The sequence below is a fragment of the Streptomyces sp. NBC_01267 genome (genome assembly GCF_036241575.1).
Taxonomy (GTDB): domain Bacteria; phylum Actinomycetota; class Actinomycetes; order Streptomycetales; family Streptomycetaceae; genus Streptomyces.
This window is the reverse complement of the sequence record NZ_CP108455.1, coordinates 3878344-4107738: the sequence shown is the minus strand read 5'-3', so window position 1 is coordinate 4107738 and position 229395 is coordinate 3878344. Positions and strand designations below refer to the sequence as shown.

Sequence of the window (229395 nt, the reverse complement as noted above, 5' to 3'; positions counted from 1 at the left end):
CGCCGGGTGCGTCCGGAGCCACGGGCGCACCGGGAGGCGCGGCACCGGGCTCCAGGACCCAGGGCGGTACGGGCACCGGCGCCGGGGGCAGTCCCGCCCCGGGCGACCCCGGCAACTCCGGTTCCGGTCAGTCCCCTTCGGACCCTCCGGCCACCCCGGGACAACCGGGTAACAGCCCGTCGGCCCCGCCGTCGGGCCCCGCCGTACTGAAGATCGGCGATCCCGAGCGGACCGCCACGGACCAGCGCTGGTGCGAAGAAGTGACCGTGCGCTTCAGCAACACCGGTGGTTCACCGATCGCTTCGGGCACGGTCACCTTCTCCACGCACGTCATCGGCGGGGCGGGTGTGGACTGGGCGACCCTGGAGTCGTCCCAGCCACTACCGGGGCCGATCGCCGCCGGTACGGCCCTGTCGAAGACGTACACCGTCTGCGTGGACGACTGGCGGGTACCGCTGGGGATGCACATAGAAACCCGCAGCGTCTCCGCCGACTGGAAGTGACCAGCCGGAACACCGGAGGCTGCGGGAACGGGGCAGTAGAGGACAGGTCCTAGCCGAGCGCGAGCACCGCGACGCCCACGAGAACCACGATCACGGCGACGACCGCGACGATCACGCCGATTCTCGGGCCCGACTGCTGCTGCGGGGGAGCCGCCGGCTGCGCGCTCTGCGGTGCGCCCTCGTCGACGAAGGCGCGGAACATCTGGGTGCTGCCCGCCGGGTCGTAGTTGCCCTCGGGGCCTTGGGGCGCTTGGGGGTTGTGTGCCATGAGGCAGGACCCTAGCGAACCTGCGGGTTCCGCCCAACCCCCGTACCTGCGGGCAGATCGCCCGAAGCGGCCTCCGCCACCTCATTGACCTCACACATGCAAACCTTTTTGGTTTCCTTTGCCTTTCTCAGACGGATTTAATTTGCTTGAGGCAACCAACGGAACTTATGGTTGCCTCAAGCAACAACATAGGGAGGTGTCATGGCCACACAGAGTCAGTACGAAGAACTGGCCAGACAGCTCAGCGCCATCGGCGCGGTCAAGCGGGGCCTCTCCCGCATCCTCCCTCCCGAGTGTCCGACCGGGTCGGCCGCTGTGTTGTCCCTGCTGGGCCAGCACGGCGAGATGCGTATGAGCAGGCTCGCCGAATTGCTCGCCGTGGACATGTCGGTGACCAGCCGGCATGTGGCACACGTCGCGGAGCACGGCTGGATCGAGCGGTCCCCGGACCCTGCTGACAAGCGCTCCCGCATCCTGCGGCTCACCCCCGCAGGCACAGACATGCTCGGCCTGCTCGCCGAGCGACACATCGAATCCCTCGCTCGCACCCTCAGCGACTGGTCCGACGACGAAGTCGGGCAGCTCAATGTGCTCCTGGACCGCCTGCGCGCCAGTTTCGGCGACTGCCGGGCCTGGGCCGGACAGCACGAGCACACCCGTACATCCGCGTAAGTAGAGAAAAAAGGAACTTCATGGCTACGACCACACCAGCCGGTGTGCGGGGCGGCCACGCCAAGCACGGGGGAAATACCACCCCCGGAGACAGTGCGCCGATGACGCACCGGCAGATCATGGAAGCCCTGTCCGGGCTGATGCTCGGCATGTTCGTCGCGATCCTGTCGTCGACGATCGTCACCAACGCCCTGCCCAAGATCGTTTCCGATCTGCACGGCAGTCAGTCCTCGTACACCTGGGTCGTCACCTCGTCGCTGCTGGCGATGACGGCCACCACCCCCCTGTGGGGCAAGCTCTCCGACCTGTTCAGCAAGAAGCTGCTCGTCCAGATAGCCCTGATCATCTATGTGCTGGGCTCGGCCGCGGCCGGTCTCTCGCAGAACTCGTCGACGCTGATCACTTTCCGTGTCGTCCAGGGCATCGGCGTCGGCGGTCTCTCGGCCCTCGCGCAGATCGTGATGGCCGCGATGATCTCCCCGCGTGAGCGGGGCCGGTACAGCGGCTACATCGGCGCCACCTTCGCAGTCGCGACGGTCGCCGGACCGCTCCTCGGCGGTGTCATCACCGACACCAGCTGGCTCGGCTGGCGCTGGTGCTTCTACGTCGGCGTGCCCTTCGCGATCATCGCGCTGATCGTTCTGCAGAAGACCCTGAAACTCCCCGTCGTCAAGCGCGAGGTCAAGGTCGACTGGGGCGGCGCGTTCTTCATCGCGGCGGCCGTCTCGCTGCTGATGATCTGGATCACCTTCGCCGGTGACAAGTACGACTGGATGTCCTGGCAGACGGGCGCCATGCTCGGCGGCTCGATCGTTCTGGGCCTGCTCTTCGTGCTCGTCGAGTCCAAGGCGAGCGAGCCGATCATCCCGCTGCGGCTCTTCCGCAACCCGACGATCACCCTCGCCTCGGTCGCCTCGCTGTTCGTCGGCGTCGCGATGTTCTCCGGCACCGTCTTCTTCAGCCAGTACTTCCAGCTGGCGCGCGGCAAGTCGCCGACGATGTCCGGCGTGATGACGATCCCGATGATCGGTGGCCTGTTCATCTCGTCGACCGTCTCGGGCCAGCTCATCACCAAGACCGGCAAGTGGAAGGCCTGGCTGGTCAGCGGCGGCATCCTGGTGACGGCCGGACTCGGCCTGCTCTCCACCATCCGGTACGACACCGCGTACTGGCACGTGGCGGTCTTCATGGCGCTGATGGGTCTCGGCATCGGCATGATGATGCAGAACCTGGTGCTCTGCACGCAGAACCAGGTCTCCCAGCAGGACCTCGGCTCGGCGTCCTCCACCGTCTCGTTCTTCCGCTCCCTCGGTGGCGCGATCGGCGTCTCGGCGCTGGGCGCGGTGCTCGGCAACCGCGTCACCCACTTCGTCTCCGACGGTCTCCACGACCTCGGCCCGAAGGGCGCGGCCCTGGCCGGCAAGGGCATGAGCAGCGGATCGGTGCCCGACATCAGCAAACTGCCGCAGCCGCTGCGCTCCATCATGGAGAGTTCGTACGGGCACGCCGTCGCGGATGTCTTCCTGTACGCGGCGGTCTGTGCCCTGGTCGCCTTCCTGGTGACGCTGTTCATCAAGGAGGTCCCGCTGCGGACCCGCGCCGTGGGCGCCCCCGAGGGGGAGGCCGCTGCGGCCGAGGTCCCGCCGGTGGCCGACGCCGTACCGGCCCCCGCGGTTTCCCGCGAAAGTGTTCCGAGTGCTGAGGAGACGATGCCGATGCAGTCCACCCCCACCCCGGGTATCGCGATCCACGGTGTGGTCCGGGGCGCCGAAGGCGCACCCGTGGGCCGTGCCGCCGTCACACTGATCTCGCTGGCCGGACGCCAGTTGGGCCGCGCGGTCGCCGAGGGCGACGGCGGTTACACGGTCGACGCGCCGGGCTCCGGTTCGTACGTCCTGATCGCCTCCGCCGACGGCTTCCAGCCGCAGGCGTCCACGGTGGTCGTCGGGGACGAGGGCCTGTCGTACGACATCCTCCTCTCCGGTACGAGCGGACTCGCCGGCATCGTGAAGTCCGCCGACGGCGGCAAGGCCGTCGAGGGCGCCATGGTCGTCGTCACCGATGTGCGCGGCGATGTGCTGGCCACCGGAAAGTCCGGTGCGCAGGGCGAGTTCACCTTCGGTGAGCTGGTGCCCGGCTCGGTGACCGTCGCGGTCAACGCGACCGGCTTCCGGCCGCTGGCCCTGCCGGTCGACGTCGGCGGCCAGGGTGTGACCCGTATCGAGGCCGCCCTGGAGTCCGGCTCGCTGGTCCAGGGTGTCGTACGCGGCGGAGCCGAGCGGCGCCCGCTGCCCGACGCCCGGGTGACCCTGGTCGACGCGGCGGGCAACGTGGTCGCCACGGCGACCACCGGGATCGACGGGGCCTACGGTTTCGCCGACCTCAACTCGGGCGAGTACACGGTCATCGCGACCGGTTACCCGCCGGTGGCGGGCTCGTTGACGGTCGCGGGGAGCGGCATCGACGGCCACGACATCGAGCTGGCCCACCCGGGCGAGTAGGACCGGTTGCCGGCGGGTCCCAGCAGGATCCGTACGGTCTACGCACAGGCTGCCCCAGCGGATGTGGGGCACGGGCCCCGGGCGTGGTGGTGGCGAGCAGGGGACGGCCCGCCACCACCACCCGGGGCCCACTTTTTGAGGGAGAGTAACGGGATGGGACTTCGCGCACAGGTACGGACCCGGGACGGCTGGGCCGTACAGCACGCCGTGGTGACGGTGACCGACATGACCGGCGCCCAGGTGCTCCGGGCGGCCGTGGACGAGAACGGCGCGGTCAGCGCCGACGCGTCGCTGGCCCCCGGCGCGCACACGGTCATCGTGACGGCCGTCGGATACGCCCCCGCCGCGTCGACGGCGTTCGTCACGGCGAGCGGCCGGGCCGATGTGGGCACGGTCGTACTGGCCAGGCAGGGCGGCGTGGAACTCCCGCCGCCGGGAACATGGACGCTCGACCCGGCGCACTCGTCGGTCGGCGCGGTCGCCCAGCACCTCGGCATCTCCAGCGTGCACGGCAGGTTCACCGAGTTCGTGGGCCGCATCGAGATCGCCGAGGACATCGAGAAGTCACGGGTCGAGGCGGTCATCGCCGCCACGTCGATCGACACGGGCAACGGCATGCGGGACGGCCATCTGAAGTCCCCGGACTTCCTGGACGTCGAGCGCTTCCCGGAGATCACCTACAGCAGCACCGGTGTGATCCCCGCGGGTCCGGACCGCTGGACGGTCAAGGGCCGGCTGTCGCTGCACGGCGTGGTCCGTGAGGTGGACCTGGACCTGAGCTACCTGGGCACCGGCCCCGACCCGTGGGGCGGCGTCCGCGCTGCCTTCCGCGCCACGGCCGAACTGCGTCGCGACGACTTCGCGATGAACTACAACCAGGTGGTCCAGGCGGGCATCTCCGCCATCGGCACCACGCTCAAGATCGAGCTGGACATCCAGGCGGTCCAGGGCGACTCGCTGCCCGCGGTCTGACACCGTCCGGCGCGCGACGCGGCCCCGGGAGCGAGCCCCTACCGGGCCCGGCCCCGGGGCCGCTGTGCCGGGGCCGCTGTGCCGGGGGCCGCTGTGCCGGGGGCCGAAGGGTGTCGGCCCGGAACGGTCGCGTCTCCCGCGCGGGGCCGGACGTATCGTGCGGGCATGGCACCCCACATCGCGACCAACACCACCGTCGACCGGGCCGAGCTGCTGGACTTCCTGCGGACCCGGCACCGGGCGATCCTGCTCACCACCCGTACGGACGGCCGTCCCCAGGGCTCGCCGTTGACCTGTGGCGTCGACGACTCCGGACGGATCGTCATGTCCACGTATCCCGAGCGCGCCAAGACCCGGAACGCCAGGCGGGACGCGCGGACGAGTGTGATCGTGCTGTCGGACGAGTGGAACGGGCCGTGGGTCCAGGTCGACGGGACGGCCGAGGTCATCGACTCCCCCGAGTCCGTGGAACCGCTGGTGGAGTACTTCCGCACCATCTCCGGCGAGCACCCGGACTGGGACGAGTACCGCGCGGCCATGGTCAGGCAGGGCAAGTCGATCATCCGGATCACGCCGGAGCGGTGGAGTCCGATCGCGACCGGCGGTTTCCCGGCGCGGCTGGCCTCCTCGTAACGGCCGGCCTCCTCGTCACGACTGGCCTCCTCGTCACGACTGGCCTCCTCGTCACGGCTGCTCCGCCGTTCGGCGAACGCTCGGCCCGGTGACGCGCTCAGCCGGCCGTCCGTTCGGTCAGCCGTCCGTTCGGTCAGCCGTCCGCTTGGCCTCGATGCCCGCGATCAGCAGGTCCACGGCGAAGTCGAAGTCCCGCTCGCGCATCTCCTCGACCGTGTCACCGCCGCGCGCCTGCCTCATGTGCTGCGCCTGCACGAAGGGCTCGCGCAGGCCCGGCTGTTCGCTGATGGTGCCGATGGCCCGCTGGTAGTACGCGTCCTGGCTCATCCCGGCCCGTTCGCAGCGGTCCCGGAAGTGGCCCTCGACGGTGCCGAATCCGTACACGAACTGGAAGACCGCCGCGAGGCCGCCGGTCCGGCCGTGCAGCGGGAGACCGGCCTCGCGCATCACGTCCTGGGCCGCCGAGGTGAACTTCACCGCGTGCGGGCCGATGTTGAGGAACTCGCCGATGAGGGGCGACACCCAGGGGTGACGCACGAGGACGCTGCGGTAGCCGGAGGCGAGGCGCCGCAGCTCCGTGCGCCAGTCGGTCCCGGTACCGGCCTTCGGGGCGTCCGGTGCCGGGGCAGGCGTCGACAGTTCGCCCATCACCGCGTCCAGGGCCAGTTCGAGGAGATCGTCCTTGGTGTCCACGTACCAGTAGACCGACATGGCCGTGACCCCCAGACCGGCAGCGAGGCGGCGCATGGAGAACTTCGACAGCCCCTCGGAATCCAGGAGCCGCACCGTCTCAGCGGTGATCTTCGCCAGGTCGAGCCCGGCCGGCTGATCCGTTCGGCGGGTACGCGTCGCCTTGCCGTCCAGCCAGACACTGGTCCGCGTGGGGCCCTTCGCACGGGCGGCCGTAGTCACCATGGCGCGTCTCCTCCGGAAATCGATGCATCCACCGGGTACCGATATCGATGTTAGGCCGCTGTTACCGGTGAGTCTGCGCCCCGGAGGCCCGCAAACCAGGCGCGCTCGTCAGGGGCGGCCCACTCCCCTTTACGGCGTAAAGCTGTTTGGGGTCGGGCCGCTGCCGGGTACCTACGCGAGATGAAACTGACTCGTCGTGTTGCTGAAGTGCTTCTGGTCACGGGTGTTTTGGCCGCGACGGTCGCGCCCCCGGCGCAGGCCCACGGCCGCGATGTGCCGCTGCGCGTCGCCTCGTACAACATCCACGCGGGCGCCGGGATGGACAACGTCTTCGACCTGGACAGGCAGGAGGCGGCGATGCGCGCACTGCACGCGGACGTCATCGGCCTGGAGGAGGTCGACGTCCGCTGGGGCGCCCGCAGCGAGTGGCGCGACCTCGCGGGTGAGCTGGCGAAGCGGCTCGGGATGCACGTGTCGTTCGCGCCGATCTACAGCATCGACGGGCGTGAGTTCGGGGTCGCTGTGCTGTCCAGGTACCGCATCCTGCACGCCGAGAACCACGAGATCACCCGGCTCTCCACCCAGGACCCGAACCCGGTCCCCGCGCCGGCCCCCGGCTTCGGAGAGGTGGAGCTGCGGGTGAAGGGCGTACCGCTGCACGTGTACGTGACCCATCTGGATTACCGCGCCGACCCCTCCGTACGGGTGACGCAGGTGGCCGAGACCCGGCGGATCATGGCGCAGCAGCACGGCCGGAAGATCCTGCTGGGCGACTTCAACGCGACGCCGGACGCACCCGAACTGGCGCCGCTCTGGCGCGAACTGCGCGATGTGGAACCGGGGGCGCCGACCTTCCCAGCGCAGAATCCGGTGCAGCGGATCGACTACGTGGCCGTGTCGCCGGGGGTGGGGGTGCGGGGAGCGCAGGTGGCCGACACGCTGGCGTCCGACCACCGGCCGATCGTGGCGGAGCTTTCACTCAAGAGGTAGGGAAGCCGGGGCGCCTGCGGCGGGGCCGGTGGGACCGGTCCCGCCGCGCGCGTTCTTCTCCCGTCTCAGCTACCGCTCTTGACCTTCGTCAGGTCGTACAGGGTCGTCGATCCCACGGTCACCTTCGTGTAGTGCGCCTCGACCCACGACGTGATCTCCGAAGCGGAGCCGCTGTCGGCACCGCCCGTCCCGCCGCCCATCCCGCCGCCGGAGACGAAGTAGTGGATCTTCCCCTCCGTGACGTACTTCTTGAACTGCGCGAGGGTCGGTGACGGGTCGCTTCCGTTGAAGCCGCCGATAGCCATCACGGGCTTCTGGGTGGCGAGTTGGTAACTGGCCGCGTTCTGCGAGCCGATGGCCGCGGCCATCCAGGTGTAGCCGTCGGCTCCGGCGCTGATCCTGGCCTTCACCTCGGCGCCGACCTGCTGGCCGTCGAGCAGACCGCCCATACCGCCACCGCCGAAGCCGCCTTCGCCCCTGCCGCCGGGCATGCCACCCCGCTGTGCCTGCCCGTTCCGTGCCTGGCCGTTCGGTGCCTGCCCGTTCTGCCCTGGGCCCTGGCCCGCGGCCTGGCTCTGGCCCGGCTGCCCGGTGGGCGGCTGACCCAGGTTCCCGGCCTGCCCGGCCTGCCCGGCCTGCCCGGCCTGACCGGTCGGCGGCTGTCCCGTGCCACCGCCGTTCCGGCCGCCGAAGCCGCCCGCGCCGCCTCCGGCACCACCAGGACCGCCACGGCCGCCGGGGCCGCCGCCCATCCCGCCCATCCGGCTCGCACCCGCGGGCCCCGCCGTGACGATCGACCCGGTGTGCGCACTGTCCAGCGTGGACACCGTGTACGCGAACGGCCCGGCCAGCGAGGCCACCAGGCCCGCGCCCGCGGCCCCCAGCGCCACCCGCCGGTCCAGCCGTCCCGACAGCACGAGACCGAGCGCCGCGGCGAGGCCCCCGACGAGCACCACCCAGCGCAGCCACGGCAGGTAGTCCGGCGTCCGCCCCAGCAGGACGTACGCCCAGACCGCCGTCACCGCGACCGTCCCGCCCAGTACCGCGGACCAGCCGAACCTGCCGCGCTCCTCCCACAGCACCGTGACGCCCGTCCCGACCAGGGCGGCGATGTACGGCGCCAGGGCCACCGTGTAGTACTGGTGGAAGATCCCCGCCATGAAGCTGAAGACCAGCGCGGTCATCACCAGCGAGCCGCCCCACACCAGGAACGCGGCAGGCGCCGTGTCCGTACCCCCCTCGTGCGGCCCGGCCGGGCGGCGGCTCCTGGCCCGCCAGGTGAGCACGGTCCCGGCCACGAGCAGGATCAGCGCGGCGGGCAGCAGCCAGGAGATCTGGCTGCCGATCTCGGAGTTGAACATCCGGCCGATGCCGGTCGCACCCCAGCCGCCGCCCTGTCCGCCGCCCCGGCCGCCACCGCCGACGCTGCCCGTCTCGTCGCCGCTGATCCGGCCGAGACCGTTGTAGCCGAAGGTCAGTTCCAGGAAGGAGTTGTTCTGGGAGCCGCCGATGTACGGGCGGGACGAGGCCGGCCACAGTTCGACGATCGCCGTCCACCAGCCGCCCGCGACCACCATCGCCCCCGCGGACAGACCGATCTGGCCGAGCCGCCTGCGTACCGTCGTGGGCGCGAACACCGCGTACACGACAGCCAGCGGCGGGAGGATCAGGAACGCCTGGAGCGTCTTCGTGAGGAAGGCGAACCCGACCGCGACGCCCGCCCACACCAGCCACTTGGTCCGTGCGTCCGCCAGCCCGCGCAGGACGAAGTAGACGGTGACCGTCATCAGCAGTGCCAGCAGCGCGTCCGGGTTGTTGAAGCGGAACATCAGTGCGGCGACCGGGGTCGTCGCGAGCACCAGGCCCGCGAGGAGCCCCGCGGTGGCGCTGAACCTGAGGCGTACGGCGGCGTAGAGCACCGCGACCGTGCCGACGCCCATCAGCACCTGCGGGACGAGGATCGCCCACGAGCTCAGCCCGAAGATCCGTACCGACAGGGCCATCGGCCAGAGGGCGCCCGGGGGCTTGTCGACGGTGATCGCGTTCGCCGAGTCGAGCGAGCCGAAGAAGAGGGCCTTCCAACTGGCCCCGCCCGCCTGGGCGGCAGCGGAGTAGAAGGAGTTGGCGTAGCCGGACGCGCCGAGGTTCCACAGGTACGTCACGAGCGTGAGCAGCAGCAGTCCGAGGAACGCGGGGCGTACCCAACCCGGGTCCTCGGTCCGGCCGCGCCACAGGGCGGCGATGTGCCGGTTGCGGGACGGCCGCCCGGCCGTCGCCGGAGTCCGGTGGGTGTCGATGGTGGTCATCGTGCAGTCCTCGGGTCGTCGGTACGCCGCTCGGGGAAGACCCAGGCGCGGAAGAGCAGGAAGCGCAGCACGGTCGCTGCGAGGTTGGCCGCGATCAGCACCGCGAGTTCGGCGCCGTGCGAGGGGTTGCCGGAGGCCGCGCCGAGCGCGGCGAGGGAACCGCTGGTGAGGGCGAGCCCGATCGCGAACACGACGAGGCCCTGCGCCTGGTGGCGTACCGCGCTGTCCCGGCCGCGTACGCCGAAGGTGAGCCTCCGGTTGGCCGCGGTGTTGATCACCGCGGAGACCAGCAGCGCGCCCGCGTTGGCCAACTGCGGGTTCACTCCCGTCCGGAACAGCGAGTACAGCAGCAGATAGAGGAGCGTGGACAGCGCCCCCACGACACAGAATCCGACGAGCTGGCGGGCCAGTCCCCCGGGCACGCCCGGCAGTTCACGGTCGCGCGGATCGTCGCCGAAGGGGCGCGCGAGCCGGTCCAGCGGGAGTGCGCCGACGCCCAGCGCACGCCCCACGCGCCAGACGCCCTTGAGGTCGTCGACGGCCGTCCGCACGATGTGCACGGTGGATTCCGGGTCGTCGACCCAGTCGACCGGCACCTCGTGGATGCGCAGCCCGGCGCGTTCGGCGACCACGAGCATCTCGGTGTCGAAGAACCATCCGGTGTCCTCGACCATGGGCAGCAGCCGTTCCGCGACCTCTCCGCGGATGGCCTTGAAGCCGCACTGGGCGTCGCTGAAGCGGGCGGAGAGGGACGAGCGCAGGATCAGGTTGTACGCGCGGGAGATGAACTCCCGCCGGGGGCCGCGCACCACCCGTGAACTGCGCGCCAGCCGGGAGCCGATGGCGAGATCCGAGTGCCCGGAGATCAGCGGTGCGACCAGCGGCAGCAGGGCGTTGAGATCGGTGGAGAGGTCGACGTCCATGTAGGCGAGTACGGGGGAGTCGGAGGCGGACCACACGGTGCGCAGCGCCCGTCCGCGCCCCTTCTGGTCGAGGCGGCAGGACCGCACCCCGTCGAGTTCCGCTTCCAGTCCGGCCGCCACCTCGGGCGTACGGTCGGTGCTCGCGTTGTCGGCGATCGTGATCCGGAAGCTGTACGGGAAGGTGCGGGCCAGATGGTCGTGGAGCCGCAGTACGCAGGGTTCGAGGTCCTTCTCCTCGTTGTAGACGGGGATCACCACATCGAGTACGGGGGCATCGGCCGTGGTCGCGGGAAGGTGCACCCTTGCGGGCAGGGTGCCCGGAGAAGAGTCGGTTCGCATGACATCGACACTCGCCAGGCCCGCTGTCACGGCTGTGTGGTCAGCCTGTGCCGTACCTGTGAGTCGCGGTCGCGCCGGGCGAATCCGGAGTCCCGGGCGGGACGGTGGGCATGCGCGGGCCGGTGGGCGTGCGCGGGACGGACGGTACTGGCGAGGCGGGAGGGAAGGGCTGGACGGGAGGCGGAAGTGGGCATGGGGGCGGGGGCGGGGGTGGGGGTGGGGTGATCGGGGCCGGCGACGCCGGGAGCCTGACCTCGAAGGCCGTGGCCCCGGGGACGCTCCGTACCGTCACACCGCCGCCGTGGGCCACCACCACCGCCTGCACGATCGCGAGGCCGAGCCCGGTGGATCCCGCGTGCCGGGACCGTGAGGCGTCCCCGCGGGCGAACCGCTCGAAGACGTGCGGCAGCAGACCGGCCGGGATCCCGGGCCCGTCGTCCCGTACCTCCGCCACCGTCCAGGCACCGTCGCGCCGCACGCTCGCGGTGACGGTGGTGCCGGGAGGCGTGTGCGTACGGGCGTTGGCCAGCAGATTGACCAGGACCTGATGGAGGCGGGCGCCGTCGGCCCGCACCACGGCCGGGTTCTCCGGCAGTTCGAGGCGCCACTTGTGGTCCGGCCCGGCGGCGCGGGCGTCACTCACCGCGTCGACGACCAGCGGGGACAGATCGGTGCTCTCGTACGTGAGCGGGCGCCCGGAATCCAGCCGGGCGAGCAGCAGCAGATCCTCCACCAGCCCGGTCATCCGACCGGCCTCGGACTCGATCCGGCCCAGTGCGTGCCGGGTGTCGGGGCCGGTCTCCTCGGTGCCGCGGCGGGTCAGTTCGGCATATCCGCGGATCGAGGCGAGCGGGGTGCGCAGCTCATGACTGGCGTCGGCGACGAACTGCCGCACCCGCGTCTCGCTCTCCTGCCGGGCCGCCAGCGCCGAACCGACATGGCCCAGCATCCGGTTGAGCGCGGCGCCGACCTGCCCGACCTCGGTCCGTGGATCGGCCTCGGCCTCGGGGATCCGCTCCAGGGGCGCCACCTCACCGCTGTGCAACGGCAGTTCGGAGACCCGTGTCGCGGTCGCCGCGACCCGTCGGAGCGGGCGCAGCGCGATCCCGACGAGCGCCGTCCCCGCGATGCCCGCGGCGAGCAGCCCGGCCGCGGTGACGCACACCTCGACGACGACCAGGGTGCTGACGGTGGACTGGACACCACTGAGCGGGAAGCCCAGCACGAAGGTGCCGCCGGGGGAGAAGGTCGCCCGGAAGTCGCCCAGTCCGGGAAGGGAGACGGTGTGCGCGTTCCCGTCCCTGGGAACGGACTTCAGGGCTCTGACCTGCGCGTCGCCGAGCGCCACGCTGTCCGTCTGCGCGCCCGGCACAGCGACGCTCTTCACTCCGTCGACGATCTCGTCGCTGCCCGCCACGGTGCGCCCGCCGACCGCGCCGATCGGCAGACCGGGCTGCTGGACGATGGACCGGTCGAGGTCCATCGGGCCGCGGTCGGGCCGTTTCGCCGCGGCGACCAGCTGTTTGTCGAGCTGCCTCACCAGATTGGAGTGCATGGCGATCGTGGTGACCGTACCGATCACGGCCACCACCACGGCGATCAGCGCCACCGCCGACACGACCAGCCGCGTCCGCAGCGACCAGCGCCGGTGCGCCGACACCGTTACTCCCCGGGCTTGATCAGGTAACCGGCGCCGCGCCGGGTGTGGATCATCGGCGACCGTCCCGCGTCGATCTTGCGCCGCAGGTAGGAGATGTAGAGCTCGACGACATTGGCCTGGCCGCCGAAGTCGTACGACCACACCCGGTCGAGGATCTGCGCCTTGGAGAGCACCCGGCGCGGGTTGCGCATCAGGAAGCGCAGCAACTCGAACTCGGTGGCCGTCAGATGGATGTTGGTCCCGCCCCTGGTCACGTCGTGGCTGTCCTCGTCGAGGGTCAGGTCCCCGACGGCGAGCATCGATTCGGTGCGCTGGGCGGCCGTACCGGACCGGCGGATCAGTCCGCGCAGCCTGGCCACGACCTCCTCCAGGCTGAACGGCTTGGTGACGTAGTCGTCGCCGCCCGCCGTCAGGCCCGCGATCCGGTCCTCCACGGCGTCCTTCGCGGTCAGGAAGAGGACCGGCACATCGGGCAGCTCACGGCGCATCCGTCCGAGCACGGCGATGCCGTCCGTATCGGGGAGCATCACATCGAGCACCACCGCGTCGGGCCGGAACTCCCGTGCGGTACGCACCGCACCGGCTCCGTCACCGGCGCTCCGGACCTGCCACCCCTCGTAGCGCAGCGCCATCGACAGGAGTTCGGTGAGCGAGGCCTCGTCGTCCACGACGAGCACCCGTACGGGGCTGCCGTCGGGCCTGAGCATTCCGGTACGCCCCTGGGGCGAGGTCGTAGTCATGGCCACCACCCTGTGAGCGGCCTCTGAGAGCCTCCTTTCCCCAACCTGTGAAATTCCTGAGAAACACCTTCGACCCGGCCCGGCTCACGGTCGGGCGTACGGACGGGCTCCCGGTCGGTGGGGGAGGACGGGCAGGCATGCGCGGGTGGAGGACGGGCGAGGCATACGGGCAGGGGGTGCAGGCAAGGCATGCGGGCAGGCGGGCATACGGTCGGAGCATGCGGATCCTCACCCTCTCCGGCAGCCTGCGCGCCCGGTCCACCAACGCCTCCCTGCTCCGCGCCGCCGCGGCCCTGGCCACCGCGGCCGGGGCGACGGTCACGAGCGGGGACATCGGCGCGCTCCCCCACTTCAATCCGGACCTCGACGGCGCGGGCGCCGAGCCCCCGGCTCCGGTGGGTGCGCTGCGCAGGGCGGTGTCCGAGGCGGACGCGGTGCTCATCGTCAGCCCCGAGTACGCGCACGGGGTGCCCGGCGTCCTGAAGAACGCCCTGGACTGGCTGGTCAGCAGCGGCGAGTTCATCGACCGCAGGGTGGGCGTGATCACCGGCTCCCCCAGCCCCACCGGCGGCGACTACGCCCATGCCCAACTGCGCGAAACCGTAAGGATGATGACCGGCACCGTGGTCGACGAGGCCTGTCTGACGGTAGGGACGATCGGCGGGAAGCTCGACCGGCAGACGGGCGAGATCACCGACACGGGTCTGACGTCACAGCTCGCGGACGCGGTGCAGGCCCTGACGGCCCGATGAGAGTGCCGGACGCGCGCGACACATGACGGGAGCCCGGCTGCGGTCCGAACTCCAGGGCGCGCCCACGGTACGAATCCAGGTTCAGTACCGCCCCGCGCGGCACCTGACGAAAGCCCGGTCCGGTCCGAACTCCAGGGCGCGCCGCGCCACGGTGCGAATCCAGGTCAGAACAGCCCCTCCTGTTCCGTGTCCGGCTCCGCCGGGACGGCTCGCACCGGCACGGTCATCCCCGTGCCGGGCTCTGCGCCCGTCACACTCCATCCCGCCATCAGCCGCGTGTCGAGGACGATTACATCCCCGCCCTCCCCGGCGAGATGCAGATCGGGCCCGGCGGCGGCCACCAGCCGCCCGGCGACCACACCCCCGGCCGCCAGCTCGCTCACCACCCCCACCAGGTCCCCGAGCCCCGCCAGCCCGAACACCGCGAAGTGGTCGGCGACTTCGCATTCCAGCCGCTCCAGCGAATCCGGCCATCCCGCCAGTGCGACGGCCTTCCCGTGCACCTCCCGCACCTCGGCCCCGCGCTCCTCCCGTCCCGGCAGCCGGGCCCGCACCGCGCGCTTCTCCGCGTACGGAATCCGGTCCGGCACGCCCAACGCCGTACGCAGCAGCTCCTCCGTCCGGCGCGCGGCCATCAGCGGCCCCCGCCCCAGCCAGCTGAAAGCCACCGCCCCCTGCTCCATCAGCCGTGCCGGACCGCGCTGTTCCGCGGTGATCCCCACCTTGACCATCCCGGGGCCGAACCAGGCCAGATACACCCGGTACACGCGCGGGTCGTCCGCGATCGTGTCGGCGGCCACCGAGTGCGCCCGGTCCAGCCGCGCGCACTCCGCACACCGCGCCTGCGCACCACGCGCCGGCACCCGGGCCCGCACCGGACAGGCGTTACCCCGTGCCCCCACACAGGTCCGCTCCCCCTCCGGCACGACCCGGAACCCGATCCCGGACCCGTACACCAACGGACTGGCCCGCTCACGGCCATGCCCTTCCCACACCAGCCGCGGCCCCTCGGCCCCCCACCGCAGCCCGCCGGAACGCCACATCCCCCCCTGCTCCCCTCGATAGCTCCGCCCGCCACGGGACCAGCGAAATCCGGATCACTCACAGGATGACACCCGCCACTGACAGTCAGGCGCTACGAAGGGAGGGGCGATCAGCGGGGCAGCGGGTCAGCACGTCAGGCGGTGCCCCGGCGCGGTACGCAGGGTCCGGGTGAACTGCACGTACAGATCCACCCGGTGCTGCATCTCCGCGGCGTTCCCGCCGTCGCATTCGGCGGTGCCGTTGAGGCTGCGGATGGTCTCCCCGAATCCCTTCCGGTGGACCATCGCGTCATGGCCGGTCATGGTGCCCGGCCCGGTCTGCGTGTTCCAGTACCAGAGGGCGGTCATCCAGGCCACCGCCGGATCGGTCTCCACGAGCCAGGGATTGTCGAGCAGATCGATCCCCAGGGCGTCGCCCGCGGCCTTGTAGTTGAAGTTCCAGCTCAGCATGATCGCGCCGCGTCCGTAGTACGCGTCCTGGCCCGCCGGGCACCCGTAGGGCTGGGTGGCGTCGCAGAAGACGGGGTACGTGGCCTTGTTCTGCGCGACCACGTAGTACAGGCCGCCGGTCTCGTGGCTGACATTGGCCAGAAAGGCAGCGGCCTCCTGCTTCCGAACCGCTCTGCTGCCGGTGCGGGCGAATCCGGGGTACGCGGCGGTGGCAGTGACCAGGCCGTCGTAGGTGAAGAAGGGGTTCCGGTCAGGGAACATCCGGTCGAACTGGGCCTCGCTGACGACGAATTCCGTTCGGTGCCGCGGCGCGGCGGAGGCCGCACCCGGTAACGCGGCGAAGGCCAACCCGCAGAACGCCAGGAACGAGACCAGAACGGCATTGAGGCGTCGTCGTGCACGCCTTACCGGTACTGAAGGCGCTGCGGGCGTTGCGTGCGGTGCGAGCGCTGAAGACACGGCGGGCGTTGAAGGTGCTGAAGATGCCGGGGACACAGGTACCTCACACTCCTCGGACGGCGGGGTTCATCCGAGCGGGAGAATACGACGCGCCTCACCGCAGCGTGTGCCGCGCCGGCCCTTCGCTCTTACGTATGGCCGATTCCCGTACACAGCAGCCGAGTTGACGACTGAGGAGGGGCAAAACGAGGTCATACGATGCCACCGCTCCCGGCACCGGAGGCGGCCGGGGCCAGTTGCACCCGCTTCGGCGCACCGCGCAGTTCGCCCCGGCACTGGACGCCGTCGAACGGCAGTGACCTCCGGCACCCGCCGGATGAAACCGGCGCGGGAAACGCCGGAGGGCCCCGGAATTCTTCCGGGGCCCAGGCCGAGGCCCTGTGAGGCTTGTCGGTCAGCAGGACGCGGGCGGGACACTCTGCTCGTACTGGAAGACGTTGCAGGGGTCGTACTTCTGCTTGATCTTGCGCAGCCGGTCGAAGTTGCCGTCCCAGTAGGCGGTTTCCCAGTCCTGCATGCCGATGTTCGGAACGTTGACGTAGGCACCGTGCACGTAGGGCCGCAGCGCCTGGCTGAACTCGGCGATCCAGGCCTGGGCCCGCGGGGTCAGCTCGTCACCACTGCCCGGTTCTCCACGGGTCCCCCAGCCGGCACCCGGCTCGGAGTAGAAGAGCGCATCGCGATGCGGGAACGCCGTGCCGCCGCGGGGGCTCTTCCTGACCGCTCCGCCGAAGGCCTGGGTGAAGAAGTTGCTGTCGTCCGTCGGCGCTTCCCGCATGAACGACGCGATCACGCTGATCGCTTTCCCCGGGAACGGCTTGTTGGTGAATTGCGAGAAGAACTTCCAGTTGGCGGGCTCATTCGCGGTGGGAATCTGGAATCCCGCGTATACGTCGCCCCAGTTGCCGACCTGCACCGAGACCTCGGGGCGACCGACCGAAAGAATCGGGGCCAGTAGTTTCTTCGCCTCCGCGGGCGTTCCTTCCGCGAGGACCGCGAACAGCAGGATCTGATTCCTGTGAATTTCGACCTGCGTGCCGAGACGGTTGTCGGCGAAGGGAGCCGTGCGCTGCCATGAGTCGAAGACTCTGTTCAGGTCTCCGAGACCGTCCCACGTCGCCTGCACATAGGTGACGCTCTTGAGCGGAGCCAGCTTGTAGGTGAGCGACGTGACGATTCCGAAGTTGCCGTTGCCCGCTCCGCGGAGCGCCCAGAGCAGGTCCGAATTGTTCTTCAGATCCGCCTTGATGACCTTGGCGCAGTCACCGTCCGAGGCGACGACGATCTCGGCCCCGATGAGGCCGTCACAGGCCATTCCGAGGTAGCGGGTGAGGAACCCGAAGCCGCCACCGAGCGTCGCACCGGCCAGACCGACGGTGCCTTCCGTGCCGGTCGTCACCGCAAAGTTCTTCTTCGCGAGCGTGGTCACCGCTTCCAACTGGGTGAGCCCGGCTCCGACCGTCGCCGTACGGCCGGCTGTGTCGATGTGGACCGACTTCAGCTCGCTGACGTCGATCACGATGCCGTTGTCCACGTTCGACCAGCCCTCAAGGCTGTGGCCGCCGCTCCGCACCCGCATCGCGACATCGTGCTGCCGCGCCCACGTGAGGGCGTTGACCACGTCCTGGGTCCGCTGGGCGTAGACGATCACCAGCGGATAGCGGACGAACAACTCGTCCCAGCCCAGGCTCGCCTCCGCGTAGTCGGGGTCGTGGGGACGGACGATGCGGCCGGTCAGCTCCGCCGGCCGGCACTTCGCACTCTCGGCCTCGTGGGTGACGGCGCTCGCGCCCGTGGCCTCCGCGGCCGCGACGCCCGGGAGAACGACCGCGCCCGCACCGGCGCCCGCAGTGGCCTTGAGCACTCCGCGACGAGAAAAGTCCTGCATGGTCCGCATCCTCTCGACCGGACTACGCCCGCATATCGACAGATACACGTCATGTCTGTCGGCTGGCGCGTTCGATCCCTGGTGGACGATCTATGGGTCCCACAGATCAACAGGGGATATCGTGACGGCGCCGCAGGACTCGCCGATCGACCGAAAGGCCGACTTGCCGGAGGATGACATATACAGGGGCATTGACTAGCCCAGCCGGACGCATCCGGCAGGGCTTGATCTTCTTGACTTCTCATTAGTTATCCTATTCCCGAGTAATCACCTCAGGGGGAAACTCGGGAACAGCCTCTATTATGAGCCGTAATTCATCGACCGACGCCTGCGGACAATCCTTTCTGAGCGTCCTGCCGTCGAGCCCTTCTTCGCGCCGGAACAGCGTCCACCGACGGCCTGGCGGTAGGCATAGTGGATGACAGTCACGGAGCAGGCGAAGCGGGGGAGGAATCGTCGGCTTCCGGTCGGCGATGTCGATGCCGGCCTCCTTCATCGCCTCGACGGCGGAGGGGTTGACCTGGCCACCGATGCACTGCGGGGTGACGGCAACGTGTCGGACGATGACGACGGTGCGGCCGGTGTCCTCGTAGCCGTCCGATCGGTCCGACGGCCGCCCCCGGAAGAGGCTGCTGTCAGCCACTGCCGTCACGACATACAGCAGAGGCTCTCAGCCCCCCTGGGGGTCTCTGTCCTGTTGTGCACTCGGCAGGATTCAAACCTGCGACCTTCCCGTAGCTCTAGCCGGATCGGCCGGTGCCGGTCATAACGGTTGCGTAGCGGCCGAGAGTGGACATCACTGGGCAGGGGCAGTTGCTGTACTTCGCTGCCCGCACGTACGACGAAGCCCCCGCCTGGTTTCCCTGGCGGGGGCTTCGACCTGCTGTGCACTCGGCAGGATTCGAACCTGCAACCTTCTGATCCGTAGTCAGATGCTCTATCCGTTAAGCTACGAGTGCTTGGCGTCCCGGGCTTTTGTGCCCCGTCGGCGTTGCGAGAACAACATTACATGACCTGCGGCGTCAGGTGAAATCCATTGGCCGCACCCCCGCTGAGCTGGTGAAACGTCCCCCCGGATACGACTGGAGCCCCGTCCTTGCGGACGGGGCTCCAGCGATCCATCTGGCGGAGGCGGAGGGATTTGAACCCTCGATGGGCCGTAAAACCCAAACCGCATTAGCAGTGCGGCGCCATAGACCGGACTAGGCGACGCCTCCAGCACACCAGCCACAGTCGCGCGAGCGCGAAGTGGTGCGTGCAGATGATGACACAGCCTTGCGGGCCGTCACCAATCGCGGCCTACGTTACTAGGCAGTCGGGTGGCAGGGCAAAGTCCTTCCTGTTGCGCAACGCCGGGCGCGTAGGAGCGTTAGGGAGGCAGGGGCGCCGCCCCGAGCCCTACCAGCCGAGGAGTTACCCGTCATGCTGCGCCGCCTCGCCCTCACCGCTGTCGCCTCGCTCGCCGCGCTGGCCGCCGTACCCGGCGCCGCGTCCGCCTTCACCGGTCCCGGTGCGGCGTCCGTCCCCAGCGTCTCGTCTCCCGTCCCCGGTCCTGTGCCCGGCCCCGGCCCCGGACCCGCAGTCGGACAGCTGCCCGGCCACCGGGTCCCCGACCGGCTCAGCGTCGCCGTCACCGGCTCGGGTGATCCCGCGGCCGACGGCACGCACCAGCTGGAGTGCGGCCCCACCGGAGGAACCCACCCCTCGCCGCAGCAGGCCTGCGACCGGCTGGCCCGGCTCGCCGTCGACGGGAAGAGGCCGTTCGCACCGGTGCCCGAGGGCCTGATGTGCACGATGCTGTACGGCGGTCCGGCCACCGCGCACATCACCGGAACCTGGCAGGGACAGCCCGTGGACGCGACCTTCCGCCGCACCAATGGGTGCGAGACATCGCGTTGGAACAACCTGGAGCCCGTGCTTCCGCACACCGTCGCCTGAACGCCCGCGTCGCAGGCCGTCCACAGAACATTGGTGAGAGCTCCCCCTCATCCGCGTCACGCCCGGAGCCGCTGCCTTTAGACTCCCAGCAGTGACACGCCATGGCCCGAGGGGCAAGATGGGCCAGGTTGTCAGCAAGTTGCAGTAGTTCAGGGAGGAAGCGTCGTCGTGAGCAGCAGGCCATCCCGAGGCGCTGCTCGCCTCGCAGCCATACTTGACGCCCTCCCTGACGGGCTGTTGCTCGTCAATTGCAACGGAACGGTCGTCAACGCCAACTCCATCGCCCTCGACGCCTTCGAAACGCCGGGCACGGCGCTCGTCGGCCGGGGACTGCTCGACCTGCTGCCGCAGTTCGACTCGCGGCTGATCCCGGGCTCGATGCGGCGGCCGGAGGGCGCGGACGAGCGGGGCAGGACCAAGCCGACCCGGATGCTCGCCCGGCGCACGGACGGGGCGGAGTTCCCGGTCGAGGTGACCAGCGCGAGCCTGGAGGACGGCCGCGAGGCGTACGACTCGTACGGTGGCGGCTTCACGGGTGACGAGCTGCTGATGCTCGTCGTGCGGGACCTGTCCGGGACCGTCGACACCGAGGCCGAACTGGCCCGCTCGCAGCGGCAGACCGAGATGATCCTGCGCGCGGCGTCCGAGGGGGTCGTGGGCACCGACACGGACGGCCGTGTCGTCCTGGTCAATCCCTCCGTCGCGCAGATCCTCGGCTTCCGGGCGAGCGACCTCGGCGGCAAGGAGCTGCACCCCCTGGTGCAGCACTCGCGCGGTGACGGTGAGCCCTTCCCGTACGAGGAGAGCGCCCTCGCCGACACCCTCAGGTCCGGGCGCAAGCACCGGGTGCGCGGTCAGGTGCTGTGGGCGAAGGACGGCAGCGCGGTACCGGTCGACCTGACGACGGCGCCGGTACGGGACGGCGAGCAGCTCGTCGGCGCGGTCCTGACGTTCGCGGACCGCCGCCCGTACGAGAAGCAGGCCAAGCAGCACGCCGACGAGCTCCGGGCCAAGGACGAGCGGAACTCCGCGGCGGCGGAGCAGCACGCGGCCGAGCTGACGGCTCTGAAGGAACAGCACGCCGCCGAGCTGACGGCCCTGGAGGAGCGGCACGCGGCCGAGTCGAAGGCACGGGACGAGCGGCACGACGCGCTGGCCGGGCGGCACGAGCAGTTGACCGCGGTCCTGGGCGACGCCCTGCGCGGGCCGCTGGAGGAACTCCGCGCCGAGCTGGGCACGCTGGCCGCCGATCCGGCCGGGCAGCTGTGGCCCGAGGCCAACCAGATCCTGCACCACCTCGCCGCGGGTTACTCCCGGATGACCACGCTCGTGGACAGCGTGCTCGGCTTCCAGCGGCTCGACGCGGGCACGGAGGAACTGGCCAAGACGAAGGTGATGCTCGACGCGGTCGTCGCGGCGGGTGTGGACGGTGCGGTCGAACTGATCGGTCCCGGCCGGGTGCAGTTCGCGGTGCACGCGCCGCCCATCGAGGCCGAGGTGGACGCGGCGCGGCTGGCAACGGCACTCGCGCATCTGATCGCCGACGTGGCCGGGGTGGACGCCACGGGCAAGGCGCGGGTGGCCCCGGGCGGCGCCTATGTGGACTCGACGATCGTGGTGGCCGCCGCGCAGCGCGGTGAGGTCGTACGGATCGAGGTGCGCGGGCCGTTCAGCGGCGGTGACGCCGTGCACGAGCCGATCGTGCGCGGGATCGTCCGGGTGCACGGGGGAGTGCTGCAGACGCACGAGGTGCCGGGGACGACGGGCAGCGCGTACGTCCTGGAAGTGCCGCTCGGTGCCGGAGCGGGGACAGTGGATCCGGCGGCGGAGGCCGCTCCGGTGCCCGCTCAGCAGAACACGACCTCGGGCGGCGGACGGCGGCGCGGACGTCGCTCCTCGACCGACGCCTTCCTGGACGGTCCGGTGGACGGGGGCACGGCTCCCGGCGCGGGTCCCGGTACACCGGAGCCGCCTACGGGGCGCCGCAGGGCGCGCCGCGAGGAAGCCGGTCCGGGGACGGACGGGAGGGGCACGGACAGTACGGGTGCGGGCGACGGTACGGGTGCCGGTGCGCCGCTGCCGCAGGCGTCCTTGCCTGCCGGGGCCCCGGCGCCGGAGAACGGCCCGCCCGACAGCGGGTCGGGCCGTCGGCGCGGGCGCACGGAGCTTCCGGCGCCCGCCGAAGGGTCCGTGGTGACCGCCGCCGAGAACGCGCAGGGGACCGCCCAGGGACCGGCGCGCGCCCAGCGCGGAGCGACGGTACCGCCGCAGGGCGTGCCGTCGGACGCCCACGCCCCGAGCGGGCGGCGCGCACGGCGCGCGGAGGGCATGCGGGAGATCGAGAACGCGCGACCCGCGCTTTCGCCCGCGCCCACCGCCGGTACTCCTGACGCACCGGGTACACCGGGTACACCGGGTGCATCGGGTGCATCGGCTCCGGGCAGCCCGGCGCCGGAAGCTCCCGCGCCGCAGCCGCTCCCGGACGCTCGGCCCGCCCCACAACCCCTGCCCCTGCCCGAGCCCGCCCAGCAGCAGGCTCCCTCCCAGGCGCAGAGCCCGTCCCAGCCGCAGACGCCGCCTCCGGGCCGACGTGCGCGGCGGGCCCTGGCGACGGCGTCCGTTGCCGCACCCGCCGAGGCCGAGCGCCCGCGCAGCGCGTTCGCGCTCCCGCCTGCCGAGGCCGACCGGGTGCCGTCGGCGCCCTCCGACGCCTCGCTGCCGGGCCGCCACGACTCCGTACGGACCGGATCCACGGACACCGGCCGGCGCCCGCAACACCACCCCGGCGCGGGCGACGAGCAGGCCAACGACGGCACGCTGTACGCGTCGCCGGAGGGCTGGCCCTCCGTCACGGAGCCTGCCGCCCTGCCCCCGGAGGACGGCGCGCCCGCGAGCCGGCCGCTGCCCGCCGAGGAGCCGCTGCCCGCCGACGCCTCCCAGGGGCGGGCCATAAGCGTGCGCACGCTCGGCCAGGGCACCCCCTTCACCGAGCAGATCGCGGCGCACCAGAACCAGCCCCACTCGCTGGGTTCCGGCCGCCGCCGCAGGCTCGCGGCACCGCCCGAGGACGAGCGCCCCGAGGTGGACGCCCGGCCGCATCCGCAGGGCGCGAACCAGCGGACCGCGAACCCGGAAGGGGCCCAGCCCCAGCAGGCACCGTCGCCTCAGCAAGCTCAACAGCGTCTCTCGCCCCACTCGTCGCAGGAGGAGGGCCGCTCGTACGCCATAGGGGCACCCGACGAGGGGTCGGAGGGCCCCGAGCCGCTGGACGGCCCCGGCGGTGCGGTGGAGGTGGCCAACCGGCCGCAGCCACAGCCGATCGACGACGAACTGCCCCCGGAACCGCTCGACAATCCGCGTCGGCTGCTCGTCTGGCCCGCGCCCGACGTCTCCACCCAGCAGGCGCTGAGCGACCGCGGCTACCGTCCGGTGATCGTGAACTCCCGCGAGGAGGTCGACGCACAGATCGCCGCGTTCCCCGCAGCGCTCTTCGTGGACCCGCTGACCGGCCCGATCACCCGTAAGGCGTTGCAGTCCCTGCGACAGGCCGCGGTCGCCGCCGAGGTGCCCGTACTGGTGACGGCCGGACTCGGGCAGGCCACCCGGGAGGCCGCGTACGGTGCCGACCCGGCCGTGCTGCTGAAGGCGCTGGCCCCGCGCGACAGCGAGCAGCACCCGTCGCGCGTCCTGTTGATCGAGGAGCACGAGGAGATCGCGCTCGCGCTCACCGAGACCCTGGAGCGGCGCGGTATGCAGGTGGTCCGCGCGGCGACGGACGCGGAAGCGGTCACCTCGGCCGCGCAGATGCGCCCGAACCTGGTGGTGATGGACCTGATGCAGGTACGCCGCCGTCGCGCCGGAATCGTCGACTGGCTCCGCGCGAACGGGCAGCTGAACCGCACGCCGCTGGTCGTCTACACCTCGGCGGGCATGGACGAGGCCGAACTGCCGCGGCTGGCCTCGGGGGAGACCGTGCTGTTCCTGGCCGAACGCTCCACCAGCAGCGAGGTGCAGGGCCGGATCGTCGACCTGCTGGCGAAGATCGGGACGAACTGAACTGAACTGAACTGAACTGAACTGAACCGGGCCGGCCGCAGGGCCGGCCCGCGCGGCGTCCGCGTGGGCCGGAGTGAGTCGGGTGGGTCGGGTGGGTCGCCCCTGCGCCCGGGACCGGGCCGGTGCCTGTCCCGGGCTGAGACTTCGGTCGGAGCCGAGCCCCGGTCACGACGGGAACCACGGTCATGACCGGAGCTTCTTCGCTCAGAGCTGCGTCGTGTCCAGCTCCCCGTCCGCGTACTGCTTCCTGAGTACCTTCTTGTCGAATTTCCCGACCGACGTCTTCGGCACGGACGGCACGATCGCCCACCGTTCCGGAAGCTGCCACTTGGCGACGGACCTGGCGAGGAACGCCTTCAGCTCCTCGTATCCGACGCTCTCGCCCTCCTTCAGCACCACCGTCGCGAGCGGCCGTTCACCCCACCTGGCGTCCGGCACGGCGACGACCGCGGCCTCCGCGACCGCCGGGTGGGCCATGATCTCGTTCTCCAGCGCCACGCTCGAAATCCATTCGCCGCCGGACTTGATGACGTCCTTCGCGCGGTCGGTCAGTGTCAGATAGCCGTCCTGGCTGATGACGCCGACATCGCCGGTCTTCAGCCAGCCGTCCTCGCTGAACTTGTCGGCGGGCCTGAAGTCCTCGCCGCCCGCACCTCCGTAGTACGCACCGGCGATCCACGGCCCGCGCACCTCCAGCTCACCGGCCGACTCGCCGTCCCAGGGAAGGATCTCGCCGGTGGGTCCCACGAGCCGGGGCTCGATGCCCGCGGGGAATCGGCCCTGGGTGTTGCGGTACGGCCACTCCTCCTCGTCGGTGAGTCCACCGGGCGGGTTGGCGACGGTTCCCAGCGGCGAGGTCTCCGTCATGCCCCAGGCGGGGCAGAGCCGGACGCCCAGCTCGTCGTAGGCGGCCATCAGCGCGGGCGGGCAGGCCGAGCCGCCGATGGTGACCCGCTTCATGGAGCTCAGATCGCGCGGCCGGTCGGTCACCTCGGCCAGCAGTCCCTGCCAGATGGTGGGCACGGCGGCGGCGTGCGTGGGTTTCTCCGCCTCGATCATCTCCGCGAGCGGGGCGGGCTGGAGGAAACGGTCCGGCATCAGCATGTTGATGCCGGACATGAAGGTCGCGTGCGGCAGGCCCCACGCGTTGACATGGAACTGCGGCACGACGACCAGGGTGGTGTCCTCGTCCGTGAGCCCCATCGACTGGGCGGCGTTGACCTGCATGGAGTGCAGGAAGATCGAACGGTGCGAGTAGACGACCCCTTTGGGATCACCGGTGGTGCCCGAGGTGTAGCAGAGGGAGGCAGCCTGGCGCTCGTCGATCTCGGGCCAGTCGTACGTCATCGGGCGGCCCGCGATCAGGTCCTCGTACTCGTGCACGGTCGCCGTCGCACCGGCCAGCAGCGAACGGTCACCGGGGCCGCTCACCACCAGGTGCTCGACGGTCGGCAGGTGAGGGAGGAGCGGCGCGAGCAGCGGCAGCAGCGAGCCGTTGACGATGATCACCCGGTCCGCCGCGTGGTTGACGATCCAGACCAGCTGCTCGGCGGGGAGGCGGATGTTGAGGGTGTGCAGTACGGCACCCATGGCGGGGACCGCGAAGTACGCCTCCACGTGTTCCGCGTTGTTCCACATGGCGGTTGCGACCCGTTCGTCGCCGTCGACCCCCAGCTCGTCGCGGAGCGCGTTGGCCAGCTGCACCGCGCGGACACCGGCCTCGGCGAAGGAACGACGCTGCGGTTCCCGGCCGTCCCCGGTCCAGGTGGTGATCTGAGACGTGCCGTGCATCAGCGTTCCGTGAACAAGAATGCGGGTCACTGTCAGTGGTACGTCCTGCATCGTGCTCAGCACGGCGTCCTCCCGGGGGCAGCTTCGCCTACGCAGCTTCGCCTACGCATGGGTAATGTGGCGCAATTCTGCTCACATACCGATTGGTATGTCACTACCCGCCGCCAGGAATTCCACCGGCTTCCCATCGAAGTCCCCGCCCGTGTCCCTGCCCGTGTCCCCGCCCGAGGTCACCCCCGGGATCCCGTCGGGAACCTGCCGGAATCACCACGACGGTCACCGCACCGGGGACAGCTCCGGGTCCTCGCGAAGCTTGCCGAGCGCGCGCGAAACCGCGCTCTTGACGGTGCCGATCGAGACACCGAGGACCTCGGCGGTCTGCGCCTCGCTGAGGTCCTCGTAGTAGCGGAGCACGAGCATGGCCCGCTGGCGGTCGGGGAGCTTCATCACCGCGTGCCACATCGCGTCGCGCAGCGCCTGCTGCTCGGCGGCGTCGGGTTCGGGCACGGTCTCCGGTTCGGGCAGGTCCTCGCAGGCGAACTCGTCGACCTTGCGCTTGCGCCACTGCGACGTACGGGTGTTCAACAGCGCCCGGCGCACATAGCCGTCCAGCGCACCGTGGTCCTCGATCCGCTCCCACGCGACGTACGTCTTGGTGAGCGCGGTCTGGAGAAGGTCCTCGGCGTCACTCGGATTGGGGGTCAGCGAACGGGCGGTGCGCAGCAGCACGGGCCCCCGGGCCCGCATATAGGTGGCGAACGACGGGTACGGCGTCGCCGCCTTCGCTGCGCTGGTACAGACTGGCGTGGTCATAGCTCCACGCTAGGAGCAGAACACCTGCGAGCAGATCGCCCAGAGGTGCCGAAGGTGAATCCCCCTCAGGTTGTAGGAGTGGTGGTACCTCCACCTCCTGAAGGTGGAGGACGCTCCTCGTGCCGTCAGGGTCCACCAGCGTCGGCTTGACCGGCGCGGGCCGCTGATCAGCCGATACGGGCCACCGGTGCGTCGACCCTGTTCCGGTCGATGCTGAGCTCACGGCCCCCGTGTGTCTCGGTGACGTCTCCCTCGTACTGGTGGATCCGCAGATGCGGGGTCCAGGAGTTGGCCGGGAGGGAGGGCTCGCCGGACACCGAGGGCTTCTTCTGCCACCGGGCGAACCACATGACGGTGGGCAGGTCCGTGGTGCCCGCCCTGCGCGCTGCCCCGATCTGCGCCACGCCGGAGTCCGCACTGCTGTAGAAGCCGGACACGTAGCCGAGACGTTTCACCTCCCGGTCCCAGGAGCGGATGAAGGAGAGCGTGACGTCCGCGCAGGTGCGGTCGCCCGTGTCGTACGCCTCCATGTCGAGGTAGAGCGGCGTGCCCTTCAGCATGCCGAGACCTCCGGCCGCCTGCACGGCCTGACGTGCCTCCTTCGTCCCCTGGCCCGAGGGGTTGCTCCCGATCTGGAACTTCCGCTTGTTCTCCGCTCCCACGCACGGTGACTGCGAGCCGACGAAGACCGGCAGCACCTTCCATCCCATGCGGTAGACCGATGACACCCAGGCCCGGTCGAGCTCGGGCTGATGGGGGCAGCCCCGGCCGCGGCCCGCGTAGTACACGCCGATGCTCCGGTACTTGGAGGAACCCCAGGCCCGCATCGTCGCGAGCGACGGAGTGACGCAGGTGTCGAACCCCCAGCCGTTGAAGCGCACGGTGCCGGTGGACATGGCCGCCTTCGCGGGCGCGGCTGCCTCCCGGGAGACGGCTGTCATTGCGTCCGCGGAAGCGCCCGTGACTGTGGCTCCCCCTGTTCTTGCCGCCGCGTCCGGTGCGGGGTCGGCGACGGCCTCCGGTGCTGTGAGCGTCAGCGTCACGAGCGCTGCTGCGACGAGTGCGCGGGTCAGGAACCTCTTCCGTTGATGCATAGGGCGCAGTGAACGGGTCTCCGGCCGCCCTGCCCAACGCCCACGCCGCTGTGTCAGCCGTCCGCGCCCAGGATCAGCCCGGACGTGGGAACTCCGGTGCCGGCCGTGACCAGGGTCGTGGCCGCGCCGGGTATCTGGTTCACCGAGGTGCCACGCACCTGTCGGACGGCCTCCGCGATGCCGTTCATACCGTGCAGATAGGCCTCCCCCAACTGGCCGCCATGGGTGTTCAGCGGCAGCGCGTCCTCCGCGACGAAGGCCGCCGCTTCACCTGGTCCGCAGAAGCCGAACTCCTCCAGTTGCATCAGGACGAACGGCGTGAAGTGGTCGTAGAGAATCCCCACATCGATGTCCGACGGCCGCAGCCCCGAGGTCTGCCAGAGCTGCCGGGCGACCACGCTCATCTCGGGCAGCCCGCTGAGATCGTCGCGGTAGAAACTGGTCATCTGCTCCTGCGCCCGGCCCGCCCCCTGCGCCGCTGCCACGATCACCGCAGGTGGACGGCGCAGATCGCGCGCCCGCTCGGCGCTGGTGACCACGATCGCCTGGCCGCCGTCCGTCTCCTGGCAGCAGTCGAGGAGACGCAGCGGCTCCACGATCCACCGCGAGGCGGCATGGTCGGCGAGGGTGATCGGCTTCTCGTAGAAGTACGCCGCGGGATTGCGCGCGGCGTACCGGCGGTCGGTCACCGCCACGTGGCCGAACACCTCGGGGGAGAGGCCGTACGTATGCAGATAACGCTGAGCGGCCATCGCCACCCAGGAGGCCGGTGTGAGCAACCCGAAGGGCAGCGCCCAGCCGAGCGCCGCCCCCTCGGCCGAGGGTTCCCTGCGCTGCACCCCCGAGCCGAAGCGCCGCCCCGAACGCTCGTTGAACGCCCGGTAGCAGACCACCACATCGGCCACCCCGGCGGCGATGGCGAGCGCCGCCTGCTGCACCGTGGCACAGGCGGCCCCGCCGCCGTAGTGGATCCGGGAGAAGAAGGACAGCTCACCGATCCCGGCCGCCTGGGCGACGGTGATCTCGGGGCTGGTGTCCATGGTGAAAGTGACCAGGCCGTCCACGTCGGCGGGCGTGAGACCGGCATCGTCGAGGGCTGCCTGTACGGCCTCGACCGCCAGTTTCAGCTCGCTGCGTCCGGAGTCCTTGGAGAACTCGGTCGCCCCGATCCCGACCACGGCAGCCCTGCCGCCGAGCGAGTCCCGCTCACGCATACTCATGTGCCCGCTCCCGTCTCCGCCTGTCCTGAACCGGCCGCGCCACCGATACCGGTACCGATGCCGATGCCGATGCCGATGTCGGCGCCCACGCCGACCGTCACGGTGCCGGTGACGTGGTGTCCCCTGGCATTGGCGCCGACCACGCGGACCTCTGCCGAGCCGCCGTCGACCGCGGTGATCTCCCCGGTCAGCACCATGGTGTCCCCCGGGTAGTTGGGAGCTCCCAGCCGGATCGCGACCCTGCGCAAGGTGCAGCCCGGCCCGAAGCGATCGGTGATGTATCTGCCGACCAGCCCGTTGGTGGTGAGGATGTTCATGAAGATGTCGGGCGAGCCCTTCTCCCTGGCGGCCTCGGCATCGTGGTGCACGTCCTGGTAGTCACGGGACGCCACGGCTCCCGCGACGATGAGCGTGCGGGTGATCGGGATCTCCAGCGGCGCCAGTTCATCGCCTACTCTCATACCGGTTCCTCCATTTCTTCCGTGCGCGGCTCCTCGGCGCCCACGATCAACCCGCCCAATTCTTCGAGTACTTCACTCCCGCAGCCCAGATAGGCATCGAGCTGCCGCCCCCAGAGGAAATGCCGGTGCACGGGATGTTCGATGTCCGAACCGAGTCCCCCGTGCAGATGCTGGCCCGCGTGGACGACCCGCTTGCCCGCCTCCGACGCCCACCACGCCGCAGTGAGTGCGTGGGTGGCGTACGGCAGGCCCTCGTCGTGCCGCCAGGCAGCCTCGTACGCCGTGACCCGTATCGCCTCGGTGTCCATGTACGCGTCGGCCGCCCGCAGCAGCACCCCCTGGTTGGTGGAGAGCGGACGCCCGAACTGCTCCCGTTCCGACGTGTACGAAACGGCCTGCGCGAGCGAACCCGCGCACACACCGGCCTGGAGCCCCGCGCATGCGATCCGAGCCGTGGCCAGCACCTGTTCGTACGCCCCGGGCCCGCCAAGCGGCTCGGCCCGTGTCCCCGTCAGGATCAGCCGCCCGGCCGACCAGGGCGCGGTGGTCTCCACCGCCTCCGTCCGTGCGTCCGCCACCCGTACGAGCCAGAGCCGACGGTCCCGGTCGGCGACCAGCACCAGGGTGGCGTCCCGCAGCCACGGCACCAGGGGCACAGTCCCGCTCAGACGGCCTTCCGCGTCCGCCCGTACGCCGCCGTACGCCGGGAAGGCACCGGTCGCTACCGCTGTCCCGTCCCGGAGCCCGGGAAGCAACCGCTCGCGCTGCTCGTCCGTGCCGTGGGCGGCCACCGCCAGCAGTCCGTACACACAGGTCGCGGTGAGCGGAACCTGGGCGGTCCGCCGCCCCTGCTCCTCCAGCAGCAGTACCAGCCCCAGCAGCCCCGTCTCCTCTGCCGCGGCTACCAGTCCTGCCGCGCCCAGCGCTTTCCACAGCTCGGCGTCCGTCCCGGTGCCCGCCGCTGTCAGGCGCTCGTGTGTGGAGAGATCCGCGAAGATCTGCGCAGCCAGTTCACCGGCCGCTTCCTGCTCCTCCGTGGGTGTGAAGTCCATGTCAGCCTCCGCTCCCCTTGAACACCGGAAGTTCCAACTCCGCGTCCACCCGCAGAAATTCGAGCGTCACCGGCATACCGACCCGCACCTTGTCGTACGGAACCCCGGTCACATTGCTCACCATCCGAACGCCCTCGGCCAGTTCGATCAGGCCTACCGCGTAGGGCGGTTCGAAGGCCGGGAACGGCGGATGGTGCATGACGACGTACGAATAGACCGTCCCGGCCCCGCTCGCCTCGGTCGTGTCCCAGTCGAGCGATCCGCACGCATTGCACCCGGGCAGCCAGGGAAAACGCAGCGTCGCACAGGACGAGCAGCGTTGGATCAGCAGTTTGTGTTCGGCGACCCCGGCCCAGAACCCGGCATTGTCCCGGTTGATCACCGGCCGGGGCCGCCTCGCCTCCGGCTTTCCGCCCGCCGCCGCTGCGGAGGGCACCGCGCCGGTCGTCCCCTCCTTCGGCCGCACCGCGGCCGGCGGCCCGACCGCGGCTCCGGACGAAGCCCTGCCCGCAGGTGCGTACTTGAGGATCCGGAAGCGGTGCGTCCCCGCCAGGACACCGTCTCCCCGGACATCCATCCGGGTGGTGACGAAGTACCCCGTCCCCAACTTGGTCGTCTTCCGCTCGGAGACCGACTCGATCACCGCGTCGAAGGTGATCCGGTCCCCCGGGCGGAGGTCCCGCAGATACTCCTGCTCGCAGTCGGTCGCGACCACCGCCGTGCATCCGGCGCCGTCCAGCAGCGCGAACAGCTCGTCGTACGCGTCCGTCCGGCCCGTGTGCCCGGAGAGCCCGCCCATCGTCCAGGCCTGGAGCATCGTGGGTGGTGCGATCGCCGGATAGGCCGGGCTGGTGTCGCCCATCGCCTCGCACCAATGCCTGATCATCGATTCGTTGACGGGGTCCTTCCCCACCCCGGACGTCGCGGCAGGGCGCCCCTCGTACGCCTTCAGCCGCCGGTGGAGCGGGTCTTCCGTCTCCCTCTCCCTGGTCCGCGCCTCGTTCCTCACCTTGTCCACCTCCCCGCTCACCTCTTCCGGCTCCTCATCCCGAGCCGCATCGTCGCGACGATCTCCCGCTGCACCTCGCTCACCCCGCCCCCGAAGGTGTTGATCTGCGCCGCCCGGTTCATACGCTCCAACTCCCCGTCCCCGAAGGCCCCCGGCGTCCCCGTCCGGATCAGCGCCGACTCCCCTGCGATTTCCTGGCACATTCGATACACCTCTACGGCGCTTTCGGTTCCCAGAAACTTGACCCCACTTGCATCGCCCGGCGCGAGCGTCCCCGCCCCCACGTCCCCGACCAGCCGCCAGTTGAGCAATCTGACGGCCGCGAGGCGCGCGTGCACCTCGGCCAGACGCCCCCGTACCCAAGGCCGGTCGGCGGGCCGTTCCCCGGTGTCCGGATCGGGTGTGCGCGCGTACTCCAGCACCGCCGCGTAGGAGTCCTCCGCCTGCATCCCGATCGCGGCCAGCGCCACCCGCTCGTGGTTGAGCTGGTTGGTGATCAGCCCCCAGCCGGCGTTCTCCGCACCGACAAGGTTGGTTGCGGGCACCCGGATCCCGTCGTAGTACGTGGCGGTCGTCGTCTGTCCGCCGACCGTTTCGATCGGCGTCCAGGAGAAGCCCGCCGCGTCCGTCGGCACCAGCACGATCGAGATGCCCTTGTGCTTGGGTGCGTCCGGATCCGTCCGGCAGGCGAGCCAGATCCAGTCGGCGTTCTGGGCGTTGGACGTGAAGACCTTCTGTCCGTCGATCACCCAGGAGTCGCCTTCGCGCACCGCCCTGGTCCGCAGGGAAGCGAGGTCCGTACCCGCTTCCGGCTCGCTGTACCCGATCGCGAAGACGAGGTCGCCGCTGAGGATGCGGGGCAGGAAGTAATCCTTCTGTTCCCGCGTCCCGTACTTCATCAGGGTCGGTCCGACGGTGTTCAGCGTGACCATCGACACCGGCGCACCCGCGCGGTACGCCTCGTCGAAGAAGACGAACTGTTCGTCGGGACCGCGTCCTTTGCCCCCGTATTCGACGGGCCAGCCCAGTCCCAGCATCCCGTCCGCGCCGATGCGGCGCAGCAGGTCACGCTGCGCTCCGGGGTGTGCGCCGGAGCCCGGAGGGGATCCGGGTTCTGCCTCGTCGTGCATCAATTCATGGAAATACGAACGGAGTTCGGCACGCAGTTGCTGCTGCCGCTCCGTCGGGGCGAGGTGCACGTCGGCGGCCTCCCTGGCATCCGGATCAGGGTTTCTGACTGTCCGTCAGATATGCCTCGACTGTCAAGGCCGGAACCCGAACCACGACCCGAACCGCCCCGCACACAGAAACAGTCCGGGCGCCGACGCCTCAGCGCCGCCGCCCGGACTGCCATTCACCCCGCGCACTACTCGTGCGTTCCCCGAATGTTCCCCATCGTCCCGACCCCCATCGGGCCGCGTGTCACCAGAGCCGGGTGAAGTTCACCGTGTAGTTGGCCTGGTGGATGGCCGTGAAGGCCGAGCCGTTCACACTCGCCGTGTTGTTCTGGTTCGACGCACCCGCGCCGGTGGCAACCTGCTGCGTGGTGGTCGAGTTGCCGTTGTTGTCGTGCCCGACGCCACTACCGACGACCCCGGCCACGCTGGCGTTGGATCCGCTGCCCGCGATGGCGCCGTTGTCCGCGGAGGCCACGCCCGTGAAGAGGGCGGCTGCCAACGGCAGCGCGGCGACAGCGGCAAGGGCGCGAGCGGTACGGATGTGTGCCATGTCAATTCCTCCAGGAACCAGAAAGGCGGTTGCTTCCGGGAAAGTTGGCCGACCGTCCCGGTGTGGTGCACGACTTGTCGCGAGATCAGAGTTGCCCACCGGGCCCCTGGGGAACCAGCGCGGAAGGCTTGATTCCCTCGCAAGCGTGACGTTAAGTCGATAAACCCCACCAAGGCACTGAATCTGCAAAACGGCAGCCCGCAACCCGTCACCCCCGGGCGCCCCAAGGGATGAATCGTTCCGTCATTTCCTCGGGAACGCCTTGCCCTCCCCCGGTCCGCTCCCCTGATTCGAACACTCATTCGGCAATAAACAACTGGCCGCCACCGACAGGCACTCCGCCCGCCATCCGACCCTCGCCCGTGCGCGCTTCACCGCCGAGCGCGGGCTCCCCGTTGTCCCGTCATCCCGTTGTCCGGTTGTCCCGTAGCCAACTTCCCGCGCTGCTGTCACCGCATCACCGGGACCCCGACCCGGTTCTCTACCGCGGCGCCTCCGACCGACCGCCGCACCACCCGATCGGCATCGACCTCGGCACCGAGGCGGAGAGCGGCTCCACGGCCGCTCTTCAACGCCTCGTACTCAAGCATCTGTTCACGATCCCGAGACCGTCGTCGCGCTCACACCCGGTGGGGGCAGCCATCTCCGGCCGACCGGACCACCCGACAGGGTCGTCCCCGACCCGGTGAGCCGACTCGCTCCCGGCATCGACATCCGTGGCGCCGGCGGGTACCTCATAGGTCCCGGTTCACTCACGACCCACAGTGTCTACCGCCTCGCGCCCGGCACGGTCCGTCTCGCGCCCGCGCCCTTTCCTCGCACCCCGCTCCGTCTGCTCACGCCTCCTGCTCGCGCTCCCGGCACTCCACCCGGCCGGCCCGCGCAGGGCCACGGCCTGGTGCACTTCGTACGCGCCGCCCACCAGGGACAGCGCAACACCCGTCTGTTCCGGCCGCCTGCCGCGCGCACGGGAACGGTTTCGGCGAAGATCTCGCCGCTCTGCTCGCCGATACTGCGGTTCGTACTGGACTCACCGAGCGCGAAGCTCGTGCCACCATCGCCTCGGCGGCCCGCCTGACGATGCCCGTTGTGCGGTCTCCGCGGCTGGATCGTGCCGACGGTTCCGGTCCCACGGACCGTACCGACCGGGCAGAACTCGCCGACCGCACCGGTCAGACCGGCTGAAGAACGGCTTCGCCGACCGCCGCGTCCGCGACCGCGCCGTCCGACGAGGCGTCCAGGTCGAGCGGGAGGTGCCGGGTGCTGGGCGTCGAACCGTGCGCCTCGGCGCGAATCCGCTGCTTGATGGTCGGCGGCAGCGCCCGGTCCTTCGGCAGCGACCACCAGGCCACCTGCGCCGGCGTGGGGGCGGCGGCGCGCGCCTCTGTACGTGCTCCTGTACGCGCCTCCGTCCGCGCCGAAGCCGGTGCCGGGGCCGGTGCCGGCTCGGCGGCCCCGGGAGCCGTCCGGACCGTGGGGGCGCCCACCGTACGACCGGTGCGGCCCGACAGGTCGGCGGGCGCCGGTGCGGCAACGGCACCAGCGGTCGCGGTGGCCGGGGAGGTGAACCCGAGCATGGCTACGAGCGCGAAGAACGCGGTGGTGAAGGCGGCCCACACCTTCTTGGCCTGACTGGTCATGACGACCCCTCATTTCTGTTTCGTACAGCGGTGATGCACTGGATTCCGCAGCGAATCCCACGCGGGATGTTCTGCGTACTTTTCACATGATGCGGATGGGGTTCGGACATAGATGGACCAACGCACACAAAGTGTTTTTCTTCAGATGAACACCACCCGGTTGGCCCCTCCCAGCTGTGCGAACCGTTCCTGATGCGTTCCGATGAGACGTCACCTGAGGGCCCGTTACATCAAGGAGCGTCATGTCGCAGGCATCGGATCCCGCCCCCCGCAAGCGCCGGTGGCTTCCGCGTCGAAGGGTCACTCGCGCTGTGCTCGCGGTGGTTCTGGTCTGTGTCGGGGCCCTGGGCTGGTCCGTCAGCGACGCCCTGACCTACCCGGGCGACGACAGCACGGCGGCTCGGCTCGCGGGCTGGGCACGCGAGCACTCCATGGGCGTTGTGGTCGACAAGCTCGAAAACATCAGGTACGACCTCGATCCGCCCAAGGTCGGCGGATCCCTCTCGTCCGACGCCCAGGCCCGCATGAACCAGACCGCAGCGGCTCCGGCGCCCCCGAGCGGTCCTCAACTGCCGCTGCACGCTCAGTTGCGCCCGCCCGTCTCCCCATCACTGAAGGGTGAGGGCGTCTACCGTGCGCTGGCCTTCGACAGGAAGGGCCGGCCGATCGTGCAGGGGACGTATGTGCGCCCCGACGCGGAGCACACCTCGTACGAGGCCGCGATCGCGTGGATCAGCGCCGCAGACGCCCGCTTCCAGCTGCACCCGGGCGTCCGCGAGCCGGGCGGCACCTTCTCCGTCCCGCCGAACATTCCCAAGGGCAGCCGCAGCGGACTCGTGGCCAGTTGGAACGGTGGCTTCAAAATCACCGACGGCGGCTCGAAAGGCGGCTTCTACCTCAACGGCCGCACCGCGGGAACGCTCCGCGACGGAGCGGCCTCCGAGGTGTTCTACCGCGACGGTTCCTTCAAGCTGGGCGTCTGGGGCCGCGATGTGCACATGACCCCGGACGTCGTCGGCGTCCGCCAGTGCCTGGAGCTGATGGTCGACGGTGGCCGGGTCGTACCGGACATCGACAGCGACTCCAAGTGGGGCGCCACCGACCAGAGCCGGATGTTCGTGGAACGCTCGGGCGTCGGCGTCACCGCCAAGGGCGACGTCATCATGGTGGTCGGCCAGGCGCTGACCGCCCGCACGCTCGCGGAACTGATGCAGCGCGCCGGTGCCGTACGCGCCATGCCCCTGGACATGAACCGTGCCTGGCCCTCGTTCATGAGCTACGACGGCACGCACGACCCGGCCGACCCGACCCCGAAGAACATCCTCGACTTCGAGAACCCGCCGGAGCGCTATTACAACGAAGCGACGCGGGATTTCGTCGCCGTGTACGCACGCTGAGCCGGGAGCGCGGCGAGAAGGGGCGCCCGGAGAATCCGATCCGCACCGGTCCTCACCCGAGGGGTTCCGGGCCAACTGTTCGCGTCGGCAAGGCTTCAGGCGGGGTTCTCGCCGAGCATCAACATGATGTGCTCGTGCTCGCCGTACCGGACCGTCCCGGTGCGCCGGAAGCCGTGTTTCTCCAGCAGCCGCACCGAGCCGGTGTTCCCTGCGAAGGGATCGGCGTACAGGGGACGGGCCTTCTCCCGCTCCAGGAACAGCGCCAGTGCCCGCGTGCCGATCCCCCGACCCCAGTACTGCCTGCCGAGCCAGTACCCGATGAAGCGCCGCCCCTCGTCCCACCACGCCACCGCGTTGCCCGCCAGATCTCCGTCGACCGTGATGGCCTGCACGAAGTTGGTGGGATCCCCAAGAACCTTCGTCGTCCAGTGGGTCATGAACGGTTCCCGTTCCCGGGGCGTGAACTTCGACCGTTTCATGGCCTCAGGATCGTGCTCCTGTGCGAAGAACTCCTCCAGATCGGCCGGTTCGACATCTCTCAAGCGCACCTGATCAACCATGTCGACGGAGTCTGCCACCTGCCACTGACACTCCCGGGCCGCGGTTCCTGACCTGCCGTGCGCAGCCGTGCCCGGCCGAGCGGGGAGCACCGGGAAACGACGCTCGCCTGCGGAGAGCGAGCAGCACGACGGCCCCTGACCGATGACCTGGTCAGGGGCCGTCTCTCTGCGGTGGGTGTGGGATTTGAACCCACGGTGACATCGCTGCCACGACGGTTTTCAAGACCGTTCCCTTAGGCCGCTCGGGCAACCCACCCCCGCGCCGTCCCGTCGGGACGGCGCGGGAACAGACTAGCGCCTCAGCTGTCGCCCTTGCGCTGGCCCAGGGTGACCGTGACGGTGTGATCCTTGCCGTCGCGCTTGTACGTGAGCTGGACCTTGTCGCCCGGCTTGTGCGTCCAGATCGTGCCGATCAGGGTCGGGCCGCTGTCGACCACCGTGTCGTCCAGCTTGGTGATCACGTCACCGGCCTTGAGACCCGCCTTGGCCGCGGGACCATTGGCAGTGACCGCGTCCGTGCCGCTCGCGCCCTGGTCGGAGATCTTGGCGCCGTCGCCCTGTTCGTCCATGGCGACCGTCGCGCCGATCACCGGGTAGACCGGCTCGCCGGTCTTGATCAACTGCTGGGCGACCGACTTCGCCTGGCTGATCGGGATGGCGAAGCCCAGGCCGATCGAACCCGCCTGCGAATCGCCGCCCATGCTGCCGCTGCTTGCCGACTGGATGGCCGAGTTGATGCCGATGACCGCGCCGCGGTCGTCGAGCAGCGGGCCGCCGGAGTTGCCCGGGTTGATCGAGGCGTCCGTCTGCAGGGCGCTCATGTACGAGGCCTTGCTGCCCGAACCGTCGCCCGAGGCGACCGGGCGGTTCTTCGCGCTGATGATGCCCGTCGTCACCGTGTTGGACAGGCCGAAGGGCGCGCCGATCGCGATGGTCTCGTCGCCGACCGCGACCTCGTCCGAGTTGCCGAGGGCGAGCGGGGTCAGGCCCGACGGCGCGTTCTTCAGCTTCACCACGGCCACGTCGTAGCCCTGGGCCCGGCCCACCACCTCGGCGTCGTACTTCTTGCCGTTGGAGAAGGTCGCCGTCAGGGTGCCCCCGTCGGCTGCTCCGGCCACCACGTGGTTGTTGGTGAGGATGTGGCCCTGGGTGTCGTAGATGAACCCGGTGCCGGTGCCGCCGTCGCCGTTGCCGCTCTTCGCCTCGATGGTGACGACGCTCGGCAGTGCCCTCGCGGCGATCCCCGCGACCGTGTTCGCCGAGCGCTTGACCTCCTGGCCCTTGCCCGGCGCGGAGACGGTGGTCGAGCCCGTCGCGTTGTCGCTGTGCTCGGCGGCGAAGTACCCGATGCCGCCACCGATGCCGCCCGCCACCAGCGCCGCGACGATCACCGCGGCGACCAGACCGCCCGCGCGCCTCGCGGGTGCCGCGGGCGGAGGCGGTACGGGTGCGCCCCAGACCGGTCCGCCGGTGCCGCCATAGCCACCGCCGCCGCCGTACGCCGGGAGGACCGGCGGGGGAGGCGGCCATCCGGCGCTCGCCGCCTGGGCCGGTACGGACTCGTCGGCGGTCACCGGTCCCGGAAGCTGCGCGGTGGCTTCGGTGGCGGAAGCGGGCGTGCCCTCAGGAGCGGCAACCGGCACGGGAGGTGCGGACGGGGCGGGTGGTGCGGTCTCGGCCGCCGTGCCCTCGGTGCCCTCGTTCTCGGTGCTCACAGCTCTTTCTCCTCGGTTCCACGTCGTCTCGGTCAGAGTCCCGCTGTGCAAGTGTTGCAAGTGTCTGCGGACAGCTTTTCCCACAGCACGTCGGGGCACTGTAAACGGGAGCTGTGCATCTGCTCCCCCATCCTTTATTTCGGATGAAAAGGATGCACCTTCACACCGTCGCGTGCTCTTGTCTGCCTCCACCTACCCCGTCACGGTGGCACCATGACGCGGTGAACCACGTACGGCAGCACAGCATCCAGGTCGTCGCCCACCGGGGAGCCTCCGAGGACGCCCCCGAGCACACCCTCGCCGCGTACACACGAGCCATCGAGGACGGGGCGGACGCCCTCGAATGCGATGTGCGGCTCACCGCCGACGGCCATCTCGTCTGTGTGCACGACCGCCGGGTCAACCGTACGTCCGACGGGCGCGGTGCGGTCTCCGCCCTGGAGCTGTCCGACCTGGCAGCCCTCGACTTCGGGTCCTGGCGGAGCTGGAAGGACTCCGAGGAATCCCCGGACTGGGACCGCGAGAGCACGTCCGTACTCACCCTGGAACGGTTGCTGGAGCTGGTCCACGACTCCGGACGGCGGGTGGAACTGGCCATCGAGACCAAGCACCCCACCCGCTGGGCGGGTCAGGTGGAGGAGAAGCTCCTCGCGGCGCTGGCCCGCTTCGGTCTGGACTCCCCGGCGCCCGGCGAGGCGTCGCCGGTACGGATCATGAGCTTCTCCGCGCGCTCGCTGCACCGGGTCGCCGCCGCCGCCCCCGCCGTCCCCACCGTCTACCTGCTGCAGTTCCTGTCCCCCCGGCTGCGCGACGGGCGACTGCCCGCCGGGGCCGGGATCGCGGGCCCGGGGATGCGGATCGTGCGCAATCACCCCGGTTACGTCGAGCGGCTGCACCGGGCAGGGCACCAGGTGCACGTGTGGACCGTGAACGAGCCCGAGGACGTCGAACTCTGCGCGGAACTGGGCGTCGACGCCATCATCACCAACCGGCCGAAACAGGTCTTGTCCCAGCTGGGCCGGTCCTAGTACTGGTCACTGCACTGGTTACAGGGAGTGCACCGGCGCGTTCGATGCGTATTCGATCGTTACGAGTGCATCACCGGGCCCCCTTTGGCCGGTTTCCGGTCCAGTCCACCGGGGCATCCACTCGTTGGCGTGGGGCAAAGGAGGTCTCGGGGGTGGCGTTGGTGGTGGCACAAGAAGTGCCCACGTCGTCGAGCATGGCCGTACCCCACGGCCCTGCGGGCGTGGGTGAGGCTAGGCACCGGATGCGTGATCAGTTGCGCAGGACCGGAGTGTCCGACTCGGTGGTCGACGATGCCGTGCTGATCCTTTCCGAACTGCTCAGCAATGCCTGCCGGCACGGCAGGCCGCTGGGACAGGCGGAGATCGGTGACGGGGATGTGCGCGCCGCCTGGTGCGTGGACAAGGCAGGCAGACTGACCGTGGAAGTGACGGATGGCGGGGGTCCGACCCGACCGATTCCGGCCACTCCGTCGGTCACTGCGAGAGGCGGTCGCGGGCTCAACATCATCAGCGCGCTGGCCCGGGAATGGGGCGTACGGGACAACGCGTCGGGGGAGGTGACGGTCTGGGTGCTCGTCACCGAGGGCCGCCGCGAGGACTTTGCCACGCACGGCGCGGGCCGCGGTCCCGACTTCGCGGACGTGTTCGACGACCTCGACTAGTGCCGCGACCAGATCCGGGCCTGCTCCGGCGACGGACCGGCGGGGTGCACCCGCCGGTTCTCCGGAGGGGGCAGGGTCCGGTGTACCGGCGAGGCCCCGGGTCGGCGGACCGCGCACCGTGTGGCCCCGCACGATCGGCCGGACATCCCATAGGCTCGCGCCAGACACAGGACCAGCGCAGTCGGGAGAGAGCCGCACCATGGCGAAGAAGCGTCCTCAGACGAAGGCCCCTCAAGGGAACCGCGGGGCCAGCCCTGAGCACATCCCCGCGGTCGGGGCACGTGAGCCCTGCCCGTGCGGCTCCGGCCGCCGCTACAAGGCCTGCCACGGCCGGGCCGCGGCGCATGCCGTGACCGAACTGGTCCAGCGGCCGTTCGAAGGTCTGCCCGGCGAGGGCGACTGGGTCGCCCTGCGCGAGCTGGTGCCCGCCGCGACCGTCGAACTGACCCTGAAGGGCGGCCTCCCCGAGGGCGTGCCGTCCGTGACGCTGGCGACCGTGCTGCCGATGGCGTGGCCCGCGCTGCGCCGGGACGACGGTTCCGTCCTGCTCGGTCTGCAGAACGACACCCCTTCCGGCGACCTCAGCCGCGACCTGGCCGACACCCTTCAGCGTGCGCTGACCGTGGCGCCCGGTACCCCGGTCGCCTCCCAGCAGGCCGCTCCCGACGGTCCCCGGCTGCAGGATCTGCTGGACCCCGACGCCCCGTTCGAGCCGGTCGTGCACTCCGGGTTCGAGTTCTGGGTGCCGGATTCGGAGAACGCCGCCGCGGAGGTCACCGCCTCGCTGGAGCGCGCGAACGAAGCGGCCATCCCGACCGTGAAGCTCACCTCGGCGGACTCGGCCTACTGGTGCGAGACGCCGGACAAGAACCATCTGCGCTGGGTCATGCCGTATCCCGAGGAGCGGCTCCTGGACGCCCTGGCCCGGCTGCACGCGGCAGGCACCTCCTCGCTCGGTGCCGGCACCCGGCTGGTCGGGTCCTTCCGGGCACACGGTCTCACCGTCCCGGTGTGGGACCTGCCGAGCGCGATGAGTGCCGAGGAGTGCGAGAAGCCCGCGGCGGAGTTCGCCGAGCGGCTGACCGCGGCGCTCGCCTCGGACGCTCCGCTGACCCCGGAGGAGCGCCGGGCGCGCGGCGGGCTCACCAACCGCCAGGTGACCCTCAGCTGAGAGTGACGACCCTGCGGGAACAGCAGGTGACTCCGGTCACAACTGCCCGTACCCGCAGGTGAGTCGCTGTCCGAATACGTGAGATCGAATTTGCGAACCGCCGATCTCTTGTTACCGTTCTATAAGCCCGGTCGTTGGTGCATCCCCCGTCGCCAACGGCCGGGCCTTTCCATGTCCGGGCCCGCCAATGGCCCGCAGGGGGCGCGGAGTTGCTTCCCGTACGCCGGTTCACGCGCTGTCGCGCGGCGGCCGTGTGCCACGGCCGCGCACGCGACGACCGTCAATAGGCGAGTCTGCTACCGCCACCCGGAGCGCCGGTGCTCGCCTCGACCAGCGCGTCCACCACCGCTCCGACATCCGGCAGCCACGGCGCGGCGGATCCCGGAATCGGCTCCGCCGTACGCGCCGGGGCCCGGCCGGTCAGGGTGCGTCCCAGGCCCCAGGACGAGAGTCGGGGAGGGAGTTGAGGGACGGGAGAAGGGGCCCGCTCCCACCACACCGGCCCCTTGCCGGTCTCCGACGGCGGCAGTACGAGATAGCCGCCCTCACCGTGGAAGCGCAGCGAACTGGGCACCCACTCCTTGGCGTGCAGCAGTGCACCGAGCCGCTCCAGGGAGTACGGAGCCACCAGCAGCGACCAGCGCGTGGGCGTCGCCACGACCGGGCCGAGCCGCATGCCCAACTGGTCGAGGGCCACCAGGGCACGTGCACCCGCGGCAGCCGGAAGGCTGAGCGCGCAGGGCGCACGCCCCCCCGTCGCAATTATCACCGGCGCATCGGGCCGGTTGGTCCACCACCAGCGCACCATGCGCGCGTCGGTGGTGGCCGCCAGCAGGCCGGGGTCGAAGGGGTGTGCGCCGGGTACGACGCACTCGGGGTCGGGGCAGGCACAGCCGCGCTCCCGGCCGCCCGGGGCGGTGTGCCCCACGCCGGGAACCACGGGCCATTGCCAGCCGGTGGCACAGGTCAGCGCCGCATCGAGCTGTGCGTGCCTCCCACTGCGCCGGAACCGGAGCCCACGTCGCCTTCCGAGGATCTCGCGCATGAGCGCTCGTTCCTTTCCGTTGAACGCCGAGGTCCACATCGCGCCACGCATGCGGCGCATCACTGTGTGCACACGAACTCTGAGCCTGTGGTGTGGATTTCCAGCAGGGCGGAGCCTGGTCCGAGTTCATTGGTCGAGCTTGCCGAAGGGTGGCGCATGGCGCGTGCGTGGCGCGTACCTGTCCCGTGCTGTCCGTGCTGTGTCGCTATGCCACTGTGCGAACCCCGCCATTCGGGGATGGGGCGCGACCCTCGGCGGTAGAGACGCCCAGGTCTGCCGCCAGGTTCCGGGGCCGTACCAACTGCCCCTGGCCATCACCGATTACGTACCCACCGCATTCGATATGACGCGCTGCCGAACGGCCTCAGTCGACATCAAATAACTGCACGGGGGGGTATTTTTCGGCCAAGTTGGCTGTCTACTGGAGAGAGCAGGGTTATCCCACAGACACCAGGAGCCCCAAGGGGACAATGCTGGACATCTCCTTACTTCTGCGTGTACATGTGGATCCATTGATAGCTACGCAGAATGACTTGGGGGTTTGCGATGCTATTGAGCGAAATGCACCAGTCAGAAAGCCGGCTGCCATGAGCGCCTCCCACCTGCCGAAAGTGGCTGGAATCAACTCCCCAGTTCCGGCTCCCGCGCAGACTGCTGCACCTCTTCCGACCCCCGCACCGGATCCCGCGCCCGGCACAACTCCCGGCGCCCTGATCCAGGACCGGCTGGCCGGCTGGGTCTTCGACCTCACCACGTTGCACGAACTCACCGAACGACTGGCAGCCACCTCCGGCCTGGACGAAGCCCTCCGGGAATTCCTGCGGGCGGGCGCCGCACTGCTCGGGGCCCGCCGCGGTCTGGTCGTCCTGGAGCCGGCCGAACCGAACGGCCCGATCGGCACGCACGGCCCCACGGTCACCGTAGGACTCGGCCTCTCCCACGCCGAGCTCGGCCACATCGAGACCCTTCCGCGCGGTGTCACCGCGTACGGGCGCATCCTGGACGCCACGGGCGCCGGCGCAGTCCCCGTCGGCGGCTTCGCCGACCCCGACCTCCGCCACGACAAGACCCTCGACCCCCGCCTGCGCGACGTGGCGGCCCGCATCGGCTGCGCGGCGAGCTACGCACTCCCACTGGCGAGCGGACCGGCGGGAGTGCCGGGACCGGTGCTGGGCGCGGCCGTCTGGTTCTACGACGAACCCGCCGAGCCCGCAGGCCGCAGACGCCGCCTCGCCGGGCTCTACGCCCAGTACGCGAGCGAACACCTGGCCCGGCTGGTCGAGCTGGACCGGGCCCGCACCCGCGTGGCCACCCTCGCCGAGGAGTTGCTGCCCAGCAGGCTGCCCCGGGTGCCCGGCGTCCAGCTGGCCGCCTGCCACCGCACCGGACCGCGCGGTGGCGGCGACTGGTACGACGCGCTGCCGCTGCCCGAGGGCGCGCTCGGGCTGGCCGTCGGATCGGTCACCGGATCGGGGGCCGGGGCCACCGCCGCGATGGGGCGGCTGCGGGCCAGTCTGCGGGCGTACGCCGTGATGGAGGGCGAGGATCCCGTCGCCGTACTCTCCGACCTCGAACTGCTGCTGCGGCTCACCGAACCCGCCCGCTCGGCCACCGTGCTCTTCGCCTACTGCGAACCCGCGCGGCGCACGATCCTGCTCGCCGGGGCCGGACACACCCCGCCGCTGATCGTCGGCGACCGGCGCACCGAGTTCGTGGAGACCTCGCTGTCCGCGCCGCTGGGGATGCTCGCCTGCTGGGAGGCGCCGAGTGCGGCGTTCTCACCGACCCCGGGAGAAACGGTGCTGCTCTGCACGGACGGACTGCTGCGCCGTACCGGAGACCCCATGGACCGGGCGTTCGCCCGGCTCCACTCGGCAGCGGCGAGCGTGCCCAGGGCGCTGCTCGGCGATCCTGCCGAGATCGCCGGTCACGTCCTGCGGACGGTGCTGCCCGACGGCCTCGACCAGCGGGAGAGCCCCGAGGACGTGGTGATCCTGGCGGCCCGCTTCGACTGAGTCCGGCCGCCTCTCCGGTGCCGGCCGGCCCTCCGGTGCCGGCCGGCCCGAACCACGGGCGCCGTGCGGGGCGTTCGGGTAAGAGGCCTTTCGACCCTGGGCCCCCTTCCGTACGCCCGTACGATGGAGGGGGCCCAGTGTCGTAACGCCCCGTGGCGTAACAAGGAGACAGAACGTGTCTGAGGAGCTCACCCCGGCGACCCCCGAGACCCCGGAGAACCCGGAGAACCCGGAAGCAGCGGAGCCCAAGCCCCGGAAGAACGGCCTGTACCCGGCCGTCACCGAAGAGCTCGCCGCGAACATGAAGTCCGGCTGGGCCGACACCGAGCTGCACGGTCTGGAGCCGATCGCCCAGGCCGACCGGACCGCCGCCCGCCGTGCCTCGCTCTCCGCGCGCTTCCCCGGCGAGCGTCTGGTGATCCCCGCGGGCAACCTGAAGACCCGCTCCAACGACACCGAGTACGCCTTCCGCGCCTCCACCGAGTACGCGTACCTGACCGGCGACCAGACCCAGGACGGCGTCCTGGTCCTGGAACCGGCGGAGGACGGGCACACCGCGACGGTCTACCTGCTGCCCCGCTCGAACCGGGAGAACGGCGAGTTCTGGCTGGACGGCCAGGGCGAGCTGTGGGTCGGCCGCAGGCACTCCCTCGCCGAGGCCGAGCAGCTCCTCGGCATCCCCGCGAAGGACGTGCGCGAGCTGCCCGCCGCGCTCACGAAGGCCACCGGGCCGGTCCGGAACGTACGCGGCCACGACGCCGGCATCGAGAGCGCGCTGACCGACAAGGCCACCGCCGAGCGCGACGAGGAGCTGCGCGTGTACCTCTCCGAGGCGCGCGCGGTGAAGGACGCCTTCGAGATCGGCGAACTGCAGAAGGCCGTCGACGCGACGGTGCGCGGCTTCGAGGACGTCGTGAAGATCCTCGACAAGGCCGAGGCCACCTCCGAGCGGTACATCGAGGGCACCTTCTTCCTGCGCGCCCGCGTCGAGGGCAACGACATCGGCTACGGCTCGATCTGCGCCGCGGGCCCGCACGCCACCACCCTGCACTGGGTGCGCAACGACGGCGACGTCCGCCGCGGTGAGCTGCTGCTGCTCGACGCCGGTGTCGAGACCCACACCCTGTACACCGCCGATGTGACCCGGACGCTTCCCGTCGACGGGCGCTTCAACGAGCTGCAGCGCAAGATCTACGACGCGGTGTACGAAGCGCAGGAGGCCGGTATCGCCGCCGTCAAGCCCGGCGCCGCCTACCGCGACTTCCACGACGCGTCGCAGCGGGTGCTCGCCGAGAAGCTCATCGAGTGGGGCCTGCTCGAAGGCCCGGTGGAGCGCGTGCTGGAACTGGGCCTCCAGCGCCGCTGGACCTTGCACGGCACCGGCCACATGCTCGGCCTCGACGTCCACGACTGCGCCGCCGCGCGCACCGAGGCGTACGTCAACGGCACCCTGGAGCCGGGTATGTGCCTGACCGTCGAGCCCGGTCTGTACTTCCAGTCCGACGACCTCACCGTGCCCGAGGAGTACCGCGGTACCGGCGTCCGCATCGAGGACGACATCCTCGTCACCGAGGACGGCAACCGGAACCTGTCCGCGGGCCTGCCGCGCCGGTCCGACGAGGTCGAGGCCTGGATGGCCGCGGTCAAGCAGGGCTGACCAGGTCCGCCGGATCCCCGGGGACGCGCTCGTTCAGGAAGCCCTGAGCAGCGCGTCCTCGCGCCATTTCAGGACCTTGTCGAAGCGCACCATGGCGCCCCGGCCCGGTCTGTTGCGGAAGTCGGCGTGGTCGGAGAGCTGCTCGATCAGACCGAGTCCGCGGCCGTTCTCGGACGGGGCCGACGGCTGCGCCCGGAGGTTCCGCCGGGCGGCGCCGCGCCCCCGCCCTGCCGGGAAGCCCGGACCCGAGTCGGTGACCTCGATACGGCACCGCTCGCCGTCCAGGAACGCGGTCACGCAGTACCCCTGGGACGGGGAAGCGGCGCCCGGTCCTTCGTACCCGCCGTGCTCCACCGCGTTCGCGCAGGCCTCGGTGAGGGCGACCGACAGGTCGAAGGAGATGTCCGGGTCGACCCCCGCGGTCTCCATGGCGCCGAGCAGAAGACGGCGGGCCAGCGGAACGCTGGCGGCTTCGCGCCGCAAGTGGAGAGACCACCAGATGCCCATGCTCCAGCCTCCTGGCTGCGGCGCTGCCGCTCGACATATCGATACCTATTGCCGCAGGACCCGAGGGGTAAGCACGCGGTTGACGTGATAACGCTCATTCGGCGGACGCGCGTACCCCGGGCGCCGGTGTATCGGAGGGTGTGTCAGCGGACGCTCCGGCGGGTGCGTCAGCGGGGCCGGCGCGTCGCCCCGGGACGGATGGTGACCTTCCGGACCTGCCGTACGAAGTGACCCGGGCCAGTGCGATGATGGCCCGGCCATGCTTACCTCTGCCGTACGCGCCGGAGCCGGTCCACGGCTCCTGAGGACCGCGGTCTTCACCGCGGTCTGCGTCGTGCTGGCCGGGGTGGGGCACACGCTGGCCTCCGGTGCGGCCGTCCCCTGGTGGCCACTGGCTCTGGGATTCCTCGGCCTGTTCGCGGTGGCGGCGCCCTTCGCCGGGCGCGAGCGGTCGCTGCCGGGCATCGCCGCCGGGCTGACCGCGGGGCAGCTCGCCCTGCACACCGTTTTCGGCCTCGGACAGCACGGCGCCATGGGTGCGATGGGCCCGATGGGTACGGCGGCGCAGTCCGCCGTCGGCCACCCCGGGGGAGACACCTCCGCGCTGGTCGCGCTCGCCGGGAGACTCGTCTGCGGCGCCGGGGCCGCGCCACTGAGCCTCGCCCAGGCGCACAGCATCGTCACCGCGGCGGGCCTCGACCCGGGCTCGGCCCAGGCCGCACCGCACCGTATGGCGGCGACGGCGGCCACGTCGACCGTCTTCATGCTGCCCACCCTCCCCATGGCGCTCGGCCATCTGCTGGCCGCGCTCGCCACCGGCTGGCTGCTGCGGCGCGGAGAGATCGCACTGTTCCGGCTGACCCGGCTGTCGCACGGGGTTGCCGAGGGGGCGCTCGTGGGCAATCTGCGCGCCGCGCTCGCTCTGGTACGCGCCCTGCGCACCGGACTTCCGGAAGCACTCGCACAGGGACCGCGCGCCGGGTACGCACCACTCCCCGCTCCACTGTGGACCGCGGGCGAGGCGCTTCAGCACACGGTGATCAGGCGCGGGCCGCCCTCCGCGTACGCACCAGCAGCCTGACGCGGCACCCCCCACGCACGTAGCGAGCGGGAGCGGTGCCGCGCTGCCCGCGCGCACCGGCGTGCGGGCCGCCACCCTTCCCTTTCGCACCGTGGAGTGTGTTCCGTATGAGCGTCAACACCCGTCGCATCGCCGTGATCGGTGGCATCGCCGCCACCTCCGTCCTGCTGGTCTCGGGCACCGCTTTCGCGCACGTCACCGTCCAGCCGCAGGGCGAGGCCGCCAAGGGCGGCTACGCCACCATCGCCTTCAAGGTCCCCAACGAGCGTGACAACGCCGCGACCACGAAGCTCGAAGTCAACTTCCCGACCGACCACCCGCTCGCCTCGGTGATGCCGGAGCCGGTGCCGGGCTGGCAGGTCAAGGTCACCACGTCCAAGCTCGCCAAGCCGGTGACCCTGCACGGCAAGCAGATCGACGAGGCCGTCTCGAAGGTCACCTGGACCGGCGGGAAGATCGAGCCCGGTCAGTTCCAGCAGTTCCCGCTCTCCGTCGGCCAGTTGCCCACCGACACCGACCAGCTCGCGTTCAAGGCGCTCCAGACCTACTCCGACAAGGAGGTCGTGCGCTGGATCGAAGAGCAGAAGCCGGGCGCCGAGGAGCCCCAGAACCCGGCACCGGTGCTCACGCTCAGCGCCGCCGACACCGCGGGCGCCACCCCGGACAGCGCCTCCGGAAAGACCTCGGACTCCGGCAACGGGACCGCCACGCGGGCCACCGCTTCGTCGTCCGACAGCAGTGACAACACCGCCAGGATCCTCGGCGTCATCGGCATCGTCATCGGCATCGCGGGCATCGCCTTCGGTGTCCTCGCCGGCCGCCGCCGTACCCACTGACGGCCCACCCCCGACCAGCAACTGGGACATTTCTCCATGCGCAGCACGTACAAGAAGTCTCTGACGGCCGCCGCCCTCGTGGCGGCGACCGCCTTCTCCCTCGCGGCCTGCAGCACCGACAGCGGCAGCGACAGCTCCGGCAAGAGCTCGGTCGCCGATGTGTCGGGCGCGACGAAGACGAAGGCCGCGACCGTACTCGACACCCCGTTCAAGAAGCCGGACTTCGTCCTCACGGACACCCACGGCAAGAAGTTCGACTTCCGTGAGCAGACCAAGGGCAAGCCGACGCTCGTCTACTTCGGGTACACGCACTGCCCCGACATCTGCCCGCTGACCATGAGCAACCTCGCCGTGGCCAAGAAGGCGCTGCCCAAGGCCGACCAGGACAAGCTCCAGGTCGTCTTCATCACCACCGATCCCGACCGGGACACCCCCGCCGAGCTCGGCAAGTGGCTGAAGGCGCAGGACCCGTCGTTCATCGGGCTCACCGGAGACTTCAAGACCATCCAGGCCGGAGCCCGCTCGATCGGCATCGGGATCTCCCCGACGACGAAGGAGAAGGACGGCACGATCGTCTCCATGCACGGTGCGCAGGTCATGGCGTTCTCGCCGAAGACCGACGCGGGTTACGTGCTGTACGGCGAGGACACCACCGTCGGCGACTACACCAAGGATCTCCCCAAGCTCATCAGGGGCGAGACCCCGTGAGCCGTCTCGCCACCGGGGCCACCGCCTGTGCCATAGCCGCCACCGCGGCGCTGGCACTGGCGGGCTGCTCGTCGTCCGGCGACGGCGCGAGCGCGGACGCCCGGCCCGAACTGAAGGTCACCGAGTCCTTCATGCCCGAGCCGGTCGGCGGCAGCGGTATGGCCGCCGGATTCGTGACCGTGACCAACAGCGGCTCCACCGCGGACCGGCTCACCTCCGTCACCAGCACCCTCTCCGACGACATCACCCTCCACACCACCAAGGACCAGCAGATGCGGGAGGTGAAGTCCCTCCCGGTCCCCGCCCACGGCGAACTGGACCTGGAGCGCGGCGGGAACCACCTCATGTTCATGCACCTCAAGAAACAGCCCGAGCGCGGCGAGAAGGTCGCCGTGGAACTGCATTTCGAGAAGGGCGGCGTGCTCAAGGCCGAACTTCCCGTCAAGGAACCCACTTACCAGCCGGAACACAAGTGAGGGACTGACACATGACGGCGTCCACCGCTCCTCCGCGCTCCGGGCTCCCGCTCGCGCGGCTGCTGCTCGTCACGGCGGCACTCCTCGGCGCACTGTTCGCCGCGGCCTCCCCCGCCTCCGCGCACGCGGCCCTGCTCGGCAGCACCCCGAACGCCGGGGCGGTGGTCGCCCAACCTCCCCCGAACGTCGCGCTCACCTTCTCCGAACAGGTCGCCATGGACAACAAGTCCGTCCGCGTCCTCGACCCGAAAGGCAACCGCGCCGACAAGGGCGTACTCCGTAACTTCTCCAAGGGCAGCACCGTCAGCTACGGCGTCGACCTGCGCCCCGGCCTCGCCAACGGCACCTACACGGTCGCCTGGCAGGCTGTCTCCGCCGACAGCCACCCGGTGTCCGGCGCCTTCACCTTCTCCATCGGCGCCCCGTCGAAGACCAGCGTCACGGCGACGGGGGACAACGTCGGCGGCGGCCTCGTCGGGTTCCTCTACGGCACCGCGCGCTACTTCGCTTACGCCGGGTTCATCCTGCTCGTCGGCGGCGGCGCCTTCGTCCTCGCCTGCTGGCAGCGCGGCGCGGGACAGCCTCCGCTGCAGAAGCTCGTCGTCCGTGGCTGGCTGACGCTGACCGCGGCCACGCTCGTCCTGCTGCTGCTCAGGGCCCCGTACACCGGATCGGGGCAGCTCGCCGACGCCTTCGACCTCAGCGCGCTCAAAGCCGTGCTCCAGACCAGACCCGGGGCGGCGCTCGTCTCCCGGCTGCTGCTCCTCGGCGCCGCCGCGCTGTTCGTCGCCGTCCTCTTCGGCGCCTACGCCAGGCGGGAGGACGGGAAGGAGAAGAAGGACCTCGCCTTCGGCCTGGGCCTCGGCGGAGCGGTCGTCGCCGCCGGGATCGCCGCCACCTGGTCGCTCACCGAGCACGCCTCGGTCGGCCTCCAGCCGGGTATCGCGATGCCCGTCGACGTCGTCCATCTGCTCGCGGTCGCCACCTGGCTCGGCGGGCTCACGGCGCTGCTCGTCGCGCTCTTCCGTACTCCGTCCATCGAACGTTCCGCCGTACAGCGCTTCTCCCGTATCGCGTTCGTCTCCGTCTGCGTCCTGGCGGCCACCGGCGTCTACCAGTCCTGGCGGCAGCTCGGCAGCTGGTCGGCGCTGTTCGGTACGGGGTACGGGCAGCTGCTCCTGGTCAAGGTCGGGCTCGTCGCGGTGGTCGTCTGCATCGCCTGGTTCTCCCGGCGCTGGACGGGGCGGTTGTCGGAGCACTCCGCCGCCACCGCGCCGGACGCAGCCGCGGTCCAGGACACGGCAGTTCCGGCCACGGCAGTTCCGGCCACGGCGGTCTCGGTCACGGCAGTTCCGGACACCGCGGTCCAGGACACCGCGGTCCAGGACACCGCTTCGGACGCCGCGGTTCCGGACACCGCCGCGGAGCGCCCCGAACCGGTGACCGTCCCCGAAGACCCCCGCCGCGCCGCCCAGCTCGCCCGCCAGCGGGCCGCCAGGACCGTGGTGCGCGAGAAGCGGATCAGGGACGCCGACCCGCACCGCACCGGCCTGCGCAAGTCGGTGCTCGCCGAGGCCGGGATCGCCGTGGTACTGCTGGCCGTCACCACGGTGCTGACGACCACCGAACCGGGCAGGACCGAGGAGGAAGCCGGGCGGGCCACGTCCGCGACCGCGGCGGTCCCCTCGGGTCCGGTCGACATCACCCTCCCCTTCGACACCGGCGGCCCCAAGGGAAAGGGGACCGTGGCCCTCGAAATCACCCCGGGCCGCACCGGCGGCAACCAGCTGCACGTCTTCGTGAACAACCCCGCCGGGAAGCCCTACGACATCCCCGAGGTCAAGATCGCGCTGACCCTCGCGGCGAAGAAGATCGGTCCACTGCCCGTCGTCCCCACCCATCTGTTCACCGGACACTGGAGTGCGGACGGCGTGCAGATCCCGATGGCCGGCAGCTGGGACGTCGCCGTGACCGTGCGGACCTCCGACATCGACCAGACCACCGTGAACAAGACAGTGAAGATCGGCTGACCCCTATGAACGACATCTCCAGGAGGCGGCTGCTGGGAACCGCGGGCGCCGTGGGCGCGGGCGGACTCGTGGTGGGGGGCGCGGGCGGCGCCGCCGCGTACGCCGCCACCTCGGCGGACCCGGCCACCGCGCTGACGACGGTCGGCTCCACCGAGGTCGCCTTCCATGCCGGTGCCGGACGCACCCGGCACCAGGCGGGCATCACCACCCCGGCACAGTCCACCGGGTATCTGATCGCCTTCGACCTGGCAGCGGGTGCGGGCCGCGCCGGGGCCGCCGCGCTGCTGCGCCGCTGGTCGGCGAGCGCACAGCGGCTGATGGCGGGCGAACCGGTCGGCGACGACACCGGAATCGCGCTCGACGCGGGCCCCTCGTCCCTGACCGTCACCTTCGGCTTCGGGCGGTCCTTCTTCGACCGCACCGGTCTCACCGCGCAGCGCCCCGGCCGGCTCGACCCGCTGCCCGACTTCTCGTCCGACCAGCTGGACGCCAGGCGCAGCAACGGTGACCTCTGGGTGCAGATCGGCGCGAACGACCCGCTCGTCGCCTTCCACGCCCTGCGCTCCCTGCAGAACGAGGCGGGATCGGCCGCCCGCGTGCGCTGGCAGATGAACGGCTTCAACCGTTCGCCCGGAGCCACCGCGTCCCCCATGACCACGCGCAACCTGATGGGCCAGATCGACGGGACGGGCAACCCGAAACCCTCCGAGAGCGACTTCGACCAGCGCATCTTCGTGCCGGACGGCGACGGCAAGGGCGCGGGCGCACAGCCCGAGTGGATGGCGGGCGGCTCGTACGCCGTCGTACGCCGCATCAGGATGCTCCTCGACGACTGGGAGAAGCTCACGGTCGCCAAGCAGGAGAAGGTCATCGGGCGGCGCAAGAAGGACGGCGCCCCGCTGACCGGTGGCACCGAGACGACCACGATGGACCTGGACAAGGCCGGGCCGGACGGCAAGTTCGTCATCCCCGACAACGCCCATGCCCGGATCTCGGCTCCCGAACAGAACGGCGGCGCCGCGCTGTTGCGGCGCACCTTCTCGTACCACGACGGGATCGGCGCGGACGGTACACCGGACGCCGGGCTGCTCTTCGTCTGCTGGCAGGCCGACCCGATGCGCGGCTTCGTGCCGGTGCAGCGGAAGCTGGACCGCGGTGACGCGCTGTCGCCGTTCATCCGGCACGAGGCGAGCGGGCTCTTCGCCGTGCCCGCGAGCCCCGGGCCCGGGGAGTACGTGGGCCAGCGTCTCGTCGAAGGCCACTGAGCGCGGGCCGTCCTCGGTGGACGCCCGGCCCCCCGGGCGTTCGGGCCATTAGGGTGACCGTATGTCAGCCACGCGCTTCACCTACCTGGGTCCCGAGGGCACGTTCACCGAGGCGGCCCTGCGTACGCTCCCCGAGGCCGCCACCCGCGAGCTCGTCCCGATGGTGTCCGTACCGGCCGCCCTCGACGCGGTACGGACCGGGGAGGCCGCCGCCGCACTCGTACCGATCGAGAACTCGGTCGAGGGCGGTGTCACCGCGACCCTCGACGAACTGGCGGGCGGCGAGCCGCTGATGATCTACCGCGAGGTGCTGCTGCCGATCGCCTTCGCGCTGCTGGTCCGGCCGGGGACGACACTGGCCGAGGTGAAGACGGTGACCGGCCATCCGGTCGCCCAGCCGCAGGTACGCAACTGGCTGCGGGCCAATCTCCCCGAAGCGCTGTGGGAGTCGGCCGCCTCCAACGCGGACGGCGCTCGGCTCGTTCAGGAGGGGCGCTTCGACGCGGCCTTCGCCGGGGAGTTCGCCGCGGCCACCTACGGGCTCGAACCGCTGATCACCGAGATCCACGACGCGCAGAACGCCGAGACGCGCTTCGTCCTGGTGGGACGTCCCGCCCGGCCCGCGTCACCGACCGGTGCGGACAAGACGTCGGTGGTCGTCTGGCAGCGCGAGGACCACCCGGGTGCACTGCTCGAAATCCTCCAGGAGTTCGCGGTGCGCGGGGTCAACCTGATGCTGCTCCAGTCGCGGCCGACGGGTGAGGGGATCGGCAACTACTGCTTCGCCATCGACGCCGAGGGCCACATCTCGGACCGGCGGGTGGGCGAGGCCCTGATGGGGCTGAAGCGGAGCTGCCCGGAGGTGCGGTTCCTGGGTTCGTACCCGCGGGCCGGTGTCGCGCCGGGGGCGGTCCGGGCGCTGCGGCCGGGGACGTCGGACCCGGAGTTCGTGGCGGCTTCGGACTGGCTGGCGCGCAGCGAGGACGGCCGGGTCTGAGACGGTCGGAGACCGGCGGTTCCGGGCGGGGGACCGGGCGGGTCTCCGCGCGGGCGGACCGTTCCCGCGGACGGGCCGCGCTGCCGCCGCTGGTCGTACCTCCGGATTTCCACACTCCGGCAGAGTTATCCACAGGCGGCCTCTCGACCTGGGGACAAGTCGACAGTGCTGGGCGACATGGTCGACAAATCACCCTAGCGACGACACTTCCGTCCACAGGGCGCCAGGTGGGGCGCTGTCAGCTCAATTCCGTTGATCAACTCTTTAGAGCGAGCAATTCCCACCCGAATGAGTGCGTGGAGTGGGTTTAAGGGGGAACCCTTCGCCCCTCATGAGGCTTTCGGAACGGTCTCGCCCGTGATCCACAGATCTCCCACACAGCCTGTGGATAACATTCCGGAGCTGTGGATTCCTGTGGACAAGGGATCCCAAGTCCCGCTCCCCACAAGGGAGGTGGGTCAACGGTCGCGAATGGAATGCCCCATTCCGGGGAATTTCCGCACCGCCATTGACCTCCTGCGAGCACCCGGTGAAAAGGGATCCCGAAACCGCCGCACGCTTTCCCCCCGCCATGCTCCACCATTCCATAGATAGCGCATCAATTCGGACAAAGTGCCGCGTGAATGGATAACGAGTCGAGCGCCGGAAGCGGGCACCGGTAGCCTGGTGGGGTGATTGACCTTCGCCTGCTCCGTGAGGACCCCGACCGTGTTCGCGCCTCCCAGCGCGCCCGTGGAGAGGACGTCGCCCTCGTCGACGCCCTGCTCTCCGCCGACGAACGGCGCAGGTCGTCCGGGCTCCGCTTCGACGAACTGCGCTCCGAGCAGAAATCGCTCGGCAAGCTGATCCCCAAGGCGTCGGGTGACGAGAAGGCCGAGCTGCTCAAGAAGACGGGCCAGCTCGCCGCAGCCGTCAAGGCGGCCGACGCCGAGCAGAACGAGGCCGACGAGGAGACCAGGCGCCTCCTGCTCCAGTTGGGCAACCTCGTGCACCCCGACGTACCGGTCGGCGGCGAGGAGGACTTCACCGTCCTGGAGACGCACGGCACGATCCGCGACTTCGCGGCCGAGGGTTTCGAGCCCAAGGACCACCTGGAGCTCGGCGAACTGCTGCACGCCATCGACACCGAACGCGGCGCGAAGGTCTCGGGCTCGCGCTTCTACTACATGACGGGCGTCGGCGCGCTGCTCGAACTGGCGCTGATCAACGCCGCGATCGCCCAGGCCACCGAGGCCGGGTTCATCCCGATGCTGACGCCCGCGCTGGTCCGCCCGCGCGCCATGGAGGGCACCGGCTTCCTCGGCCAGGCCGCCGAGAACGTCTACCACCTGGAGAAGGACGACTACTACCTGGTCGGCACCTCCGAGGTCCCGCTGGCCGGGTACCACATGGACGAGATCATCGAGGCCGACCAGCTCCCGCTGCGGTACGCGGGCTACTCGCCCTGCTACCGCCGCGAGGCCGGTACGTACGGCAAGGACACCCGGGGCATCTTCCGGGTGCACCAGTTCAACAAGGTCGAGATGTTCTCGTACGTCCACCCCGACGACGCGGCGGCCGAGCACCAGCGGCTCCTGGAGTGGGAGAAGCAGTGGCTGACCGGCCTCGAACTGCCCTTCCAGGTGATCGATGTGGCCACCGGTGACCTGGGGGCCTCGGCATCCCGGAAGTTCGACTGCGAGGCGTGGATCCCGACCCAGGGCAAGTACCGCGAGCTGACCTCGGCGTCGAACTGCGACGGATTCCAGGCGCGCCGCCTGTCGGTCCGGATGCGCGAGGGCAAGAAGGTCCAGCCGCTCTCGACGCTCAACGGCACGCTCTGCGCCGTACCGCGCACGATCGTGGCGATCCTGGAGAACCACCAGCTCGCCGACGGCTCGGTCCGGGTGCCGCCGGTGCTGCGTCCGTACCTCGGTGGCCGGGAGACCCTCGACCCCGTCAAGTAGGACCGCGGTCCAGGACCGCCCGGCGAAGACGTCTGGAGCCTCTGCCCACGTGAAATCTGCCCTGCCCTACAAGCTGGTCGCGACCGACCTCGACGGCACACTGCTGCGCGAGGACGGGTCGGTCTCGGAGCGCACCCGTGACGCACTCGCCGCGGTCACCGCGGCGGGTGCGGCGCACATCGTCGTCACCGGCCGGGCCGCGCCGTGGACCCGGCACGTCCTCGACGACCTGGGCTACCAGGGGCTCGCGGTGTGCGCACAGGGGGCGCAGATCTACCACGCGGGCGAGGGCCGGCTGCTCACGTCGGTGACCCTGGACCGTCGGCTGGCCGCGCTCGCGATCGCCAAGATCGAGGCCGGGACCGGACCGCTGGCCCTGGCCGTGAGCCGGGACGGCCTGGACGGCGAGGTGCTGGTGAGCGCGGACTTCCGCCCGCACGACGGCCCGCTGCCCGTGGTGCCGTTCGAGGACCCCGCCGAGCTGTGGTCGCAGCCGCTGAACAAGGTCTACATACAGCACCCGGAACTGAGCGACGACGCCCTCGCACAGACCGCGCGGCAGGTGGTCGGAAACCTCGTGGACGTGGTGATGGCCGGCCCTGGCGTGGTGGAGATCCTGCCGCTGGGGCTGAACAAGGCGACGGGCCTGTCACTGGCGGCGCGGCGGCTGAAGCTCACCGCCGCGGACACGATCGCGTTCGGGGACATGCCGAACGACATCCCGATGTTCGGGTGGGCCGCGCGGGGTGTGGCCATGGCCAATGCGCACGACTCGCTGAAGAGCGTGGCGCACGAGGTCACGTCCTCGAACGAGGACGACGGCATCGCCGTGGTGCTGGAGCGGCTCCTCCAGGGGCCTCGGATCTGAACGCGTCGCCGGGAAGGCGGGACCGTGCGATGGGCACGGACCCGCCCCGGGCGACTGTCCGGGTGGCACGTCGGAGGGTGATGTGAACACTCCGGTGCCCGACCCGAACCGCCCCGCTGGGAGCCGGGCGGACTCGATCTCTCGGTCCTGGCCCCGCTCCTCTCCCGGCCCTGTGGTGTGCTGAGCGCCGTACCGCCCAGCCCAACCACTGTGCCCGGACCGGGAGTTCACCGCTACTGGTTTTCCGTTCGACTGCTGTACGAAAATGGCGCGCATGCAGTTGTAGGATGACTGGGCAATGGGGTGAATCGGTAACGGTTGGATGTGAGTCGGCATGGCACTGCAAGCAGCGGGACGGCACTCCCTGGTGGACACGGTCGTCGAACAGCTGCGGACCCAGCTGGCCGACGGCGAGTGGGGGGTCGGCGACCGCATCCCCACCGAGCACGATCTCGCCGAGCAGCTCGGTGTCGGGCGCAACACCGTCCGCGAGGCGGTACGGGTGCTGGTGCACGCCGGACTGCTGGAGTCCCGCCAGGGCAACGGCACCTTCGTACGCTCGACGGCCGACCCGTCCGCCGTGCTGCGCACCCTGCGGCACGCGGGCGTGCTCGACGTCCTGGAGCTGCGGGTCGGGCTGGAGGCGGAAGCGGCGCGGCTGGCCTCGGTGCGGCGGGACGCGGACGATCTGGCCCGGCTGCGGGGCGCGCTGACCGCCCTGGGCGAGCAGGGCGACCGGGCCGCCGCCGCGGATCTGGAGTTCCATCTGGCCGTGGTCGAAGCCACCCACAACCCGATGTTCACCGAGGTCTACCGCTTCTTCGCCACCCAGGTCCACGAGGTGCTGAGCACCGCGATCGGGGACGGCGAGATGCCGCCGATCGACCTGGGAACACACCGGGCGCTGGTCGACGCCATCGAGAGCGGCGATCCGCAGGCGGCCGACCGGGTCGCGCGCGCGCTCCTCCAGGAGCCGATCGACGCGGTCAGCGCGCTGCTCGCGCGCTGACACCGCTCCCTTCTCCCGCCGCCTCCCCCGCTCTCCTCCTGTCGCTCTTCAGAAAGGGGCCTGTTTTGTCACGCCCGGATTCGGACCAGTTGCTCCCCGACGCGGAGGCCGACGTCCGGCCGTCCGCCGAGGGGATCGCCGCACGGCGCGCGCTGCTCGCCCACCCCGTGGTCCTGCTCGTCGGCATCGTGCTCGCCTCGCTCAACATGCGGGCGGCGCTGGCCAGCGTGTCGCCCCTGGTCAGCGAGATCAGCTCCACGTTCGGCCTCTCGTCGACGGCGTCGAGCCTGGTGACCTCGGTGCCTGTGCTGTTCCTCGGGGTGGGCGCGGCGATCGCCCCCTGGCTGGCCCGCCGCTTCGGTACCGAGGTGGTGCTGTTGTGCGCGCTCGTCCTGCTCGGCATCGGCATTCTGGTCCGGGTACTGCCGTCGGTGTTCGCGCTGTACGGCGGCGGAGTGCTGGCCGGTACCGCGATAGCCCTGCTCAACGTGTTGATGCCGGGGCTGATCAAGCGGGACTTCCCGGACCGGGCGGCGTCGATGACGTCCGTGTACACGGGCGCGATGATCGCCGGGGCCACGCTCTGCGCCGCCGCCTCGGTACCGCTGGAGAAGGCGTTCGGGAACAGCTGGCAGGCGTCGCTCGCCTTCTGGTCCCTGCTGGCGGCGGTCGCCGCGGTGGCCTGGCTGCCGCAGGTACTGATCGCCCGCGGCCGTACGGGTCTCGAGGTACGCGTCGCCCCGGCCGGGCCGCCCCGGAGCGTCTGGCGCTCCGCGCTGGCCTGGCAGGTCACGCTGTTCATGGGGCTCCAGTCGGTGTGGACGTACGTCCTCATCGCCTGGATGCCGACGATCTTCACGGATCACGGGATGAGCCGGTCGACGGCCGGAGCGATCTTCGCGTTCAACAATCTGATCCAGGTCGCGGGCGCGTTCGGCGTCCCCCTGCTGGCGGGCCGTATGCGCAGCCAGCGCCCGCTGGTCGCGCTGGTCACCTCGATGGTGGCCGTCGGCTACGCGGGCCTGATGATCGCCCCGGTGTCCGGCGCCTGGCTGTGGTCGGCGGTTCTCGGCATCGGCCAGGGCGGCGGGGTGGGACTGGCCCTGACCATGATCGTGCTGCGTTCGGGTGATGCACAGACGGCGGCCCGGCTGTCCGGAATGGCACAGACGGTGGGCTACCTGCTCGCGGCGGCCGGTCCGCTGACGGCGGGCGCGGTGTACCAGGCGACGGGCGACTGGACGCTGCCGATCTCGCTGGTGCTGGGGGTGTGCGCGGCGGCCCTGGTGGTGGGCCTGTTCGCGGCCCGCGACCGGAAGGTCTAGCCGGGAGCTGCGCGGAAGTTGCCGGACGGGATTCATCTCCGTACGGAGGACGTGGCGCGGTACTTCGCGGTATCCACAGACGCCGTCCACAGCATCGTCAGGCGGCACCGCGAAGAGCTGCAGACCAACGGGCTGACCACTCTGAAAGGCCCTGACCTGCACTCCTTTGAACTGGTCATTTTGACCAGTTCAAAGGACGGTGCCCCGGAAAGTTATCCACAGGGGCGTGCGCACCTGCGTCTCTACACCCGCAGGACCGTCCTCAACATCGCCATGCTGCTGCGTGACAGCGAGGTCGCCCGTCGCGTCCGCACGTACCTTCTCGACGCCGAGGAGTCCCGTCCCGCGGTGGCCGTGTTCGATCCTCGGTACGACGGGATCGACCGCCGCGTCACCGATCTGGAGTCCGCGATGGGCGAGGTCGGGCCCGTGCTGCGGGAGCTGGGGCCGGTGCTGACCCGCATGTCGCACCGGCTGGAGGCGATGGACCGGCGGCTCGACGCCACCAACCGGGTCCTCGGCGCGATGAGCGTCCGTCTCTCCGACGTCATCCAGGACGTCGCGGAGATCAAGCGGGCGCTGCCACCGGTTCCCCGTCAGCGGCGTGGCAGCCGGCGGCGCTGACCCTCTGAGCAAGGGCACCGCACGACGGCGGGGCCGGAGCTGATGCCCCGGCCCCGCCGTCGTCGTACTCCTGGTGTCTCACTCGTCGCCGGCGAGCGTCAGCCTGCGCAGTTTCTGTCCCGCGTACCAGGTGGCCAGGACGGTGACCGCCACCAGCAGCACCACCGACAGCGGCAGTCCGACGTCCGACGTGATGGCCCCCGGTGCGCCGATCTTCTCGGCCAGGGACAGCGACCACTGCTGGATGCTGAGCGTGCGCGCCCCCGAGACGAAGCTGCCGAAGAGGGTCTCCCAGACCAGGGCGTAGACCAGTCCGGCGACGACCGCGTGCCGGGTGATCGTGCCGAGGAGCAGGAAGACCGCGGCGTACGCGATGGACGCGACCAGTGCGGCGACCGTGTAGGCGATCGCGATCTGGTGGCCGTTGCCGTTGAGGATCATGCCCGCGATGAACGTCGGGATCGCGGAGAACGCCATCGTCACGGCGATCGCGACGATGAGTTTCGTGAAGATGATCGTGGGCCGCTTCACCGGCTTGGCGAGCAGATAGACGATCGAGCCGTCGTCGATCTCCGGGCCGATCGCTCCCGTACCGGCGATGACACCGATCAGCGGCACCATCGTGGCCATGGCGAAGCCGCCGAGCACATCGGTGGCGACCCCGTCGTCGGCGCCGCTGAAGCCGCGTACCGCTACGGAGATCACGATCAGCAGCGCGGGCAGGATGAACAGAATCGCGGCTCGGCGGCGGCCGAGCAGGGCCCGGTAGGTGAGCCGGGCGACTGTGGGGTTGTACATGGACGTCACAGCTCCTTTCAGGCCGCTACGAGGTACGAGAAGACCGATTCCAGGGACTCGTCCGAGGGCGAGACGGTGAGGAGCCGGATGCCGTGCTCACGGGCCACGCGCGGCAGCAGCTCCGTGAAGCGGCCGAAGTCGACCGCCTGGATGCGCAGCGCGCCCTCCGTGACGTCCACCTCGATCCCGGCGGTGGACGGGTCGGCGATCAGTGCGGCGGCCAGTACCCGGTCGTCGCTGGACCGTACGAGGTAGCGGTGCGGACGGTCCGTCATCAGCCGGCGGATCTTGCGGAAGTCGCCGGAGGCGGCATGCCGTCCCGCCACGATCACCTCGATGTGCGAGGCGAGTTGCTCGACCTCCTCCAGGATGTGCGAGGAGAACAGCACCGTGCGGCCCTCCGCGCCCATCCGCCGCAGCAGATCCATCAGCTGCATGCGCTGGCGCGGGTCCATGCCGTTGAAGGGCTCGTCGAGGAGCAGCACGCTGGGGTCGTGGACCAGGGCGGACGCCATCTTCACGCGCTGGCGCATGCCCTTGCTGTACGTCGCGATCTTGCGGTCCTGTGCCTGCTCCATCTCGACCGTGGCGAGGGCCTGTTGTGCGGCGCGCTCGTTCAGTCCGTGGAGTTCGGCGTTGGCGACGACGAACTCACGGCCCGTGAGGAAGTCGTACATCGCCTCCCGTTCGGGCACGATGCCGATCTTCCGGTAGACGGTCTCGTTCTGCCAGATCGTCTCGCCGTCGAGGGTGACCGCGCCCGTGGAGGGGGCGAGGAAGCCGCCCATCATGTTGATGAGGGTGGACTTGCCCGCGCCGTTGGGGCCGAGGAGGCCGGTGACGCCGGGGCCGACCGTCATGGTGATGTCGTTGACCGCCACCACGTTGCCGAACCAGCGCGAGGTGTGGTCGATGTTGATCGTGGTCACAGCCCGACCTTCCGGTAGCGGCGCATCAGGACGGCGTACGAGCCGGCGATGAGCGCGAGAACGACGAGCAGATAGACCACACCGACACCGGCTCCCGGGCCCACTTCCCCGGGGAAGTCGGAGGTGGCGCCGAGGAAGGCGGTCTGTACGCCGCCGATCAGGGTGATCGGGGAGAACAGGCCGAGCCAGCTGACCGCTCCGGTCGCACCCTGGGAGAAGGCGATGGCCTGGACGGTGGAGACCGCGCCGTAGGTGATGGTCAGTACGGCGATGACGGCCGCGACGCCGAAGCCACGGCGCGGGGTGAGCGCGGCGACGACCAGGGCGATGCCGGAGAAGAGCAGTGAGAGGAGCGCCACCGAGACCAGTCCCTGGCCGAACCCCTTGGTCTGGTCGGCGAAGTCGAGTTTGGCGAGGAGCCCGCCGATGTAGAGGATCACGATCGGCGTCGCGGTCAGTGCGAAGAGGGCCGAGGCCATCGCGGCGTACTTGGCGAGGACGTAGTCGACGCGTTCGATGGGCCGCGAGAAGTAGAGCGGGATGGACTTGAACCGCAGGTCGCGGGAGACGGACTGCGGGGCCTGCGCGGCGAGGTACAGGCCGATGATCGCCTGGGTGACGATCGCGTACTGCGTGTAGTCCAGCGGCAGGGCCTTCGCCTTGGTCGCCACGGCGACCGCCACGATGATCGCGGCGGGCACGCACATCACGCCGAAGAGGATCATCGGCAGCACCTTGGACTTGGCCGAACGGCCCAGCCCGTAGGACCCGCGCAGGGACTGCGAGAAGAGGGAGCGGCGGGCGTAGGCACGGCCCAGGCGCTGGCCGTCGTACTTCCGGTATCCGATGTTGTGGATCTGGGTGGTCTCGGTACTCATCGCGCCTGCACCTCCTGCTTCTGCTGTCCCTGTTGCTGCGCGGGCGGGGAGTGGTCGGTGGCTTGCGAACGGTCGGTGTGGAAGACCTCGGCGATGTGGTGGCGGCGCTGTTCCATCCGTACGAGCCCCAGGCCCAGGTCGGCGACCGTGTCGCGCACCAGGTCGTAGGTCTCCTCGCCGGACGCTTCGACCAGCAGGATGTGACCGGCGCCCGGCAGTCCCTCCTCGACGCCCTCGTGCAGGGTCACTCCCGCGGCGGCCAGCGTCTCGCGCAGCACCTGCGTACCGTCCGGGTGCGTGTCGGTGTCCGTGACCTCGACCGCCAGCGTCGCGGTGGTCTGGGTGAAGTCGCTGGTGGAGCTGGAGCGGAGCAGCGTGCCGCCGTCGATGACGACGACGTGGTCGCAGGTGCGTTCCAGTTCACCGAGGAGGTGTGACGTGACCAGGACCGAGATGCCGAAGTCCGTGTGGACCCGGCGGATCAGCGCGAGCATCTCGTCGCGGCCGACCGGGTCCAGGCCGTTGGTCGGCTCGTCGAGGAGCACCAACTGCGGGTCGTGGACCAGCGCCTGGGCCAGCTTCACCCGCTGTTTCATCCCGGTCGAGTAGCCGCCGATGGGTCGGTAGCGCTCCTCGTACAGGCCGACGTGGCGCAGCGTGTCCGCGGTGCGCTCGCGTGCCGCGGTGAGCGGCAGTCCGGACATGCGCGCCATGTGGACGACGAACTCGGTGGCCGAGACGTCGGGCGGCAGGCAGTCGTGTTCGGGCATGTATCCGACGCGCTCACGGATCTCGGCGCCGCTGGTGGCGACATCGAGTCCGAGCACGGCGGCCCGGCCTTCCGTGGCGGGGGACAGCCCCAACAGGATCTTGATCAACGTGGACTTGCCGGCTCCGTTGGCGCCCACCAGGCCGGTCACACCGGGTCCGATGTCCAAGGAGAGCCGGTCAAGTGCGGTCACCCTCGGGAACCGCTTGCTCAGGCTTTCGGTCGCGATCACAGTCACATTCCGAAGGTAGTGGCGCATGTCATGTCCGGCGTCACCCCAGACGGCTGGATCCCTGTCCGACTCCAGGCGTACAGGACCCGTAGGGGCCCGGTACGAGAGAGCTACGGTCGTCCGTTCGGACCCGCCCCGGTCCGGGCGGAAGAGCCCGGTGCGCGCGGCGCCGGACGGTCCGGTTGTCCACAGGCTGCGCGGGGCTCTTGACGTAGCCGCCGGGCATTGTCACATTCATCAGTGTCAAGTTACGAGCACGTACCGCACACAGGACGGGACGGACGGGTGGCATGGCCTCAGCGGTGAAGTCAGCGGGGAATCCGGGCAGGAAGCCGGTGGGGACATCGGTGGGCGGTCCGGTGGGGAGTGCCGCCGCGCGGCGGGCACGGTCCGCGCAACTGCAAGGGTTCCGGGAGGTCCAGACCCTTGCGTACGCCTGTGCGGAGGCGGTCGCCGCCCAGCTCAGACCGGGTGTGACCGAGCGCGAGGCAGCGCGGATGCAGCGCGAGTGGCTGTACCGGCGGGGTGTGCGGGACTGGTTCCATCTGCCCTTCGCCTGGTTCGGGGACCGGACGGCTTTCACGGGTTTCAAGGTGCCGTTGCAGTTCTTCCCGACGAACCGGCGGCTGGAGGCCGGTATGCCGTTCATCCTCGACATGGCCCCGGTCTTCCGGGGTTTCACCGCGGACATCGGCTACTCGGGCTGCCTGGGCCTCAACCCCGTGCACGACCGGCTGCTCGCCGATCTGGCGGCCCACCGCGAGCTGATCCTGCGCGAGGTGCGTGAGCGGCGCACGCTGCGCACGATCTACCAGGACGTCGACCGGCTGATGGTCCGCCAGGGATACGCGAACCGGCACCGCGCCTACCCCTTCGGCGTGATCGCGCACAAGGTCGGGCAGGTCAGGGAGCGCCGCTGGTCGCCCCATGTCTTCGGCTTCGGTACCCGGTCGCTGAAGGGGCTGGCGAGCGACGCGCTGCATGGCCACCGGGACGGCTGGTCACCGCTGTGGAGCCCGTACCGCTTCTCCGACCACCCGCCCCGGCCCGGACTGTGGGCGGTCGAACCACACCTCGGATTCCGGGGAACCGGCGCCAAGTTCGAGGAGATCCTGGTCGTCACCGACTCGGCCGACCCCGAGCAGAGCGCCTTCTGGCTGGACGACGATCTGCCGCATGTGCGGCGCTGGGCAGAGGAGAGGGCCGCGTGAGCGCAGGGATCGAAGGAGCGCGTGAGCGCTGGGTGCGCACCGGCGGGATCGAGCTGTGCGTCGCCGAACTGGGCGACCCGGACCGGCCGACGGTCCTGCTGGTGCACGGCTATCCGGACAGCAAGGAGGTGTGGACCGAGGTCGCGGCGCGGCTGGCCGCGCGCTTCCATGTGGTGCTGTACGACGTCCGGGGCCACGGCAGGTCCACGGCACCGGTTCCGCTGCGCGGCGGCTTCACGCTGGAGAAGCTGACCGACGACTTCCTGGCCGTCGCCGACGCGGTGAGCCCTGGCCGGCCGGTGCATCTCGTCGGCCACGACTGGGGATCCGTGCAGTCCTGGGAGTTCGTGACCGTCCCGCGCACCGAGGGCCGGATCGCCTCCTTCACCTCGATGTCCGGGCCTTCGCTGGACCACTTCGGGCTCTGGATCAAGAAGCGGATGTCCCGGCCCACCCCCCGCAGAGCCGCCCAACTGGTCGGCCAGGGAGCCAAGTCCTGGTACGTGTACATGCTGCACACCCCGGTGCTGCCGGAGCTGGCCTGGCGCGGACCGCTCGGCAGACGCTGGCCGAAGATCCTTGAGCGGGTGGAGAAAGTGCCCCCGGGCGACTACCCGACGGACTCGCTGCCCTCGGACGCCGCGCACGGCGCCTGGCTCTACCGCGACAACGTCCGCCCCCGGCTGCGCAGACCGCGCGCCGACGCGTACGCGCACGCGCCCGTCCAGCTGATCACGCCGACCGGGGACGCCTTCCTCTCCGAGCGGCTCTACGACGACCTGGAGCACTGGGCTCCGCAGTTGACGCGCCGTACGCTGCCCGCCAAGCACTGGGTGCCGCGCACCCGGCCGGATCAGCTGGCCGCCTGGATCGGCGAGTTCGTCACGGCGCACGAGAACCCGGCCGCCACTCCGCGCGCCGTGGCCACCGGGCCGCACGCCGAGCGCTTCGGCGGGCAGCTCGTGCTGGTGACGGGCGCGGCGAGTGGCATCGGGCGGGCCACCGCGTTCGCGTTCGCCGAGTCGGGGGCCCGGATCGTGGCCGTCGACCGGGATGCGGAAGGAGCGGCCCGTACCGCGGAGATGGCCCGGCTCATCGGCTCTCCCGAGGCCTGGGGCGAGGCCGTGGACGTCAGCGACGAACAGGCGATGGAGAAGCTCGCCGCGAAGGTGGCCGCCGAGTACGGCACGGTGGACGTCCTGGTCAACAACGCGGGCATCGGCTTCTCGGGGCCGTTCCTCGACACCACGAGCGAGGACTGGAAGCAGGTCCTCGACGTCAATCTGTGGGGGGTCATCCACGGCTGCCGGCTCTTCGGCAGGCAGATGGCCGCGCGCGGTCAGGGCGGCCACATCGTCAACACCGCTTCGGCCGCCGCCTTCCAGCCGTCGAAGGCGCTGCCCGCGTACGCCACGTCCAAGGCGGCGGTGCTGATGCTGAGCGAGTGCCTGCGCGCGGAGCTGGCCGGGCAGGACATCGGCGTCAGTGCGATCTGCCCCGGCATCGTGAACACCGGCATCACCTCCACCGCGCGCTTCGCCGGGGTCTCTCCGGACGAGGAGAGGCGCAAGCAGAAGAAGTCGTCCCGGCTGTACGGACTGCGCAACTACCCGCCGGAGAAGGTGGCGGAGGCGATCCTGTCCGCGGTGGTGCACAACCGGGCGGTGGTTCCGGTGACACCCGAGGCACGCGGCGCCCTCTTCATGTCACGGTTCGCACCGAAGTCCTTGCGGGCGGTCGCGCGATGGGAGCCACCGCTGTGAGCACCGGGAAGCACACCGAGCAGCACACCGGGACCGACGCGCCGTACGCGATCACCCCGCGCCGGGTCTCCTTCGACTGGGCCGCCACCCCGCTGCACTGGATACCGGACGAGCCCACCGCCACCCATGTGATCAATGTGCTGCATCTGCTGCTCCCGGCGGGCGAGCGGTGGTTCGTGAAGGTCTTCAAGGAGGCCCTGCCCCTGGTCGCCGATCCGGAACTGCTCAAGGACGTCAAGGGGTTCATGGGCCAGGAGGCCACCCACAGCGTGCAGCACTCCCATGTCCTGGACCACCTCGCCGCCCAGCGGCTCGACACCGCGGCATACACCCGGCACGTCGACTTCCTCTTCGAGAAACTCCTCGGCGAGCAGCCGCCGTTCGGTGTGCCGGTACCGGAGCGGGAATGGCTGCGCTTCCGGCTGTCCCTGATCGCCGCGATCGAGCAGTTCACCGCAGTCCTCGGTAATTGGGTGCTGCACGCCGACGCCCTCGACACGGCCGGGTCCGACGCGGTGATGCTCGATCTGCTGCGCTGGCACGGCGCGGAGGAGGTCGAGCACCGGGCCGTGGCCTTCGACTGCACTGCGGCGGCGAAGGGCTGCCCCGGTACGCCCGCAGGATCGAGGGCATGGCCGTGGTCACTCCGGTGCTGCTGTGGCTGTGGGCGTGGGGCGCCTCGTATCTGGTACGCCACGACCCCCGGCTGGCGGGGAGGCTGCGCTACTCGCTGCGCGGGCACAACAGAGCAGTCGCCAAAGGGCTGCTGCCCACCTGGGGCGAGCTGGGCTCGGCGATACCCCGCTACTTCCGGCGGTCGTACCATCCCTCCCAGGAGGGCTCGCTGAGCAAGGCGGTCGAATACCTCGCGACCTCGCCCGCCGCCCGTGCGGCAGCGGGTGCGATCGGGCGGGCGGCCTTGTCGTAGTCCCGCCGCCCCACGGTGCGACGGGCACCAGGGGCGCGGGCGTGGAGGGAGAGAGCGTGTCCGGGCAGAGAAAAGGGGCGGCGGAACCCGAGTACCGGATCGAGGACCTGGCGCACCACAGCGGCGCCACGGTCCGTACGATCCGCGCCTACCAGGACCGGGGTCTGCTGCCCAAGCCGCAGCGGCGCGGCCGGTCCAACGTGTACGGGGACAGCCATGTCGCACGGCTGCGGCAGATCGCTGATCTGCTCGACCGGGGCTACACCCTGGCCTCCATCAAGGAGCTGCTGGAGGCGTGGGACGCGGGCCGGGGGCTCGGCGGTGTGCTCGGTCTCGTCGCCGAGGTCAGCGGAGGCTGGACCGACGAGGAGGCGGACCGGATCTCCCGGGCGGAACTGGTCGGGAAGTTCGGCGGGGTCCGCGACGACGGGGCCGTGGCCGACGCGGTGGCGCTGGGCGTGCTGGAGCCGATCCCGGGCCGCGACGACGAGTTCCTGGTACCGAGCCCGCAGGAGCTGGACGTAGCGGTGGAACTGCACGCGGCCGGTGTACCGCTGAAGGCCATCTCCGTTCATCTGCGGGAGCTGCGCGGACAGGTCGAACACATCGCGTCCCGGTTCCTGGAGTTCACGACGGAGCATGTCTTCGCCCGGTACCTGGGGCACCCGCCGCCCGACGAGGCGCAGGTGGCGGAGGCCGCCTCGCTCGTACGGCGGCTGCGACCGCTGGCACAGCAGAGCGTCGACGCCGAACTGGCGCGGGCCATGCGGCTGTTCGCCACCCGCCATCTCCAGCAGCACCTGGAACCGGACGGCCCGCCCGTGCATCCGGAAGGCCGGACGGCCGTAGCGCTCCCGGCAGCCACGATCCGTGCGGTGGAGAAGCTGGCGGGCCGGGAGAACACGGCCGCTTTCATCACTGCGGCCACCGAACGGGAGCTCCAGGCACGGACGTTGGACGCTCTGACTTATCCCCAGCCCGAAGACGGGCAGGTCGGGCAAAAGCCGTAAACCACACCCACCTTGTCCACAGATCCGTCAAATTCCCTGTGGATAAACCCCCTTGCCTGTGGATCATGCCTAACTCGGCGGGCGCAGAAGGTAATTCGGATGCACGCCGGTGCGCTCCGCTCGCACCCTTGTCGAATGAACGACAGACACACCGTGAAGGTGTCGAAGTACCTCTCCAGACATCTGCGGCACCAGCCCGAGCGCATCGGCATCACTCTCGACGAGCACGGCTGGGTGGAGGTCGACACGCTGCTCCGCGCGGCTGCGGCGCACGGACTCCGATTCACCCGGGCCGAGCTGGACCATGTCGTCGCGGTCGACGACAAGCAGCGCTTCACCGTCGAAGGCGCGCGGATCCGGGCCAACCAGGGGCACACCGTCGAGGTCGATCTCGGCCTGCCGGCGGCCGAGCCGCCCGCGTACCTCTACCACGGGACGGTCGCCCGCAGCCTCGACGCGATCCGCGCCGAGGGCCTGCGCCCGATGAACCGCCACCACGTCCATCTCTCGGCGGACCGCGGGACGGCGACCCGGGTGGGCGCCAGGCGGGGACGCCCGGTGGTGCTGAGCGTGGATGCCGGGGCCATGCACGGCGCCGGCCACGTCTTCCAGGTCAGTGCCAACGGGGTATGGCTCACCGACCGGGTGCCGCCGGAGTTCCTGCGCCTCCGGGGCTGACCGGATCCGCCGCCCGACCCGGTCCGGCTCAGCTCAGCTGCTTCGGCGCCTCGGTCGCGATCCGCTCGAAGACCTTCTCGTCGGCGGCGAAGATCGTTCCGGGAATCGGTGCGTGGATCACGATCTCGTCGATACCGAGTGCCGCGTACCTGCCCGCGAAGTCGACGAAGGCGTCGAGGGACTCCATCGGACGGCCCTCGTCCGGAGTGAAGCCGGTGAGCAGGATCTTCTCGACACCTGCGGCGTCCCTGCCGATCTCGTCACAGGCGGCGGCGAGCTTGCCGATCTGGCCCCGGACGGCTTCGACCGACTCCTCGGAGGTGCCGGTCTCGAAGATCTTCGGGTCGCCCGTCGTCACCCAGGCCTGCCCGTGTCCCGCGGCGATCCGCATTCCGCGCGGACCGGTGGCGGCGACGGCGAACGGGAGCCTCGGCCCCTGCACACAGCCGGGCAGATTACGGACCTCGTCGGCGGAGTAGTACGTGCCCCGGTGGGACACCGAACCCTCGGTCAGCAGCCGGTCGAGCAGCGGTACGAACTCCCCGAAGCGGTCGGCCCGCTCCCGCGGGGTCCACGGTTCCTGGCCCAGCGCCGTCGCGTCGAACCCGCTGCCCCCGGCGCCGATACCCAGGGTGATCCGGCCGCCGGAGACATCGTCCAGCGCGATCAGGTCCTTGGCGAGCGTCACCGGGTGCCGGAAGTTCGGCGAGCCCAACCCGCGCTCATACCATCGGTGCCATGCCCCGCCCCAAACACCGAGAGCCGACCATCACCCCAGGTGAACCGGCCGCCCTGTACTGCCGAATATCCCAGGCCGACGATGACGACCAGACCGGCGTCGACCGGCAGGAGCGTATCTGCCGGGAGATCGCCGAGCGGCGCGGACTGGTCATCGACCCCGCCCACGTCTTCGTCGACAACAGCCGCTCCGCCTGGCGCCGCAACCGCAAGCGGCCCGGCTGGGACCAGCTCCTCGAACACGCCCGGCGCCGCGAGTTCCGGCACATCATCGCGTACCACCCCGACCGGCTCATGCGGCAGCCGCGCGACCTGGAGGAACTGCTCCAGGTCTCCGACGAGCACGCGATCGTGCTGCACGGAGAGGCGAACCGCCGGAACCTCTCCGACCCCGACGACCGCTTCATCCTCCGCATCGAGGTCGCCCACGCCTGCCGCTCCTCCGACGACACCTCCCGCCGCCTGAAGTCCGCACTCGCGGAGCGCGCCGAGACCGGCATGCCGCACTCGGGCAAGCGGCGGTTCGGGTACGAGCCCGACGGCATGACCGTCAGGGAGGACGAGGCCGAGATCGTCCGCGAGGTCTTCGACCGCTACCTCAAGGGCCAGAGCCCGGTCGCCATCGCCCTGGTACTCCACAAGCGCGGTATCAAGACCGTGTACGGCAAGGAGTGGACCCAGGGCACCGTCCGGGCGCTGCTCGACTCCCGCCACGTCGCCGGCATCCGCATGCACCAGGGCGAAGAGGTCGGTGCCGGGAAGTGGCCCGCCATCATCGACGCCGGCACCTGGGCCGAGGTCCGCGCCCGCCGCGAGTACCGGTCCGCGATCCACCAGACCAACCTGGAACTGCGCCGCTTCTACCTGCTGCGTGGCCTGGTCATGTGCAAGCGCTGCGGCACCCTCATGTCCGGCACCAAGGTCGGGGCGGTGCCCTCGTACCTGTGCACGCGCAAGAGCCGTAACGACGAGAAGAAGTGCGTTCGCCGCGTCGCCGCCGTGAAGCTGGAGGAATTCGTCACCGAGGCCGCGATCGACCTGCTGGGACGGCTCGCCGTCTCCGGAAAGCTTGCTTCGGCCACGCCACCGAACTCCCTGACGGAGGCGGTGGAGGCGGACCAGGAGCAGCTCACCGAACTCAATCAGATGTGGACAGCCAAGGAGATCTCCACGGCGGAGTACCGGGCGATGCGCAAGGAGATCACCGACCGGATCGCCAAGGCACAGCGGCGGATGGTCATACGCCCGGTGAAGCTGCTGACCGGGCTGACAGGGCCAGGGGCCCGAGTTGCCTGGGAGGCCGACGAGATGACGGACGAGCGGCGCAACGCGGTACTGCGCTTCCTGTTCTCCGGGGTGATCATCGACGCGTCGAGCAAGCCGAGCGGAGTCTTCGACTGGGACCGCATCGACATCGAGCAGAACCAGCTCTGAGGGTCGGGAACGGGCTCGGGCGGGGGCGCATTATGCACGAGAACGCCGGTTAGCCCAACCGGCGATTCTCCAGAAACTGAGGGCGTCACGTGCGGACGACCTGCCAGTCGTCCGTGAGCGCGGCACGCGCGGCCCCCAGGCGTTGGAGTGCCTGGAAGCAGCGCGATGCAACCGACCGCCCGACGACCTCATGCAGTGCGGGGACTGCCATCCCCGCACCGTCCGCAAGGAGCTGCCCGTGCGCATGCTGCCCGAGGCGAGCACAGCACCGACCGCCCCCATGACGACCCGAGCCGCACGACAGGAGGAAGCCCGGGCCCAGGCCCTGCGGCGCGTCTGCGCCGGATTCACCACGACGATCAGTCCGCACAGTGCGGCGCGACTGGCCGACCTGCTGACCGGATCGCGGTACGAGAAGGCTGCCTGAAGCCCACACAGAGAAGCGGCCCCGGTGTTGGAGCACCAAGGCCGCAGCGACTCCCAAGACGACCGCCCAAAACGATCTACCCGGCGCCGGGACCTGCCAGTCCGTATCGGCCCGAGACAAGGAAGCTCTGTGCCCCAGGGTACGACCCCGCAGTGGCAAGCACCATCGGCTGACCTCACCCCGGTGGACACCTTCGGCATGCCGTCCACTCCGTCGCACGACGTCGAAGCCGAAGCAGCCGTGCTGGGGGCCTGCATGTATCAGGCAACCGTCATCGACGAGGTCCGCCAGGCACTGGAGCCCGGTGACTTCTACCGGCCCGCGCACACAACGATCTGGCACGCCCTACTGGAACTGCGACAACAGGGAGCGCCCGCAGACCCGATCGCGCTCGCTCACCATCTGCGGTCCCGCGGGGACCTCGCTCGTGTCGGAGGCGCCCCCTACCTGCACACCCTCGCATCGGCTGCCGTGGCGGGCTCCGGAGCCGAGTACTACGCGGACATCGTGCGCCATCACGCCGACCTCCGGATGCTGCAAGCCACGGCGATCCGCGTGCTTCAGGGTGCCACTGCGCCGGGAGCGGACCCGGCCGAGGTACGGAGCCTGCTGGCGACATCGCTGAGCGAGGCCGCCGATCGCGCCCGACGCAGCTCGGGCGGACGACTCCAGCGATACGCCGTGGACGGTTGGTCCTTCGTCGCCGACACTCCGGCCACCACCGAGCCCGTGTGGGGCACTCCGGGGAAAGCCGCCTGGGCCTCGGGGGAAAGTCTGATGCTCGTCGGACCGCCGGGCGTCGGGAAGTCCACGATCGCCCAGCAGATCGTCCTCGCTCGCCTCGGCCTGATCGCCCAGGTCCTGGACATGCCGGTACGCGAGGGCGAGAAGGTCCTCTACATCGCCGCGGACCGGCCCAGCCAGCTCGCCCGCGCCTTCACCCGGATCGTGCACCAAGCCGACCGGGACGTCCTGCGCCGGCGCCTGGTCTTCTGGTCGGGGCCGCTGCCCGCTTCGTTGAACACCGAGCCCCAGCTCCTCGCCGAGCTGGCCGCCGAGCACGGCGCGGACACCGTGGTCATCGACAGCCTCAAGGACGTCGTCGGCAAGCTCACCGACGACGAGGCCGGCCTCGCCTACAACAACGCCCGTCAGCAGCTCCTGCGCAACGGGGTCGAACTTCTTGAATTGCACCACCAGCGCAAACAGGGACCCGACGCCTCACGCACCCAACGCCCCGTCCTGGACCAGGTCTATGGCTCGGCCTGGTACACCGCAGGCGCGGGAAGTGTCCTCTTCCTCAGCGGCGCGGCAGGCGACCCGGTGGTCCACCTCCACCACCTCAAGACCGTCGACGACGAGATCGGCCCGCTGCCGGTCATCCACGATCACCCTCGCGGTACCTCGCGTGTCGACACCAGCCTCGACCCGCTGACTCTGCTGCGGCAGACGGGCTCCAGCGGGCTCACAGCCCGCGAACTCTCCACCCATATCACCGGCGAGAACAAGCCCAGCACGGCGGACATCGCCAAGGCGAGGCGACGCCTGAAGGCCCTCACCAAGAGCGGCCACGCCACCCAGGAAACCGGGGCGGGCGGCGGCACCGGGGGAGGCCAGGCCACCCGATGGAAGGCCACCGTCCACCACATCACTGCCGTCTCCTGACCAGGCGTCCTCCGTACGCGACGCCGTACGCGCCCTGAACCACCGAAGGCGCCTACACACCGCCTCCGGCGCGCACGAATCTCAGAAAACAGCAGGTCAAACGCTTACGCGTCATCAATCGGCGCATACACACGCCGGCGCCTACGCGCTGCCCCCTCCTTGAAGAGGGGGCAGCGTAAGCGCCTCGGCCTCGGAGAACCCTCTATGCCCATCACCACACCCCGGGACAGCGCTGCTCCAGACCTTGCCGATACAGCGGAAGGAGGTCGGGCATGACCAAGCAGGCCACCGAGCGGTACGCGCTCGCAGCTGCCGGAGTCGTCATCGTGCTTCTCACCACCGGCGGATTCTGGCTGTCCTACGCGCACCTCGCCGAAGTCGCCGGGCAGCACGGACTGAGCCACTCACCCACCCGCCAATGGGCCTGGCCGGCGACCCTGGACGCGTTCATCGTCGCCGGTGAACTCCTGATGCTCCGCGCGGGGCTGCGCCGAGTGACCGACGGCTGGGCCATCACCCTCACGGCCACCGGCTCGGTCGGCTCCATCGCGCTCAACGTGGCCGGAGTCAGCGGTACGGCCACGGCCGGCCCCGTGCCTCTCCTGGACTACGTGGTCGCGGCCGTACCCCCGGCCGCCGCTCTGCTCGCCTTCGGCGTCTTGATGCGACAGGTCCACGGTCTTGTCGACCAGCCCGGCGAAGTAGCGCAGACCGCGTTGGACCAAGCGCCGGAACCACTTGCCGGCAGTTCCGCTCATCCCGGCGAAACCGCTGAGCGGCCGAAGCGCCCTTCCGCCCAGCCACCTGCATCGCAGCGTGAGCCGGTGGTCAAAACACGAGGTGGTCGTCCGGCCAGCGCAACGGTCGAGGAGCTCGTAGAGATCGGGCGAATCGCTGCATCAGAGAAAGGCACGCTGACGCGTGAGGTTGTCGAGCAGGCCGTACGAGCCAAGAGCCACACGATCAGCGGCAAACGGCTGACCGAGGTGATGGCCGTCCTTCGAGACCCCGCTACCCGCACCCCACCGGACAACGGCTGACCGTCTGGATGCTGGGCCCTTCCACCCATCGGCCAGATGATCCCTTCCCTCGCCACCTGGCCGCCCGCCCTCACCTGTGGGCGGGCGGCCACCCCACCACGCAGAACTTGTCGCCCTGCTTCGGAGGCACCTCCCATGGCGTATGACCCGCACCACCCTGAGGGTCCTCTCGATGACTCCTCGCGGCTGACGAAGTCGCCTACGCTGGCGAAACGTTGGTGGCGGGCGTTCGGACGGGCTGCTCCTGGCGGGGCCAGTAGTACCCCGAGTCCGACTCGTGGCCGGTCTTCGGTGATCTCCGCCCCGGGGGTGGCGGAGACGGCCCAGCGCCAGGGGGCGCCGGACCAGATGGTCGGGGCCGAGGGCGGCCCCGATCCGGACACACTTCACGCCTCCCAGCAGCAGATCCTCCGCTCCGCACCCGCCGCCGAGTCGGCGGCCGGTGAGCGAGCGGTGCAGGGTGTCCAGCCTGCGAATCGCCGCTTCACCGGCACCAAGCGAACCGTCCGCGTCGGTCCTTTGCGGTTCACCGGTGAGGAGCATGCCCAGCTCCAGGAAGCTGCCGCCGAGCACGGCTACAAGGGCGGATCAGGGTTTGCGGCCGATGTCGTCCTGGCCTTCGTATCCGGTCGGTTCACTACGAATCTGCCGCTGTCCGAGGACCGCCGCCGCACCCACATGTTCCGCGCCCAGGTGCTGCGCGAGCTCAACCGCACCGGCGTCAACATCAACCAGATCGCCCGCGCCCTGAACAGCGACTACACCCCGCCCGACATCCGCCGGCATCTCGACGAACTCCACCGCCTGCTCGCCCTGATCGCCGAGGCCCTGTGTGAGCCCGCCGAACCGACGAAGGACCTGTCCGCGTGATCGCCGCCATCAAACCGGCCGGGTCCAACACCCGTGGCCTGCTCGCCTACCTCTACGGCCCCGGACGCCACGACGCGCGGATCGCCGGATACTGCCACTACCTGCCGTTCTCCTTCACCGACACCGGCGACTTGGAGCTGGACCCGGCGTTGAACGACCGGGGCCTCGGTCACAGTGTGCTGCTGGCCTTCGCCGCCGGCCTCGCGGCCTGCGACCGCGTCCTGGTCCACTCCTCCACAGCCGCCTCCTGGACCACCGCAGCCGCTGCCCGCACCGGCGTCGAACTCGCCGACAAGCTGCACATCGTCCCCGCTCCCAGGGACGTACGGCTGGTACGCCACCCGGTCGACATCACCCCGCCCGAAGGCAGGGTCACCGGCATCTACAACCACCGCCTGTACAGGCACTACGGCACCGCCCGCTTCACCCAGCTCGCCCGCCGCCTCGTCGCCGACGCCCCGGTGCGGCTCACGGTCATGGACCTGTTCGGCACCCGCAGTCCTGAGCGCATCCGTCTCGACCCCAGCCCCGAACGACACTTGGAGGAGCTGGCGACCACGGACGGCGTCACCATCGCCTCCGACCGCGGCGACCGCATCCGCTACCGCAATCTGCTGGCCGGCACCCACTTCGGCATCGCGCCCTTCCGACCCGGCTGCCCCTGGTCCATGTCGGTGATCGACTGTCAGGCGATGGGCCTGCCTGTGATCGGACCTCGCACCGGCTGGCTAGCCGAGCACATCGACAACGAGCTGCTGTTCGACACCGACGAGCAGGCCGTCCAGATCGTCGAACGCCTCGCCACGGATGCCGAGTTCTACCTCGTCCATGCCAAGCGAGCGCACACCTCCACCACCGACCTCACCCCGGCCGCGGTGGCCGCCCGCTACCTGGAGGCGATCCGGTGACCAGCTTCGACGCGGTCCAGCTCTCCTACGACGAGCCACTGGCCAGCTCACTGCACACCCGCCTCGCCCGGGTGCTGGGCGGCACCGTCAAGCGCCTGCACGGAGTCCGCGGAATGCGACGCGCCTACCGGCTCACCGCCGAGATGGTCGACACCGAGACGTTCTTTCTCGCTGACGGCGACTTCGCCATCGACCCCGAGTTCCCCACCGCCACGGTGGAACCGCTTTCCGACGGGGTGGCAATGCGGGTCTGGCAGGCGGTCAACCCGGTCAACGGCCTGACCTACGGCTACGGCGGGCTCAAGCTGATCCGCCGCTCAGCGTTGAGGGAAATGGGCCAGGCCGTCGACGTGCTGGCCGCGCTGCCCGGCCGGGTCGAGTTCTGTCGCCAGACCGCCGGGGTCACGAGGTTCAACCAAACCCCGTTCCACGCGTGGAGGGCGGGCTTCCGCGAGTGCGCGATGCTCGCGCGTGGCAGCGAGTACGGCATGACCGACGTCTCCGCCCAGGAACGCATCGCCGCCTGGACGGCCAGTCGCGACGGCGAATTCGCCGCCTACTCGGCAGCCGGCGCCCGCGACGGAGTCGACTTCGCCAAGGTCGCCGCGCGCAACCCGCAGCACTTCGAGGCGCTCAACGACCCGCCCTGGCTGTACCAGCACTTCACCACGTTGTACGGCGAGCAGGCGGTCACCGGATGAACCCCGACCCCGGGCCACTGGTGCTGATCGAGCCGTACGCGCACCAAGGCGGCGGACACCACCAGCGCACGCTGGCGGCGCTCGCCTCCGTGCGGCCGGACAGCCTCGTCATCGCCCCAGGCGGCCTGAGCGATGACCTGGGCCCGCTGGTGCGGTCCAGCACCCGAGTCACCATCGGTCCGGCCGGGCCTGCGGCAAAGATCCTTCTGGCCGCCGCGCGGACGTCAGCACGGGTCTCCGCCGCCGGCCGGCAGGTCTTAGCCTCCCGGCGCTGGCCGCCGACGGTCCGCAGATTCCCGCACCAGGTCACCCTTCTCGCCCGGTGCCTGGCCGAAGCCGCCTGTCTTCGCACCGCGCGCCACCTCGCCCCTGGGGCCGCGACGGTCGTGATCCTCACCGCGAGTGAGGCCCTGCACGGTGCCGCGGCCCTGCTCGGCGGCACCCCGCACCTGCGGTTCGTCCATGAAGTGGTCACCACCGAGGACCTTCCGGTCAGGTGGCTGGGCCGAATCGCCCGCAGAGGTGAGAAGCGGGTGATCGCGTTGTACCCGACCACGGCCGTCCGCGACCAGGTCGCGCCGGCCTTTCCACGCCTCCGCGGTGAGGTACGGGCGTTCGCGGTCGACGACGGCCGGCGGCTGACCGACGCCGAGCGCGAGGGCGCCCGTGCCGCCTTCACCATCCCCTCCGACGCGAAAGCAGTGTGCGTGGTCGGGGGCTGGTGGCCGTACAAGGACATCGCCACCATCGACGCAGCCCTCGCCCGCCTCACCGAGCCGCTGCACGTCCTGGTGTGCGGCGCCCCACTGGACGACAGCACCCTCACACGCTGGCATCAGCTGCCGAACGTCCGCCTCCACACCGTGCCCGGACCGGTCGCCGACCAGGTCCTGCGACTGGTGTACGCCGCCGCCGACGCGGCCCTCGTCGCCCGGAAGCCCGGCGTAGGCAAGGAATCGGGACTGGTCATGGATGCCGCCCGCCTCGCCGTACCGCTGATCGTCTCCGCACACGACCCCGAGCTGGTCGCCCGGCTCACAGGGGAGCCGTGGGCCCAGTTCTTCCCGGCCGGTGACCCGAACGCACTTGCCAAGGCGCTGGACAAACTCGCGGCCGAGCCACCGGTCCGCCCGGGGCCATCGGCGCCCGAAGCGCTGGACATGCGCGCGGCAGCCGACCAGGCCGCGTTCCTCACCGACGCCTACACCCGCCTGACCAAGAAGTGCCGATGACGACGCCCATCTCTCCCACCCTGGTCGCGGTGATCGGCCCGGTCGAACCGGCCCTGCTCGCCGCTTGGACCGCCCACTACCGCCGGCTCGGCATCGAGCGGTTCCACCTCGCCTTCCACTTTCCCGACCACGTCCCCGACGCCTGGCGCCACCAGCTCGTCGCAGCCAGCCACGCTCTCGGCGTCATCCCTGCTCGGGTCAGTACCGGGCCGTGGCACGAGCACACCAACACCCGACTCCGCGACGACTTGCGCACCCAGGCTGGGCCCGGATGGCACCTGATCGCCGACTCCGACGAGTTCCAGACCTACCCGGCCCCGCTCTCCACCGTGATCGCCCAGGCCGAGGCCACCAGACAGAAGGTGATCGGCGGGCTGTTGCTCGACCGTGTCACGAACGACGGCCGCCTGGCCTTCTGGCGCCCGGAAACCGGACTGGACCGGGCCTTCCCGCTCGGCGGGCACCTCACTCACCGGCTCCTCAAGGGCGACCCCCGCAAGATCGTCCTCGCCCACTCCTCGGTGGCCATGGCATCCGGTAACCACCGGACACCGGGCCATAAACCGGCCCCGGACACGCTCGCGTGCGTGCATCACTTCAAGTGGCGCTCGGGCGTCCTGGGCGACCTGCAGCGGCGGGTAAGGCAGTTCACTTCCGGAGAGTGGGCCGAGCACACCCCGGCTGTCCGCAGCGAGGCGTCCCGCCTGCTGCTGCACATCGACCGTCACCACGGCCGCATCGATGTCTCCGACCCCCGCCTCGGGTTCCGCCACGTCACCCTCGACCGCCTGCCGGACGGCTGGGCCGCCGAAGCCGCCAGGATCGCCACCAACTGGCGTCCGCACGCGCCTCGGAACCAGTCCGGCTCCACGATCTCCTCGCCCTCGTTCTGAGGTACTTCGAAGCGCGCGAAGAAGTCGTCCAGGGCCTCCGGTGTGACGACCAGTGCGTTGGCATCCGCCCGCTCGTTACGTTCCACCAGCCGACGGAGCAGTTCGTCACGCTTCACCGGGAAGTACAGCAGCCGCCACTGCCGGCCGGCCGACTCAACCAGCTCCTTCATCGCATCGCGGTCCTTGCGCGGCCACAGCCCGTGGTCCCACACCACGTCCCGGCCCTCCGCGACCAGCTCGGCAAGCCGCCGGTGCAGCTCGGCGACGACCGGGGACTCCTTCTCGAAGTAGGTGTTCTCCGGGTAGTCGACGCCGTACCGGCCGTGCCGCTCGTAGACGACCTCGTCCACCGACAGCCGCACAGCACCCCGAGGCTCCAGCTCACGCTGCGCATAGGTGGTCTTCCCCGAACCGGTGAGCCCCACCAGCAGGAACACCACCGGAGTGCTCTCGGCCACCGCTGACTCCCCTCATCACCACAAGCGTTCTCCGGCCAGTCTGTCACCGCCGGTCGGCCCAGGCCCCCGTTCCCTGCTGCCGCCAACCGAAGGAGCCACCCGTGTCCGCCTCCGCTATCGCCCGCGCGCTGCGGGCCTACGTCCGCCACGCCTCTGGAACCGTGGGCAAGGCACGGCTCGTCAGCCGCTTCCTCGACGAGCACCTGCGAACCGACGCAGTCCACGCCACCGTCCGGCTGCGGTCCGGCGACGTGGTCACCGTCACCACCAGCGACGTCATCCAGCGCTACCAGTACCTGTTCGGCGAGTGGGAGCCGAACCTGAGCGCCTTCCTGCGCGACCGGCTACACCCTGGCGACACCTTCATCGACGTCGGAGCCCACCGCGGCGCGTTCACTCTCCTGGCCTCCCGCGCCGTCGGCCCCCACGGCCGCGTCGTCGCCATCGAGCCCTCCCCGCAGTTCCACGACGACCTGACCGCTGCGGCCACTGCCAACCACCGCACCAACATCCGCGCCGTTCGCTCCGCAGCCTCCGATACCCACGGCACGCTGACCCTGTATTTGGAGGACCCCGCCAACCTCGGCCACACCACCGCTGTCCGGCCCCGCTGTGTCCACACGGCCTTCGAGGCTCCCACCGCGCCCCTGGCCGACCTGGTCAGCCAGACCGAACTTGCCACCACCCGCATCATCAAGATCGATGTCGAAGGCGCCGAAGCAGCAGCCATCCGCGGACTGCTACCCGCGCTCCCCCACCTGCGGGACGACGCGGAACTCGTCGTGGAAGTCACGCCCAGGCTCCTGGCCAAGCAAGGCGAGAGCACCATCGCCATCATCAACACCCTTGGCGAACACGGCTTTCACGCGTACACGCTCACCAACGACTACGACCCGGCCACCTACCCCCGGGCCATGCGCCGACCACAACCGCCCGTCCGGTGCACCGAAACCCCGACCCACATGACCGACCTGGTCTTCTCACGCATCAACGCCGACCGCCTCATGCTCGGGTGCTGACAGCACACGTACGTTCCGAGCGGCGGGCCCAGACTGAACACACAGCCGGACCACCGACATCTTCTGGCATCAAGGAGAGGGCACTGTGATGAGCGCCAGCGTGATGAACAGCCGCAACATGGTCTGCGTGATCGTCCACGACAAGCGCGCCGGCACGATCGCCCGCTGTGCACTACGCCGCGCGTAACTGGTCCCCGCAACCGGCCTGGACCCTCCCCGGGGGCAAGGCCGAACCTGGCGAAGCCCTCGACGAGGCCGCCGCCCGCGAACTCAAGGAGGAGACCGGTCTGCTTGTCGGCCCGGCGGACCTCGCACTCGTCCACGTCATCCACGTCGAACATGGCTGGGACGAGGCCGGGCAGTTCGTCCTCTTTGCCTTCGCCACCGACACGTGGACCGGCGAACTGACCAACACCGAGCCGGCCAAGCACCTGGCGGCCCAGTGGGTCGCCGCCGACCGCCTGCCCGAGCCTGCGTTCCCGACCTCCGCACAGGCCCTTGCCGCGTATCAGAACGGTGGTCCCTCCTTCTCCCGCTACGGATGGGCGGCCACCGCGGCGCAATGAGCGGGCGGCAGATGATCGGCGGCCTCATCGTCGTGTGCGACGTCGAGCAGCCCAAGCAGCCCCGGCTCGTCTTCGCTCGGGACGAATGGGGGTCCGTGTCCGGCATAGGCTCAGTGACATGAGCCTGCGCCTGAGCACCGTGATCCTTCCCGTCGACCGTTGGCATGAGGGAGGCCGCGCCAAGTGGCAGCGCGCCGAGCAACTCGGCTTCCACGCCGCCTACACCTACGACCATCTCTCCTGGCGCACCTTCCGCGACGGTCCATGGTTCGGCGCTCTGCCCACGCTTACCGCTGCTGCCACGGCCACTGACCGGCTGCGCCTGGGCACCCTCGTTACGTCACCGAATTTCAGGCACCCTGTGACCCTTGCCAAAGAGCTGATCTCGCTTGACGACATCTCCGGCGGCCGGATCACGCTCGGCATCGGGGCAGGCGGCAACGGCTTCGACGCGACGGCACTAGGGCAGGAGCCGTGGACACCGAAGGAGCGGGCGGATCGGCTCGGCGAGTTCGTGCCGCTGCTCGACCGGCTGCTCACCGAGGACTCCGTCACGCACGAGGGGAACCTCTACTCGGCGGACGAGGCCCGGAACATCCCCGGCTGCGTACAGCAGCCCCGGCTGCCGTTCGCGGTGGCGGCGACAGGTCCGCGCGGGCTGAAGCTGGCCGCACGGTACGGGCAGGCATGGGTGACGACCGGTGACCCGAAGCTGTACGAGATGGGCACACCGGACCAGTCGGTGGAAGCCCTTCGCGGCCAGATTGAGAAACTCGGCACGGCATGTGCGGAGATCGACCGAGACGTGGCCGAACTCGACAAGATCCTGCTCCACGGCTTCACTCCCGACCGAAACCGGCCGCTGGATTCCGTAGACGCCTTTGTTGATTTCGCGGGCCGCCACCGTGAGCTCGGTTTCACCGAAATCGTGATCCACTGGCCGATTCCCGACTCGGACTTTGCCGCTGGCCAGGCGGTCTTCGAGTTGATTGCCACCGAAGGTCGCAAACAACTCGGCTAATTGCTGCACTATCGGGAGTAGGGGCTCAACAGGCACTTCGCTGGCATCGTGGGTTTAGCTTCCTGGCACGCGAAGTCGCTCTGCAGTCACATGGAATTCCTCAAAGGGTCGGCTGCCGAAAACTCCACAACGAGGGGGCTAGCCACTACGCACCGAGAGGTGGCGCCGGCACTCGAGAGAATTCCCGTGACCCGCGCGTATCCAGTCATCATTGCGGAAGTATCGATACTGCCGTCCTCGTCGTCCAACGCATCTAGCAGTTCCTGCACGCCCCGGCGGTGCAGGCGCGCCGCTTCCGGGGATGGAGTCCGTTCCAGTAGCAGCGGGTCGCGGTGCCTGGTGAGCGCCTCCACGACCTGCCCGGCCCTGGTGATGAATGCAGTTCCCAGGCTGGAGGCCGAGTTCTCTACTTCTAGCGCGGGACCGTCTACTGACATCGGGGTCCAGCCCTTGAGATGACGGACCGACCCATGCATGAGCAGACGGCAGTCCCCGTCTGTCACGGAGCCTGTTCTCTCTCGGTCTGAAGGGTCCACGAACAGTACGAGGTCCTGGTGAGCGCCATCGAGCGTCACGCAACGAAGTGGTGCTTCGAACTGCACCCACTGGCCGGGACGCAAGTCAGGCTGTGCGTACCAGCCCGCCACAAGCTCAACGTGCTCGGAAACATCGCGAAGGTGCCGCAGCTGCCCTTGTTCCAGGTTGGGTACCGGCGCGTCCAGGTCGATGCCTCCCAACGGCGTGGTCACTCGGAGAGCACCCGTACGCGGGACACGCCGTGGCGCAGGTACGAACTGCCGCAGTTTACTTTCCGACAGATAGACGATTTCGCGCACTGTGCGCTCCCGTTCGGTCGGTCTGTTCATGTGACACGCCATACTGCCATCCCGCGCCGACAGTGGCCGAAACGACACAATTACAGACCGATTCAAGCCAGTTGGCCGAGGAGTGGCCGGGTTGAGTCGACAATGGTCAGGCACATAACGCAGTTGGTGATGGCCTGGGGGATGTCATGGACGACGAGCTTGGCCTGGACACGGCGATTCAGCGACTCGGCGAACGGATCGAAGGCATAGAGGAGGGGCAAGGGCGTCACGAGGCGAGGCTGTCCGGCTTCAGGGAGGGGCTGCAAGACGTGGAGACGGACGTCGTGAGGCTTAGCGGGGAGGTCAGCAATGTGCGGCAGGAGATCGCAGGGCTAGAGAGCGCGGTCACCGACACACGCCAGACTCTCGACACCTTTATCGAACAGTACGGACGTGACCGGGAAGCCTCCAAGGCCCAGGCAGAACTGTCTCGGCTGACTACCGAGTGGCATGCAAGCTTCGCGCAGCGCAAACAGACCCGCACCCTGGCCCGCGGCCTAGTGCACACCCTCACCGCACAGGCCATCTACAGAAACGTAGTGAACACAGCCACCGTGCGGGCATGCTCCGAGGAGCGGCTACTCCTTGAGCCAACGTACTGGCTAGCGCCTGCCACGATGGCAGTCGCAGCCAAGTTCCGCGATGAGGAGGAGCAGGGTGAGCGCGCGCGGGCGCATGCTTGCGCCTTGGACGCCGCGAAGGCCAACCTCTTTTTCTCGTTTACGTGTTCTCGCCTCGGAGACGAAACCGAAGCCACTGCATGGATGGACCTTTACCTCCAGTCGCTCGACCCTGATGAACTGGGGCAAGACTTCTTGGTCGTCCTGGACGCGATCGCCGGCAAGGAACTGGGCGAAAAGGCACTCGGCTACGCCCGGCAGGCTATGGCGCGATGGAACCGAGGGGTCTCGCCCCTCTCAGCCGGTGCACCTGCATCGGTCGGCATGCTTGGTAGCACCCAGCTGGGGTCCCGTCTCTTGAACCTCCGAGGTCGCCTTACCGAGAACCGGTACGCAGTCCTACGCAAGACGTGCGGAGACCAATGGGAGGCGATCCGGGGTGCTTGGGAACTATCGACGGTGCCCGACAGGACCTTGGCCCACCTTGAGCACATGTTCCCTGATGGGTTCGACGGAGCCGATACGCCGGTCGGTAATGGCGGCCATGTGGAGAGCGCCCTCGAACGTCTCATCGATCAACTCGAGCCGGATGAAGCAGACATGCGCGAGAGGATGCGGCGACTTGAGCGGGTCATCGAACACGGCGGAGACCTTGAGGCGGCTGACAGGGCCCATGAATCGTCAGTCTCCCCCGACGGCGCCCCGATCGCACTCATGGAACTCCTCGATCAGGCCATCTTCGAGCCAGACGAAGTACGGCTCAGCCAACCGGCTCGCCGCATGGCTTTGCGGGCCATTTGGCCGGATTTGGAGGAGGCTGCGCAACGGCTCGTCACTGCCTCCCGCAATCGCCTCCCGCGTCACATCACGTTGAGCGTCGCGGGCTGGGACTGCTCCGTCCCGACGGACCCGCAGATGATGGTGCAGTCAGGCAGGGTTGTCGATGAACTCGACACGCATATCGAGCGACAGACTCAGGTTCGATCGGACGCTGTCGCGCGCAGATGGCCACGCGTGATCGGCGCCTTGGTAATCGGTGCGTTCACACTGGCGCTGGTGGTGCCGTTCGTCGATGGCGCAGCACGTTGGTTCTTCGCGCTGCTCACGATCGGACTCTTCACTGGGGCGGTCTGGGAGTTCGGAAGCATCCCGTTCCGCAGAAGGCGCGTACGCGATCACGGAGACCAATTGCGACACGAAGCTGTCGCAACGATGGACAAGGCGCTCCGCCAGTGCAAGGACCTTCTCGAGGATTGGCAAGATGCGGTGGAGCAGCTAGATCTCCTCACTCGGTGGGGAGACGGACACAAGCGGGGCTGATCACCTGGCGTGAGTGTCCGGCCAGGAAGCGGGAAAGGAACCAGATGGACACCTCCAAGTTGATCGGTGGCCGCTTCAAAGTTAAGGACCGTCCGGTCAGCGGTGCTATGGGTGACGTCTGGCCGGCCGAGGACACGAAGCTTGGCCGCACTGTGGCCCTGAAGTTTCTCGCGCGACGACGTCTCCGCCAGCAGGGAGCTGCCACAGAGTTCACCGATTGGACGGTGAAAAGGTTCGGGCGAGAGAGCGTTGCTATGGCGCGGGTCAGCCATGCCCACGTCGCGCAGATCTACGACACGGGCGAGCACGAGGGCGAGCTCTACATCGTCATGGAGTACATCCAGGGCAGATCACTCGCTAGCCATTTAAAGGAAGGGCCCACGCTCACGACCGAGCGAACCGTCCGCTGGACACGGGAGATCTGCGAGGGCCTGGACGCCGCGCACTTACGCAAGGTGCTCCACCATGACATCAAGCCCGACAACATCATGATCACAAACGAGGGCGTGGTGAAGATCGTGGACTTCGGGCTCGCGTCCTTCGCTGATGTCACCCAGTCCCACACAGGCGTGGGAACCGCTCTGTACAAGGCTCCCGAGAGGTGGGCTGGCAGCCCGGGCAGCGTGCATAGTGACCTGTATTCCGTGGGCTGCGTCCTCTACGAGATGCTGACGGGGCGACCGCCCTTCGGCAGCCCGCAGGACGATCCCATGACCGTGGGAAGAATGCACCAAGACAACTTGCCGGCACCGCCAAGTGCCCACCGCCCAGGCGTGCCCGATCAGCTTGACTTCATCGTCCGAATTCTCCTGGCCAAGGATCCGGCAGGTCGTCCGCGCAGCGCCGAAGCAGTTGCCGTAGTGATGAGCGAAGTCCAGCACTCCTTGGGAACTGAGGACGTGGCCATTGCCATGGGGCGGACTCACCTGCTGGACGCCGTGGACAGTAATGTCGGCCACTCGGAGCGTATTCAGGAATTGGACCGCCGCATCTTCGAACTGGAACTCCGGTTCGGGCCGTATGGTGAGGAAGTGATCGAAAAGCGCATAGAGCATGCCGAACTCACTGGCCAGTCGGGCGATACCCGGGGGGCTGCAGCCCTGTACAACCGCCTCGGCCGTGACTGCCAGGACCTTTTCGGGCTGTATGACAAGCGGGCACTAAATGCCTTCGAAGGTGTGGCCCGATGGATTTCAAGATCGGGTGCCGAGTAACCAACTCGTGCCGAGACGGGAGCGCCGGACCAGCACGGCATGCCTTCATTGAGCAGTCAGAGCGAGTAAGAGGTGATGAATACGAAGGTTGCGGACTGCATCACGTCGCGCGAGCACCGCCAACCGGATACGGACCGCAGTAGAGGCGCCCAGATTGGAGTCTGCAAATTTACGGCTGGTAAATCTACTACTTAACCTCACCTTCGGGCGGGGTGTTTCCGCGAATTGCATCAGACCTCAATCGGTACCCGATCGTAGCCTCGACAACACTCTCTCTGATCGCATCCATGTTGTCACCCTTCCGCACTGGAATATCCAGCACGCGGGCAAGAGCCTGCAGATCGGCGCGACTCAGCTTTTTATTTTTAAGATAATCCTCTCCGGCTTCCCGTGATTCCACACCGGAAAGGTCAATTCGCAGCTGCTCGAGATCGACGCTCGGGCTGCTCCGGCGAGCTTTGGCTTCTCGTGGCGCCTGCGTTCTGACCAGGGAAATTCGGTACCGCCCAGCCGCTAGATCTTCGATCTGTTCAGGTGATAGAGATTGCAGGAAAATCCCCACCTGCTCGAGCACCATACTCGACTCTCCTGCAGACGTGTGCATAGTTTTACACCCCAAGCTTGAGCATGAATTCCGAAACCAGGACTTCGAGTTCCCTGATCAACTGCTTCTCGGTCGCAGTCTTTCCGGCCCTCAGAACTAGGGGCTGCCCACTGCCAGGGGAGCTGGCGAACAGCGTCTTCGCCTCCCGCATAAGGCTGTCGAACACGGGCACTCCGAGCGATGCGGTCTGGCGCATATACGGACGCAGAGCGGAAATTGGCTGACCGCCATAAAATTGCATCATCGTGAAAACTACGCCAAGTACCTGCGGATTGATCACCCGCGCATTTCCGTCTCCAGGCTCGAGTTGCACATATTCATTGTAATCCCCAACGAGTTCGCGCAGACTTCGCTGGAGATAGTCGATTCCGAGTGTCGAAAGATAGTCGGCTTTGGCTGGGATGAGGACGCTGTCACTTGCGACGATTGCATTCTTTGTTACGATATTAAAATTTGGCGGGCAGTCGATTAGGATTACATCGAAATTGCTAAACACATCCTCTTTGAGTCCTTCAGAAAGACGTCGATGGACGCGGAGGTAGTTGATTTTGGATTGCTTGAGGGAGGCTCCCCCGAGTTCTGTGGCCAGTTCCAAATCGACGTTGATCAGCCCAAGATGCGACGGAATGAATCGCAAGATTCCGCCGTTCCCGAAGTCTCGAATTCGCGGAGCTCGCGTCACAAGTGACGATAGACTCAGAGGGGAACTGGAGTCGAACGACTCGTACCATCTCTTAATCGTCTTCTCGGCTTCAAGATTCTGTTGCCAATACTCGGGTCGAACAAGCGAAAATGTCAGACTCGCCTGCGGGTCGAGGTCGATGAGCAGAACTTTCTTCCCTCGAAATGCAAGCTCTGCTCCAATATTTGCAGTAAGGGTAGTCTTTCCGACCCCACCCTTATAATTGATGACTGACACAACTCGCACGCCGAACATCCCCTCCCGCTGCGCGAGCTCGATTCGGCTCGCACGCGGTGAAGCTACAGCGCACGGTCATTCAGCGTCTCCGAATTTGACAAACTGGGATCCACGCCCTGCCAGCGCGGTCGAGTGGTGGGTTGACCGAGGGCAAGAGTCGAACCCCGATGCGAAGCCAGTGCAACTTGGTGAGTCGAAGAGGCTTGACTGAGTTGACGAGGGTACCCAAACGCATACGCTGCGTTACCGACGCTGCCGCGTCAGCGTCGGGATCGCACCGAACCATGGCCCGTCGCGGAAGCTCCGCCAGGACAGATGGTCGTAGGTGTACGCGGTGTGGAAGCCGAGTTGTTCGGCGTGCTGCCACAGCCTCCGTCCGTTGGTCCATCGATGGATCGGCAGGATCACAGTGCTCAGACGCATACCTCGACGATAGGCGAGACGGTCTGAGACGTTCCGGCGGATGTGGTGACGCGGCAAAGGGATGCGGCGGGGCCAACTCGCTGCCCTCGGTGGGGCAGTTGGAGCGCGCGACCTTTTGCGAAGCTAGCTTCGAGATGTAGTGTCTTCAGTGTCACCGAGGATCGGGCGTGGCCCGGACTCGGTGTGTGGTGCCGCACGAACCGCCGCGCCACCCTGCATGGTTTGGACGCCCGGCAGGGTGGCGCGGTTCGACCATCCCCGCACAGAGTGCGAAGACAGAAAGGACATCCTCGTGAGGATTCCCATTACCCATCATGCATGGTCCCTCCCGCCTCGGGCCATCAAGGCCGGGGTGCCGCTTGTGCTGATCATCGTCCTGATTGTGTTCGGCGCCTTCGCCCTGGGGCACGGTACGGCGGCGCTGACCGTGGTCGTCATGGCCCTGCTGGCCGCTGCCATGGAGGAACTGGTACGCGGCGCCGTGCGGTACTGGACGCGGGTCGCCTGACCGTGGGTGGTGCGGGTGCGCACCCGCACCACCCACGCGCGGGGCCACGGCAGATCGGGGTGCCGGGAAGAGGACCGAGGAGCTGTGAAAGGAGACGACGTATCCATGAGCCGGGACCATGAGATCCCGCTCGGGACCCTGTGCGAGGTGAAGGCAGGGCCGTCCGGGTCCTTGCTGGACAACCTCCAAGAAGGCCCCGACGGAGTGCCGGTGATCTCGCCGCCGGATCTCACCGACGACCACAAAGTGGACACCCGGCGGCTACGGCGGGTTCCGTGGGACGGAGCGAAACGCCTCTCCCGGTTCTCGCTGCGGGAGGGCGACATCCTCGTCGTGCGGCAGGGGACGCTCGGCCGGCTGGCGCTGGTCGAGGCGGAACACGCCACCTGGTTCTATGGTTCGTCCTGTCTGCGCATCAGGCCCCAGCGAGACCGTGTCCTGCCGGAGTACCTGGTGTCGTATCTGTCGTATCCGCCCGTGCAGCGGTACATGCTGGGCCAGTCCATCCCGGGTACGGTGCCTTCGCTCAACTCGGCGATGCTGAACGAGTTGCCGGTCACCGTTCCGCCCTTGGACCGGCAGCACGCTGTCGTCGAAGCGCTGGCGGATGTCGACGTACGGATCAGGATCCAGCGGCAGATGGCTGATCGCCTGGAGGCACTACGGCCGGCCATCTTCGGAGAGCTGATCCAGGGAGTGAGGCGCACGTGAGTCTGTTGAACCTCGACCAATTGGAACGGGCCCTCTTCGACGCTGGCGACATCCTGCGCGGCAGGATGGACGCGTCGCAGTACCGTGAAGTCATCTCTGCGATGCTGCTTCTCAAGCGGGTCTCGGATCAGCCGGGCATCCTGCGGGTGCCTGACCGTGCGCGTTGGTCCCAGATCGTCGACTACGAGGGCAAGGCGCCGGGGCGGGTACTCAACGAGGCTCTGTGGGCACTTGAGCAGAGCAACCCAGAAGTCCTTAAGGGCGTGTTCGAGGCTGTCGACTTCGACGTAAGACTGAGCCGCGGCGAATTGAAGGCAATGGTCGATCACTTCGACCGTATTCCGCTGAACGACGGCGACCTGGAGTTCGGCGACGTGGTCGGCCGCGCGTACGACCACCTCCTGGGCGCGTTCGCCGACAGTTTCGGGAAACGGGGTGGAGAGTTCTTCACGCCCCGTTCTGTGGTCAGCCTGATGGTGCGCCTGGTCCGCCCGCTGGCAGGACAGTCGGTCTACGATCCGTTTGCCGGCTCAGGAGGCATGCTCGTCCAAGCCGGGCAGTACGTCGACGAGCAGGGCGGGGAGGGCGCGGACCTCGCCCTCTTCGGGCAGGAGATGAACGCCGCGACGTGCTCCACTGCTCGGCTGAACCTTCTGCTGCACGGCCTCACGGACAGTTCCGTGCTCTGCGGGGACACACTGACCGATCCACTTCACTCACTGGAGGACGGGCACCTCAGGCGCTTCGACCGCGTACTGACCAATCCTCCCTTCTCGATGAACTACTCCGAGAAGGAGATGAGGCATTCGGAGCGGATGAAGTATGGCTGGACACCCGGGCAGGGTAAGAAGGCCGATCTGATGAACGTCCAGCACGTGCTGGCCACACTCCTTCCGGACGGGATCGGAGCGGTCGTCACCCCGCACGGTGTGCTGTTCCGGGGTGGGGCAGAGGAGCAGATCCGCCGGGGAATCGTCGAAGACGGCCGACTCGAAGCGGTGATCGGTATCGGACCGAACGTCTTCTACGGCACGGCCATCCCGGCCTGCATCCTGGTCTTGCGGGGCACGGCCGGCACATCGGCGGATCAGCGCGGCCAGGTACTGTTCGTCAACGCGGAGCGCGAAGTGGTCACGGGGCGGTCGCAGAACCGCTTGGAGCCGCAGAACGTGGAAAAGATCGTGGGCGCCTTCCACGAGTGGGCGGACATCCCCGGCTTCTCGCGAGTGGTCTCTCTGGACGAGATCGAGGCCAACGACTTCAACCTCAACATCCGGCGTTATGTCGACCCGGGTCCACCCGCCGAGCCATCGCTGGACGTCCGTGCCGCGCTGTTCGGTGGGGTACCGAGAAGTGAGGTCGTCGCGGGGATGGAGAGGTTCCAGGTCTTCGGTATCGGCCTCACCGACCTGTTCACGACGAAGGATTCCGGCTACTTCGATTTCCCTGCCCGCGGGTGCGAGGCGACGGCAGCGCGTATCTCGGACCTGGCCGCTGCCCGAGAGGGGGACTTCGTCGACCACTGCCGCTCCTGGTGGCGTGCAACGGAATCACGCATTGCCGAACTCGTGGGCACCGGAAATCTGTTGACGTCGCGTTCCCGGCTCATGGCCTCTTTCCGTGAGGAGCTCCTGCTGGCCGGGATCCTGGACCGGTACCAGTTGACCGGTGCGTTCGCGGCATGGTGGGCCGTCCGGCAGGACGACCTCAGAAGCCTGGACCTCCGGAGCTTTCCCGGGGTGATCGCCCGGTGGGCGGTGGCCGACGGCCGACCTTCGTATCTCCCTGATGGCCTGGCACGCGAGCGAGTGCTTGAGGTCCTTGGTGACGACCTTTGCTCTCGTGTGGAGAGGCTCGCTGCCGCAAAGCGACAGGGAATGGTCGACGTCTACCGCTCATGGGGTGACCGGTACGAAACTTCCATCGCGGATTTGGAGAGGCAGAGCGAGGCGGCTGCGACACGGCTCAGAGTCCGCCTGGAGGAACTCGGTTACACGTGACCAGTCCGTTCTACTGGTCCGCCCTGACCCGGCGTCGTCCAGGCGGGGAACCGCTGTCCCCATCACTCCCTGGTCGGCTGCCAGACGGACGATGACATGGCCCTGCTGTGCGCTGACCGCGTCCGGCCCATCAGTATCTGAGTCGGAGACAACGAATTCGCCCAGGTCACGCCGCGATAGGTGAAAGAGGCTTGACTGAGGTGACGAGCGTGCCCAGCCGGATGTGCCCGGTCGCCGCCGCCGCCGCGGTCAGCGTCGGCACCGCACCGAACCACGGGCCGTCGCGGAACGGCACCCGCCAGGACAGATGATCGTAGGTGTACGCGGTGTGGAAACCCAGCCCCTCGGCGCGCACCCACTGCTCACGGCCACCCTCGCGCCAGCGGCGGACGGGGAGAATCACGGTACTCAGACGCATGGCCACGACCCTACGTCGTACCCGCCCCCGGGCGGACCCGGTCGCCGGACCGGACCGCACGCACCCCACCCGGCGGCGCCTCCGGGGACGGGAACGCGGCCCGGACGCTCACCGGCGGGGCCCGCCCGGCTCAGCCGCGTGCCCGCGCACGCTCTCAGATGTGCGACCTTTCGCACGCCCGTGCGCTCCGTGCGGGAGAATGGTCCGGTGACCTCAGCTACCGGCCCCGCCGCCCCCCTTCCGCCCCGGCTGATCGCCACCGATCTGGACGGCACCCTGCTGCGGGACGACAGGACCGTCTCGGACCGCACCATCGCCGCGCTGGCCGCCGCCGAGGAGGCCGGGATCGACGTCTTCTTCGTCACCGGTCGTCCGGCCCGGTGGATGGATGTCGTCAGCGACCACGTCCACGGCCACGGCCTCGCCATCTGCGGCAACGGCGCAGCCGTGGTCGACCTGCACGGCGACGGAGGCGGACACGTCTTCGTCAAGGTCCTCCCCCTGGAGCGCACCGACGCACTCGACGTGATCTCCATCCTGCGAGCCGCCGCACCCGGCACCTCGTTCGCCGTGGAGCGGACCGGCGGCATCCACCACGAACTGGCCTACCCCCCGATGCAGTTCGACCCCGCATCGAGCGTCGCACCCGCCGAGAAGCTGCTCGCTCCGGACTCCGACATCGCGGATCAGCCGGTACTGAAGGTGCTCGCGCACCACCCCGAGCTGGCGCCCGACGACTTCCTCGCCCTGGCGCGCGCCGCCGTCGGGGACCGCGCGTCCATCACCCGCTCCAGCCCGACCGCGCTGCTGGAGATCAGCGGCGCCGGTGTCTCCAAGGCGGGCACCCTGGAACTGTGCTGCGCCGAGCGGGGCATCGCCCCGTCCGAGGTCGTCGCCTTCGGTGACATGCCGAACGATGTCGAGATGCTGAGCTGGGCGGGCACCTCGTACGCGATGGGCAACGCCCACCCGGAAGCGGTGGCCGCCGCTTCGGGGCGGACTCTGACGAACAACGAGGACGGCGTCGCGGTCATCATCGAGCAGATCCTCAAGGCCCGCTGACACCTGGCGCCTCACCACGAGTCCCGCTGACACCGGCGCCGCTGCTGCCCGGCGGTCCGGCGCGGTCCCGGCCCGGCGCAGCTACAGCGGGGCCTCCCACACCACCGTCGTGCCGCCGCCCCCGCCGCCGAGTCCCGGACCGTGGCTGCTCGATCCGCCCAGCGACTCCGCGCGCCTGTCGAGATTGCGCAGCCCGCTGCGGCGCCCGCCCTCCGGAATGCCGACACCGTCGTCGGCAACGGTGAGACGCACCGCCGGACGGCCGTCGTCCAGGTGCGCGGTGGCGTCGACGACCACTTCGATACGGGAGGCACGGGCGTGCCGGAAGGCATTGGACAGCGCCTCCCGCAGCGCAGCGATCAGGTTCTTCCCCGTCAGTTCACCGACGGCCGTGTCGACCGCGCCCACAAAGCGGTGTTCCGGCTTGAACCCGAGTGGCACGGCCGCCATGTTGATCTCCCGCAGCACCCGCTTGCACAGCCCCGAGGGCGCTTCGGCGGGCCCCTGCTGGAGCGCGAAGATGGCGGTGCGGATCTCCTGGATCGTGACATCCAGTTCGTCCACGGCCTTCCCCACACCGTCTCTGACCTCGGGCATCGCGGACTGCCGGTGGGCGCCCTCCAGCATCATTCCGGTGGCGAACAGCCGCTGGATGACCAGGTCGTGCAGATCGCGGGCGATCCGGTCGCGGTCCTCGAAGACCGCGAGGCGCTCCCTGTCCCGCTGCGCGTCGGCCATCATGAGTGCCAGCGCGGCCTGTGAGGCGAACTGCGCGGCCAGCGAGCGCTCGGCCGCGCTGAACGGCCGGGCGCCCCGCTCGCGCGGAGTCGCCAGTACGCCCAGCAGACGGCCCCCGCTGTGCAGCGGCAGCAGCATGCTCGGCCCGTACTCCCTGCCGAGATCGGTGATCATCCGCGGGTCGGTGGCCGAGTCGTCCACGAACACCGGGGAGCCCGAGAGCAGCGTCGCCACGATGCCGCTCTCCGGCGGGGCGATCATCCCCAGCGCGGGGCCGGGCCGGTCGGTGGAGGAGAGGGCGACGACCTCAAGACCGCCCTCGGCGGCGGGCAGCATGACCACCCCGACCGCCGCGTCCGCGAGCCGGCGCGCCTGCTCGGCGACCACCGAGAGCGCGTCATCGGCATCGCCACCGGCCAGCAGCGCCGTGGTGACGGCCACCGAGCCGTCGATCCACCGCTCACGCTGCCGGGCGGCCTCGTACAGCCGCGCGTTGTTGATCGCGATGCCCGCCTCGGTGGAGAGGACCCGGACCATGTGGAAGTCGGCGTCGGTGAATTCGGCCCCGCCCTTCTTCTCGGCGACGTAGAGATTGCCGAAGGTCTCCCCCTGTACCTGGACGGGTCCCCCCAGGAAGGTCCGCATCGGCGGATGGTGCGGAGGGAACCCGCCCGCGCGCGGATCCTCCGTCAGATCGGTGAGCCGCACCCCGTGGGACTCGTTGATCAGCGCGCCCAGCAGCCCGGTCCGCCCGTCGGGGATCCGGCCGATCCTGGCCGCGTCCTCGGGTGCGATGCCGTACGTGACGAAGTCGCTGAGGCCGCCGCGCTCCCGGTCGACGACCCCGATGGCCGCGTACCTGGAGTCCGTCAGCCCCGCCGCGGTCTCGCAGATCCTGTTCAGGGTGGAGTGCAGTTCGAGCCCCGTGCCGATGGTGCGCATGGCGTCGAGCAGCTGCGGCACACGCTCGGTGAGTTCGGCGGAGAGCCCGCGCAGGCTGTGGTTCGCGCCGGTGGGGGGCTTCGGGGGATCGGTCGGATCCGGAGCTGGCATACCCCGAAGCCTAGTTAGTCCCATTTGGAGTGGAAAGTCAGATTCTGTCGGCTCCGAGGAGATCACCAGCCTCTTCCCGCTCCAGCATCCGCCGCAGCGGGCCCTCCGAAGCGGCCAGCTCGGCGTACGGTCCGCGCTGCACCACCCGGCCGCCGTCCAGCACGATCACCTCGTCGACGGCGTCCAGACCCCGGAGCCGGTGCGTGATGAGCAGCGTGGTGCGCCCTTCGGTGGCGGCCAGCAGATCGGCGGTCAGCGCGTCGGCGGTCGCCAGATCGAGATGCTCGGCCGGCTCGTCCAGTACGAGTACGGGGAAGTCGGCGAGCAGCGCGCGGGCCAGTGCGAGGCGCTGGCGCTGGCCGCCCGAGAGCCGGGCACCGTGCTCGCCGACCGGCGTGTCGAGCCCCTCGGGCAACCCGTCCACCCACTCCAGCAGCCGGGCGGCGGCCAGCGCGTCGCGCAGGTCCTCCTGCGAGGCCCCGGTGCGGGCCAGCCGCAGGTTCTCCCGGAGGGAACTGTCGAAGATGTGCGCGTCCTGGGCGCACAGCCCGACGAACCCGCGCACCGCGTCACCGTCCATCGCACCGGCGGCCACCCCGCCGAGGGTGTACGTCCCGGTCTCGGCGTCCAGGAAGCGCAGCAGTACCTGCGCCAGCGTCGTCTTGCCGGACCCGGAAGGGCCGACGACAGCGACCCGCCGGCCGGCTTCGAGACGGAGAGCTACCCCGTCGAGCGCCTTCCGCCGCTGTCCCGGGTAGCGCGCGCTCAGCCCGCGCACCTCCAGCGGGAACGGCAGGTCCGCCGCCGTCCCGACCGCCACCGGGTGCTGCGGTTCCTGTACGGGAACGGGTGCGTCCAGCACCTCGTACACCCGCTCCGCGCTCCGTCGCACCCGCTGCCGGTACTGCACGGCGAGCGGCAGCCCGGTGACCGCTTCGAAAGCGGCCAGCGGCGTCAGGACCACCACGGCGAGTTCCACACCTGCGAGCCGCCCGTCGCGCACGGCCTGCACTCCGACCACCGCGGCAGCCGCGACGGTCAGCCCGCACACGAGCGCGGTCAGCCCGCCGCCGAGCGCGGTGGCGGTGGCTCCCCGCGAGGTGATCCGGGTCAGCGTCCGATCGGCGTCCCGGGTCGCACGCAGCCTCCCGCGCAGCGCACCGGCGACCGTCAGCTCCGCGGTTCCGGAGAGCAGATCGACGACGCGGGTGGCCAGCACTCCGCGTGCGGGGGCCAGTTGACGCTCGGCCCGTCGGGCGAAGGCGCCGCTCAGCACGGGTACCCCGATCCCGGCGGCGAGCAGCCCCACGGCGAGCACGGCGCCCGCAGCGGGCAGCAGCCAGGCGGTGAATCCGACCGCGCCCGCGCCCACCACCACGGCGACCGCCGCCGGGAGCAACCAGCGCAGCCAGTAGTCCTGGAGCGCGTCCACATCAGCCACCAGCCGCGACAGCAGATCCCCGCGGCGCACCCGGCCCAGACCGGCCGGGGCGATCCGCTCCAGCCTGCGGTAGACGGCGACCCGCAGGTCGGCGAGCATCCGCAGCACCGCGTCGTGCGACACCAGCCGCTCGGCATAGCGGAAGACGGCCCGCCCGGTCCCGAAGGCCCGCGTCGCCGTGACCGCGACCATCAGGTACAGCACCGGCGGCTCCTGGGAAGCCCGCGAAATGAGCCACCCCGAGGTCGCCAGGAGACCCACGGCGGACCCCAGGGCGAGACTCCCGAGCAGCAGGGCCAGCAGCAACCGCCCCCGCAGCGCACCGGCCGTGTCCCGCACCCGCGCCAGCGGACCCCGTCCCGACCGTCCTGAGCGGGGAGCGTCAGAAGCCGGAGCCTCGTCGGCCGCTGGCTCCTCGGCAGCACGCGGGGCGGGCACGGTGGTCCGGTCGTCCGGCCCGTCCGGCCCGTCGGTGACAAGCGTGTCGTGGCGCTGGCCCCGGAGCGGCCCCGGGGCCAGCGCCACGACCCGGTCGGCCACGGCGAGCAGCGCGGGGCGGTGCACCACCAGCACCACGGTCCGGCCCACCGACAGACGCCGCACCGCGTCGACGATGCCTGCCTCCGTCTCGCCGTCCAGCGCCGCCGTGGGCTCGTCGAGCAGCAGGACCGGCCGGTCGGCGAGGAACGCCCTTGCCAGTGCGAGCCGTTGGCGCTGTCCGGCGGAGAGCCCCGCACCGCCCTCTCCCAGCACCGTCTGCACGCCGTCCGGCAGCGCGGAGACAAAACCGTGGGCTCCTGCCTCCCGCAGTGCGTCGTGCACCGCGGACTCCTCCGCATCGGGCCGCGCCAGCCGTACGTTCTCGGCGATCGTCCCCGCGAACAGGTACGGCTGCTGCGGTACCCATGCGATCTGCTCCCGCCACCGCTCGGGCGAGAGCGAGGCCAGTTCCACGGAGCCGACCCGTACCTGTCCCTCGTCCGGGGTCGCGAAGCCCAGCAGGACGTTGAGCAACGTCGACTTCCCGACTCCGCTCGGTCCCGTGACCGCGACCGTCTCCCCGGCCTCCACGATCAGCGAAGCCGAATCCAGTGAGGGTTCCGTGCGGCCGGGGTGGCGTACCGTCACCTGGTCCAGTTCCAGCCGGAGCGAGTCCGGAACCTCCCGGTCACCACCCGTCGGCAGCGGTGTCTCCAGAACGGCGAAGATCTCCTCGGCGGCCGAGAGCCCCTCCGCCGCCGCGTGGTACTGCGCCCCCACCTGCCGCAGCGGCAGATACGCCTCGGGAGCCAGCACGAGGATCACCAGCCCCGTGTACAGGTCCAGTTCCCCCTTGACCAGCCGCAGCCCGATGCCCACGGCGACCAGGGCCACCGAAAGGGTCGCCAGCAGCTCCAGGGCGAACGACGACAGGAACGCGATCCGCAGCGTCCGCAGCGTGGCCTTCCGGTACTGGTCCGTGATGGCCCTGATCGATTCGGCCTGGGCCTTGGCCCGCCCGAACACCTTCAGCGTCGGCAGCCCGGCGACCACGTCCAGGAAGTGCCCCGACAGCCGGGACAGCAGATGCCACTGCCGGTCCATCCGCGCCTGGGTGGCCCAGCCGATGAGCATCATGAACACCGGAATCAGCGGAAGCGTCACCACGATGATCGCCGCCGACACCCAGTCCTCGGTGACGATCCGCGCCAGCACCGCCACCGGCACCACCACCGCGAGCCCCAGCTGCGGGAGGTAGCGCGAGAAGTAGTCGTCGAGCGCGTCGACACCACGAGTGGCGAGCGCGACCAGCGATCCCGTCCGCTGCCCGGTCAGCCACTGGGGCCCCAGCTCGGCAGAGCGCTCCAGCAGCCGGCCGCGCAGTTCGGACTTGACCGCCGCACTGGCCCGGTGCGCGGCCAGCTCGGTCAGCCAGGACACCAGTCCCCGGCCCAGCGCGACCGCCGCGAGCAGCAGCAGGGGTGTCCGCAGCCCGGCCCCGTCGAGACCGTTCTGGAACGCCCCCACCACCACATCGGCGATCAGCATCGCCTGGGCCACGACCAGGCCCGCGCCGGCCAGCCCGAGGACCACCACCGCCCCCAGGAAGAGACGGGTGGCGCCGGCGTACCGGAGCAGACGCGGGTCGATCGGTTTCACGTGAAACATCCCCCACTAGTGGGCATCGGCGATGTGCTGCGTGCCCAGCCGCTTGCGGAACACCCAGTAAGTCCAGCCCTGGTAGAGCAGGACCAGCGGCGTCATGATGCCCGCCACCCAGGTCATGACCTTGAGCGTGTAGTGGCCGGACGCCGCGTTGTCGATCGTCAGATTCCAGGCCGAGTTGAGCGAGGACGGCATCACGTCGGGCGCCAGCGAGAGGAACAGCGCCGCCACCGTGGCGGCGATGGCCACCCCGGTGAAGGTGAAGGCCCAGCCCTCCCGCTCCCGTGCGTTCATCACGAACGCCACGACCAGCGCGGCCAGTGCCACGCAGAGCGCGATCAGTGTGGAGCCGTCTCCCCGGTCCGCCTGCAGCCAGATCAGGAAGGCAGCCGCGAGCGCCACGGTGACGACCGCGGCCTTCGCCGCGAAGGCCCTGGCGCGTACCCGGATGTCCCCGACGGTCTTGAGCGCGGTGAAAACAGCCCCGTGCAGCGTGCACAGCGCGGTGAAGGCGAATCCGCCGAGGAAGGCGTACCCGTTCAGCAGGTCCCCGAAGGAACCGGCGTAGTCCTGATGGCTGTTGACCGGCACACCGTGGACCAGGTTGGCGAAGATCATCCCCCAGAGGAAGGGAAGCAGCAGCGAGGTGGTGAAGAGCGCCCACTCCCAGTTGCGCTGCCAGCTCTCCTCGGGCCGCTTGTGTCGGTACTCGAAGGACAGCACCCGCACGATCAGCAGCAGGAGGACCAGGACGAGCAGCAGATAGAAGCCGCTGAAGAAGGTCGCGTACCAGACCGGGAAGGCGGCGAACATCGCACCGGCCGCGGTGATCAGCCACACCTCGTTGCCGTCCCAGACCGGACCGATGATGTTGATCAGTACCCGTCGCTCCCGGCGGTCCCTGGCCAGCAGCCGGGTGAGAATGCCGACCCCGAAGTCGAAGCCTTCGAGGAAGAAGTAGCCGGTCCACAGAACGGCGATCAGCAGAAACCAGAAGTCGTTGAGGCCCATGACGTCTCTCCTCTCAGTACGCGAAGGTCAGGGGTTTGTCGGCGTCCTCGTCCGGACCGCCGGATCCACCGGGGCCGCCGGACGAGGGCCCGCGCAGCCGTGGGTCCTTGGCCGGTGGCTGTTCGTCGGTGTCGGGGCCCATCACCGCGTACTTCTTCATCAGCCGGACGTTGATCCAGCCCAGCACCGTGTACAGCGTCATCAGGACGATCAGCGAGATCAGCATCTCCGTCTGGGAGACCCCGGGAGAGACCGAGTCGGCCGTCTTGAAGAGGCCGAACACCGCCCAGGGCTGCCTGCCCATCTCGGTGAAGACCCAGCCGATCGAGTTGGCGATCAGCGGGAAGACCAGTGAGGCCATGCCGACCCGCCAGCCCCACTTCGTGAAGAAGGGGTTGAGCTCCCGGCCCGCAGTCAGCATCAGCTTGGGCGCCTCGTCGTCACCGGTGCGGTGCTCGGGCAGCAGCCACTTCTTCTTCCGGGTGAGCCAGAGTCCGGCGGCTGCGGCCACGGAGGCCGTGAGCCCGATGCCGATCATGAGCCGGAAGCCCCAGAAGGTGACGAAGATGTTGGGTACGTAGTCGTCGGGCTTGCCGCCGTACTTGGCCGCCTCCGCCTTCGCGGTCTCATGGATGCCGGGCACCGCGGTGTGGAAGTCGTCATGGGCGAGGAACGACAGTATCCCCGGGATCGACAGCTCCACGGAGTTGTGGCCCGCTGCCACGTTGCCGACCGCGAAGATCGAGAACGGCGCAGGTGCCTCGGTGTCCCAGAGCGCCTCGGCAGCGGCCATCTTCATGGGCTGCTGCTCGAACATCACCTTGCCCAGCTGGTCGCCGGAGAGTGCGGTGAGGATGCCCGCGGTCACCGTCATGACCAGGCCCATGCGCAGCGAGGTGCGCATCATGCCGGTGCGCTTCCGGTCGGTCGCGGTGCCCGCCGCCCTGGCCCGCCTGATCTTCCACAGGTGGTAGCTGGCGATCCCGACGACGAAGGCGCCGCCGGTGAGGAAGGCCGAGGTCATGGTGTGGGTGAAGACGACCAGCGCGGTCTTCTGGGTGAGCACCCCCCAGATGTCGTTGAGGTGGGCCACGCCGGTGGCGCGGTCGATGCTGTACCCGACGGGGTGCTGCATCCAGGAGTTGGCCGCCAGGATGAAGTACGCCGAGAAGGTGGTGCCGATCGCCACCATCCAGATGCAGGCGCAGTGGAGCTTCTTCGGCAGCTTGTCCCAGCCGAAGATCCACAGTCCGATGAACGTGGACTCGAAGAAGAAGGCGATCAGCGCTTCCATCGCGAGCGGGGCACCGAAGACGTCACCGACGAACTTCGAGTAGTCGGACCAGTTCATCCCGAACTGGAACTCCTGGACGAGGCCGGTGGCGACCCCGATCGCGAGGTTGATCAGCAGGAGCTTCCCCCAGAACTTCGTGGCGTGGAAGTACTTCTCCTTGCCGGTCCGCACCCAGGCGGTTTCGAAGCCCGCGGCGATCGCCGCGAGGGAGATCGTGAGGGGGACGAACAGGTAGTGGTAGACGGTGGTCAGCCCGAACTGCCATCGCGCCAGGGTATCCGGCGCCAGAGCTAGTTCCACGTCGTCACTCTCCTTACGTGGCTGTGGTCACAGCGGCAGTCTGCCCCTTTGATCCCACCCAGCCCGGATGAAAAGGGACACGCTTGTGAAAGCGTTCACATTCACAAGCAATATTACGTAAGCACTTTTGACATGACGAAGGCGGGGTGCCTTTACGGCACCCCGCCCTGTTTCGACCCTGTTCGGAAGGGCCTCCCGCCCTCTGCCCGAAGAGCTACAGCTCCTTGCGGAAGGCCGCCGCCGCCTGCAGGAAGAGATCGTTGCCCTCGGCCTCGCCGATCGTGACGCGTACGCCCTCGTCCCCGAAGGGACGCACGACCACGCCGGCCCTGTCGCAGAACGCCGCGAAGTCGCCGGTGCGCTCACCCAGCCGCAGCCACACGAAGTTCGCCTGCGTCGCGGGCACCTTCCAGCCCTGGCCGACCAGGCCCTCGTACACCCGCTCCCGCTCGCCGACCAGCGCGCCGACCCGGCCCAGCAGTTCGTCCTCGGCCCGCAGCGAGGCCACCGCCGCGTCCTGTCCCAGCTGGCTCACGCCGAAGGGCAGCGCGGTCTTGCGCAGCGCGGCGGCCACCGGCTCATGGGCGACGGCGAAGCCGACCCGCAGCCCGGCCAGGCCGTACGCCTTGGAGAAGGTCCGCAGCACCGCCACATTGGGGCGGTCCCGGTAGAGCTCGATGCCGTCGGGGACATCGAGGTCACGGTTGAACTCGCGGTACGCCTCGTCCAGGACCACCAGGATGTCGGACGGCACCCGGTCCAGGAATCGCTCCAACTGCGCCCTGCGCACCACGGTGCCGGTCGGGTTGTTGGGGTTGCAGACGAAGATCATCCGGGTGCGCTCGGTGATCGCGTCGGCCATCGCGTCCAGGTCGTGGACCTCGTCGGAGTCCAGCGGCACCTGCACCGCGGTCGCCCCGCTGATCCTCGTGATGATCGGGTACGCCTCGAACGACCGCCAGGCGTAGATCACCTCGTCGCCCGGCCCCGACGTCGCCTGCAACAGCGACTGCGCGACACCGACGGATCCGGTGCCGGTCGCCAGATGGGAGACGGGGACCCCGAAGCGCTCGGCCAGTTCGTTCATCAGGCCGGTGCACGCCATGTCCGGGTACCGGTTGAAGGTGCCGGCTGCGGCGATCGCGCTCTCCATCACACCGGGCAGCGGCGGATAGGGGTTCTCGTTGGAGGACAGCTTGTACGCGACCGGACCGTCGGCAGCGGCCGGCTTGCCCGGTACATAGGCGGGGATGCTGTCCAGTACGGCGCGCAGCTTGGGGCTCTTCTCGCTCACAGCGGGTCCTCCTCGGCTCGGATAGGCACACCTTATGAGGGCCGGCGGCTGCTGCGAATGGCGGGCACGGGAAGGGGGAGCGCTGCCGCATCCGGCGCGCGCCGGTGGCTTGCGCCGTGGCGCGCGTCCCTCGAACCAGTGAGTTGAGACCTCATCGCAACATCAGCCATGGGGCAGGTTCAGGTCGATCGACACCCGAGACTCCCATGACCAAGGGGCCAACTCCCGTGCATTCCAAGGCGATCGACTCTAAATGATCATGCAGAAACGTGCCTGTCAACGGATGCATATGCGCTCAGTCCCACCCCCCTCCATCGACCTACTATCGGCTCGCCATGACAGCAGCAGGGAAGCACCAGGTGAGCCGGGCGGAGACTCCCCGCAGGGCCAACCGGCAAGGACGAGCGGGCATCCGGGACGTGGCCGCCGCAGCCGGTGTCTCCATCACGACCGTCTCCGACGCGCTCAACGGCAAGGGCAGGCTCCCGGACGCCACCCGCCGCCATGTCCGCGAGGTCGCAGACCGGCTGGGCTATCGCCCTTCCGCCGCGGCCCGAACCCTCCGTACCGGCAAGTCGGGCCTCATCGGCCTGACCGTGACGACCTACGGGGATGAACCTTTCACCTTCACCGAATTCGCGTACTTCGCCGAGATGGCCAGAGCCGCCACCTCCGCCGCGCTCGCACGCGGCTATGCCCTCGTCATCCTCCCCGCCACCTCACGCCACAGCGCGGTCGACGTCTGGTCGAACGTCGCCCTCGACGGCACCGTCGTCATCGACCCCTCCGATCACGACCCGGTCGTCAGCGAACTCGTACGCCAAGGGCTCCCCGTCGTCTCCGACGGACGCCCGGCGGGCTCCCTGCCCGTCACGGCCTGGGTCGACAACGACCACGAAGCCGCGGTCCTCGATCTGCTCGACCACCTGGCCGCCGCCGGAGCCCGCCGTATCGGGCTGCTGACCGGCACCACCACCGACACCTACACCCGCCTCTCCACCACCGCGTATCTGCACTGGTGCGAGCGGGTCGGACAGGACCCGGTCTACGAGTCCTACCCCGCCCACGACCCCTGCGCCGGAGCCGTCGCGGCCGACCGGCTCCTCGCCCGCCCCGACCGGCCCGACGCCGTGTACGGGCTCTTCGACCCGAACGGCACCGACCTGCTGGCAGCGGCGCGACGGTACGGACTGCGCGTCCCCGAGGATCTGCTGCTGGTCTGCTGCAGCGAATCCACCGTGTACGCCAGCACCGAGCCGCCCATCACCACCCTGTCCCTCAAGCCCCGCCGGATCGGCACCGCGGTCATCCAGTTACTCATCGACGCCATCGAAGGCATCAACGACGACCACCCGGTCGAGCAGGTGATACCGACCGAACTCATCGTCCGGACCTCCTCGCAGCGCCGTCCGCCGCGCACCACGGTGAGCGCACCGCGCTCTCCCGCCCCGGACTGATCGCCTCATTAGGCGCGAAACGGTCAGTCGACCCCAGGAGCGCACGGATTCAGCCCCCCTGGTGCGTCACACATACCGAGTCGCATTCCTATGATGGGCGGACGACACCGCGGACCCCCCGACCAGGCAGGTCCGACCGGTGCACGGCGGCGCGACGGTGGTGGAGGGGTCGATGACTCAGGGGGCCGGTCTGGAACCCGCGATGCGGACGGCGACAGTGCGGGACTTCCGCGTACCGCCTCTGCCCGCGCCCGAGCACGTCCACGACGCCGGGAGGCCGCCTCGGTACGCCGCCGGTGAGGAGCCGGACGGATACACGCCGACCCAGCGGGACCTCCCGGTCATCGGCCGCGGCGCCCCCGCCGACACGCTCGTCGTACGGACCGTGCCCGACCCCGCGGCGGCCGACGCCGCCGAGACGGCCGTCGCCGATGCCGACGGGGGCCCCGGGCCGCTCTTCGTCGTCGGTGACGTCCACGGGTACCTCGACGAGCTCCTGGCCGCCCTGCGCGCCCAGGGGCTCATCGACGCCGAGGGCAACTGGTCCGCGGGCAACGCCCGGCTCTGGTTCCTCGGCGACTTCACCGACCGCGGACCCGACGGCATCGGCGTCATCGATCTCGTCATGCGGCTGTCCGCCGAGGCCGCGGCCTCGGGCGGCTACTGCAAGGCCCTGATGGGCAACCACGAACTGCTGCTGCTCGGCGCCAAGCGTTTCGGCGACACCCCCGTCAACTCCGGTGCGGGTACCGCCACTTTCCAGGCCGCCTGGCTGCTGAACGGCGGCCAGAAGGCCGACATGGACCGGCTCCAGGACGTTCATCTCCAGTGGATGTCCCGGCTCGACGCCATCGAGCTGGAGGACGACCACCTCCTGGTGCACTCCGACACCACGGCCTATCTCGACTACGGCGATTCCCTCGAAGCCGTCAACGACACCGTCCGCGAGACACTCACCCGCAACGACGCCGACGAGTGCTGGGACCTGTTCCGCAAGTTCACCAAGCGCTTCGCGTTCCGCGACGAGTCGGGGCCGCAGGCGGTCCGGGAGCTCCTCGGGGTCTTCGGCGGCCATCGCATCGTCCACGGTCACAGCCCCATTCCGTATCTGCTGGGCGAGGTCGGGGCCGAGGACGGCGAGGACGGACCGCGCACGGTCATCGAGGGGCCGCACGTGTACGCCGACGGGCTCGCCATCGCCATGGACGGCGGCGTGACCATGGCCGGAAAGCTGCTCGTGGTCCGGCTCCCGCTCCCCAACTGATCGGCGGACCGAGAGGCGATTTACGGAAACCCTCTGTTACCCCGTGCCATTACCGCTCTACCATCGGGTTATCCGTAGCAGGCTCTCCTCCGTTCACGTCCGACCGCCCGTCAGAAGGCGGGCGGTCCAGGCCAACGGAGCATCGGGGGATGCACATGAACAGCGATTCGCACCTGCGGACCGAAGACCGCCCGGAGTTCGAGCGAGTTCTCGACGACGCGCTGCGCGCCGCACCGGACCGACCGGACCTCGCCGCAGTGGGACAGCGGCTCAACAGCGAACAGCTGCGCACCATGGTGCTCAACGCGGATGCCCTCGTCACCACGGCCGCGGCAGCCGAGTACGAGCACTTCGTGAAGATGCGGGCCGAGCTGCGCGCACCCGCCGCGGCCTCGGTACGGACCGCCGTTCTCACCCCGGGCCGGGGCGGGACCGGTTCGGGCGCCGGGCTCACCGCCGTCGTCGCCGTGCTGGCCCCCGTACTGGCGGGCACCGCAGCCGCGATCTTCCTGCTGGTGGGCTATCTGCTGAAGGCTCTCAGCGCACCGCCCGCCTTCGCCGACACCATGGTCACCGCGGGCTGGGCCTTCGCCGCGCTCACCGCTGCCGCCATCCTGTTCGCCGCGATCGGGCTGCTCATCACCGCCCTGCGCAACAGCTCGAACGAGGTGCACCGGGAGGCCGAGGAGGAGAACGGCGACGACGAACTGTCCGAGGAGGTCGCCCGCGCCCGTGACGCCTGGCGTCACGCGCTGCTGGAGCGGGGCATCGTCCCGTTCCTGCGCAACGCCCTCGCCGACCCCAGCGCCGACCCGGCGGCCCCCGCCCCGTACCGTCCGGCGGGCCGCATCCCCAGCCTCGGCTACAGCCGGCCCGACTTCACCGGCCCGGACGAAGGAACGGCCGCCCACGAGCGTCCCAGTTTCACCAGCCCGGACTTCACCAGTCCGGACTTCGGCGGCCCCGACCACCAGCCGGAGTAGGACCGCCCCGGACCGGCAGGCCCCCTGGACTTCGCCGAAGCCGGGGGGGCTGCCGGACCGGTCGGCTCAGTCGGCCAGCGGCAGATACACCCGGTTCCCGCTCGCCGCGAACTCCTCGGACTTCGCCGCCATCCCCGCCTCGATCTCCTCCTGGCTGCCGCCGTGTTCCCGGCGGATGTCCTGGGAGATCTTCATCGAGCAGAACTTCGGCCCGCACATGGAACAGAAATGCGCGGTCTTCGCGGGCTCCGCGGGCAGCGTCTCGTCGTGGAACTCCCGTGCGGTGACCGGGTCGAGCGCCAGATTGAACTGGTCCTCCCACCGGAACTCGAAACGCGCGTCCGACAGCGCGTCGTCCCACGCCTGCGCGCCGGGATGCCCCTTGGCGAGGTCCGCCGCGTGCGCCGCGATCTTGTACGTGATGACACCGGTCTTCACGTCGTCACGGTTGGGCAGGCCCAGGTGCTCCTTGGGCGTGACGTAGCAGAGCATGGCCGTACCCCACCAGGCGATCATCGCCGCCCCGATGCCGGAGGTGATGTGGTCGTACGCCGGAGCCACATCCGTGGTGAGCGGGCCGAGCGTGTAGAACGGCGCCTCCTCGCAGATCTCCTGCTGGAGGTCGATGTTCTCCTTGATCTTGTGCATCGGGACGTGCCCGGGGCCCTCGATCATCGTCTGCACGCCATGGCGTTTGGCGATCGTGTTCAGTTCCCCGAGGGTGCGCAACTCCGCGAACTGCGCCTCGTCGTTGGCGTCCGCGATCGACCCGGGCCGCAGCCCGTCGCCCAGCGAGTACGTCACGTCGTACGAGGCCAGGATGGAGGAGAGTTCCTCGAAGTTCTCGTACAGGAACGACTCCTTGTGGTGCGCCAGGCACCAGGCGGCCATGATCGAGCCGCCGCGCGAGACGATGCCCGTCTTCCGGCGTGCGGTGAGGGGCACGTACCTGAGCAGCACCCCCGCGTGCACCGTCATGTAGTCGACGCCCTGCTCGGCCTGCTCGATGACCGTGTCCTTGTAGATCTCCCAGGTCAGCTCCTCGGCCCGGCCGTCGACCTTCTCCAGTGCCTGGTAGAGCGGGACCGTGCCGATGGGGACGGGGGAATTGCGCAGCACCCACTCGCGGGTGGTGTGGATGTTGCGGCCGGTGGACAGGTCCATGACGGTGTCCGCGCCCCACTTGGTGGCCCAGGTCATCTTGTCCACCTCCTCCTCGATGGAGGAAGTGACCGCGGAATTGCCGATGTTGGCGTTGACCTTCACCAGGAACCGCTTGCCGATGATCATCGGCTCGATCTCCGGATGGTTGACGTTGGCCGGCAGCACGGCCCGGCCCGCGGCGATCTCTTCGCGTACGACCTCGGGGGAGACGTTCTCGCGGATCGCGACGTACTCCATCTCCGGGGTGATCTCCCCGCGCACGGCGTACGCGAGCTGACTCACCGCGCGCCCCTCGCGCCCCCTACGCGGCTGGCGGGGCCGGCCGGGGAAGACCGCGTCCAGGTTGCGCAGTCCTCCGCGGGGTGAGGTGTGCTTGATCCCGTCGTCCTCGGGGCGGGCCGGGCGGCCCGCGTACTCCTCGGTGTCGCCGCGGCCGATGATCCAGTGCTCCCGGAGCGGGGCGAGCCCGCGCCGTACGTCGGTCTCGACGGTGGGGTCGGTGTACGGGCCCGACGTGTCGTACAGCGTCACGTCCTGCCCGTTGGTGAGGTGCACTTGTCGGACGGGGACCCTGATGTCGGGGCGCGAGCCCTCCGGGCCCCCGATGTAGCCCTTGTGCCAGCCCGGCTCGCGCTCGGGCCGATCGGTGGCAGGCGTGCGTGCATCCACTGTGGTCATGAGACCTACTCCCTACGCCGGCATTACCCGGTAACAGGTTCGGCGGTCGGCGCAGCTTCAGCGATGTGCTGTCAGCGCCCTCTCAGCCCGGTGCTCCGAGCTCCCGCGTGTGCAAAGGTGCCCCCACGCTAACGCCATCCCCCGGGCGCTGAACAGAGGGCCCCCGCCCGGCCCCCTCGGTTCTTGCGATGATCGGCCGGTGACCTCGCTCCAGGAACAGCACAGCCACACGCACGGCCACGGCCCCGCCGCACCGGTGTCGACGCATCTGCGCAAGGTCGTCGCGGCGGTGCTGATTCCCTTCGGTGCGGCGGTGATTGTCGGTCTTGTGGTGCTCTGGCCGGGCGGTGCGCCTCCGCACGCACGCAGCGGTGTCGGCTTCGACCGGCAGACGCAGCAGGGCAGGGTGGTGGCCCTGACGCCGGTCAACTGCCAGGACGTGCAGGCCGGTCAGCCGTCCGCGCCGCCGGGCGGGTCCTCCGCCACGGAGCAGCCGACGAGCCAGGGCGGGCAGGGCGGGCAGGGCAAGCTGTGCAAGAAGGCCAAGGTCGAGGTGGCGAGCGGCAAGGACAAGGGACGTACGTTCACCGAGCTCGTCCAGCCGGACGCACCGCGGCAGTTGCACCAGGGACAGGGCGTGATCGTGGCGTACGCGCCCGACGCACCGCGTGATCTCCAGTACTCGGTGTCCGACGTGGACCGGAAGTTCCCGATGGCGCTGCTGGCCGGCATCTTCGCGCTGGTGGTGGTCGCGGTGGGCCGGATGCGGGGGCTGATGGCGCTGGTGGCCCTGGCCGTCAGCTTCGCCGTACTGACGCTGTTCATCCTGCCCGCGATCCTGCAGGGTTCGAATCCGCTGGTCGTGGCGGTCATCGGGGCGAGCGCGATCATGCTGATCGCGCTCTACACCTGTCACGGGCTGACGGCACGCACCTCGGTCGCGGTCATCGGCACGCTGATCTCGCTGATGCTGATCGGGCTGCTCGGCTCGCTGTTCATCGGCTGGGCGAGCCTCTCCGGCAACACCGACGACAGCACCGGACTGATCCATGGCCTGTACCCGCACATCGACATGAGCGGGCTGCTGTTGGCGAGCGTCGTCATCGGCTCGCTCGGAGTGCTGGACGATGTGACGGTCACCCAGACCTCCGCCGTCTGGGAACTGCACCGGGCGGACCCCACGATGGGCGCACGCGGGCTCTACCGCGCCGGGATCCGGATCGGCCGCGACCACATCGCGTCGGTCGTCAACACCCTCGTCCTGGCGTACGCGGGCGCCGCCCTGCCGCTCCTGCTGCTGTTCTCCATCGCGCAGAGCAGCGTGGGTACGGTGGCCAACGCGGAGCTGGTGGCCGAGGAGATCGTACGGACCCTGGTCGGGTCCATCGGCCTGGTCGCCTCGGTGCCGGTGACCACGGCGCTCGCGGCGCTGGTGGTGGCCGCGGACCGGCGGAGCGGGGGAGAGGGGCACGCACCGCCCGGCCGGGCGGTGCGGGGCGGTGGGGGCCGCCGCCGCAGACGCTGATCCAGGTCCGTACCGGGAGGTATCGCGGTCAGCCCGCGTTCTCCTCGGCCAGGATCCGGCCGAGCGCCTCGTCCAGGTTTCCGTCGAAGTCGCCCAGGCTGCGCTCCTGTCCGAGCGGGACGAGCTTGTCGGTGCGGTCGAGGAAGGCGATCAGCGGCGCGCTGCCCGCCCGGAAGAGCGCGCGGTCGGCGCCGACCTGGAGCCGCAGATGGACATCGGACAGTCCCGTCGGCTCGCTGGGTGAGATGTGCACATCGCCGTCGCCCGTGGGGGCGTTGATCCCGTCGAGGAGCAGTTCGCGACCGAACGTCCAGGTCACCGGTGCGTCTCCGGGAAGGTGGAAGGTCATCCGGATCGCATACGGGTCACCCACCTCGTAGCGGAGTTCCACCGGAATACGGAACGAGAGCTCCTCGGAGACGAGGAAGCTCATCATGACCTCTGCCTGGACCGATTCGCGCATGTCCCTACCCCGCAGTAGACGCCGTGTTGGATCGCAAGATGGCCGGGACTGTTCCCTCAGGCCCTCTTGACGTAATCGTGCTGTAAGCGCTAGCGGATCACAAGGAGTGATATTTCAGATACCGATAGAGAACGCGAGCGAACCGAGTAAAGCGCCAACCTCGGACCGTAGCGTTTCGACTGCGGAGCGCAACCGTTCTTCCTCGTTCGCAGGGCCGGAAATGGCCATCGCGGCGGCACCCGATCCGGCCGTGATCGGGATGGCCGCGCAGACCGTTCCGAGGGCGTACTCCTGCTGCTCGACGATCGGTTGCATACGTTCCGCAGCGGCCAGTCGCCGCAGCAGGATGCCCCGGTCACGCACCGAATGGCGGGTCAGCGGACGGACCGGATAGCGGTCCAGATGGTCCTCGCGCGAGGCCGCGTCGAGCTGGCTCAGCAGACACTGACCAAGGGCGTGTGCATGACCGGTTTCACGGAAGTCCGCCCATTCCTCGACAGCGGGCGCGGCGGGTGTGTCGGAGACCGCGACGAGCTCGATCTCGCCCTGGCGGTAGACCGCAAAATAAACCGGAACCCCGAGCGCGTCACGCCAGTGGGTGAGTGAATCGACCAGCGTGGCCCGGCGGTTCTGCACCGCTCCGCCGCCCGCCAGCCGCTCGGCTGCGGGTCCGATGACGAACACGCCGCGCTCGCGGCGCAGATATCCCTCGTGCGTCAGGGTCCGCAGCAGGTGATAGGCGGTGGGGAGGGGGAGTCCCGCCTCCCGGGCGAGCTGTTTGGCGGGGGCTCCGTCGGTGTGGGAGCCCACGGCCTCCAGCAGTCTGAGCGCTCGCTGCACCGAGCCGATCAGCGTGGGAACAGCGGTACGAGGCGTTGTCGCCAAGCGGTCACCCCCAGCATGCGGACGGACACGCCACCCGCTTCGGGGGCTCCCCCGCAGGCCCCGCCCCGCACAAACCGCAGGTCAGAGCGGTTTCAGGCCATTTTTCCCGAGGAGGCGGCAGAGCTTTCCACTCTAATCACAGCCTCCGTCCGGGCGGGGACACAGCTGTCCCCGTTCCCCCGGCCGGGCTAACGGCCGCAGGGGCTACCAGTCGTTCCGCGAGGACGACGAGGAGGTGAACTTCCGTACGACGTAGATGAGTCCGCCGACGAGCGCGACGAAGACCAGCGCCTTGAAGAGCAGCCCGATCACGAACCCGACGACCGTCGCGATGAGGCTGCCGAACACGACCAGGGCGATGACAGGCACCGCGACCCACTTCACCCACCACGGCATTCCCGCGTAAATCTCTCGGACCGCCATCGCCCTTACCTCTTCCTGGGTCTTCCTGGACCACGCCGGCCACTCCGGGTGCTCTGCTTCCGATGCTAAAGGCGCCCGGGGCAGCGGCGGGGGCCTCGCAGCCCTTGAACTCCCCTGAGCCTCCCCCTACGGGACTCCGGGAGATCCCGGCCGGTCCTCAGCCCTCGGGCGGAGAGAAGACCACGAGAACCCGCAGGTCCTCCGAGATGTGGTGGAACTTGTGCGCCACCCCGGCCGGTACGTACACCACACCGCCGCGCGCGACCTCGGTCGTCTCCGTCCCGACGGTGATCGAGGCCCGGCCGCTGACCACGAAGTACACCTCGTCCTGTCCGTGCGGCTGCTGCCGGTCGGTCCCGCCCGCGTCCAGTGCGTACAGCCCGACCGACATGTTCCGTTCGCGCAGGAACTGCAGATACGCGCCGTCGTTGGCAGCGCGCTCCGCCTCCAGTTCGTCCAGCCGGAATGCTTTCATCGCTCTTCAGCCCCTGCACTCGTACCGATCGTGTCTGCCACGATCAGACACATGAAGAATTTTGTAGTCAAGACGGTCGCCAATGCCGCGGCCCTGTTCGTAGCTGTCTGGCTACTCCAGGACATCACGCTGGGGGGCGACTCCACCGGTCGCAAGGCCGTCACGCTGGTCATCGTCGCGCTGGTCTTCGGCGTGGTGAACTTCGTGGTGAAGCCGATCGTGAAGTTGATCTCCTTCCCTCTGTTCATCCTCACCCTCGGGCTGATCACGCTGGTGATCAACGCCCTGATGCTGCTGCTGACCTCCTGGCTGGCGGGCACGCTGAACCTCGCCTTCCACGTCCACGGTTTCTGGACGGCTGTTCTGGGCGGCCTGATCATCTCGATCGTCTCGTGGGCGATGAACCTCGCCCTGCCCGACGAGGACTGAGATGACCACGACGCCCGAGATGCCCGGGACGGCCGCCGGAGACGGAACACGCGCGGTACGGGCCGGGCTGCCCACGCCGGTCAAGTACGAACCGACCCTGCCGGGGCCGGTCTTCGCCGCCCACTACCACCTGCCGGGCGAACCCATAGGGCCGTACACCTACGGCCGCGACACCAACCCGACCTGGACGCACCTGGAAGCGGCCATCAGCGAGCTGGAGTCCCCCCGGGAGCCCGCCGAGACGATCACCTTCGCCTCCGGCATGGCAGCGGTCTCCGCGGTCCTCCTCTCCCAGGCCCGCGCCGGGGACACGGTGGTCCTCCCCGACGACGGGTACCAGGCACTGCCGCTCGTACGCGAACAGCTGGAGGCGTACGGCATCACGGTGCGCACCGCGCCGACCGGTGGCGACGCGCAGTTGCGCGTGCTGGACGGCGCCCGGCTGCTGTGGATCGAGACCCCGTCCAACCCGGGTCTCGACGTCTGCGACGTACGGCGGCTCGTGGCTGCCGCGCACGCGGGCGGAACGCTGGTCGCCGTCGACAACACCCTCGCGACACCGCTCGGGCAGCAACCGCTGGATCTCGGCGCGGACTTCGCCGTGGCGAGCGGCACCAAGGGCCTGACCGGACACGGGGACCTCCTGCTCGGTTACGTGACCTGCCGCGACCCGGAGCTCGCCGCCCGGGTCAGGAAGTGGCGCAAGGTGGTCGGGGCGATCCCCGGACCGATGGAGGCCTGGCTCGCGCACCGCTCGCTCGCCACGATCCAGCTGCGCGCGGACCGGCAGTCGGCGAACGCGCTGGCGCTCGCCGAGGCACTGGGCGAGCGCACGGAGATCACCGGACTGCGCCATCCCGGACTGCCGTCGGACCCCGCGCACCGGACGGCGGCGGGGCAGATGCGCCGCTTCGGCTGCGTGGTCTCGTTCGTGCTGCCCGACCGCGAGCACGCCGAACGCTTCCTGGACGCACTGCGCCTGGTCGACGACGCGACCAGCTTCGGCAGCGTGCGCTCCACCGCGGAGCGACGGGGGCGCTGGGGCGGCGACGCCGTGCCGGAAGGCTTCGTCCGCTTCTCCGCGGGCGTCGAGGACACCGCGGATCTGGTGGCCGACGTACTGCGGGCGCTGGACGAGGCCAGGCCGGAGCAGCCCGCTCCGTAGCCCGGCTACGCGCGACGGACGGTCCGAGCCTCCCCCCTCATGGCTCGGACCGTCCCGGTTCCACGCGCGAAGAACCGTCCGGACAAGGCTAGTTGACCCAGCGTCAGTGTCCAATCACAGGAGCGACAGGGACCTATCGACATATTTATAGTTGTACCCGGGCGGGGATGCCTTCGACGCAGCCAGACAGGAGGGCACGGCCATGGACCTCGCCCTGCTCCGCACCTTCGTCACCGTGCACCGGGCCGGATCGTTCACCCGGGCCGCAGCGCTCCTCGGTCTCTCCCAGCCCGCGGTGACCAGCCAGATCCGCACCCTGGAACGGCAGTTGGGCCGCCCACTGTTCCTGCGACGGGCCCGCGGGGTCACCCCGACCACCATCGGTGACGAACTCGCCCACCGCGCCGCTCCGCACCTGGACGCCCTCGTCGAGATCACCGGGACCGGCCTCGACGAAGAGGCGGGCCCGCGCACCCTGCATCTCGCGGGGCCTCCCGAATTCGTCGCGCTGCGCGCTCTGCCCGCGCTCACGCCTCTCGTTCCGCAGGGCATCGCCTTGCGGGCCTCTTTCGGCCATGCCGAAGAGACGCTGGACGGGCTGGCCGCCGGACACCACGATCTGGCGGTCACCACGGTCCGGCCACGCGGCGGGCTGCTCACCGCGACCGCCCTCTGCGACGAGGAGCACGTCCTGGTCGCCTCGCCCCGCTGGGCCGCCCGCATCGGCCCCGGCACACTGCTGCGCGAGGGACCCTCCGTACTCGAAGACCTGCCGGTGGTGGACGTCCACGAGTCGCTGCCTCTCGTCTCCCGTTACTGGGCCGCCGTGTTCGATACCCGCCCGGCTGCCACGGGGGCCGTCGTCACACCCGACCTGCGCGCTGTCCTGCAGGCCGTCGCCGCAGACGCCGGGCTGGCCGTACTGCCGCGATATCTGTGCGAGGAGGCCCTGGAACGGGGCGGGTTGACGGCTCTGCTCAGCCCTCCGGTGCCGCCGCTGCGCACCTACTTCCTCACCGTGCGCACCGGCACTCTGGCCCTCCCGCACCTGGCCCGTGCCCATGAATGGCTGTTACGGGCTGCCGCCGACTGGTCCTGAAGGGACCTCCTGCTGTGGGAGATGCGTTTCAGAGGGGTGTCCGCGGGCCAATCTCCTTCCATGACCGAACGTCCAGTGGTCAAGCGCACCGCCCGCGCCGTCCTCCTCGACGGCGACCATCTGATCCTGATCAAGCGGACCAAGCCCGGCGTGGACCCGTACTGGGTGACCCCCGGCGGCGGGGTCGAGGCCGAGGACTCCACCGTCGTCGAAGCCCTGCACCGCGAGGTCGACGAGGAACTCGGCGCCAAAATCGTCGATGTGGTTCCCTGCTTCGTCGACACCGTCGAGCACATCCCCGACGACGGCGGAGTGGCGGGCGTGAAGGTCCAGCACTTCTTCGTCTGCCGCCTGGCATCGATGGACCTGGCTCTGCGGCACGGGCCGGAGATCGAGAAGCCCTGCGGCGACTACGAAATCGTCCGGGTCCCCTTCAGCCGGGTCGGCATCGCCGCCGTCCATCTCGTACCGCTCTCGCTCCGGCACTACCTCGACGGCAACATCGAAGGCGTACGGGCGCTGCAGGCACCCGACCTGGGCTGAGGCAGTCGGCGCCCGCCGCCCGCTCGCTGTCGCGGGTGAGGTCGTCAGCCCTCGGCCAGCAGCCCGTACGCCTCGCGCAGATCTCCGCCCGCGTAGCGGTGCGTGGCCAGCCCCGCCAGCCGGCCGTCCGCGTTCACCGCGACCGACTCCGGCACCGCGGCGAAGAGCTCCACGTCGGACATCGAGTCCCCGTACGCGACGCAGTCCGCCCGCCCGACGCCGAACTCCGTACAGAGCCGGTCCGCGATCCGTACCTTCGCCGCCGCGCTGAGAATCCCCGCCGGGTCCACCGGCTGTGTGAACGGCACGTCCGGGAAGCGCGAGCCGTGTGCCGCGTGCGCGCCCCAGCCGAGCAGCCGCTCCACGAAGAACGACGGCGAGAGCGAAATGACGGCGCAGTAGTCGCCGCGCTCCCGGATCTCCCGCCAGACCTCCCGGATCCCGGCGAGCCACGGCGCAGCCTCGAAGGCAGCCGTCACGTGGTCCACGGTCAGCCCCGACCACAGGGCATGGACCCGCACCGCGTACTGCGGCGGGCCGATCCGGCCCGAGACGAACTCCCTTTCCAGCACGCCGATCTCGTCCAGCAGCCCCAGCTGCCGGGAGATCTCCACCGGCGCGGCCGAACCGCGTATGAGCGTTCCGTCGAGGTCGAAGAGATGCAGACGTGTCATGTACGCCGAGGCTAGTACAGCCGGTTACTCCCCCTGTCGGACGCCGGAACGGCCGAAGCACGACACCGTGTTTCACGTGAAACCTCTGACCCGTCCCGTACGCCGGGGCGCCCTCGTGATCCATGTCGCCGTCTCGGTGGGCTGGCTGGGCCTCACCGTGGGGCTGCTCGCGCTCGGCATCACGGCGTACACCTGCGACAGCGCGGCCATGACGCAGGCTGCGTACCGCTCCATGAAGGTCTTCGGCGACTGGCTGGTCGTCCCCATCGCCCTGCTCACCCTCATCTCCGGTGTGGTTCTCTCCCTCGGTACGCGCTGGGGCCTGGCCCGCTACCACTGGGTCTGGATCAAGTTCTGGCTGACCCTCGTCACGGTCACTGCCTCGACCTTCGCCCTCCGCCCCACCATCGACGCGGCAGCCGACTCCGGAATCCCCCACCACAGCCTGGTCGCCGCCCCCGTCGTCGCCTCCACCGCGTACTTCTTCATGACGGCGATCTCCGTGCTGAAGCCGTGGGGCCTGACCCGGTGGGGGGAGAAGAGGCGTGGGGAGAAGAACCGTCAAACATCACGGAAAACGGTGGACGGAGCACCCGCACATCAGCGAGCCTGACCCCCATGCCCTCACCCCTCGACGCGTTGCCCATCCGCCGTCTGACCACCCACGACCTCGTCTCCTGTGCGGACCTCTCCGAGAACCGTGGTTGGCCGCGCGAGGAGCACAAGTGGGGCCTGTTGCTCACGGCGGGAACGGGCTACGGCATCGACGCGCCGGGCGGCAACGGGCTCGCGGGCGCGTGTGTGGTCACCTCCTACGGCCCCGGGCTCGCCGCCATCGGCATGCTCCTGGTCGCCAAGGAGTACGTCCGGCAAGGCGTCGGACGGCGCATGATGCAGCACACGATCGCTGAATTCCAGGACACCGCACTCACTTTGTACGCCACCGAGTCCGGACAGCCGCTGTACGAACAGCTCGGCTTCAAGACCACCGGCAAGGCCACGCGGGTCCTTGGCCGCTTCCAGCCGCACGGGCCGGCGCCGACGGTGGCCACCCGGCCGGCCACGGCGAGCGACCTGCCCGTGATCGTGCGCCTGGACAGTGAGGTGTTCGGCGAGGACCGCACCCACATGATCACGCGGCTGCCCGCCTTCGCCGACCAGCTCCGGGTCGCCGAGGACGCCCACGGCATCACCGGTTACGCGGCGGCCTGGCCCAACATGGACACCCATGTGGTCGGCCCGCTGATCGCCCGCGACACAGCGACGGCGAAGGCTCTGATCGCCTCACTCGCTGCGGGCACCGAGCGCCCGCTGCGTTCCGACATCGACGTCCGTCACGACGAACTCCTCGACTGGCTCAAGAACAGCGGCCTGGAGCCCGTGGGCTCCACCGTGGTGATGGTGCACAAGATCCCCGACCTTCCTGGCGACTGGACCCGGCGCTTCGCACCCCTGACCGTGGCCGCCGGGTAGCCGGGAGCCGGACCGATCGGCAGGTCAGTGGTGCGCGGGTACCGCGGGCCGCTGCCCGGTCTGCCCGGCCGGCTCGACCTGCTCGGTCAGCGGTGACTGCTCGGTCAGCGGTGACTGCTCGGCCGCCGTCTCCGTACCGGAAGGGTGCGTGGAACGGCTCCGTCGCTCCAGTGCGCCGGAGACGAGCGCGAGGACCAGTGCCGATCCGGCGAGTACCGCACCGACCCAGTTGGGGGCGGTGTAGCCGAGTCCGGCCGCGATGACGATCCCGCCGAGCCAGGCGGACAGCGCGTTGCCGAGGTTGAAGGCACCGATGTTCAGGGCGGAGGCCAGGGTCGGTGCGCCCGCCGCTCGGTCCAGCACCCGCTTCTGCAGCGGCGGGACGGTCGCGAACCCGAGCCCGCCGATCAGGAAGATCGTGACGGCCGACGCGATCCTGTCGTGCGCGGTGAGCGTGAACAGGGCCAGCACCAGCGCCAGTCCGCCCAGTGACACGTAGAGCATCGGCATCAGCGCCCGGTCCGCGAACCTGCCGCCGATCAGATTGCCGCCGACCATTCCGAGACCGAAGAGCACCAGCAGCCACGTGACGCCCGATTCCGAGAACCCCGCGACCGTGGTCATCATCGGGGAGATGTAAGTGATCGCCGCGAACACCCCGCCGAACCCGAGAACCGTCATCGCCATCGCGAGCAGCACCTGCACATCACGCAAGGCGGCGATCTCGTGGCGCAGCCGTACGCCCTCCGGCCTGGGCTGCTCCGGTACGAGCCTGGCAACGCCGACCAGCCCCAGGACACCGAGCCCGGCGACGAGCAGGAACGTCAGCCGCCAGCCGATGTCCTGGCCGATGAGCGTGCCCAGCGGTACACCGATGACATTGGCCAGGGTCAGCCCGGTGAACATCATCGCGATGGCGCCCGCCTTCTTGTGCGGTGCGACCAGGCCCGCGGCGACGACCGAGCCGATGCCGAAGAACGCCCCGTGCGCGAGCGAGGCGACGATCCGCCCGGCCAGCATCACGCCGAAGACCGGCGCGGTCGCGGAGACGACATTCCCGACGATGAACAGGCCCATCAGCAGCATCAGCATGTTCTTGCGGGAGATGCGGGTGCCCAGCACGGTCATCAGCGGGGCACCGACGACGACCCCCAGGGCGTACCCGGTGACGAGGAACCCGGCCGTGGGGATCGATACCTGGAAGGAGGCCGCGACCTGAGGCAGCAGCCCCATGATCACGAACTCCGTGGTTCCGATACCGAACGCCCCGATGGCCAGGGCGAGGAGCGCGAGTGGCATGGGGTCTTCACCTTCAGAGGAAGCACAGCTTGATTGATTGCAGAAGCGCTTTACTTGCGCAGACAATACTTGCAGGCGCCGATTAATTGCAAGCGCCGACTATCGCGGTTATGTCCTATCCTGGATCTCAGCCGCGCCGGGGCGCAGGACGACGGAGGAGAACACCCATGCCAGCGACCGACCCCGCACTCACCACCCTCGCCCACGGCTGGTGCGCCCTCTCCCTGCTGCACGGCCGCATCGAGGCCCACACCGAGAAGGCCCTCCAGCGCGGCCACGGGCTCAGCGTGCGCGAGTACTCCCTCCTCGACGTGCTCAGCCGCCAGCACGACGGGCCGGGCGGCCACCTCCAGATGAAGCAGGTCGCCGACGCCGTGGTGCTCAGCCAGAGCGCCACCACCCGGCTGGTCACCCGGCTGGAGGACCGCGGGCTGCTCACCCGCTACCTCTGCGACACCGACCGGCGCGGCATCTACACGGACGTCACCGAGGCCGGACTCGCTCTTCTCGGCGAGGCCCGCCCCACCCACACCGCCGCACTGGGCGAAGCCCTCACCGAGGCCGCCCGGAACCCCGAACTCTCCCCGCTCGTCAGGGCCGTCGAGGAACTCAGGCCGACCGCCCGACCCGTGCGGACGCACCCCACGCCCGAGTAGCCTCCGCACCATGAGCGACCTGGAGATCCGCCGCGCGGACGAGAACGACATCCCGGCCATCGTGGCGATGCTCGCCGACGACCCCCTCGGCGCCCGGCGCGAATCCCCGGACGACCTCACCCCGTACACCGCGGCCCACCGACGGATCGCCGCCGACCCCCACCAGCACCTCGTCGTCGCCGTACGCGAAGGGCGCGTCGTCGGCACCCTTCAGCTCACCGTCATCCCCGGCCTCTCGCGCCGGGGCGCCACCCGCGCCCTCATCGAAGGCGTACGCGTCCATGCCGACGAACGCGGCAGCGGTCTCGGCACCCGGCTCATCGAGTGGGCTGTCGACACCTCCCGCAGCCAGAACTGCCGGCTGGTCCAGCTGACCTCCGACACCACCCGCACCGATGCCCACCGCTTCTACGAACGGCTCGGCTTCACCGCCACGCACCTCGGCTTCAAACTCCAGCTCTGAGCCGGACCGGCGAAGGCCGGCGAAGGCCGGCGAAGGCCAGCGGGCTGCGGCCCGGCCCGTGGCACCGGCCCACCGAACCACGGACGCACGGCCGCACGTCGCCCCGGCCGCACACCCACACAGCCGCACCACCGAAGACCGCACCCACGGAACGGACGACCAGGGCCCATGCACCGGATCAGCAACGAACAGCGCCGCACCCGTCTGGGCCGCCGTCACCGCCTCGTCCCCTCCGCACGGGCCACCACCCCCGTCGAAGCCGCGGACGCCGTCGTCGCCCTGCACGCCACCGACGCCGCGACCCTCTACCTCTCCGTCTGCGCACGGCTGACCGACGCCGACTCCGCCACCGTCGAGCGGGCCCTGTACGACGACGTCGCCCTCGTCCGGCTCCTCTCGCTGCGCAACACGCTCTTCGCCATGTCGCGAGAGGTCGCCCCGCACGTCGACGCGTCCACCGCACGCGCCATCGCGGCCAAGGAGCGCAGAACGTTCCTCAAACACCTCGCGGACGACAGCGGGGACCTCGACGAACGTTGGCTCGCCGAGACCGAGGCCGCGACACTCGCCGCGCTCACCACCCGCGGCGCCGCCACCGGGAGTGAACTCTCCGCTGCCGTCCCCGCGCTGCGCACGAAGATCACGGTCTTCCCCGGCAAGAAATGGCAGGCTGAACAGGGCGTCGCGTCCCGTATCATCCGCCTCCTCGCCGCCGACGGCCACATCCGTCGCGACCGCCCCCGCGGCTCCTGGACATCGAGCCAGTTCCGCTGGACGGCCGCCACCCCCTGGCCCGCCGTCCCGGTCCCCGAGGCCAAGGCGGAAGTGGCCCGCCGCTGGCTCCACTCGTACGGACCGGCCACCGAGGCGGACCTCGCCTGGTGGACGGGGTGGACCCTGACGGACAGCCGCAGAGCGCTCGCGGTGATCGACGCGGAGGAAGTCCAACTCGACGACGGGGTAAGCGGATTCGTCGTCCCCGGCGACACCGCTCCCGAACCGCCTGTCGAACCCTGGGCCGCCCTGCTGCCCGCCCTCGACCCCAGCGCCATGGGCTGGGCGGACCGCACGTTCCACCTCGACGCGGAGCACCGCTCGGCCCTCTTCGACCGCGCGGGCAACATCGGCCCGACCGTGTGGTGGAACGGCAAGATCATCGGCGGGTGGGCACAGCGCGCCGACGGCGAAGTGGTGTGGCGCCTGCTGACGGATCCGGGCCAGGAGGCCGTGGCGGCGATCGGAGTGGAGGCGGCGCGGCTGTCGGAGTGGGTGGGGGACACCCGGATCACGCCGCGGTTCCGGACTCCGCTGGAACGGGAACTGACGAGCTGACCTGTTGGACGCACAGCGCCCAGGACGCCGGATCGCGGGCCGGCCGACCGGGCCCGGATCCGCACATCGAGAGCGCTGATCCGGGCCCTTGCCGCAGCCTTTGCCGCAGCCCTTGTCGCACTACCGGGGAAGGCCGCGCCAGCCTCCCTCGTCGACGCCGCCCGGCACCACCGACGCGGGCTCGTACGGCTGCCGGGTGAACACGAAGGAACCCAGATCCAGATGGCTCACCTTGCCGTCCCGCCGTACGACGCGCAGCGTCTCCCCCGCGTAGTAGCCGTCGAGCCCCGTCCAGGTCCCGTCCTTCTCCGCACGGAAGCTGGAACTCCGCCCGCCGCCCGCCAGCGGGCCGAACTCCACCCCGCCGTCCGCCACCAGCCGCAGACCGGCCACCGTCGTCCCCCAGTACCAGGGCCCGGCCAGCTCCAGCAGCTCCGCGTCCATCTCCGGGAGCGGGCGCCACGGTTGCGGCAGTCCCGGTTCCGCGTCCGCGACGATCCGAACGAGATCAGCGGCCACCGACGGGGTATCGGCCCCCGATGTGGCATTCGCCAGCGCCACCCCGGCCACACCGTCCTCGACGCACACCCACAGCCCGGCGGTGAACCCGGGCAGCGAGCCCGTGTGCCCGACGAGTGTCCGGCCGTCACGGCGGACGAGCTGCACCCCCAAGCCGTAGCCGCCGTCCCACTGACCGGCCTCCGGCGCAGCCGCCGGCGCGCGCATCTCCCGTACGGATTCCGCGCTCAGCACCCGGTCGTCGCCCTGGGCCAGGAACGCGGCGAACCGGCACAGATCCGCGGCCGTCGACCACAACTGCCCCGCGGCTGCCATCAGCCCCAGGTCCTCCGACGGCTCGGGCAGCATCACATCCGCCCACGGATGCACCGCCCATCCCCCGGCATGCGGTGCCTGCGGCTGCGCAGTCGTACGGTCCATCCCCAGCGGTACGCAGATCTCCCGCCGCACCACCTCCGCCCAGGTCTCACCGCGCAGCGCCTCCACCACCGCGCCGAGCAGCGTGTATCCGGGGTTGGAGTAGTGATGGCGCCGCCCCGCCGGATGCAGCGGCGGACCCTCACCGAGCACATCCGCCAGCTCCGGCCGCAGCTCGCTCGACGAACGCTCCCACCACTCGCCCGGCGTCTCGGCCGCCAGACCGGCGGTGTGACCGAGGAGTTGAGCGATCGTCACCGCGCCCACACCGGTGCCCGGGAGGTGCTTCTCCAGCGGGTCCGCGAGATCGAGCAGCCCCTCGTCGCGCAACCGCATCACCGCCACGGCCGTGAACGGCTTGGTGATCGAGCCGATCCGGTACTGCGTGTCCGCGTCCGGCGCGTGCCCGTCCACGCAGCTGCGCGCCCCCGACCACACCAACTGTCCGTCCCGCATCACCGCCCCCACCAGCGACGGCGCACGCCCCTTGGACTGAGCCGTGGCAACCCGGTGCAGGAGAGCCCGCCGGGTACCGGGGAGGAGATCTGTAAAGGAATCCGAAGATGTCATGGTCGAGACCTACCCGATGATCCGGTCCCGGTCGACCCCGTACCCGGCAGGCAGCCCGCACACCGACAAGTCTCGACGGCGCACCACCGGACCGGACCTGATCTCGCGGGCGATGCTCGCAGAGTGGTAGGTCAGGTGACTTCCCAGGCCGCCTCGACCATCTGGAAGATCTCGTCCACCGCGGCCTGCGGATCGTCCGCCTCACGGGCCAGCGAATAGGCGTCGATCACGAACCTCGCGATGGTCCGGCAGGCCGTCGTGGTCTGTGACAGGCCGGGATCGGCAGCGATGGCCGTTGCCAGCGCCTCCGCATGACGCAGCCGCATCGACTCCTCGTACTCCCGCAGGGCACGTGACTCGTCGATCATGCGGTAGATCGGGACGGTGCCGTCCGCCGTGCAGTGCCGGACCATCTCCTGGATCTCGCGGCGCAGCACGGGAATGAGCGGTTCGTGCGGCGCGCGGGTGGTGACCGCCTGCGTGAGGCGTTGCTCGAAGTTGTCGTCCTGCTCGAACACCAGGGCCTCTTTCGAGGCGAAGTGGGAGAAGAGCGTGGTGACGGCCACGTCGGCCTCGGCGGCCACATCGCGGATGCCCACCGCGTCGTACCCGCGATCCAGGAAGAGCCGCAGGGCGGTGTCGGCGATCTTCTGCCGGGTCGCGGCCTTCTTGCGCTCACGGCGTCCGGGCGGCTCGGTCATGCCGCTGACACTATCAAATCCAAAGGAGTAACCGTTTCTAAACAATAACCGTTAGTGCTACGGTCGACCGCATGAAGAGAGTGAGCTTCGCCGAGTTCGGCGGTCCCGACGTTCTCCGCCTCGAAGGCGCCGAGGAGCCCCACGCGGGCCCCGGCCAGATACGCGTCGCCGTGCGGGCTGCGGGCGTGAACCCCGTCGACTGGAGAATCCGTGAAGGCCAGTTCCAGAAGGTCCGCCCGGTCGTCCTGCCCGCCGGAGTCGGGCAGGACGCCTCCGGGGTGGTGGACGAGGCCGGCGAGGGCGTCGAAGGAGTCGAGGTCGGCGACCACGTGTTCGGGCGAGGCTCAAGCACCTATGCCGAGTTCGCCGTGCTGTCGGCCTGGGCCCGGATGCCCGAGGGGCTGACCTTCGAAGAGGCGGCCGGATACCCCTCCGTGGTGGAGACCGCGCTGCGCATCATCCGCCAGGCAGGTGTGCGGCCCGGCCAGACGCTGCTGGTCAGCGGAGCGTCCGGGGGCGTCGGATCGGCAGTACTGCAGATCGCCCGCGACCGCGGCATCACGGTGATCGGCACGGCCGGAGCCGCGAACCAGGACTACCTGCGCAGCCTGGGTGCCCTCGCCACGACGTACGGCGAGGGCTGGGTCGAGCGGGTGCGGCAGCTCGGCCGTGTCGACGCAGCGCTCGATCTGACCGGCTCCGGCGTGATCCGCGAACTCGTCGGACTGACCGGGGACCCGCGGAAGGTGATCTCCATCGCCGATCTCGGCGCGCCGGAGCACGGTGTCCGGTACTCCGGCGTGACCGGGAACGTACCGGAAGCCCTCGCCGAGGCCGTCGGCCTCATCGCACGGGGAAAGCTCCACATCCCGGTCGAGAACTCGTACACGCTCGCCGAGGCCGCGGCCGCGCACATCGACAGCCGGGCCGGTCACACACGCGGGCGCCGGGTGATCGTCGTCTGAGCCGTTTCCTGCCCGAGGGCACAGCCCGGCAAGCCGCCTTCCTTCCAGCGATCCTGCCCGGACCCACCCGGCGGACGGACGACAAGCAAGGAGCTTCATGCACACTCCTGTCACGATCATCGGCGCCGGACTCGGCGGCCTCGTCCTGGCCCGCGTCCTGCACCTCCACGGCATCCCCGTCACGGTCCACGAGGCGGAGTCCTCCCCGACGGCGCGTTCGCAGGGCGGGATGCTCGACATCCACGACCGCAACGGCCAACTCGCCCTCAAGGCTGCCGGTCTGACGGACGAGTTCCGCGGCATCGTCCTGGAGGGCCGCCAAGCTATACGGATCCTCGGCCGAGACGGGACCGTCCTGTTCGACAAGGCCGACGACGGCACGGGCGGAAGTCCCGAGGTACAGCGCGGCGAACTGCGACAGATCCTGCTCGACTCACTCCCCGCCGGCACCGTCCGATGGGGCCACGCGGCCACCGGCGTCCGCGCCCTCACCCAAGGCCGTCACGAGGTGACCTTCGCAGGCGGCACCGCCGTCGTCACGAGCCTGCTGGTCGGCGCGGACGGTGCATGGTCACGAGTGCGACCGCTGCTCTCCGACACCACGCCCGCATACGTCGGCCGGTCCTTCGTCGAGTCAACACTGCACGACGCCGACACCCGACACCCGGCCACCGCGAAGGCGGTCGGCGACGGGACGCTTGTCGCGCTCGACCTGGACGGGAACGGGAAGTGGTTCGTGGCGCACAGGGAGAGGGGCGGGACCCTCCACACCTACATCACGCTGACCAAGCCACAGGACTGGTTCGAGACCATCGATTTCACCGATGCCGCCGCAGCCGCCGCGCGGATCGCGGAGGAGTACGACGGCTGGGCACCGGAACTCACCGCCCTGATCACCGCCGGCGATACCGCGCCGGTCCTGCGCCCCCTGCACGCCCTGCCGATCGGGCAGCGCTGGGACCGGGTGCCGGGAGTGACCCTGCTCGGCGATGCCGCCCACCTCTCGACCCCCAACGGCGAGGGCGCCAGCCTGGCCATGCAGGACGGCGCCGAACTCGGCGAGGCCCTCGCCGCACACCCCGATGACATCGAAACCGCCCTCACCGAGTACGAACGAGGGCTGTTCCCCCGCAGCGCCGCGGCCACGGCCGCGGTCGCCCACAACCCCACGCCCCAGGAGGTGATCAAGTTCTTCACCGGACGAGAAGCAGCGGGAATCTGACAGTGCCGCAGAGGTGAGCGACTTCAAGCTCTCCCGCTGAACGACTCGCCACGTATGCGGAGTTAGCCCGTGTTCACGGCCATGCGGGTACTGGAGGCCCTGGAACCACTGCTTCCTCGACCAACTCGGCGTCGCACCGGTCGCCTACGGGAGGGTCGATCGCCTTGCCCCACTGGTTCCGACGCGGCGTCGACGTGGTTCTGGACGCGGCCGGTAAGGGCACTCTGGCCGAACTGGTGGCCATCGCCGGCGATCCGCATCGCGTGTGACCATCGCGGACTTCTACGCCGCCCGACACGGAGCGCGGTTCTCCCGCTCCGAAGCAGGGGAGTCGCCGGGCTGGGCAGCCACTGGCATCCGATCTCGCCGGCCAAGGCCGCCTCACCGTCCCGCTGCACGCCGCGTTCCCGCTGAAGGAGACCCGCCGCGGCTCACGACGTCAGCGCCACCGGCCATGCGCGCGGGCAAGATCGTCGTCACCGTGCCCTGACAGCCGTGGGCATGGTCGGGCTCACCGCCTACCGCCCCTTTCCGTCAGTACCTGGAAGAGGAGCTCAGCGCCCCGGCGATCAAGCCGGGGCGGGCCCGGTAGTCGCGGCTTCCTCGGTCAGCGACAGGAGAGGCACAGTTCTCCCCTCCAGGTCCTAATGGACACCCGGTGGACATCCCCGGACGAGAAAAGAAAACGGATCCGAGAACCTGCAGCAACAGCGGGTCACGTCTGCGCCATGTCCACGAACCGCGAGTAATGGCCCTGGAACGCCACCGTGATCGTCGCCGTCGGGCCATTACGGTGCTTGGCCACGATCAGGTCCGCCTCGCCCGCTCGCGGCGACTCCTTCTCGTACGCGTCCTCACGGTGCAGCAGGATCACCATGTCCGCGTCCTGCTCGATCGAACCCGATTCACGCAGGTCGGACACCATGGGCTTCTTGTCCGTACGCTGCTCGGGGCCACGGTTCAGCTGCGAGAGCGCGATGACCGGAACTTCGAGTTCCTTCGCCAGCAGCTTCAGGTTTCGCGACATGTCCGAGACCTCTTGCTGGCGGCTCTCGGGGCGCCGTGACCCACCGGACTGCATCAGCTGCAGGTAGTCGATCACGACCAGTTTCAGATCCTGCCGCTGCTTGAGCCGCCGGCACTTCGCACGGATCTCCATCATCGACAGGTTCGGCGAATCGTCGATGAACAGCGGAGCGGCGGTGACGTCCGGCATCCGCCGCGCCAGCCTCGTCCAGTCCTCGTCCGTCATCGAGCCCGACCGCATGTGGTGCAGCGCCACTCGCGCCTCCGCCGACAGCAGACGCATCGCGATCTCGTTGCGCCCCATTTCGAGGGAGAAGATCACACTCGGCAGTCCGGACTTGATCGAACAGGCCCGCGCGAAGTCCAGTGCCAGCGTCGACTTACCCATGGCGGGGCGCGCCGCGATGACGATCATCTGGCCCGGGTGCAGTCCGTTCGTCAGCGCGTCCAGGTCCGTGAAACCGGTCGGCACCCCGGACATCTGGCCGCTGCGCGAACCGATCGCCTCGATCTCGTCGAGTGCCCCTTCCATGATGTCGCCGAGCGGCAGATAGTCCTCCGAGGTCCGCTGCTCGGTGACGGCGTAGATCTCGGCCTGGGCGGAGTTGACGATCTCGTCGACATCCCCGTCGGCCGCGTATCCCATCTGCGTGATCTTGGTACCGGCCTCGACGAGCCTGCGCAGGACCGCCCGCTCATGGACGATCTCGGCGTAGTACTCGGCGTTGGCGGCCGTCGGAACCGACTGGACGAGGGTGTGCAGATACGGCGCCCCGCCGACCTTCTTGATCTCGCCACGCTTGACCAGTTCCGCGGCGACCGTGATCGGGTCGGCCGGTTCGCCCTTCGCGTAGAGGTCAAGAATGGCCTGGTAGACGGTCTCGTGCGCGGGACGGTAGAAATCCTGGCCCTTGATGACCTCGACGACATCGGCGATGGCGTCCTTGGAGAGCAGCATGCCGCCGAGCACGGACTGCTCGGCGTCGATGTCCTGCGGGGGCACCCGCTCGAACGCGGGAGAGCCCCCCTCCCAGGAACCGCCTTCACGGTCCCGGTCGTGCTGTTCACGTCCGCCACCGCCGTCACCACGACGCTGCCGGGAGACGGGCAGACGATCACCCGGACTGGTCTCAGCCCAGGGGTCGTCCAAGGGCTCGGGAATGCTCACCGGGCCGCCTCCTCCCGTCCGCTCCGCGGACCTAGCCATGCCACTCTTTCTTACGGCACGGCACCGACAAACAAGGGGCCCGACTCCGCGAACGGCGCGTCGGGCGCCGGTCCACGTTAGGCCCGCAGACACCGTCAGCCAATCTTGTTATCCACAGGGCCTGTGGATGAAGGACCACATGCTGTGGGTAACTCGCCGAAACCTGTGCACGGCTCGGGGGACAGCGCTGTGGACAAAGTCATAGCACCACCCTCACCACCACCCTGACCTGCACTTTCATCGTCCACTGGCTGTGGGAGAGAAAAACTTTCCCGACTGGACCAAGATCACGACAAACAGCGCACGACAAGAGCCGAAGCGGGATCTTCAGTAAGGGTTGCAGACACATTGCATCTCTTACCTGTGGAAGATTAGATTGACCCCCATGACACTGGCCCCCACGGCGTCCAAGCCGAGCCGACGACGACACGACCGCGAGATCATCTCGCTCGCCGTCCCCGCCTTCGGCGCTCTTGTCGCCGAGCCGCTCTTCGTCATGGTCGACAGTGCCATCGTCGGCCACCTCGGCACCCCCCAACTGGCGGGCCTCGGCGTCGCGGCAGCCCTGCTGAGCACCGCCGTGAGCATCTTCGTCTTCCTGGCCTACGCCACTACGGCGGCCGTCGCCCGACGGGTCGGAGCCGGAGACCTCCAGGCCGCCATCCGCCAGGGCATGGACGGCATCTGGCTGGCCCTGCTGCTCGGCGCCCTTGTCATCGCCGTGGTCATGCCCACCGCGCCCTGGCTGGTGGGCCTCTTCGGAACCTCGGCCGACGCGTCCCCCTACGCGGTCACCTACCTCCGCATCTCCAGCCTCGGCATCCCCGCGATGCTGGTGGTCCTGGCAGCAACCGGGGTTCTTCGCGGCCTCCAGGACACCCGGACTCCGCTGTACGTCGCGATCGGCGGCTTCGCCGCCAACGCCGCACTCAATGCAGCACTCGTCTACGGAGCCGGTCTGGGCATCGCGGGATCCGCCTGGGGCACGGTGATCGCCCAGTTCGCCATGGTCGCGGTCTATCTGATGGTGGTCGTACGAGGGGCGAGAAAGCACGGTGCCTCGCTGCGGCCGGACACTGCCGGGATACGGGCCTGCGCCCAGGCCGGAGTGCCTCTGCTGGTCCGCACGCTCTCGCTGCGCGCCGTCCTGATGACCGCCACCGGCGTGGCGGCCCACCTCGGTGACACCGATGTGGCGGCGCACCAGATCGTCCTCTCGCTCTGGAGTCTGCTCGCCTTCGCTCTGGACGCGATCGCCATCGCCGGGCAGGCGATCATCGGCCGCTATCTGGGGGCGGGCGATACCGAGGGCGCGAGACAGGCCTGCCGCCGCATGGTGCAGTGGGGGATCGCTTCCGGAGTAGTACTGGGCGCACTGGTGGTGGCTTCCCGCCCACTCTTCGTTCCGCTCTTCACCGGCGACCAAGCAGTACGGGACGTTCTGCTCCCTGTGCTGTTGGTCGTGGCCGTGACCCAGCCGGTCTCAGGGATCGTCTTCGTCCTGGACGGCGTGCTCATGGGCGCGGGCGACGGGCGCTATCTGGCGGGAGCGATGGTAGTGACGCTGGCCGTGTTCGCCCCTGTGGCACTCCTGGTACCGGCGATGGGCGGCGGGCTGACCGCACTGTGGTGGGCGATGGCTCTGATGATGGCGGTACGGATGATCACGCTCTGGCTGCGGGCCCGCTCGGGCCGCTGGATCGTCACCGGCGCCACCCGCTGAGCACTGTCGGCTCACGGTCGAGCGACGCGACGTTCTGCCGGCCGACCAGCGAGCAGACCAACAAACGCTGGCCATCGGTGCGTGTTTCACGTGAAACGGCGAAAGGGCCGCACCCCGGAGGGTGCGGCCCTTTCCATGCTCTGCCGAGCGCAGCGATTACGCGGCGACGACCTCGATGCCGAGCTTCGCGGCAACGTCGGCGTGCAGACGCACGGACACCTGGTGGGCGCCCAGGGTCTTGATCGGCGAACCGAGCTCGACGCGACGCTTGTCGACGACGGGACCACCGGCAGCCTTGATCGCCGAGGCGATGTCGGCCGGAGTGACGGAACCGAAGAGGCGGCCGGCGTCGCCGGAGCGAACGGCCAGGCGGACCTTCACGCCTTCGAGCTTGGCCTTGACCTCATTGGCCTGCTCGATGGTCGCGATCTCGTGGATCTTGCGGGCGCGGCGAATCTGCGCCACGTCCTGCTCGCCACCCTTGGTCCAGCGGATCGCGAAACCACGCGGGACCAGGTAGTTGCGGGCGTAACCGTCCTTGACGTCAACGACGTCACCGGCGGAACCGAGGCCAGCGACCTCGTGGGTGAGGATGATCTTCATTTTTCGGTCACCCTTCCCTTATCGCGCAGTGGACGTGTAGGGCAGCAGCGCCATCTCACGGCTGTTCTTGACAGCCGTGGCGACGTCACGCTGGTGCTGCGTGCAGTTGCCGGTAACGCGGCGGGCACGGATCTTGCCACGGTCGGAAATGAACTTCCGCAGCATGTTCGTGTCCTTGTAGTCCACGTACTGGGTCTTGTCCTTGCAGAAAGCGCAGACCTTCTTCTTAGGCTTGCGCACAGGCGGCTTCGCCATGGTGTTTCTCCTGTGTGATCAAGAAGTGGGGTACGAGCTGCCTCAGAAAGGCGGCTCGTCCGAGTAGCCGCCGCCCGAGCCGGAACCGCCGGAGCTTCCGCCCCAGCTGCCCCCGCCCTGCTGCTGGCCACCGCCGGACGGTGCGCTGGAGGCCCACGGGTCGTCGGCGGGTGCACCGCCACCGCCCTGCTGGCCTCCGCTGGGGGCTCCGCCCCAGTTGCCGCCGCCCTGCTGCTGGCCACCGCCGCCGTAACCACCCTGGCCGCCCTGACCGCCTCGGCCGGTGGTCTTGGTGACCTTGGCCGTGGCCGTCTTGAGGCTGGGGCCGACTTCCTCGACGTCCAGCTCGTAGACCGTGCGCTTGACGCCCTCACGGTCCTCGTAGGACCGCTGCTTCAGCCGGCCCTGCACGACAACGCGCATGCCTCGCTGAAGCGACTCCGCGACGTTCTCCGCCGCCTGACGCCAGACCGAGCAGGTGAGGAACAGGCCATCGCCGTCCTTCCACTCATTGGTCTGCTTGTCGAAGATGCGGGGAGTGGACGCGACACGGAACTTCGCGACCGCCGCACCGGACGGGGTGAAGCGCAGCTCGGGGTCGTCGACGAGATTGCCGACGACCGTGATGACGGTCTCGCCTGCCATGGGTGAACCTCTCGGCGGGGATTGCTGGGCTGCTTGTTGCTACTCGAACCCGATGACTACTGAGCTAGTTGCTCAGTGGGTCTCGGGGCGGAGGACCTTGGTCCGGAGGACCGACTCGTTCAGGTTCATCTGGCGGTCGAGCTCCTTGACGACCGCAGGCTCGGCCTGCAGGTCGATGACCGAGTAGATGCCCTCGGGCTTCTTCTTGATCTCGTAAGCGAGACGACGACGGCCCCAGGTGTCGACCTTCTCGACCTTTCCGTTGCCCTCGCGGACGACGGAGAGGAAGTTCTCGATCAACGGGGAGACAGCGCGCTCCTCGAGTTCGGGGTCGAGGATGACCATCACTTCGTAGTGACGCATGTGGAACCCACCTCCTTTGGACTCAGCGGCCACGGTCGTTCCGTGGCAGGAGGGTCGTGATGCGTACGCAACGGTATCGGCAGCCACTGACAATCCACTTTCACCGGGGAGAGGGATTGCGACCTGGCCTGGGCAGACACCGGTGCAGACCGTACAGACTACCCGCAGACCCGCTTCCGGTTGAAATCCGGCGGTCAGGGGGCAGAATCTCTATGCGTGGGATGTGTGCGGCGCTACTGTGCGCCGCCTTATGCCAGGAGGTGCCTGATGGCTCAGGCAGCGCGACACAGTCACGGATCTTCGGTCTCTCTCTTCGCCACGGACGGCAAACCACACCCGCTGCAGGACACCCTGGTCGCTGTGACCCTGGTGCTCGGTCTGCTGGCCGTCTTCACGTCGATATTCCACAACCTGCACCTGCTCAGTTCCTGGGCCGGGCTGGTGGGAATCCTCACCGGTGGCTACGGGATGTTCATCTCGGTCACCACGCGTGAACGGTTCATCGTGATCCTCGGGCTGGGCACCGCGGCGGTGGGCTTCTTCATCGCCATGGCGCACGGTGGTCTCTTCGGTGGTGTGGTCGGCGGCTAACTGCGTCCGTACCACTTGTCCCATACGGCCAGTCGGGGCGATTCTCGGTCGCAGTAGGCTTCGGCGGGAGAGCCGACGCCCCTGTACCCATGGGGACACGCCTGCCGAGGAGCGCCCCGAATGAGCCTGACCCTGAGGACCATCAGCCGCGAGCAGCATCTGGCGTACATCCAGAGTCTGCCCGCGGCGAGCCACTGCCAGGTCCCGGCGTGGGCGGATGTGAAGACGGAGTGGCGCTCGGAGAGCCTCGGCTGGTTCGACAAGGACGGCCAGATCGTCGGAGCCGGCCTCGTGCTCTACCGGCAGCTCCCCAAGATCAAGCGCTATCTGGCGTACCTCCCCGAGGGCCCGATCCTCAATTGGTACGCACCCAATCTCAATGAGTGGCTTCAGCCGATGCTGGCCCATCTCAAGGAGCAGGGCGCGTTCTCGGTGAAGATGGGCCCGCCGGTCGTCATCCGCCGGTGGAATGCGGCTGCGATCAAGTCGGGTATCCAGAACCCGGATGTGAAGCGTCTGCGCGATGTCGAGGCGACGCACATCGAGCCGCGTGCCTTCGAAGTGGCCGACCGGCTGCGCAAGATGGGCTGGCAGCAGGGCGAGGACGGCGGCGCCGGTTTCGGCGATGTGCAACCGCGCTACGTCTATCAGGTGCCGCTGGCGAATCGCTCGCTCGATGATGTCCTCAAGGGCTTCAACCAGTTGTGGCGGCGCAACATCAAGAAGGCCGAGAAGGCCGGTGTCGAGGTCGTCCAGGGCAGTTACGAGGACCTGGCCGAGTGGCAGCGCCTGTACGAGGTCACGGCGGAGCGCGACCACTTCCGGCCCCGCCCGCTCTCGTACTTCCAGCGCATGTGGTCGGTCCTCAACACCGAGGACCCCAACCGGATGCGGCTGTACTTCGCCCGTCACGAGGGGGAGAACGTCGCTGCCGCGACGATGCTGATCGTCGGCGGCCACGTCTGGTACTCCTACGGCGCTTCCGCCAACCACAAGCGGGAGGTCCGCCCGTCGAACGCCATGCAGTGGCGCATGCTCCGCGATGCGTACGCGATGGGCGCCACTGTCTACGACCTGCGTGGCATCTCCGACACACTGGACGAGACCGACCATCTCTTCGGTCTGATCCAGTTCAAGGTGGGCACCGGCGGCGAGGCCGTCGAGTACATCGGTGAGTGGGACTTCCCGCTCAACAAGCTGCTGCACAAGGCGCTCGACATCTACATGTCGCGTCGTTAAGAGGGATGATGATGCCGTCGTCCCGTTCGGCCAGTTCACAATCACGTTCGTCCCGTTCATACCTCAGATACACCGCAGCTCCGAGAAAGGTTCCGGTCCGGCCATGGCGCTGACCCTCTACGTCGACACCGCGCGCTGGCGGGCGCACCAGAAGTCCGTGCTCGATCAGTTCCCGGGAATCGTTCCGGTCTGCAAGGGCAACGGGTACGGCTTCGGTCATTCCCGGCTCGCGGACGAGGTGACGCGCTTCGGTTCCGAGATCATCGCCGTCGGCACCACGTACGAGGCCGCTCGGATGAAGGACTCGTTCGGCGGTGACCTGCTGGTCCTCACACCCTTCAGGCGCGGTGAGGAACCGGTGCCGCTGCCGGACCGGGTGATCCGTTCCGTTTCCTCGGTCGACGGTGTGCACGCGCTGGTGGGCGCCCGTGTGGTCATCGAGTGCATGAGCTCCATGAAGCGCCACGGTGTCGCCGAGGCGGATCTGGGCCGGCTGCACGCGGCGATCGACGACGTACGTCTCGAAGGTTTCGCGCTGCACCTTCCGCTGGACCGTACGGACGGTTCCGACGGGGTCGAGGAAGTCATCGCCTGGATGGACCGGTTGCGTAGCGCCCGGCTGCCGCTGCACACCATGTTCGTCAGTCATCTGAGGGCCGAGGAACTGGCGCGGTTGCAGCAGCAGTTCCCGCAGACCCGGTTCCGTGCGCGGATCGGCACCCGGCTGTGGCTGGGCGATCACGAGGCGACGCAGTACCGGGGTTCCGTCCTGGACGTCACGCAGGTCGTGAAGGGGGACCGGTTCGGCTACCGGCAGCAGAAGACCGCCTCGGACGGCTGGCTCGTGGTGGTCGCGGGCGGTACGTCGCACGGGGTGGGCCTGGAGGCGCCGAAGGCCCTGCACGGGATGATGCCGCGTGCGAAGGGTGTCGCGCGGGCGGGCCTGGCCACGGTGAACCGCAACCTGTCGCCGTTCGTGTGGGCGGGCAAGCAGCGCTGGTTCGCCGAGCCCCCGCACATGCAGGTGTCGATCCTCTTCGTGCCTTCGGACGCGCAGGAGCCGAGGGTGGGCGATGAGCTGGTGGCCCATCTGCGCCATACGACAACGCAGTTCGACCGCCTCGTGGATCACTGAACCGATCACCGAGCGGGCCGCCGGACCGGGAACGGGCCGGGCGGCAGAGCATCACGGCGGAGGCGGGTTCCGGTTGCCGGAACCCGCCTCCGCTGTGTCTATTCGTCTGCCGCGCTGCTGCCCCACTCGACATGCGCACCTTCGTGGTCGCGTGCGGCGTACCGCGCCGACCGGGCGGCGGGGCCGAGTACGAACACGTCCCGGGCACCGTCCAGCACACCCCCCGACGGATCGTCGGAGCCGTCCTTGCGCACGACGTCCCGTTCCGGCATGAGGATGTCCCGCACGATCACCGCGCAGATGTAGAGCGTTCCGAGCAGATGCAGTGCGATGGCGAACTGGTAGCCCTCGGGCGGCAGTCCCTTGGGTTTGTCGCCGCTCATCGTGTACGCGAGGTACATCCAGATGCCCAGGAAGTACATGACCTCGCAGGCCTGCCAGATGAGGAAGTCACGCCAGCGCGGCCGGGCGAGGGCGGCGAGGGGGATGAGCCACAGGACGTACTGCGGTGAGTAGACCTTGTTGGTCAGGATGAACGCGGCGACCACGAGGAAGGCGAGCTGCGCGAAACGCGGGCGGCGCGGGGCGGTGAGCGTGAGAACCGCGACGCCGCCGCACAGCAGGACGACCAGCAGCATCGCCCAGGTGTTCACGTGGCCGATGTCGAGCGGCTTGCCGGTGCGCTGGGTGATGATGAGCCAGAAGGAGCCGAAGTCGACATTCCTTTCCTGACTGAAGGTGTAGAACTTCTTCCATCCCTCGGGGGCGAGCAGCATGACGGGCAGGTTCACGACGAGCCAGGACGCTGCGGCGCCGAACACGGCCACCCGGCACTCCCGCAGCTTCCCGGCGCGCCAGCACAGCACGATGAGCGGGCCGAGGATCAGTACGGGATAGAGCTTCGCGGCGGTGGCGAGGCCGATGAGGATACCGAAGGCCAGGGCCCTTCCCCTCGACCACATGAGCAGGGCGGCTGCGGTCAGGGCGACGGCGAAGAGGTCCCAGTTGATGGTGGCGGTGAGCGCGAAGGCCGGCGCGAGGGCGACCAGCAGGGCGTCCCAGGGGCGACGCCGGTGGGTCCGTGCGACACAGACAGCCATGACTGCTGTGCAGATCATCAGCATGCCCGCGTTGACCATCCAGTACACCTGTTCGCGGTGCTGCATGGCGCCGCCGTGCGGCGTCAGCCAGGAGGCGACCTCCATGAACAGCCCGGTGAGTACCGGGTATTCGAGGTACGGCATGTCGCCGTTGATCCGGTCGAAGTACGGCACGAGGTCGTCGGCGAAGCCACGGCCGACGTAGAGGTGCGGGATGTCGGAGTAGCAGGCGTGGTTGTACTGGGAGGTGGCTCCCTGGAACCAGGCCCAGTCGTAGCAGGGCATTTTCTGCACCATGCCGAGTGCGAACATTCCGATCGCGACCAGGGCGATGACGCGTACCGGCGTGAGCCGGCTCGCGCCGGTGCGCGCCCAGCGCCCGATGGGTCCACCGATCAGCTCGCTGCCCGTCGCGGCGATCTCGTCCTGCTGCGTGGGCCGCACCACTGACTCTGCGGTCTTCTGTGCGGGCCGGTCCTCGTGCACGCTCGTCATGGCGGCCATCCTGCCGTACGCGGCTGTGCACGCGAGGAGGGCCGCCACAGCCGGGAGACTGTGGCGGCCCTCGTCGTACGGATCGACCCGGTCAGCCGACGGGGTTCACGCGGCGGTCACCCGCCCATCCCGCCGAAGAAGCCGCCGCCACCACCGTTGGCTCCGTGGCCGCCGCCGTTCTGGCCACCCGGAGGCGTCTCGCTGGGCCCCGGACTGGCTCCGCCGCCGGTTCCACCGTCGGCCGTACCCCCGTCGGTCCCTCCGGGGTCTCCGCAGGTCCAGTCCTGCCACTTGTTGCAGGACTCACTCGGGGACGGAGTCGTGGAGGGCGTGTCGGACGGGGACGGCGACGGAGCGGACGGCGTCGGGCTCGGCGACGAGGGCAGGACCGGGGTCGGCTTCGGGGAGGACACACCGCCGCCGTAGACGACCTTCCCGATCGGCTCGGGTGCCGGGAAGTCCACGGCCTTCGTGCCGCTGAGCGCCTGCGACATGTAGTCGTGCCAGATCTGCGCCGGGAACGAGGCACCGTGGATCTTGTCCTCGCCACCGGTGCCGTACATCTTCTCGAACGTGCGGTTCTTGCCCTTGGCGTCGTCGTCGAAGCGGTACATGTCGATGGCGGTGGAGAGCTGCGGGGTGTACCCGATGAACCAGGCGGACTTGTTGCCGTCGGTGGTACCGGTCTTGCCGGCGACTTCCCGGTCCGGAAGCCGTGCGGCGGTTCCGGTGCCCTTGTCGACCACGGTCTTCAGCACATCGGTGACGTTGCTGGCGATGGCCGTCGAGAACGCCATCTTCTCCACCTGCTTGTGCTGGTAGACCGTCCTCCCTTCATTCGTCACCTCGGTGACGGAGAACGGTTCGTTCTGACGGCCGTTGTTGGCGAAGGTGGCGTAGGCGCCGGCCATCCGGATCGCGCTCGGGCTGGAGGTACCGATGGAGAACGAGGGAAAGTTGGAGCTGGCCATGCTCTGCTTGTCGTCGCGCAGCCCCGCGGCGATGGCCGCCTCACGCACCTTGTCGGTGCCGACGTCCATGCCGAGCTGGACATACGCGGAGTTCACCGACTCCCTCATGGCCTCGCGCAGGTCGATCGCGTAGCTCGGAGGGGCACCGACAGAGTCCTTGCCGTCGTTCTCCTGCAGCCACTGCTCTCCCTTCTCGTTCTGCCAGACGGTGCCGTCGTAATTCTTGATCTTCAGGTCGTTCTGCCCGCTGTAGAGGCTCTTCGGCGAGACGATCGTGCGGTCCGAATCGGGTTGGTCGGATCCGAGGGAGGGGTCGCGCTTTCCGTACTCGAGCGCGGCGGCCAGGACGAAGGCCTTGAACGTCGATCCGACCTGGGCTCCGGTGTAGTCGGCGTTGTTCATGTAGTGCTTGGTGGCGTCCTCACCGCCGTAGATGGCGGCGATGGCGCCGGTCTGCGCGTCCACCGACGCTCCGCCGAACTGGACGTGGGTGTCCGTCTTCGGCCGCAGACCGGGCTTGATCTTGGCCTTGCGGACCTTCTCCACCGCCGCTTCCAGCTCCTTGACCTTCTTCTTGTCGAAGGTCGTATGGATCTGGTATCCACCCTTGGCCAGCCCCTCGGCCGTGACGCCCTGCTTGTTGTTGTTGATGAAGTACGAATTCGCGAGGTCGACGAGGTAGCCGGTCTGCCCGCCCAGCTGGGCGGTCTTCTTCCGCGGGTCCACCTTCGGGAACGTCGTGTACTTGTCACGCTCGGCCTTCGGGAGACGACCGTCCTTGACCATCTCGTCGAGGATCCATTTCCAGCGCTTGGTGGCCCGCTCCGTATTGTCCGCCGGAGTGGCTGCCGGATCGATCTCGACGGCACCCGCGGGGTCGTAGTAGCTGGCGCCCTTGAGGAGCGTGGCGAGGAACGCGCACTGGCTCGGGTTGAGCTTGTCGGAGTCCACTCCGAAGTACGTGCGTGCCGCGGCCTGGATGCCGTAGGCGCCGCGCCCGTAGTACGAGGTGTTGAGGTAGCCGCTCATGATGTCGTTCTTGTCTATCTTGGCGCCGACCTTGATGGAGATGAACAGCTCTTTGAACTTACGGCTGAACGTCTGCTCCTGATCGAGCCGGGAGTTCTTCACATACTGCTGGGTGATCGTCGAACCGCCCTGGGTCTGACCGCCCTTGGCCATGTTGAGCACGGCACGGGCGATACCCATGGGGTCGATGCCCTTGTCCTTGTAGAACGTCTTGTTCTCGGCGGAGACCACCGCGTTCTGCATCGCGACGGGGATCTTGCTGAGCGGCACGATCTGCCGGTTGATTTCATTGCCGGCGGCAACCATCTGACTGCCGTCGGACCAGTAGTAGACGTTGTTCTGCGCCTGCGACGTCTTGCTGGCGTCCGGGATGCCCACCATGGCGTACGCGATGGTGGCGGCCGCCAGGATGCTGCCGGCGAAACCGATGAAGAGACCGGTCACCAGCCGCCAGGACGGCGCCCAGTGGCGCCAGCCGGTCAGATTCGCGCGCGGGTAGTCGATGAACCGCTTCTTCCCGGGGCCACGGCCTCCACCGGAACCGCTGTCCCCATGGCCACCGCGGCCACCGCGACCGCCCGAACCGCGTCGGCCACCGCGGCCACCGCCCGCTTCGGCGGCTCGGCGGCGCCCGCCTCCGCTGCGCTGGGCAGCACGTCTGGCCTCGGCACGTCCGCCGTACGGGCGCTCCTCCTCGTCGTAGGAACCGGAAGGTGACTCAGTGGTGGTTCGCGGGGGAGCTGCGCGGCGGCCGGGAGGCTGCTGGGCGACTCGCCTGGCCGCGGCACGTCCACCACTCTGTGGCTGTGGCGGTTTGCGACGGTGCTCGCTCATCGAACGACTACTCCTCGGGCAGGCGCTAACGCCTGGAAACGGCAGTTGAGTTCCGGTCCCCCCGACACACGGACAGCCCCTCGGACGGGCACATCCGCGGCACGGACAGCCCCCTGGCCGGGCCCGTCCGCAGCGCATTCCGTGGGCCGAGACAACTGACGTCCCCTGGTGTCACTCGGCCCCCGGCGGTCTGCATGCCGCACAGACTACGCACGCTCAAAACCCTCTCAGTGCCGAGGTTCGCCTCAAATCAGGCAAGTTGCCGCCTATGAATCCGCGATGTGACGCCGCTCACGATGGCTCCCCTTGTCGCGGGCGCAAGGTCGTTCTATCGTGCTGATGTATCGACTCGATACATCAGCACGGCATAAGTGACCGGACCAGCAGAGGAGGCGAAGGTTGAGCAGGCGCTCAGGCATCCTCGAATTCGCCGTACTCGGCCTGCTCCGTGAGTCGCCGATGCACGGCTATGAGCTGCGCAAACGCCTGAACACCTCGCTGGGGATCTTCAGGGCCTTCAGTTACGGGACCCTCTACCCCTGCCTCAAGACGCTGGTCGCCAGCGGCTGGTTGATCGAGGAACCGGGCAGTGCCCCGGAGGACGCTCTCGCAGCTTCACTCGCAGGACGCCGCGCCAAGATCGTCTACAGGTTGACCGCGAACGGCAAGGAGCACTTCGAAGAGCTCCTTTCGCACACCGGCCCCGATACCTGGGAGGACGAGCATTTCGCTGCACGTTTCGCCTTCTTCGGGCAGACGGAACGCGAGGTGCGGATGCGGGTGCTCGAGGGCCGCCGGAGTCGGCTGGAGGAGCGTCTCGAAAAGATGCGCGCCTCTCTGGCCCGTACTCGCGAGCGGCTGGACGATTACACGCTTGAGTTGCAGCGGCACGGCATGGAATCCGTGGAGCGCGAAGTGCGCTGGCTGAACGAGCTCATCGAGAGCGAGCGGGCGGGACGGGATCAGCGACGATCCCCCGACGCCGGCGCCGCTCAGCAGGACATATCAGGAGATACGGGCGGCCTGCCCCGGCATCGGGGTACCACCCCGCCGGATCCGTCCGATGACACCGCTAAGTGAAGCTCTGCGTCCGCAGGGCTTCGTCGAGAACACACAGGGAGCAACCGGAATGGGTTCGGTTCGCGTAGCCATCGTCGGCGTGGGCAACTGCGCCGCCTCGCTGGTGCAGGGCGTCGAGTACTACAAGGACGCCGATCCGGCCGGCAAGGTGCCCGGTCTGATGCACGTCCAGTTCGGCGACTACCACGTAGGTGACGTCGAGTTCGTCGCCGCCTTCGATGTCGACGCGAAGAAGGTCGGTCTCGACCTCGCGGATGCCATCGGTGCCAGCGAGAACAACACCATCAAGATCGCCGACGTGCCGAACACCGGCGTGACGGTCCAGCGTGGTCACACCCACGACGGTCTGGGCAAGTACTACCGCGAGACGATCGAGGAGTCCGGCGAGACCCCGGTCGACATCGTCCAGATCCTCAAGGACAAGCAGGTGGACGTCCTCGTCTGCTACCTGCCCGTCGGTTCCGAGGTCGCTGCCAAGTTCTACGCGCAGTGCGCCATCGACGCCAAGGTCGCCTTCGTCAACGCTCTCCCGGTCTTCATCGCCGGCACCAAGGAGTGGGCGGACAAGTTCACCGAGGCGGGCGTCCCGATCGTCGGTGACGACATCAAGTCCCAGGTCGGTGCCACCATCACGCACCGCGTCATGGCGAAGCTCTTCGAAGACCGCGGTGTCCGCCTCGAGCGCACCATGCAGCTGAACGTCGGCGGCAACATGGACTTCAAGAACATGCTGGAGCGCGACCGCCTGGAGTCCAAGAAGATCTCCAAGACGCAGTCGGTCACCTCGCAGATCCGTGACCGCGACCTGGGCGCCGACAACGTCCACATCGGTCCCTCGGACTACGTCGCCTGGCTGGACGACCGCAAGTGGGCGTACGTGCGCCTTGAGGGCCGCGCCTTCGGTGACGTCCCGCTCAACCTCGAGTACAAGCTCGAGGTGTGGGACTCCCCGAACTCCGCGGGCGTCATCATCGACGCCGTGCGCGCCGCGAAGATCGCCAAGGACCGCGGCATCGGCGGCCCGATCCTCTCCGCGTCCTCGTACTTCATGAAGTCCCCGCCGGTGCAGTACTTCGACGACGAGGCCTACGAGAACGTCGAGAAGTTCATCAAGGGCGAGGTCGAGCGCTGAAGCTCACTCTGAGAACGATCGTCCTCGGTCGTTGAGGGCCCCCGGGCATACTGCCCGGGGGCCCTTTCCGTGCCCGCTCACCTCTGTGTGACGCTTGCCCACATGCCTGTTGCCCGTGATCTGTGCGCGCTTCTGCGCCTGACCGGCTTCCGGCGACTGCTGGCAGTGCGGCTGCTCTCCCAGTCGGCCGACGGCGTCTATCAGATCGCACTCGCCACGTATGTCGTCTTCTCCCCTGAGGAGCAGACCTCACCGGCCGCCATCGCTTCGGCGATGGCGGTACTGCTGCTGCCGTACTCCCTGATAGGCCCGTTCGCCGGAGTTCTACTGGACCGCTGGCCACGTCGGCAGGTCTTCCTGTACGGGAATCTGCTGCGGGCCGTCATGGCCTCCGCGACCGCGTTGCTGGTACTCACCCGCGCACCCGACTGGCTCTTCTACACGTCCGCTCTCTGCGTCACAGCGGTCAACCGCTTTGTGCTGTCCGGGCTTTCGGCCGCGCTGCCACGCGTCGTCGCCCCCGGGCGACTGGTCATCGCGAACGCGCTCTCCCCCACAGCTGGGACGCTCGCCGCGACGGCAGGAGGCGGATTGGCCCTGGCTGTACGGGTACTCACCGTGGACTCCGATGCCGTCATCGTCCTGCTGGGAGCTGTCCTCTATCTGTGCGCCGCGGTTGCATCCCTGCGAATAGCCCGCGATGTGCTCGGGCCGGAGCTGGTGTCGGATCAGCCGAAGCTTGCCGCTGCGCTGGCCTCGACGGTACGGGGGATGGTCGACGGACTGCGTCATCTGGCCGAGCGGCCGACGGCAGCGCGGGCGCTGACCGCGATGACGCTGCTGCGATTCTGCTACGGGGCGCTGACGGTGATGCTGCTGATGCTCTGTCGATACGCCTGGTCCTCGCGTGAGTCGGACGGCCTCGCACTCCTCGGAATCGCGGTCGGAGTCTCGGGCGCCGGGTTCTTCGCGGCGGCAGTGGTGACGCCCTGGGCAGTGGGGCGCCTTGGCCCGTACGGCTGGACAGCGGTCTGCTCGGGCTCAGCTGCCGTGCTGGTCCCAGCTCTCGGCCTGCCGTTCGCTCCCGTCCCGACCCTCGTCGCCGCGTTCATCCTGGGGCTCGCGACCCAGGGAACGAAGATCGCCACCGACACAGTGGTGCAGTCCTCAGTGGCTGACGCCTTCCGTGGCCGGATCTTCTCGGTGTACGACGTGCTGTTCAACGTCGCCTTCGTAGGGGCCGCCGCAGTCGCTGCACTGATACTGCCCTCGGACGGCAGGTCGGTCCCGCTCCTGGGCACAGTTGGCGTCATCTACGCAACAGTTGCTGTATTTATGGCCCGTTTTCGGCGCACGTGAGTGTCACATCAGAGCCACAGAAGCGCCCTCGGTTCCAGAAACGTCAGAGCGGCCCGCTACTTTACGGGCGTCGACGACGCGCACACGCGCATCAATTCAAGGGGGATCCCAACCCATGTCCACTCCGCCGCCCCAAGGCGAGAACCCGTACGCCCAGCAGCCCACCCCGCCCCACGGGCCGCCTCAGGGCGGCAACCCGTACGGCCAGCAGACGCCGCCGGGTCCGTACGGTCAACCGGGGCAGCAGGGCGTCCCGCAGCAGCCGTCGCCGTACTTCAACCAGGGCGGCGGCCCGGTCCCACCGGCTCCGGTCGCTCCACCTCGCCGTGGCGCCATGAAGTTCGTCAAGATAGGAATCGCCGTGGTCGTCGTGGGCCTCATCGCCTTCGGCTGGTTCGCCAGCAGGCATGACGCCAACACGGCCAAGGTCGGCGACTGCATGAGCATCGGCAACCCGGACAGCACGACCAACCCCGATCTCAAGGTTGTGGACTGCAGCGACGCCAAGGCCAAGTACAAGGTCGCCGAGAAGAAGGACGGGACCAGCGGCGAGTGCGACCGCAGCAAGTATTCGCAGTACACGGAGAGCGGCGACAAGGACTTCACGCTCTGCCTGTCGGACTACAAGAAGTAGCCCCCTGCAAGGCATGACGGAGGGGCGGTGTTTCACGTGAAACACCGCCCCTCCGTCATGCCCGCAGGTCATGTTTCACGTGAAACATGACCTCAGCCCTGCGCGGCCCACCACTCCTTGAGTTCCGCAACGGCCTCATCACGCTCCATCGGGCCGCGCTCCAACCGCAACTCCAACAGGAACTTGTACGCGTTACCGATCACCGGCCCGGGACCGACGCCCAGGATCTCCATGATCTGGTTGCCGTCGAGATCGGGACGAATCGAGTCGAGTTCCTCCTGCTCCTGCAGGTGGGCGATGCGCTCCTCAAGTCCGTCGTACGCACGAGAGAGCGCATTGGCCTTTCGCTTGTTGCGCGTGGTGCAGTCCGAGCGCGTCAGCTTGTGCAACCGCTCCAGCAGCGGCCCGGCGTCACGCACATAACGCCGCACAGCCGAGTCGGTCCACTCGCCGGTTCCATAGCCGTGGAAGCGCAGATGCAGCTCGACAAGCTTGGTGACGTCCTTGACCATGTCGTTCGAGTACTTCAGTGCCGTCATGCGCTTCTTGGTCAGCTTCGCGCCCACCACCTCGTGGTGATGGAAGGAGACTCCGCCGTCCTTCTCGAAGCGGCGTGTCCGCGGCTTGCCGATGTCATGCAGCAGGGCGGCCAGCCGAAGTACCAGGTCGGGGCCGTCCTGTTCCAGGTCCATGGCCTGCTCCAGCACGGTCAATGAGTGCTCGTACACGTCCTTGTGACGGTGGTGCTCGTCGCTCTCAAGACGTAGAGCCGGAAGCTCGGGAAGTACCCGCTCGGCGATGCCCGTCTCGACGAGCAGCGCAAGCCCCTTGCGTGGATTCGCGGACAGCAGCAGTTTGTTGAGCTCGTCGCGTACCCGCTCCGCCGAGACGATCTCGATGCGCTCGGACATGGCCGTCATCGCGGCGACAACCTCCGGCGCCACGTCGAAGCCCAACTGGGCGGCGAAGCGCGCCGCCCGCATCATGCGCAGCGGATCGTCAGAAAACGACTCCTCCGGAGTGCCCGGAGTACGCAGCACCCGACCGGCAAGGTCATCCAGGCCTCCATGCGGGTCGATGAACGTCTTCTCCGGAAGGGCCACCGCCATCGCGTTGACGGTGAAGTCGCGGCGCACGAGATCTTCCTCGATGGAGTCGCCGTAGGACACCTCCGGCTTGCGTGAAGTCCTGTCGTACGCCTCCGAACGGAACGTCGTGACCTCGATCAGATAGCCGTCCTTCTGGCAACCGACCGTCCCGAAGGCAATTCCGACTTCCCACACCGCGTCGGCCCACGGCCGGACGATCTTCAGCACGTCTTCGGGGCGGGCGTCCGTGGTGAAGTCCAGATCGTTGCCGAGCCTGCCGAGCAGTGCATCCCGGACCGATCCTCCGACCAGTGCGAGGCTGTGTCCGGCATCCTGGAATCGGCGGGCAAGGTCATCGGCGACCGGGGACACCCGTAGCAGTTCGGTGACCGCTCGGTGCTGCACCTGACTCAGTGCACTGGGGTTGTCATCATTGGCTTTCGGCACAACAGAAAAGGGTACGTGCCCGAGCTGGCCGGAGCGTCCCGATTTCCCGGCTCCGCGAACACTCTTCTGATCTTGAGGAGCAGTCCGCGGCGCTCAGCCCTGGAACACATCGTTACCATGCGTGGACGCAGCAACCGAGAAGCACCGAATCAGCGACGAAGACGAGGGACGGGCAAGCGCGTGGCCGAGGCGGCACACTTCCAGGAGATGACCCCCTCTCCTGCCCGCCGGTGGCTGCGGCGCTCCGCGTCGCTGCTCGCCGGGGGAACGCTCATGGCGGGCCTGTTCTGCGGCCCGGCCGCGGCTCCGGCACAGGCTGCGGTAGCCACGACAGGTACCGGCGATGTGGCCGTCAGCCTGGATGCGCTGACGCCCAGCGCTCCTGTGAAAGGCGACACAGTCACCATCTCGGGCACGGTGACCAACAAGCGCAAAGAAACCATCACTGACGCTCATGTCGGCGTACGGGTGGGTCCACGTCTGGTCGGGCGGTCCGCGATCGATGACGCGGCAAAGCACGCGTCGGACCTGACGGGCAACGACCCGCTGGAAATCGGCGACAAGTACACAACGAAGTTCGCGAAGCTGCCCGCGGGCATCAGCGAGGACTTCTCCATCTCCGTCCCGGTGAGCAAACTGGACCTCGGTGCGGACGGGGTGTACCAGCTCGGTGTCTCCTTGACCGGCCAGACCGCCAACGCCGGGTATCAGCAGATGCTCGGTATCCAGCGGACGTTCCTCCCCTGGCAGCCCACGGCTCTCGATAAAAAGACACAGGTCACCACTGTGTGGCCGCTCATCTCAAAGGTCCATCTGAGGTCGGAGACGGGCTCCGACGCCCAGCAGACGCCGGTCTTCGAGAACGACGAACTCGCGGAAGAGCTCGCTCCTGGCGGGCGGCTCGAGCAGATGGTCTCGCTGGGCCGCTCGCTGCCCGTCACCTGGGTCATCGACCCGGACCTGCTGGCCGGTGTCGACGCGATGACACGGAACTATCAGATCAAGGTCGGGAACACCGAGGTCGCGGGCAAGAATCAGGCCGTCGCAAAGAAGTGGCTGAGCGAGCTGGAGGACGCAGTCCAGGGACAGCAGGTCGTCGCCCTGCCGTTCGCCGATCCCGATCTGGCTTCCCTGGCGCATCGCGGCAAGAACGTCCCCGGTGCACTGAGCCACCTGCAGTCAGCCACGGAGATCGCCGCCACGACGGTGCAGACCATCCTCCATGTGAAGCCGTCCACCGATTTCGCCTGGCCGGCCGATGGTGCGATCGACCCTTCGATCGTCGATGTGGCCACTTCCGCCGGCGCACACAACGTGATCGCCAGCAGCGACAGCATGGAGGAGACGGCAGGGCTGCCGTACACACCCACCGCAGCCCGCCCGATCGGCGGAGGCACCACAGCCGTGGTCTCCGATGCCCGGCTCTCCAACGCCTTCCAGGGCGATATGACCGAGGCGGGATCCTCCACGCTCGCCGTTCAGAACTTCCTCGCCCAGTCCCTCGCACTAACCCTTCAGGACACGTCCAAGCAGCGCAGCACGGTCATCGCCCCACAGCGCATGCCGTCCACCAGCCAGGCGCAGTCGATGGCGAGCGCGCTTCGCGCCCTGGACGCACAGCGATGGACTCAGCCGCTCAACCTGGTCGAAGCGTCGAAGGCCAAGGCAGACCCGGATGCCACAACCACGGTGCCCAGTGCCTCCGCCTACCCGAATTCCCTGCGCCGCCAGGAACTGCCGACGCAGGCGTTCCAGGACGTCAGAACCACACAGACCACACTCGACAACTTCAAGATCATTCTGACTCAGCCGGACCGGGTGGTGACCCCGTTCAGCAACGCCATCGACCGGTCGATGGCCACTTCCTGGCGCGGCGACGCCAAGGGAGCACGCACCTACCGGGACGAGGTGCAGGACTATCTGCTGAGCCTCACCGGCCAGGTGCAGATCGTCCAGAAGTCGGCCATGACCCTGTCCGGGCGCAGTGCGACGATCCCGGTGACCGTGCAGAACAAGCTGCTCCAGCCCACCCAGCACCTGGTACTGCAACTGCGCTCGACCAGCCCCACTCGCCTGCAGTTGGGCAACGACAAGGCTGCTATCGCCGAACAACCGCTGAAGATCGCCGGCGGACACAGCCAGACGGTGAAGTTCACGACGTCGATCAATGCCAACGGACCCGTTCAGGTGTACGCCCAGCTCTTCACTGAGGACGGCACGCCGTACGGCACTGCGAAGGCGATGCCCTTCACAGTGACGGTCTCCGAGATGACACCGACCGTGATGCTGGTCATCGCCGGTGGCGTACTACTCCTGGTGCTCGCCGGGATCAAGATGTACACGCACCGCAAGCGCACGGCCGCTCGGGCGGCCAGCACAGGGGACGATGATCCCGAGCAGCCGAGTGACCCGGCGGCGGACACCGGAGCAGAAAGCGGGAACCCGCCGGGCACGGGTGAGAAAGTGGACCGTTGAGCGATGTCGTGGCAGGCCGGCCGGGGACGATGAGGTGGGGTAACCAATGAACGCGCCGTACGACGGTGACCGCGACCAGGGTGCTGGGGGCGGGGCTGCGTATTCCGGTGGGACACCCCCCGAGCCCCCTGTGGCGGGCCAGGCCCCGCCGCCGCCTGATCCCTATGTCCAGGACGCGTACACCTACAACCCCTACGCGGCGCACGATCTCAGCGCCCAGGACCCGGTGACGGAGGCGCTCTACGACAGGGCGTCCCACCCACCGCCGCCCCCCGGTACGTACGCCGAGCCGCAGCCGATGTATCAGCAGCCGCCCGCTGCGCAGTACGCCCCCGATCCGCGGGTGTGGGCGCAGACACCACCGCCCGAGCCTGCGGGCCCGTCCCGCTACCTGCCGTACGGTGACGACGCCACGACACAGTTCGTCGGGGTGGACGACCTGGTCACCCAGGCCGCCGACGAGCCGGAACAGCAGGACGCCTTTGCCCATCTCTTCCGGGACCAGCAGGGCACCGCAGCAGTCCCGGCCCCCGGTCAGGCACCGGAACCGGCCCCGGCCCCTCCTCCTGAGAAGTCGGGCGGCGCTTCGGGCCTGCTGAAGTCGAGTGCGGTGATGGCCGCGGGCACTCTGGTCTCCCGCCTCACCGGCTTTGTCCGCACCATGGTGATCACCGCCGCACTGGGCGCCGCAACGCTCGGCGACTCGTTCACCGTCGCGTACACCCTGCCGACGATGATCTACATCCTGACGGTCGGCGGCGGCCTGAACTCTGTGTTCGTGCCGCAGCTGGTCCGCTCCATGAAGGAGGACGACGACGGCGGCGAGGCGTACGCCAACCGCTTGCTCACCGTCGTCATGGTCGCGCTCGGTGTCATCGTCGGCATCGCGGTCTTCGCTGCCCCCTTGCTGATCCGGCTGATGTCTCTGCCGATCGCGGACGACCCGGCAGCCAACAACGTGGCCGTCACCTTCGCCCGCTACTGCCTGCCCACCATCTTCTTCATGGGCGTGCACGTGGTGATGGGGCAGATCCTCAACGCCCGCGGGAAGTTCGGCGCGATGATGTGGACCCCGGTCCTCAACAACATCGTCATGATCTTCACGTTCGGCCTGTTCATCTGGGTCTACGGCACCTCAGCCGACTCCCACATGAAGGTCACGACCATCCCGGCCGACGGGGTACGGCTGCTCGGCATCGGCACGCTGCTGGGCCTGACGGTCCAGGCCCTATCGATGATTCCGTACCTGCGCGAAGCAGGATTCCGCTTCCGACCCCGGTTCGACTGGCGCGGCCACGGCCTCGGCAAGGCCGTGAAGCTCGCCAAGTGGACGGTCCTGTTCGTCCTCGCCAACCAGGCGGGAGTCCTGGTGGTCACCCAGCTCGCCACCGCAGCGGGCAAGGCCTCCCACCGGGACGGCGCCGGCATCATGGCCTACTCCAACGCCCAGCTGATCTGGGGAATGCCACAGGCCATCATCACCGTCTCGGTCATGGCCGCACTGCTTCCGCGTATCTCCCGCGCCGCCAACGACGGCGACGTCGGTGCGGTCCGTGACGACATCTCGCAGGGGCTGCGGAACTCCGCCGTGGCAATCGTCCCGGTCTCCTTCATGTTCCTGGCTCTGGGCGTCCCCGTCTGCACCCTGCTCTTCGCTTCCAGTGGCGTGGAGGCCTCACAGTCCATGGGATACGTCCTGATGGCTTTCGCTCTGGGCCTGATTCCCTACTCGGTGCAGTACGTCGTCCTGCGTGGCTTCTACGCCTACGAGGACACGCGTACCCCCTTCTACAACACGGTCATCGTCGCCGCGGTCAACGCTGCGGCCTCCGCCCTCTGCTACGTCGTTCTTCCCGCCCAGTGGGCAGTCGTCGGCATGGCGGCCTCGTACGGCCTCGCCTATGCCGTCGGTGTCGGCATCGCCTGGCGGAGACTGCGCAAACGGCTGGGAGGCGATCTCGACGGCACTCACATCCTGCGCACGTATGCACGCCTCGCTCTGGCGTCCGTCCCGGGGGCCGTCGTCGGCGGCGCTGTGGGTTACGCCATGATCCGGGTGCTGGGGCAGGGCGCGTTCGCTTCGCTGGCAGCATTGGTCGTCGGAGGCGTTGTGCTTCTCGGTGTGTTCTTCATCGCTGCGAAGCGGATGCGGATCGCAGAGCTCAACTCAATGGTGGCCATGGTGCGTGGGCGCCTCGGCCGCTAGGCATCGGCGGGATCGCACAACCATCGTCCGTCGCCGCGTGTCGTGCATAGCGCCGGACTGTGGGCACAATTGGCATGGCTCTGCAGACTGGCCGACAGCGCGCAACGGATGGGGAGGCAGGAACGACGGTGGCGGAACGTAGCACGGCTGCCGTCGACGTGGCCGACAACAGCGGCGACAAACCGCTGTCCGCCAAGGCGGACAAGGCCACGGCCGACGGCACGGTAGAACCTCAGGAAACGGCTGACACCACGGCCGGTGAAAGCCCCCAGGACGACGACAAGAGCGAGCGGAACCACGACGAGACCGTCGTGCCCCCCGAGCTGCACAGTGGGCACAAGCTCGCCAGACGCTACCGGCTCGAGGAGTGCGTCACCCGCCTGGACGGTTTCAGCAGCTGGCGCGCGGTCGACGAAAAGCTGCGGCGCGCAGTCGGCGTGCACCTGCTTCCCGCAGAGCACCCGAGAGCCCGCTCCGTACTCGCGGCGGCCCGCTCCTCGGCTCTACTGGGCGACCCGCGCTTCGTACAGGTCCTGGACGCCGTCGAGGAGGACGACCTCGTCTACGTCGTCCACGAATGGCTGCCCGACGCGACAGAAATTACCGCGCTGCTCGCCTCCGGTCCCCTGGAGTCCCACGACGCCTACCAGCTCGTCAACCAGGTCTCCCAGGCCATGGCCGCCGCTCACCGGGAAGGCCTGGCCCATCTCAGGCTCACCCCCAGTGCCGTACTGCGTACCTCCTCGGGGCAGTACCGCATCCGCGGCCTCGCAGTGAACGCCGCGCTGAGGGGTATCACCTCCGACACCCCTCAGCGCACCGACACCGAAGCGATCGGCGCCCTGCTGTACGCGTCGCTGACTCAGCGCTGGCCCTACGAGACCGACGCCTACGGTCTCTCCGGCCTGCCCAAGGGAGTCGGGCTGATCCCTCCGGACCAGGTGCGGGCCGGCGTCAACCGCGGACTGGCAGAACTCGCCATGCGCGCTCTGGCCAACGACGGAGCAACCGCCTCCCGCCAGGAACCGCCCTGCACGACACCGGACGAGCTCGCCAAGGCAGTGGCGGCGATGCCCCGCATCCGCCCTCCGGAGCCTGCCTACACCCCTCCACCCGAGTACCAGCGCACCACCTATCAGCAGGGCACCTACGGCCGTCCTGCTCCCGATGCCAGGGTCGCTGCGACCCAGCCCGTGGTCACTCCGCCGCCCCCGCTCCAGGGCCGCACCGGCAAGGCCTTGAAGTGGGCCGTGTCCGCCCTCCTGATCGCAGCGCTGGGCCTGGGCAGCTGGCAGCTCGCCGACAGGCTCCTCCGCGACAAGGATTCGGACAGTCCCGGAACGAGCCAGACGCACAACGGCAACAGCAACGGCACCACCGAGGAGAAGGCTCCCAAGGCGCTCACCATCAAGGACGCCGCGGAGTACTACCCGGACGGAAAGCCGCAGCATCCGGCAGACGTCGGAGACACCTACGACGGCGACAGCTCGACCTACTGGCGCACCTTCTCCTACAAGGGCGGCCCGACTCTGGCCCCGTTCAAGCAGGGCGTCGGAATCGTGTACGACCTGGGCTCGGCGCAAGACGTATCGGCCGCCTCCATAGGGCTCCTTTACCCGGGAAGCGAAACCGCGATCTCCTTGTATGCCGCAGGGTCGCTCTCCTCGTCCGCTCCACTCAGTTCGATGAAGAAGATCACTTCTACGAGCACCAACGGCACCACGGCTCAGCTCAAGGCCGACAAACCAGTCAGCACGCGATACGTACTCGTCTGGATCACGGCCATGCCTAACTCCCCCGGAGATCAGTACAGCGGTGCAGGGTACAAGCAGGCTGTGACGGATGTGAAGTTCACAGGCTGATCAGGGCCGACAGGGGAGGGGCACTCACCGTTGGACGACGACGCCGAACACTGCGCCATGGACGACCAGGAACTGCTGGCTGCCCACGTCGCAGGTGATCCCGACGCCTTCGGTGAGCTCGTGCGTCGCCACCGCGACCGGCTCTGGGCCGTCGCCCTGCGCACCCTCGGAGACCGAGAGGAAGCCGCCGACGCCGTCCAGGACGCACTGGTCTCCGCCTATCGCGCCGCTCACACGTTCCGTGGCCAGTCAGCCGTCACTACCTGGCTGCACCGCATCACCGTCAATGCCTGTCTCGACCGGGCTCGCAAAGCCGCCTCCCGTAAGACCTCACCCGTTGACACCGCCGAACGTCTTGATCAACTCCTTGAACCCCATGAGTCTGCCGAGGCACCTGCTGAGCGCCAGGACCTCCACCGACAACTCATCAAGGCCATGAGCACCCTTCCCCCTGAGCAGCGAGCCGCCCTGGTTCTCGTCGACATGCAGGGCTATCCCGTGGCTGAGGCAGCCCGCATCCTCAATGTTCCGAACGGGACTGTGAAGAGTCGCTGTGCGCGGGGCCGAGCGAGGCTCCTGCCGCTACTCGCTCATCTACGCCCGGCCCTGCCCGACTCGGAAGACAGCACCGGGCCCGACAGAAGACGGAACCGGATGTCAGGGGCATCCGTCCCACCTGCGCCGAGACCGAAGGACGCAGAGCCACATGATCCTGCTGCAGCGAAGGGCGGAGGTGGACGCACATGACATCGAGGACCGACGCGGCACAACACCCTGATGCCTCAGAGATCTCCGACCTCAGCATCCTCGCTCCGTCCCGTGCCGCATCCGTACGCAAGCACCTAGGCGGGTGCTCTTCGTGCGCCGAAATCAAGGACTCTCTCGACGAAATCCAGAAGCTGCTCGGCCGCCTGCCGGACCCGGTGGAGATGCCGTCCGACATCGCGGACCGCATCGATGCTGCTCTGGCTGCGGAAGCACTGCGCGATGTCGATGGAGGAGAGAAAACGACGCATGTTTCACGTGAAACATCGCGCGCTTCCCTGGCTGCGGAGTCAGCCAGCACAAGCCGCCCGTCAGGGCACCCCCGTGCCGGCACAGGGCCCGGCCGCACCCGCACAGTGCGGCGCCGACGGCACGTCGCCGCACTCAGCGCAGCCTTCGGCGCCGCTGTCATCGGCGTCAGTGTGTTCTTCCTGCAGTCGTCACTTGCCCCGTCCCATGGCGACACCAGGGCCGCTGAGAACACATCGAAACGTGGAGAGGCGCCCGTCTTCGCTGAGTCTGCGCTCCGCGGGCAGGTGCACTCTCTCCTGGCCACAGATACACCGCCGGCGTCAGTGGCTTCTCCGCACGAGAAGGAAGCGCCCTCCGTTCATCTGGACTCCAGCCCGAAGGCCCTCAAGAAAGGCCTTGCAGTGGTGGTGCCTCCCTGTGTGGAGAGTGGCATCGGCCGTGATGAAAGCCCGCTCGCCGCGCAGAAGGGGACCTACAAAGGCGTAGATGCCTTCCTCGTCGTGCTACCGCACCCTACTGACAGCAGCCGGATTCAGGCATACGTCGTCGATGCGGCCTGCGTCGACGCTGTGCCACCCGTCCGCGGCAAGGTTCTGTTGACGCACGTCTACCCCCGCGGCTGACCCTGTCGGGAATGCACGCCCCGTAGGATCCGTTGGGTGGGTTGAGAGTCCATTGGACCTGGCCCAGTAGGCAGTAAGCAGTCCGCAGAGACGAGGAAGAAACCCGTGAGCGACGTCCGTAACGTGATCATTATCGGCTCCGGGCCCGCCGGTTACACCGCCGCGCTGTACACCGCACGCGCGTCACTGCAGCCGCTGGTCTTCGAAGGCGCCGTCACCGCCGGTGGTGCGCTCATGAACACCACCGAGGTGGAGAACTTCCCCGGATTCCAGGACGGCATCCTGGGACCGGACCTGATGGACAGCATGCGCGCCCAAGCCGAACGCTTCGGCGCCGAGCTGGTTCCTGACGACATCGTGGCCGTCGACCTGACCGGCGACATCAAGACCGTCACCGACACTGCGGGCACAGTGCACCGTGCCAAGGCTGTCATCGTCACGACCGGCTCGCAGCACCGCAAGCTCGGTCTGCCCAACGAGGACGCGCTCTCCGGACGGGGTGTCTCCTGGTGTGCCACCTGCGACGGCTTCTTCTTCAAGGACCAGGACATCGCCGTCATCGGCGGCGGAGACACCGCCATGGAGGAGGCCACCTTCCTTTCCAGGTTCGCCAAGTCCGTCACGATCGTCCACCGCCGTGACACTCTGCGGGCCTCCAAGGCAATGCAGGAGCGCGCCATCGCGGATCCGAAGATCAAGTTCGCCTGGGACAGCGAGGTCGCCGTCATCCATGGTGAGCAGAAGCTCTCCAGCCTGACTCTGCGCAACACCAAGACCGGTGAGACCTCTGAGCTGGCGGTTACCGGGCTGTTCATCGCAGTCGGCCACGACCCCCGCACGGAGCTGTTCAAGGGCCAGCTGGACCTGGACGGCGAGGGCTATCTGAAGGTCGATGCACCTTCCACGCGGACGAACCTGACCGGTGTCTTCGGCGCGGGTGACGTGGTGGACCACACCTACCGGCAGGCCATCACTGCCGCCGGCACTGGATGCTCCGCCGCTCTGGACGCCGAGCGCTTCCTGGCCGCCCTGGCCGCCGGTGAGAAGGCCGCAGAGCCCGAGAAGATCGCCAGCGCCTGATCCCCTACGAACCTCACCCCCATACACCCCGCCAAGAAAGAGGAGCCCGCCGTGGCCGGCACCCTGAAGAACGTGACTGACGCCTCCTTCGAACAGGACGTGCTCAAGAACGACAAGCCCGTACTCGTCGACTTCTGGGCCGCCTGGTGCGGTCCGTGCCGCCAGATCGCCCCCTCCCTTGAGGCGATCGCGGCCGAGTACGGCGACCAGATCGAGATCGTGAAACTCAACATCGACGAGAACCCGGGTACGGCCGCCAAGTACGGCGTGATGTCGATCCCGACTCTCAATGTCTACCAGGGCGGCGAGGTGGCCAAGACCATCGTCGGTGCCAAGCCGAAGGCCGCGATTGTCCGCGACCTTGAGGGTTTCATCGGTGGCGAGGCCACGAAGGCCTGACTCCGCTGACGTTTCACGTGAAACAGGGCTGCCCTCCGGGGTGGCCCTGTTTCACGTTGCGGCGAGATCTGTGAGAGCGCGGGCCTCACAGCGGACGCAACACCGGGTCCTTCTTCACCACGCCCAGCAGACGGTCGAGGGCAAGCTCCACGTCTTCCCTCCAGGACAGAGTGGTGCGCAGTTCAAGCCTCAGCCGAGGGTAGTTCGGATGCGGCCGTACGGTCTTGAAGCCGACTGCCAGAAGATGGTCCGCCGGAAGCACGCAGGCCGGCTCTTTCCATCGGGCATCGCCGAAGGCCTCGATCGCCTTGAAGCCCCTCCGTAACAGGTCCTTGGCGACCGTCTGTACCAGCACCCGTCCCAACCCCTGCCCCTGGTATCCAGGCATGATCCACGCTGTCATCAGCTGAACGGCGTCGGATGAGACAGGACTGGTCGGGAAGGCCGTGGAACGCGGTACATATGCCGGAGGCGCGTAGAGAACGAAGCCCACCGGCACACCGTCGACGTAGATGGCCCTGCCGCACGATCCCCACTCCAGGAGTACGGCGGAGATCCAGGCTTCCTTTGCCAGCTCGGGCGTACCCGCCTTTATCGCGGCTTCCCCAGTGACTGGATCAAGCTCCCAGAAGACGCAAGAACGGCAGCGCTTGGGGAGGTCCGGAAGGTTATCCAGTGTGAGCGGTACAAGCCGACGCCCCATGAACGGTGCTCCTCACTTCCTCCGCCTGGCGCTGCAAGCGCGGCACTCAGCACATCCCGGTCCAGGGCGCTGACGAACTCGCTGACCACTCCGAACTCAGAACAAGAGACCTCCCCTGGTTGCCGTTCATACAGCCCCAGCCGCCGCTCCAAGGTGGACCAAAATGGATGCGCCGTAACAGAACGCATCGTATCCATCCGGCCGATCTAACGGACACCGCGAGAAAGCAAAGAGGCGGGGCATGTTCCGGCTCACCGGACATGCCCCGCCTCGCTACCCGACTACGGACTCAGCCCTCGTCGTCTTCCGCTGCTTCCTCCGTGAGCCGCTTCTCCAGCACACGTCCCTCACCTGGGGCAAGCGAACCAAGAATCCGGTCCAAATCATCCATGGAAGCGAACTCGACGACGATCTTCCCCTTCTTCTGACCCAAGTCGACCTTCACTCGCGTCTCGAAACGATCCGAGAGTCGTGACGCAAGATCAGACAGGGCGGGTGAAAGACGGGCACCTGCCCGCGGCCCCTTGGACTTGGGAGTGCTCTGTGGCCGCGACTGCATCAAGGTGACGATCTCTTCGACCGCACGCACCGAAAGCCCCTCCGCCACGATGCGATGGGCCAGCCGGTCCTGCTCCTCGGAGTCATCCACCGAGAGCAGAGCTCGGGCGTGCCCCGCAGACAGCACACCCGCAGCAACCCTGCGCTGCACCGGGGGCGAAAGCCTCAGCAGTCGCAGCGTGTTGGAAACTTGAGGACGCGATCGGCCGATTCGATCGGCCAGTTGATCGTGGGTGCAGCTGAAATCCTGAAGCAACTGGTCATAGGCAGCCGCCTCTTCCAGCGGGTTCAACTGAGAGCGGTGCAGGTTCTCCAGCAGTGCATCCAGAAGCAACTTCTCATCGTCCGTCGCCCGGACAATCGCCGGGATGCGCTCCAGCCCTGCCTCACGACAAGCCCTCCAGCGCCGCTCACCCATGATGAGCTCGAACCGCTCAGTCCCCACCTGCCGTACAACGACGGGCTGGAGAAGGCCCACCTCCTTGATAGAGGAGACGAGCTCAGCCAGAGCATCGTCATCGAACACCTCTCGCGGCTGACGCGGATTGGGTGTGATCGCATCCAGCAGCAGCTCCGCGAAGTAGGCGCTCGCGGGCTCTGGTGCCTCTGCCTTAGGTGCCGACTCCTGAGCAGGCACCACCGTTTCACGTGAAACGGTGCTTGGCGGAAGCGCGGCCAACTTCGCGGCAGCCACTCCCCTCTCCGCCGTCAGTACCGAGGCCGCCCCTGGGGAAGCAGACCCCTCCCCGCCGACCAGGCCTGCCTTCTCCTGCGGTGCAGCAGGGATCAGCGCACCGAGCCCACGCCCCAGGCCTCTACGTCGCTCACTCACTGGATCCCCTCCGGCATGCTTTGCTGGCTATTTTGACTGCCCGTATGCGCGTGCCGGGCGTCGTAGTGCATATCGACGCCGCGCAGCGCGATCTCACGAGCCGCTTCGAGATACGACAGCGAACCGCTCGATCCCGGATCATAGGTGAGGACCGTCTGCCCGTAGCTCGGGGCCTCAGAGATGCGCACAGACCGGGGGATGCTCGTCTTGAGCACCTCACGGACGAAGTGACTTCGCACCTCATCTGCCACCTGCGACGCTAGCCGGGTCCTGCCGTCGTACATGGTGAGCAGAATCGTCGACACATGCAGTTCGGGGTTGAGATGCCCCCGCACCAGATCGACATTCCGCAGTAGCTGGCCCAGGCCCTCAAGGGCGTAGTACTCACACTGAATCGGGATCAGCACTTCGGCACCGGCGACCATCGCATTGACTGTCAGCAGCCCCAAAGACGGCGGGCAGTCGATGAGGATGTAGTCCAGCGGCTGTTCGTAGGCCTGGAGAGCCCGCTGCAGTCGGCTTTCCCGAGCCACCAGAGAGACCAACTCGATCTCAGCACCAGCGAGATCAATGGTTGCCGGAGCGCAGAAGAGGCCTTCAACATCTGGGACCGGTTGTACGACCTCGGAGAGCGGCCGACTCTCTACCAGAACATCGTAGATCGACGGAACTTCAGAGTGATGGTCGATCCCCAACGCCGTAGAGGCGTTTCCCTGAGGGTCAAGGTCAACCACCAGCACACGCGCACCGTGCAGCGCGAGTGAAGCGGCAAGGTTGACCGTTGTGGTGGTCTTACCGACGCCGCCCTTCTGATTGGCGACCACGATGACACGTGTCCGCTCCGGCCGTGGCAGACCCTCACCGGCACGGCCGAGAGCTTCTACTGCCAGCTGGGCAGCGCGACCAATAGGGGTGTCGTCCATCGGGGGCGGTGTTTCACGTGAAACATCCTCTCCCGCCGACTCGGTACGGGGACCGGGGACCGGATCGGTCATCGGTCCCGCGATGTTGGCGTCGGACCGCAAGGATTCACCCTCCTCGACTTCAGGCTCGCAATGCACAGAGCCTGCCATGCTTTCGGGGGTGTGAACCAGCGAGGCATGTTCTTCTGTGGATGAATCCACCTTTGTGGACAACTTCGTGACCCCAAAGGGCCTACGATCACGCGGCGTGGATGCCGCACGACTGCGATTGATGATCCCATGCAGCAGAGAGCGACGTTTCACGTGAAACACGATGCCTGGGTCGCCGCATCAGGTCGTCACGACACTCCGAAATGTGCATATTTGACAGCTTTCGGGGAGCTTGTAAGGCAACCGCGTCGCTAGCGACGTCGACGGGTTCGGCTCACCCGGGCAGCCTTCGCTCGTTTCGCCGCGAAACGCACACCTCCAGGGCTCTCACCCACCTCGACGCGCACCACCGTGGACAACGGGTCGACGATTCCCTCTCCGACCTGGAGCACCGATGTCTCTACGACACCAAGCTTGCTCAGAGCCGCCCTCGCCCCCTGAATCTCCTCTTCGGCCGTGTCTCCCTTGAGGGCGAGCATCTCTCCGTAAGGGCGCAGCAACGGCACCCCCCACCCGGCCAGGCGGTCCAGGGGGGCCACTGCGCGGGCCGTCACCACGTGCACGGGCGGCAACTTACCGAGGACCTCTTCGGCCCGCCCCCGAACAACCGTCACGTGGTCCAGGCCCAGCAGCTCCACAACCTCTTGAAGGAAGTTCGTCCGCCGCAACAGCGGCTCAAGCAGCGTGATCTTCAAATCCCTGCGCACCAGGGCAAGTGGAATCCCCGGAAGTCCAGCTCCCGAACCCACATCACAGACCGTAACGCCCTGCGGAACCACTTCGGAGAGCACCGCGCAGTTCAACAGATGCCGCTCCCAGAGCCTGGGTACCTCACGCGGTCCGATCAGCCCCCGCTTGACCCCCGCGTCCGCAAGCAACTCTGCGTACCGGACAACTTCCGGGAAGAATTCACCGAAAACCTCATGCGCCACTTCCGGCGCCTCGGGCAGCTCCGCTGACTCCGTCACGGGGACCGTCCTTCCGTACCGCATTACCGCATGGATGGCTGACATATCAGGCTGACAAAGATCGGCCCCGCCTGCGAACAGACGGGGCCGAGAGAACAACGTACCGGTCAGGCCGGGAGCACGACGACGAAGCGCTGCGGCTCCTCGCCCTCGGACTCGCTGCGCAGCCCGGCGGCGGCAATCGCGTCGTGTACAACCTTGCGCTCGAACGGCGTCATCGGGTCGAGCCTCACCGGCTCACCGGAGCTCTTCACCTCGTCGGCGGCCTTGGCCCCCAGCGCAGCGAGTTCCTCACGCTTCTTGGCCCGGAACCCGGCGATGTCCAGCATCAGACGGCTGCGATCTCCGGTCTCCCGGTGGACTGCGAGCCGGGTGAGTTCCTGAAGCGCTTCCAGTACCTCACCGTCCCGTCCCACGAGCTTCTGAAGATCACGGCTGCTCGCATCACTGATGATCGAGACAGCCGCGCGGTCGGCCTCGACATCCATGTCGATGTCGCCGTCGAGGTCCGCGATGTCCAGCAGGCCTTCGAGATAGTCCGCCGCGATCTCGCCCTCCTGCTCAAGGCGGCTCAGCGTGTCGCCTTCAGCGGCGGCGGAGGTGGTGGTGCCTTCCGTCACGGGATGGACTCCTTCTTACTTCTTGGACGGGTGCTTGGGGCGCTGCTGGCCCTTACGCTGCCCGGACTTGGCTTGACGTGCGGTACCGGAAGCAGACTTACCGTCCGGCTTGGGCTCGGCGTCCTGCGACTCGTCCTTGGCCAGCGAGGTCTTCTCGGCGTCATCGGCCTTGTCGGTAGCCCCTGGCGTCTTGGCCCCGCCGGTCTGAGCAGCGCCCGCGTGACCGGCGCCCGTCTGACGCTTTGCCTTGGTCTGCCGCTTGGGCTGCTGACGCTTGGGAGCAGCGTCCTCCAGGCTGACGCCTTCCGCCTCGGCGGCCACCGCGGCGTCGCTCTTCTCCACGGTGCCATCGGCCTGTGCCACAAGGCCGGCCTTGCTCAGCGTGGTGATGAACTTCCGCTCGGCGTCGTTGCGGTCCTTCGTCTCCTTGGACGCGATGCCCTTGATGATGTTGCGCTGGTGACGCGTCCGCGTCGCACCGTGTGTGATGAGGTGCTTCTGCATCCGCTCCAGCAGACCCGACTGAGCCTGGCTGCCGGGGGTGGGGTTGCGGTGGATCACGAACATCTGCTGGCCCATGGTCCATACGTTGGTGGTCAGCCAGTAGACGAGGACACCGACCGGGAAGTTGACACCCATTACGGCGAACATGAGCGGGAACACGTACATGAGCATCTTCTGCTGCTGCATGAACGGCGTCTTGACGGACATGTCGACGTTCTTCGTCATCAGCTGGCGCTGCGTGTAGAACTGCGACGCCGACATCATGATGATCATGACCGCGGTGACGATCCGGACATCGGTCAGTGAGGCGCCGAGCGCCGCCACCTTGTCCGAGCTGTCCATGAACTTCGCAGCCAGCGGGGCGCCGAAGATGTGCGCCTTCTGCGCGCTCGCCAGGAGCGGCTCGTCGATGTACCCCTTCGTCTGGCCATTGGCGATGGCCGAGAGCACGTGGTACAGCGCAAAGAAGAACGGGGACTGCGCGATGATCGGAAGGCACGAGGAGAGCGGGTTGGTACCCGTCTCCTTGTACAGCTTCATCATCTCTTCGGACTGACGCTGCTTGTCGTTCTTGTAGCGCTCCTGGATCGCCTTCATCTTCGGCTGGAGCGCCTGCATGCCACGGGTCGACTTGATCTGCTTCACGAAGAGCGGGATCAGGCAGATCCGGATCAACACCACCAGGGACACGATGGACAGGCCCCAGGCCCACCCGGTGTCAGGACCAAAGATCCACCCGTACAGCGTGTGGAACTGGACGATGACCCAGGAAACTGGGGTAGTGATAAAGCTGAACAGACTGGCAATCGTGTCCACTAATCAGGCTCCTTGAGCATTGGGCGAGGTCTCTGCGGCCGGGCCCGTCTCCTGACCGGAGTGCCCGCCCTTGCTTGTCCGCCACGCATTGCGCAGCAGTTCGTGCCAACGCGGACGTTTGCGCGGCGGAACGTGGTCCACGCCACCTGGCGACCACGGATTGCATCGCAGGATGCGCCAGGCCGTCAGCGCCGTTCCCTTCACCGCACCGTGCCGGTCGATAGCCGTATATCCATAGTGGGAACACGACGGGTAGTACCTGCAGACAGGCCCCAGGAGCGGGCTGATCGTCCACTGGTACAGCTTGATGAGAGCCAGCAGCGGGTACTTCATCGCGCGCCCCCTCCCAGTAGCCGCCCCAGGGCGGCATCCAGGTCTCGGGCCAGCTGTGCATGGTCGGCGGTGCCCGCGCCGGGCAGCGCCCGTACGACAACCAGGCTACCGGGGGGCAGCTGTGAGAGCCGATCCCGCACCAGATGGCGAAGCTTCCGCTTCACGGCGGTGCGGACGACGGCTCCGCCCACGGCCTTGCTTACGACGAAACCCGCACGTGTCGGGGGAGTGCTCTCCCCAGGCACATGCGGGTCCGTTGTAGCGCTGCGTAGATGGACGACGAGCAGCGGGCGACCTGCCCGGCGCCCTCGTCGTACTGCGGCTGCGAAGTCCTCGCGCCGCCTCAGCCGATTCTCGGTAGGCAGCACGTCATGACCTGTACGAGATCAGGCGGACAGGCGGGAGCGACCCTTGCCACGGCGGGTCGCCAGGATTGCGCGACCGGCACGCGTACGCATACGGAGACGGAAGCCGTGGGTCTTCGCACGACGACGGTTGTTCGGCTGGAAGGTGCGCTTGCTCACTCGGGGGCTCCAGAAATGAATCGGGTGATGGCGGGACATCGCCTGGCTGTCACCGTGCGCCCACGAGTAGCTCGCGAATACGCCCGTGTGCACCGCTTCACGACCACAAGATCATGATCATTGCCCATCGGAGGCAGGCGGCAGCAGCCATCGACAACTCGACCTGGTCACGGTACGCGCGGCTACGCCATCCGGTCAAACCAGCCCTTTCACCGGACCTCGCTGTGCACAGGCTGTGGACAACAACTTGAACCCTGCGGGTCGCCCTGACTACCGTGGCGGGACTCCGAAGTCTTTTTCCTGCCTGTCTTCACCCCCCGTCCCGAGAACCACACATTCGTGGGACCTGCGAGAGAGCGTGCCCTGTGGCTGATGTACCTGCCGATCTTGCCGCAGTGTGGCCACGAGTACTCGAACGTCTCCTCGGCGAGGGCCAGCAAAATATCGAGCCGAAGGACAAGCAGTGGATCGAGCGCTGCCAGCCGCTGGCCCTGGTGGCCGACACCGCCCTGCTCGCCGTTCCCAATGAATGGGGCAAGCGCGTCCTCGAGGGCAGGCTCGCACCGCTCATCAGCGAAACGCTGAGCCACGAGTGCGGTCGCCCGATCCGGATCGCCATCACTGTCGACGACACCGTGGGTGATTCCTCCCCTCCGGCTCCGCCGATGCAACAGGCACCCCAGTCTCAGCAGCAGCCGCGCTACCAGCATCCGCAGCACGACGAACCGCGGCACGGCGATACGTACGACGGATACGGTCGGCGCCCCTCCGACGACGGAATGCCTACGGCACGCCCGGCCTACCCCGACTACCAGCAGCAGCGCCCCGATCCGGGCGGCTGGCCGCGGCCCCAGGAGGACCTTTCCTGGCAGCAGCCGCGGCTCGGCGGTTTCCAGGAGCGCGACCCCTACACCGGCCCCCGCTCGCAGCAGCCGCAGCACGACTACCGGCAGCCGGAGCGTCAGGAGTACGAGCAGCAGCGCCCCGAGCGGCACGACCTCCGGGATCCCCAGTCCTCGCAACGCCATCTGCCCACCCCCAGCGGGGCCCCCGGACCGCTGGCCGCGCAGCCGGCTCCGGCACCGGGGCCGGGCGAGCCGCAGGCCAGGCTGAACCCGAAATACCTCTTCGACACCTTCGTCATCGGCGCGTCCAACCGCTTCGCGCACGCCGCCGCCGTCGCGGTCGCCGAGGCGCCGGCCAAGGCGTACAACCCCCTGTTCATCTACGGGGAGTCCGGGCTCGGCAAGACCCACCTGCTGCACGCCATCGGGCACTACGCCCGCAGCCTCTACCCGGGTACCCGGGTGCGCTATGTGAGCTCCGAGGAGTTCACCAACGAGTTCATCAACTCGATCCGCGACGGCAAGGGCGACACGTTCCGCAAGCGCTACCGCGATGTCGACATCCTCCTCGTCGACGACATCCAGTTCCTGGCGAGCAAGGAGTCGACGCAGGAGGAGTTCTTCCACACCTTCAACACACTCCACAACGCCAACAAGCAGATCGTCCTGTCCTCGGACCGGCCGCCCAAGCAGCTGGTGACTCTGGAGGACCGGCTGCGCAACCGCTTCGAGTGGGGTCTCACCACCGACGTACAGCCGCCGGAGCTGGAGACGCGGATCGCGATCCTCCGCAAGAAGGCGGTCCAGGAGCAGTTGAACGCGCCGCCGGAGGTCCTCGAGTTCATCGCCTCCCGCATCTCGCGCAACATCCGGGAGCTGGAGGGTGCGCTGATCCGGGTGACCGCGTTCGCCTCGCTCAATCGGCAGCCGGTGGATCTCGGGCTCACCGAGATCGTGTTGAAGGATCTGATCCCCGGTGGCGAGGACTCGGCACCGGAGATCACCGCGAGCGCCATCATGGCGGCGACGGCCGACTACTTCGGCCTGACCATCGAGGATCTCTGTGGATCCTCACGCAGCCGCGTGCTGGTGACGGCCCGGCAGATCGCGATGTACCTCTGCCGTGAACTCACCGATCTCTCACTGCCCAAGATCGGCGCGCAGTTCGGTGGCCGTGACCACACGACCGTGATGCACGCCGACCGGAAGATCCGCGCGCTGATGGCCGAGCGGCGCTCCATCTACAACCAGGTGACCGAGCTCACCAACCGCATCAAGAACGGCTGACACAGCACTTCCAGAGCCTGTGAAGGGCGCCCCGGGATCGGATCCCGGGGCGCCCTTCGGCGTTCCTCGGCGGGTCCGGCCGGTCCGTCGCAGCGGGTCGGGTCCGGCTCGCTGCCAACTGTCCGGTGAGTTGTCCGGCTTCCCGGTGTTCGAATACGGGCGGCACGCGTATCTTCTCCACAGCATCGGGGGAGATCTTCCGTCCACACCCTGGGGACTGTTGAGTTGTCCCAAAAGTGTCCACAGGGACGGTTGCTGAGACTCCATCACCCCAGGTCAGACGGCTGTGGATTTGTGATCAACTTTCATCCACAGGCTGTGGACAGAAATCTTGACCGCTGGTCGCCGATCACGTTGTCCACCGGCGGCCCACAGGGAGCGCCACGTTGTCCCCAGCTTCTCCACACCCTTGTCCACTGTTCGGCAACGAAACACCCGGGCTCACCGGGTCGAGTGAAAGCCGTCACACCAAGGAGGTCGGTTGGGCTGTGGGGAAGATGGGTAAAGCTGGGGACAGACCTGGGGAGAAAGTGGCCTCCCCTGTGTATCGGGTGTGCAGAACTTTTCGCCGTCCACAGAGCCGAGCAGTTTTCCACCGGCTCCACCCACAGGCGTGGTGGACAAAAAAGTGGGTCTGAGCTGCGAAAACAGGGTTATCCACGGTTTCCACAGCCCCTACTACTACTGCCTCCTATAGTTACCGGGGAATTGGCTTCGAAGTGGGCGCTGTGCACAACTCGCCGCCGGAGCCCCCGGCACCGCTCGGCACGACTTGACCCCGACTCGCACCGACTGTCGGTGGCGTAGGTCAGACTGGTCCCCGGCGACAAGCCGACGACGAAGGCCAGCAGGGCGAGCGAGCAACAGCAGGAGGCGGTTCCGGTGAAGATCCGGGTGGAGCGCGATGTACTCGCGGAGGCGGTGGCCTGGGCGGCCCGCAGCCTTCCGGCCCGTCCGCCGGTGCCCGTCCTTGCGGGCCTGCTGCTGAAGGCCGAGGAAGGCGCTCTGAGCCTCTCCGGCTTCGACTACGAGGTCTCGGCGCGGGTCTCGGTGGACGCGGAGATCGAGGAGGACGGCACCGTTCTCGTCTCGGGCCGGTTGCTCGCCGACATCTGCCGGGCCCTCCCCAACCGCCCCGTGGAGATCTCCACGGACGGTGTGCGGGCGACCGTGGTCTGCGGTTCCTCACGGTTCACACTCCACACGCTGCCTGTGGAGGAATACCCGACGCTGCCCCAGATGCCGACCGCTACCGGCACGGTTCCGGGTGAGGTGTTCGCCTCGGCAGCCGCCCAGGTGGCCATCGCGGCCGGCCGCGACGACACACTGCCCGTCCTCACCGGCGTGCGCATCGAGATCGAGGGCGACCGGGTCACCCTGGCGTCCACCGACCGCTACCGCTTCGCGGTCCGCGAGTTCCTGTGGAAGCCGGAGGACCCGGAGGCATCCGCGGTCGCGCTGGTGCCCGCCAAGACGCTCCTGGACACCGCCAAGTCGCTGACCAGCGGTGACACCGTGACCCTGGCGCTGTCCGGATCCGGGGCGGGCGAGGGCCTGATCGGCTTCGAGGGAGCGGGACGGCGTACGACCACGCGGCTGCTCGAGGGCGACCTGCCGAAGTACCGGACGCTCTTCCCCACCGAGTTCAATTCGATCGCTGTCATCGAGACCCCCGCTTTCGTCGAGGCCGTCAAGCGTGTGTCCCTGGTCGCCGAGCGGAACACCCCGGTTCGACTGAGCTTCGAGCAGGGCGTGCTGATCCTGGAGGCCGGGTCCAGCGACGACGCACAGGCTGTGGAGCGGGTCGACGCCAAGCTCGACGGTGACGACATCTCGATCGCCTTCAACCCGACCTTCCTGCTGGACGGTCTCAGCGCGATCGACTCCCCGGTCGCCCAGCTCTCCTTCACCACGTCCACCAAGCCCGCGCTGCTCAGCGGACGGCCTGCTGTCGATGCCGAGGCGGACGACGCGTACAAGTACCTGATCATGCCGGTGCGCCTGTCGGGCTGAGGCCCTTGCCAGGCCCCGCTGACGCCGTACGTCTGAGCGGCTGACCCCGCAGGTGTGTGCCTGCGTCCCGGCGTACGCTCGGACGCGGGTACGAAACGCCACCACGTCACTAAGGATCTTCTGATGGAGCTCGGTCTCGTCGGCCTCGGCAAGATGGGCGGGAACATGCGCGAGCGCATCCGCCGCGCTGGTCACACCGTCATCGGTTACGACCGCAACCCGGACGTAGCCGATGTCCACAGCCTGGAAGAGCTTGTGGGCAAGCTCAAGGGCCCCCGCGTCGTATGGGTCATGGTGCCGGCCGGTGCCGCGACCCAGTCCACCATCGACGAGCTGGCCGAGCTGCTCTCCCCCGGCGACATCGTCGTGGACGGTGGCAACTCGCGCTGGACCGACGACGAGAAGCACGCGGTCGAGCTGGGGATCAAGGGCATCGGCTTCGTCGACTGCGGTGTCTCCGGCGGGGTCTGGGGCCTGGAGAACGGCTACGCGCTGATGTACGGCGGCGACACCGAGCACGTCGCGAAGGTGCAGCCGGTCTTTGACGCGCTCAAGCCCGAAGGCGAGTTCGGCTCGGTCCACGCGGGCAAGGTCGGCGCCGGTCACTTCGCCAAAATGGTCCACAACGGCATCGAGTACGCCATGATGCAGGCCTACGCCGAGGGCTGGGAGCTCCTGGAGAAGGTCGACTCGGTCACCGATGTGCGCGAGGTCTTCCGCTCCTGGCAGGAGGGCACGGTCATCCGTTCCTGGCTGCTGGACCTGGCGGTCAACGCGTTGGACGACGACGAGCACCTGGACCAGCTCCGCGGGTTCGCCGCCGACTCGGGCGAGGGCCGCTGGACGGTCGAGGCCGCGATCGACAACGCGGTGCCGCTGCCCGCGATCACCGCATCCCTCTTCGCGCGCTTCGCTTCGCGGCAGGACGACTCCCCGCAGATGAAGATGATCGCGGCGCTGCGCAACCAGTTCGGCGGCCACGCGGTCGAGAACAAGAAGTAAGCCAGCAGCAGGGAAGGTCGGCGCACGGTCATGCACGTCACGCACCTGTCGCTGGCCGACTTCCGCTCGTACGCCCGGGTCGAGGTTCCTCTCGACCCGGGCGTCACCGCGTTCGTGGGCGCCAACGGCCAGGGCAAGACGAACCTCGTCGAGGCGGTCGGGTATCTCGCGACGCTCGGCAGCCACCGGGTCTCCTCGGACGCGCCACTGGTGCGGATGGGAGCCGACCGGGCTGTCATCCGCGCCGCTGTCACACAGGGCGAGCGGTCACAGCTCATCGAGCTCGAACTCAATCCCGGCCGGGCCAACAGGGCTCGGATCAACAGGTCGTCGCAGGTCCGACCGCGCGATGTGCTGGGGATCGTGCGCACCGTACTCTTCGCCCCCGAGGACCTGGCCCTGGTCAAGGGCGACCCGGGTGAGCGGCGGCGGTTTCTGGACGAGCTGATCACGGCGCGCTCGCCGCGGATGGCCGGGGTGCGGTCCGACTACGAGCGGGTTCTGAAGCAGCGCAACACCTTGCTGAAGTCCGCGGCGATGGCGCGCAGGCACGGTGGCCGCTCCATGGACATGTCCACACTCGATGTGTGGGACCAGCACCTGGGCCGGGTGGGAGCCGAGCTGCTGGCACAGCGGTTGGATCTGATCGCGACGTTGCAGCCGCTCACGGACAAGGCGTACGAACAGGTCGCGCCGGGCGGGGGTCCGATTGCGCTGGAGTACCGGAGCTCGCTGGGCGAGGGAATCGAGGCGGCTCAGTCGCGGGACGAGCTGTACGAGCAGTTGATCGCGGCCCTGGTGGGGGTCCGTAAGCAGGAGATCGAGCGGGGGGTGACCCTGGTCGGGCCGCACCGTGACGATCTCGTCCTGAAGCTGGGGCGGCTGCCCGCGAAGGGCTATGCCAGCCACGGGGAGTCGTGGTCCTACGCCCTGGCGCTGCGGCTGGCTTCGTACGACTTGCTGCGGGCCGAGGGCAATGAACCTGTGCTGGTGCTCGACGACGTGTTCGCCGAGTTGGACGCGCGCCGCCGGGAACGGCTGGCCGAGCTGGTGGCTCCGGGTGAGCAGGTGCTTGTGACGGCGGCTGTGGACGACGATGTTCCGGGTGTGCTGGCCGGCGTGCGGTACGCCGTTTCGGAAGGGGCGGTGGAACGCGTATGAGCGGGCCCTCGGCCGATGACACGGGTGGCGCGGAAGGTGCTTCGCAGGGGCCTGAGGCTCCGAAGGTTCCTGAGTCCTCCGGTATTGATCTGGCGCGGGTCGCGTTGCGGGCGGCCAAGGAGCAGGCGAAGGCGCGAGGGGCTGCGGCCCAGCAGAAGAAGCAGGCCAAGCGGGGTGGCCTGCGGTCGGGGGCGCGGGCGGACGGACGGGATCCCCTGCCGCTGGGTGCGGCGATCAATCGGCTGATCACCGAGCGCGGCTGGGAGACACCGGCTGCGGTGGGCGGGGTGATGGGCCGCTGGCCACAGATCGTGGGCGACGATCTGGCCAAACACTGCGTGCCTCAGCGCTATGACGAGGATGCGCGGGTGCTGACCGTGCAGTGCGATTCAACGGCCTGGGCGACACAGCTGCGGTTGTTGGCGCCGCAGTTGGTGGCTCGGCTGAATACGGATCTGGGCCACGGCACGGTGAAGCTGCTGAAGGTCTTGGGGCCCGGTGGGCCGCCCCGCCGGTTCGGGCCGCTGCGGGCGCCGGGCAGCAAGGGGCCGGGCGACACGTACGGCTGATGCCCGGACCGTGGTCGCTGCCGGATGCGGCCTTCGAGGACGCTCCGCCGCGCCTCGCCATGCCCCTGCCCGCCCTCCTTGCTCCTGTCTACTCCCGGGCTCGCGCTCGGCTGTTTTTCCTGCTTCCTCCGCGTGTGTGCGTTGTTTCACGTGAAACAACGCACACAGTGCTGACGTCTTACCGGGTGAGGCGGGAGGCAGGTCGCTCACCTGTCCCTCACCGTAGCGGGAGGTTGACAGGCCGAAGCGCTTAAAGCCCGTGTGAGCCTCCTGGAGCCCCTTCCCGAATATGGGGAGTCGGACGGCGCCGGTTCAGGGCGGCACATGTGGACTCAGGTACCGGCAAACCCCCATTCACGTCTGCGCTACCGGTAGACTGAGTGACAATCCCGCTCCGCGGAACAAGTCGAACGACGCAGCCGCTCCTGCCTGCCCTGGAGAGGCCTGTGCTGTGCCAGAAAGGGCGCTTCGTGGCCGATTCCGGCAACCCCAATGAGATCCCCCCGTCCACTGTCGGCGAGCACGGCGAGGTAACCGCCTCGTACGACGCCAACGCGATCACCGTCCTCGAGGGTCTGGACGCGGTTCGCAAGCGGCCCGGCATGTACATCGGCTCGACCGGTGAGCGCGGACTCCACCACCTGGTGCAAGAGGTCGTCGACAACTCGGTCGACGAGGCCATGGCCGGGCACGCGGACAGGATCGACGTCACGATCCTTCCGGACGGCGGCGTTCGCGTGGTCGACAACGGGCGCGGCATCCCCGTCGGCATCGTGCCCTCGGAGAACAAGCCGGCCGTCGAGGTCGTCCTGACCGTGCTGCACGCCGGCGGTAAGTTCGGCGGCGGCGGTTACGCCGTCTCCGGCGGTCTCCACGGCGTGGGTGTGTCCGTCGTGAATGCCCTGTCGCAGAAGCTCTCCGTCGACGTCAGGACCGACGGGTACCGGTGGACCCAGGACTACAAGCTCGGTGTGCCGACGGCGCCCCTGGCCCGCAACGAGGCCACGGAGGACACCGGCACCACGGTCACCTTCTGGGCCGACGGTGATGTCTTCGAGACGACCGAGTACTCCTTCGAGACGCTGTCGCGGCGGTTCCAGGAGATGGCCTTCCTGAACAAGGGCCTCACCCTGACGCTGACGGACGAGCGGGAGTCGGCGAAGGCCACCGCGGGTGCGGACACGGTCGACGAGGCGGCGGGCGAGGAGCAGGTCCGTACGGTCACGTACCACTACGAGGGCGGCATCGTCGACTTCGTGAAGTACCTCAACTCGCGCAAGGGTGAGCTGATCCACCCGACCGTGATCGATGTCGAGGCCGAGGACAAGGAGCGTCTGCTCTCGGCCGAGATCGCGATGCAGTGGAACTCGCAGTACAGCGAAGGTGTGTACTCCTTCGCGAACACGATCCACACGCATGAGGGCGGTACGCACGAGGAAGGCTTCAGGGCCGCGCTGACGGGCCTGGTCAACCGGTACGCGCGGGACAAGAAGCTGCTGCGCGAGAAGGACGACAACCTCTCGGGCGAGGACATCCGTGAGGGTCTGACGGCGATCATCTCGGTGAAGCTGGGCGAGCCGCAGTTCGAGGGGCAGACGAAGACCAAGCTGGGGAACACGGAGGCGAAGACCTTCGTGCAGAAGGTCGTCTACGAGCACCTCACGGACTGGTTCGACCGGAACCCGAACGAGGCCGTGGACATCATCCGCAAGGCCATCCAGGCGCAGACGGCACGGGTCGCGGCGCGTAAGGCGCGTGACCTGACCCGGCGCAAGGGGCTGCTGGAGAGCGCGTCCCTGCCGGGCAAGCTGAGCGACTGCCAGTCGAACGACCCGACGAAGTGCGAGATCTTCATCGTCGAGGGTGACTCCGCCGGTGGTTCGGCGAAGTCCGGGCGTAACCCGATGTACCAGGCGATCCTGCCGATCCGGGGCAAGATCCTGAACGTCGAGAAGGCGCGGATCGACAAGATTCTGCAGAACACCGAGGTACAGGCGCTGATCTCGGCGTTCGGTACCGGGGTCCACGAGGACTTCGATATCGAGAAGCTGCGCTACCACAAGATCATTCTCATGGCGGACGCCGACGTCGACGGCCAGCACATCAACACGCTGCTCCTGACGTTCCTGTTCCGGTTCATGAGGCCGCTGGTCGAGGCCGGGCACGTGTATCTCTCGCGTCCGCCGCTGTTCAAGATCAAGTGGGGCCGGGACGACTTCGAGTACGCGTACTCGGACCGGGAGCGCGACGCCCTGGTCGAACTGGGCAAGCAGAACGGCAAGCGGATCAAGGACGACTCGATCCAGCGGTTCAAGGGTCTCGGTGAGATGAACGCCGAGGAACTGCGGATCACCACGATGGACGTGGACCACCGCGTGCTCGGACAGGTCACTCTGGACGACGCGGCGCAGGCCGACGACCTGTTCTCGGTGCTGATGGGTGAGGACGTCGAGGCGCGGCGCTCCTTCATCCAGCGCAACGCCAAGGACGTCCGCTTCCTCGACATCTGAGTCGGCCGTACAAGCCGTAGCTCGAAAGGACTTTGACCAGCAATGGCCGACGAGAATTCCCCTGTGATGCCCGAAGCGGTGCCCGTTGTCGAGGGCGTGGGTATGCGTGTCGAGCCCGTCGGGCTCGAAACGGAGATGCAGCGCTCCTACCTCGACTACGCGATGTCCGTCATCGTGTCGCGTGCGCTGCCGGATGTGCGGGACGGTCTGAAGCCCGTGCACCGCCGAGTGCTGTACGCGATGTACGACGGTGGTTACCGGCCCGAGAAGGGCTTCTACAAGTGCGCCCGTGTCGTCGGTGACGTCATGGGCACGTACCACCCCCACGGTGACTCCTCGATCTACGACGCGCTCGTGCGGCTGGCGCAGCACTGGTCGATGCGTATGCCGCTGGTGGACTCGAACGGAAACTTCGGCTCTCCCGGCAACGACCCGGCTGCCGCCATGCGGTACACCGAGTGCAAGATGATGCCGCTGTCAATGGAGATGGTCAGGGACATCGACGAGGAGACCGTCGACTTCCAGGACAACTACGACGGCCGTAACCAGGAACCGACGGTTCTGCCGGCGCGGTTCCCGAACCTGCTGGTCAACGGCTCGGCCGGTATCGCGGTCGGTATGGCCACCAACATCCCGCCGCACAACCTGCGTGAGGTGGCGGCCGGCGCCCAGTGGTACCTGGAGAACCCGGAGGCCTCGCACGAGGACCTCCTGGACGCTCTGATGGAACGGATCAAGGGTCCGGACTTCCCGACCGGTGCGCTGGTCGTGGGGCGCAAGGGCATCGAGGAGGCGTACCGCACCGGACGCGGCTCCATCACGATGCGCGCGGTCGTGGCGGTCGAGGAGATCCAGAACCGTCAGTGCCTGGTCGTCACGGAGCTTCCGTACCAGACCAACCCCGACAACCTGGCGCAGAAGATCGCCGACCTGGTGAAGGACGGCAAGGTCGGCGGCATCGCGGATGTCCGCGACGAGACGTCCTCGCGTACCGGTCAGCGGCTGGTCGTCGTGCTGAAGCGCGACGCGGTCGCCAAGGTCGTGCTGAACAACCTCTACAAGCACACCGATCTGCAGTCGAACTTCAGCGCGAACATGCTGGCGCTCGTCGACGGGGTGCCGCGCACGCTGTCGATCGACGCGTTCATCCGGCACTGGGTGACGCATCAGATCGAGGTCATTGTCCGGCGTACGAAGTTCCGGCTGCGCAAGGCCGAGGAGCGGGCGCACATCCTGCGTGGCCTGCTGAAGGCGCTGAACGCGATCGACGAGGTCATCGCGCTCATCCGGCGCAGCCAGACGGTGGAAGTGGCGCGTGAGGGCCTCATGGGCCTGCTGGAGATCGACGAGATCCAGGCGAACGCGATCCTGGAGATGCAGCTGCGCCGACTGGCCGCACTGGAGCACCAGAAGATCACGGCCGAGCACGACGAGCTGCAGGCGAAGATCAATGAGTACAGGGCGATTCTGATCTCGCCCGATCGGCAGCGGCAGATCGTCAGCGAGGAACTCGCGGTGATCGTCGACAAGTTCGGCGACGACCGGCGCTCCAAGCTGGTGCCCTTCGACGGTGACATGTCCATCGAGGACCTGATCGCCGAGGAGGACATCGTCGTCACCATCACCAACGGTGGTTACGTCAAGCGCACCAAGACCGAGGACTACCGGTCGCAGAAGCGTGGCGGCAAGGGTGTGCGGGGCACGAAGCTGAAGCAGGACGACATCGTCGCTCACTTCTTCGTTTCGACGACCCATCACTGGCTGCTGTTCTTCACGAACAAGGGCCGGGTCTACCGGGCGAAGGCGTACGAACTGCCGGATGCGGGCCGGGATGCGCGCGGGCAGCACGTCGCCAACCTGCTGGCGTTCCAGCCGGACGAGCAGATCGCACAGATCCTGGCGATCCGGGACTACGACGCGGCGCCGTATCTGATCCTGGCCACCAAGGGCGGCCTGGTGAAGAAGACTCCTCTCAAGGACTACGACTCGCCCCGTTCCGGCGGCGTCATCGCGATCAACCTGCGGGAGACCGCGGACGGCAGCGACGACGAGCTGATCGGTGCCGAGCTGGTCTCGGCGGAGGACGATCTGCTCCTGGTCAGCAGGAAGGCGCAGTCGATCCGGTTCACGGCGACGGATGACGCGTTGCGCCCGATGGGGCGTGCGACTTCCGGCGTGAAGGGCATGAGTTTCCGTGAGGGGGACGAGCTGCTCTCGATGAATGTCGTGCGGACCGGTACTTTCGTGTTCACTGCCACTGACGGTGGGTACGCCAAGCGGACCCCCGTCGACGAGTACCGCGTTCAGGGCCGCGGCGGCCTCGGCATCAAGGCCGCCAAGATCGTGGAGGACAGGGGCTCGCTGGTCGGTGCTCTGGTGGTGGAGGAGACGGACGAGATCCTCGCCATCACGCTCGGCGGTGGTGTGATTCGTACGCGAGTCAATGAAGTCAGGGAGACCGGCCGTGACACCATGGGCGTTCAACTGATCAACCTGGGCAAGCGCGATGCCGTGGTCGGTATCGCTCGTAACGCCGAGGCAGGCCGTGAGGCCGAAGAGATTGACGCGGTCGACGGCGACGCGGTCGACGGTGAACCGGTCGACGGCGATGCGACCGAGGCGGTAGTCGAGGGCACCGAGCCTTCGGCCGGGGAGCACGAGGAGTAGAACGTGAGTGGAGCCACGGGCGCCGGAGCGGCCGCTTCCGGAGCTGGAGCACACGGTGCCCGTGGCCCTGCCGCGGACTCTCAAGGGGGAACGGTGACGGACACGCGTGGGGCGCAGCCGCAGTTCGAGGCGCAGCCGTATCAGCCGCCGCAGGCCTACCCGTCGCCGGGCGCCGGCGGCACGCAGGGCGGACAGCAGCGCCCGGCGGGTGGTACGCAGGCCGGCGTGCGCAAGGCACGCACAGGGGCGCGTACGACGCCCCGTACGCGCAAGGCAAGGCTGCGGGTCGCCAAGGCCGATCCGTGGTCGGTGATGAAGGTCAGCTTCCTGCTGTCCATCGCGCTGGGCATCTGCACGATCGTGGCGGCCGCGGTGCTGTGGATGGTCATGGACGCGATGGGCGTCTTCACCACGGTGGGCGGGACCATCAGCGATGCCACGGGCTCCAGTGACGGAAGCGGCTTCGATCTTCAGTCGTTCCTCTCGCTGCCGCGGGTGCTGCTGTTCACGTCGGTCATCGCGGTGATCGACGTGGTGCTGGCCACTGCGCTGGCGACGCTCGGGGCTTTCATCTACAACCTGTCGGCCGGGTTCGTGGGTGGCGTCGAGCTGACGCTGGCCGAGGACGAGTAGGACCTCGGCTATCGATTTTGGGACTGGCCCTGGAGTGCGCTAATCTTCAGGGGCAGCGCGGGGCTATAGCTCAGTTGGTTAGAGCGCATCCCTGATAAGGATGAGGCCACAGGTTCAAATCCTGTTAGCCCCACCGCGAACATCGGCCCGGACGGTTTCCCGTCCGGGCCGATTGCATTCCCGGGGCCGATAGTTGGGTGGGGAACTAGGTCACCGATCGGTATCGGCCGGTGTGTATAGTCGGGCGCCAGAAGTCCCTTACGTCAAGGAAAGACGAGGTCGCGCGGTGAAGAAGCTTCTCCTGGTCGCACTGGCCGCCATCGGCGGGCTCCTCGTGTACCGCCAGATCCAGGCGGATCGCGCCGAGCAGGATCTGTGGACGGAGGCGACTGACTCCGTGCCCGCAGGTTCGGGTGTGTGAGACCCAGCGTCGTACCCACAGGACCCCGGCCGCTTCTGCGGCCGGGGTCCTGTGGTGTCCGGGCCCCAGGTGTCCGGGCCCCAGGTGTCCGGCGGATGTTGCGGGACCGTGACGCCCCATCCCTTGAGTTCACCCTCGCAAATCATTAGCTTGCAAGAGCAAAGCTTGTGACTGTGAGGGGGACCACAGATGACAACTCGACTTCTGGCCGGTGCGGCCGTGTCGGCGCTATTGGCGCTGTCGGCCGGGCCGCTTCAGACGGCACAGGCCGCAGGGTCGGCGAGTACGGGCGGCGGCAACAGCCTGGTGATGGTGCTGGATTCCTCCGGCTCCATGACGGATGACGACGGCTCGGGACGTACGCGGATGGAGACCGCCCGACGGGCGGTGGGCACCGTGGTGGACGGTCTGCCCGACGGCTACCCCACCGGGCTGCGGGTGTACGGGGCCGACCGGTCCAGCGGGTGCACCGACACCCGGCTGGCGCGCTCCGTGCAGCCGCTGGACCGCGCCGCGCTGAAGAGCGCCGTGGCGGCCGTGCGGCCCAGAGGTGACACTCCCATCGGCCTGTCGCTCCAGAAGGCGGCCAGGGACCTTCCACGGCCGTCCGGAGGGGCGACCGGGACGCGCACGATCCTGTTGATCTCCGACGGCGAGGACAACTGCGGTACGCCCGCACCGTGCGACGTGGCGAAACAGCTCGGCAGGGAGGGTGCGGACCTGCGGATCGACACCGTCGGATTCCAGGTGCGCGGCAAGGCCAGGCAGCAGCTCGAATGCATCGCGGGGGCGGGGAACGGGCGTTACTACGACGCGCCCGACGCCGAGGCACTCGCCCGGCAGCTCCAGCGCGCCTCGCAGCTCTCCGCGGACGGCTACCGCACGAAGGGCGAGCGGGTCGCAGGAGCGGCCGGCCGGGGGAAGGCTCCGGTGCTTCCGCCCGGCCAGTACCTGGACACCGTCGGGCCCGGTGAGAAGCGGTACTACGCCGTCGAGCTCGATGCCGCGTCCACCGTGGACTTCTCGGTGACCGCGGTCCCGCAGGCCGGTGCGGCGGTCGGCTCCCTCGACGCGCTGCGCACCCGGCTCCTGTACGCGGCCGACGGCTCCTGCGACACCGGCACCGTGCACTTCTTCCAGAACGAGGGTGCGACGCCGCTGACTTCGGCCCTGGCCCGGATCCCGAACGAGGAGGGGACCGGGATCTGTGACAGGGCCGGCCGGTACTGGCTGGAGGTCGAGCGGGAGAGCGCGCCCGGTTCGGACGCCGGTCGCTGGCCGCTGGAGCTGACGTACGACGTGGAGGAGCCCCTCGCGCAGGGGGTGACCCCCGCTCAGTCGCGGCCGGAGTACGGGAAGGGCGACAAGAACGCCGTGCTGCCCACCGGGACTCCGCAGGACGTGACGGGCGGTACCGGGTTCAACGATGCGCGGGTGCTCGGCCAGGGCGTCTGGCGCGATCGGATCCTGCCCTCCCAGACGCTCTGGTACAAGGTGCCCGCGGGCTGGGGTCAGCAGGTCCGCTACGGCGTGGAGTTCGCCAACGAACCGACGGTGTCGGGTGCTTCGCCGGTGCTGTCGTACGGCGCGACGCAGGTCTACACCCCGGCTCGGGCGCCCGTCGGCACCGGCACCACGGAATTCAGCCCGAAAGCCGTCTACAACGGCCGTCCCGCCGCGGTGGACATGGGAACGGTGCCGGTCGCGTGGACCAACAGGTACGAGTCGCACCCCGATGTGATCCCGGTCCATGCCAAGGGGGGTTTCTACATCGCGGTGACGCTCGGTGCGAAGGCCGCCGAGATCGCCGCGAACCCGCAGATCGGTGTGGTGCTGAGGGTGGCCGTGCTCGGTGACGAGCTGGCGGGGCCTCAGCACGGTGCTCCCGCGCTCGCCAAGGACGCGGGCGGGCAGGGGGCGGCCGGCCGCGGCCAGGATTCAGCCGCGCGCGCAGACAGTGGTGCGAGTGCCGGGGCAGGATGGAGCGGCACCAAGACTGTTGCTGCAGTGGGCGGTGGGGCTGTTGTGGTCGCTGTGATCGCGGGGGCGGTCTTTGTACGGGGGCGGCGCCGGGTTGCCGCGAGGACGACGAGGGGTAACGGGTGATGAGACAGCGCAGCAGGGGACGGATCGTGCTGGCCGCGGTGGTGGCGACGTGCGCCGTGGGGGCACTGCCGGGGCAGGCCCTGGCAGTGGGCGACCCCGATCCGTACGTCTTCGACTCGCACGCGAAGAGGGTGGCGGGCGCGCCGGCCAGCACCGACGCGCAGGAGCTCAAGGCCGGTTCGACGTACCGGTCCGCCATCAAGCCGGGCGGCCAGCTCTACTACCAGGTGGAACTGGACGCCGATTCGAATGCGTACGTCTCGGCGGTCGCCGTACCGAAGCTGGGGCCGGAGGCGAAGGTCGGCTACGCCGACGGCATCAAGGTGACGCTCCAGGATCGTGAGGGCGACTCCTGTGACTACAACGACGATGCGGTGTTCGGCTCGGCCCAGTACCCCCGTCCGATCGCCGCCTACGCCTCCCGCACGATCAAGAAGGGCAGCACTTCCTGCCGGACGGCCGGCCCGTACTACGTGCTGATCGAGCGGACGACCAAGGCCACGTCCGCGCAGGAGGAGTGGGACCTGGAGATCCGGTTCGACACCGAGCCCGGTCTGAAGGCCGGGTCGGGCGGCCCGACGGAGGCACCCTCCAGCTGGCCATCGGCGACGCCCGTGCCGCCCTCCGGGAAGTCCGGACGGGCACAGGGAGGGACGGGGTTCAACGACGCCGCCGCGCTGAAGGGCGGAGTGTGGGACGACCGGATCAAGCCGGGACAGACCCTCTTCTACCGGGTGCCGGTCGACTGGGGACAGCAGCTCTTCGCCACGGCCGACCTCGGCAGTTCCCCGGGCAACGGCTATGTCGGGAGCGCCCTCACGGTGCAGTTGTACAACCCGGTGCGCGCCGCGGTCACCAGTGGGGACACCGCGTACGACGGGAAGCCGAAGTCGGCCGCGCCGGATCCGGTGGCGCCGGTGGCGTACGAGAACCGGTACAGCACGAGCGACGCGGTCAACGGGGCGCGGATGGCCGGTGACTACTACCTGGCGGTCACGCTCAGCCCGGAGGTCGCGAACAAGTTCGGGGAGAAGGAGTACGGGCTGACGCTGCGGACGAGTATCAAGGGCACCGCAGGGTCCCCGCCCGCATACGCGGGGGCCGTTCCGGACTTCAGCGCCGGCGGAGGCGACGGGACGGGGAACGGCACCATGAAGCTGGTGGGGGTCACCGGGATCGGCGCGGGGGCGGTGCTGGTGCTGGGCCTGGGGGCATGGACGGTGGGCGCCCGGCGGCGGGCGGGAGCACCGACGGCACAGCAACAGGCTCGGACGCAGGGCCGGCCGCAGGTCCAGGCGCAGGGAAGCCAACCGCAGGGAAGCCAACCGCAGGGGCCCTCGCAGGCCTCGCAGTCTCAGCAGCAGTACGGGCCGCCTTCGGCCTGGTAGCCCCTGGCCGTCGGTCGGGATTCAGCTCTGGGTCAGCGCCCAGATGCCCACCGCGAAACAGATCAGCGCGAGGACCAGAACCGGGACCGCCACCTTCGGGGGCGGTCCCGGCCGCTTCCGCGGCACGGGTACCGACTGGGTGGGAACCTGCGAGGGCTGAGCGGTGTACGGATGAGTGTGGGGTTGTTCGTAGGGGGTCTGAACTTCGTACGGGGTCTGAACAGGGAGGGGGGCGGCCACATGCGCAGCTGTGACGGTGTGGGCGGGCTCGGGTACCGGTGCAGGAGCGGGGTGAGCGGTGGCCGATCGGGGCGGCGGCGCCAGATGGAAGCTGCCCGTTTCCGACATCGCGGCCGACAGGGGGTGGGGCTGCTGCTGGTGCTGCTGCGATGCGGGCGGGGACTGCGGTGGTACGGCGGCCTGTTGGGGGATGGCCTGAGGCGGGTCGGTCTGTTGGGGGTTGGTCCGAGGCGCGGCGTGCAGGGGAGACTGCCGCGGGTCGGCGGGTCCGTCCGGGCCGAACCCGGTCGGGAGCGGGCCGATCTGGTCGAAGACTTCGACGGGCTCCTCGTCGGGGCTCGTCCCGGACAGCAGCTCGGCGGCCGTGGTCAGCGCTTTTCGCGCGCCCGTCGCCGTACGGAACCTGGCCTGCGGGTCCGGCTGGAGCAGCCCCGCGAGCACTTGCCACAGCGGCTCGGGGATGCCCTGGGGAGCACCGGGCGTGCCATGGGCCGCGAAGTGTTCCACGAGGGCCCTGGAGTCGGGCCGGGCACCCTGGAGCAGATAGAGCGCGACCAGGCCGACTGCGAAGAGGTCAGCCGTGAAGTCCGGCTCGGCGCCGAGCATCTGCTCGGGCGCGAAGTAACCGGGCGTCCCCACCACGTAGTTGGTCTCGGTGAGGCGGGGCTCGCCCTTGCGCATCGAGATGCCGAAGTCGGACAGCCGCAGATGCGGCCGTCCGGTCCCGGTGGCTTCCAGCAGGATGTTCGCCGGCTTGATGTCGCGGTGCACCACCCCCTCCGCGTGCACGGCGGCCAGCCCGGCCAGCAGCTGATCGAGCAGGGTGCAGACGAACCGCGGGGGCAGCGGTCCGTAGTCACCTATGACGTTGACGAGGGAACCGCCACTCACCAGTTCCATGGTGAACAGCACCTTGTCGTCGTCGGCAGCCCAGCTGGCGGGGGCGAGCACATGCGGGTGATCGATCCGCAGGGCCTGTTCGCGGACGAAGCGCAGCAGGGTGTGCGCGTCGCTCTGCTGCAGCACCTTGGCTGCCACATACCGACGTCGACGGTGGTCCCACGCGCGCCAGACGGCGCCGACGCCCCCGCGCCCTATCGGGTCGACCAGTTCGTACCGCCCGGCGAAGACCTCACCCATGCGCTGTGCCCGCTCCCCGTCTCAGCTGTGTCAGATGCGTCCGAGTCTCAGCTCTGGTGCGCCTCGTAATGCGAGACCGCTTCAGCGGTGCGCCCGGCGCCGTACACCCTCAGGAACTCTGCCAGTTCAGGGTGGGTCGGGGCGAGGGTGTTCGCCGCATCGATGATGTCGCCGGCGGCTGAGACGGAGCGCAACAGGGACTGGATCTCGCGCACCACGCGGCGCACGGTCGGTGCACCCGTGGTGGACGTGGTCTGGCCGGTGTTGGAGAGGACCGAGCCGCCCTGGGACTTCTTGATCTCCTCCATCCGGTCGGTGGCCTCGCCCGCGCTGACGCTGCCGTCGGCGACCAGGCCGGAGAGTTCCTGAAGTGCCTGGACGCGCTGGACCACAGCCGGGTTGCCGATCTTGGCGCGCTGGCCGCTCATCAGCTGGGAAAGCATCGGAGCGGACAGTCCGAGCACCGCGGCGAGGCGGGCCTGGTTCAGGCCCAGGTCATCGATGAGACGGCGGAAGAGCGCCCCCAGCGGCTCTCCGTACCAACTGCGCTGGAGGTCCCTCGCTCTCGCGGTGGCCTCTTGTTGTGCTGCGTCCATTGCGTCTCCCCATCGCTACCCCAGTGCGGCGGTTCGCTGCCGCGAACCCCGTCTGCATCTTACGGAGCGTGGTCGCGGACCGGGAGTCCCAATCCTTTTGTGAGATACCCCCGGTCACCCGCTACTCTTGTCTCGCACCAACCCGTTCCGGGGCCTTAGCTCAGTTGGTAGAGCGCTGCCTTTGCAAGGCAGATGTCAGGAGTTCGAATCTCCTAGGCTCCACTTGCTAAATGCCCTCTGACCTGCGGAAACGTAGCTCAGAGGGCATTTTTTGTGCCACTGGCGGGCGTGGTGGTGCCAGGGCCGGTGACGGAGCCCCGAAGAAGGCGGCCTCGCCTCCGGCATCGTCGGCACCGGCTACCAGGTCCGCACTCGCCCTCGCCGCCATGACCGCCATCGCCGCCGCCCACGGCGCCAACCGGCTCGGGCAACCCGGCCAAGGGGAACGGAACGCCAGAGCGCGGGGTGCCAGGAGATCCGAGTCTCCTGGCACCCCGCGCTCTGTTCTGTACCGCTGTTCTGTGCCGCTGTTCTGTACGACTGTTCGTGTTGCTGTTCTGTAAGGCTGTCCCGTACCGGCGTCCGGGCTGTTCCGCCGTGGTGGGCGTGGTGCTTGCGCTCTTACGGCCGGTTGTCGCGCTTGGTGTCGTCCGCTTCTGCCTTGGCCTGCTTGGCCTTCACCTCGGGGTCCAGTGCTCCCGGGCTGCCGTCGACCGCGGTCAGCGTCGGGCGGTCCGAGACCTCGGTGGGGGCGGGCGGTTCGACCAGCCAGTCCGGGTTCGCCTGCTTGTCCCACCACTTCCAGGCGGCGAAGGCGCCACCCGCGAGTACGCCGAGTACGACAACGCCCTTGAACAGGCGGCCCGTCGTCGCGCAGCGCTGGTTCTTCCTGGCCAGCTTCTGGATCTGCTTCGCGGAGACCTGCCCGCGCAGCGCCGCCACCGCCGCCGCGCTGCGGGCTGCCGCTTCCTCGCGTACGGGCTGGGCCGCTGCCACGGCCTGCTCGACCCGGGGGGCGAACTGGCTCTGTGCCTGGCGGGCCGCCTTGGCGGCGCGCTGTGCTGCCGCGTCGACCTTCGGCGGAACATGAGTGAGGGCCTGGTCGACATGCGGTGCGAGACGCGCGTCGTACTGGGTCCGGGCCTGCTGCGCCGCGAGCGAGACCTTGGGGGCCAGCCGTACCCGAGCTTCGTTGGCGTAATACGTGGCCTGTCCCTTGGCCGTACCGGCGTAGGGCGCCACCACTTCCGCGGCGTGCAGCACGCTTTCCTTCGCCGTACCGGTCGCGGCGCGCACGCTGTCCATGCGGGTCACAGTTCCTCCTCATCGGTGGCGTTCTCTAATTCGCCTTTCCACCCTTTTCGAAATCATGCCTGCCCCCGGCCGTCACGGCACGTGAGGGCGGGCATCCGGGTCAAGAAAGGCAAGATCGGTCATTGTGGTGCAAGGGGAGCTTGCGGTCGACAATGCCACGGTTCGGTGCGGTGCGTGCCGGTTCAGTGGTGACTCGGGTGCTTTTCTCTGTACGGGGTAGGTCCGTGCGAGGATCGGTCATCGTCAGAGAAGACTTACGGAAGGCACATCGTGGCCGAGCAGCTTTACGCCACCCTGAAGACCAACCACGGCGACATCGTGATCCGGCTGCTGCCGAATCACGCGCCGAAGACGGTCAAGAACTTTGTGGAGCTTGCCCAGGGCGAGCGTGAGTGGACCCACCCGGCCACCGGTAAGAAGTCCACGGACAGGCTCTACGACGGCACTGTTTTCCACCGGGTGATCAGTGGCTTCATGATCCAGGGCGGCGACCCGCTGGGCAATGGCACGGGCGGTCCGGGATACGAGTTCGCGGACGAGTTCCACCCCGAGCTGGCCTTCGACAAGCCGTATCTGCTGGCCATGGCCAACGCGGGCCCGGGGACCAACGGCTCGCAGTTCTTCATCACGGTGTCGCCGACGGCCTGGCTGACCCGTAAGCACAGCATCTTCGGCGAGGTCACCGACCCGGCCAGCCAGAAGGTCATCGACGAGATCATCGCCACCCCGACCAACCCGCGCACGGACCGCCCGGTCCAGGACGTTGTCATCGAGACGGTCGTCGTCGAGACTCGCAACGGCGTCGGCAAGGGCTGAGCCACCCGAGACATTCCGTATGCGGTACGGGCCCGTCCCCGTTCGCGGTACGGGAACCACCCGCCCCGTTCGTCCGTATGACGAGCGGGGCGGTGCACTGCGTACGCGACCCGTACGAGACGAGGGAACCCGATGGAACAGGTGCCAGGAGGCCCGGAGCGGCAGGCCGGGGCGAGCGGTCTGCCCAGCTGCTACCGCCATCCCGGTGTGGAGACGGGCATCAGCTGCGTCCGCTGTGAGCGGCCGATCTGCCCGCAGTGCATGGTGAGTGCCTCGGTTGGCTTCCAGTGCCCGGAGTGCGTGCGCGGTGCCGGGAGCACCGGCAGTACCCCGGCGGCGACCCGGCCACGCACGGTGGCGGGCGGGGCGATCACGGCCGACCCGCACATGATCACCAAGATCCTCATCGGGATCAACGTCCTGGTGTTCATCCTGCAGCTCGCGAACGGCTACAGCTTCAACCCGTCCTACGAGATGCTGGGCCGGGCTCGGATCACGCCGTTCGGGCCGGTGGAGGGTGTCGCCGAGGGGCAGTGGTACCGGCTGCTGACCGCGATGTTCATGCACGGCGGCTATGTGCACATCGGGTTCAACATGCTCAGCCTGTGGTGGATCGGCGGGCCGCTGGAAGCGGCGCTCGGCCGGGCGCGCTACCTCGCGCTCTATCTGATCTCGGGGCTGGCGGGCAGCGCGCTCACCTACCTCATCGCCGCCCCGAACGAGGGCTCGCTCGGGGCTTCCGGCGCCATCTTCGGGCTGCTGGGCGCCACCGCGGTGCTGATGAAGCGCATGAACTACGACATGCGCCCGCTGTTCGGCCTGCTCGTGGTCAACGTGATCTTCACCTTCAGCGGTGGCATCGCCTGGGAGGCGCACCTGGGCGGCTTCGTCGCCGGGATCATCGTGGCGATCGGCATGGTGCACGCCCCGCGCGACCGGCGGACGCTGCTGCAGTTCGGGACCTGTGCCCTTGTTCTCGCGGCGACGATCGCCATGGTGCTGATCAGAACCGCGATGCTCACCTGAGTCCGAAGGCCCGAAGGCCCGAAGGCGGGCCGGCGGGCCGGTTCTGAGCCGGTCCGGGGCCGAGTTGTCCACAGCGAGTGGCGGATCCTGTGCACCCTGTGGGGAACGGGTGTGCCCCTCGTCCCTGAGCTGGGTTTCCCCAGGAGGGGCAAGGGGCGGGCCGTTGCTGTGGTATGGCGTCAAGTAGTCACACCGGCGTCAACACCCGAAAGTTATCCACAGATCTTCTGAGTTTTCCCCGGTTGTGGATAGCGCTGTGGATAACTCAGGGCAAGGCTTGACGGGCGCGGGGCGATGTGGAGGGGGGAGAACTACTTCCACTGGGTCGAGACGCCGAAGCCGGCGGCGATGAAGCCGAAGCCGACCACGATGTTCCAGTTCCCGAACGGCTTGATGGGCATATCGCCCTCCGTCACATAAAAGACAACGATCCAGGCGAGACCGATCAAGAAGAACGCCAGCATCACCGGAGCCACCCAGCCGCGATTCGTCAGCTTTATGGCAGTCGCCTGCTTCGTCGCGGGCGGCGGTGTGAAATCGGCCTTCTTGCGGATACGTGACTTCGGCACGAGGGACTCTCCTGTCGATGCGCTGCGTGACCGCGCAGGGGGAACTGTGTGGGAAGTGCTCGGGAGCGGATGCGACGGGGCGCATTGCCTCCCCCTGGCGTCCGTTAGCGTAGTGCTTCCGGGGTGTGGAAGGAGATAAGGGTACGTTGAGCAATTCTGGCGACTCTCCCGCAGGGGCCGCGCGCAGCCGCGGACGGCGGCCCGTCCGTGTGCTCACTGCCGCTGTCTTCGCGCTCGCCGGTCTCATCTTCGTCACCAGTTTCAACACGGCCAAGGGCACCGATATCCGGACCGATGCGTCGATGCTGAAACTCTCGGACCTCATCCAGGAACGCAACGAGAAGAACAAAGAGCTCGACGAGTCCACCGCATCGGTGCGCGGAGACGTCGACGCGCTCGCCCGCCGTGACGGCGGGAGCACGAAAAAAGAGGACGCCGATCTCAAGGCGCTGGAGAAGTCGGCCGGTACCGAGAAGCTCAGCGGCCCCGCGGTGACCGTCACGCTCGACGACGCACCGCCCAACGCCACCGCCAACCCCGGCTACCCCGACCCGCAGCCCAACGACCTGGTGATCCACCAGCAGGACCTCCAGGCGGTCGTCAACGCCCTCTGGCAGGGCGGCGCCAAGGGCATCAAGGTCATGGACCAGCGGCTGATCACCACCAGCGCGGTGCGCTGCGTCGGCAACACCCTGATCCTCCAGGGCCGCGTCTACTCGCCGCCCTACAAGGTGACGGCCGTCGGCGACGTGGACAAGCTGAAGCGGGCGCTCACGGCCTCCCGGTCCATCCAGAACTACCTGCAGTACGTGAAGGCGTACGGGCTCGGCTGGAAAGTCGATGCGTACAGAGCGGTGACTCTTCCCGGGTACTCGGGCACAGTGGATCTCCATTACGCGCAGCCCGTGAAGTAGCGGGGTCTGTGAAGGAGCAGAGCCTGTGGGGCGGCCGGACAGCTCAGGGGAGGCGGCGGGCGGTGACCGTGCGACTGGTCGTCAGAAGCTTCAGTGAACTCTGCATCACCGTCGGCGCCCTGATCGTGCTGTTCGTGGTGTATCTCCTCTTCTGGACGGGGATCAAAGCGGACAGTGCCGCTGACCACCAGATCGATGACCTGCACCGTCAGTGGGCCGGCGCGACCGCCTCTCCCGGTGCCGCGTCCGGGGCGGGCGGCACGTCGTCGAAGCCGGGGCGGACCGCGTCGCCCGCCCCGGTGGCGTACCGGGCGGGAAAGCCCTTCGCGGTGATGTACGTCCCACGGCTCGGCCGGAGCTGGTCGCGGCCCGTGCTGCAGGACACCGCCGTCGGGACGCTCCAGAAGGGGCTCGGCCACTACGCGGGCACCGCGCGGCTGGGCGACACGGGGAACTTCGCGGTCGCGGGTCACCGGCGGACGTACGGCGACCCGTTCAAGGACTTTCCGGAACTGCGGCCCGGGGACGCCGTGGTGCTGACGGACGGGACCACCTGGTTCACGTACCGCATCGACAAGAAGCCCTACCTGACCGTCCCCTCGGACACCGGCGTCATCGATCCGGTGCCGGTGAAGTCGGGTTTTCAGGGACCCGGCCGCTATCTCACACTGACCACCTGCGACCCGGAATGGGGCAGCAGTCACCGGCTGATCGCGTGGGGGCACCTCGACTCCACCCAGCCTGTGACCAAGGGCAAGCCGGCCGCTTTGCTCAGGTGACCCACCAGCGCCTGCCCCCGCCCTTTAGTCTGGTCCGGTACCACGAACGGAAGGGACAGCATGTACGGCTGGATCTGGCGGCATCTGCCGGGCAACGTATGGCTGCGGGCGGTCGTCTCGCTCGTGCTGGTGCTCGCGGTCGTCTACCTGCTCTTCCAGTACGTCTTCCCGTGGGCGGAGCCGCTGCTTCCGTTCAACGATGTGACGGTCGACCAGGGCTTGGGGGTCATCCGATGAGCGCCCGCATCCTGGTTGTCGACAACTACGACAGCTTCGTGTTCAACCTGGTCCAGTACCTGTACCAGCTGGGCGCCGATTGCGAGGTCGTACGGAACGACGAGGTGACCCTCGCGCACGCGCAGGACGGCTTCGACGGCGTACTGCTCTCCCCCGGCCCCGGAACGCCCGAACACGCGGGCGTCTGCGTGGACATGGTGCGGCACTGCGCCGACACCGGGGTGCCCGTCTTCGGTGTCTGCCTGGGCATGCAGTCGATGGCGGTGGCGTACGGCGGTGTCGTGGACCGCGCCCCCGAGCTGCTGCACGGCAAGACGTCCTCGGTCACGCACGAGGGGGCCGGGGTGTTCAGCGGGCTGCCCTCGCCGTTCACCGCGACCCGGTACCACTCGCTCGCCGCGGTGCCGCAGACGGTGCCGGCCGAGCTGGAGGTCACGGCGTGGACCGCGGACGGCATCATCATGGGGCTGCGGCACCGTGAACTGCCGGTCGAGGGCGTGCAGTTCCACCCCGAGTCGGTACTGACCGAGCACGGCCATCTGATGCTCGCCAACTGGCTCGTCCAGTGCGGGGACACGGGGGCCGTCGGCCGGTCGGCGGGCCTGGCACCGGTGGTGGGCAAGGCCGCGGCGTGACAGAGCTGCGCCCCGGACACGACGGTTCGGGGGCATCGGAGCCGCCGGAAGGGGCCGGGACCGCCGGGCGGGCGTACGACCCTCTGACGGACCCGCTGCCGCCCGGAGCGCCCGGCGAACACCCTTCGCCGTGGTTCCGCACCGAGGAGGCGCCGTCGGGGGCGCACAGACGGCCCGAGCCCGTGGTGCAGGACCCGCCGCAGGACTGGTACGGGCGCGAGCCCGCGTACGAGCCGGAGGCGGCGCGGATTCCTGCGCCGGGTGCCACGGTTCAGGATCCCGCGAAACCGGGTGCCGAGCGTCCGGGTGCTGAGCGTCGGGGAGCCGAGCGTCCGGGAGCGGTGGATCCCGGTGCGGGGATTCGGGGTGCCGCGAATCCGGTGACTGTGAATCCGGTAGTCGTGAATCCAGTAGTCGTGAATCCGGTTGTCCCGGATCCGGTTGTCCCGGATCCGGCTGTCCCGGGCCGAAGTGCCGCGAATCCGGTGCGTGTTGAGCCGGTGCCCGCTGACCCGGTGCCCGCTGACCCCGGCTCCGCACACCGGGCGATGGCGGATCCGCCCGTGGTGGATCTGCCGCCGGAACCGGTCACCCATGTTCTTCCCGGACCGGTCCCCGCCTTCGACCCGGAGCCGGACGACCGGACCGTCCTGCTCCGGAAGACCGAGCCGGCGCCCGAGCCGCCCGTGCCGACCGGGGGCCGCGCGGAGCGCCGTAAGGCCGCAAAGGGGCGGGGCCGTAAGGCCGCCGTGCCCGCCGAACCCGTCATCCCGGCCATCCCGCGCACCCGCATGGAGGCCCGTGCCGCGGCCCGTGCGCTCAAGGACAGCCCCGCGGTCATCGCCAGCCGGGCCATCGGTGAGATCTTCATCAGCCTCGGTGTGCTGATGCTGCTGTTCGTCACGTACCAGCTGTGGTGGACGAACGTACGCGCCCACCAGGAGGCGAACGGCACCGCCCACAGCCTGCAGGACGACTGGGCGAAGGGCGGGGACAAGAAGAGCGGGCCGGGCGCGTTCGAGCCGGGGCAGGGGTTCGCGATCATCCACATCCCCGAGCTGGACGTGGTCGTGCCGATCGCGGAGGGCGTCAGCAAGACCAAGGTCCTCGACCGCGGCATGGTCGGCCACTACAGCGAGGGCGACCTGAAGACGGCGATGCCGTCGGCGAAGACGGGCAACTTCGCACTGGCGGGGCACCGCAATACGCACGGGGAGCCGTTCCGGTACATCAACAAGCTCAAGGACGGCGACAAGGTCGTCGTCGAGACCCAGGACGACTACTACACGTACGAGGTGACGAGCCACCTGGCGCAGACGTCCCCGTCGAACGTGTCGGTGATCGAGCCGGTGCCGGTGGGGTCGGGGTTCACCAAGCCGGGGCGGTACATCACGCTGACGACGTGTACGCCGGAGTTCACCAGTACGTACCGAATGGTCGTCTGGGGCAAGATGGTTGACGAACGGCCACGGAGCAAGGGGCTGCCCGACGCCCTGACCACGGGCTGAGCGTACGGACTACAGGGGACGGGTGCGGTGGCATCGACGACCGAGCAGGACGAGCAGACGACCGCGCCCCCCGCACGGCGCGGGGGGCGCGGCCCGGTCGCCACGGCGATCAGCGTCTTCGGTGAACTGCTCATCACGGCGGGCCTGGTGCTCGGGCTCTTCGTCGTCTACTCGCTGTGGTGGACGAACGTCGTGGCCGACCGGCAGGCCTCGAAGCAGGGCCACAGGATCCGCGACAACTGGTCGCACAGCGCCGGCACCGGTCCCGGCGAGCTGAACACCAAGGACGGCATCGGGTTCCTGCACGTGCCGTCCATGAAGAACGGTGAGGTGCTGGTCAGGAAGGGCACCAGTACGAGCGTGCTGAACGAGGGCGTCGCGGGCTACTACGTGAAGCCGGTCAAGTCGGCGCTGCCGGAGGACAGTACGGGCAACTTCGCGCTGGCCGCGCACCGCGACGGGCACGGTGCGAAGTTCCACAACATCGACAAGGTGCGGACCGGCGATCCGGTGGTCTTCGAGACGAAGGACACCTGGTACGTCTACAAGGTCTTCAAGGAGCTGCGGGAGACGTCGAAGTACAACGTGAGCGTGCTGCAGCCGGTCCCGAAGGAGTCGGGGAAGAAGAAGCCGGGGCGGTACATCACGCTGACGACCTGCACGCCGGTGTACACGTCGAAGTACCGGTACATCGTGTGGGGCGAGCTGGTGCGCACCGAGAAGGTCGACTCGAAGCGGACGCCGCCCGCGGAGCTGCGCTAGCGGGATCCGGCGGGACACGCGAGACCTGTTGTACGGGGGAAGCCCCGGCCCCGGAAGTCGATGGGGCCGGGGCTTCCCCCGTACGTACCGCTGTTGCGGCCGGTGCGCCGCTATCCGTGGTGCCCGTGTCTGCCGAGTCCGCCGAGGGTGGTGTTGCCACCCGCCGTGGTGAGGGTGATCTGGGTGCTGCCCGGGTCGTCCACCGGGGTGCCGGGGGCGGGGTCGACGTTGGTGACGAGGGCGCTGTCGTCACCGTTGCTGCCGCCCGCGATCTGGACGTTGGTGAACCCTGCCTGGTTCAGCATCTGCCTGGCGTCGGCGACGTTATGGCCCCGGACCTCGGGGATCGGGGTCTGCTGCGGGGTGGCCTTGGCCTTGGCGACCGTCAGGGTGACCGTCGAGCCCTTCTTCGCCTGGCCGCCGTCGGGCGACTGGGCGATGACCGTGCCGGGGGTCTGGTCCGACTCCTGGTCGGCGCCGCGGACGACCACGAATCCCACGTCGGTGAGCTGCTTGTTGGCGTCGTCGAACGTGTGGGTCTTGACGTCCGGTACATCGACCTTGTTCGAGGTCGCGATCTTGATGGTGACCTCGGAGCCCTTCTGGGCTTCGGTGTTGCCCTTCGGGGACTGGTCGAAGACCTTGCCCTCTTCGTTGTCGGACTCGACCTGCTGCGGGTTCACCTTGAAGCCCTTGCCTTCGAGGAGCTGTGTGGCCTCGTCCTCGGTGTCCCCGTTGACGTTGGGAACCTCGATCTTGGGGGCGCCGGTGGACACGACGACCGAGATGGTCTCGCCCTGCTTGATCTTCGGGCTGCCGAACTTCGGATCCTGGCTGCACACATTGCCCTTGGGCGCGTTGTCGCAGGGCTTGCTCTCGGCGACGGCCAGCTTCACTTTGGCGTTGACCGCGTACTCCTTCGCCTTGGCCAGTGGCTGGCCGACGAGCTGCGGTACGTCGACCTTGTCGCCGTCGCTGCCCGAGCTGGGGAAGAACGACTTGCCGATGAGGATCGCGCCGACCAGGACCAGGACGCCCGCCGCGACGAGCAGGATCGTCGAGGTGTTGGACTTCTTCTGGCTGCCACGGCCGCGGCGGCGGTCGGGGCGGTCGTCGTACCCGTAACCGCCGTCGTCCGGATTCATCGGGGGCAGCATCGAGGTCTGGCCGCCGTCGGCCTGGTCCTGCTGGCGTATGGCGGTCGTGGGCTGCTCGGCCTCGTACCCGCCGTACCCGACCCCGGCCATGGCCGCGGTCGCGGCGACCGGCTGGCCGTCGAGGCAGGCCTCGATGTCGGCCCGCATCTCGTCGGCCGACTGGTAGCGGTAGTCGGGGTCCTTGACCAGGGCCTTGAGGACGATGGCGTCCATCTCGGGCGTGATCTCGGGGTCGAAGTTGCTCGGCGGCTGCGGCTCTTCGCGTACGTGCTGATAGGCGACGGCGACCGGGGAGTCCCCGATGAACGGCGGCCGTACCGTCAGCAGCTCGTAGAGGAGGCAGCCCGTGGAGTACAGGTCGGAGCGGGCGTCGACCTGCTCGCCCTTGGCCTGCTCCGGGGAGAGGTACTGGGCGGTGCCGATGACCGCGGACGTCTGCGTCATGGTCATGCCGGAGTCGCCCATGGCGCGGGCGATGCCGAAGTCCATGACCTTGACCTGGCCGGTGCGCGTCAGCATGACGTTGGCCGGTTTGATGTCGCGGTGGACGATGCCGTTGCGGTGCGAGTACTCCAGCGCCTGGAGGATGCCGATGGTCATCTCCAGGGTGCGCTCGGGCAGCAGTCTGCGGCCCGAGTGCAGGAGTTCTCTCAGCGTCGATCCGTCGACGTACTCCATCACGATGTACGGGAGGGAGATGTTGTCGACGTAGTCCTCGCCGGTGTCGTAGACAGCGACGATCGCGGGGTGGTTGAGCGAGGCGGCCGACTGGGCCTCACGGCGGAACCGGGCCTGGAAGGACGGATCGCGGGCGAGGTCCGCCCGCAGCGTCTTCACGGCGACGGTGCGGCCGAGCCGGGTGTCGTGCGCGATGTGGACCTCGGCCATGCCACCACGGCCGAGCACCGAGCCCAGCTCGTACCGGCCGCCGAGGCGACGCGGCTCTTCCATAGCTAATCCAGCCCTCTCCGTATGTCCCGACCGCACCCTGGGGTGGTCCGGCGGTGTGCTGTTCGCGGATACGCTACCGGCCGCGGACGGCTGTTCAGGGCGCAATCGTCAGCTGATATCGGACCGGTATCGGGTCGGTATCGTGCAGGTTCCGGCACAGCCGTCACTTCTCGCTGTTGATGACGGCCTGCATCATCGCCTTGGCGATCGGAGCGGCGAGACCGCCACCGGAGATGTGTTCGCGGGTGGCGTTCGAGTCCTCGACGACCACGGCGACGGCGACCGGGGAGCCCTGGGCGGTCTTGGCGTACGAGATGAACCAGGCGTACGGGTTGCCGCTGTTGTTGATGCCGTTCTGCGCGGTACCGGTCTTACCGCCGACGGTCGCACCCGGGATCTTGGCCATGGTGCCGGTGCCCTTCTCGACCACCGTCTCCATCATCTGCTGGATCATCTGCGCGTGTTCCTTGGACATCGGCTCGCTCATCTTCTGCGGCTCCGTCTTGGCGACGGTGTCCAGATTGGGCGCGGTGAGCCGGTCGACCATGTACGGCTTCATGAGCGTGCCGTCGTTGGCGACCGCGGAGGCGACCATGGCCATCTGGAGCGGGGTGGCCGCCGTGTTGAACTGCCCGATGGAGGAGAGCGCGGTCTGTGCCCCGTCCATGTTCTTGGAGAAGACGCTCGCGTAGGCGCGGGTGGGGGTGAACTGCTCGCTGTTGAAGCCGAACTTCTCCGCCTCCGCCCGCATCTTGTCTTCACCGAGGTCGGCGCCGATCTTGCCGAAGACGGTGTTGCAGGAGACCTGCAGCGCCAGACGGAGACTCGCGTTCTTGCAGGGGAGGGGGCCCTCGTTCGGCAGGTCCTGCGTGGAGAGAGGCAGCTTCCACGGGAGCGGGGAGTCGGTCGGGGAATCGATGTTGCTGTACAGCCCGTTCTCCAGGGCGGCTGCCGCGGTGACCACCTTGAAGGCGGAGCCCGGCGGGTAGGTCTGGCGCAGCGCCCGGTTGAGCATGGGCTGGCTCTTGTCGTCGAGCAGCTTCTTGTAGTTCTTCGAGTCCGTGTCGGTGTTCCCGGCGAAGGACGAGGGGTCGTACGACGGCGTCGACGCCAGCGCGAGGATCGCGCCGGTCTTCGGGTCGAGGGCGACCGCCGCGCCCTTCTTGTCACCGAGGCCCTTGAACGCGGCCTTCTGGGCGTCCGCGTTCAGGGTGGTGACGACGTTGCCGCCCTGCTTCTTCGTGCCGGTGAACATGGAGAGCGTGCGGTCGAAGAAGAGCCGGTCGTCGTTGCCGGTGAGGATCGAGTCGTTCAGCTTCTCCAGCTGGGTGGCGTCGAAGACCTGCGAGGAGTACCCGGTGACGGGCGCCCACATCGGGCCGTCCTTCCAGGTGCGCTTGTACTTGTAGTACGTGCTGTCGCTGACGACGGACCCGGTGATGGGGTTGCCGTCGACGATGATGTTGCCCCGCTCGTGGGCGTACCGCTCGATGCCGATGCGGAGGTTCTGCTTCTTCGCGTTGAGTTCGTCGGCCTGGCCGTACTGGAGCCAGTTGGTGCGGACGATCAGGGCGAGGATGAGCACACCGCAGAAGATGGCGATCCGGCGCAGGGGCTTGTTCACGGTCGGACCACCTGGGTCATCTCGGCGTCGGGGGACGGGGCGGGGGCCGGTGCCGGGCGGCGGGCGGTGTCGCTGATGCGGATCAGGATGCCGATCAGTGCCCAGTTCGCGAGCACGGAGGAACCGCCGTACGCCATGAACGGCATGGTCATACCGGTCAGCGGGATGAGGCCCATGACACCGCCGGCCACGACGAAGACCTGGATGCCGAAGGCGCTGGAGAGGCCGACGGCGAGGAGCTTGCCGAAGGGGTCGCGGGCGGCCAGCGAGGTGCGGATGCCGCGCTCCACGATCAGGCCGTACACCAGCAGGATCGCCATCATGCCGGCGAGGCCGAGCTCCTCACCGGCGGTGGAGAGGATGAAGTCGGCGTTCGCGGCGAATCCGATGAGGTCGGAGTTGCCCTGCCCGAGGCCGGTACCGAGGGTCCCGCCGGCGCCGAACGACATGGCGGCTTCGGAGATCTGCCGGCAGGCGCCGCTCGGGTCGGTCGCGTAGCAGCTGAACGGGTCCATCCAGGCGGTGACGCGGTCCTGGACGTGCGGTTCGAAGGTGGCGACGGTGACCGCGCCGACAGCGGACATCAGCAGACCGAACACGATCCAGCTGGTGCGCTCGGTGGCGACGTACAGCATCACGACGAAGAGCCCGAAGAACAGCAGCGAGGTGCCGAGGTCGGTCTCGAAGACCAGGATGAGGATCGACAGGGCCCAGAGGGCCAGGATCGGTCCGAGGTCACGGCCACGCGGCAGGTACAAGCCCATGAAACGGCGGCTGGCCAGGGCCAGGGCGTCCCGCTTCACCATCAGGTAGCCGGAGAAGAACACCGCGATGATGATCTTCGCGAACTCGCCCGGCTGGATCGAGAAGCTGCCGATCCTGATCCAGATCTTGGCGCCGTACACGGAGGGGAAGAACATCGGCGCGATCAGCAGGACCAGCGCCACCACCATCGAGATGTAGGTGTAGCGCTGCAGGACGCGGTGGTCCTTGAGCAGCACCAGTACGGCGACGAAGAGGGCGACGCCCAGCGCCGAGTACAGCAGCTGCTTGGGGGCGTCCGGGCTGAAGGAGTGGTACAGCGCCTTGGACTGCCGGATCAGGCGTGGTGACTGGTCCAGGCGCCAGATCAGTGCCAGGCCGATCCCGTTGAGGAGCGTGGCCAGTGGCAGCAGCAGCGGGTCGGCGTACCGCGCGAACTTGCGGACCACGAGGTGGCCGACGCCCGCGAGCAGGGTGAGACCCGTGCCGTAACCGAGCATGCCGGAGGGCAGCGAACCGTTCATCGCGAGGCCGACGTTGGCGTACGCGAACACCGAGATGAAGACGGCGAAGGCGACGAGCATCAGCTCGGTGTTGCGGCGGCTCGGTGCTTCGATCGCGCCGATCGTGGTCGTGTTGGTGACAACGCTCATGGTGGTGAAAGGCCCCCTACGGCTCTACTGCTTACCGCACAACGGGACCAGCTTCTGTTCATCCTCCGAGAGGCTGGGGCCGGGCGTGGGTTTGTCGCTGGGCTTGGCGTTGGGCGAAGGCGTCACGGTCTTGGTCTTGGGGGACCCGACGGTGGTCGCGCTGTGTGTGGTGCGGGTACCCGGCGCGCTGGTGGTCTTGTTCTCGTCCTCGACCTTGCGGCGTTCCGCGTCCTTCTTGCAGGCGTTGGCCTGGTCGGCGAGTTCCGTGATCTTGCGGTTCGCCTGGCTGAGGCTGCCTGCGGTGATGGTCGCGTCGACCTGCTTGCGCTGGTACGGCGGGAGGTACTTGAGTTCGATCTCGGGGTGGTCCTTCTCGACCTTCGAGAGCGAGATCCAGGCGAGGTCCTGGCTGATGCCCTGGTAGAGCGCGACGTGCTCGTTGTTGGAGCCGACGTAGTACTGGTTCTGGGTCCAGCGGTAGCCGCCGTACAGGCCGCCGCCGACGACCGCGAGGACGAGCACGGTGTACAGCGAGCGCTTGAGCCACTTACGGCCGCCGGACGGCTTGGTGAAGTCCTCGTCGCTGTAGGAGCCGAAGCTGCCGTCGGGGGCCGCGCCGTATCCGTCGCCGCTTCCGGGCGGGCCGAAGCCGCCGGGCGCGGGCGGCGGGGACGCCTGACGGCCGAGGCCGGACGCGCGCCCGGCGGGGGTCTGCATGGCCCCGCCGTCGTGCTGGGCCGCCTGGTTCTCGGCGACCGCGCCGACGACGACCGGGGTGTCGTTGAGCTGCTGCGCCAGGGAGTCGTTGGAGTCGACGTCGAGGACGTCGGCGACGATGCAGGTGATGTTGTCGGGACCGCCGCCGCGCAGGGCGAGCTGAATCAGCTCCTGGATCGTCTCCGCGGGGCCCTGGTAGCTGGCGAGGGTGTCTTCCATCGTCTGGTGGGAGACGACGCCGGAGAGCCCGTCGGAGCAGATCATGTAGCGGTCGCCGGCCCTGACCTCACGGATGGAGAGGTCGGGTTCGACGTGTTCGCCGCTGCCCAGCGCGCGCATCAGCAGGGAGCGCTGCGGGTGGGTGGTGGCTTCTTCCTCGGTGATGCGGCCTTCGTCGACGAGGCGCTGCACCCAGGTGTGGTCCTGGGTGATCTGCGTGAGGACGCCGTCGCGCAGCAGGTAGGCGCGGGAGTCCCCGACGTGGACGAGGCCGAGCCGCTGACCGGTCCAGAGGAGGGCGGTGAGCGTGGTGCCCATGCCTTCGAGCTGGGGGTCCTCCTCGACCATCATGCGGAGCTGGTCGTTGGCCCGCTGCACGGCGGTGCCGAGCGAGGTGAGGATGTCCGAACCGGGGACGTCGTCGTCGAGCGTGACGAGCGTGGAGATGACCTCGGAGCTCGCGACCTCACCGGCGGCCTGGCCGCCCATTCCGTCGGCGATGGCGAGGAGCCGGGGGCCGGCGTAGCCGGAGTCCTCGTTTCCCTCGCGGATCATGCCCTTGTGCGAACCGGCGGCGAAGCGCAGGGACAGACTCATGCGCACCTCGCCCGTCGGCTCCGGGTACAACCGGTCTCGAGCCACACTGCCCACCCTCCGGTCGGGAGCACGCCCCGGCCCGTTGCCGGGACCGCTGCGGCTCGCTCGCTCCGCTCGCTCATTGTCGTACTACTTCCGCAGCTCGATGACGGTCTTGCCGATGCGGATCGGTGCGCCCAGCGGGATCGGTGTCGGGGTGGTCAGCCGGGTCCGGTCGAGATACGTGCCGTTGGTGGACCCGAGATCCTCGACGATCCACTGGCCGTCACGGTCGGGGTAGATCCTGGCATGCCTGCTGGACGCGTAGTCGTCGTCCAGCACGATTGTTGAATCATGTGCCCGGCCCAGCGTCACGGTCTGGCCCTGCAGGGCGACCGTGGTGCCGGTGAGGCTGCCCTCGGATACGACGAGTTTGGTGGGTGCGCCCCGGCGCTGGCGGCCGGTGGCCGGCTGCTGGCGCTGTTGCGGAGGCGCGGTGGCCTGCCGCGCGGTCTGCTGGGGTCGTGTGTCGGTGTTGCGGCGTGAGCCGCGTTGTGTGACACGCGTTCCGAACAGATCGCTGCGGATGACCTGGACGGCCACGATCACGAACAGCCACAGAACAGCTAGGAAACCTAGCCGCATGACCGTCAGGGTCAGCTCTGACATTGCCCCCGCTTCACCCTTCGGCTTGCCGGTAAACGATGGTGGAATTGCCCACGACGATCCGCGAGCCGTCGCGGAGCGTAGCGCGGGTGGTGTGCTGTCCGTCTACCACGATGCCGTTGGTGGAACCGAGATCCTGGATCGTCGAGGGGGAACCGGCGCGGATCTCGCAGTGCCGGCGGGATACGCCGGGGTCGTCGATCCGCACGTCGGCTTCGGTGCTGCGGCCGAGGACCAGAGTGGCGCGCGAGATCTGGTGGCGGGTGCCGTTGACCTCGATCCAGCGCCGGGTCTGGGTGCTCGGCATGGGGCCCGGCGAGGGTGTCCGGCCCGCGGGGCGATTGGCTCCGGGCGGCGGTGCGGCCGGCATGGGCGGGGCGGCCGAGGGCGGGTAGCCGTAGCCGCCTGCGCCGGGGCGCTGGGGGGCCGGGGGCGCCGCGGGACCGCGGTCGGCGCTCTGCTGGTTGGTGCTGGAGGCGAGGGTGCGGCTGCGGACGCGGTAGAGGCCGGTGTCGAGGTCGTCGGCCTTCTCCAGGTGGACCTTGATGGGGCCCATGAAGGCGTACCGCTGCTGCTTCGCGTAGTCGCGGACGAGCCCGGACAGTTCGTCGCCGAGCTGACCCGAGTACGGGCTGAGGCGCTCGTAGTCCGGTGTGCTCAGTTCGACGATGAAGTCGTTGGGTACGACCGTCCGTTCGCGGTTCCAGATCGTTGCGTTGTTGTCGCATTCGCGCTGGAGCGCGCCGGCGATCTCGACGGGCTGGACCTCGGACTTGAACACCTTCGCGAAGGTGCCGTTGACCAGACCTTCGAGACGTTGCTCGAACTTCTTCATGACTCCCATGAGGCACCTCCTCCGTCGTTGCCGTCCTGGTACTGCTTACTGATCGTATCCACGCGTGGGGAAAACGGCTGGTTCCCCTTGTCCGGCCTGTGGACGAGTGTCACCTCTCACACGGATCGTAGAGGTGGCTCCTCTCCCAGTGTCCCGCACGCATGGTTCACGTAGGAGGAGTGGGTGTGAAGGCCCCTCGTTCCACGCGGTGGGTGCCGGTCGCCTCCCCCGCGGAACGGATGTGAATCCACCCTGTCCAGCGTGCTAATCTTCCGGATGTCGCCAGGGAAACGCACCAGCCGGTGCGGGTCTCGGATACACCACTTGCGCGAGTGGCGGAACGGCAGACGCGCTGGCTTCAGGTGCCAGTGTCCTTAGGGACGTGGGGGTTCAAATCCCCCCTCGCGCACCATCGGAAACCGATGAACGGGTTCCCGGCAGTGATGAAAATCGCTGTCGGGGGCCCGTTTCTCGTTGGCGGGGATACACGGTCCGAGGCTCCAGGAGGTTCCGGCCTAGACTGGTGCGGTTCGGAACACGGTCCAGGCGGTTGGGGAAGGCGTAGTGGCGGCAGGCGTCGACAGGTTCGAGGATCCTTCCGCCGAGGTGCTCGCGGAGGCAGCCGCCGCTTTCGGTCTGCTGGCCTCGTCGGCCCGGCTGCACATCGTGTGGGCGCTGGCGCAGGGCGAGAGTGACGTGACCGGGCTGGCGGAACGGGTGGGCGGTGCGCTGCCCGCGGTGAGCCAGCATCTGACAAAGCTGAAACTGGCCGGTCTGGTGCGTTCCCGGCGGGAGGGGCGGCGGCAGGTGTACTTCGTCGACGATCCCGAGGTCGTGACGGTGGTGCGGCTGATGGTCGGCCAGCTGTCGGCGCGCGCCGGGGGAGGCACCTCCCGGGTGGATCACCTCCGTGGGACAGGCACCTGAGGCCGCCACGGCCCCGGAGTCCGGTCCCGCGGTCTCCGGTCCTTGGGCCGTACCGGCGCCCGGGGATGCGCCGACGGCCGTCGACGCGGGGCGGGAACTGGGTGCGCTGACCTCGCTCCAGGTGCTGCGGGCGCTCGACAGCGGGCCGCGGGGTCTGACGGATGCGGTCGCGGACGCGCGGCTGCGGGAGTGCGGCGAGAACACCCTGCCCGCCCGGCGCTCCGTTCCGTGGGTCGTGCGTTTCCTGCGCAGTGTGCGGGACCCCTTCACCGCTGTACTGCTCTGTCTCGGGCTGGTGTCGGCGCTCGTCGCCTCGTGGGGCACCGCGTCGGTGATCACGGCGCTGGCCGTGGTGAGCTGTGTGCTGCGCTCCACGGGCGAGCACCGTGCCGACCGGTCGATGGCGGCGCTGCGGGAGCTGGTGGCCACCACGGCCACCGTGCTGCGGCGGACCGGCGACGACGCGGCTCCGGTGGCCCGTGAGGTTCCGGTCGATCAACTGGTGCCGGGAGACGTGATACGGCTCGGTCCGGGGGATCTCGTGCCCGCCGATGTGCGGCTGCTGCGGGCCGTCGGGATGAGCGTGAACCAGGCGGTGCTGACCGGGGAGTCCGCCGCGGTCGCCAAGTACGCCGTCGATGTGCCGGAGACGCCGGGGGGCGATGCGTTCGAGCAGGCGCAGCTCTGCTTCCAAGGCAGCAGCATCGCGTCGGGCAGCGGCAGCGCCGTGGTGGTGGCGACCGGGGCGCGTACCCGGTTCGCGGCCGGGCAGGGGGCTGTCGGGCCGCGCGGGCCGAGCTCCTTCGACCGGTCGGTGCAGGGTATTTCGTGGATCCTCATCCGGTTCATGCTGCTGACTCCGCCGCTGGTGCTGATGGCGAACGCGGCGCTGCGCGGGCGCGGCCTGGAGACGCTGCCGTTCGCGGTCGCGGTGGCGGTCGGGCTGACGCCGGAGATGCTGCCGGTGATCGTCACCAGCTGTCTGGCACGTGGCGCTTCTCTCCTCGCCCGGCAGCACGGGGTGATCGTCAAGCGGCTGCCCGCGCTGCACGATCTGGGCGCCCTGGAGGTGCTGTGCCTGGACAAGACGGGCACCCTCACCCAGGATCTGCCCCGGGTCGACCGGGCGTTGGACGCGGAGGGCCGGGACGACCGCGAGGTGCTGCACTGGGCGGCGGTCAATGCCTGGTGGGCGCTTCAGCTGGCCGATCTCCCGGCGCCCGAGGTGCTCGACGAGGCGCTGCTGGACGCGTCGGACGGTGAGGAGTTCCTGCCGTACGACGGCATCGCCGCCCTGCCCTTCGATCCGGTGCGGCGGATCGCGACCGCCGTCGTCCGCGGTCCCGGCCGGCTGGGGGTCGACACCCTGGTGGTGAAGGGGGCCGTCGAGAACGTACTGGAGCGGTGTGCGCTCGACGACGCCGAACGGGAGCGGCTGCTGGCCTCCGCCGCCGTTCTCGCGCGGGACAGTGCGCGGCTGCTGGCTGTCGCGACCGCCGAGCGACCGGCGCGCAAGCGGGCGTACACCGTGGCCGACGAGCGAGGTCTGACCTTCCGGGGGTTCGTCACCCTGCGGGACGCGCTGGTGCCCAGTGCCGCCGCCGCGCTGTCCGCGCTGGCCGGGACGGGCGTCGCCGTGAAGGTCGTCACGGGGGATCATCCGGGGACGGCGGCCCGCGTCTGCCAGGACCTGGGCCTCGACCCGGGGAAGGTCCTCACCGCGCGGGACATCGACGCGCTCACCGACGCGGAACTGGTCGACGTGGGGCGCCACACGGTCGTCTTCGCGCGCTGCACCCCGGAGCACAAGGCCCGGGTCGTCCGTGCGCTGCGGGCGGACGGGCGTGTGTGCGGCTTCCTCGGGGACGGCGTCAACGACCTGCCCGCGCTGTACGCCGCGGATGTCGGGATCTGCCCGCGCGACGCCGTGGACGTGGCGCGGGAGGGCGCGGACGTGGTGCTCACCGAACACGCGAAGGACCTGTCGGCCGTCGAGCACGCGCTCGCGGCCGGGCGGCACAGCAGTGGCAACATCGCGACGTATCTGCGCATCACGCTCTCGTCGAACCTCGGCAACGTCATCGCGATGCTCGGGGCGGGGCTGCTGCTGCCGTTCCTCCCGATGCTTCCGGTGCAGGTGCTGGTGCAGAACCTGTGCTTCGACGCGGCGCAGCTCGCGTTCGCGTACGACCGCCCGTCAGCCGGCGTGCTGAAGCGCCCGTCCGCGCTGCGGGCGCCCGACTTCCTGCGGTTCATCACGGGTTTCGGCGCGCTGAACGCGGTTGCGGACCTGGCGACGTTCGCGGTGCTGGCGTACGCCGTGCACGGTCCCGGGGGCCCGGACAGCGAAACGGTTTTCCACTCGGGCTGGTTCGTGGAGAACCTGCTGACCCAGTCGCTGGTGATGCTCCTGCTGCGTACGGGCCGCCGCGCCGCCGAGGACGGCCGGACCAGTCCGGTCCGCTGGGCGGCGGGCGCGCTGGCCGCTGTCGGTCTGCTGCTCCCGGTCTCGCCGCTCGGCCCACTGCTGGGGATGGCGGCGCTGCCGGGCTTCTCCTATCCGCTGCTCCTGGTGGTCCTCGGTCTGTACGCGGTGGGGCTCGCGGCGGCTCGGCGCCGCTACGACAGCCGTTGTACGAGGCCGTGGTGACGGCCGTCCGCTGTCATCCGTAGGACAGGTCGCTGCACGGGCCGTCGTCGCCGGATCTGGCGCCGGAGGCCACGGACGAGGGGACCGATGAGGGGGCGCTGCTCGCGGTGGCCGTGGGGTCGGCGGCGTAGGACGTGCCCACGGTCACGGTGATTCCCGGGGCGGTGGATTCCTGGAGTTCCGCCCCGGCGAAGAGCCGGGCCACGGTCCGGGCCTTCGCCTTCTGGCCGGGTCCGTAGTCGATGACGGTCGAGGTGTGGTCCTGGCTGCCCGCCGTCCCGGTCCCGGTCACGGTGAAGCTGTGGTCCTTCAGGGTCTGCGCGGCGCGGCCGGCCAGCCCGGTGACGGTGGTGCCGTTCTGGACGGCGACGGCGATGCCGGTGCCGGACACGGGGCCCTCGGCGCTCGGCGAGGGGGACGGCGCCTTGTCGCCGTTCTTGCCGCTCGCGTCCTTCCCGTCCAGGGTCCGGTCCTCCCGGAGGGTGGACCACAGGGCGTCGGCGTCCGGTTCCACGATGGCGACGCGGGAGCCCTGGTACCGCCAGGGGACGGTGATGAACTTGACGTTGTGCAGGTCGATGCCCTTCATGGACATCACGAAGGAGAGCAGTTTGTCGGCGCTCGACAGGCCGGGGTCGACGGTCAGCGAGTGGGTGGCCGCGTCGGCGAGCGGCAGCAGTTTGGTGGGCGTGAAGCCGTCGTCCTTCACCTTCTTGAGCAGGGCGGAGACGAAGGCCTGCTGGCGTTTGATCCGGCCGATGTCCGAGCCGTCCCCGATGCCGTGCCTGATCCGTACGTAGTCCAGTGCCTGCTGCCCGGACACGTTCTGCTCGCCGCGGTGGAAGAGGAGCTTGCCGCGGGCGGTCTGGTTCGGGTTGAGGTCCCGCTGGTAGATGTCCTGCGGCAGGCAGACCTGGACGCCGCCGACGACGCCGGTGAGTCGTGAGAAGCCCTCGAAGTCGACGACGACGGTGTGGTCGACCCGTAGTCCGGTCAGCTTCTCCACGGTGTTCTGGGTGCAGGCCGGGTTGCCCTTGGCGGTCTGGCCGACGGAGTACGCCGCGTTGAACATGGTGGCGGACTGCGGCTGGGTCCAGCTGCCGTTGGGCAGTTTGCACGACGGGATGGTGACGAGGGTGTCGCGCGGGATGGACACGGCGAGCGCGTGCTTGTGGTCGGCGTAGATGTGCAGCAGGAACGCGGTGTCGGAACGGCCCACGTCGTTCTTGTCGCCGCCGCCCAGTGCGCTGTTCCCGCCGGTTCGCGCGTCCGAACCGATGACCAGCACGTTCTCGCCCTTGGTGGAGGCCGCCGGGCGGTTCACGGCGACTCCGTCCGAGCTGAAGGAGTTGATGTTGCCGCTCAGCCGGAGGTAGAGCCAGCCGGCTCCGGCGGTGGCGAGCACCACCACGGACACGGCTATGGCGAGTACGAGCCGTACCCGGCTGCGTTTGCGCCGCTTCCCGCGGTTCTGCGCGCGGCTCGCGCCGTGAGCCCGTCGGTCGTGGGCGGGTGTCGTCCTGTCGCTGGATTTCATCTGCGTGCTTTCATTCGTCCGTCCGTACAGAGGGGACGAACGGCCCCACCCCATGGTTGTACAGTTGCGCAATGTAGCAAGCTTTTCTGGAGATGCATCCGGCGGTGTGTGCCGTCGGCCGACGAGAAGAAGGGTGGGGTGGACATGCTCCGCAACGGACTGGAGCCCTGGCACCTGCTCATCGTGGCGATTGTGGTCATGGTGATGTTCGGCTCGAAGAAACTGCCCGACACGGCCCGCGCGCTGGGCAAGTCGATGCGCATCCTCAAGAGCGAGGCCAAGGCGATGAAGGAGGATGCGGCGGCGGGCCCCGCGTCCGGCACCCAGACGGCGGAAGGGGCTGTGCCGTCCGTGGAACCGGCCGGCGTGAAGCTGTCCACGGAGCAGCAGGTACCGAAGAGCGCCGACACCGCCGCCTGACCAGCGGCGGGTGATGGCCCGGTCCGGGGAGCCTGTTCCCCGGACCGGGCATCTCGGCGTGTCGTCGTCGGCGGGGCGCTGCCGTTACGGCCGAGTGGCTGTCGGAGCGGTGTGGCCGTGACGGCCGGGTGCCGTCGGAGCGGTGTGGCTGTACAGCTGTGTGCCCGTCAGAGCGGTGTGGCCGCTTCGAGTACGAGGAACAGCGCGAAGGCCGAATTGAGCGCGGACAGTGTCGACGCGGCCGTCCCCGCTGCCGCGACCAGCGCGGCGAACCCCGCTGTCGTCAGGGCCGGTGGCCAGCCACTGGTGGCGGGCGGGGGTCCCAGCAGGGCCGCCACCCTGCGCGGGACCGGTCCCGCTCCCGCGAACGCGGCCAGTCCGGGGGCGGTGGCCCGGCGGCTGACGAGCGCCGCTCGGCCGACGGCGCGTGCGGTCATCCGCCGGTCGCCGGTGACCTGCGCCGCCTCCTCGTCGGCCCACCGCTCGGTGCTGTACGCGACGGCTTCCCGCAGCGGTCGCAGCAGCGGATTCGCGCAGCCGGCCAGCCGCGACGCGAGCAGCAGCCGGTGGTGGTGGCCCGTCAGATGCGCGCGCTCATGGGCGAGCAGCACTCCGCGCTCCTCCTCGGTGAGGCAGGAGGCCATGCCGGTGGACATCACGATCCGGCCGGGCGATCCGGGCAGGGCGTACGCGTACGGGGTGTCGTCGGGCAGGACCGCGACCTCGGACGGGGTCGGCAGCAGGGCCAGCGTCCGGTGGGCCCCGGCCCGGAATCCGAGGTGGTGGTACAGGGTGAGTGTGCAGCCGGCCGCTACCAGGGCGAGGGCCACGATGGCGGCCTTGCCGACCACCTCGAAACAGGGGACGGCGTCCCGCACTTCGGGGTCGGACCAGCCGTCCGGGAGAGGATTTCCCGGGAGTTGGGCGGTGCCCACGACCATCAGCAGTCCCAGACAGAGCGTGCTGCACGCGGCGAGGATCACCGCGACCAGGGTGAGCAGCCGGGCGGCGCTCCGTGGATGCAGATGCTGTTCGGCCAGGCGCGCGATGGGCAGGGCGGTCAGCGGCAGAACCAGGGGCAGGAGGACGAACACGCCCATGGGTCAGCTCTCCGCTTCGTCCGTCGGGGCGTCGGAGGTCTCGTTGAGAAGCGAGCGCAGCAGATGCTCGTCGTCGAGGGAGAGGGCGGAGACGAAGCTGGAGAGCACCGCGCCGCGGTTCTCCTGCTTGTCGAGCAACTGCCGCATCCGCAGGGCCGCGAGACCGGACTCGTCGGCCACCGGCTCCCAGAGGATGGGGCGCCCGGTACTGGTTCGCCTGACGGCCTTCTTCTCGTGCAGCCGCGTCAGGATGGTGATGACCGTGGTGTAGGCGAGGCCGCCGCCCAGCTGCTCCTGCACCCAGGCGGCCGTGGCGGGTTCATGGGCCGTACCGAGCACGGACAGGACCTGGGCCTCGAGTTCGCCCTGTCCTCGTCTGCGGGCACGCGGGCCGGGGGCCCGGCTGTCCTTCTCTCCGCCCATGCCGCGGACTCCTTCGCTCGGTGCCTCGCCGGGTGTTCGGCCATCGTATCCAGCGGGGGTAGCGGCAGTGCGGCCTTCCCGACGTGAAATCTACAGTGCTGTAGATTTCAGATGCTGGTCCGGGAATCGGAACGGGGACCGGAACCAGTAGCGGAACCGGCAGCGGATGCCGGTGGTTCCGGACGGGTGGATTCGTCGGCCTGTGGATTCGACCGGCTGGTGGATCGCCGGCTGGTGGATCGCCGGCTTGTGGATTCGAGAAGGGAAGCAACATGGGTGTGAGCCTCGCCAAGGGCGGAAACGTCTCGCTGAGCAAGGAGGCGCCCGGCCTGACCGCCGTCGTGGTGGGCCTCGGCTGGGACGTGCGTACGACGACGGGTGCGGACTACGACCTGGACGCCAGTGCGCTGCTGTGCAACGACTCCGGGAAGGTCGTCTCCGACCGGCACTTCGTCTTCTACAACAACCTGACCAGCCCGGACGGGTCCGTCGAGCACACGGGCGACAACCTCACCGGTGAAGGTGAGGGCGACGACGAGTCCATCAAGGTCAACCTTGCTGCGGTACCCGCCGAGGTCACCAAGATCGTCTTTCCGGTCTCGATCCACGAGGCGGAGGGGCGTGGCCAGAGCTTCGGTCAGGTCCGCAACGCGTTCATCCGCGTCATCAACCAGGCGGGCGGGGCCGAGATCGCCCGATACGACCTGAGCGAGGACGCCTCCACGGAGACGGCGATGGTCTTCGGCGAGCTCTACCGCAACGGTGCGGAGTGGAAGTTCCGTGCGGTGGGCCAGGGTTACGCCTCCGGCCTGGCAGGCATCGCCGCTGACTTCGGCGTCAGCGTCTGATCCAGGGGGCCCGGACGCCAGGCCGCCGGCGGTTCCGACGACGCCGCTGATGGAGTCGGTGCTGCTGGCGGAGCCGATGCTGCGCCACGGCAGCTCACTCCACCGCTCGCCAACCGGCTTCACCGCTCGCCACCCGGCTTCACCGCACCGTACTCAACTTCACCGCACCGCACCGAAAACAGGAGTAATTCGTATGGCTCTCTGGGACCGCATCAAGGACTCGGCGTCGACGATGCAGACGCAGCTCAATGCCAAGAAGAACGACCTCAAGAGCGGGGCGTTCCGCGACGCGAGCATGGCGATGTGCGCACTGGTCGCTGCGGCCGACGGATCCATCGACGCCTCCGAGCGTCAGCGCGTCGCTTCCCTCATCGGGTCGAACGAGGTGCTGCAGAACTTCTCCGCTGACGACCTTCAGCAGCGCTTCAACGATTACTGCCAGAAGCTGACCGCCGACTTCGACTTCGGCAAGGTCAGCATCCTGCAGACCATCGGCAAGGTCAGCAAGAAGCCGACCGAGGCCCGCGCTGTGATCCAGATCGGCATCGTCATCGGCGGAGCCGACGGCGACTTCGACGCGACCGAGCGGGCTGTGGTCCGTGAGGCGTGCTTCGCCGTGGGGATCGCCCCGGCCGAGTTCGACCTCTAGGACCTGATCGGTTCGGTCTTTTCCGGGCAGGCCGGAATCCGGAATGAGGCAACGGGCCAACGGGCAACGGGTCAAAGCGCCAACGGGCCTGATCCTGAGGTGATTTGACCACTACGTTTCACGTGAAACCTCCGCCTGGCCCGAAGGCCGCGCGGAGGTTTCACGTTTCCCGGCCTGTTGCGTGGGCCGGTCCGTCAGGCGGCGAGGCGTGAAGCGAGCGCCTTGGCCTTCGAGGCGGCGTCATCGAGGGCCTTGGCGCGGGAGGCCTCGGCGAGCGGGATGAGGTCGGCCATGGCGGGCTGCGAGGCAGCAAGGGTCAACTCGGGCACGATGAAGTCGACTTCGGCGCCGAACATGCCCGTCAGCAGCTTCTCCAGGTAGTTCTGCACGAACTCGAAGCCCTCGCGGGGCGTGCCGGGCGCGTACGAGCCGCCACGGCTGGCCACCACGGTGAACGGGGTGCCGGCCAGCGGGCTCTCCGCGCCGCCCGCGTTGTGGCCGACGATGATCACGTGGTCGAGCCATGCCTTGAGGGTGGAGGGGATCGTGAAGTTGTACATGGGGGCGCCGATCAGTACGGCGTCGGCTTCGGCGAGTTCGGTGGCGAGCTCGGCGCGGAGCGGGGCCTCGGCGCCTGCGGCCGTACTGGCGGCGTCCAGGTGCGGCAGCGGGTCGGCTGCCAGATCGCGGTAGACGACCGTGCCGTCGGGGTGCTGCTCGCGCCAGGCGTTCACATAGGCGGCTGTGACCTCTCGGGACACGGAACCCTGCGGAAAGACGGCGGAGTCGATATGCAGAAGGGTAGCCATGAGGTTCTCCGTGGATGCGTCGGGAAGCATGGTCCTAAAAATCATGCGTACCTATAAATAGCATAGTCCCTTACTTTTCCGCAGCCCTTCGAGGAGGGGTCGGCACTCAGTACTCTGAAGACATGGCGGAACACGGTGAGAAGGCGTGCCAGCAGGTCGGCGGGGCGATCACGCGCGTCTTCGAACTGCTGGGCAAGCGCTGGACCGGCCTGATCGTGGCCGTGCTGATGCAGCAGCCGGTGTACTTCGCGGATCTGCGGCGGGCGATCCCGGGGATCAGTGAGCGGATGCTCTCCGATCGGCTGACCGAGCTCGCGGTGGCGGGACTGCTTGTGCGCGAGGTCGACGAAGGGCCTCCGCTGCGGGTCTCGTACCGGCTGACGGAGGCGGGCCGGGCGCTCGGGCCCGCTCTTCATGAGCTCGGTAAGTGGTCGGAGGCGTATCTGCCGGTCGGGAAAGGCCCCTGCTAGGGGAGGTCGGTCCGGGGGCGGCAGGCCGGGGTAGTGGGTCGGGGTCGGTGGGGCTTCAGCCGTAGGCGCTATGGCAGGTCCTGGCTCAACTCCGCCGAGTTGTAACGCAGTAGATAGGCCGCGAAGCGATCGAGGTCCTCCTCGCTCCAGTCGGCCAGGCGGTCGCGTACGGCCGCGCGTCGGCTTCCCTGGGTCGAGGCGAGCATCTTGGTGCCCGCCTCGGTGGGATGGAGGACCTGGACGCGCTGGTCGTCAGGGGCGGGGCGGCGTTCGACCAGGCCGAGCTTCTCCAGGCCCGCGAGCTGTCGGCTGATCGTGGACTTGTCGAGCATGTAGTGGGCCGCGAGGTCGGTCGCACGGCAGCCCTGGCTGTCGTCGATGTGCGCCAGCAAGGTGTACGAGACCAGTGGAAGCTCCGGGTGGAGGCGGGCGGCCGTCGCGCGGGCGCGCCGGGCGAACGCGGTCAGTTCGCGCTGGATGGTGTCGACGGACGCATCGTGTCCCTGCGGATCTTTGCCGGTCATGGTTTCCCCTCCTGAATATTGGTTGTATAGTACAACTCAATTAAGAGTTGCAAAAGCCAACTACCTGGAGAGGTGTCCGATGTCCGTAGGCCCCACGAACGGAGCCGTCAGTACGGGGGCCGCGCTGCGCCATGTCCTCGGCCATCTCGTCACACCGCTGCTGATGTGCATCGGGATGGGACTCGCGTACCTGGGGGCCTTCCACGCCCCGCAGCCGCACGACCTGCGCGTCGCCGTGGTGGGCTCGGGGCCGAGCGCCCAGGTCCTCGCGCAGACGTTGCAGGACAAGGGAGACGGCGCGCTCACCGTCCGTACGGTCGCCGACCGCGACTCCGCCGTCCAGCAGCTCAAGGACCAGGACATCTACGGCGCCTTCGTGCCGAGCGGCAAGGCACCCGAACTGGTCGTCGCGTCCGCGGCGTCCGACACCACGGCCACCGTGGTGGAGAAGGTGTTCACGCAGGTCGCAGCCGAGCAGGGTGAGCCGCTCGAGGTGACCGACGTGGCGCCGACCGCGAACGGCGATCCGACCGGACAGGGCATCTTCTTCCTGCTGGTCGCGCTGAGCATCGGCTCGTACGCCTCGGTCGCCGTGATCGGCGGAGCCGGTGCGGTCCTGCCACTGCGTGTCAGGGCGCTGCTGGCCTCCGGGATGTCTCTGGTGGTGAGCGCGATCGGTACCGCCTTCGCAGGTCCGGTGTTCCACTTGGTCGACCACGGGCTGGGGGGCCTCTGGGCCATGGCATGGATCTACTCTGCGGGCATTCTGCTCATCGGCGTGGGCCTGCACACCTTCCTGAAGCGGTGGACGACGCTCGGCGTGATGGTGCTGTTCGTGATGCTCAACTTCACCAGCTCCGGCGGGATCTTCCGGCCCGAGCTCCAGCCGGGCTTCTTCGGGGCGTTGCACTCCTTCTGGAACGGTGCGGGCTTCGTGGAGGGCGTGCGCAGCCATGTGTACTTCGGCGGGCACGGGCTCGGCGGCAACGTGCTGGTGCTGGTCTTCTGGCTGCTCGCCGGTCTGGTAGTGACGGGCGCGGCAGGACTGGCCGAGGCGGGTCGGCGGAAGGCGGCCGTCCGACCGGCTGCGGGAGCGGGTGGTGCCGGGCAGCGGGAAGAAGTGGCGGCGAAGGAAGCCGAGGTCGCGACCGAAGCCGAGGAAGAGGAAGAGCTGGGGGAAGCGGTCGCGGTGTGAGCCGCCTTGGCCGTGGTGGTGTTCGCGGGCGGGGTGCCCTGGGCGCAGAGGTACGCGGTCCGGCGGTGACCGGGTACGCGCGGCAGGGGCGGACGCCCGCCGGACCGGGACTGTGACGGGTAAGCGGAGGGCGCCCGTAGGCTGGCCGGGTGACGGAGGATGCCACCGGGGGAACGACGACCCGGAACGACGAGCAGAGCGAGCAGCCCATGGGCGAGCAGCGGCCGGAGGCGCGGCTGGAGAAGGCCGTGCGCGCCGCCGAGCAGGCGCTGATCGAGTTCGAGATCGCGGTGGAGACGTTCCGGGTGGAGGTGGAGAACTTCTCCCGGCTGCACCACCAGAGACTCGGTCCCATGTACGCGCGTCTGGACGAGCTCGATGCGCAGCTCGCCGAGGCCAGAGCGGCGCGCAGCGGTGACCCGGAGGATCTGCGCAAGGCGCAGGAGGCGCGGGCGATCGTGATGCCCATGCCCGGTGTCGACGAGCTGTTCCACGACTGGATCGACCCGGACGGGATGTCGCCCGAGGCCCAGGCCATGCTGAACGAGCAGCCGGTGCAGCCGCCCAAGCGGGTACGGCCCAGCGAGGAGGCCCGCAAGCTCTATCGCGAGCTGGTCCGCCAGGCGCATCCCGATCTGGCGCAGGACGACGCGGAACGGAACCGGCGGGACGAGTTCATCACGCGGGTCAACGCCGCGTATGCCCGTGGGGACGAGGCCGTACTGCGGGAGTTGGGTGAGGAGTGGGCGGCCGGTCCGGTCCAGGAAGCTGCCGCGCCCAGCGAGAGCGAGGAGCTCTACGCCCGGCTCGAATGGCTCTCCCAGCGCAAGGAGCTGCTGTCCCTGGTCGCCCATGAACTGGAGGAGAGTGCGATCGGAGCGATGCTCCGGATGGCGCCCGACGACCCCGACCGGTTGCTGGAGGAGATCGCCGAGCAGTTGCTGGCACAGGTCTCCGAGCGAGAGGCCGAGCTGGCGGAGATGGTGCAGTAGCGTTCCCGGTGACCCTGCCGTGCATGTACGAGAGAAGGCATGACCCATGAATTTCGCCCCGCTGCCCCAGGTGGATGTCGCGGCGGTGCCGGCTGACGGGCTGGTACTGGATGTCCGGGAGGACGACGAGTGGGCGGCCGGGCATGCCGAAGGGGCCCTGCACATTCCGATGAGCGACTTCGTGGCGCGCTTCGGTGAAGTGACGGAGGCCGTGGCCGAGAACGGCAAGGCCTTCGTGATCTGCCGGGTCGGTGGCCGTTCCGCGCAGGTCACCCAGTACTTGGTGCAGCAGGGCATCGACGCGGTGAACGTCGACGGCGGGATGCTTGCCTGGGAGAGCGCCGGGCGTCCGATGGTGGCGGACGGCGGAGGCCCGGCGTTCGTGGTCTGACCAGAGGACTTCGTGGTCTGGCCGGGGCCTCGTGTTCTGACTGGGCCCTCGTGGTCTGACCGGGGCTTTCTGGTCTGGCCGGGGCCCATGAGGTCTGGGGCCGATGAGGTCCGGGACCGCTGGATCAGCCGAGGGGATGGGCGGCCAGCAGATCGCCCAGCGCTTCCTCGTGGGCCGCGGCGGGGCCGAGTGAGAGCTCCAGCTGTTTGGCCCAGGCGTGATAGCGGTGCAGCGGGTAGTCGGTGTCCGCGCCGAAGCCGCCGTGCAGATGCTGCGCGGTCTGGACGACCCGGCGTACGCCTTCGGATGCCCAGATCTTGGCCACGGCGATGTCACCGGCCGCGGGAAGCGCCCCGCTCGCACCGGTGGAGATGCGCCAGGCGGCCTGCCAGAGCGTGACCTCCATGGCGCGGAGGTCGATGTACCGGTCGGCGGCCTGGACAGCGACCGACTGAAAGGTGGCGACCGGGAAACCGAACTGCTCCCGTTTGCTGGTGTAGGCGCTGGTCATGGTGAGCACGCCCTCGCCCAGGCCGAGCGCGAGCGCGCAGGTCCCGGTGGTCAGCAGGTCTCGCAGGGACTCCCAGGCGCCGTCGGCGTCGATGACGTCGCGGTCCGCGAGGCGCACGGATTCCAGCCGGACCTCGGCGAAGCGTTCTCCGTTGGTGGAGAACTGCTCGGCCAGAGTGATCCCCGGCTGATCGGCTCCCTGCGCGGAGCGGGGGACGAGGGCGATCACCGGGTGGCCCGCGCCGGTGTGGGCGGGTACCGCGACGCGGTCCGCGGTCTGCGCCCAGGGAACACCTGTCTGCACTCCGTCGAGTACCCAGCCGTCGTCCTCCCGGCGGGCGGTGACGGCCAGTTCGGCGGGGTCGTGGCCGGTACGGCCGTTGGCCCCGACGGTGAGGACCAGCTCGCCGCGGCCGACGGCGGGCAGGATCTCACCGCTCAACTCGGCGTCTCCGTATCGCTGTACGGTCATGGCGACCGCGCTGGTCTCCAGCAGGGGCACCCGGGCCAGCACCCGGGAGGCCTCGCGCAGTACCAGGCAGAGTGCGATCGGTCCGAGTCCTGCCCCGCCGTACCCGGGGTCCAGCACGAGGCTCAGCAGGTCGGCCTCCGCCAGCTTGCCCCACAGTGCCCGGTCGAAGTCCTCGGCCACTGCCCCGGCGCTGAGCGCGGGGCTGGGCACTCCGTCGGGCGCGACGCCCGAGAAGACTGCCTTCGCCGCCTCAACGGCCGCCTGCTGCTCCTCGGTGAAGGTGAAGTCCACAGCTCTGTCCTCCCGCGCCGACCATTTCTGATGCGGCGTCAGATTAGGTCAGGGAGGCGCTGAGCGGAACACCGTCGACGCACGGAATGCGGTCAGCGGTCGAAGTCCAGCTCCACTTCCGGTGTGAGCGGGTGCGATTGGCAGGCCAGTACGTATCCCGCTTCGGTCTCCTCCGGCTCCAGCGCGTAGTTGCGGTCCATCCGCACTTCGCCCGAGACCAGGAAGGCTCTGCAGGTCCCGCACACCCCGCCCTTGCAGGCGTACGGCGCGTCCGAGCGACTGCGCAGGACCGTTTCGAGAAGCGAATCCCCGTCCCGGACCGGCCAGTTGCCCGAACGGCCGTCGAGCGTGGCGGTCAGCCTGCTGTGTGACGGGACCGCTGCCCCGGGCGGGGCGGCGGTGACGGCCGCTCCGTCGTCGACATGGAAGATTTCCTGATGGATACGGGTCTTGGCCACGCCGAGCCCGCGCAGCGCCCGCTCGGCGCCCTGCACCAGGCCGAAGGGTCCGCACAGGAACCAGCCGTCCAGCTCCGTGACCGGGAGCAGCGCGGGCAGCAGCCCGGTCAGACGCTCCTGGTCGAGCCGCCCGGAGGGCAGCCCCGACTGCTGTTCCTCGCGGGACAGCACGGTCACCAACTGGAAGCGGTCGGGCCAGCGGTCCTTCAGATCGGCGACCTCGTCGAGAAACATCGTCGACGCCGCCGTCCGGTCGCTGCGTATCAGGCAGAACCGCGCCTCCGGCTCACGTATGAGCAGGGTCGCGGCGATCGAGAGGACCGGGGTGATGCCGCTGCCGCCGACGATCGCCGCGAACCTTCCCGGGCGGGGCTCGAAGCTGAAGCGTCCCATCGGTTCCATCACTTCGACGGTGTCGCCGACGGCCAGCTCCTTGAACGCGTACGTCGAGAACTCACCGCCCTCCACCAGCCGCACCCCCACCTGGACGACGGGTTCGTCGGCCCGCTCGGGCGCCGGGGTGCAGATCGAGTACGTACGCCGGATCTCCGTACCGCGCACGATCCGACGCAGCGCCACGTGCTGGCCGGGTGTGTGGCGGAACGTCTCGCGCAGTTCCGGCGGTACGGCGAACGTGATGGCCACCGCGTCGTCCGTGAGCTGTTCGACCGCGCTGACCCGGAGCGGATGGAACATCTACAACTCCTTGAAGTGGTCGAAGGGTTCATGGCAGGAGGTGCAGCGGCGCAGTGCTTTGCACGCCGTGGAGGAGAAGCGGCTCAGCAGCTCCGTTTCGGTCGATCCGCAGTTCGGGCAGCGGATGGACAGGGCGACTCCGACCGGGGCGCCCGGACCGGTCGGACGCGGGGGAGCGATCCCGAACTCGGCCAGCTTGCGGCGTCCTTCGGCGGTGATGTCGTCCGTCGACCAGGCGGGGGACAGGACCTTGCGGACCGAGACCTCCGGTATGCCGTGTTCGTGCAGCACCCGCTCTATGTCCGAGGACATCGCCTCGATCGCGGGGCAGCCCGTGTACGTCGGGGTGAGTTCCACCTCGACCCGGCCGGGGCCGAGGATCTCGACCCCGCGCAGTACGCCGAGTTCCTCCAGCGTCAGGACCGGAAGTTCGGGGTCGGGGACGGATCCGGCGAGACGGCGCAGGTCCGCTTCGAGCGGTGTCGTGGTCACCATGTCGCCCCCGGGTGGCTGCGGTGCAGATGCTGCATCTCGGCGAGCATCCGCCCGAACGGCTCGGTGTGCAGTCCCTGCCGGCCGGCCCCCGCGGACCAGGCCCCGCTCCGGGGCCCCGCCGGCACCGTCAGCGTCGCCCGCTCCAGTACGGAGGTCACGGACCGGGACCAGTCGGCTGCCAGTGCTGTCCAGTCCACGTCCAGCCCTTCGACGGGTTGGAACATTTCCCCGGTGAAGCGCCACAGGGCGTCCAGGCCTCGCTGCATCCGCTCATGGCTCTCCGCTGTCCCGTCGCCCAGTCGCAGCGTCCACTGTTCGGCGTGGTCCTGGTGGTAGGCGACTTCCTTGACGGCCTTCGCGGACAGCGGGGCGAACGGGCCGTCCCCGGCCGCCAACTGCTCGTACAGCAGGCGCTGACAGGTGGAGAAGAAGAGCTGACGGGCGATGGTGTGCGCGAAGTCGCCGTTCTCCTGCTCGACCAGCTGGAGGTTGCGGAAGGCACGCTCCTCACGGAGATAGGCGAGCTCGTCCTCGTCGCCGACGAGGGAGAGCAGCACCCGCGCCTGCCCCAGCAGGTCCAGTGCGATGTTGGCGAGGGCGACTTCCTCCTCCAGTACCGGCGCGTGTCCTGCCCACTCCCCCAGCCGGTGGGAGAGCACCAGTGCGTCGTCGCCCAGGGCGAGAGCCGCGGTCACAGGTGCCGCACCCCTTCCGGGATCTTGTAGAACGTGGGGTGGCGGTAGGGCTTGTCGCCGGCGGGCTCGAAGAAGGAGTCCTTCTCGTCCGGCGAGGAGGCGGTGACTGCGGTCGAGGGGACCACCCAGATCGAGACGCCCTCGTTCCGGCGGGTGTAGAGATCGCGGGCGTTGTGCAGGGCCATCTCCGCGTCCGGGGCATGCAGGCTCCCGGCGTGGGTGTGGGACAGCCCGCGGCGTGAGCGTACGAACACCTCCCACAGCGGCCAGTCCCCAGCGCCCGTGGCGCTCTCGGATGCGGCGGTCATGCGCGTGCCTTCCCTGGTGCTCCGTGGCGTGCGTGGTCCTTCGCGGCGTACGCGGTCGCCGCCTCCCTGACCCAGGCGCCCTCTTCGTGGGCCCGGCGCCGCTGGGTGATCCGCTGTTCGTTGCAGGGCCCGTTGCCCTTGAGGATTTCCTTGAACTCGGTCCAGTCGATGGCGCCGAAGTCATGCTGCCCACGTTCCGCGTTCCACCGCAGATCCGGGTCGGGGAGCGTCAGCCCCAGCGTCTCGGCCTGTGGGACGCATATGTCCACGAATCGCTGGCGCAGCTCGTCGTTGGAGTGCCGCTTGATCTTCCAGGCCATGGACTGGGCGGAATGCGCCGACTGGTCGTCGGGCGGACCGAACATCATCAGCGACGGCCACCACCAGCGGTCGACGGCGTCCTGTGCCATCGCGTGCTGCTCCGGTGTGCCACGGCTGAGGGTGAGCAGCAGCTCGAAGCCCTGGCGCTGATGGAAGGACTCCTCCTTGCAGACACGGACCATGGCGCGGGCGTAAGGGCCGTAGGAGCAGCGGCAGAGCGGCACCTGGTTGGTGATGGCGGCGCCGTCCACCAGCCATCCGACAGCGCCGACGTCCGCCCAGGTCAGCGTGGGGTAGTTGAAGATCGATGAGTACTTCTGGCGGCCCGAGTGGAGCTTGTCGAGCAACTCCTCACGGCCCGTGCCCAGGGTCTCGGCCGCGCTGTAGAGGTAGAGGCCGTGTCCCGCTTCGTCCTGGACCTTCGCCATCAGGATCGCTTTGCGGCGCAGAGAGGGTGCGCGGGTGATCCAGTTCGCCTCGGGCTGCATCCCGATGATTTCCGAGTGTGCGTGCTGCGCCATCTGGCGGACGAGTGAGGCGCGGTAGGCGTCCGGCATCCAGTCGCGCGGCTCGATCCGCTCGTCCGACGCCACCGCAGCGTCGAATGCGGCCTGAGACGCCGTTGCTTCCCTTGGGGCCGCCGGGGTCTGTGGTGCCCCGTCCGTCCCGTACGCCACTGTCGCCATCGCGAGCCCCCTACCGACCGATCGTTCGGTTCATGGACTTCAATGGTGGGGCGAGGGCCCTTAGGGTGTCAACCCTGTGGATAACTGACCTGGGGACCGTCGGGCGTCAAAGAGGATCGGGGCGGGATGGATTCGTACGACAGTGGGGTGCCCGAAGCGAATGGGCCACGTGCGTCCCATCAGCCATGTGAGCCGGTGTCGAGACCTGAGCCGGTGTCGTCACGTGAGCCGGTGCAGCGGCCCGAGGCGCGTGGCATCGTCGCGCTCTCCTTCCCGTACCAGGTGGCAGCAGCCATCGCGCTCGGGATGATCGGCGTGCTGACCGCCGTCCACCTCGCCATGGTGTTCCTGCACGTGGCGCCCTCGAACACGGTGAGCAAGCAGTACGGCAAAGCGGTGGACGACTGGATCTATCCCGAGTTCGAGCAGAACTGGAAGCTCTTCGCGCCCAACCCGCTCCAGCAGAACATCGCGGTCCAGGCACGTGCCGAGATCCGTACGAAGGACGGCGGTGTCAGTACCACCGGCTGGACCGACCTCTCGGCCGAGGACGGGGCCGCGCTGCACGGAAACATCCTTCCGAGCCATGTCGATCAGAACGAACTGCGGCGCGCCTGGGACTTCTACACGAACGCGCACCCCAACGACAATCAGGCGGGCGGCCTGCGGGCGGACCTCTCGGAGCGTTACATCCGCCGCATCGTGGTGATGCGACTGGGCGACGGACCGAAGAAGGCGGGTTCCACGGTGGAGCGGATACAGGTCCGGTCGGCCACTGCCTCGCTCAAGGCTCCCCCGTGGAGTCACGAGAAGATCGACACAGGCACCTCCTACCGGGTTCTGCCCTGGTGGACGGTCGTCCCAGCGGACCGTACGGAGGCCGACCGGTGAGCTCAGCAGTCAGCAACAAGATCGCGGGCGGTATCCAGCGCATCACCTCCGCCTCGCTCGGCCGCTATCAGACCGCCGTGGTCCGGATCGGTTTCTCCGGCACCTGGCTGCTCTTTCTCCTGCGGGAGCTGCCGCACCGCCGCGAGTTGTACGGGCCGCACGCCCCGTGGGACTGGGGCATGGCGAAGCAGTTGATCGACGGGAACCACGCCTTCACGCTGCTCATGTGGTCGGACTCCACCCTGTGGTTCGAGCTGGTGTACGCCGTGGCCGTCCTCTCCAGCCTGCTGCTGCTCCTGGGCTGGCACACCCGGGTCGCTTCCGTACTGTTCATGATCGGCGTGCTGTCGCTGCAGAACCGGTCGATCTTCGTGGGCGACGGCGGTGACAACGTCATCCACATCATGGCGACGTATCTGGTGCTGACGCGCTGCTCACAGGTCTGGTCGCTCGACGCGCGCCGTGCCGCGCGTGCCGCAGGGAAGGCTGCCGACGGCGCCGACTCCGACCGCACCCTGCCGGGAGCCCCGGACCGGGTGGGACCGCTGCTGTGGGTCGTGCTCGGTGCCGCGCTCGCCGCCGCCACGCTTCTCGGCAAGCTGAGCGGCGGGTGGCAACTGATCTTCTGGGGAATGTGGCTGGTCCAGGGGGTGTGGTGGGCGGTGTGCCGGTATGCCCCCGGTGAGCCCCGGACCTTCCTCGATGTCGTTGCCAACCTTGCCCACAATGCCACCCTTGTCGTGATCATGGCCGAGGTCTGTCTGATCTACTCCACCGCCGGCTGGTACAAGATCCAGGGCTCTCGCTGGCAGGACGGCACCGCCCTCTACTACCCGCTGAATCTGCACTACTTCGCGCCCTGGCCCGGTCTGTCCTCGCTGCTCGCGACCAGCGGCGTGATGGTGATGGTGCTGACGTACGGCACGGTCATCGTGCAGGTGGCCTTCCCCTTCACACTCTTCAACCGGCGCGTCAAGAACCTCCTGCTGGTCGCGATGATGCTGGAGCACGCCGGTATCGCGGTGATGCTGGGGCTGCCGTTCTTCTCCATGGCGATGATCGCCGCGGACGCGGTCTTCCTGCCGACCGGTTTCCTGCTGTGGCTGGGCGGCCGGGCGGCGTTGCTGACCTCGCGTACGAGAGCGGGTGCGCGGGCGGGTGCCACCGTGGTCGGGCCGCGGCGTACGGCCGACGGGGAGCAGGGCGATCAGCCCCGTACGCTCGTGGGGTGACCAGCGAGATCTCCCCCGAAGAACCGGTTCCGTACGAGGAGCCGGTGCGGCCCCAAGAGCCCGCGCAGTACGACGAGGGCTTCACGGCCGAGGTCGGCGTCGGGCCGCACCCACTGCCCTGGCCGGAGGGCGAGTGGTACGACCCGGAGCTGCTGGCCGGTGGGGACCGGCGCAATGTGGTCGACGCCTACCGGTACTGGACGCGTGAGGCGATCGTCGCGGACCTGGACACCCGGCGCCACGATTTCCATGTGGCGGTCGAGAACTGGGGTCACGATTTCAATATCGGTTCAGTCGTCCGCACCGCCAACGCCTTCCTGGCCAAGGAGATCCACATCGTGGGGCGCCGACGCTGGAACCGGCGCGGTGCGATGGTGACCGACCGCTACCAGCATGTGCGGCACCACCCGGACACCGAGTCGCTGACGGCGTGGGCATCCGCAGAGAACCTGCCGATCATCGGGATCGACAACCTTCCGGGAGCGGTGCCGCTGGAGCGGACCGAGCTGCCGCGGCGGTGTGTGCTGCTGTTCGGGCAGGAGGGACCGGGGCTGACGGAGGAGGCACGGAGGCACGTGTCGGTGGTCTGCTCGATCGCGCAGTTCGGCTCGACGAGGTCGATCAACGCGGGCGCAGCCGCAGCGATCGCCATGCACGCCTGGGTCCAGCGGTACGCCGAGATCGGCTGAGCCGCTTGTCCCGGGCCGTGCCGAGCCGAGACAGGCCCGGGGCACGGCTGCGGGCGTCTCCCACCGCCCGCAGCCAACCGCGCCCGCCTCCACCGCCTCCACCGTCTGTCCGGAGGCGCTACGCCTGCCTGCGTACCTCCACTGTCCGGAACCTGTTCGCCACGAACGCCCCGTCGCACAGCGCCGCGTTCGCCGCCGGGTTGCCGCCCGAGCCGTGGAAGTCCGAGAACGCCGCGGTCTGATTGACGTAGACCCCGCCGGTCAGATTCAGCGACAGCTGGGCGCACTCCTCCAGGCAGACCTCCTCGACGGCGTGCTCCACCTCGGCCGAGGTGGTGTAGGCGCCGACGGTCATCGCTCCCTTGTCGCGGACCGTGCGGCGGAGCAGATCGAGGGCGGCCTCGGTGGAGTCGACGGCCACCGCGAACGAGACCGGGCCGAAGCACTCCGACAGATAGGCGGCATCGGCGTCCGCCCCGTCCCAGTACTTCCGGGCGCCGTCCAGCTTGACGATCGCGGGCGTACGCACCACCGCGTCCGGGAAGTCGGGGTTGACGATCTCCTGTGATGCCAAGGCCACTTCGCCCAGTCCGGCCGCCGCGTCCAGGCGCGCCTTCACATCCGGATTGACCAGTGCGCCCAGCAGCGCGTTGGCACGGGCGTCGTCGCCGAGGAGTCCGGCCACTGCTGCCGCGAGATCGCTGACGACCTCGTCGTACGTCTTGTGCCCGGCGTCCGTGGCGATGCCGTCCGCCGGGATCAGCAGGTTCTGCGGGGTGGTGCACATCTGGCCGCTGTAGAGGGAGAGCGAGAAGGCCAGGTTGGAGAGCATGCCCTTGTAGTTGTCGGTGGAGTCGACGACGACCGTGTTGACCCCGGCCTTCTCCGTGTAGACCTGTGCCTGGCGGGCGTTGGCCTCCAGCCAGTCGCCGAAGGCGGTCGATCCGGTGTAGTCGATGATCCTGATCTCCGGCCGTACGGCAAGGGACTTGGCGATTCCCTCCCCCGGCCGTTCGGCGGCCAGGGCGACCAGATTCGGGTCGAAGCCGGCCTCGGAGAGGACCTCGCGGGCCACCTGGACCGTGAGCGCGAGCGGCAGGACCGCACGCGGGTGCGGTTTGACGAGGACCGGGTTTCCGGTCGCCAGGGAGGCGAACAGGCCGGGGTAGCCGTTCCAGGTGGGGAAGGTGTTGCAGCCGATCAGCAGTGAGATGCCGCGACCGACCGCGGTGAAGGTCTTCCGCAGCTCCAGCGGATCGCGCTTCCCCTGCGGCTTGGACCAGTCGGCGGCCGACGGTGTCCTGACCTGCTCGGCAAAGGCATAGGCCACGGCCTCCAGGCCGCGGTCCTGGGCATGCGGGCCACCGGCCTGGAACGCCATCATGAAGGCCTGGCCGCTGGTGTGCATCACCGCTTGCGCGAACTCGGGCGTGCGGGCGCTGATCCGCGCCAGGATCTCCAGACAGACCATGGCTCTGGCCTCGGGTCCTGCCGCGCGCCAGGAGCCTGTCGCGGCGCTCATCGCGGGCAGCAGGACGTCCAGGTCCGGGTGCGGATAGCTGATGTCCAACTCGATTCCGTACGGCGAGACTTCGCCGCCGGTCCAGTCGTCGGTGCCCGGCTGGCCCAGGTCGAGGCGCTTGCCGAGCAACGCGTCGAATGCGGCCTTGCCGTCACCGGCATAGGCCTTGGGGTGCTCGGGGTGCGGGGACCAGTACGCACGCGTACGGATCGCGTCGAGGGCCTGGTCGAGCGTGGGCCGGTGGGTCTGGGACAGCTCGGTCAGCTGCATCTCGGAACAACTCCTCGTCGAGCTGCGCAGGACAGGTGGTCAGAGTTAGAGTAACCGAACGATCGGTCGGGACAAGGGGGTCCGGGCAGACTGTGGACAACTCAGTACGGGAAGATCGCCCCATGACCGCCACCGCACACACGGCCGCCCTGTCGCAGAGCCGCACCGTCGCAGTCGTCGGCACCGGCACGATGGGTCAGGGCATCGCGCAGGTCGCCCTGGTCGCAGGGCATCCTGTGCGTCTCTACGACGCTGTTCCGGGCCGCGCGGAGCAGGCCGCCGAAGCCATCGCCGCGCGGCTGGACCGGCTGGTCGAGAAGGGGCGCATGGACGAGGCGCAGCGCGAAGCGGCCGGCGCCCGGCTGCGCCCGGTGGCGGAGCTTGCCGACCTCGCCGACGCCGCGCTGGTCGTCGAGGCGATCCTTGAACAACTTCCCGTCAAACAGGAGCTCTTCGCAGCTCTGGAAGAGTTCGTGGCCGACGACTGTCTGCTCGCGACCAACACCTCTTCCCTCTCGGTCACCGCCGTCGCGGGCCCCCTGAAGCACCCCGGCCGCTTCGTGGGGATGCATTTCTTCAACCCGGCGCCGCTGCTCCCGCTCGTGGAGATCGTCAGCGGTTTCGCGACCGACGAATCGAGCGCCACGCGCGCGTGGGCGACAGCCGCCGCCTGGGGCAAGACCCCGGTGCGCTGCGCCGACACCCCTGGTTTCGTCGTCAACCGCCTGGCCCGCCCCTTCTACGCCGAGGCCTTCGCCGTGCACGAGGAGCGGGGCGCCGACCCGGCCACCATCGACGCGGTCCTCAGGGAGTCCGGAGGTTTCCGGATGGGCCCCTTCGAGCTGACCGATTTGATCGGCCAGGACGTCAACGAGGCGGTCACCCGATCGGTCTGGGAGTCGTTCTTCCAGGACCCCAAGTTCCGGCCGTCGCTGGCGCAGCGCCGCCTGGTCGAGTCCGGCAGGCACGGGCGCAAGAGCGGCCGGGGCTGGTACGCGTACGGGGAGGGCGCCGTACGTCCCGAGCCGCACACCGCCCCGGCCACCGAGCCCCCGGCCGGTATCACCGTGGAGGGCGACCTCGGACCGGCCGGGGAGCTGGTCGCGATGTTCCGCGAGGCCGGAATCGCTGTGCGTGAGGAGGACGAGGACGGCGGGAGCCGGATTCTGCTGCCCAGCGGCGGTCAGCTGGTGCTGGCCGACGGCCAGACGTCCGCCGAGTTCCGCGATGTCGTCTACTTCGACCTGGCACTGGACTACCGGGCGGCGACGAGGGTCGCGCTGTCCGCGTCCGAGGTCACCGGATGGGAGACCCTGAGGCAGTCGATCGGCCTTTTCCAGCGCCTCGGTAAGAAGGTCAGCGTCATCGGTGACGTCCCGGGCATGATCGTCGCCCGCACCGTGGCGATGATGGTGGATCTGGCCGCCGACGCCCTGGCCAAGGGGGTCGCGTCCGCGCAGGACATCGACACGGCGATGCGACTGGGGGTCAACTACCCGCTGGGTCCGGTCGAGTGGGGCCGCAAGCTCGGCCGCGCCTGGGCGCACGAGCTGCTGGACGAGCTCCACGCGCGCGTGCCGAGCGGGCGCTATGCGCCGTCGCTGGCTCTGTACCGGCAGTCGTACGTCCATCAGGAGAAGGGCGGGACAGCCTGATGAGCACACCCAAGCGGGACACCTACACACCGGAGACCCTGCTGACGGTCGCGGTGCGCGTCTTCAACGAGCGCGGCTACGACGGCACGTCCATGGAGCATCTCTCCAGGGCCGCGGGGATCTCCAAGTCCTCGATCTACCACCATGTGGCCGGTAAGGAGGAGCTGTTGCGGCGGGCGGTCAGCCGCGCGATAGACGGGCTCTTCGGCGTACTGGAGGAGCCGGGGGCGGCGCGGGGGCGCGCGATCCAGCGGGTGGAGTACGTCACGCGCCGTACCGTCGAGGTGCTCACGGCCGAACTGCCTTACGTGACGCTGCTGCTCCGGGTGCGCGGCAACACGAAGACCGAGCGCTGGGCGATGGAGCGGCGCCGTGAATTCGACCAGCGGGTCGCCGATCTGCTCAAGGCGGCGGTGTCCGAGGGCGATCTCCGTTCCGACGTGGACATCAGGCTCGCGACCCGGCTGCTCTTCGGGATGATCAATTCGCTGGTCGAGTGGTACCGCCCGGCGCAGGGGACAGGTCCCGACGCGGAGCAGCTGGCCGAGGCGGTCGTACAGCTCGCGTTCGAAGGTCTGCGGGTGGGGCCGGCCCGCTGACGCCCGATCGGCCGGATCCGTCGGCGAGGTGACCGGCAGTGTGAGGTGTCAGGGCCTGGGCAGTGGGGGCGGCCCGCCCGCAGGACCGGGCGGGCCGGAGGTGTCCGTGGGTTTCGCCGGATCGAGATCGGTCTCCTCGAACACCAGCAGCGTCCGTGTCGACAGCACCTCGGGGATCGCCTGGATCCTGGTCAGGACCAGCTCGCGCAGCGCTCTGTTGTTCGCGCTGTGCACGAGCAGGAGTACGTCGAAATCGCCGCTGACCAGCGCGATGTGGGCGGTGCCCGGCAGCTCCGTGAGCTGCTTGCGGACCGTGCGCCAGGAGTTCTGGACGATTTTGAGCGTGATGTACGCGGAGGAGCCCTGGCCCGCGCGTTCGTGATCGACCCTGGCGCTGAACCCGCGGATCACGCCGTCGTCGATGAGCCGGTTGATACGGGCGTACGCGTTGGCGCGAGAGACATGGACGCGATCGGCCACGGACCGTATCGAGGCGCGGCCGTCCTTCTGCAGGAACTGCAGGATGTCCCGGTCGATGGCGTCGATCGGGCGGGCCGGAGGGCGGTCGCCCTCGTCGGCCATTTGTTCAGCTGGCACCTGCCCCCACCTTTCCGTCATGGACGACCTGCTCCTATCCCAGGCTGTGGAGAACCGTTTGTCCACAGGCTGAAGGGGTCAGTAGCCAAAATGCGCTTTCGACCGAACAATCGGTAGGTGAGGCGCATCACACATCGCTGCGCCGCCCCGCTCCGATGAGGAGGTGTTTGGCATGACGGTCCAAGAGCTGCCCGGTGCTACTGCCTACCCCGCATGGAAGCTCCGTACCGATCCCGCGCCGCTGCTCCCGGACCCCGAGCCGTACCGCGTGCTCGGTACGGACGCTGCCGACGCGATCGGTCAGGAGCTGCTCCTCCGGCTGTACGACGGGTTGGTGCACGGCAGGCGTTTCAACGTCCAGGCGACCGCGCTCACGAAGCAGGGCAGGCTCGCCGTCTACCCGTCCTCCACCGGGCAGGAGGCCTGCGAGGTGGCCGCCGCGCTCGTGCTGGAGGACCGGGACTGGCTCTTCCCGAGCTACCGGGACACCCTCGCCGCGGTGGCCCGCGGCCTCGACCCCGTAGAGGCGCTGACGCTGCTGCGAGGCGACTGGCACACCGGGTACGACCCGCGTGAGCACCGCATCGCCCCACTCTCCACCCCGCTCGCCACCCAGCTTCCGCACGCCGTGGGCCTGGCGCACGCCGCGCGGCTGGCCGGGGACGACGTGGTGGCACTGGCCATGGTCGGCGACGGCGGCACCAGCGAGGGCGACTTCCACGAGGCGCTGAACTTCGCCGCGGTATGGCAGGCCCCGGTGGTCTTCCTCGTCCAGAACAACGGCTTCGCGATCTCCGTACCGCTTGCCAAGCAGACCGCCGCCCCCTCCCTGGCGCACAAGGCCGTGGGGTACGGAATGCCTGGTCGGCTGGTCGACGGGAACGACGCGGCGGCGATGCACGAAGTGCTGTCCGACGCGGTCCGGCGGGCGCGGACCGGGGGCGGTCCGACGCTGGTGGAAGCGGTGACGTACCGCATGGACGCCCATACGAACGCCGACGACGCGACCCGTTACCGGGCGGACGCCGAGGTCGAAGCGTGGCGTGCGCACGACCCGATCCGGCTCGTCGAGCGGCATCTGACCGGCCGCGGGCTGCTCGACGAGGGGCGGACGGAGGCCGCGCGGGAGGCCGCCGAGACGATGGCGGCGGATCTGCGCGAGCGGATGAACGCCGATCCGCTGCTCGACCCGATGGATCTCTTCACGCAGGTCTACGCCTCGCCGACGCCCCAGCTGCGGGAAGAGTCGGAACAGCTGCGCGCCGAGCTGGAAGCGGAGGACGGACGATGACCACTGTCGCGGTGAAGCCCGCCACGATGGCGCAGGCGCTCCAGCGGGCGATGCGCGACGCGATGGCGGCGGACCCCACCGTGCATGTCATGGGGGAGGACGTCGGGACGCTGGGCGGCGTCTTCCGGGTCACCGACGGGCTCGCGGAGGAGTTCGGCGAGGACCGCTGTACGGACACCCCCCTCGCGGAGGCGGGCATCCTCGGGGCGGCTGTAGGGATGGCGATGTACGGGCTGCGGCCGGTCGTCGAGATGCAGTTCGACGCATTCGCCTATCCGGCGTTCGAGCAGCTCGTCAGCCATGTGTCGCGGATGCGCAACCGTACGCGGGGTGCGTTGCCGATGCCGATCGTGGTGCGGGTGCCCTACGGCGGCGGGATCGGCGGGGTCGAGCACCACAGCGACTCGTCCGAGGCGTACTACATGGCGACTCCGGGGCTCCATGTCGTCACGCCGTCGACGGTCGCCGATGCGTACGGGCTGCTGCGGGCCGCGATCGCGTCGGACGATCCGGTGGTGTTCCTGGAGCCGAAGCGGCTGTACTGGTCGAAGGCCGAGTGGTCACCCGACGCGCCGGCCGCCGTGGAGCCGATAGGCCGGGCCGTGGTGCGACGCAGGGGCACCAGCGCCACGCTTCTCACGTACGGTCCCTCCGTCTCCGTGTGCCTGGAGGCTGCCGAGGCGGCCCGCGAGGAGGGCTGGGACCTGGAGGTCGTGGACCTGCGCTCGCTGGTCCCGTTCGACGACGAGACGGTGTGCGCGTCGGTACGGCGTACGGGCAGGGCCGTCGTCGTCCATGAGTCGGCAGGGTTCGGCGGGCCGGGCGGGGAGATTGCCGCGCGGGTGACGGAGCGCTGCTTCCACCACCTGGAGGCGCCCGTGCTGCGGGTCGCCGGGTTCGACATCCCGTATCCGCCGCCGATGCTGGAGCGGCACCATCTGCCGGGTGTGGACCGGGTGCTCGACGCGGTCGCGCGGTTGCAGTGGGAGGCGACCAGCTGATGCCCCAGGTCTACGAGTTCAAGCTGCCCGACCTCGGCGAGGGGCTGACCGAGGCGGAGATCGTGCGCTGGCTGGTGGCGGTGGGCGATGTGGTCGCTGTCGACGAACCGGTCGTCGAGGTCGAGACGGCGAAGGCGATGGTGGAGGTGCCGTGTCCCTACGGGGGCGTGGTGACGGCGCGGTTCGGTGAGGAAGGGACGGAACTGCCGGTCGGGGCACCGCTGTTGACCGTGGCCGTGGGTTCTCCGGGAGCGGAGGACATTGCGCAGGCCGGTCCCACCGCGCAGTCGGCAGAGCCGGCGGGCGACGACGCGTCGGGGAACGTACTCGTGGGGTACGGAACCAGCGGGGCGGTCACCGCGCGGAGGCGCCGCGTACGGGTGAGCCGCGTTCAGGTGACGGAGGCGGCAGGTGCTGGGCCGGTGGCAGTTGCGGCGGCCGGGGTGACCGTTGCTCCGGGGCCTGCTCCTGTTCCCGCTCCTGGGCCTGTTCCTGTTATTTCGCCGCTGGTGCGGCGGCTGGCGCGCGCGCACGAGGTCGATCTGCGGGCGTTGGCCGGGAGCGGTCCGGACGGATTGATTCTCCGGTCCGATGTCGACCGGGCGATCGAAGCGCTGCTGGATGAGCCCGCGACCGTACCTGTGACGTCGAAACCTGTGACGTCGAAACCGGTGAGCTCGACGGCGCCTGTTGTCGCCGCTGTGGCGCTCCAGGGCCGGGAGGCGGCGGCGGGGGCCGAAGCGAGCCGTGTCCCGTTGCGCGGTATGCGGGGCGCTGTCGCGGACAAGCTCGCGCGGAGCCGTCGCGAGATACCGGACGCGACGTGCTGGGTCGACGCGGACGCGACCGAGCTGATGGCCACGCGTGCCGCCATGAACGCGGCGGGCGGCCCGAAGATCTCGGTGCTGGCGCTGCTGGCCCGTATCTGCACCGCGGCGCTGGCCCGCTTCCCCGAGCTGAACTCCACGGTGGACATGGCGGCCCGGGAGATCGTCCGCCTGCCGGCCGTTCACCTGGGTTTCGCGGCGCAGACCGAGCGGGGGCTGATGGTGCCGGTGGTGCGGGACGCGCACGGGCGGTCCACCGAGTCGCTGAACGAGGAGTTCATACGGCTGACGGAGGCGGCCAGGACCGGGGCCCTGACCCCGGCCGAGCTCACCGGGGGCACGTTCACGCTCAACAACTACGGTGTGTTCGGCGTCGACGGATCCACCCCGATCATCAACCATCCGGAGGCGGCGATGCTCGGGGTCGGGCGGATCGTGGCCAAGCCGTGGGTGCACGAAGGGGAGCTGGCGGTGCGGCAGGTGGTGCAGCTGTCGCTGACGTTCGACCACCGGGTGTGTGACGGAGGGACGGCCGGCGGGTTCCTGCGGTACGTGGCCGACTGCGTGGAGCGACCGGCGGTGCTTCTGCGCGGGGTCTGAGACCCGGCCGGACGGCTGCGGCTGTGTGCCGCGGGGCTGTGCGGGGGCGTCGTGGACGGCGCCGGACCGTTCCGCTGAGCCGTTGCGCGGCTCATACTCGCGGGATGACCTTGTATGACGCCGTCGTGCTCGCCGGAGGGGCTGCCAAGCGGCTCGGCGGCGCCGACAAGCCCGGTCTCACCGTGGGTGGCCTCGCGCTGCTCGACCGGGTGCTCGTGGCCTGCCGCGGTGCCCGGACCACCGTGGTCGTCGGGGGGCGGCGGGCGACCGTAAGGCCCGTCGCCTGGACCGGCGAAGAGCCGCCCGGCGGGGGGCCGTTGGCGGCGCTCGGGGCCGGGGTGCGGAAGGTGTCGGCCGAGATCGTGCTCGTGCTCTCCGCCGATCTGCCGTTCCTGGGGGAGCAGACCGTACCGGCGCTGCTGGACGCTCTCGGCGGGGGGCCACACGAAGGGGTGCTGCTCACCGACCCCGGAGGCCGGGACCAACCACTCGTCGCCGTCTATCGCACCGAACCCCTGCGCCGGGAACTCGCCCTGCTCGCCACCGAGCACGGTTCGCTCACCGGGCTTCCACTGCGGCTGCTCACCGCTGAACTCGACCTCGCCCGGATCGCTGCCGGACCCTCTGCCGCGTTCGACTGCGACACCTGGCAAGACGTTGTGTCGGCCCGGGCGCGTATCAGGGAGCATGGGCATGTGCTTGATGAATGGATCACTGCAGTCAAGGCCGAACTCGGCATCGACCTCGATGTCGACACCGGCGTTCTCCTCGACCTCGCCCGTGACGCCGCCCACGGTGTCGCCAGGCCGGCCGCGCCGCTGACCACGTTCCTGGTGGGGTACGCGGCGGCCAAGGCGGAGAAGGACGGTCCGCAGGCCGTTGCCGACGCGGCGCGCAAGGCCGTGGCGCTCGCCAACCGATGGGCGGACGAGACGGACGGGACGGAAGAGACAGCCAAGCCTGCGGGGACAGCCAAGCCTGCAGGGACAGTCAGGGCTGAAGGGACAGCAGGGGCCGACCGGGGCAGCAAGGCCGATGGGGCCAAGGGGACCGACGCCGGATGACCGAGCAGCAGGACCGAGATCTCGACGAAGCACTCGCGCTCGTCGGCAGGGAGGCGCCCACCGTGCCGCAGCCTGCTTCGTCGGAGCCGCACAAGGCCGCTCCCTGGGAGGCGGCCCGCGCCCGCGCCGCGCGGGTCGGCCGGACGGGAGCCGTGGCCCCCCGTCGTACGCCGCTGGATCGGGCGCTGGGGCTCGTCCTCGGCGAGCCTCTTGTCGCTCTTACCGATCTGCCGTCGTTCGACACCTCGGCCATGGACGGCTGGGCGGTCGCGGGCCCCGGGCCCTGGCGGACCGACGGTGGCGGCGGTGGCGGCATCCTCGCTGGCCGGTCCGAGCCGGAGCGCCTCGCCGACGGTGACGCCGTACGGATCGCGACCGGCGCCCGGGTCCCGCCCGACTCGACCGCTGTGATCCGCAGCGAGCACGCCCGTGCGGACGAGCACACGAATCAGCTGCACGCCCAGCGCGACATTCTTCCCGGGCAGGACATCCGACCCCGTGGCCAGGAGTGCCGCTCCGGCGACCTCCTGCTGCCGACGGGCTCCCTGGTGACGCCGGCGGTGCTCGGTCTGGCAGCGGCAGCCGGGTACGACGAACTGCTCGTGCTTCCCCGGCCCCGGGTGGAAGTCCTGGTCCTCGGCGATGAGTTGCTGGTGGCCGGACTCCCCCACGACGGACTGATCCGGGACGCCCTGGGCCCGATGATCGGCCCCTGGCTGCGAACCCTGGGCGCCGAGGTGCTGGCCACGCGCCGTCTCGGAGACGACGCCGACGCCCTTCAGTACGCCGTCACCACTTCCGAGGCAGACCTGGTCATCACCACGGGAGGTACGGCCTCGGGGCCCGTCGACCATGTCCATCCGATCCTGGACAAGGCCGGTGCCGAGCTGCTGGTCGACAGCGTCGCGGTGCGCCCCGGGCACCCCATGCTGCTGGCCCGGCTGACCGGCGGGCGGCATCTGGTCGGGCTCCCCGGCAATCCCCTCGCTGCCGTGTCGGGCCTGCTGACGCTCGCCGAACCGTTGCTGCGTACGCTCTCCGGCCGTGCTGCCGCAGAGGCCTACGCCGTACCCGTATCCGAAGAGGTGCACGGTCATCCGTACGACACCCGACTCGTGCCCGTGGTGCACCGTGCGGACACGGTCGTCCCGCTGCACTTCCACGGGCCTGCCATGCTCCGTGGCATCGCCGCAGCCGACGGACTCGCCGTCGTGCCGCCCGGCGGTGCGCGAACGGGGCAGATGTTGCAGATCCTTGATCTGCCGTGGGCGGGGGAGTGTTTCACGTGAAACTTCCCGGCCATGACGCCCTCGACCGACAGGCGGGCGAGCAGTCGGTGACCCGCCGCGTGAAGCTGCCGCGCCGGGTGGTCGAGCGCCCGCTCCGCCAGGTCGGCAGGCGGTTGCTGATCGCGCTGCTGGTGCTGGTGGTGACCGCCCTCATCGTCTGGTTCGACCGCGGCGGGTACCACGACGCCGCCGACGAGAAGGTCGATCTGCTCGACGCGTTCTACTACGCCACCGTCACCCTCTCGACGACCGGTTACGGCGACATCGTCCCGTACAGCGACGGCGCGAGGCTCACCAACATCCTGGTCGTCACGCCGCTGCGCGTGCTGTTCCTGATCATCCTGGTCGGCACCACTCTCGAAGTGCTCACCGAGCGCACTCGGGAGGAGTGGCGGCTGAACCGCTGGAGGCTCCGCTTGCGTGACCACACCGTCGTCATCGGATTCGGTACGAAGGGCCGCTCCGCGATGCAGACGCTGTGTGCGACGGGCCTGCGGAGGGAGCAGATCGTCGTCGTCGACCCCAACAGCAAGGTCATCGAGGCCGCCAACGCCGAAGGGTTCGCGGGGGTCGTCGGCGATGCGACCCGCAGCGATGTGCTGCTTCGCGCAGAGTTGCAGCGCGCCCGGCAGATCGTGATCGCCACACAGCGGGACGACACCGCGGTCCTGGTCACGCTCACGGCGCGTCAGCTCAACCGTGGGGCGAAGATCGTTGCGGCCGTGCGGGAGGAGGAGAACGCGCCGTTGCTGCGGCAGTCCGGCGCGGACGCCGTCATCACCAGCGCCAGTGCGGCGGGCCGTCTGCTCGGCCTCTCCGTGCTCAGCCCGAGCGCCGGCACGGTGATGGAGGACCTGATCCAGCAGGGCAGCGGCCTCGACCTGGTCGAACGGCCCGTCATAAAGGCCGAGGTGGGGCGGAACGTCCGGGACGCGAACGATCTGGTCGTCTCGGTGAAGCGGGGGCACCGGCTGCTCGGTTACGACAACCCCGAGGCCAGTCCTTTGCAGCTCACCGATCGGGTGATCGCGATCGTACGGGCGTCCCCCACCGCTGCCGGGTCCGGCACCGAGTAGCCGCACCCGGTTTGGCACCGAGTAGCCGCACCCGGTCCGGTACCGGCCAGCCGCACCCGGTCCGGCGTCGGGCAGCCTCAAACCCGGTCCGGCGCCGATCTCAACCGGTCCGGCTCCGAACGGTTGCTCGCCCGGTCCGGCGCCGAGTGGCCTCGCCGGGCCCGGTGCGGAGTAGCCTCGCGCTCATGCATGCGATCACGATCCCCGAACCTGGCGGTCCCGAGGCGCTTGTCTGGGCCGAGGTGCCTGACCCCGTCCCCGGCGAGGGCGAAGTCCTCGTCGAGGTGGTGGCGTCCGCAGTCAACCGCGCCGATGTGTTGCAACGTCAGGGCTTCTACGATCCGCCGCCGGGCGCGTCGCGGTACCCCGGTCTCGAATGCTCCGGGCGCATCGCGGCCCTCGGGCCCGGGGTCGCGGGGTGGGCCGTCGGTGACGAGGTGTGCGCACTGCTGGGTGGCGGCGGGTACGCGGAGAAGGTCGCCGTGCCGGTGGGGCAGTTGCTGCCGGTGCCGGACGGGGTCGACCTCGTCACGGCTGCCGGGCTGCCCGAGGTGGTCTGCACGGTCTGGTCCAACGTCTTCATGGTGGCTCATCTGCGGCCCGGCGAGACGCTGTTGGCGCACGGCGGGTCGAGCGGGATCGGCACGATGGCGATCCAGCTCGGCAAGGCGGTGGGGGCGCGGGTCGCGGTTACCGCGGGCAGCCAGGAGAAGCTGGCCCGCTGTGCCGAGTTGGGGGCCGACGTGTTGATCGACTACCGCGAGCAGGACTTCGTGGAGGAGATCAGCAAGGCCACCGGCGGCGCGGGGGCGGACGTCATTCTCGACATCGTCGGCGCGAAGTACCTGGACCGGAACGTGAACGCGCTCGCGGTCAACGGACGTCTCGCGGTGATCGGCATGCAGGGCGGTGTGAAGGGCGAGTTGAATCTCGCGACCCTGCTGGCGAAGCGCGGGGCAGTGACGGCCACGTCGCTGCGGGCACGGCCGCTCGGTGAGAAGGCGGCGATCGTCGCCGCCGTGCGGGAGCACGTCTGGCCGCTGATCTCGGCGGGACGGGTACGGCCCGTGGTGGACCAGGAACTGCCGATGGCTCTGGCGGCAGAGGGGCACCGGGTGCTGGATTCCGGGGTGCACGTGGGCAAGGTGCTGTTGCGGGCGTAACGGGCCTCGCGACCTCCGTACCGCCTCCGTACCGCCCGCCTCCGTATCGGCTGGGACCTGTCCGGTCGGCTCCCCCCTTCCGGAAGGGGGCGACACGGCTCCGGCACAGCCGAGGCCCGGCCCCCGCTCACGCGTAGGGGGCCGGGCCTCGGTGTCCGTGGCATCGGTTCGGGGTGGTGCCGCTTACAGGTAGGGGCCCGAGCGGATCGCTCCGTGGCCGCCTT

206 protein-coding genes, 6 tRNA genes and 7 pseudogenes (2 of these 219 cut by a window edge) are annotated in these 229395 nt (G+C 68.9%); 126 read left to right on the top strand and 93 right to left on the bottom strand.

The annotated features are described in order from the left end of the window. Positions 1 to 503: the 3' portion of a hypothetical protein gene (locus OG709_RS18890; protein WP_250302241.1), read on the top strand. 289 nt of this gene lie to the left of the window's left edge; 503 of the gene's 792 nt are visible here — the last part of the coding sequence; its start codon lies beyond the left edge, outside the window; the stop codon is at positions 501 to 503. Between the two features lie 49 nt (positions 504 to 552). Here the strand turns inward: OG709_RS18890 and OG709_RS18885 are convergent, their stop codons facing one another. Further along, on the bottom strand, positions 553 to 771 hold the full coding sequence (locus OG709_RS18885) for a hypothetical protein (protein WP_250302242.1): 219 nt from the start codon (positions 769 to 771) through the stop codon (positions 553 to 555). Between the two features lie 201 nt (positions 772 to 972). Here OG709_RS18885 and OG709_RS18880 point away from each other — a divergent pair, with 201 nt between their 5' ends. The 4 genes from OG709_RS18880 to OG709_RS18865 all read left to right on the top strand — a co-directional run bounded on the left by OG709_RS18880 (position 973) and on the right by OG709_RS18865 (position 5549). Beyond that, a complete protein-coding gene (locus tag OG709_RS18880) occupies positions 973 to 1443 on the top strand; it encodes a MarR family winged helix-turn-helix transcriptional regulator (RefSeq protein WP_250302243.1) in 471 nt (156 codons plus the stop codon). Positions 1444 to 1463: 20 nt separating this feature from the next. Beyond that, positions 1464 to 3944: an MFS transporter gene (locus OG709_RS18875; RefSeq protein WP_329167069.1), complete on the top strand. Its 2481-nt coding sequence runs from the start codon at positions 1464 to 1466 to the stop codon at positions 3942 to 3944. A 153-nt stretch (positions 3945 to 4097) separates the two neighbouring features. Further along, positions 4098 to 4916 carry a YceI family protein gene (locus OG709_RS18870; RefSeq protein WP_266641732.1) on the top strand — a complete coding sequence of 273 codons (819 nt, stop codon included), beginning with the start codon at positions 4098 to 4100 and terminating at the stop codon, positions 4914 to 4916. A gap of 165 nt (positions 4917 to 5081) precedes the next feature. Beyond that, the gene (locus tag OG709_RS18865; protein WP_250302246.1) at positions 5082 to 5549 is read left to right on the top strand and encodes a PPOX class F420-dependent oxidoreductase; all 468 of its coding nucleotides are present in this window, start codon (positions 5082 to 5084) and stop codon (positions 5547 to 5549) included. A gap of 117 nt (positions 5550 to 5666) precedes the next feature. On the opposite strand, the gene OG709_RS18860 is transcribed toward OG709_RS18865, so the two are convergent. After that, a complete protein-coding gene (locus OG709_RS18860; RefSeq protein WP_250302247.1) occupies positions 5667 to 6464 on the bottom strand; it encodes a TetR/AcrR family transcriptional regulator in 798 nt (265 codons plus the stop codon). A gap of 180 nt (positions 6465 to 6644) precedes the next feature. Here OG709_RS18860 and OG709_RS18855 point away from each other — a divergent pair, with 180 nt between their 5' ends. Beyond that, entirely contained in the window at positions 6645 to 7454 is an 810-nt protein-coding gene (locus tag OG709_RS18855) for an endonuclease/exonuclease/phosphatase family protein (protein WP_250302248.1), read from the top strand. A 65-nt stretch (positions 7455 to 7519) separates the two neighbouring features. On the opposite strand, the gene OG709_RS18850 is transcribed toward OG709_RS18855, so the two are convergent. Genes OG709_RS18850 through OG709_RS18835 form a run of 4 tightly spaced genes read right to left on the bottom strand, consistent with a single transcriptional unit; the run spans position 7520 to position 13422 of the window. Further along, entirely contained in the window at positions 7520 to 9760 is a 2241-nt protein-coding gene (locus tag OG709_RS18850) for a glycosyltransferase family 39 protein (RefSeq protein WP_329167066.1), read from the bottom strand. After that, positions 9757 to 11022, bottom strand: coding sequence for a bifunctional glycosyltransferase family 2/GtrA family protein (locus OG709_RS18845; protein ID WP_266641735.1), 1266 nt, complete (start codon positions 11020 to 11022; stop codon positions 9757 to 9759). The genes OG709_RS18850 and OG709_RS18845 overlap by 4 nt, the downstream gene beginning before the upstream one ends. 40 nt (positions 11023 to 11062) lie before the next feature. Next, positions 11063 to 12682 carry a sensor histidine kinase gene (locus OG709_RS18840; RefSeq protein WP_329167063.1) on the bottom strand — a complete coding sequence of 540 codons (1620 nt, stop codon included), beginning with the start codon at positions 12680 to 12682 and terminating at the stop codon, positions 11063 to 11065. Positions 12683 to 12684: 2 nt separating this feature from the next. Then, the gene (locus OG709_RS18835; RefSeq protein ID WP_284348546.1) at positions 12685 to 13422 is read right to left on the bottom strand and encodes a response regulator transcription factor; all 738 of its coding nucleotides are present in this window, start codon (positions 13420 to 13422) and stop codon (positions 12685 to 12687) included. Between the two features lie 218 nt (positions 13423 to 13640). On the opposite strand from OG709_RS18835, the gene OG709_RS18830 reads away from it, so the two are divergent. Further along, complete coding sequence (locus OG709_RS18830; RefSeq protein ID WP_329167062.1) at positions 13641 to 14174, top strand: NADPH-dependent FMN reductase; 534 nt, start codon at positions 13641 to 13643, stop codon at positions 14172 to 14174. A 164-nt stretch (positions 14175 to 14338) separates the two neighbouring features. On the opposite strand, the gene OG709_RS18825 is transcribed toward OG709_RS18830, so the two are convergent. The 6 genes from OG709_RS18825 to OG709_RS18800 all read right to left on the bottom strand — a co-directional run bounded on the left by OG709_RS18825 (position 14339) and on the right by OG709_RS18800 (position 19231). Further along, a complete protein-coding gene (locus tag OG709_RS18825; RefSeq protein WP_266641737.1) occupies positions 14339 to 15217 on the bottom strand; it encodes a DUF2797 domain-containing protein in 879 nt (292 codons plus the stop codon). 126 nt (positions 15218 to 15343) lie between these two features. Next, on the bottom strand, positions 15344 to 16042 hold the full coding sequence (locus OG709_RS18820; protein WP_405688491.1) for a chitinase: 699 nt from the start codon (positions 16040 to 16042) through the stop codon (positions 15344 to 15346). 478 nt (positions 16043 to 16520) lie between these two features. Beyond that, positions 16521 to 18014, bottom strand: coding sequence for an FAD-binding oxidoreductase (locus tag OG709_RS18815; RefSeq protein ID WP_250302254.1), 1494 nt, complete (start codon positions 18012 to 18014; stop codon positions 16521 to 16523). Between the two features lie 253 nt (positions 18015 to 18267). Further along, positions 18268 to 18657 (bottom strand): hypothetical protein, encoded by a 390-nt coding sequence (locus OG709_RS18810; protein WP_266641740.1) that lies wholly within the window; start codon positions 18655 to 18657, stop codon positions 18268 to 18270. 243 nt (positions 18658 to 18900) lie between these two features. Beyond that, positions 18901 to 18973: transfer RNA gene (locus OG709_RS18805), tRNA-Arg, on the bottom strand. A gap of 164 nt (positions 18974 to 19137) precedes the next feature. After that, a tRNA-Ser gene (locus tag OG709_RS18800) sits at positions 19138 to 19231 on the bottom strand. Positions 19232 to 19436: 205 nt separating this feature from the next. Here OG709_RS18800 and OG709_RS18795 point away from each other — a divergent pair. Together OG709_RS18795 and OG709_RS18790 are read left to right on the top strand one after the other, a co-directional pair. Beyond that, entirely contained in the window at positions 19437 to 19952 is a 516-nt protein-coding gene (locus tag OG709_RS18795; protein WP_250302256.1) for an SSI family serine proteinase inhibitor, read from the top strand. 168 nt (positions 19953 to 20120) lie between these two features. Beyond that, positions 20121 to 24008, top strand: a complete 3888-nt coding sequence (locus OG709_RS18790; RefSeq protein ID WP_329167055.1) for a PAS domain-containing protein — start codon at positions 20121 to 20123, stop codon at positions 24006 to 24008. Positions 24009 to 24212: 204 nt separating this feature from the next. On the opposite strand, the gene OG709_RS18785 is transcribed toward OG709_RS18790, so the two are convergent. From OG709_RS18785 to OG709_RS18745, 9 genes are all read right to left on the bottom strand, one after another. Next, complete coding sequence (locus OG709_RS18785; protein ID WP_329167053.1) at positions 24213 to 25862, bottom strand: long-chain fatty acid--CoA ligase; 1650 nt, start codon at positions 25860 to 25862, stop codon at positions 24213 to 24215. Positions 25863 to 26075: 213 nt separating this feature from the next. Continuing rightward, positions 26076 to 26612: a SigE family RNA polymerase sigma factor gene (locus OG709_RS18780; protein ID WP_250302259.1), complete on the bottom strand. Its 537-nt coding sequence runs from the start codon at positions 26610 to 26612 to the stop codon at positions 26076 to 26078. A gap of 167 nt (positions 26613 to 26779) precedes the next feature. Further along, a complete protein-coding gene (locus tag OG709_RS18775) occupies positions 26780 to 27706 on the bottom strand; it encodes a DUF1906 domain-containing protein (protein WP_250302260.1) in 927 nt (308 codons plus the stop codon). A 53-nt stretch (positions 27707 to 27759) separates the two neighbouring features. Next, a complete protein-coding gene (locus tag OG709_RS18770) occupies positions 27760 to 28926 on the bottom strand; it encodes a lipid-transfer protein (RefSeq protein WP_250302261.1) in 1167 nt (388 codons plus the stop codon). Continuing rightward, on the bottom strand, positions 28923 to 29387 hold the full coding sequence (locus OG709_RS18765; RefSeq protein ID WP_329167050.1) for a MaoC/PaaZ C-terminal domain-containing protein: 465 nt from the start codon (positions 29385 to 29387) through the stop codon (positions 28923 to 28925). Before OG709_RS18765 ends, OG709_RS18770 begins: the two co-directional genes overlap by 4 nt. Further along, positions 29384 to 30439, bottom strand: coding sequence for an acyl-CoA dehydrogenase family protein (locus tag OG709_RS18760; RefSeq protein WP_266641748.1), 1056 nt, complete (start codon positions 30437 to 30439; stop codon positions 29384 to 29386). Before OG709_RS18760 ends, OG709_RS18765 begins: the two co-directional genes overlap by 4 nt. A 1-nt stretch (position 30440) precedes the next feature. Beyond that, positions 30441 to 31448: a bifunctional MaoC family dehydratase N-terminal/OB-fold nucleic acid binding domain-containing protein gene (locus OG709_RS18755; protein ID WP_266644960.1), complete on the bottom strand. Its 1008-nt coding sequence runs from the start codon at positions 31446 to 31448 to the stop codon at positions 30441 to 30443. Positions 31449 to 31465: 17 nt separating this feature from the next. Next, positions 31466 to 32647 (bottom strand): acyl-CoA dehydrogenase family protein, encoded by a 1182-nt coding sequence (locus tag OG709_RS18750; RefSeq protein ID WP_266641750.1) that lies wholly within the window; start codon positions 32645 to 32647, stop codon positions 31466 to 31468. A 223-nt stretch (positions 32648 to 32870) separates the two neighbouring features. Continuing rightward, positions 32871 to 33176, bottom strand: coding sequence for a hypothetical protein (locus OG709_RS18745; protein WP_250302265.1), 306 nt, complete (start codon positions 33174 to 33176; stop codon positions 32871 to 32873). A 316-nt stretch (positions 33177 to 33492) separates the two neighbouring features. Between OG709_RS18745 and OG709_RS18740 the strand changes: the two are divergent. Then, positions 33493 to 34256 (top strand): annotated as a pseudogene (locus tag OG709_RS18740) (bifunctional DNA primase/polymerase); the annotation flags it as partial. A 92-nt stretch (positions 34257 to 34348) separates the two neighbouring features. On the opposite strand, the gene OG709_RS18735 reads toward OG709_RS18740, so the two are convergent. Continuing rightward, positions 34349 to 34816 carry a DUF6344 domain-containing protein gene (locus OG709_RS18735; RefSeq protein WP_250302266.1) on the bottom strand — a complete coding sequence of 156 codons (468 nt, stop codon included), beginning with the start codon at positions 34814 to 34816 and terminating at the stop codon, positions 34349 to 34351. A gap of 311 nt (positions 34817 to 35127) precedes the next feature. Between OG709_RS18735 and OG709_RS18730 the strand changes: the two genes are divergently transcribed. Continuing rightward, positions 35128 to 36213, top strand: coding sequence for a phosphodiester glycosidase family protein (locus OG709_RS18730; protein ID WP_329167046.1), 1086 nt, complete (start codon positions 35128 to 35130; stop codon positions 36211 to 36213). 95 nt (positions 36214 to 36308) lie between these two features. Here OG709_RS18730 and OG709_RS18725 read toward each other — a convergent pair whose 3' ends face one another. From OG709_RS18725 to OG709_RS18715, 3 genes are all read right to left on the bottom strand, one after another. After that, positions 36309 to 36773, bottom strand: a complete 465-nt coding sequence (locus OG709_RS18725; RefSeq protein WP_250302268.1) for a GNAT family N-acetyltransferase — start codon at positions 36771 to 36773, stop codon at positions 36309 to 36311. 169 nt (positions 36774 to 36942) lie between these two features. Further along, positions 36943 to 37029: transfer RNA gene (locus OG709_RS18720), tRNA-Ser, on the bottom strand. A 43-nt stretch (positions 37030 to 37072) separates the two neighbouring features. Continuing rightward, on the bottom strand, positions 37073 to 38488 hold the full coding sequence (locus OG709_RS18715; RefSeq protein WP_329167044.1) for a S1C family serine protease: 1416 nt from the start codon (positions 38486 to 38488) through the stop codon (positions 37073 to 37075). Positions 38489 to 38709: 221 nt separating this feature from the next. On the opposite strand from OG709_RS18715, the gene OG709_RS18710 reads away from it, so the two are divergent. From OG709_RS18710 to OG709_RS18700, 3 genes are all read left to right on the top strand, one after another. Then, on the top strand, positions 38710 to 39516 hold the full coding sequence (locus OG709_RS18710; RefSeq protein WP_250302270.1) for a glycerophosphodiester phosphodiesterase: 807 nt from the start codon (positions 38710 to 38712) through the stop codon (positions 39514 to 39516). Positions 39517 to 39560: 44 nt separating this feature from the next. After that, positions 39561 to 40178 carry an ATP-binding protein gene (locus tag OG709_RS18705; RefSeq protein WP_250302271.1) on the top strand — a complete coding sequence of 206 codons (618 nt, stop codon included), beginning with the start codon at positions 39561 to 39563 and terminating at the stop codon, positions 40176 to 40178. A gap of 199 nt (positions 40179 to 40377) precedes the next feature. Beyond that, a complete protein-coding gene (locus tag OG709_RS18700) occupies positions 40378 to 41349 on the top strand; it encodes a DUF5926 family protein (protein WP_250302272.1) in 972 nt (323 codons plus the stop codon). Between the two features lie 280 nt (positions 41350 to 41629). On the opposite strand, the gene OG709_RS18695 is transcribed toward OG709_RS18700, so the two are convergent. Continuing rightward, entirely contained in the window at positions 41630 to 42394 is a 765-nt protein-coding gene (locus OG709_RS18695) for a bifunctional DNA primase/polymerase (RefSeq protein WP_250302273.1), read from the bottom strand. Between the two features lie 470 nt (positions 42395 to 42864). On the opposite strand from OG709_RS18695, the gene OG709_RS18690 reads away from it, so the two are divergent. Both OG709_RS18690 and OG709_RS18685 read left to right on the top strand, forming a co-directional pair. Further along, a complete protein-coding gene (locus tag OG709_RS18690) occupies positions 42865 to 44409 on the top strand; it encodes a PP2C family protein-serine/threonine phosphatase (protein ID WP_329167041.1) in 1545 nt (514 codons plus the stop codon). A 175-nt stretch (positions 44410 to 44584) separates the two neighbouring features. Beyond that, entirely contained in the window at positions 44585 to 46066 is a 1482-nt protein-coding gene (locus OG709_RS18685) for an aminopeptidase P family protein (protein WP_266641782.1), read from the top strand. A 33-nt stretch (positions 46067 to 46099) separates the two neighbouring features. Here the strand turns inward: OG709_RS18685 and OG709_RS18680 are convergent, their stop codons facing one another. Then, positions 46100 to 46573: an ATP-binding protein gene (locus OG709_RS18680; RefSeq protein ID WP_250302276.1), complete on the bottom strand. Its 474-nt coding sequence runs from the start codon at positions 46571 to 46573 to the stop codon at positions 46100 to 46102. Between the two features lie 259 nt (positions 46574 to 46832). Between OG709_RS18680 and OG709_RS18675 the strand changes: the two genes are divergently transcribed. From OG709_RS18675 to OG709_RS18620, 12 genes are all read left to right on the top strand, one after another. After that, a complete protein-coding gene (locus OG709_RS18675; protein ID WP_266641783.1) occupies positions 46833 to 47654 on the top strand; it encodes a hypothetical protein in 822 nt (273 codons plus the stop codon). A gap of 107 nt (positions 47655 to 47761) precedes the next feature. Then, a complete protein-coding gene (locus OG709_RS18670; RefSeq protein WP_250302278.1) occupies positions 47762 to 48490 on the top strand; it encodes a YcnI family copper-binding membrane protein in 729 nt (242 codons plus the stop codon). A 36-nt stretch (positions 48491 to 48526) separates the two neighbouring features. Then, complete coding sequence (locus OG709_RS18665; protein WP_250302279.1) at positions 48527 to 49198, top strand: SCO family protein; 672 nt, start codon at positions 48527 to 48529, stop codon at positions 49196 to 49198. After that, on the top strand, positions 49195 to 49674 hold the full coding sequence (locus OG709_RS18660; protein WP_250302280.1) for a copper chaperone PCu(A)C: 480 nt from the start codon (positions 49195 to 49197) through the stop codon (positions 49672 to 49674). The genes OG709_RS18665 and OG709_RS18660 overlap by 4 nt, the downstream gene beginning before the upstream one ends. An 11-nt stretch (positions 49675 to 49685) precedes the next feature. Next, positions 49686 to 51704 (top strand): copper resistance CopC/CopD family protein, encoded by a 2019-nt coding sequence (locus tag OG709_RS18655; protein ID WP_329167036.1) that lies wholly within the window; start codon positions 49686 to 49688, stop codon positions 51702 to 51704. A 5-nt stretch (positions 51705 to 51709) separates the two neighbouring features. Next, positions 51710 to 52969 carry an iron uptake transporter deferrochelatase/peroxidase subunit gene (gene efeB, locus OG709_RS18650; protein ID WP_266641786.1) on the top strand — a complete coding sequence of 420 codons (1260 nt, stop codon included), beginning with the start codon at positions 51710 to 51712 and terminating at the stop codon, positions 52967 to 52969. Between the two features lie 61 nt (positions 52970 to 53030). Beyond that, the gene (gene pheA / locus OG709_RS18645; protein ID WP_250302283.1) at positions 53031 to 53966 is read left to right on the top strand and encodes a prephenate dehydratase; all 936 of its coding nucleotides are present in this window, start codon (positions 53031 to 53033) and stop codon (positions 53964 to 53966) included. Positions 53967 to 54637: 671 nt separating this feature from the next. Further along, positions 54638 to 55912, top strand: coding sequence for a serine--tRNA ligase (serS, locus tag OG709_RS18640; protein WP_250302284.1), 1275 nt, complete (start codon positions 54638 to 54640; stop codon positions 55910 to 55912). A 49-nt stretch (positions 55913 to 55961) separates the two neighbouring features. Continuing rightward, entirely contained in the window at positions 55962 to 56780 is an 819-nt protein-coding gene (locus OG709_RS18635; protein WP_250302285.1) for an HAD family hydrolase, read from the top strand. A 334-nt stretch (positions 56781 to 57114) separates the two neighbouring features. Further along, positions 57115 to 57789: a FadR/GntR family transcriptional regulator gene (locus OG709_RS18630; protein ID WP_329167031.1), complete on the top strand. Its 675-nt coding sequence runs from the start codon at positions 57115 to 57117 to the stop codon at positions 57787 to 57789. Positions 57790 to 57854: 65 nt separating this feature from the next. After that, complete coding sequence (locus tag OG709_RS18625) at positions 57855 to 59114, top strand: CynX/NimT family MFS transporter (protein WP_329167029.1); 1260 nt, start codon at positions 57855 to 57857, stop codon at positions 59112 to 59114. 180 nt (positions 59115 to 59294) lie between these two features. Beyond that, positions 59295 to 59738 (top strand): hypothetical protein, encoded by a 444-nt coding sequence (locus tag OG709_RS18620; RefSeq protein ID WP_250302288.1) that lies wholly within the window; start codon positions 59295 to 59297, stop codon positions 59736 to 59738. A gap of 78 nt (positions 59739 to 59816) precedes the next feature. Here the strand turns inward: OG709_RS18620 and OG709_RS18615 are convergent, their stop codons facing one another. From OG709_RS18615 to OG709_RS18600, 4 genes are read right to left on the bottom strand one after another with little or no spacing between them, the layout of a single operon-like run. Then, positions 59817 to 60536 carry an ABC transporter permease gene (locus OG709_RS18615; protein WP_250302289.1) on the bottom strand — a complete coding sequence of 240 codons (720 nt, stop codon included), beginning with the start codon at positions 60534 to 60536 and terminating at the stop codon, positions 59817 to 59819. 17 nt (positions 60537 to 60553) lie between these two features. Continuing rightward, positions 60554 to 61465: an ABC transporter ATP-binding protein gene (locus OG709_RS18610; RefSeq protein WP_250302290.1), complete on the bottom strand. Its 912-nt coding sequence runs from the start codon at positions 61463 to 61465 to the stop codon at positions 60554 to 60556. Continuing rightward, positions 61462 to 62343, bottom strand: a complete 882-nt coding sequence (locus tag OG709_RS18605; RefSeq protein WP_326694404.1) for an ABC transporter permease — start codon at positions 62341 to 62343, stop codon at positions 61462 to 61464. The genes OG709_RS18610 and OG709_RS18605 overlap by 4 nt, the downstream gene beginning before the upstream one ends. Then, positions 62340 to 63371, bottom strand: coding sequence for an ABC transporter ATP-binding protein (locus tag OG709_RS18600; protein WP_250302292.1), 1032 nt, complete (start codon positions 63369 to 63371; stop codon positions 62340 to 62342). The genes OG709_RS18605 and OG709_RS18600 overlap by 4 nt, the downstream gene beginning before the upstream one ends. Positions 63372 to 63634: 263 nt before the next feature. Between OG709_RS18600 and OG709_RS18595 the strand changes: the two genes are divergently transcribed. The 5 genes and pseudogenes from OG709_RS18595 to OG709_RS18575 all read left to right on the top strand — a co-directional run bounded on the left by OG709_RS18595 (position 63635) and on the right by OG709_RS18575 (position 68934). Then, positions 63635 to 64555: a M24 family metallopeptidase gene (locus OG709_RS18595; protein WP_250302293.1), complete on the top strand. Its 921-nt coding sequence runs from the start codon at positions 63635 to 63637 to the stop codon at positions 64553 to 64555. Continuing rightward, a complete protein-coding gene (locus OG709_RS18590; protein ID WP_266641792.1) occupies positions 64552 to 66318 on the top strand; it encodes an SDR family oxidoreductase in 1767 nt (588 codons plus the stop codon). The genes OG709_RS18595 and OG709_RS18590 overlap by 4 nt, the downstream gene beginning before the upstream one ends. Next, a pseudogene (locus tag OG709_RS18585) lies at positions 66300 to 67246 on the top strand (metal-dependent hydrolase). The gene OG709_RS18590 and the pseudogene OG709_RS18585 overlap by 19 nt, the downstream one beginning before the upstream one ends. A 56-nt stretch (positions 67247 to 67302) precedes the next feature. Next, complete coding sequence (locus OG709_RS18580; protein WP_329167020.1) at positions 67303 to 68256, top strand: MerR family transcriptional regulator; 954 nt, start codon at positions 67303 to 67305, stop codon at positions 68254 to 68256. A gap of 135 nt (positions 68257 to 68391) precedes the next feature. Beyond that, positions 68392 to 68934, top strand: coding sequence for an RNA 2'-phosphotransferase (locus OG709_RS18575; protein WP_329167018.1), 543 nt, complete (start codon positions 68392 to 68394; stop codon positions 68932 to 68934). Positions 68935 to 68962: 28 nt separating this feature from the next. Here OG709_RS18575 and OG709_RS18570 read toward each other — a convergent pair. Next, positions 68963 to 69643, bottom strand: a pseudogene (locus OG709_RS18570) (LLM class flavin-dependent oxidoreductase); the annotation flags it as partial. Between the two features lie 29 nt (positions 69644 to 69672). Between OG709_RS18570 and OG709_RS18565 the strand changes: the two are divergent. From OG709_RS18565 to OG709_RS18525, 9 genes are all read left to right on the top strand, one after another. Beyond that, positions 69673 to 71106: a recombinase family protein gene (locus OG709_RS18565; protein WP_329167016.1), complete on the top strand. Its 1434-nt coding sequence runs from the start codon at positions 69673 to 69675 to the stop codon at positions 71104 to 71106. 238 nt (positions 71107 to 71344) lie between these two features. Continuing rightward, positions 71345 to 71533 carry a hypothetical protein gene (locus OG709_RS18560; protein WP_329167014.1) on the top strand — a complete coding sequence of 63 codons (189 nt, stop codon included), beginning with the start codon at positions 71345 to 71347 and terminating at the stop codon, positions 71531 to 71533. A 129-nt stretch (positions 71534 to 71662) separates the two neighbouring features. Further along, positions 71663 to 73198: a DnaB-like helicase N-terminal domain-containing protein gene (locus tag OG709_RS18555; RefSeq protein ID WP_329167012.1), complete on the top strand. Its 1536-nt coding sequence runs from the start codon at positions 71663 to 71665 to the stop codon at positions 73196 to 73198. A 272-nt stretch (positions 73199 to 73470) separates the two neighbouring features. Further along, positions 73471 to 74238 carry a DUF2637 domain-containing protein gene (locus OG709_RS18550; protein ID WP_329167010.1) on the top strand — a complete coding sequence of 256 codons (768 nt, stop codon included), beginning with the start codon at positions 73471 to 73473 and terminating at the stop codon, positions 74236 to 74238. Positions 74239 to 74547: 309 nt separating this feature from the next. Next, positions 74548 to 75108, top strand: coding sequence for a MobC family plasmid mobilization relaxosome protein (locus OG709_RS18545; protein ID WP_329169141.1), 561 nt, complete (start codon positions 74548 to 74550; stop codon positions 75106 to 75108). Next, the gene (locus OG709_RS18540) at positions 75105 to 76016 is read left to right on the top strand and encodes a glycosyltransferase family 1 protein (RefSeq protein ID WP_329169280.1); all 912 of its coding nucleotides are present in this window, start codon (positions 75105 to 75107) and stop codon (positions 76014 to 76016) included. The genes OG709_RS18545 and OG709_RS18540 overlap by 4 nt, the downstream gene beginning before the upstream one ends. Beyond that, a complete protein-coding gene (locus OG709_RS18535; protein ID WP_329167008.1) occupies positions 76013 to 76717 on the top strand; it encodes a hypothetical protein in 705 nt (234 codons plus the stop codon). The genes OG709_RS18540 and OG709_RS18535 overlap by 4 nt, the downstream gene beginning before the upstream one ends. Beyond that, positions 76714 to 77949 (top strand): glycosyltransferase, encoded by a 1236-nt coding sequence (locus OG709_RS18530; protein WP_329167007.1) that lies wholly within the window; start codon positions 76714 to 76716, stop codon positions 77947 to 77949. The genes OG709_RS18535 and OG709_RS18530 overlap by 4 nt, the downstream gene beginning before the upstream one ends. Next, a complete protein-coding gene (locus tag OG709_RS18525) occupies positions 77946 to 78842 on the top strand; it encodes a glycosyltransferase family 2 protein (protein ID WP_329167005.1) in 897 nt (298 codons plus the stop codon). Before OG709_RS18530 ends, OG709_RS18525 begins: the two co-directional genes overlap by 4 nt. Positions 78843 to 78853: 11 nt before the next feature. On the opposite strand, the pseudogene OG709_RS18520 reads toward OG709_RS18525, so the two are convergent. Further along, positions 78854 to 79300, bottom strand: a pseudogene (locus tag OG709_RS18520) (AAA family ATPase); the annotation flags it as partial. A 101-nt stretch (positions 79301 to 79401) separates the two neighbouring features. Here OG709_RS18520 and OG709_RS18515 point away from each other — a divergent pair. The 3 genes from OG709_RS18515 (at position 79402) to OG709_RS18505 (ending at position 81906) form a co-directional block, all read left to right on the top strand. After that, positions 79402 to 80319: an FkbM family methyltransferase gene (locus tag OG709_RS18515; RefSeq protein WP_329167003.1), complete on the top strand. Its 918-nt coding sequence runs from the start codon at positions 79402 to 79404 to the stop codon at positions 80317 to 80319. Positions 80320 to 80486: 167 nt separating this feature from the next. Continuing rightward, positions 80487 to 80885 carry an NUDIX domain-containing protein gene (locus OG709_RS18510; RefSeq protein ID WP_329167001.1) on the top strand — a complete coding sequence of 133 codons (399 nt, stop codon included), beginning with the start codon at positions 80487 to 80489 and terminating at the stop codon, positions 80883 to 80885. 118 nt (positions 80886 to 81003) lie between these two features. After that, positions 81004 to 81906, top strand: coding sequence for an LLM class flavin-dependent oxidoreductase (locus OG709_RS18505; protein ID WP_329166999.1), 903 nt, complete (start codon positions 81004 to 81006; stop codon positions 81904 to 81906). Positions 81907 to 81992: 86 nt separating this feature from the next. Here the strand turns inward: OG709_RS18505 and OG709_RS36095 are convergent, their stop codons facing one another. Next, positions 81993 to 82772: an SAVMC3_10250 family protein gene (locus OG709_RS36095; protein ID WP_443068543.1), complete on the bottom strand. Its 780-nt coding sequence runs from the start codon at positions 82770 to 82772 to the stop codon at positions 81993 to 81995. 146 nt (positions 82773 to 82918) lie between these two features. Here OG709_RS36095 and OG709_RS18500 point away from each other — a divergent pair, with 146 nt between their 5' ends. Together OG709_RS18500 and OG709_RS18495 are read left to right on the top strand one after the other, a co-directional pair. Further along, on the top strand, positions 82919 to 84712 hold the full coding sequence (locus tag OG709_RS18500; RefSeq protein ID WP_329166997.1) for a hypothetical protein: 1794 nt from the start codon (positions 82919 to 82921) through the stop codon (positions 84710 to 84712). 44 nt (positions 84713 to 84756) lie between these two features. Further along, positions 84757 to 85926 carry a serine/threonine-protein kinase gene (locus OG709_RS18495; RefSeq protein WP_329166995.1) on the top strand — a complete coding sequence of 390 codons (1170 nt, stop codon included), beginning with the start codon at positions 84757 to 84759 and terminating at the stop codon, positions 85924 to 85926. A gap of 187 nt (positions 85927 to 86113) precedes the next feature. Here the strand turns inward: OG709_RS18495 and OG709_RS18490 are convergent, their stop codons facing one another. The 3 genes and pseudogenes from OG709_RS18490 to OG709_RS18480 form a co-directional block, all read right to left on the bottom strand. Further along, positions 86114 to 86503: a hypothetical protein gene (locus tag OG709_RS18490; RefSeq protein WP_329166993.1), complete on the bottom strand. Its 390-nt coding sequence runs from the start codon at positions 86501 to 86503 to the stop codon at positions 86114 to 86116. A gap of 31 nt (positions 86504 to 86534) precedes the next feature. After that, positions 86535 to 87449, bottom strand: coding sequence for a ParA family protein (locus OG709_RS18485; protein ID WP_329166992.1), 915 nt, complete (start codon positions 87447 to 87449; stop codon positions 86535 to 86537). A 208-nt stretch (positions 87450 to 87657) separates the two neighbouring features. Continuing rightward, positions 87658 to 87914: pseudogene (locus OG709_RS18480) on the bottom strand (LLM class flavin-dependent oxidoreductase); the annotation flags it as partial. Between the two features lie 250 nt (positions 87915 to 88164). Between OG709_RS18480 and OG709_RS18475 the strand changes: the two are divergent. The 3 genes from OG709_RS18475 (at position 88165) to OG709_RS18465 (ending at position 91091) form a co-directional block, all read left to right on the top strand. Continuing rightward, positions 88165 to 88380: a hypothetical protein gene (locus OG709_RS18475; protein ID WP_329166990.1), complete on the top strand. Its 216-nt coding sequence runs from the start codon at positions 88165 to 88167 to the stop codon at positions 88378 to 88380. A 105-nt stretch (positions 88381 to 88485) separates the two neighbouring features. Further along, positions 88486 to 89091 carry a restriction endonuclease subunit S gene (locus OG709_RS18470; RefSeq protein ID WP_329166988.1) on the top strand — a complete coding sequence of 202 codons (606 nt, stop codon included), beginning with the start codon at positions 88486 to 88488 and terminating at the stop codon, positions 89089 to 89091. Next, positions 89088 to 91091: a type I restriction-modification system subunit M gene (locus OG709_RS18465; RefSeq protein WP_329166986.1), complete on the top strand. Its 2004-nt coding sequence runs from the start codon at positions 89088 to 89090 to the stop codon at positions 91089 to 91091. Before OG709_RS18470 ends, OG709_RS18465 begins: the two co-directional genes overlap by 4 nt. 175 nt (positions 91092 to 91266) lie before the next feature. Here OG709_RS18465 and OG709_RS18460 read toward each other — a convergent pair. Next, positions 91267 to 91509: pseudogene (locus tag OG709_RS18460) on the bottom strand (LLM class flavin-dependent oxidoreductase); the annotation flags it as partial. A 207-nt stretch (positions 91510 to 91716) separates the two neighbouring features. On the opposite strand from OG709_RS18460, the gene OG709_RS18455 reads away from it, so the two are divergent. Further along, complete coding sequence (locus OG709_RS18455) at positions 91717 to 92571, top strand: Cof-type HAD-IIB family hydrolase (RefSeq protein WP_329166982.1); 855 nt, start codon at positions 91717 to 91719, stop codon at positions 92569 to 92571. An 81-nt stretch (positions 92572 to 92652) separates the two neighbouring features. Here OG709_RS18455 and OG709_RS18450 read toward each other — a convergent pair whose 3' ends face one another. From OG709_RS18450 to hisC, 5 genes are all read right to left on the bottom strand, one after another. Continuing rightward, positions 92653 to 94362 carry a GAF domain-containing sensor histidine kinase gene (locus tag OG709_RS18450; RefSeq protein ID WP_329166980.1) on the bottom strand — a complete coding sequence of 570 codons (1710 nt, stop codon included), beginning with the start codon at positions 94360 to 94362 and terminating at the stop codon, positions 92653 to 92655. A gap of 37 nt (positions 94363 to 94399) precedes the next feature. Further along, a complete protein-coding gene (gene cydD / locus OG709_RS18445) occupies positions 94400 to 97942 on the bottom strand; it encodes a thiol reductant ABC exporter subunit CydD (RefSeq protein WP_329166978.1) in 3543 nt (1180 codons plus the stop codon). A 15-nt stretch (positions 97943 to 97957) separates the two neighbouring features. After that, entirely contained in the window at positions 97958 to 98959 is a 1002-nt protein-coding gene (gene cydB, locus OG709_RS18440; RefSeq protein WP_250302302.1) for a cytochrome d ubiquinol oxidase subunit II, read from the bottom strand. A gap of 13 nt (positions 98960 to 98972) precedes the next feature. After that, on the bottom strand, positions 98973 to 100553 hold the full coding sequence (locus OG709_RS18435; RefSeq protein WP_250302303.1) for a cytochrome ubiquinol oxidase subunit I: 1581 nt from the start codon (positions 100551 to 100553) through the stop codon (positions 98973 to 98975). A gap of 214 nt (positions 100554 to 100767) precedes the next feature. Further along, positions 100768 to 101847, bottom strand: a complete 1080-nt coding sequence (gene hisC, locus OG709_RS18430; protein ID WP_250302304.1) for a histidinol-phosphate transaminase — start codon at positions 101845 to 101847, stop codon at positions 100768 to 100770. Positions 101848 to 102182: 335 nt separating this feature from the next. Between hisC and OG709_RS18425 the strand changes: the two genes are divergently transcribed. The 3 genes from OG709_RS18425 (at position 102183) to OG709_RS18415 (ending at position 105551) form a co-directional block, all read left to right on the top strand. Further along, positions 102183 to 103304 (top strand): LacI family DNA-binding transcriptional regulator, encoded by a 1122-nt coding sequence (locus tag OG709_RS18425; protein WP_250302305.1) that lies wholly within the window; start codon positions 102183 to 102185, stop codon positions 103302 to 103304. A gap of 157 nt (positions 103305 to 103461) precedes the next feature. Further along, positions 103462 to 104568, top strand: a complete 1107-nt coding sequence (locus OG709_RS18420) for a metallophosphoesterase (protein ID WP_250302428.1) — start codon at positions 103462 to 103464, stop codon at positions 104566 to 104568. Between the two features lie 149 nt (positions 104569 to 104717). Further along, positions 104718 to 105551 carry a hypothetical protein gene (locus OG709_RS18415; RefSeq protein ID WP_250302306.1) on the top strand — a complete coding sequence of 278 codons (834 nt, stop codon included), beginning with the start codon at positions 104718 to 104720 and terminating at the stop codon, positions 105549 to 105551. A 66-nt stretch (positions 105552 to 105617) separates the two neighbouring features. On the opposite strand, the gene thiC is transcribed toward OG709_RS18415, so the two are convergent. Next, positions 105618 to 107393, bottom strand: a complete 1776-nt coding sequence (gene thiC / locus OG709_RS18410; RefSeq protein WP_250302307.1) for a phosphomethylpyrimidine synthase ThiC — start codon at positions 107391 to 107393, stop codon at positions 105618 to 105620. A 199-nt stretch (positions 107394 to 107592) separates the two neighbouring features. Between thiC and OG709_RS18405 the strand changes: the two genes are divergently transcribed. Beyond that, a complete protein-coding gene (locus OG709_RS18405) occupies positions 107593 to 108918 on the top strand; it encodes a YibE/F family protein (protein WP_250302308.1) in 1326 nt (441 codons plus the stop codon). Between the two features lie 28 nt (positions 108919 to 108946). Here the strand turns inward: OG709_RS18405 and OG709_RS18400 are convergent, their stop codons facing one another. The 4 genes from OG709_RS18400 to OG709_RS18385 all read right to left on the bottom strand — a co-directional run bounded on the left by OG709_RS18400 (position 108947) and on the right by OG709_RS18385 (position 111164). Continuing rightward, entirely contained in the window at positions 108947 to 109381 is a 435-nt protein-coding gene (locus tag OG709_RS18400) for an SsgA family sporulation/cell division regulator (protein WP_250302309.1), read from the bottom strand. Between the two features lie 114 nt (positions 109382 to 109495). Beyond that, a complete protein-coding gene (locus tag OG709_RS18395) occupies positions 109496 to 110266 on the bottom strand; it encodes an IclR family transcriptional regulator (RefSeq protein WP_329166972.1) in 771 nt (256 codons plus the stop codon). Positions 110267 to 110470: 204 nt separating this feature from the next. Beyond that, positions 110471 to 110689, bottom strand: coding sequence for a DUF5326 family protein (locus tag OG709_RS18390; RefSeq protein WP_250302311.1), 219 nt, complete (start codon positions 110687 to 110689; stop codon positions 110471 to 110473). Positions 110690 to 110846: 157 nt separating this feature from the next. Next, positions 110847 to 111164, bottom strand: a complete 318-nt coding sequence (locus tag OG709_RS18385) for a cupin domain-containing protein (RefSeq protein ID WP_250302312.1) — start codon at positions 111162 to 111164, stop codon at positions 110847 to 110849. A gap of 51 nt (positions 111165 to 111215) precedes the next feature. On the opposite strand from OG709_RS18385, the gene OG709_RS18380 reads away from it, so the two are divergent. From OG709_RS18380 to OG709_RS18365, 4 genes are all read left to right on the top strand, one after another. Beyond that, entirely contained in the window at positions 111216 to 111593 is a 378-nt protein-coding gene (locus tag OG709_RS18380) for a phage holin family protein (protein ID WP_250302313.1), read from the top strand. 1 nt (position 111594) lies between these two features. Further along, on the top strand, positions 111595 to 112758 hold the full coding sequence (locus OG709_RS18375) for a cystathionine gamma-lyase (RefSeq protein ID WP_266641808.1): 1164 nt from the start codon (positions 111595 to 111597) through the stop codon (positions 112756 to 112758). 202 nt (positions 112759 to 112960) lie between these two features. Continuing rightward, positions 112961 to 113857 carry a LysR family transcriptional regulator gene (locus OG709_RS18370; protein ID WP_250302315.1) on the top strand — a complete coding sequence of 299 codons (897 nt, stop codon included), beginning with the start codon at positions 112961 to 112963 and terminating at the stop codon, positions 113855 to 113857. Between the two features lie 60 nt (positions 113858 to 113917). Continuing rightward, entirely contained in the window at positions 113918 to 114400 is a 483-nt protein-coding gene (locus OG709_RS18365; protein WP_266641810.1) for an NUDIX domain-containing protein, read from the top strand. Positions 114401 to 114444: 44 nt separating this feature from the next. Here OG709_RS18365 and OG709_RS18360 read toward each other — a convergent pair whose 3' ends face one another. Continuing rightward, entirely contained in the window at positions 114445 to 115074 is a 630-nt protein-coding gene (locus OG709_RS18360) for an HAD family hydrolase (protein ID WP_266641812.1), read from the bottom strand. Between the two features lie 76 nt (positions 115075 to 115150). Between OG709_RS18360 and OG709_RS18355 the strand changes: the two genes are divergently transcribed. Together OG709_RS18355 and OG709_RS18350 are read left to right on the top strand one after the other, a co-directional pair. Then, positions 115151 to 115687, top strand: a complete 537-nt coding sequence (locus OG709_RS18355; RefSeq protein ID WP_266641814.1) for a DUF2269 domain-containing protein — start codon at positions 115151 to 115153, stop codon at positions 115685 to 115687. Positions 115688 to 115692: 5 nt separating this feature from the next. Then, positions 115693 to 116547, top strand: a complete 855-nt coding sequence (locus OG709_RS18350) for a GNAT family N-acetyltransferase (RefSeq protein WP_329166968.1) — start codon at positions 115693 to 115695, stop codon at positions 116545 to 116547. A 24-nt stretch (positions 116548 to 116571) separates the two neighbouring features. Here OG709_RS18350 and OG709_RS18345 read toward each other — a convergent pair whose 3' ends face one another. Continuing rightward, on the bottom strand, positions 116572 to 117846 hold the full coding sequence (locus OG709_RS18345) for an MFS transporter (protein ID WP_266641818.1): 1275 nt from the start codon (positions 117844 to 117846) through the stop codon (positions 116572 to 116574). A gap of 167 nt (positions 117847 to 118013) precedes the next feature. Here OG709_RS18345 and OG709_RS18340 point away from each other — a divergent pair, with 167 nt between their 5' ends. The 3 genes from OG709_RS18340 to OG709_RS18330 all read left to right on the top strand — a co-directional run bounded on the left by OG709_RS18340 (position 118014) and on the right by OG709_RS18330 (position 120297). Continuing rightward, complete coding sequence (locus OG709_RS18340) at positions 118014 to 118502, top strand: MarR family winged helix-turn-helix transcriptional regulator (protein WP_266641820.1); 489 nt, start codon at positions 118014 to 118016, stop codon at positions 118500 to 118502. Between the two features lie 10 nt (positions 118503 to 118512). Then, positions 118513 to 118965: a GNAT family N-acetyltransferase gene (locus OG709_RS18335; RefSeq protein WP_266641821.1), complete on the top strand. Its 453-nt coding sequence runs from the start codon at positions 118513 to 118515 to the stop codon at positions 118963 to 118965. A 168-nt stretch (positions 118966 to 119133) separates the two neighbouring features. Next, on the top strand, positions 119134 to 120297 hold the full coding sequence (locus OG709_RS18330) for a winged helix DNA-binding domain-containing protein (RefSeq protein WP_329166964.1): 1164 nt from the start codon (positions 119134 to 119136) through the stop codon (positions 120295 to 120297). Between the two features lie 120 nt (positions 120298 to 120417). On the opposite strand, the gene OG709_RS18325 is transcribed toward OG709_RS18330, so the two are convergent. Further along, entirely contained in the window at positions 120418 to 121803 is a 1386-nt protein-coding gene (locus OG709_RS18325; protein ID WP_250302324.1) for a serine hydrolase domain-containing protein, read from the bottom strand. On the opposite strand from OG709_RS18325, the gene OG709_RS18320 reads away from it, so the two are divergent. Continuing rightward, positions 121802 to 121933, top strand: coding sequence for a hypothetical protein (locus OG709_RS18320; protein WP_284348578.1), 132 nt, complete (start codon positions 121802 to 121804; stop codon positions 121931 to 121933). The genes OG709_RS18325 and OG709_RS18320 overlap by 2 nt on opposite strands. Position 121934: 1 nt before the next feature. Here OG709_RS18320 and OG709_RS18315 read toward each other — a convergent pair whose 3' ends face one another. Next, complete coding sequence (locus tag OG709_RS18315) at positions 121935 to 122504, bottom strand: TetR/AcrR family transcriptional regulator (RefSeq protein WP_250302325.1); 570 nt, start codon at positions 122502 to 122504, stop codon at positions 121935 to 121937. A 71-nt stretch (positions 122505 to 122575) separates the two neighbouring features. On the opposite strand from OG709_RS18315, the gene OG709_RS18310 reads away from it, so the two are divergent. From OG709_RS18310 to OG709_RS36090, 3 genes and pseudogenes are all read left to right on the top strand, one after another. After that, positions 122576 to 123469 (top strand): NADP-dependent oxidoreductase, encoded by an 894-nt coding sequence (locus OG709_RS18310; RefSeq protein WP_329166960.1) that lies wholly within the window; start codon positions 122576 to 122578, stop codon positions 123467 to 123469. Positions 123470 to 123566: 97 nt separating this feature from the next. Then, a complete protein-coding gene (locus OG709_RS18305) occupies positions 123567 to 124691 on the top strand; it encodes an FAD-dependent oxidoreductase (RefSeq protein ID WP_250302327.1) in 1125 nt (374 codons plus the stop codon). 103 nt (positions 124692 to 124794) lie between these two features. Next, a pseudogene (locus tag OG709_RS36090) lies at positions 124795 to 125181 on the top strand (zinc-binding dehydrogenase); the annotation flags it as partial. Between the two features lie 225 nt (positions 125182 to 125406). Here the strand turns inward: OG709_RS36090 and dnaB are convergent. Continuing rightward, on the bottom strand, positions 125407 to 126924 hold the full coding sequence (gene dnaB / locus OG709_RS18300) for a replicative DNA helicase (RefSeq protein WP_329166957.1): 1518 nt from the start codon (positions 126922 to 126924) through the stop codon (positions 125407 to 125409). A gap of 385 nt (positions 126925 to 127309) precedes the next feature. On the opposite strand from dnaB, the gene OG709_RS18295 reads away from it, so the two are divergent. Further along, positions 127310 to 128647: an MATE family efflux transporter gene (locus tag OG709_RS18295; protein ID WP_250302329.1), complete on the top strand. Its 1338-nt coding sequence runs from the start codon at positions 127310 to 127312 to the stop codon at positions 128645 to 128647. Between the two features lie 156 nt (positions 128648 to 128803). On the opposite strand, the gene rplI is transcribed toward OG709_RS18295, so the two are convergent. The 4 genes from rplI to rpsF all read right to left on the bottom strand — a co-directional run bounded on the left by rplI (position 128804) and on the right by rpsF (position 130513). Continuing rightward, complete coding sequence (gene rplI, locus OG709_RS18290) at positions 128804 to 129250, bottom strand: 50S ribosomal protein L9 (protein ID WP_250302330.1); 447 nt, start codon at positions 129248 to 129250, stop codon at positions 128804 to 128806. 18 nt (positions 129251 to 129268) lie between these two features. Continuing rightward, positions 129269 to 129505 (bottom strand): 30S ribosomal protein S18, encoded by a 237-nt coding sequence (rpsR, locus tag OG709_RS18285; protein ID WP_003967857.1) that lies wholly within the window; start codon positions 129503 to 129505, stop codon positions 129269 to 129271. Positions 129506 to 129547: 42 nt separating this feature from the next. Next, positions 129548 to 130150 carry a single-stranded DNA-binding protein gene (locus OG709_RS18280; protein ID WP_250302331.1) on the bottom strand — a complete coding sequence of 201 codons (603 nt, stop codon included), beginning with the start codon at positions 130148 to 130150 and terminating at the stop codon, positions 129548 to 129550. A gap of 72 nt (positions 130151 to 130222) precedes the next feature. Then, complete coding sequence (gene rpsF / locus OG709_RS18275; RefSeq protein WP_215093090.1) at positions 130223 to 130513, bottom strand: 30S ribosomal protein S6; 291 nt, start codon at positions 130511 to 130513, stop codon at positions 130223 to 130225. A 267-nt stretch (positions 130514 to 130780) separates the two neighbouring features. Here rpsF and OG709_RS18270 point away from each other — a divergent pair, with 267 nt between their 5' ends. From OG709_RS18270 to OG709_RS18260, 3 genes are all read left to right on the top strand, one after another. Beyond that, positions 130781 to 131104 carry a hypothetical protein gene (locus OG709_RS18270; protein ID WP_250302332.1) on the top strand — a complete coding sequence of 108 codons (324 nt, stop codon included), beginning with the start codon at positions 130781 to 130783 and terminating at the stop codon, positions 131102 to 131104. Between the two features lie 120 nt (positions 131105 to 131224). Further along, positions 131225 to 132343, top strand: a complete 1119-nt coding sequence (locus OG709_RS18265; protein ID WP_250302333.1) for a lipid II:glycine glycyltransferase FemX — start codon at positions 131225 to 131227, stop codon at positions 132341 to 132343. A gap of 103 nt (positions 132344 to 132446) precedes the next feature. Further along, positions 132447 to 133478 carry an alanine racemase gene (locus OG709_RS18260; protein ID WP_250302334.1) on the top strand — a complete coding sequence of 344 codons (1032 nt, stop codon included), beginning with the start codon at positions 132447 to 132449 and terminating at the stop codon, positions 133476 to 133478. 98 nt (positions 133479 to 133576) lie between these two features. Here OG709_RS18260 and OG709_RS18255 read toward each other — a convergent pair whose 3' ends face one another. Both OG709_RS18255 and OG709_RS18250 read right to left on the bottom strand, forming a co-directional pair. Continuing rightward, positions 133577 to 135073, bottom strand: coding sequence for a glycosyltransferase family 87 protein (locus OG709_RS18255; RefSeq protein WP_250302335.1), 1497 nt, complete (start codon positions 135071 to 135073; stop codon positions 133577 to 133579). 116 nt (positions 135074 to 135189) lie between these two features. Continuing rightward, entirely contained in the window at positions 135190 to 137907 is a 2718-nt protein-coding gene (locus OG709_RS18250) for a transglycosylase domain-containing protein (RefSeq protein WP_266641830.1), read from the bottom strand. A gap of 399 nt (positions 137908 to 138306) precedes the next feature. Here OG709_RS18250 and OG709_RS18245 point away from each other — a divergent pair, with 399 nt between their 5' ends. The 4 genes from OG709_RS18245 (at position 138307) to OG709_RS18230 (ending at position 142112) form a co-directional block, all read left to right on the top strand. Beyond that, entirely contained in the window at positions 138307 to 138987 is a 681-nt protein-coding gene (locus OG709_RS18245) for a PadR family transcriptional regulator (protein ID WP_250302338.1), read from the top strand. Positions 138988 to 139036: 49 nt separating this feature from the next. After that, positions 139037 to 140119, top strand: a complete 1083-nt coding sequence (locus tag OG709_RS18240; protein ID WP_250302339.1) for an inositol-3-phosphate synthase — start codon at positions 139037 to 139039, stop codon at positions 140117 to 140119. 102 nt (positions 140120 to 140221) lie between these two features. Continuing rightward, complete coding sequence (locus tag OG709_RS18235; protein ID WP_329166951.1) at positions 140222 to 141478, top strand: MFS transporter; 1257 nt, start codon at positions 140222 to 140224, stop codon at positions 141476 to 141478. A gap of 115 nt (positions 141479 to 141593) precedes the next feature. After that, the gene (locus tag OG709_RS18230; protein ID WP_250302341.1) at positions 141594 to 142112 is read left to right on the top strand and encodes an LppU/SCO3897 family protein; all 519 of its coding nucleotides are present in this window, start codon (positions 141594 to 141596) and stop codon (positions 142110 to 142112) included. A 92-nt stretch (positions 142113 to 142204) separates the two neighbouring features. Here the strand turns inward: OG709_RS18230 and OG709_RS18225 are convergent, their stop codons facing one another. Further along, on the bottom strand, positions 142205 to 143647 hold the full coding sequence (locus OG709_RS18225; RefSeq protein ID WP_250302342.1) for a CCA tRNA nucleotidyltransferase: 1443 nt from the start codon (positions 143645 to 143647) through the stop codon (positions 142205 to 142207). 180 nt (positions 143648 to 143827) lie between these two features. Between OG709_RS18225 and OG709_RS18220 the strand changes: the two genes are divergently transcribed. The 7 genes from OG709_RS18220 (at position 143828) to trxA (ending at position 153309) form a co-directional block, all read left to right on the top strand. Then, complete coding sequence (locus tag OG709_RS18220) at positions 143828 to 146122, top strand: DUF6049 family protein (RefSeq protein WP_329166948.1); 2295 nt, start codon at positions 143828 to 143830, stop codon at positions 146120 to 146122. A 46-nt stretch (positions 146123 to 146168) separates the two neighbouring features. Further along, the gene (gene murJ / locus OG709_RS18215) at positions 146169 to 148328 is read left to right on the top strand and encodes a murein biosynthesis integral membrane protein MurJ (RefSeq protein ID WP_250302344.1); all 2160 of its coding nucleotides are present in this window, start codon (positions 146169 to 146171) and stop codon (positions 148326 to 148328) included. A 128-nt stretch (positions 148329 to 148456) separates the two neighbouring features. Next, positions 148457 to 150190 carry a protein kinase family protein gene (locus tag OG709_RS18210; protein ID WP_250302345.1) on the top strand — a complete coding sequence of 578 codons (1734 nt, stop codon included), beginning with the start codon at positions 148457 to 148459 and terminating at the stop codon, positions 150188 to 150190. 57 nt (positions 150191 to 150247) lie between these two features. After that, positions 150248 to 150937 (top strand): RNA polymerase sigma factor SigM, encoded by a 690-nt coding sequence (gene sigM, locus OG709_RS18205; protein ID WP_250302429.1) that lies wholly within the window; start codon positions 150248 to 150250, stop codon positions 150935 to 150937. Beyond that, on the top strand, positions 150934 to 151830 hold the full coding sequence (locus OG709_RS18200; RefSeq protein ID WP_266641835.1) for a hypothetical protein: 897 nt from the start codon (positions 150934 to 150936) through the stop codon (positions 151828 to 151830). Before sigM ends, OG709_RS18200 begins: the two co-directional genes overlap by 4 nt. Before the next feature lie 105 nt (positions 151831 to 151935). Continuing rightward, positions 151936 to 152910 carry a thioredoxin-disulfide reductase gene (gene trxB, locus OG709_RS18195; RefSeq protein ID WP_250302347.1) on the top strand — a complete coding sequence of 325 codons (975 nt, stop codon included), beginning with the start codon at positions 151936 to 151938 and terminating at the stop codon, positions 152908 to 152910. 51 nt (positions 152911 to 152961) lie between these two features. After that, the gene (gene trxA, locus OG709_RS18190; RefSeq protein ID WP_250302348.1) at positions 152962 to 153309 is read left to right on the top strand and encodes a thioredoxin; all 348 of its coding nucleotides are present in this window, start codon (positions 152962 to 152964) and stop codon (positions 153307 to 153309) included. Between the two features lie 85 nt (positions 153310 to 153394). Here the strand turns inward: trxA and OG709_RS18185 are convergent, their stop codons facing one another. The 9 genes from OG709_RS18185 to rpmH all read right to left on the bottom strand — a co-directional run bounded on the left by OG709_RS18185 (position 153395) and on the right by rpmH (position 160240). Continuing rightward, positions 153395 to 154012, bottom strand: a complete 618-nt coding sequence (locus OG709_RS18185) for a GNAT family N-acetyltransferase (RefSeq protein ID WP_250302349.1) — start codon at positions 154010 to 154012, stop codon at positions 153395 to 153397. Between the two features lie 289 nt (positions 154013 to 154301). After that, complete coding sequence (locus OG709_RS18180) at positions 154302 to 155402, bottom strand: ParB/RepB/Spo0J family partition protein (protein ID WP_250302350.1); 1101 nt, start codon at positions 155400 to 155402, stop codon at positions 154302 to 154304. Further along, on the bottom strand, positions 155399 to 156475 hold the full coding sequence (locus OG709_RS18175; protein WP_250302430.1) for a ParA family protein: 1077 nt from the start codon (positions 156473 to 156475) through the stop codon (positions 155399 to 155401). Before OG709_RS18175 ends, OG709_RS18180 begins: the two co-directional genes overlap by 4 nt. 251 nt (positions 156476 to 156726) lie before the next feature. Further along, complete coding sequence (rsmG, locus tag OG709_RS18170) at positions 156727 to 157443, bottom strand: 16S rRNA (guanine(527)-N(7))-methyltransferase RsmG (protein ID WP_250302351.1); 717 nt, start codon at positions 157441 to 157443, stop codon at positions 156727 to 156729. Between the two features lie 107 nt (positions 157444 to 157550). Next, positions 157551 to 158063, bottom strand: coding sequence for a Jag family protein (locus OG709_RS18165; protein ID WP_250302352.1), 513 nt, complete (start codon positions 158061 to 158063; stop codon positions 157551 to 157553). A 15-nt stretch (positions 158064 to 158078) separates the two neighbouring features. Next, positions 158079 to 159383 (bottom strand): membrane protein insertase YidC, encoded by a 1305-nt coding sequence (gene yidC / locus OG709_RS18160; protein ID WP_250302353.1) that lies wholly within the window; start codon positions 159381 to 159383, stop codon positions 158079 to 158081. Between the two features lie 3 nt (positions 159384 to 159386). Next, positions 159387 to 159716, bottom strand: a complete 330-nt coding sequence (yidD, locus tag OG709_RS18155; RefSeq protein WP_250302354.1) for a membrane protein insertion efficiency factor YidD — start codon at positions 159714 to 159716, stop codon at positions 159387 to 159389. Further along, entirely contained in the window at positions 159713 to 160084 is a 372-nt protein-coding gene (rnpA, locus tag OG709_RS18150; protein WP_250302355.1) for a ribonuclease P protein component, read from the bottom strand. Before rnpA ends, yidD begins: the two co-directional genes overlap by 4 nt. 18 nt (positions 160085 to 160102) lie before the next feature. After that, the gene (rpmH, locus tag OG709_RS18145; RefSeq protein ID WP_030990579.1) at positions 160103 to 160240 is read right to left on the bottom strand and encodes a 50S ribosomal protein L34; all 138 of its coding nucleotides are present in this window, start codon (positions 160238 to 160240) and stop codon (positions 160103 to 160105) included. 365 nt (positions 160241 to 160605) lie between these two features. Between rpmH and dnaA the strand changes: the two genes are divergently transcribed. The 12 genes from dnaA to OG709_RS18085 all read left to right on the top strand — a co-directional run bounded on the left by dnaA (position 160606) and on the right by OG709_RS18085 (position 176842). Then, positions 160606 to 162372 (top strand): chromosomal replication initiator protein DnaA, encoded by a 1767-nt coding sequence (gene dnaA / locus OG709_RS18140; RefSeq protein ID WP_284348615.1) that lies wholly within the window; start codon positions 160606 to 160608, stop codon positions 162370 to 162372. A gap of 882 nt (positions 162373 to 163254) precedes the next feature. After that, complete coding sequence (gene dnaN, locus OG709_RS18135; protein WP_250302356.1) at positions 163255 to 164385, top strand: DNA polymerase III subunit beta; 1131 nt, start codon at positions 163255 to 163257, stop codon at positions 164383 to 164385. 123 nt (positions 164386 to 164508) lie between these two features. Continuing rightward, the gene (gene gnd, locus OG709_RS18130) at positions 164509 to 165387 is read left to right on the top strand and encodes a phosphogluconate dehydrogenase (NAD(+)-dependent, decarboxylating) (RefSeq protein ID WP_250302357.1); all 879 of its coding nucleotides are present in this window, start codon (positions 164509 to 164511) and stop codon (positions 165385 to 165387) included. A 30-nt stretch (positions 165388 to 165417) separates the two neighbouring features. Further along, complete coding sequence (gene recF / locus OG709_RS18125) at positions 165418 to 166548, top strand: DNA replication/repair protein RecF (RefSeq protein ID WP_250302358.1); 1131 nt, start codon at positions 165418 to 165420, stop codon at positions 166546 to 166548. Continuing rightward, positions 166545 to 167117 (top strand): DUF721 domain-containing protein, encoded by a 573-nt coding sequence (locus OG709_RS18120; RefSeq protein ID WP_250302359.1) that lies wholly within the window; start codon positions 166545 to 166547, stop codon positions 167115 to 167117. Before recF ends, OG709_RS18120 begins: the two co-directional genes overlap by 4 nt. Before the next feature lie 446 nt (positions 167118 to 167563). Next, the gene (gyrB, locus tag OG709_RS18115; protein ID WP_284348619.1) at positions 167564 to 169627 is read left to right on the top strand and encodes a DNA topoisomerase (ATP-hydrolyzing) subunit B; all 2064 of its coding nucleotides are present in this window, start codon (positions 167564 to 167566) and stop codon (positions 169625 to 169627) included. A gap of 42 nt (positions 169628 to 169669) precedes the next feature. Continuing rightward, positions 169670 to 172294: a DNA gyrase subunit A gene (gene gyrA, locus OG709_RS18110; protein WP_250302360.1), complete on the top strand. Its 2625-nt coding sequence runs from the start codon at positions 169670 to 169672 to the stop codon at positions 172292 to 172294. 93 nt (positions 172295 to 172387) lie between these two features. Next, positions 172388 to 172927: a DUF3566 domain-containing protein gene (locus OG709_RS18105; protein WP_250302361.1), complete on the top strand. Its 540-nt coding sequence runs from the start codon at positions 172388 to 172390 to the stop codon at positions 172925 to 172927. 59 nt (positions 172928 to 172986) lie between these two features. Next, positions 172987 to 173060 (top strand) — tRNA-Ile (locus tag OG709_RS18100). Positions 173061 to 173213: 153 nt separating this feature from the next. Continuing rightward, positions 173214 to 173348 (top strand): DLW-39 family protein, encoded by a 135-nt coding sequence (locus tag OG709_RS18095; protein ID WP_003958712.1) that lies wholly within the window; start codon positions 173214 to 173216, stop codon positions 173346 to 173348. Positions 173349 to 173537: 189 nt separating this feature from the next. Then, the gene (locus tag OG709_RS18090) at positions 173538 to 175454 is read left to right on the top strand and encodes a vWA domain-containing protein (RefSeq protein WP_329166930.1); all 1917 of its coding nucleotides are present in this window, start codon (positions 173538 to 173540) and stop codon (positions 175452 to 175454) included. Beyond that, positions 175454 to 176842 (top strand): hypothetical protein, encoded by a 1389-nt coding sequence (locus OG709_RS18085; protein WP_250302363.1) that lies wholly within the window; start codon positions 175454 to 175456, stop codon positions 176840 to 176842. Before OG709_RS18090 ends, OG709_RS18085 begins: the two co-directional genes overlap by 1 nt. A gap of 21 nt (positions 176843 to 176863) precedes the next feature. Here OG709_RS18085 and OG709_RS18080 read toward each other — a convergent pair whose 3' ends face one another. Together OG709_RS18080 and OG709_RS18075 are read right to left on the bottom strand one after the other, a co-directional pair. Next, positions 176864 to 178222 carry a serine/threonine-protein kinase gene (locus tag OG709_RS18080; RefSeq protein WP_250302364.1) on the bottom strand — a complete coding sequence of 453 codons (1359 nt, stop codon included), beginning with the start codon at positions 178220 to 178222 and terminating at the stop codon, positions 176864 to 176866. Between the two features lie 47 nt (positions 178223 to 178269). Further along, the gene (locus OG709_RS18075) at positions 178270 to 178818 is read right to left on the bottom strand and encodes a helix-turn-helix domain-containing protein (RefSeq protein ID WP_250302365.1); all 549 of its coding nucleotides are present in this window, start codon (positions 178816 to 178818) and stop codon (positions 178270 to 178272) included. A gap of 149 nt (positions 178819 to 178967) precedes the next feature. Here OG709_RS18075 and OG709_RS18070 point away from each other — a divergent pair. Continuing rightward, positions 178968 to 179040: transfer RNA gene (locus OG709_RS18070), tRNA-Ala, on the top strand. 399 nt (positions 179041 to 179439) lie between these two features. On the opposite strand, the gene OG709_RS18065 is transcribed toward OG709_RS18070, so the two are convergent. Continuing rightward, positions 179440 to 180132 carry a DUF5324 family protein gene (locus OG709_RS18065; protein WP_250302366.1) on the bottom strand — a complete coding sequence of 231 codons (693 nt, stop codon included), beginning with the start codon at positions 180130 to 180132 and terminating at the stop codon, positions 179440 to 179442. Between the two features lie 270 nt (positions 180133 to 180402). Between OG709_RS18065 and OG709_RS18060 the strand changes: the two genes are divergently transcribed. Together OG709_RS18060 and OG709_RS18055 are read left to right on the top strand one after the other, a co-directional pair. Beyond that, positions 180403 to 180948, top strand: coding sequence for a peptidylprolyl isomerase (locus OG709_RS18060; protein WP_266641953.1), 546 nt, complete (start codon positions 180403 to 180405; stop codon positions 180946 to 180948). 132 nt (positions 180949 to 181080) lie between these two features. Then, entirely contained in the window at positions 181081 to 181974 is an 894-nt protein-coding gene (locus OG709_RS18055; protein WP_266641955.1) for a rhomboid family intramembrane serine protease, read from the top strand. 311 nt (positions 181975 to 182285) lie between these two features. On the opposite strand, the gene crgA is transcribed toward OG709_RS18055, so the two are convergent. Continuing rightward, positions 182286 to 182543 carry a cell division protein CrgA gene (gene crgA, locus OG709_RS18050; protein WP_250302369.1) on the bottom strand — a complete coding sequence of 86 codons (258 nt, stop codon included), beginning with the start codon at positions 182541 to 182543 and terminating at the stop codon, positions 182286 to 182288. Between the two features lie 146 nt (positions 182544 to 182689). Here crgA and OG709_RS18045 point away from each other — a divergent pair, with 146 nt between their 5' ends. The 6 genes from OG709_RS18045 to OG709_RS18020 all read left to right on the top strand — a co-directional run bounded on the left by OG709_RS18045 (position 182690) and on the right by OG709_RS18020 (position 187378). After that, entirely contained in the window at positions 182690 to 183457 is a 768-nt protein-coding gene (locus OG709_RS18045; protein WP_250302370.1) for a DUF881 domain-containing protein, read from the top strand. A gap of 62 nt (positions 183458 to 183519) precedes the next feature. Then, on the top strand, positions 183520 to 184236 hold the full coding sequence (locus tag OG709_RS18040) for a class E sortase (protein ID WP_250302371.1): 717 nt from the start codon (positions 183520 to 183522) through the stop codon (positions 184234 to 184236). Between the two features lie 60 nt (positions 184237 to 184296). Then, positions 184297 to 184473, top strand: coding sequence for a hypothetical protein (locus OG709_RS18035; RefSeq protein WP_250302372.1), 177 nt, complete (start codon positions 184297 to 184299; stop codon positions 184471 to 184473). After that, complete coding sequence (locus OG709_RS18030) at positions 184470 to 185108, top strand: aminodeoxychorismate/anthranilate synthase component II (protein ID WP_266641957.1); 639 nt, start codon at positions 184470 to 184472, stop codon at positions 185106 to 185108. The genes OG709_RS18035 and OG709_RS18030 overlap by 4 nt, the downstream gene beginning before the upstream one ends. A gap of 248 nt (positions 185109 to 185356) precedes the next feature. Further along, entirely contained in the window at positions 185357 to 186616 is a 1260-nt protein-coding gene (locus OG709_RS18025) for a class E sortase (protein WP_443068579.1), read from the top strand. 27 nt (positions 186617 to 186643) lie between these two features. Continuing rightward, positions 186644 to 187378, top strand: a complete 735-nt coding sequence (locus OG709_RS18020; RefSeq protein ID WP_250302374.1) for a class E sortase — start codon at positions 186644 to 186646, stop codon at positions 187376 to 187378. 110 nt (positions 187379 to 187488) lie between these two features. On the opposite strand, the gene pknB is transcribed toward OG709_RS18020, so the two are convergent. From pknB to OG709_RS17990, 6 genes are all read right to left on the bottom strand, one after another. Beyond that, positions 187489 to 189486 (bottom strand): Stk1 family PASTA domain-containing Ser/Thr kinase, encoded by a 1998-nt coding sequence (pknB, locus tag OG709_RS18015; protein WP_250302375.1) that lies wholly within the window; start codon positions 189484 to 189486, stop codon positions 187489 to 187491. 163 nt (positions 189487 to 189649) lie between these two features. Then, positions 189650 to 191110, bottom strand: coding sequence for a peptidoglycan D,D-transpeptidase FtsI family protein (locus OG709_RS18010; protein ID WP_250302376.1), 1461 nt, complete (start codon positions 191108 to 191110; stop codon positions 189650 to 189652). After that, entirely contained in the window at positions 191107 to 192525 is a 1419-nt protein-coding gene (locus tag OG709_RS18005; protein WP_250302377.1) for an FtsW/RodA/SpoVE family cell cycle protein, read from the bottom strand. Before OG709_RS18005 ends, OG709_RS18010 begins: the two co-directional genes overlap by 4 nt. A gap of 24 nt (positions 192526 to 192549) precedes the next feature. Further along, on the bottom strand, positions 192550 to 194058 hold the full coding sequence (locus OG709_RS18000) for a PP2C family protein-serine/threonine phosphatase (protein WP_250302378.1): 1509 nt from the start codon (positions 194056 to 194058) through the stop codon (positions 192550 to 192552). A gap of 129 nt (positions 194059 to 194187) precedes the next feature. Next, positions 194188 to 194706 (bottom strand): FHA domain-containing protein FhaB/FipA, encoded by a 519-nt coding sequence (locus OG709_RS17995; protein WP_250302379.1) that lies wholly within the window; start codon positions 194704 to 194706, stop codon positions 194188 to 194190. Between the two features lie 10 nt (positions 194707 to 194716). Further along, positions 194717 to 195547 (bottom strand): DUF3662 and FHA domain-containing protein, encoded by an 831-nt coding sequence (locus OG709_RS17990; RefSeq protein ID WP_329166919.1) that lies wholly within the window; start codon positions 195545 to 195547, stop codon positions 194717 to 194719. 317 nt (positions 195548 to 195864) lie between these two features. Here OG709_RS17990 and OG709_RS17985 point away from each other — a divergent pair. From OG709_RS17985 to mgtA, 3 genes are all read left to right on the top strand, one after another. Further along, positions 195865 to 195950, top strand: a tRNA-Leu gene (locus OG709_RS17985). 152 nt (positions 195951 to 196102) lie between these two features. Continuing rightward, a complete protein-coding gene (locus tag OG709_RS17980) occupies positions 196103 to 196465 on the top strand; it encodes an ArsR/SmtB family transcription factor (RefSeq protein ID WP_250302381.1) in 363 nt (120 codons plus the stop codon). Continuing rightward, entirely contained in the window at positions 196449 to 199115 is a 2667-nt protein-coding gene (gene mgtA / locus OG709_RS17975; protein WP_329166917.1) for a magnesium-translocating P-type ATPase, read from the top strand. Before OG709_RS17980 ends, mgtA begins: the two co-directional genes overlap by 17 nt. Before the next feature lie 13 nt (positions 199116 to 199128). On the opposite strand, the gene OG709_RS17970 is transcribed toward mgtA, so the two are convergent. Further along, on the bottom strand, positions 199129 to 200652 hold the full coding sequence (locus OG709_RS17970) for an LCP family protein (protein ID WP_266641968.1): 1524 nt from the start codon (positions 200650 to 200652) through the stop codon (positions 199129 to 199131). A 144-nt stretch (positions 200653 to 200796) separates the two neighbouring features. Here OG709_RS17970 and tatA point away from each other — a divergent pair, with 144 nt between their 5' ends. Further along, a complete protein-coding gene (gene tatA, locus OG709_RS17965) occupies positions 200797 to 201072 on the top strand; it encodes a Sec-independent protein translocase subunit TatA (RefSeq protein WP_329166914.1) in 276 nt (91 codons plus the stop codon). A 167-nt stretch (positions 201073 to 201239) separates the two neighbouring features. Here tatA and OG709_RS17960 read toward each other — a convergent pair whose 3' ends face one another. Together OG709_RS17960 and OG709_RS17955 are read right to left on the bottom strand one after the other, a co-directional pair. After that, positions 201240 to 202172 carry a M56 family metallopeptidase gene (locus OG709_RS17960; protein WP_329166912.1) on the bottom strand — a complete coding sequence of 311 codons (933 nt, stop codon included), beginning with the start codon at positions 202170 to 202172 and terminating at the stop codon, positions 201240 to 201242. A gap of 3 nt (positions 202173 to 202175) precedes the next feature. Beyond that, a complete protein-coding gene (locus OG709_RS17955) occupies positions 202176 to 202595 on the bottom strand; it encodes a BlaI/MecI/CopY family transcriptional regulator (protein ID WP_266641969.1) in 420 nt (139 codons plus the stop codon). Positions 202596 to 202867: 272 nt separating this feature from the next. Here OG709_RS17955 and OG709_RS17950 point away from each other — a divergent pair, with 272 nt between their 5' ends. Next, a complete protein-coding gene (locus tag OG709_RS17950; RefSeq protein ID WP_250302387.1) occupies positions 202868 to 203443 on the top strand; it encodes a TerD family protein in 576 nt (191 codons plus the stop codon). A 193-nt stretch (positions 203444 to 203636) separates the two neighbouring features. Continuing rightward, positions 203637 to 204092, top strand: a complete 456-nt coding sequence (locus OG709_RS17945; protein ID WP_250302388.1) for a tellurite resistance TerB family protein — start codon at positions 203637 to 203639, stop codon at positions 204090 to 204092. 194 nt (positions 204093 to 204286) lie between these two features. Here the strand turns inward: OG709_RS17945 and OG709_RS17940 are convergent, their stop codons facing one another. Beyond that, the gene (locus OG709_RS17940) at positions 204287 to 204901 is read right to left on the bottom strand and encodes an FMN-dependent NADH-azoreductase (RefSeq protein ID WP_250302389.1); all 615 of its coding nucleotides are present in this window, start codon (positions 204899 to 204901) and stop codon (positions 204287 to 204289) included. A 122-nt stretch (positions 204902 to 205023) separates the two neighbouring features. Here OG709_RS17940 and OG709_RS17935 point away from each other — a divergent pair, with 122 nt between their 5' ends. Then, the gene (locus OG709_RS17935; RefSeq protein WP_250302390.1) at positions 205024 to 205371 is read left to right on the top strand and encodes a winged helix-turn-helix transcriptional regulator; all 348 of its coding nucleotides are present in this window, start codon (positions 205024 to 205026) and stop codon (positions 205369 to 205371) included. A gap of 68 nt (positions 205372 to 205439) precedes the next feature. On the opposite strand, the gene OG709_RS17930 is transcribed toward OG709_RS17935, so the two are convergent. Then, positions 205440 to 205895, bottom strand: coding sequence for a MarR family winged helix-turn-helix transcriptional regulator (locus tag OG709_RS17930; RefSeq protein WP_250302391.1), 456 nt, complete (start codon positions 205893 to 205895; stop codon positions 205440 to 205442). A gap of 79 nt (positions 205896 to 205974) precedes the next feature. Here OG709_RS17930 and OG709_RS17925 point away from each other — a divergent pair, with 79 nt between their 5' ends. The 3 genes from OG709_RS17925 to OG709_RS17915 all read left to right on the top strand — a co-directional run bounded on the left by OG709_RS17925 (position 205975) and on the right by OG709_RS17915 (position 208473). Beyond that, positions 205975 to 207090, top strand: coding sequence for a hypothetical protein (locus OG709_RS17925; protein WP_329166906.1), 1116 nt, complete (start codon positions 205975 to 205977; stop codon positions 207088 to 207090). Between the two features lie 209 nt (positions 207091 to 207299). Further along, a complete protein-coding gene (locus OG709_RS17920) occupies positions 207300 to 208082 on the top strand; it encodes a hypothetical protein (RefSeq protein ID WP_308409491.1) in 783 nt (260 codons plus the stop codon). 46 nt (positions 208083 to 208128) lie between these two features. After that, positions 208129 to 208473 (top strand): rhodanese-like domain-containing protein, encoded by a 345-nt coding sequence (locus OG709_RS17915; RefSeq protein WP_250302394.1) that lies wholly within the window; start codon positions 208129 to 208131, stop codon positions 208471 to 208473. Between the two features lie 124 nt (positions 208474 to 208597). On the opposite strand, the gene OG709_RS17910 is transcribed toward OG709_RS17915, so the two are convergent. From OG709_RS17910 to paaA, 6 genes are all read right to left on the bottom strand, one after another. Then, positions 208598 to 209746, bottom strand: a complete 1149-nt coding sequence (locus tag OG709_RS17910; RefSeq protein ID WP_250302395.1) for an acyl-CoA dehydrogenase family protein — start codon at positions 209744 to 209746, stop codon at positions 208598 to 208600. Between the two features lie 92 nt (positions 209747 to 209838). Further along, positions 209839 to 210900: a 2Fe-2S iron-sulfur cluster-binding protein gene (locus OG709_RS17905; protein ID WP_250302396.1), complete on the bottom strand. Its 1062-nt coding sequence runs from the start codon at positions 210898 to 210900 to the stop codon at positions 209839 to 209841. Further along, positions 210901 to 211395, bottom strand: coding sequence for a 1,2-phenylacetyl-CoA epoxidase subunit PaaD (paaD, locus tag OG709_RS17900; RefSeq protein ID WP_250302397.1), 495 nt, complete (start codon positions 211393 to 211395; stop codon positions 210901 to 210903). Further along, a complete protein-coding gene (gene paaC, locus OG709_RS17895; protein WP_250302398.1) occupies positions 211389 to 212090 on the bottom strand; it encodes a 1,2-phenylacetyl-CoA epoxidase subunit PaaC in 702 nt (233 codons plus the stop codon). The genes paaD and paaC overlap by 7 nt, the downstream gene beginning before the upstream one ends. Continuing rightward, on the bottom strand, positions 212087 to 212398 hold the full coding sequence (gene paaB / locus OG709_RS17890) for a 1,2-phenylacetyl-CoA epoxidase subunit PaaB (RefSeq protein WP_250302399.1): 312 nt from the start codon (positions 212396 to 212398) through the stop codon (positions 212087 to 212089). Before paaB ends, paaC begins: the two co-directional genes overlap by 4 nt. Then, on the bottom strand, positions 212395 to 213405 hold the full coding sequence (paaA, locus tag OG709_RS17885) for a 1,2-phenylacetyl-CoA epoxidase subunit PaaA (RefSeq protein WP_250302400.1): 1011 nt from the start codon (positions 213403 to 213405) through the stop codon (positions 212395 to 212397). The genes paaB and paaA overlap by 4 nt, the downstream gene beginning before the upstream one ends. Positions 213406 to 213618: 213 nt before the next feature. Here paaA and OG709_RS17880 point away from each other — a divergent pair, with 213 nt between their 5' ends. From OG709_RS17880 to OG709_RS17870, 3 genes are read left to right on the top strand one after another with little or no spacing between them, the layout of a single operon-like run. Beyond that, entirely contained in the window at positions 213619 to 214296 is a 678-nt protein-coding gene (locus OG709_RS17880; RefSeq protein ID WP_374211299.1) for a DUF5819 family protein, read from the top strand. Then, positions 214254 to 215528, top strand: a complete 1275-nt coding sequence (locus OG709_RS17875; protein ID WP_401275457.1) for an HTTM domain-containing protein — start codon at positions 214254 to 214256, stop codon at positions 215526 to 215528. The genes OG709_RS17880 and OG709_RS17875 overlap by 43 nt, the downstream gene beginning before the upstream one ends. Further along, entirely contained in the window at positions 215525 to 216217 is a 693-nt protein-coding gene (locus tag OG709_RS17870) for a TrmH family RNA methyltransferase (protein WP_374211300.1), read from the top strand. Before OG709_RS17875 ends, OG709_RS17870 begins: the two co-directional genes overlap by 4 nt. A gap of 118 nt (positions 216218 to 216335) precedes the next feature. Here the strand turns inward: OG709_RS17870 and paaN are convergent, their stop codons facing one another. Next, the gene (gene paaN / locus OG709_RS17865; protein ID WP_250302403.1) at positions 216336 to 218009 is read right to left on the bottom strand and encodes a phenylacetic acid degradation protein PaaN; all 1674 of its coding nucleotides are present in this window, start codon (positions 218007 to 218009) and stop codon (positions 216336 to 216338) included. Between the two features lie 122 nt (positions 218010 to 218131). On the opposite strand from paaN, the gene OG709_RS17860 reads away from it, so the two are divergent. Together OG709_RS17860 and OG709_RS17855 are read left to right on the top strand one after the other, a co-directional pair. Next, the gene (locus OG709_RS17860) at positions 218132 to 219664 is read left to right on the top strand and encodes a 3-hydroxyacyl-CoA dehydrogenase (protein WP_266641976.1); all 1533 of its coding nucleotides are present in this window, start codon (positions 218132 to 218134) and stop codon (positions 219662 to 219664) included. Further along, on the top strand, positions 219664 to 220263 hold the full coding sequence (locus tag OG709_RS17855) for a TetR/AcrR family transcriptional regulator (protein WP_250302405.1): 600 nt from the start codon (positions 219664 to 219666) through the stop codon (positions 220261 to 220263). Before OG709_RS17860 ends, OG709_RS17855 begins: the two co-directional genes overlap by 1 nt. A 48-nt stretch (positions 220264 to 220311) precedes the next feature. Here OG709_RS17855 and OG709_RS17850 read toward each other — a convergent pair whose 3' ends face one another. Further along, positions 220312 to 220881, bottom strand: a complete 570-nt coding sequence (locus OG709_RS17850) for an Lrp/AsnC family transcriptional regulator (RefSeq protein ID WP_374211301.1) — start codon at positions 220879 to 220881, stop codon at positions 220312 to 220314. A gap of 151 nt (positions 220882 to 221032) precedes the next feature. On the opposite strand from OG709_RS17850, the gene pdhA reads away from it, so the two are divergent. The 7 genes from pdhA (at position 221033) to OG709_RS17815 (ending at position 229171) form a co-directional block, all read left to right on the top strand. Beyond that, on the top strand, positions 221033 to 222151 hold the full coding sequence (pdhA, locus tag OG709_RS17845) for a pyruvate dehydrogenase (acetyl-transferring) E1 component subunit alpha (RefSeq protein WP_250302406.1): 1119 nt from the start codon (positions 221033 to 221035) through the stop codon (positions 222149 to 222151). Continuing rightward, positions 222148 to 223152 (top strand): alpha-ketoacid dehydrogenase subunit beta, encoded by a 1005-nt coding sequence (locus tag OG709_RS17840; protein WP_266641979.1) that lies wholly within the window; start codon positions 222148 to 222150, stop codon positions 223150 to 223152. The genes pdhA and OG709_RS17840 overlap by 4 nt, the downstream gene beginning before the upstream one ends. Next, a complete protein-coding gene (locus tag OG709_RS17835) occupies positions 223152 to 224579 on the top strand; it encodes a dihydrolipoamide acetyltransferase family protein (protein ID WP_329166895.1) in 1428 nt (475 codons plus the stop codon). Before OG709_RS17840 ends, OG709_RS17835 begins: the two co-directional genes overlap by 1 nt. A gap of 104 nt (positions 224580 to 224683) precedes the next feature. Continuing rightward, complete coding sequence (locus OG709_RS17830) at positions 224684 to 225643, top strand: DUF6457 domain-containing protein (protein WP_326694431.1); 960 nt, start codon at positions 224684 to 224686, stop codon at positions 225641 to 225643. Next, the gene (locus OG709_RS17825; protein WP_329166891.1) at positions 225640 to 226932 is read left to right on the top strand and encodes a molybdopterin molybdotransferase MoeA; all 1293 of its coding nucleotides are present in this window, start codon (positions 225640 to 225642) and stop codon (positions 226930 to 226932) included. The genes OG709_RS17830 and OG709_RS17825 overlap by 4 nt, the downstream gene beginning before the upstream one ends. Continuing rightward, complete coding sequence (locus OG709_RS17820; protein ID WP_250302411.1) at positions 226929 to 228008, top strand: potassium channel family protein; 1080 nt, start codon at positions 226929 to 226931, stop codon at positions 228006 to 228008. The genes OG709_RS17825 and OG709_RS17820 overlap by 4 nt, the downstream gene beginning before the upstream one ends. Positions 228009 to 228193: 185 nt before the next feature. Further along, positions 228194 to 229171 (top strand): NAD(P)H-quinone oxidoreductase, encoded by a 978-nt coding sequence (locus tag OG709_RS17815; protein ID WP_250302412.1) that lies wholly within the window; start codon positions 228194 to 228196, stop codon positions 229169 to 229171. A gap of 183 nt (positions 229172 to 229354) precedes the next feature. On the opposite strand, the gene OG709_RS17810 is transcribed toward OG709_RS17815, so the two are convergent. Further along, on the bottom strand, positions 229355 to 229395 hold the 3' portion of the coding sequence (locus OG709_RS17810; RefSeq protein ID WP_284348643.1) for a bacterial proteasome activator family protein. Its footprint extends 520 nt past the window's final position; the window shows 41 of its 561 coding nt (coding positions 521-561); its start codon lies beyond the right edge, outside the window — the gene reads right to left on this strand; its stop codon occupies positions 229355 to 229357.

What these genes read in the sequence shown, in the direction of transcription:
- OG709_RS18885 (WP_250302242.1), bottom strand. Translation starts at nt 771, where the DNA reads ATGGCACACAACCCCCAAGCGCCCCAAGGCCCCGAGGGCAACTACGAC.
- OG709_RS18880 (WP_250302243.1), top strand. Translation starts at nt 973, where the DNA reads ATGGCCACACAGAGTCAGTACGAAGAACTGGCCAGACAGCTCAGCGCC.
- OG709_RS18875 (WP_329167069.1), top strand. Translation starts at nt 1,464, where the DNA reads ATGGCTACGACCACACCAGCCGGTGTGCGGGGCGGCCACGCCAAGCAC.
- OG709_RS18870 (WP_266641732.1), top strand. Translation starts at nt 4,098, where the DNA reads ATGGGACTTCGCGCACAGGTACGGACCCGGGACGGCTGGGCCGTACAG.
- OG709_RS18865 (WP_250302246.1), top strand. Translation starts at nt 5,082, where the DNA reads ATGGCACCCCACATCGCGACCAACACCACCGTCGACCGGGCCGAGCTG.
- OG709_RS18860 (WP_250302247.1), bottom strand. Translation starts at nt 6,464, where the DNA reads ATGGTGACTACGGCCGCCCGTGCGAAGGGCCCCACGCGGACCAGTGTC.
- OG709_RS18855 (WP_250302248.1), top strand. Translation starts at nt 6,645, where the DNA reads ATGAAACTGACTCGTCGTGTTGCTGAAGTGCTTCTGGTCACGGGTGTT.
- OG709_RS18850 (WP_329167066.1), bottom strand. Translation starts at nt 9,760, where the DNA reads ATGACCACCATCGACACCCACCGGACTCCGGCGACGGCCGGGCGGCCG.
- OG709_RS18845 (WP_266641735.1), bottom strand. Translation starts at nt 11,022, where the DNA reads ATGCGAACCGACTCTTCTCCGGGCACCCTGCCCGCAAGGGTGCACCTT.
- OG709_RS18835 (WP_284348546.1), bottom strand. Translation starts at nt 13,422, where the DNA reads ATGACTACGACCTCGCCCCAGGGGCGTACCGGAATGCTCAGGCCCGAC.
- OG709_RS18830 (WP_329167062.1), top strand. Translation starts at nt 13,641, where the DNA reads ATGCGGATCCTCACCCTCTCCGGCAGCCTGCGCGCCCGGTCCACCAAC.
- OG709_RS18825 (WP_266641737.1), bottom strand. Translation starts at nt 15,217, where the DNA reads ATGTGGCGTTCCGGCGGGCTGCGGTGGGGGGCCGAGGGGCCGCGGCTG.
- OG709_RS18815 (WP_250302254.1), bottom strand. Translation starts at nt 18,014, where the DNA reads ATGCAGGACTTTTCTCGTCGCGGAGTGCTCAAGGCCACTGCGGGCGCC.
- OG709_RS18795 (WP_250302256.1), top strand. Translation starts at nt 19,437, where the DNA reads ATGCTGCGCCGCCTCGCCCTCACCGCTGTCGCCTCGCTCGCCGCGCTG.
- OG709_RS18780 (WP_250302259.1), bottom strand. Translation starts at nt 26,612, where the DNA reads ATGACCACGCCAGTCTGTACCAGCGCAGCGAAGGCGGCGACGCCGTAC.
- OG709_RS18775 (WP_250302260.1), bottom strand. Translation starts at nt 27,706, where the DNA reads ATGCATCAACGGAAGAGGTTCCTGACCCGCGCACTCGTCGCAGCAGCG.
- OG709_RS18770 (WP_250302261.1), bottom strand. Translation starts at nt 28,926, where the DNA reads ATGAGTATGCGTGAGCGGGACTCGCTCGGCGGCAGGGCTGCCGTGGTC.
- OG709_RS18765 (WP_329167050.1), bottom strand. Translation starts at nt 29,387, where the DNA reads ATGAGAGTAGGCGATGAACTGGCGCCGCTGGAGATCCCGATCACCCGC.
- OG709_RS18760 (WP_266641748.1), bottom strand. Translation starts at nt 30,439, where the DNA reads ATGGACTTCACACCCACGGAGGAGCAGGAAGCGGCCGGTGAACTGGCT.
- OG709_RS18745 (WP_250302265.1), bottom strand. Translation starts at nt 33,176, where the DNA reads ATGGCACACATCCGTACCGCTCGCGCCCTTGCCGCTGTCGCCGCGCTG.
- OG709_RS18735 (WP_250302266.1), bottom strand. Translation starts at nt 34,816, where the DNA reads ATGACCAGTCAGGCCAAGAAGGTGTGGGCCGCCTTCACCACCGCGTTC.
- OG709_RS18725 (WP_250302268.1), bottom strand. Translation starts at nt 36,773, where the DNA reads ATGGTTGATCAGGTGCGCTTGAGAGATGTCGAACCGGCCGATCTGGAG.
- OG709_RS18705 (WP_250302271.1), top strand. Translation starts at nt 39,561, where the DNA reads ATGCGTATTCGATCGTTACGAGTGCATCACCGGGCCCCCTTTGGCCGG.
- OG709_RS18700 (WP_250302272.1), top strand. Translation starts at nt 40,378, where the DNA reads ATGGCGAAGAAGCGTCCTCAGACGAAGGCCCCTCAAGGGAACCGCGGG.
- OG709_RS18695 (WP_250302273.1), bottom strand. Translation starts at nt 42,394, where the DNA reads ATGCGCGAGATCCTCGGAAGGCGACGTGGGCTCCGGTTCCGGCGCAGT.
- OG709_RS18690 (WP_329167041.1), top strand. Translation starts at nt 42,865, where the DNA reads ATGCTGGACATCTCCTTACTTCTGCGTGTACATGTGGATCCATTGATA.
- OG709_RS18680 (WP_250302276.1), bottom strand. Translation starts at nt 46,573, where the DNA reads ATGGGCATCTGGTGGTCTCTCCACTTGCGGCGCGAAGCCGCCAGCGTT.
- OG709_RS18675 (WP_266641783.1), top strand. Translation starts at nt 46,833, where the DNA reads ATGCTTACCTCTGCCGTACGCGCCGGAGCCGGTCCACGGCTCCTGAGG.
- OG709_RS18670 (WP_250302278.1), top strand. Translation starts at nt 47,762, where the DNA reads ATGAGCGTCAACACCCGTCGCATCGCCGTGATCGGTGGCATCGCCGCC.
- OG709_RS18665 (WP_250302279.1), top strand. Translation starts at nt 48,527, where the DNA reads ATGCGCAGCACGTACAAGAAGTCTCTGACGGCCGCCGCCCTCGTGGCG.
- OG709_RS18655 (WP_329167036.1), top strand. Translation starts at nt 49,686, where the DNA reads ATGACGGCGTCCACCGCTCCTCCGCGCTCCGGGCTCCCGCTCGCGCGG.
- efeB (WP_266641786.1), top strand. Translation starts at nt 51,710, where the DNA reads ATGAACGACATCTCCAGGAGGCGGCTGCTGGGAACCGCGGGCGCCGTG.
- pheA (WP_250302283.1), top strand. Translation starts at nt 53,031, where the DNA reads ATGTCAGCCACGCGCTTCACCTACCTGGGTCCCGAGGGCACGTTCACC.
- OG709_RS18630 (WP_329167031.1), top strand. Translation starts at nt 57,115, where the DNA reads ATGGCACTGCAAGCAGCGGGACGGCACTCCCTGGTGGACACGGTCGTC.
- OG709_RS18615 (WP_250302289.1), bottom strand. Translation starts at nt 60,536, where the DNA reads ATGTACAACCCCACAGTCGCCCGGCTCACCTACCGGGCCCTGCTCGGC.
- OG709_RS18605 (WP_326694404.1), bottom strand. Translation starts at nt 62,343, where the DNA reads ATGAGTACCGAGACCACCCAGATCCACAACATCGGATACCGGAAGTAC.
- OG709_RS18600 (WP_250302292.1), bottom strand. Translation starts at nt 63,371, where the DNA reads ATGCGCCACTACCTTCGGAATGTGACTGTGATCGCGACCGAAAGCCTG.
- OG709_RS18595 (WP_250302293.1), top strand. Translation starts at nt 63,635, where the DNA reads ATGGCCTCAGCGGTGAAGTCAGCGGGGAATCCGGGCAGGAAGCCGGTG.
- OG709_RS18575 (WP_329167018.1), top strand. Translation starts at nt 68,392, where the DNA reads ATGAACGACAGACACACCGTGAAGGTGTCGAAGTACCTCTCCAGACAT.
- OG709_RS18565 (WP_329167016.1), top strand. Translation starts at nt 69,673, where the DNA reads ATGCCCCGCCCCAAACACCGAGAGCCGACCATCACCCCAGGTGAACCG.
- OG709_RS18550 (WP_329167010.1), top strand. Translation starts at nt 73,471, where the DNA reads ATGACCAAGCAGGCCACCGAGCGGTACGCGCTCGCAGCTGCCGGAGTC.
- OG709_RS18530 (WP_329167007.1), top strand. Translation starts at nt 76,714, where the DNA reads ATGAACCCCGACCCCGGGCCACTGGTGCTGATCGAGCCGTACGCGCAC.
- OG709_RS18525 (WP_329167005.1), top strand. Translation starts at nt 77,946, where the DNA reads ATGACGACGCCCATCTCTCCCACCCTGGTCGCGGTGATCGGCCCGGTC.
- OG709_RS18505 (WP_329166999.1), top strand. Translation starts at nt 81,004, where the DNA reads ATGAGCCTGCGCCTGAGCACCGTGATCCTTCCCGTCGACCGTTGGCAT.
- OG709_RS36095 (WP_443068543.1), bottom strand. Translation starts at nt 82,772, where the DNA reads ATGAACAGACCGACCGAACGGGAGCGCACAGTGCGCGAAATCGTCTAT.
- OG709_RS18500 (WP_329166997.1), top strand. Translation starts at nt 82,919, where the DNA reads ATGGACGACGAGCTTGGCCTGGACACGGCGATTCAGCGACTCGGCGAA.
- OG709_RS18495 (WP_329166995.1), top strand. Translation starts at nt 84,757, where the DNA reads ATGGACACCTCCAAGTTGATCGGTGGCCGCTTCAAAGTTAAGGACCGT.
- OG709_RS18490 (WP_329166993.1), bottom strand. Translation starts at nt 86,503, where the DNA reads ATGGTGCTCGAGCAGGTGGGGATTTTCCTGCAATCTCTATCACCTGAA.
- OG709_RS18470 (WP_329166988.1), top strand. Translation starts at nt 88,486, where the DNA reads ATGAGCCGGGACCATGAGATCCCGCTCGGGACCCTGTGCGAGGTGAAG.
- OG709_RS18450 (WP_329166980.1), bottom strand. Translation starts at nt 94,362, where the DNA reads ATGCCAGCTCCGGATCCGACCGATCCCCCGAAGCCCCCCACCGGCGCG.
- cydB (WP_250302302.1), bottom strand. Translation starts at nt 98,959, where the DNA reads ATGGGCCTCAACGACTTCTGGTTTCTGCTGATCGCCGTTCTGTGGACC.
- OG709_RS18425 (WP_250302305.1), top strand. Translation starts at nt 102,183, where the DNA reads ATGACAGCAGCAGGGAAGCACCAGGTGAGCCGGGCGGAGACTCCCCGC.
- OG709_RS18415 (WP_250302306.1), top strand. Translation starts at nt 104,718, where the DNA reads ATGCACATGAACAGCGATTCGCACCTGCGGACCGAAGACCGCCCGGAG.
- thiC (WP_250302307.1), bottom strand. Translation starts at nt 107,393, where the DNA reads ATGACCACAGTGGATGCACGCACGCCTGCCACCGATCGGCCCGAGCGC.
- OG709_RS18400 (WP_250302309.1), bottom strand. Translation starts at nt 109,381, where the DNA reads ATGCGCGAATCGGTCCAGGCAGAGGTCATGATGAGCTTCCTCGTCTCC.
- OG709_RS18390 (WP_250302311.1), bottom strand. Translation starts at nt 110,689, where the DNA reads ATGGCGGTCCGAGAGATTTACGCGGGAATGCCGTGGTGGGTGAAGTGG.
- OG709_RS18385 (WP_250302312.1), bottom strand. Translation starts at nt 111,164, where the DNA reads ATGAAAGCATTCCGGCTGGACGAACTGGAGGCGGAGCGCGCTGCCAAC.
- OG709_RS18380 (WP_250302313.1), top strand. Translation starts at nt 111,216, where the DNA reads ATGAAGAATTTTGTAGTCAAGACGGTCGCCAATGCCGCGGCCCTGTTC.
- OG709_RS18375 (WP_266641808.1), top strand. Translation starts at nt 111,595, where the DNA reads ATGACCACGACGCCCGAGATGCCCGGGACGGCCGCCGGAGACGGAACA.
- OG709_RS18370 (WP_250302315.1), top strand. Translation starts at nt 112,961, where the DNA reads ATGGACCTCGCCCTGCTCCGCACCTTCGTCACCGTGCACCGGGCCGGA.
- OG709_RS18365 (WP_266641810.1), top strand. Translation starts at nt 113,918, where the DNA reads ATGACCGAACGTCCAGTGGTCAAGCGCACCGCCCGCGCCGTCCTCCTC.
- OG709_RS18360 (WP_266641812.1), bottom strand. Translation starts at nt 115,074, where the DNA reads ATGACACGTCTGCATCTCTTCGACCTCGACGGAACGCTCATACGCGGT.
- OG709_RS18350 (WP_329166968.1), top strand. Translation starts at nt 115,693, where the DNA reads ATGCCCTCACCCCTCGACGCGTTGCCCATCCGCCGTCTGACCACCCAC.
- OG709_RS18345 (WP_266641818.1), bottom strand. Translation starts at nt 117,846, where the DNA reads ATGCCACTCGCGCTCCTCGCCCTGGCCATCGGGGCGTTCGGTATCGGA.
- OG709_RS18340 (WP_266641820.1), top strand. Translation starts at nt 118,014, where the DNA reads ATGCCAGCGACCGACCCCGCACTCACCACCCTCGCCCACGGCTGGTGC.
- OG709_RS18335 (WP_266641821.1), top strand. Translation starts at nt 118,513, where the DNA reads ATGAGCGACCTGGAGATCCGCCGCGCGGACGAGAACGACATCCCGGCC.
- OG709_RS18330 (WP_329166964.1), top strand. Translation starts at nt 119,134, where the DNA reads ATGCACCGGATCAGCAACGAACAGCGCCGCACCCGTCTGGGCCGCCGT.
- OG709_RS18320 (WP_284348578.1), top strand. Translation starts at nt 121,802, where the DNA reads ATGGTCGAGACCTACCCGATGATCCGGTCCCGGTCGACCCCGTACCCG.
- OG709_RS18325 (WP_250302324.1), bottom strand. Translation starts at nt 121,803, where the DNA reads ATGACATCTTCGGATTCCTTTACAGATCTCCTCCCCGGTACCCGGCGG.
- OG709_RS18315 (WP_250302325.1), bottom strand. Translation starts at nt 122,504, where the DNA reads ATGACCGAGCCGCCCGGACGCCGTGAGCGCAAGAAGGCCGCGACCCGG.
- OG709_RS18310 (WP_329166960.1), top strand. Translation starts at nt 122,576, where the DNA reads ATGAAGAGAGTGAGCTTCGCCGAGTTCGGCGGTCCCGACGTTCTCCGC.
- OG709_RS18305 (WP_250302327.1), top strand. Translation starts at nt 123,567, where the DNA reads ATGCACACTCCTGTCACGATCATCGGCGCCGGACTCGGCGGCCTCGTC.
- dnaB (WP_329166957.1), bottom strand. Translation starts at nt 126,924, where the DNA reads ATGGCTAGGTCCGCGGAGCGGACGGGAGGAGGCGGCCCGGTGAGCATT.
- OG709_RS18295 (WP_250302329.1), top strand. Translation starts at nt 127,310, where the DNA reads ATGACACTGGCCCCCACGGCGTCCAAGCCGAGCCGACGACGACACGAC.
- rplI (WP_250302330.1), bottom strand. Translation starts at nt 129,250, where the DNA reads ATGAAGATCATCCTCACCCACGAGGTCGCTGGCCTCGGTTCCGCCGGT.
- rpsR (WP_003967857.1), bottom strand. Translation starts at nt 129,505, where the DNA reads ATGGCGAAGCCGCCTGTGCGCAAGCCTAAGAAGAAGGTCTGCGCTTTC.
- OG709_RS18280 (WP_250302331.1), bottom strand. Translation starts at nt 130,150, where the DNA reads ATGGCAGGCGAGACCGTCATCACGGTCGTCGGCAATCTCGTCGACGAC.
- rpsF (WP_215093090.1), bottom strand. Translation starts at nt 130,513, where the DNA reads ATGCGTCACTACGAAGTGATGGTCATCCTCGACCCCGAACTCGAGGAG.
- OG709_RS18270 (WP_250302332.1), top strand. Translation starts at nt 130,781, where the DNA reads ATGGCTCAGGCAGCGCGACACAGTCACGGATCTTCGGTCTCTCTCTTC.
- OG709_RS18265 (WP_250302333.1), top strand. Translation starts at nt 131,225, where the DNA reads ATGAGCCTGACCCTGAGGACCATCAGCCGCGAGCAGCATCTGGCGTAC.
- OG709_RS18260 (WP_250302334.1), top strand. Translation starts at nt 132,447, where the DNA reads ATGGCGCTGACCCTCTACGTCGACACCGCGCGCTGGCGGGCGCACCAG.
- OG709_RS18255 (WP_250302335.1), bottom strand. Translation starts at nt 135,073, where the DNA reads ATGACGAGCGTGCACGAGGACCGGCCCGCACAGAAGACCGCAGAGTCA.
- OG709_RS18250 (WP_266641830.1), bottom strand. Translation starts at nt 137,907, where the DNA reads ATGAGCGAGCACCGTCGCAAACCGCCACAGCCACAGAGTGGTGGACGT.
- OG709_RS18240 (WP_250302339.1), top strand. Translation starts at nt 139,037, where the DNA reads ATGGGTTCGGTTCGCGTAGCCATCGTCGGCGTGGGCAACTGCGCCGCC.
- OG709_RS18235 (WP_329166951.1), top strand. Translation starts at nt 140,222, where the DNA reads ATGCCTGTTGCCCGTGATCTGTGCGCGCTTCTGCGCCTGACCGGCTTC.
- OG709_RS18230 (WP_250302341.1), top strand. Translation starts at nt 141,594, where the DNA reads ATGTCCACTCCGCCGCCCCAAGGCGAGAACCCGTACGCCCAGCAGCCC.
- murJ (WP_250302344.1), top strand. Translation starts at nt 146,169, where the DNA reads ATGAACGCGCCGTACGACGGTGACCGCGACCAGGGTGCTGGGGGCGGG.
- sigM (WP_250302429.1), top strand. Translation starts at nt 150,248, where the DNA reads ATGGACGACCAGGAACTGCTGGCTGCCCACGTCGCAGGTGATCCCGAC.
- OG709_RS18200 (WP_266641835.1), top strand. Translation starts at nt 150,934, where the DNA reads ATGACATCGAGGACCGACGCGGCACAACACCCTGATGCCTCAGAGATC.
- OG709_RS18185 (WP_250302349.1), bottom strand. Translation starts at nt 154,012, where the DNA reads ATGGGGCGTCGGCTTGTACCGCTCACACTGGATAACCTTCCGGACCTC.
- OG709_RS18175 (WP_250302430.1), bottom strand. Translation starts at nt 156,475, where the DNA reads ATGGCAGGCTCTGTGCATTGCGAGCCTGAAGTCGAGGAGGGTGAATCC.
- yidD (WP_250302354.1), bottom strand. Translation starts at nt 159,716, where the DNA reads ATGAAGTACCCGCTGCTGGCTCTCATCAAGCTGTACCAGTGGACGATC.
- gnd (WP_250302357.1), top strand. Translation starts at nt 164,509, where the DNA reads ATGGAGCTCGGTCTCGTCGGCCTCGGCAAGATGGGCGGGAACATGCGC.
- recF (WP_250302358.1), top strand. Translation starts at nt 165,418, where the DNA reads ATGCACGTCACGCACCTGTCGCTGGCCGACTTCCGCTCGTACGCCCGG.
- OG709_RS18120 (WP_250302359.1), top strand. Translation starts at nt 166,545, where the DNA reads ATGAGCGGGCCCTCGGCCGATGACACGGGTGGCGCGGAAGGTGCTTCG.
- gyrA (WP_250302360.1), top strand. Translation starts at nt 169,670, where the DNA reads ATGGCCGACGAGAATTCCCCTGTGATGCCCGAAGCGGTGCCCGTTGTC.
- OG709_RS18090 (WP_329166930.1), top strand. Translation starts at nt 173,538, where the DNA reads ATGACAACTCGACTTCTGGCCGGTGCGGCCGTGTCGGCGCTATTGGCG.
- OG709_RS18085 (WP_250302363.1), top strand. Translation starts at nt 175,454, where the DNA reads ATGAGACAGCGCAGCAGGGGACGGATCGTGCTGGCCGCGGTGGTGGCG.
- OG709_RS18080 (WP_250302364.1), bottom strand. Translation starts at nt 178,222, where the DNA reads ATGGGTGAGGTCTTCGCCGGGCGGTACGAACTGGTCGACCCGATAGGG.
- OG709_RS18075 (WP_250302365.1), bottom strand. Translation starts at nt 178,818, where the DNA reads ATGGACGCAGCACAACAAGAGGCCACCGCGAGAGCGAGGGACCTCCAG.
- OG709_RS18055 (WP_266641955.1), top strand. Translation starts at nt 181,081, where the DNA reads ATGGAACAGGTGCCAGGAGGCCCGGAGCGGCAGGCCGGGGCGAGCGGT.
- OG709_RS18035 (WP_250302372.1), top strand. Translation starts at nt 184,297, where the DNA reads ATGTACGGCTGGATCTGGCGGCATCTGCCGGGCAACGTATGGCTGCGG.
- OG709_RS18030 (WP_266641957.1), top strand. Translation starts at nt 184,470, where the DNA reads ATGAGCGCCCGCATCCTGGTTGTCGACAACTACGACAGCTTCGTGTTC.
- pknB (WP_250302375.1), bottom strand. Translation starts at nt 189,486, where the DNA reads ATGGAAGAGCCGCGTCGCCTCGGCGGCCGGTACGAGCTGGGCTCGGTG.
- OG709_RS18005 (WP_250302377.1), bottom strand. Translation starts at nt 192,525, where the DNA reads ATGAGCGTTGTCACCAACACGACCACGATCGGCGCGATCGAAGCACCG.
- OG709_RS18000 (WP_250302378.1), bottom strand. Translation starts at nt 194,058, where the DNA reads ATGAGTCTGTCCCTGCGCTTCGCCGCCGGTTCGCACAAGGGCATGATC.
- OG709_RS17995 (WP_250302379.1), bottom strand. Translation starts at nt 194,706, where the DNA reads ATGTCAGAGCTGACCCTGACGGTCATGCGGCTAGGTTTCCTAGCTGTT.
- OG709_RS17990 (WP_329166919.1), bottom strand. Translation starts at nt 195,547, where the DNA reads ATGGGAGTCATGAAGAAGTTCGAGCAACGTCTCGAAGGTCTGGTCAAC.
- OG709_RS17970 (WP_266641968.1), bottom strand. Translation starts at nt 200,652, where the DNA reads ATGAAATCCAGCGACAGGACGACACCCGCCCACGACCGACGGGCTCAC.
- tatA (WP_329166914.1), top strand. Translation starts at nt 200,797, where the DNA reads ATGCTCCGCAACGGACTGGAGCCCTGGCACCTGCTCATCGTGGCGATT.
- OG709_RS17960 (WP_329166912.1), bottom strand. Translation starts at nt 202,172, where the DNA reads ATGGGCGTGTTCGTCCTCCTGCCCCTGGTTCTGCCGCTGACCGCCCTG.
- OG709_RS17955 (WP_266641969.1), bottom strand. Translation starts at nt 202,595, where the DNA reads ATGGGCGGAGAGAAGGACAGCCGGGCCCCCGGCCCGCGTGCCCGCAGA.
- OG709_RS17950 (WP_250302387.1), top strand. Translation starts at nt 202,868, where the DNA reads ATGGGTGTGAGCCTCGCCAAGGGCGGAAACGTCTCGCTGAGCAAGGAG.
- OG709_RS17945 (WP_250302388.1), top strand. Translation starts at nt 203,637, where the DNA reads ATGGCTCTCTGGGACCGCATCAAGGACTCGGCGTCGACGATGCAGACG.
- OG709_RS17940 (WP_250302389.1), bottom strand. Translation starts at nt 204,901, where the DNA reads ATGGCTACCCTTCTGCATATCGACTCCGCCGTCTTTCCGCAGGGTTCC.
- OG709_RS17935 (WP_250302390.1), top strand. Translation starts at nt 205,024, where the DNA reads ATGGCGGAACACGGTGAGAAGGCGTGCCAGCAGGTCGGCGGGGCGATC.
- OG709_RS17930 (WP_250302391.1), bottom strand. Translation starts at nt 205,895, where the DNA reads ATGACCGGCAAAGATCCGCAGGGACACGATGCGTCCGTCGACACCATC.
- OG709_RS17925 (WP_329166906.1), top strand. Translation starts at nt 205,975, where the DNA reads ATGTCCGTAGGCCCCACGAACGGAGCCGTCAGTACGGGGGCCGCGCTG.
- OG709_RS17920 (WP_308409491.1), top strand. Translation starts at nt 207,300, where the DNA reads ATGGGCGAGCAGCGGCCGGAGGCGCGGCTGGAGAAGGCCGTGCGCGCC.
- OG709_RS17915 (WP_250302394.1), top strand. Translation starts at nt 208,129, where the DNA reads ATGAATTTCGCCCCGCTGCCCCAGGTGGATGTCGCGGCGGTGCCGGCT.
- OG709_RS17905 (WP_250302396.1), bottom strand. Translation starts at nt 210,900, where the DNA reads ATGTTCCATCCGCTCCGGGTCAGCGCGGTCGAACAGCTCACGGACGAC.
- paaD (WP_250302397.1), bottom strand. Translation starts at nt 211,395, where the DNA reads ATGGTGACCACGACACCGCTCGAAGCGGACCTGCGCCGTCTCGCCGGA.
- paaB (WP_250302399.1), bottom strand. Translation starts at nt 212,398, where the DNA reads ATGACCGCCGCATCCGAGAGCGCCACGGGCGCTGGGGACTGGCCGCTG.
- paaA (WP_250302400.1), bottom strand. Translation starts at nt 213,405, where the DNA reads ATGGCGACAGTGGCGTACGGGACGGACGGGGCACCACAGACCCCGGCG.
- paaN (WP_250302403.1), bottom strand. Translation starts at nt 218,009, where the DNA reads ATGCAGCTGACCGAGCTGTCCCAGACCCACCGGCCCACGCTCGACCAG.
- OG709_RS17860 (WP_266641976.1), top strand. Translation starts at nt 218,132, where the DNA reads ATGACCGCCACCGCACACACGGCCGCCCTGTCGCAGAGCCGCACCGTC.
- OG709_RS17855 (WP_250302405.1), top strand. Translation starts at nt 219,664, where the DNA reads ATGAGCACACCCAAGCGGGACACCTACACACCGGAGACCCTGCTGACG.
- OG709_RS17850 (WP_374211301.1), bottom strand. Translation starts at nt 220,881, where the DNA reads ATGACGGAAAGGTGGGGGCAGGTGCCAGCTGAACAAATGGCCGACGAG.
- pdhA (WP_250302406.1), top strand. Translation starts at nt 221,033, where the DNA reads ATGACGGTCCAAGAGCTGCCCGGTGCTACTGCCTACCCCGCATGGAAG.
- OG709_RS17840 (WP_266641979.1), top strand. Translation starts at nt 222,148, where the DNA reads ATGACCACTGTCGCGGTGAAGCCCGCCACGATGGCGCAGGCGCTCCAG.
- OG709_RS17835 (WP_329166895.1), top strand. Translation starts at nt 223,152, where the DNA reads ATGCCCCAGGTCTACGAGTTCAAGCTGCCCGACCTCGGCGAGGGGCTG.
- OG709_RS17830 (WP_326694431.1), top strand. Translation starts at nt 224,684, where the DNA reads ATGACCTTGTATGACGCCGTCGTGCTCGCCGGAGGGGCTGCCAAGCGG.
- OG709_RS17825 (WP_329166891.1), top strand. Translation starts at nt 225,640, where the DNA reads ATGACCGAGCAGCAGGACCGAGATCTCGACGAAGCACTCGCGCTCGTC.
- OG709_RS17815 (WP_250302412.1), top strand. Translation starts at nt 228,194, where the DNA reads ATGCATGCGATCACGATCCCCGAACCTGGCGGTCCCGAGGCGCTTGTC.